At 63.3% G+C, this 222,427-nt stretch carries 230 protein-coding genes, 5 tRNA genes, 1 other RNA gene and 1 pseudogene (1 of these 237 cut by a window edge); 88 read left to right on the forward strand and 149 right to left on the reverse strand.

Annotated elements, in window-relative coordinates; translation table 11 throughout:
* Window positions 1-202: 202 nt before the first annotated feature.
* The gene (locus AC1C2Q_RS00005; protein ID WP_495448528.1) at window positions 203-628 is read right to left on the reverse strand and encodes an HIT family protein; all 426 of its coding nucleotides are present in this window, start codon (window positions 626-628) and stop codon (window positions 203-205) included.
* Window positions 629-1,585: 957 nt separating this feature from the next.
* On the opposite strand from AC1C2Q_RS00005, the gene AC1C2Q_RS00010 reads away from it, so the two are divergent.
* Entirely contained in the window at window positions 1,586-2,188 is a 603-nt protein-coding gene (locus tag AC1C2Q_RS00010) for a helix-turn-helix domain-containing protein (RefSeq protein WP_495448529.1), read from the forward strand.
* A 38-nt stretch (window positions 2,189-2,226) separates the two neighbouring features.
* Window positions 2,227-3,069, forward strand: a complete 843-nt coding sequence (locus tag AC1C2Q_RS00015) for a transposase (RefSeq protein WP_495448530.1) — start codon at window positions 2,227-2,229, stop codon at window positions 3,067-3,069.
* A 61-nt stretch (window positions 3,070-3,130) separates the two neighbouring features.
* Here the strand turns inward: AC1C2Q_RS00015 and AC1C2Q_RS00020 are convergent, their stop codons facing one another.
* Window positions 3,131-3,976, reverse strand: a complete 846-nt coding sequence (locus AC1C2Q_RS00020; protein ID WP_495448531.1) for a helix-turn-helix domain-containing protein — start codon at window positions 3,974-3,976, stop codon at window positions 3,131-3,133.
* A gap of 503 nt (window positions 3,977-4,479) precedes the next feature.
* Window positions 4,480-4,562, reverse strand: a tRNA-Leu gene (locus AC1C2Q_RS00025).
* A 103-nt stretch (window positions 4,563-4,665) separates the two neighbouring features.
* Here AC1C2Q_RS00025 and AC1C2Q_RS00030 point away from each other — a divergent pair.
* Together AC1C2Q_RS00030 and AC1C2Q_RS00035 are read left to right on the forward strand one after the other, a co-directional pair.
* Complete coding sequence (locus AC1C2Q_RS00030) at window positions 4,666-5,283, forward strand: ANTAR domain-containing response regulator (protein ID WP_495429024.1); 618 nt, start codon at window positions 4,666-4,668, stop codon at window positions 5,281-5,283.
* Window positions 5,283-5,819, forward strand: coding sequence for a GNAT family N-acetyltransferase (locus AC1C2Q_RS00035; RefSeq protein WP_495429025.1), 537 nt, complete (start codon window positions 5,283-5,285; stop codon window positions 5,817-5,819). The genes AC1C2Q_RS00030 and AC1C2Q_RS00035 overlap by 1 nt, the downstream gene beginning before the upstream one ends.
* Window positions 5,820-5,848: 29 nt before the next feature.
* Here AC1C2Q_RS00035 and AC1C2Q_RS00040 read toward each other — a convergent pair whose 3' ends face one another.
* Window positions 5,849-6,244 (reverse strand): hotdog fold thioesterase, encoded by a 396-nt coding sequence (locus AC1C2Q_RS00040; RefSeq protein ID WP_495431661.1) that lies wholly within the window; start codon window positions 6,242-6,244, stop codon window positions 5,849-5,851.
* Between the two features lie 72 nt (window positions 6,245-6,316).
* Here AC1C2Q_RS00040 and polA point away from each other — a divergent pair, with 72 nt between their 5' ends.
* From polA to AC1C2Q_RS00080, 8 genes are all read left to right on the forward strand, one after another.
* Window positions 6,317-8,950, forward strand: coding sequence for a DNA polymerase I (gene polA / locus AC1C2Q_RS00045; RefSeq protein WP_495448532.1), 2,634 nt, complete (start codon window positions 6,317-6,319; stop codon window positions 8,948-8,950).
* A gap of 35 nt (window positions 8,951-8,985) precedes the next feature.
* Window positions 8,986-10,662 (forward strand): DUF885 domain-containing protein, encoded by a 1,677-nt coding sequence (locus tag AC1C2Q_RS00050; protein WP_495448533.1) that lies wholly within the window; start codon window positions 8,986-8,988, stop codon window positions 10,660-10,662.
* 5 nt (window positions 10,663-10,667) lie between these two features.
* Entirely contained in the window at window positions 10,668-11,693 is a 1,026-nt protein-coding gene (locus tag AC1C2Q_RS00055; protein WP_495429028.1) for an LLM class flavin-dependent oxidoreductase, read from the forward strand.
* Window positions 11,690-13,039: an MFS transporter gene (locus tag AC1C2Q_RS00060; RefSeq protein WP_495448534.1), complete on the forward strand. Its 1,350-nt coding sequence runs from the start codon at window positions 11,690-11,692 to the stop codon at window positions 13,037-13,039. The genes AC1C2Q_RS00055 and AC1C2Q_RS00060 overlap by 4 nt, the downstream gene beginning before the upstream one ends.
* 43 nt (window positions 13,040-13,082) lie before the next feature.
* Entirely contained in the window at window positions 13,083-13,829 is a 747-nt protein-coding gene (locus AC1C2Q_RS00065) for an SGNH/GDSL hydrolase family protein (RefSeq protein ID WP_495450519.1), read from the forward strand.
* Between the two features lie 44 nt (window positions 13,830-13,873).
* Window positions 13,874-14,455 (forward strand): membrane protein YczE, encoded by a 582-nt coding sequence (gene yczE / locus AC1C2Q_RS00070; protein ID WP_495431663.1) that lies wholly within the window; start codon window positions 13,874-13,876, stop codon window positions 14,453-14,455.
* Window positions 14,456-14,466: 11 nt separating this feature from the next.
* Window positions 14,467-15,198: a formylglycine-generating enzyme family protein gene (locus AC1C2Q_RS00075; RefSeq protein WP_495431664.1), complete on the forward strand. Its 732-nt coding sequence runs from the start codon at window positions 14,467-14,469 to the stop codon at window positions 15,196-15,198.
* Between the two features lie 102 nt (window positions 15,199-15,300).
* Entirely contained in the window at window positions 15,301-15,564 is a 264-nt protein-coding gene (locus AC1C2Q_RS00080; RefSeq protein WP_495448535.1) for a DUF6458 family protein, read from the forward strand.
* A gap of 10 nt (window positions 15,565-15,574) precedes the next feature.
* Here AC1C2Q_RS00080 and AC1C2Q_RS00085 read toward each other — a convergent pair whose 3' ends face one another.
* The 6 genes from AC1C2Q_RS00085 to AC1C2Q_RS00110 are packed head-to-tail and all read right to left on the reverse strand — an operon-like array spanning window position 15,575 to window position 19,599.
* A complete protein-coding gene (locus tag AC1C2Q_RS00085; RefSeq protein WP_495448536.1) occupies window positions 15,575-15,898 on the reverse strand; it encodes a hypothetical protein in 324 nt (107 codons plus the stop codon).
* Complete coding sequence (locus tag AC1C2Q_RS00090; protein ID WP_495448537.1) at window positions 15,820-16,242, reverse strand: alpha/beta fold hydrolase; 423 nt, start codon at window positions 16,240-16,242, stop codon at window positions 15,820-15,822. The genes AC1C2Q_RS00085 and AC1C2Q_RS00090 overlap by 79 nt, the downstream gene beginning before the upstream one ends.
* Window positions 16,239-17,567 (reverse strand): MFS transporter, encoded by a 1,329-nt coding sequence (locus AC1C2Q_RS00095; RefSeq protein ID WP_495448538.1) that lies wholly within the window; start codon window positions 17,565-17,567, stop codon window positions 16,239-16,241. Before AC1C2Q_RS00095 ends, AC1C2Q_RS00090 begins: the two co-directional genes overlap by 4 nt.
* A gap of 55 nt (window positions 17,568-17,622) precedes the next feature.
* The gene (locus AC1C2Q_RS00100; protein WP_495448539.1) at window positions 17,623-18,168 is read right to left on the reverse strand and encodes a GNAT family N-acetyltransferase; all 546 of its coding nucleotides are present in this window, start codon (window positions 18,166-18,168) and stop codon (window positions 17,623-17,625) included.
* Window positions 18,165-18,713: a GNAT family N-acetyltransferase gene (locus AC1C2Q_RS00105; RefSeq protein WP_495448540.1), complete on the reverse strand. Its 549-nt coding sequence runs from the start codon at window positions 18,711-18,713 to the stop codon at window positions 18,165-18,167. Before AC1C2Q_RS00105 ends, AC1C2Q_RS00100 begins: the two co-directional genes overlap by 4 nt.
* Window positions 18,714-18,765: 52 nt before the next feature.
* Window positions 18,766-19,599 (reverse strand): class I SAM-dependent methyltransferase, encoded by an 834-nt coding sequence (locus AC1C2Q_RS00110; RefSeq protein WP_495448541.1) that lies wholly within the window; start codon window positions 19,597-19,599, stop codon window positions 18,766-18,768.
* A 90-nt stretch (window positions 19,600-19,689) separates the two neighbouring features.
* On the opposite strand from AC1C2Q_RS00110, the gene AC1C2Q_RS00115 reads away from it, so the two are divergent.
* From AC1C2Q_RS00115 to AC1C2Q_RS00125, 3 genes are read left to right on the forward strand one after another with little or no spacing between them, the layout of a single operon-like run.
* Window positions 19,690-20,382 carry a winged helix-turn-helix transcriptional regulator gene (locus AC1C2Q_RS00115; protein ID WP_495448542.1) on the forward strand — a complete coding sequence of 231 codons (693 nt, stop codon included), beginning with the start codon at window positions 19,690-19,692 and terminating at the stop codon, window positions 20,380-20,382.
* Between the two features lie 49 nt (window positions 20,383-20,431).
* A complete protein-coding gene (locus AC1C2Q_RS00120; protein ID WP_495448543.1) occupies window positions 20,432-20,848 on the forward strand; it encodes an NUDIX domain-containing protein in 417 nt (138 codons plus the stop codon).
* Window positions 20,849-20,908: 60 nt separating this feature from the next.
* Complete coding sequence (locus AC1C2Q_RS00125) at window positions 20,909-21,406, forward strand: GNAT family N-acetyltransferase (RefSeq protein WP_495448544.1); 498 nt, start codon at window positions 20,909-20,911, stop codon at window positions 21,404-21,406.
* A gap of 67 nt (window positions 21,407-21,473) precedes the next feature.
* On the opposite strand, the gene AC1C2Q_RS00130 is transcribed toward AC1C2Q_RS00125, so the two are convergent.
* The 3 genes from AC1C2Q_RS00130 to AC1C2Q_RS00140 all read right to left on the reverse strand — a co-directional run bounded on the left by AC1C2Q_RS00130 (window position 21,474) and on the right by AC1C2Q_RS00140 (window position 24,254).
* Window positions 21,474-22,736: an amidohydrolase gene (locus AC1C2Q_RS00130; protein ID WP_495448545.1), complete on the reverse strand. Its 1,263-nt coding sequence runs from the start codon at window positions 22,734-22,736 to the stop codon at window positions 21,474-21,476.
* A 129-nt stretch (window positions 22,737-22,865) separates the two neighbouring features.
* Window positions 22,866-23,666 carry a class I SAM-dependent methyltransferase gene (locus AC1C2Q_RS00135; protein ID WP_495448546.1) on the reverse strand — a complete coding sequence of 267 codons (801 nt, stop codon included), beginning with the start codon at window positions 23,664-23,666 and terminating at the stop codon, window positions 22,866-22,868.
* Window positions 23,667-23,705: 39 nt separating this feature from the next.
* Entirely contained in the window at window positions 23,706-24,254 is a 549-nt protein-coding gene (locus AC1C2Q_RS00140; protein ID WP_495448547.1) for an AAA family ATPase, read from the reverse strand.
* Window positions 24,255-24,384: 130 nt separating this feature from the next.
* Here AC1C2Q_RS00140 and AC1C2Q_RS00145 point away from each other — a divergent pair, with 130 nt between their 5' ends.
* Window positions 24,385-24,987 carry a ribonuclease FAU-1 family protein gene (locus AC1C2Q_RS00145; protein WP_495448548.1) on the forward strand — a complete coding sequence of 201 codons (603 nt, stop codon included), beginning with the start codon at window positions 24,385-24,387 and terminating at the stop codon, window positions 24,985-24,987.
* 124 nt (window positions 24,988-25,111) lie between these two features.
* Here AC1C2Q_RS00145 and AC1C2Q_RS00150 read toward each other — a convergent pair whose 3' ends face one another.
* Both AC1C2Q_RS00150 and AC1C2Q_RS00155 read right to left on the reverse strand, forming a co-directional pair.
* On the reverse strand, window positions 25,112-25,561 hold the full coding sequence (locus AC1C2Q_RS00150) for a GNAT family N-acetyltransferase (RefSeq protein ID WP_495448549.1): 450 nt from the start codon (window positions 25,559-25,561) through the stop codon (window positions 25,112-25,114).
* Between the two features lie 259 nt (window positions 25,562-25,820).
* Entirely contained in the window at window positions 25,821-26,378 is a 558-nt protein-coding gene (locus AC1C2Q_RS00155) for a DUF7010 family protein (protein WP_495448550.1), read from the reverse strand.
* A gap of 81 nt (window positions 26,379-26,459) precedes the next feature.
* On the opposite strand from AC1C2Q_RS00155, the gene AC1C2Q_RS00160 reads away from it, so the two are divergent.
* Window positions 26,460-27,386 (forward strand): NAD(P)/FAD-dependent oxidoreductase, encoded by a 927-nt coding sequence (locus AC1C2Q_RS00160; RefSeq protein WP_495448551.1) that lies wholly within the window; start codon window positions 26,460-26,462, stop codon window positions 27,384-27,386.
* Window positions 27,387-27,540: 154 nt separating this feature from the next.
* Here AC1C2Q_RS00160 and AC1C2Q_RS00165 read toward each other — a convergent pair whose 3' ends face one another.
* The 8 genes from AC1C2Q_RS00165 to AC1C2Q_RS00200 form a co-directional block, all read right to left on the reverse strand.
* The gene (locus AC1C2Q_RS00165) at window positions 27,541-27,768 is read right to left on the reverse strand and encodes a hypothetical protein (RefSeq protein ID WP_495448552.1); all 228 of its coding nucleotides are present in this window, start codon (window positions 27,766-27,768) and stop codon (window positions 27,541-27,543) included.
* A gap of 14 nt (window positions 27,769-27,782) precedes the next feature.
* On the reverse strand, window positions 27,783-28,229 hold the full coding sequence (locus AC1C2Q_RS00170) for an HIT domain-containing protein (protein ID WP_495448553.1): 447 nt from the start codon (window positions 28,227-28,229) through the stop codon (window positions 27,783-27,785).
* Between the two features lie 126 nt (window positions 28,230-28,355).
* Window positions 28,356-28,781, reverse strand: coding sequence for a type II toxin-antitoxin system VapC family toxin (locus AC1C2Q_RS00175; RefSeq protein WP_495448554.1), 426 nt, complete (start codon window positions 28,779-28,781; stop codon window positions 28,356-28,358).
* On the reverse strand, window positions 28,778-29,044 hold the full coding sequence (locus tag AC1C2Q_RS00180) for a type II toxin-antitoxin system Phd/YefM family antitoxin (protein ID WP_495429047.1): 267 nt from the start codon (window positions 29,042-29,044) through the stop codon (window positions 28,778-28,780). The genes AC1C2Q_RS00175 and AC1C2Q_RS00180 overlap by 4 nt, the downstream gene beginning before the upstream one ends.
* A 119-nt stretch (window positions 29,045-29,163) precedes the next feature.
* A complete protein-coding gene (locus tag AC1C2Q_RS00185) occupies window positions 29,164-29,646 on the reverse strand; it encodes a transcriptional regulator (protein WP_495448555.1) in 483 nt (160 codons plus the stop codon).
* A gap of 149 nt (window positions 29,647-29,795) precedes the next feature.
* Complete coding sequence (locus AC1C2Q_RS00190) at window positions 29,796-32,153, reverse strand: ATP-binding cassette domain-containing protein (protein WP_495448556.1); 2,358 nt, start codon at window positions 32,151-32,153, stop codon at window positions 29,796-29,798.
* A 22-nt stretch (window positions 32,154-32,175) separates the two neighbouring features.
* Window positions 32,176-32,586 carry a VOC family protein gene (locus AC1C2Q_RS00195; RefSeq protein ID WP_495448557.1) on the reverse strand — a complete coding sequence of 137 codons (411 nt, stop codon included), beginning with the start codon at window positions 32,584-32,586 and terminating at the stop codon, window positions 32,176-32,178.
* Window positions 32,583-32,990 carry a helix-turn-helix transcriptional regulator gene (locus tag AC1C2Q_RS00200; protein WP_495450520.1) on the reverse strand — a complete coding sequence of 136 codons (408 nt, stop codon included), beginning with the start codon at window positions 32,988-32,990 and terminating at the stop codon, window positions 32,583-32,585. Before AC1C2Q_RS00200 ends, AC1C2Q_RS00195 begins: the two co-directional genes overlap by 4 nt.
* Before the next feature lie 140 nt (window positions 32,991-33,130).
* On the opposite strand from AC1C2Q_RS00200, the gene AC1C2Q_RS00205 reads away from it, so the two are divergent.
* On the forward strand, window positions 33,131-33,727 hold the full coding sequence (locus tag AC1C2Q_RS00205) for an HdeD family acid-resistance protein (protein ID WP_495429052.1): 597 nt from the start codon (window positions 33,131-33,133) through the stop codon (window positions 33,725-33,727).
* A 5-nt stretch (window positions 33,728-33,732) separates the two neighbouring features.
* On the opposite strand, the gene AC1C2Q_RS00210 is transcribed toward AC1C2Q_RS00205, so the two are convergent.
* Window positions 33,733-34,497, reverse strand: a complete 765-nt coding sequence (locus AC1C2Q_RS00210; protein ID WP_495448558.1) for an SDR family oxidoreductase — start codon at window positions 34,495-34,497, stop codon at window positions 33,733-33,735.
* A gap of 120 nt (window positions 34,498-34,617) precedes the next feature.
* On the opposite strand from AC1C2Q_RS00210, the gene AC1C2Q_RS00215 reads away from it, so the two are divergent.
* The 4 genes from AC1C2Q_RS00215 to AC1C2Q_RS00230 all read left to right on the forward strand — a co-directional run bounded on the left by AC1C2Q_RS00215 (window position 34,618) and on the right by AC1C2Q_RS00230 (window position 37,284).
* Window positions 34,618-35,091 carry an NfeD family protein gene (locus AC1C2Q_RS00215; RefSeq protein WP_495429054.1) on the forward strand — a complete coding sequence of 158 codons (474 nt, stop codon included), beginning with the start codon at window positions 34,618-34,620 and terminating at the stop codon, window positions 35,089-35,091.
* An 8-nt stretch (window positions 35,092-35,099) separates the two neighbouring features.
* A complete protein-coding gene (locus tag AC1C2Q_RS00220) occupies window positions 35,100-36,032 on the forward strand; it encodes an SPFH domain-containing protein (protein ID WP_495429055.1) in 933 nt (310 codons plus the stop codon).
* The gene (locus AC1C2Q_RS00225; RefSeq protein ID WP_495448559.1) at window positions 36,029-36,799 is read left to right on the forward strand and encodes a glycerophosphodiester phosphodiesterase family protein; all 771 of its coding nucleotides are present in this window, start codon (window positions 36,029-36,031) and stop codon (window positions 36,797-36,799) included. The genes AC1C2Q_RS00220 and AC1C2Q_RS00225 overlap by 4 nt, the downstream gene beginning before the upstream one ends.
* Before the next feature lie 113 nt (window positions 36,800-36,912).
* A complete protein-coding gene (locus AC1C2Q_RS00230) occupies window positions 36,913-37,284 on the forward strand; it encodes an RNA polymerase-binding protein RbpA (RefSeq protein WP_495448560.1) in 372 nt (123 codons plus the stop codon).
* Here AC1C2Q_RS00230 and lnt read toward each other — a convergent pair.
* From lnt to AC1C2Q_RS00275, 9 genes are read right to left on the reverse strand one after another with little or no spacing between them, the layout of a single operon-like run.
* Window positions 37,281-38,819, reverse strand: a complete 1,539-nt coding sequence (lnt, locus tag AC1C2Q_RS00235) for an apolipoprotein N-acyltransferase (RefSeq protein ID WP_495448561.1) — start codon at window positions 38,817-38,819, stop codon at window positions 37,281-37,283. The genes AC1C2Q_RS00230 and lnt overlap by 4 nt on opposite strands.
* An 11-nt stretch (window positions 38,820-38,830) precedes the next feature.
* Complete coding sequence (locus AC1C2Q_RS00240; protein WP_495448562.1) at window positions 38,831-41,305, reverse strand: DEAD/DEAH box helicase; 2,475 nt, start codon at window positions 41,303-41,305, stop codon at window positions 38,831-38,833.
* The gene (gene tatC, locus AC1C2Q_RS00245; RefSeq protein WP_495448563.1) at window positions 41,302-42,120 is read right to left on the reverse strand and encodes a twin-arginine translocase subunit TatC; all 819 of its coding nucleotides are present in this window, start codon (window positions 42,118-42,120) and stop codon (window positions 41,302-41,304) included. The genes AC1C2Q_RS00240 and tatC overlap by 4 nt, the downstream gene beginning before the upstream one ends.
* A gap of 3 nt (window positions 42,121-42,123) precedes the next feature.
* The gene (locus AC1C2Q_RS00250; RefSeq protein ID WP_495429061.1) at window positions 42,124-42,375 is read right to left on the reverse strand and encodes a twin-arginine translocase TatA/TatE family subunit; all 252 of its coding nucleotides are present in this window, start codon (window positions 42,373-42,375) and stop codon (window positions 42,124-42,126) included.
* Window positions 42,376-42,429: 54 nt separating this feature from the next.
* Window positions 42,430-43,401, reverse strand: coding sequence for a helix-turn-helix transcriptional regulator (locus tag AC1C2Q_RS00255; protein ID WP_495448564.1), 972 nt, complete (start codon window positions 43,399-43,401; stop codon window positions 42,430-42,432).
* Window positions 43,401-44,390: a helix-turn-helix transcriptional regulator gene (locus AC1C2Q_RS00260; protein ID WP_495448565.1), complete on the reverse strand. Its 990-nt coding sequence runs from the start codon at window positions 44,388-44,390 to the stop codon at window positions 43,401-43,403. Before AC1C2Q_RS00260 ends, AC1C2Q_RS00255 begins: the two co-directional genes overlap by 1 nt.
* Window positions 44,390-45,367, reverse strand: a complete 978-nt coding sequence (locus AC1C2Q_RS00265) for an FKBP-type peptidyl-prolyl cis-trans isomerase (protein ID WP_495429064.1) — start codon at window positions 45,365-45,367, stop codon at window positions 44,390-44,392. Before AC1C2Q_RS00265 ends, AC1C2Q_RS00260 begins: the two co-directional genes overlap by 1 nt.
* 10 nt (window positions 45,368-45,377) lie before the next feature.
* Window positions 45,378-46,394 (reverse strand): tRNA (adenine-N1)-methyltransferase, encoded by a 1,017-nt coding sequence (locus tag AC1C2Q_RS00270; protein ID WP_495448566.1) that lies wholly within the window; start codon window positions 46,392-46,394, stop codon window positions 45,378-45,380.
* Window positions 46,391-47,080: an HAD family hydrolase gene (locus AC1C2Q_RS00275; RefSeq protein WP_495448567.1), complete on the reverse strand. Its 690-nt coding sequence runs from the start codon at window positions 47,078-47,080 to the stop codon at window positions 46,391-46,393. Before AC1C2Q_RS00275 ends, AC1C2Q_RS00270 begins: the two co-directional genes overlap by 4 nt.
* A gap of 90 nt (window positions 47,081-47,170) precedes the next feature.
* Here AC1C2Q_RS00275 and AC1C2Q_RS00280 point away from each other — a divergent pair, with 90 nt between their 5' ends.
* Window positions 47,171-48,025, forward strand: a complete 855-nt coding sequence (locus AC1C2Q_RS00280; protein ID WP_495429067.1) for a PAC2 family protein — start codon at window positions 47,171-47,173, stop codon at window positions 48,023-48,025.
* On the opposite strand, the gene AC1C2Q_RS00285 is transcribed toward AC1C2Q_RS00280, so the two are convergent.
* Window positions 48,022-48,849 (reverse strand): undecaprenyl-diphosphate phosphatase, encoded by an 828-nt coding sequence (locus AC1C2Q_RS00285; RefSeq protein WP_495429068.1) that lies wholly within the window; start codon window positions 48,847-48,849, stop codon window positions 48,022-48,024. The two genes, AC1C2Q_RS00280 and AC1C2Q_RS00285, sit on opposite strands and share 4 nt — an antisense overlap.
* A gap of 31 nt (window positions 48,850-48,880) precedes the next feature.
* A complete protein-coding gene (locus AC1C2Q_RS00290) occupies window positions 48,881-50,176 on the reverse strand; it encodes a M20/M25/M40 family metallo-hydrolase (protein ID WP_495448568.1) in 1,296 nt (431 codons plus the stop codon).
* Window positions 50,177-50,286: 110 nt separating this feature from the next.
* On the opposite strand from AC1C2Q_RS00290, the gene AC1C2Q_RS00295 reads away from it, so the two are divergent.
* A tRNA-Leu gene (locus AC1C2Q_RS00295) sits at window positions 50,287-50,369 on the forward strand.
* A 169-nt stretch (window positions 50,370-50,538) separates the two neighbouring features.
* Here AC1C2Q_RS00295 and AC1C2Q_RS00300 read toward each other — a convergent pair.
* Together AC1C2Q_RS00300 and AC1C2Q_RS00305 are read right to left on the reverse strand one after the other, a co-directional pair.
* The gene (locus AC1C2Q_RS00300; RefSeq protein WP_495448569.1) at window positions 50,539-51,639 is read right to left on the reverse strand and encodes a VIT1/CCC1 transporter family protein; all 1,101 of its coding nucleotides are present in this window, start codon (window positions 51,637-51,639) and stop codon (window positions 50,539-50,541) included.
* Window positions 51,640-51,789: 150 nt separating this feature from the next.
* Window positions 51,790-53,532, reverse strand: coding sequence for a DEAD/DEAH box helicase (locus tag AC1C2Q_RS00305; RefSeq protein ID WP_495448570.1), 1,743 nt, complete (start codon window positions 53,530-53,532; stop codon window positions 51,790-51,792).
* Between the two features lie 138 nt (window positions 53,533-53,670).
* On the opposite strand from AC1C2Q_RS00305, the gene AC1C2Q_RS00310 reads away from it, so the two are divergent.
* Window positions 53,671-54,498 (forward strand): SGNH/GDSL hydrolase family protein, encoded by an 828-nt coding sequence (locus tag AC1C2Q_RS00310; RefSeq protein WP_495448571.1) that lies wholly within the window; start codon window positions 53,671-53,673, stop codon window positions 54,496-54,498.
* Here AC1C2Q_RS00310 and AC1C2Q_RS00315 read toward each other — a convergent pair whose 3' ends face one another.
* Window positions 54,499-55,299, reverse strand: a complete 801-nt coding sequence (locus tag AC1C2Q_RS00315) for a TrmH family RNA methyltransferase (protein WP_495448572.1) — start codon at window positions 55,297-55,299, stop codon at window positions 54,499-54,501.
* A gap of 84 nt (window positions 55,300-55,383) precedes the next feature.
* Here AC1C2Q_RS00315 and AC1C2Q_RS00320 point away from each other — a divergent pair, with 84 nt between their 5' ends.
* On the forward strand, window positions 55,384-56,223 hold the full coding sequence (locus AC1C2Q_RS00320; protein ID WP_495429074.1) for a Sir2 family NAD-dependent protein deacetylase: 840 nt from the start codon (window positions 55,384-55,386) through the stop codon (window positions 56,221-56,223).
* Complete coding sequence (locus tag AC1C2Q_RS00325; protein ID WP_495429075.1) at window positions 56,220-56,804, forward strand: histidine phosphatase family protein; 585 nt, start codon at window positions 56,220-56,222, stop codon at window positions 56,802-56,804. Before AC1C2Q_RS00320 ends, AC1C2Q_RS00325 begins: the two co-directional genes overlap by 4 nt.
* Before the next feature lie 4 nt (window positions 56,805-56,808).
* Here the strand turns inward: AC1C2Q_RS00325 and AC1C2Q_RS00330 are convergent, their stop codons facing one another.
* The 5 genes from AC1C2Q_RS00330 to AC1C2Q_RS00350 are packed head-to-tail and all read right to left on the reverse strand — an operon-like array spanning window position 56,809 to window position 62,804.
* Window positions 56,809-57,615, reverse strand: a complete 807-nt coding sequence (locus AC1C2Q_RS00330; RefSeq protein WP_495448573.1) for an HpcH/HpaI aldolase/citrate lyase family protein — start codon at window positions 57,613-57,615, stop codon at window positions 56,809-56,811.
* 1 nt (window position 57,616) lies between these two features.
* Window positions 57,617-58,099, reverse strand: a complete 483-nt coding sequence (locus tag AC1C2Q_RS00335) for a MaoC family dehydratase (RefSeq protein ID WP_495448574.1) — start codon at window positions 58,097-58,099, stop codon at window positions 57,617-57,619.
* Window positions 58,099-59,247 (reverse strand): acyl-CoA dehydrogenase family protein, encoded by a 1,149-nt coding sequence (locus AC1C2Q_RS00340; RefSeq protein WP_495448575.1) that lies wholly within the window; start codon window positions 59,245-59,247, stop codon window positions 58,099-58,101. The genes AC1C2Q_RS00335 and AC1C2Q_RS00340 overlap by 1 nt, the downstream gene beginning before the upstream one ends.
* A gap of 12 nt (window positions 59,248-59,259) precedes the next feature.
* Entirely contained in the window at window positions 59,260-61,245 is a 1,986-nt protein-coding gene (locus AC1C2Q_RS00345; RefSeq protein ID WP_495448576.1) for an acetyl/propionyl/methylcrotonyl-CoA carboxylase subunit alpha, read from the reverse strand.
* Window positions 61,246-61,250: 5 nt separating this feature from the next.
* Window positions 61,251-62,804 carry a carboxyl transferase domain-containing protein gene (locus AC1C2Q_RS00350; protein WP_495448577.1) on the reverse strand — a complete coding sequence of 518 codons (1,554 nt, stop codon included), beginning with the start codon at window positions 62,802-62,804 and terminating at the stop codon, window positions 61,251-61,253.
* Window positions 62,805-62,900: 96 nt separating this feature from the next.
* Between AC1C2Q_RS00350 and AC1C2Q_RS00355 the strand changes: the two genes are divergently transcribed.
* The gene (locus AC1C2Q_RS00355; protein ID WP_495429081.1) at window positions 62,901-63,488 is read left to right on the forward strand and encodes a TetR/AcrR family transcriptional regulator; all 588 of its coding nucleotides are present in this window, start codon (window positions 62,901-62,903) and stop codon (window positions 63,486-63,488) included.
* Here AC1C2Q_RS00355 and AC1C2Q_RS00360 read toward each other — a convergent pair whose 3' ends face one another.
* From AC1C2Q_RS00360 to pdhA, 3 genes are read right to left on the reverse strand one after another with little or no spacing between them, the layout of a single operon-like run.
* Complete coding sequence (locus AC1C2Q_RS00360; protein ID WP_495429082.1) at window positions 63,489-64,811, reverse strand: dihydrolipoamide acetyltransferase family protein; 1,323 nt, start codon at window positions 64,809-64,811, stop codon at window positions 63,489-63,491.
* Window positions 64,808-65,818, reverse strand: a complete 1,011-nt coding sequence (locus AC1C2Q_RS00365) for an alpha-ketoacid dehydrogenase subunit beta (protein ID WP_495429083.1) — start codon at window positions 65,816-65,818, stop codon at window positions 64,808-64,810. The genes AC1C2Q_RS00360 and AC1C2Q_RS00365 overlap by 4 nt, the downstream gene beginning before the upstream one ends.
* A gap of 1 nt (window position 65,819) precedes the next feature.
* Window positions 65,820-66,932, reverse strand: a complete 1,113-nt coding sequence (gene pdhA / locus AC1C2Q_RS00370; protein ID WP_495431666.1) for a pyruvate dehydrogenase (acetyl-transferring) E1 component subunit alpha — start codon at window positions 66,930-66,932, stop codon at window positions 65,820-65,822.
* Window positions 66,933-67,100: 168 nt separating this feature from the next.
* Between pdhA and AC1C2Q_RS00375 the strand changes: the two genes are divergently transcribed.
* Entirely contained in the window at window positions 67,101-67,574 is a 474-nt protein-coding gene (locus AC1C2Q_RS00375) for an Lrp/AsnC family transcriptional regulator (RefSeq protein ID WP_495429084.1), read from the forward strand.
* Here AC1C2Q_RS00375 and AC1C2Q_RS00380 read toward each other — a convergent pair.
* Window positions 67,546-68,454, reverse strand: coding sequence for an alpha/beta fold hydrolase (locus AC1C2Q_RS00380; protein ID WP_495448578.1), 909 nt, complete (start codon window positions 68,452-68,454; stop codon window positions 67,546-67,548). The two genes, AC1C2Q_RS00375 and AC1C2Q_RS00380, sit on opposite strands and share 29 nt — an antisense overlap.
* Window positions 68,455-68,514: 60 nt before the next feature.
* On the opposite strand from AC1C2Q_RS00380, the gene AC1C2Q_RS00385 reads away from it, so the two are divergent.
* Complete coding sequence (locus AC1C2Q_RS00385) at window positions 68,515-69,240, forward strand: 3'-5' exonuclease (protein WP_495448579.1); 726 nt, start codon at window positions 68,515-68,517, stop codon at window positions 69,238-69,240.
* A 135-nt stretch (window positions 69,241-69,375) separates the two neighbouring features.
* Window positions 69,376-70,626, forward strand: a complete 1,251-nt coding sequence (locus AC1C2Q_RS00390; protein WP_495448580.1) for a DDE-type integrase/transposase/recombinase — start codon at window positions 69,376-69,378, stop codon at window positions 70,624-70,626.
* A 167-nt stretch (window positions 70,627-70,793) separates the two neighbouring features.
* On the opposite strand, the gene AC1C2Q_RS00395 is transcribed toward AC1C2Q_RS00390, so the two are convergent.
* From AC1C2Q_RS00395 to glgA, 3 genes are all read right to left on the reverse strand, one after another.
* A complete protein-coding gene (locus tag AC1C2Q_RS00395; RefSeq protein ID WP_495429087.1) occupies window positions 70,794-71,048 on the reverse strand; it encodes a type B 50S ribosomal protein L31 in 255 nt (84 codons plus the stop codon).
* Between the two features lie 85 nt (window positions 71,049-71,133).
* A complete protein-coding gene (locus AC1C2Q_RS00400; RefSeq protein WP_495448581.1) occupies window positions 71,134-71,919 on the reverse strand; it encodes an ABC transporter ATP-binding protein in 786 nt (261 codons plus the stop codon).
* Between the two features lie 17 nt (window positions 71,920-71,936).
* Window positions 71,937-73,121, reverse strand: a complete 1,185-nt coding sequence (glgA, locus tag AC1C2Q_RS00405; RefSeq protein WP_495448582.1) for a glycogen synthase — start codon at window positions 73,119-73,121, stop codon at window positions 71,937-71,939.
* A gap of 46 nt (window positions 73,122-73,167) precedes the next feature.
* Between glgA and AC1C2Q_RS00410 the strand changes: the two genes are divergently transcribed.
* The 3 genes from AC1C2Q_RS00410 to AC1C2Q_RS00420 are packed head-to-tail and all read left to right on the forward strand — an operon-like array spanning window position 73,168 to window position 75,811.
* Window positions 73,168-74,412: a glucose-1-phosphate adenylyltransferase gene (locus tag AC1C2Q_RS00410; RefSeq protein WP_495448583.1), complete on the forward strand. Its 1,245-nt coding sequence runs from the start codon at window positions 73,168-73,170 to the stop codon at window positions 74,410-74,412.
* A gap of 22 nt (window positions 74,413-74,434) precedes the next feature.
* Complete coding sequence (gene serB / locus AC1C2Q_RS00415) at window positions 74,435-75,070, forward strand: phosphoserine phosphatase SerB (protein ID WP_495448584.1); 636 nt, start codon at window positions 74,435-74,437, stop codon at window positions 75,068-75,070.
* Window positions 75,071-75,121: 51 nt separating this feature from the next.
* Window positions 75,122-75,811 carry an alpha/beta fold hydrolase gene (locus AC1C2Q_RS00420; protein WP_495448585.1) on the forward strand — a complete coding sequence of 230 codons (690 nt, stop codon included), beginning with the start codon at window positions 75,122-75,124 and terminating at the stop codon, window positions 75,809-75,811.
* Window positions 75,812-75,830: 19 nt separating this feature from the next.
* Here AC1C2Q_RS00420 and AC1C2Q_RS00425 read toward each other — a convergent pair whose 3' ends face one another.
* Window positions 75,831-76,541 (reverse strand): beta-ketoacyl-ACP reductase, encoded by a 711-nt coding sequence (locus AC1C2Q_RS00425; protein ID WP_495448586.1) that lies wholly within the window; start codon window positions 76,539-76,541, stop codon window positions 75,831-75,833.
* Window positions 76,542-76,662: 121 nt separating this feature from the next.
* Between AC1C2Q_RS00425 and AC1C2Q_RS00430 the strand changes: the two genes are divergently transcribed.
* The 4 genes from AC1C2Q_RS00430 to AC1C2Q_RS00445 all read left to right on the forward strand — a co-directional run bounded on the left by AC1C2Q_RS00430 (window position 76,663) and on the right by AC1C2Q_RS00445 (window position 78,656).
* Window positions 76,663-77,226, forward strand: coding sequence for a DUF4190 domain-containing protein (locus AC1C2Q_RS00430; RefSeq protein WP_495448587.1), 564 nt, complete (start codon window positions 76,663-76,665; stop codon window positions 77,224-77,226).
* A 64-nt stretch (window positions 77,227-77,290) separates the two neighbouring features.
* Window positions 77,291-77,647 carry a DUF3099 domain-containing protein gene (locus tag AC1C2Q_RS00435; protein ID WP_495429095.1) on the forward strand — a complete coding sequence of 119 codons (357 nt, stop codon included), beginning with the start codon at window positions 77,291-77,293 and terminating at the stop codon, window positions 77,645-77,647.
* Entirely contained in the window at window positions 77,644-77,835 is a 192-nt protein-coding gene (locus AC1C2Q_RS00440) for a hypothetical protein (RefSeq protein ID WP_495429096.1), read from the forward strand. The genes AC1C2Q_RS00435 and AC1C2Q_RS00440 overlap by 4 nt, the downstream gene beginning before the upstream one ends.
* Complete coding sequence (locus tag AC1C2Q_RS00445) at window positions 77,832-78,656, forward strand: SURF1 family cytochrome oxidase biogenesis protein (protein ID WP_495448588.1); 825 nt, start codon at window positions 77,832-77,834, stop codon at window positions 78,654-78,656. Before AC1C2Q_RS00440 ends, AC1C2Q_RS00445 begins: the two co-directional genes overlap by 4 nt.
* A 10-nt stretch (window positions 78,657-78,666) precedes the next feature.
* Here AC1C2Q_RS00445 and AC1C2Q_RS00450 read toward each other — a convergent pair whose 3' ends face one another.
* Complete coding sequence (locus AC1C2Q_RS00450) at window positions 78,667-79,053, reverse strand: hypothetical protein (protein WP_495429098.1); 387 nt, start codon at window positions 79,051-79,053, stop codon at window positions 78,667-78,669.
* A 54-nt stretch (window positions 79,054-79,107) separates the two neighbouring features.
* Entirely contained in the window at window positions 79,108-79,794 is a 687-nt protein-coding gene (gene trmD, locus AC1C2Q_RS00455) for a tRNA (guanosine(37)-N1)-methyltransferase TrmD (RefSeq protein WP_495429099.1), read from the reverse strand.
* A 164-nt stretch (window positions 79,795-79,958) separates the two neighbouring features.
* Here trmD and AC1C2Q_RS00460 point away from each other — a divergent pair, with 164 nt between their 5' ends.
* On the forward strand, window positions 79,959-81,335 hold the full coding sequence (locus AC1C2Q_RS00460) for an MFS transporter (protein ID WP_495448589.1): 1,377 nt from the start codon (window positions 79,959-79,961) through the stop codon (window positions 81,333-81,335).
* Between the two features lie 76 nt (window positions 81,336-81,411).
* Here the strand turns inward: AC1C2Q_RS00460 and AC1C2Q_RS00465 are convergent, their stop codons facing one another.
* From AC1C2Q_RS00465 to rpsP, 4 genes are all read right to left on the reverse strand, one after another.
* Window positions 81,412-85,518, reverse strand: a complete 4,107-nt coding sequence (locus tag AC1C2Q_RS00465) for a bifunctional nitrate reductase/sulfite reductase flavoprotein subunit alpha (protein WP_495448590.1) — start codon at window positions 85,516-85,518, stop codon at window positions 81,412-81,414.
* Between the two features lie 109 nt (window positions 85,519-85,627).
* On the reverse strand, window positions 85,628-86,239 hold the full coding sequence (rimM, locus tag AC1C2Q_RS00470) for a ribosome maturation factor RimM (RefSeq protein ID WP_495448591.1): 612 nt from the start codon (window positions 86,237-86,239) through the stop codon (window positions 85,628-85,630).
* A gap of 1 nt (window position 86,240) precedes the next feature.
* Window positions 86,241-86,471, reverse strand: a complete 231-nt coding sequence (locus tag AC1C2Q_RS00475) for an RNA-binding protein (protein WP_495429103.1) — start codon at window positions 86,469-86,471, stop codon at window positions 86,241-86,243.
* 5 nt (window positions 86,472-86,476) lie between these two features.
* Window positions 86,477-86,908 (reverse strand): 30S ribosomal protein S16, encoded by a 432-nt coding sequence (gene rpsP / locus AC1C2Q_RS00480; RefSeq protein WP_495448592.1) that lies wholly within the window; start codon window positions 86,906-86,908, stop codon window positions 86,477-86,479.
* Between the two features lie 208 nt (window positions 86,909-87,116).
* Here rpsP and AC1C2Q_RS00485 point away from each other — a divergent pair, with 208 nt between their 5' ends.
* Complete coding sequence (locus AC1C2Q_RS00485; protein WP_495448593.1) at window positions 87,117-88,262, forward strand: glutamate--cysteine ligase; 1,146 nt, start codon at window positions 87,117-87,119, stop codon at window positions 88,260-88,262.
* A gap of 15 nt (window positions 88,263-88,277) precedes the next feature.
* Here the strand turns inward: AC1C2Q_RS00485 and glpK are convergent, their stop codons facing one another.
* Window positions 88,278-89,777 (reverse strand): glycerol kinase GlpK, encoded by a 1,500-nt coding sequence (gene glpK / locus AC1C2Q_RS00490; protein WP_495448594.1) that lies wholly within the window; start codon window positions 89,775-89,777, stop codon window positions 88,278-88,280.
* 109 nt (window positions 89,778-89,886) lie between these two features.
* Entirely contained in the window at window positions 89,887-90,852 is a 966-nt protein-coding gene (locus tag AC1C2Q_RS00495; RefSeq protein ID WP_495429107.1) for a sugar-binding transcriptional regulator, read from the reverse strand.
* Between the two features lie 87 nt (window positions 90,853-90,939).
* Here AC1C2Q_RS00495 and AC1C2Q_RS00500 point away from each other — a divergent pair, with 87 nt between their 5' ends.
* Window positions 90,940-92,652 (forward strand): glycerol-3-phosphate dehydrogenase/oxidase, encoded by a 1,713-nt coding sequence (locus AC1C2Q_RS00500; protein ID WP_495448595.1) that lies wholly within the window; start codon window positions 90,940-90,942, stop codon window positions 92,650-92,652.
* A gap of 56 nt (window positions 92,653-92,708) precedes the next feature.
* Here the strand turns inward: AC1C2Q_RS00500 and ffh are convergent, their stop codons facing one another.
* On the reverse strand, window positions 92,709-94,262 hold the full coding sequence (gene ffh, locus AC1C2Q_RS00505) for a signal recognition particle protein (RefSeq protein WP_495448596.1): 1,554 nt from the start codon (window positions 94,260-94,262) through the stop codon (window positions 92,709-92,711).
* 138 nt (window positions 94,263-94,400) lie between these two features.
* The gene (locus AC1C2Q_RS00510) at window positions 94,401-94,988 is read right to left on the reverse strand and encodes a TetR/AcrR family transcriptional regulator (RefSeq protein WP_495448597.1); all 588 of its coding nucleotides are present in this window, start codon (window positions 94,986-94,988) and stop codon (window positions 94,401-94,403) included.
* 80 nt (window positions 94,989-95,068) lie between these two features.
* Here AC1C2Q_RS00510 and lipB point away from each other — a divergent pair, with 80 nt between their 5' ends.
* The 8 genes from lipB to AC1C2Q_RS00550 all read left to right on the forward strand — a co-directional run bounded on the left by lipB (window position 95,069) and on the right by AC1C2Q_RS00550 (window position 104,549).
* Entirely contained in the window at window positions 95,069-95,707 is a 639-nt protein-coding gene (gene lipB / locus AC1C2Q_RS00515) for a lipoyl(octanoyl) transferase LipB (RefSeq protein ID WP_495448598.1), read from the forward strand.
* Entirely contained in the window at window positions 95,704-96,696 is a 993-nt protein-coding gene (lipA, locus tag AC1C2Q_RS00520; RefSeq protein WP_495448599.1) for a lipoyl synthase, read from the forward strand. Before lipB ends, lipA begins: the two co-directional genes overlap by 4 nt.
* Window positions 96,697-96,814: 118 nt before the next feature.
* Window positions 96,815-97,381 carry a SipW-dependent-type signal peptide-containing protein gene (locus AC1C2Q_RS00525; RefSeq protein ID WP_495448600.1) on the forward strand — a complete coding sequence of 189 codons (567 nt, stop codon included), beginning with the start codon at window positions 96,815-96,817 and terminating at the stop codon, window positions 97,379-97,381.
* A gap of 17 nt (window positions 97,382-97,398) precedes the next feature.
* A complete protein-coding gene (locus AC1C2Q_RS00530) occupies window positions 97,399-98,022 on the forward strand; it encodes a SipW-dependent-type signal peptide-containing protein (protein ID WP_495448601.1) in 624 nt (207 codons plus the stop codon).
* A gap of 22 nt (window positions 98,023-98,044) precedes the next feature.
* On the forward strand, window positions 98,045-99,292 hold the full coding sequence (locus AC1C2Q_RS00535) for a S24/S26 family peptidase (RefSeq protein WP_495448602.1): 1,248 nt from the start codon (window positions 98,045-98,047) through the stop codon (window positions 99,290-99,292).
* Entirely contained in the window at window positions 99,289-101,349 is a 2,061-nt protein-coding gene (locus AC1C2Q_RS00540) for an RCC1 domain-containing protein (protein WP_495448603.1), read from the forward strand. Before AC1C2Q_RS00535 ends, AC1C2Q_RS00540 begins: the two co-directional genes overlap by 4 nt.
* A 102-nt stretch (window positions 101,350-101,451) precedes the next feature.
* Window positions 101,452-103,851, forward strand: a complete 2,400-nt coding sequence (locus AC1C2Q_RS00545) for a hypothetical protein (protein ID WP_495448604.1) — start codon at window positions 101,452-101,454, stop codon at window positions 103,849-103,851.
* Complete coding sequence (locus AC1C2Q_RS00550) at window positions 103,848-104,549, forward strand: GNAT family N-acetyltransferase (RefSeq protein WP_495448605.1); 702 nt, start codon at window positions 103,848-103,850, stop codon at window positions 104,547-104,549. The genes AC1C2Q_RS00545 and AC1C2Q_RS00550 overlap by 4 nt, the downstream gene beginning before the upstream one ends.
* 6 nt (window positions 104,550-104,555) lie before the next feature.
* On the opposite strand, the gene AC1C2Q_RS00555 is transcribed toward AC1C2Q_RS00550, so the two are convergent.
* Both AC1C2Q_RS00555 and ftsY read right to left on the reverse strand, forming a co-directional pair.
* Window positions 104,556-105,056 (reverse strand): DUF2004 domain-containing protein, encoded by a 501-nt coding sequence (locus AC1C2Q_RS00555; protein WP_495429115.1) that lies wholly within the window; start codon window positions 105,054-105,056, stop codon window positions 104,556-104,558.
* Window positions 105,057-105,077: 21 nt separating this feature from the next.
* Window positions 105,078-105,953 carry a signal recognition particle-docking protein FtsY gene (ftsY, locus tag AC1C2Q_RS00560; RefSeq protein ID WP_495429116.1) on the reverse strand — a complete coding sequence of 292 codons (876 nt, stop codon included), beginning with the start codon at window positions 105,951-105,953 and terminating at the stop codon, window positions 105,078-105,080.
* 34 nt (window positions 105,954-105,987) lie between these two features.
* On the opposite strand from ftsY, the gene AC1C2Q_RS00565 reads away from it, so the two are divergent.
* Window positions 105,988-106,662: a hypothetical protein gene (locus AC1C2Q_RS00565; RefSeq protein WP_495448606.1), complete on the forward strand. Its 675-nt coding sequence runs from the start codon at window positions 105,988-105,990 to the stop codon at window positions 106,660-106,662.
* A 2-nt stretch (window positions 106,663-106,664) separates the two neighbouring features.
* On the opposite strand, the gene smc is transcribed toward AC1C2Q_RS00565, so the two are convergent.
* Window positions 106,665-110,219 carry a chromosome segregation protein SMC gene (smc, locus tag AC1C2Q_RS00570; RefSeq protein ID WP_495448607.1) on the reverse strand — a complete coding sequence of 1,185 codons (3,555 nt, stop codon included), beginning with the start codon at window positions 110,217-110,219 and terminating at the stop codon, window positions 106,665-106,667.
* Between the two features lie 497 nt (window positions 110,220-110,716).
* On the opposite strand from smc, the gene AC1C2Q_RS00575 reads away from it, so the two are divergent.
* The 5 genes from AC1C2Q_RS00575 to AC1C2Q_RS00595 all read left to right on the forward strand — a co-directional run bounded on the left by AC1C2Q_RS00575 (window position 110,717) and on the right by AC1C2Q_RS00595 (window position 115,278).
* On the forward strand, window positions 110,717-111,001 hold the full coding sequence (locus AC1C2Q_RS00575) for a hypothetical protein (protein ID WP_495448608.1): 285 nt from the start codon (window positions 110,717-110,719) through the stop codon (window positions 110,999-111,001).
* 14 nt (window positions 111,002-111,015) lie between these two features.
* Complete coding sequence (locus AC1C2Q_RS00580; RefSeq protein WP_495448609.1) at window positions 111,016-112,107, forward strand: GNAT family N-acetyltransferase; 1,092 nt, start codon at window positions 111,016-111,018, stop codon at window positions 112,105-112,107.
* Window positions 112,104-113,180 (forward strand): GNAT family N-acetyltransferase, encoded by a 1,077-nt coding sequence (locus AC1C2Q_RS00585; RefSeq protein WP_495448610.1) that lies wholly within the window; start codon window positions 112,104-112,106, stop codon window positions 113,178-113,180. Before AC1C2Q_RS00580 ends, AC1C2Q_RS00585 begins: the two co-directional genes overlap by 4 nt.
* Before the next feature lie 86 nt (window positions 113,181-113,266).
* A complete protein-coding gene (locus tag AC1C2Q_RS00590; protein ID WP_495448611.1) occupies window positions 113,267-113,962 on the forward strand; it encodes an ABC transporter ATP-binding protein in 696 nt (231 codons plus the stop codon).
* Entirely contained in the window at window positions 113,959-115,278 is a 1,320-nt protein-coding gene (locus tag AC1C2Q_RS00595) for a permease (protein ID WP_495448612.1), read from the forward strand. Before AC1C2Q_RS00590 ends, AC1C2Q_RS00595 begins: the two co-directional genes overlap by 4 nt.
* Window positions 115,279-115,291: 13 nt before the next feature.
* Here the strand turns inward: AC1C2Q_RS00595 and AC1C2Q_RS00600 are convergent, their stop codons facing one another.
* From AC1C2Q_RS00600 to AC1C2Q_RS00630, 7 genes are all read right to left on the reverse strand, one after another.
* Window positions 115,292-116,425 carry a hypothetical protein gene (locus AC1C2Q_RS00600; protein WP_495448613.1) on the reverse strand — a complete coding sequence of 378 codons (1,134 nt, stop codon included), beginning with the start codon at window positions 116,423-116,425 and terminating at the stop codon, window positions 115,292-115,294.
* 24 nt (window positions 116,426-116,449) lie between these two features.
* Window positions 116,450-117,313 carry a bifunctional DNA-formamidopyrimidine glycosylase/DNA-(apurinic or apyrimidinic site) lyase gene (gene mutM / locus AC1C2Q_RS00605; RefSeq protein ID WP_495448614.1) on the reverse strand — a complete coding sequence of 288 codons (864 nt, stop codon included), beginning with the start codon at window positions 117,311-117,313 and terminating at the stop codon, window positions 116,450-116,452.
* Window positions 117,306-117,998, reverse strand: coding sequence for a ribonuclease III (gene rnc, locus AC1C2Q_RS00610; protein WP_495429126.1), 693 nt, complete (start codon window positions 117,996-117,998; stop codon window positions 117,306-117,308). Before rnc ends, mutM begins: the two co-directional genes overlap by 8 nt.
* Window positions 117,999-118,015: 17 nt before the next feature.
* Window positions 118,016-118,225 carry a 50S ribosomal protein L32 gene (gene rpmF / locus AC1C2Q_RS00615; protein ID WP_033104540.1) on the reverse strand — a complete coding sequence of 70 codons (210 nt, stop codon included), beginning with the start codon at window positions 118,223-118,225 and terminating at the stop codon, window positions 118,016-118,018.
* Window positions 118,226-118,227: 2 nt separating this feature from the next.
* On the reverse strand, window positions 118,228-118,725 hold the full coding sequence (locus AC1C2Q_RS00620; protein WP_495431667.1) for a YceD family protein: 498 nt from the start codon (window positions 118,723-118,725) through the stop codon (window positions 118,228-118,230).
* Between the two features lie 145 nt (window positions 118,726-118,870).
* Window positions 118,871-119,371 (reverse strand): pantetheine-phosphate adenylyltransferase, encoded by a 501-nt coding sequence (coaD, locus tag AC1C2Q_RS00625; protein WP_495429127.1) that lies wholly within the window; start codon window positions 119,369-119,371, stop codon window positions 118,871-118,873.
* 27 nt (window positions 119,372-119,398) lie between these two features.
* Window positions 119,399-121,579, reverse strand: coding sequence for an ATP-dependent DNA helicase RecG (locus AC1C2Q_RS00630; protein WP_495448615.1), 2,181 nt, complete (start codon window positions 121,577-121,579; stop codon window positions 119,399-119,401).
* A gap of 44 nt (window positions 121,580-121,623) precedes the next feature.
* Here AC1C2Q_RS00630 and rsmD point away from each other — a divergent pair, with 44 nt between their 5' ends.
* Window positions 121,624-122,202 (forward strand): 16S rRNA (guanine(966)-N(2))-methyltransferase RsmD, encoded by a 579-nt coding sequence (gene rsmD / locus AC1C2Q_RS00635; protein WP_495429129.1) that lies wholly within the window; start codon window positions 121,624-121,626, stop codon window positions 122,200-122,202.
* Here the strand turns inward: rsmD and thiL are convergent.
* Entirely contained in the window at window positions 122,172-123,167 is a 996-nt protein-coding gene (gene thiL, locus AC1C2Q_RS00640) for a thiamine-phosphate kinase (RefSeq protein ID WP_495448616.1), read from the reverse strand. The genes rsmD and thiL overlap by 31 nt on opposite strands.
* A 23-nt stretch (window positions 123,168-123,190) precedes the next feature.
* On the opposite strand from thiL, the gene AC1C2Q_RS00645 reads away from it, so the two are divergent.
* Window positions 123,191-123,703, forward strand: coding sequence for a DUF3515 family protein (locus AC1C2Q_RS00645; protein WP_495429131.1), 513 nt, complete (start codon window positions 123,191-123,193; stop codon window positions 123,701-123,703).
* A gap of 9 nt (window positions 123,704-123,712) precedes the next feature.
* Here AC1C2Q_RS00645 and AC1C2Q_RS00650 read toward each other — a convergent pair whose 3' ends face one another.
* The 7 genes from AC1C2Q_RS00650 to AC1C2Q_RS00680 form a co-directional block, all read right to left on the reverse strand.
* Entirely contained in the window at window positions 123,713-124,801 is a 1,089-nt protein-coding gene (locus AC1C2Q_RS00650) for a D-alanine--D-alanine ligase family protein (RefSeq protein WP_495448617.1), read from the reverse strand.
* A complete protein-coding gene (locus AC1C2Q_RS00655) occupies window positions 124,707-125,870 on the reverse strand; it encodes an NAD(P)H-dependent glycerol-3-phosphate dehydrogenase (protein ID WP_495448618.1) in 1,164 nt (387 codons plus the stop codon). Before AC1C2Q_RS00655 ends, AC1C2Q_RS00650 begins: the two co-directional genes overlap by 95 nt.
* Window positions 125,830-126,585 (reverse strand): lysophospholipid acyltransferase family protein, encoded by a 756-nt coding sequence (locus AC1C2Q_RS00660; protein WP_495429134.1) that lies wholly within the window; start codon window positions 126,583-126,585, stop codon window positions 125,830-125,832. The genes AC1C2Q_RS00655 and AC1C2Q_RS00660 overlap by 41 nt, the downstream gene beginning before the upstream one ends.
* Before the next feature lie 5 nt (window positions 126,586-126,590).
* Window positions 126,591-127,958: a UDP-N-acetylglucosamine 1-carboxyvinyltransferase gene (murA, locus tag AC1C2Q_RS00665; protein WP_495429135.1), complete on the reverse strand. Its 1,368-nt coding sequence runs from the start codon at window positions 127,956-127,958 to the stop codon at window positions 126,591-126,593.
* A 79-nt stretch (window positions 127,959-128,037) separates the two neighbouring features.
* Window positions 128,038-128,634 carry a 3-isopropylmalate dehydratase small subunit gene (gene leuD, locus AC1C2Q_RS00670; protein WP_495448619.1) on the reverse strand — a complete coding sequence of 199 codons (597 nt, stop codon included), beginning with the start codon at window positions 128,632-128,634 and terminating at the stop codon, window positions 128,038-128,040.
* A 2-nt stretch (window positions 128,635-128,636) separates the two neighbouring features.
* Complete coding sequence (gene leuC / locus AC1C2Q_RS00675; RefSeq protein ID WP_495448620.1) at window positions 128,637-130,097, reverse strand: 3-isopropylmalate dehydratase large subunit; 1,461 nt, start codon at window positions 130,095-130,097, stop codon at window positions 128,637-128,639.
* 154 nt (window positions 130,098-130,251) lie between these two features.
* Entirely contained in the window at window positions 130,252-131,268 is a 1,017-nt protein-coding gene (locus AC1C2Q_RS00680; RefSeq protein WP_495429138.1) for a TerC family protein, read from the reverse strand.
* Window positions 131,269-131,467: 199 nt separating this feature from the next.
* Here AC1C2Q_RS00680 and AC1C2Q_RS00685 point away from each other — a divergent pair, with 199 nt between their 5' ends.
* Genes AC1C2Q_RS00685 through AC1C2Q_RS00705 form a run of 5 tightly spaced genes read left to right on the forward strand, consistent with a single transcriptional unit; the run spans window position 131,468 to window position 136,167 of the window.
* Entirely contained in the window at window positions 131,468-132,637 is a 1,170-nt protein-coding gene (locus AC1C2Q_RS00685; protein WP_495448621.1) for a Kelch repeat-containing protein, read from the forward strand.
* Window positions 132,638-132,690: 53 nt separating this feature from the next.
* Window positions 132,691-133,248 (forward strand): RNA polymerase sigma factor, encoded by a 558-nt coding sequence (locus AC1C2Q_RS00690; protein ID WP_495448622.1) that lies wholly within the window; start codon window positions 132,691-132,693, stop codon window positions 133,246-133,248.
* Entirely contained in the window at window positions 133,245-134,327 is a 1,083-nt protein-coding gene (locus AC1C2Q_RS00695) for a DUF4349 domain-containing protein (protein ID WP_495448623.1), read from the forward strand. Before AC1C2Q_RS00690 ends, AC1C2Q_RS00695 begins: the two co-directional genes overlap by 4 nt.
* A 59-nt stretch (window positions 134,328-134,386) precedes the next feature.
* Window positions 134,387-134,935, forward strand: a complete 549-nt coding sequence (locus AC1C2Q_RS00700; RefSeq protein WP_495448624.1) for an ArsR/SmtB family transcription factor — start codon at window positions 134,387-134,389, stop codon at window positions 134,933-134,935.
* Window positions 134,932-136,167 (forward strand): MFS transporter, encoded by a 1,236-nt coding sequence (locus tag AC1C2Q_RS00705; RefSeq protein WP_495448625.1) that lies wholly within the window; start codon window positions 134,932-134,934, stop codon window positions 136,165-136,167. The genes AC1C2Q_RS00700 and AC1C2Q_RS00705 overlap by 4 nt, the downstream gene beginning before the upstream one ends.
* A gap of 86 nt (window positions 136,168-136,253) precedes the next feature.
* On the opposite strand, the gene arfB is transcribed toward AC1C2Q_RS00705, so the two are convergent.
* From arfB to fdhD, 3 genes are read right to left on the reverse strand one after another with little or no spacing between them, the layout of a single operon-like run.
* The gene (gene arfB / locus AC1C2Q_RS00710) at window positions 136,254-136,676 is read right to left on the reverse strand and encodes an alternative ribosome rescue aminoacyl-tRNA hydrolase ArfB (protein ID WP_495448626.1); all 423 of its coding nucleotides are present in this window, start codon (window positions 136,674-136,676) and stop codon (window positions 136,254-136,256) included.
* Between the two features lie 26 nt (window positions 136,677-136,702).
* Window positions 136,703-139,087, reverse strand: a complete 2,385-nt coding sequence (locus AC1C2Q_RS00715; protein ID WP_495448627.1) for an FdhF/YdeP family oxidoreductase — start codon at window positions 139,085-139,087, stop codon at window positions 136,703-136,705.
* Window positions 139,068-139,967, reverse strand: a complete 900-nt coding sequence (gene fdhD, locus AC1C2Q_RS00720) for a formate dehydrogenase accessory sulfurtransferase FdhD (protein WP_495429147.1) — start codon at window positions 139,965-139,967, stop codon at window positions 139,068-139,070. The genes AC1C2Q_RS00715 and fdhD overlap by 20 nt, the downstream gene beginning before the upstream one ends.
* A gap of 141 nt (window positions 139,968-140,108) precedes the next feature.
* Here fdhD and AC1C2Q_RS00725 point away from each other — a divergent pair.
* Window positions 140,109-140,366, forward strand: a pseudogene (locus AC1C2Q_RS00725) (alcohol dehydrogenase catalytic domain-containing protein); the annotation flags it as partial.
* A 39-nt stretch (window positions 140,367-140,405) separates the two neighbouring features.
* Here AC1C2Q_RS00725 and AC1C2Q_RS00730 read toward each other — a convergent pair.
* Entirely contained in the window at window positions 140,406-140,975 is a 570-nt protein-coding gene (locus tag AC1C2Q_RS00730; RefSeq protein ID WP_495448628.1) for a hypothetical protein, read from the reverse strand.
* A 107-nt stretch (window positions 140,976-141,082) separates the two neighbouring features.
* Between AC1C2Q_RS00730 and AC1C2Q_RS00735 the strand changes: the two genes are divergently transcribed.
* Window positions 141,083-141,553, forward strand: a complete 471-nt coding sequence (locus AC1C2Q_RS00735; RefSeq protein WP_495448629.1) for a hypothetical protein — start codon at window positions 141,083-141,085, stop codon at window positions 141,551-141,553.
* A 135-nt stretch (window positions 141,554-141,688) separates the two neighbouring features.
* On the opposite strand, the gene AC1C2Q_RS00740 is transcribed toward AC1C2Q_RS00735, so the two are convergent.
* The 6 genes from AC1C2Q_RS00740 to AC1C2Q_RS00765 all read right to left on the reverse strand — a co-directional run bounded on the left by AC1C2Q_RS00740 (window position 141,689) and on the right by AC1C2Q_RS00765 (window position 145,052).
* Complete coding sequence (locus AC1C2Q_RS00740) at window positions 141,689-142,117, reverse strand: hypothetical protein (RefSeq protein ID WP_495448630.1); 429 nt, start codon at window positions 142,115-142,117, stop codon at window positions 141,689-141,691.
* 143 nt (window positions 142,118-142,260) lie between these two features.
* Complete coding sequence (locus AC1C2Q_RS00745) at window positions 142,261-142,413, reverse strand: hypothetical protein (RefSeq protein ID WP_495448631.1); 153 nt, start codon at window positions 142,411-142,413, stop codon at window positions 142,261-142,263.
* On the reverse strand, window positions 142,410-142,679 hold the full coding sequence (locus AC1C2Q_RS00750; RefSeq protein ID WP_495448632.1) for a hypothetical protein: 270 nt from the start codon (window positions 142,677-142,679) through the stop codon (window positions 142,410-142,412). Before AC1C2Q_RS00750 ends, AC1C2Q_RS00745 begins: the two co-directional genes overlap by 4 nt.
* A gap of 184 nt (window positions 142,680-142,863) precedes the next feature.
* Window positions 142,864-143,583, reverse strand: a complete 720-nt coding sequence (locus AC1C2Q_RS00755; protein WP_495448633.1) for a hypothetical protein — start codon at window positions 143,581-143,583, stop codon at window positions 142,864-142,866.
* A gap of 73 nt (window positions 143,584-143,656) precedes the next feature.
* Window positions 143,657-144,682, reverse strand: a complete 1,026-nt coding sequence (locus tag AC1C2Q_RS00760; protein ID WP_495448634.1) for a hypothetical protein — start codon at window positions 144,680-144,682, stop codon at window positions 143,657-143,659.
* Window positions 144,683-144,979: 297 nt separating this feature from the next.
* Window positions 144,980-145,052 (reverse strand) — tRNA-Glu (locus tag AC1C2Q_RS00765).
* Window positions 145,053-145,205: 153 nt separating this feature from the next.
* On the opposite strand from AC1C2Q_RS00765, the gene AC1C2Q_RS00770 reads away from it, so the two are divergent.
* Together AC1C2Q_RS00770 and AC1C2Q_RS00775 are read left to right on the forward strand one after the other, a co-directional pair.
* Complete coding sequence (locus AC1C2Q_RS00770) at window positions 145,206-145,844, forward strand: MBL fold metallo-hydrolase (RefSeq protein ID WP_495429151.1); 639 nt, start codon at window positions 145,206-145,208, stop codon at window positions 145,842-145,844.
* Window positions 145,845-145,846: 2 nt separating this feature from the next.
* The gene (locus tag AC1C2Q_RS00775) at window positions 145,847-146,749 is read left to right on the forward strand and encodes an aminoglycoside phosphotransferase family protein (protein WP_495448635.1); all 903 of its coding nucleotides are present in this window, start codon (window positions 145,847-145,849) and stop codon (window positions 146,747-146,749) included.
* Window positions 146,750-146,755: 6 nt separating this feature from the next.
* On the opposite strand, the gene pepN is transcribed toward AC1C2Q_RS00775, so the two are convergent.
* Entirely contained in the window at window positions 146,756-149,233 is a 2,478-nt protein-coding gene (pepN, locus tag AC1C2Q_RS00780) for an aminopeptidase N (protein ID WP_495448636.1), read from the reverse strand.
* A gap of 292 nt (window positions 149,234-149,525) precedes the next feature.
* Between pepN and AC1C2Q_RS00785 the strand changes: the two genes are divergently transcribed.
* Window positions 149,526-149,729, forward strand: a complete 204-nt coding sequence (locus tag AC1C2Q_RS00785; protein WP_036279545.1) for a cold-shock protein — start codon at window positions 149,526-149,528, stop codon at window positions 149,727-149,729.
* 151 nt (window positions 149,730-149,880) lie between these two features.
* Here the strand turns inward: AC1C2Q_RS00785 and AC1C2Q_RS00790 are convergent.
* From AC1C2Q_RS00790 to AC1C2Q_RS00825, 8 genes are all read right to left on the reverse strand, one after another.
* Window positions 149,881-149,955 (reverse strand) — tRNA-Gln (locus AC1C2Q_RS00790).
* A gap of 95 nt (window positions 149,956-150,050) precedes the next feature.
* Entirely contained in the window at window positions 150,051-151,556 is a 1,506-nt protein-coding gene (gene gltX, locus AC1C2Q_RS00795) for a glutamate--tRNA ligase (RefSeq protein WP_495448637.1), read from the reverse strand.
* A gap of 43 nt (window positions 151,557-151,599) precedes the next feature.
* Window positions 151,600-152,370, reverse strand: coding sequence for a class I SAM-dependent methyltransferase (locus AC1C2Q_RS00800; RefSeq protein ID WP_495448638.1), 771 nt, complete (start codon window positions 152,368-152,370; stop codon window positions 151,600-151,602).
* Window positions 152,367-153,623 (reverse strand): MFS transporter, encoded by a 1,257-nt coding sequence (locus AC1C2Q_RS00805; protein ID WP_495448639.1) that lies wholly within the window; start codon window positions 153,621-153,623, stop codon window positions 152,367-152,369. The genes AC1C2Q_RS00800 and AC1C2Q_RS00805 overlap by 4 nt, the downstream gene beginning before the upstream one ends.
* A complete protein-coding gene (locus tag AC1C2Q_RS00810; RefSeq protein ID WP_495448640.1) occupies window positions 153,620-154,396 on the reverse strand; it encodes a fumarylacetoacetate hydrolase family protein in 777 nt (258 codons plus the stop codon). Before AC1C2Q_RS00810 ends, AC1C2Q_RS00805 begins: the two co-directional genes overlap by 4 nt.
* Window positions 154,397-154,440: 44 nt before the next feature.
* Window positions 154,441-155,535, reverse strand: a complete 1,095-nt coding sequence (locus AC1C2Q_RS00815) for a branched-chain amino acid aminotransferase (RefSeq protein WP_495448641.1) — start codon at window positions 155,533-155,535, stop codon at window positions 154,441-154,443.
* A gap of 45 nt (window positions 155,536-155,580) precedes the next feature.
* Window positions 155,581-156,630, reverse strand: a complete 1,050-nt coding sequence (locus AC1C2Q_RS00820; RefSeq protein ID WP_495448642.1) for a 3-isopropylmalate dehydrogenase — start codon at window positions 156,628-156,630, stop codon at window positions 155,581-155,583.
* Window positions 156,631-156,698: 68 nt separating this feature from the next.
* Entirely contained in the window at window positions 156,699-158,234 is a 1,536-nt protein-coding gene (locus AC1C2Q_RS00825; RefSeq protein WP_495450521.1) for an MFS transporter, read from the reverse strand.
* A gap of 64 nt (window positions 158,235-158,298) precedes the next feature.
* Between AC1C2Q_RS00825 and AC1C2Q_RS00830 the strand changes: the two genes are divergently transcribed.
* From AC1C2Q_RS00830 to AC1C2Q_RS00840, 3 genes are all read left to right on the forward strand, one after another.
* Window positions 158,299-158,856, forward strand: coding sequence for a TetR/AcrR family transcriptional regulator (locus AC1C2Q_RS00830; RefSeq protein ID WP_495448643.1), 558 nt, complete (start codon window positions 158,299-158,301; stop codon window positions 158,854-158,856).
* 91 nt (window positions 158,857-158,947) lie between these two features.
* Window positions 158,948-159,280 carry a PadR family transcriptional regulator gene (locus tag AC1C2Q_RS00835; protein ID WP_495448644.1) on the forward strand — a complete coding sequence of 111 codons (333 nt, stop codon included), beginning with the start codon at window positions 158,948-158,950 and terminating at the stop codon, window positions 159,278-159,280.
* On the forward strand, window positions 159,277-160,131 hold the full coding sequence (locus tag AC1C2Q_RS00840; RefSeq protein WP_495448645.1) for a permease prefix domain 1-containing protein: 855 nt from the start codon (window positions 159,277-159,279) through the stop codon (window positions 160,129-160,131). The genes AC1C2Q_RS00835 and AC1C2Q_RS00840 overlap by 4 nt, the downstream gene beginning before the upstream one ends.
* A gap of 2 nt (window positions 160,132-160,133) precedes the next feature.
* On the opposite strand, the gene serA is transcribed toward AC1C2Q_RS00840, so the two are convergent.
* The 3 genes from serA to AC1C2Q_RS00855 form a co-directional block, all read right to left on the reverse strand.
* Complete coding sequence (gene serA / locus AC1C2Q_RS00845; RefSeq protein ID WP_495429171.1) at window positions 160,134-161,738, reverse strand: phosphoglycerate dehydrogenase; 1,605 nt, start codon at window positions 161,736-161,738, stop codon at window positions 160,134-160,136.
* A gap of 132 nt (window positions 161,739-161,870) precedes the next feature.
* Window positions 161,871-162,206, reverse strand: a complete 336-nt coding sequence (locus AC1C2Q_RS00850; protein WP_495429172.1) for a hypothetical protein — start codon at window positions 162,204-162,206, stop codon at window positions 161,871-161,873.
* Window positions 162,203-162,661 carry a hypothetical protein gene (locus tag AC1C2Q_RS00855; protein ID WP_495448646.1) on the reverse strand — a complete coding sequence of 153 codons (459 nt, stop codon included), beginning with the start codon at window positions 162,659-162,661 and terminating at the stop codon, window positions 162,203-162,205. Before AC1C2Q_RS00855 ends, AC1C2Q_RS00850 begins: the two co-directional genes overlap by 4 nt.
* A 75-nt stretch (window positions 162,662-162,736) precedes the next feature.
* Between AC1C2Q_RS00855 and AC1C2Q_RS00860 the strand changes: the two genes are divergently transcribed.
* Entirely contained in the window at window positions 162,737-163,678 is a 942-nt protein-coding gene (locus AC1C2Q_RS00860; protein WP_495448647.1) for a hypothetical protein, read from the forward strand.
* Window positions 163,679-163,815: 137 nt separating this feature from the next.
* On the opposite strand, the gene ilvC is transcribed toward AC1C2Q_RS00860, so the two are convergent.
* From ilvC to AC1C2Q_RS00895, 7 genes are read right to left on the reverse strand one after another with little or no spacing between them, the layout of a single operon-like run.
* On the reverse strand, window positions 163,816-164,844 hold the full coding sequence (ilvC, locus tag AC1C2Q_RS00865) for a ketol-acid reductoisomerase (protein ID WP_495448648.1): 1,029 nt from the start codon (window positions 164,842-164,844) through the stop codon (window positions 163,816-163,818).
* A 43-nt stretch (window positions 164,845-164,887) separates the two neighbouring features.
* Window positions 164,888-165,397: an acetolactate synthase small subunit gene (gene ilvN, locus AC1C2Q_RS00870; RefSeq protein WP_495429176.1), complete on the reverse strand. Its 510-nt coding sequence runs from the start codon at window positions 165,395-165,397 to the stop codon at window positions 164,888-164,890.
* A gap of 3 nt (window positions 165,398-165,400) precedes the next feature.
* Window positions 165,401-167,203: an acetolactate synthase large subunit gene (locus AC1C2Q_RS00875; RefSeq protein WP_495429177.1), complete on the reverse strand. Its 1,803-nt coding sequence runs from the start codon at window positions 167,201-167,203 to the stop codon at window positions 165,401-165,403.
* A gap of 48 nt (window positions 167,204-167,251) precedes the next feature.
* On the reverse strand, window positions 167,252-168,970 hold the full coding sequence (gene ilvD / locus AC1C2Q_RS00880; RefSeq protein ID WP_495448649.1) for a dihydroxy-acid dehydratase: 1,719 nt from the start codon (window positions 168,968-168,970) through the stop codon (window positions 167,252-167,254).
* Window positions 168,971-168,979: 9 nt separating this feature from the next.
* Entirely contained in the window at window positions 168,980-169,777 is a 798-nt protein-coding gene (otsB, locus tag AC1C2Q_RS00885; protein WP_495448650.1) for a trehalose-phosphatase, read from the reverse strand.
* Between the two features lie 37 nt (window positions 169,778-169,814).
* Window positions 169,815-171,227 (reverse strand): alpha,alpha-trehalose-phosphate synthase (UDP-forming), encoded by a 1,413-nt coding sequence (locus AC1C2Q_RS00890; protein WP_495448651.1) that lies wholly within the window; start codon window positions 171,225-171,227, stop codon window positions 169,815-169,817.
* Between the two features lie 35 nt (window positions 171,228-171,262).
* A complete protein-coding gene (locus tag AC1C2Q_RS00895; protein WP_495448652.1) occupies window positions 171,263-172,516 on the reverse strand; it encodes an MFS transporter in 1,254 nt (417 codons plus the stop codon).
* A 141-nt stretch (window positions 172,517-172,657) separates the two neighbouring features.
* Between AC1C2Q_RS00895 and AC1C2Q_RS00900 the strand changes: the two genes are divergently transcribed.
* Complete coding sequence (locus AC1C2Q_RS00900) at window positions 172,658-172,939, forward strand: hypothetical protein (protein WP_495429182.1); 282 nt, start codon at window positions 172,658-172,660, stop codon at window positions 172,937-172,939.
* Between the two features lie 40 nt (window positions 172,940-172,979).
* Here AC1C2Q_RS00900 and AC1C2Q_RS00905 read toward each other — a convergent pair whose 3' ends face one another.
* The 3 genes from AC1C2Q_RS00905 to AC1C2Q_RS00915 are packed head-to-tail and all read right to left on the reverse strand — an operon-like array spanning window position 172,980 to window position 175,598.
* Entirely contained in the window at window positions 172,980-174,158 is a 1,179-nt protein-coding gene (locus AC1C2Q_RS00905; RefSeq protein ID WP_495448653.1) for an acetyl-CoA C-acetyltransferase, read from the reverse strand.
* Window positions 174,155-174,808: a CoA transferase subunit B gene (locus tag AC1C2Q_RS00910; RefSeq protein ID WP_495448654.1), complete on the reverse strand. Its 654-nt coding sequence runs from the start codon at window positions 174,806-174,808 to the stop codon at window positions 174,155-174,157. The genes AC1C2Q_RS00905 and AC1C2Q_RS00910 overlap by 4 nt, the downstream gene beginning before the upstream one ends.
* Window position 174,809: 1 nt before the next feature.
* Window positions 174,810-175,598 carry a CoA transferase subunit A gene (locus AC1C2Q_RS00915; RefSeq protein ID WP_495448655.1) on the reverse strand — a complete coding sequence of 263 codons (789 nt, stop codon included), beginning with the start codon at window positions 175,596-175,598 and terminating at the stop codon, window positions 174,810-174,812.
* Between the two features lie 104 nt (window positions 175,599-175,702).
* On the opposite strand from AC1C2Q_RS00915, the gene AC1C2Q_RS00920 reads away from it, so the two are divergent.
* On the forward strand, window positions 175,703-176,491 hold the full coding sequence (locus AC1C2Q_RS00920) for an IclR family transcriptional regulator (RefSeq protein WP_495448656.1): 789 nt from the start codon (window positions 175,703-175,705) through the stop codon (window positions 176,489-176,491).
* A gap of 11 nt (window positions 176,492-176,502) precedes the next feature.
* On the opposite strand, the gene AC1C2Q_RS00925 is transcribed toward AC1C2Q_RS00920, so the two are convergent.
* From AC1C2Q_RS00925 to AC1C2Q_RS00965, 9 genes are read right to left on the reverse strand one after another with little or no spacing between them, the layout of a single operon-like run.
* Window positions 176,503-177,411 (reverse strand): alpha/beta hydrolase, encoded by a 909-nt coding sequence (locus AC1C2Q_RS00925; RefSeq protein WP_495448657.1) that lies wholly within the window; start codon window positions 177,409-177,411, stop codon window positions 176,503-176,505.
* A complete protein-coding gene (locus AC1C2Q_RS00930; RefSeq protein ID WP_495429188.1) occupies window positions 177,408-178,160 on the reverse strand; it encodes a 3-hydroxybutyrate dehydrogenase in 753 nt (250 codons plus the stop codon). The genes AC1C2Q_RS00925 and AC1C2Q_RS00930 overlap by 4 nt, the downstream gene beginning before the upstream one ends.
* Window positions 178,153-178,860, reverse strand: a complete 708-nt coding sequence (locus AC1C2Q_RS00935; RefSeq protein WP_495448658.1) for a TetR/AcrR family transcriptional regulator — start codon at window positions 178,858-178,860, stop codon at window positions 178,153-178,155. The genes AC1C2Q_RS00930 and AC1C2Q_RS00935 overlap by 8 nt, the downstream gene beginning before the upstream one ends.
* Complete coding sequence (locus AC1C2Q_RS00940; protein ID WP_495448659.1) at window positions 178,844-180,409, reverse strand: class I adenylate-forming enzyme family protein; 1,566 nt, start codon at window positions 180,407-180,409, stop codon at window positions 178,844-178,846. Before AC1C2Q_RS00940 ends, AC1C2Q_RS00935 begins: the two co-directional genes overlap by 17 nt.
* Complete coding sequence (locus tag AC1C2Q_RS00945; RefSeq protein WP_495448660.1) at window positions 180,406-181,518, reverse strand: branched-chain amino acid ABC transporter permease; 1,113 nt, start codon at window positions 181,516-181,518, stop codon at window positions 180,406-180,408. The genes AC1C2Q_RS00940 and AC1C2Q_RS00945 overlap by 4 nt, the downstream gene beginning before the upstream one ends.
* Window positions 181,515-182,390, reverse strand: coding sequence for a branched-chain amino acid ABC transporter permease (locus tag AC1C2Q_RS00950; protein WP_495429192.1), 876 nt, complete (start codon window positions 182,388-182,390; stop codon window positions 181,515-181,517). Before AC1C2Q_RS00950 ends, AC1C2Q_RS00945 begins: the two co-directional genes overlap by 4 nt.
* Entirely contained in the window at window positions 182,387-183,097 is a 711-nt protein-coding gene (locus AC1C2Q_RS00955) for an ABC transporter ATP-binding protein (protein ID WP_495448661.1), read from the reverse strand. The genes AC1C2Q_RS00950 and AC1C2Q_RS00955 overlap by 4 nt, the downstream gene beginning before the upstream one ends.
* The gene (locus AC1C2Q_RS00960; protein WP_495429194.1) at window positions 183,094-183,885 is read right to left on the reverse strand and encodes an ABC transporter ATP-binding protein; all 792 of its coding nucleotides are present in this window, start codon (window positions 183,883-183,885) and stop codon (window positions 183,094-183,096) included. The genes AC1C2Q_RS00955 and AC1C2Q_RS00960 overlap by 4 nt, the downstream gene beginning before the upstream one ends.
* Window positions 183,886-183,904: 19 nt before the next feature.
* Window positions 183,905-185,107: a substrate-binding domain-containing protein gene (locus AC1C2Q_RS00965; protein ID WP_495448662.1), complete on the reverse strand. Its 1,203-nt coding sequence runs from the start codon at window positions 185,105-185,107 to the stop codon at window positions 183,905-183,907.
* Window positions 185,108-185,240: 133 nt separating this feature from the next.
* Between AC1C2Q_RS00965 and AC1C2Q_RS00970 the strand changes: the two genes are divergently transcribed.
* Both AC1C2Q_RS00970 and AC1C2Q_RS00975 read left to right on the forward strand, forming a co-directional pair.
* On the forward strand, window positions 185,241-185,789 hold the full coding sequence (locus tag AC1C2Q_RS00970) for a TetR/AcrR family transcriptional regulator (protein WP_495448663.1): 549 nt from the start codon (window positions 185,241-185,243) through the stop codon (window positions 185,787-185,789).
* Between the two features lie 12 nt (window positions 185,790-185,801).
* A complete protein-coding gene (locus AC1C2Q_RS00975; RefSeq protein WP_495448664.1) occupies window positions 185,802-186,479 on the forward strand; it encodes an NAD(P)H-dependent oxidoreductase in 678 nt (225 codons plus the stop codon).
* On the opposite strand, the gene AC1C2Q_RS00980 is transcribed toward AC1C2Q_RS00975, so the two are convergent.
* Both AC1C2Q_RS00980 and AC1C2Q_RS00985 read right to left on the reverse strand, forming a co-directional pair.
* Window positions 186,452-187,249, reverse strand: coding sequence for a helix-turn-helix domain-containing protein (locus AC1C2Q_RS00980; protein ID WP_495448665.1), 798 nt, complete (start codon window positions 187,247-187,249; stop codon window positions 186,452-186,454). The two genes, AC1C2Q_RS00975 and AC1C2Q_RS00980, sit on opposite strands and share 28 nt — an antisense overlap.
* 3 nt (window positions 187,250-187,252) lie before the next feature.
* Window positions 187,253-187,459 carry a hypothetical protein gene (locus AC1C2Q_RS00985; RefSeq protein ID WP_495429199.1) on the reverse strand — a complete coding sequence of 69 codons (207 nt, stop codon included), beginning with the start codon at window positions 187,457-187,459 and terminating at the stop codon, window positions 187,253-187,255.
* A 244-nt stretch (window positions 187,460-187,703) separates the two neighbouring features.
* On the opposite strand from AC1C2Q_RS00985, the gene AC1C2Q_RS00990 reads away from it, so the two are divergent.
* Together AC1C2Q_RS00990 and AC1C2Q_RS00995 are read left to right on the forward strand one after the other, a co-directional pair.
* Window positions 187,704-190,439, forward strand: coding sequence for an AAA family ATPase (locus tag AC1C2Q_RS00990; protein ID WP_495448666.1), 2,736 nt, complete (start codon window positions 187,704-187,706; stop codon window positions 190,437-190,439).
* Window positions 190,439-191,092 (forward strand): NAD(P)H-binding protein, encoded by a 654-nt coding sequence (locus tag AC1C2Q_RS00995; protein WP_495448667.1) that lies wholly within the window; start codon window positions 190,439-190,441, stop codon window positions 191,090-191,092. Before AC1C2Q_RS00990 ends, AC1C2Q_RS00995 begins: the two co-directional genes overlap by 1 nt.
* On the opposite strand, the gene AC1C2Q_RS01000 is transcribed toward AC1C2Q_RS00995, so the two are convergent.
* From AC1C2Q_RS01000 to AC1C2Q_RS01015, 4 genes are all read right to left on the reverse strand, one after another.
* Window positions 191,093-191,743, reverse strand: coding sequence for a TetR/AcrR family transcriptional regulator (locus AC1C2Q_RS01000; protein ID WP_495448668.1), 651 nt, complete (start codon window positions 191,741-191,743; stop codon window positions 191,093-191,095). It lies immediately after the preceding gene.
* A 31-nt stretch (window positions 191,744-191,774) separates the two neighbouring features.
* Window positions 191,775-192,776: a CPBP family intramembrane glutamic endopeptidase gene (locus tag AC1C2Q_RS01005; protein WP_495448669.1), complete on the reverse strand. Its 1,002-nt coding sequence runs from the start codon at window positions 192,774-192,776 to the stop codon at window positions 191,775-191,777.
* 63 nt (window positions 192,777-192,839) lie between these two features.
* Window positions 192,840-193,544, reverse strand: coding sequence for a hypothetical protein (locus tag AC1C2Q_RS01010; protein ID WP_495448670.1), 705 nt, complete (start codon window positions 193,542-193,544; stop codon window positions 192,840-192,842).
* Between the two features lie 141 nt (window positions 193,545-193,685).
* Window positions 193,686-194,927 carry a glutaminase gene (locus AC1C2Q_RS01015; protein ID WP_495448671.1) on the reverse strand — a complete coding sequence of 414 codons (1,242 nt, stop codon included), beginning with the start codon at window positions 194,925-194,927 and terminating at the stop codon, window positions 193,686-193,688.
* A gap of 167 nt (window positions 194,928-195,094) precedes the next feature.
* Here AC1C2Q_RS01015 and AC1C2Q_RS01020 point away from each other — a divergent pair, with 167 nt between their 5' ends.
* On the forward strand, window positions 195,095-195,238 hold the full coding sequence (locus tag AC1C2Q_RS01020; protein WP_495429206.1) for a hypothetical protein: 144 nt from the start codon (window positions 195,095-195,097) through the stop codon (window positions 195,236-195,238).
* Between the two features lie 110 nt (window positions 195,239-195,348).
* On the opposite strand, the gene AC1C2Q_RS01025 is transcribed toward AC1C2Q_RS01020, so the two are convergent.
* Both AC1C2Q_RS01025 and AC1C2Q_RS01030 read right to left on the reverse strand, forming a co-directional pair.
* Complete coding sequence (locus tag AC1C2Q_RS01025; protein WP_495448672.1) at window positions 195,349-196,323, reverse strand: SDR family oxidoreductase; 975 nt, start codon at window positions 196,321-196,323, stop codon at window positions 195,349-195,351.
* Between the two features lie 86 nt (window positions 196,324-196,409).
* Window positions 196,410-196,482, reverse strand: a tRNA-Lys gene (locus tag AC1C2Q_RS01030).
* A gap of 122 nt (window positions 196,483-196,604) precedes the next feature.
* Here AC1C2Q_RS01030 and AC1C2Q_RS01035 point away from each other — a divergent pair.
* Together AC1C2Q_RS01035 and AC1C2Q_RS01040 are read left to right on the forward strand one after the other, a co-directional pair.
* Window positions 196,605-197,396, forward strand: coding sequence for an inositol monophosphatase family protein (locus AC1C2Q_RS01035; RefSeq protein ID WP_495450522.1), 792 nt, complete (start codon window positions 196,605-196,607; stop codon window positions 197,394-197,396).
* A 29-nt stretch (window positions 197,397-197,425) separates the two neighbouring features.
* The gene (locus AC1C2Q_RS01040; protein WP_495429208.1) at window positions 197,426-197,917 is read left to right on the forward strand and encodes a hypothetical protein; all 492 of its coding nucleotides are present in this window, start codon (window positions 197,426-197,428) and stop codon (window positions 197,915-197,917) included.
* A gap of 84 nt (window positions 197,918-198,001) precedes the next feature.
* Here the strand turns inward: AC1C2Q_RS01040 and ssrA are convergent.
* Window positions 198,002-198,371, reverse strand: a transfer-messenger RNA (tmRNA) gene (gene ssrA / locus AC1C2Q_RS01045).
* A 127-nt stretch (window positions 198,372-198,498) separates the two neighbouring features.
* Here ssrA and AC1C2Q_RS01050 point away from each other — a divergent pair.
* Window positions 198,499-199,167, forward strand: coding sequence for an SIMPL domain-containing protein (locus AC1C2Q_RS01050; protein WP_495448673.1), 669 nt, complete (start codon window positions 198,499-198,501; stop codon window positions 199,165-199,167).
* A gap of 42 nt (window positions 199,168-199,209) precedes the next feature.
* Here the strand turns inward: AC1C2Q_RS01050 and hflX are convergent, their stop codons facing one another.
* Window positions 199,210-200,715 carry a GTPase HflX gene (hflX, locus tag AC1C2Q_RS01055; protein WP_495448674.1) on the reverse strand — a complete coding sequence of 502 codons (1,506 nt, stop codon included), beginning with the start codon at window positions 200,713-200,715 and terminating at the stop codon, window positions 199,210-199,212.
* 59 nt (window positions 200,716-200,774) lie between these two features.
* Between hflX and AC1C2Q_RS01060 the strand changes: the two genes are divergently transcribed.
* Window positions 200,775-201,416 (forward strand): class I SAM-dependent methyltransferase, encoded by a 642-nt coding sequence (locus tag AC1C2Q_RS01060; RefSeq protein ID WP_495448675.1) that lies wholly within the window; start codon window positions 200,775-200,777, stop codon window positions 201,414-201,416.
* Window positions 201,417-201,422: 6 nt separating this feature from the next.
* Here the strand turns inward: AC1C2Q_RS01060 and AC1C2Q_RS01065 are convergent, their stop codons facing one another.
* From AC1C2Q_RS01065 to AC1C2Q_RS01075, 3 genes are all read right to left on the reverse strand, one after another.
* Entirely contained in the window at window positions 201,423-202,805 is a 1,383-nt protein-coding gene (locus tag AC1C2Q_RS01065) for an LLM class flavin-dependent oxidoreductase (RefSeq protein ID WP_495429212.1), read from the reverse strand.
* 88 nt (window positions 202,806-202,893) lie between these two features.
* Window positions 202,894-203,766, reverse strand: coding sequence for a diaminopimelate epimerase (gene dapF, locus AC1C2Q_RS01070; protein WP_495448676.1), 873 nt, complete (start codon window positions 203,764-203,766; stop codon window positions 202,894-202,896).
* 10 nt (window positions 203,767-203,776) lie between these two features.
* Window positions 203,777-204,457 carry an ArsR/SmtB family transcription factor gene (locus AC1C2Q_RS01075; protein WP_495448677.1) on the reverse strand — a complete coding sequence of 227 codons (681 nt, stop codon included), beginning with the start codon at window positions 204,455-204,457 and terminating at the stop codon, window positions 203,777-203,779.
* 63 nt (window positions 204,458-204,520) lie between these two features.
* Here AC1C2Q_RS01075 and AC1C2Q_RS01080 point away from each other — a divergent pair, with 63 nt between their 5' ends.
* Window positions 204,521-204,952 carry a hypothetical protein gene (locus AC1C2Q_RS01080; protein ID WP_495448678.1) on the forward strand — a complete coding sequence of 144 codons (432 nt, stop codon included), beginning with the start codon at window positions 204,521-204,523 and terminating at the stop codon, window positions 204,950-204,952.
* 5 nt (window positions 204,953-204,957) lie between these two features.
* On the opposite strand, the gene AC1C2Q_RS01085 is transcribed toward AC1C2Q_RS01080, so the two are convergent.
* Window positions 204,958-205,380 carry a GNAT family acetyltransferase gene (locus AC1C2Q_RS01085; protein WP_495429216.1) on the reverse strand — a complete coding sequence of 141 codons (423 nt, stop codon included), beginning with the start codon at window positions 205,378-205,380 and terminating at the stop codon, window positions 204,958-204,960.
* An 82-nt stretch (window positions 205,381-205,462) separates the two neighbouring features.
* On the opposite strand from AC1C2Q_RS01085, the gene AC1C2Q_RS01090 reads away from it, so the two are divergent.
* Complete coding sequence (locus AC1C2Q_RS01090; protein WP_495429217.1) at window positions 205,463-205,693, forward strand: PLDc N-terminal domain-containing protein; 231 nt, start codon at window positions 205,463-205,465, stop codon at window positions 205,691-205,693.
* Here the strand turns inward: AC1C2Q_RS01090 and AC1C2Q_RS01095 are convergent.
* The 12 genes from AC1C2Q_RS01095 to dapA form a co-directional block, all read right to left on the reverse strand.
* The gene (locus AC1C2Q_RS01095) at window positions 205,657-206,199 is read right to left on the reverse strand and encodes a dihydrofolate reductase family protein (protein WP_495429218.1); all 543 of its coding nucleotides are present in this window, start codon (window positions 206,197-206,199) and stop codon (window positions 205,657-205,659) included. The two genes, AC1C2Q_RS01090 and AC1C2Q_RS01095, sit on opposite strands and share 37 nt — an antisense overlap.
* A gap of 32 nt (window positions 206,200-206,231) precedes the next feature.
* Complete coding sequence (gene miaA, locus AC1C2Q_RS01100) at window positions 206,232-207,155, reverse strand: tRNA (adenosine(37)-N6)-dimethylallyltransferase MiaA (RefSeq protein WP_495448679.1); 924 nt, start codon at window positions 207,153-207,155, stop codon at window positions 206,232-206,234.
* Window positions 207,148-208,698, reverse strand: coding sequence for a tRNA (N6-isopentenyl adenosine(37)-C2)-methylthiotransferase MiaB (gene miaB / locus AC1C2Q_RS01105; protein ID WP_495448680.1), 1,551 nt, complete (start codon window positions 208,696-208,698; stop codon window positions 207,148-207,150). Before miaB ends, miaA begins: the two co-directional genes overlap by 8 nt.
* Window positions 208,699-208,753: 55 nt before the next feature.
* Window positions 208,754-209,410, reverse strand: coding sequence for a regulatory protein RecX (locus AC1C2Q_RS01110; protein WP_495448681.1), 657 nt, complete (start codon window positions 209,408-209,410; stop codon window positions 208,754-208,756).
* Between the two features lie 65 nt (window positions 209,411-209,475).
* Window positions 209,476-210,531, reverse strand: coding sequence for a recombinase RecA (recA, locus tag AC1C2Q_RS01115; protein ID WP_495429222.1), 1,056 nt, complete (start codon window positions 210,529-210,531; stop codon window positions 209,476-209,478).
* A 261-nt stretch (window positions 210,532-210,792) separates the two neighbouring features.
* On the reverse strand, window positions 210,793-211,017 hold the full coding sequence (locus AC1C2Q_RS01120; protein ID WP_495429223.1) for a DUF3046 domain-containing protein: 225 nt from the start codon (window positions 211,015-211,017) through the stop codon (window positions 210,793-210,795).
* 9 nt (window positions 211,018-211,026) lie between these two features.
* On the reverse strand, window positions 211,027-211,335 hold the full coding sequence (locus AC1C2Q_RS01125) for a helix-turn-helix domain-containing protein (RefSeq protein WP_495429224.1): 309 nt from the start codon (window positions 211,333-211,335) through the stop codon (window positions 211,027-211,029).
* Between the two features lie 156 nt (window positions 211,336-211,491).
* Complete coding sequence (locus AC1C2Q_RS01130) at window positions 211,492-211,974, reverse strand: CinA family protein (protein ID WP_495448682.1); 483 nt, start codon at window positions 211,972-211,974, stop codon at window positions 211,492-211,494.
* A gap of 5 nt (window positions 211,975-211,979) precedes the next feature.
* Complete coding sequence (gene pgsA / locus AC1C2Q_RS01135; protein ID WP_495448683.1) at window positions 211,980-212,558, reverse strand: CDP-diacylglycerol--glycerol-3-phosphate 3-phosphatidyltransferase; 579 nt, start codon at window positions 212,556-212,558, stop codon at window positions 211,980-211,982.
* Complete coding sequence (locus AC1C2Q_RS01140) at window positions 212,558-215,335, reverse strand: FtsK/SpoIIIE family DNA translocase (RefSeq protein ID WP_495448684.1); 2,778 nt, start codon at window positions 215,333-215,335, stop codon at window positions 212,558-212,560. Before AC1C2Q_RS01140 ends, pgsA begins: the two co-directional genes overlap by 1 nt.
* Window positions 215,336-215,398: 63 nt before the next feature.
* Window positions 215,399-217,075, reverse strand: coding sequence for a ribonuclease J (locus AC1C2Q_RS01145; protein WP_495448685.1), 1,677 nt, complete (start codon window positions 217,073-217,075; stop codon window positions 215,399-215,401).
* Window positions 217,076-217,164: 89 nt separating this feature from the next.
* Window positions 217,165-218,142, reverse strand: coding sequence for a 4-hydroxy-tetrahydrodipicolinate synthase (gene dapA / locus AC1C2Q_RS01150; protein WP_495448686.1), 978 nt, complete (start codon window positions 218,140-218,142; stop codon window positions 217,165-217,167).
* A 56-nt stretch (window positions 218,143-218,198) separates the two neighbouring features.
* Between dapA and AC1C2Q_RS01155 the strand changes: the two genes are divergently transcribed.
* Window positions 218,199-218,732 (forward strand): NUDIX domain-containing protein, encoded by a 534-nt coding sequence (locus AC1C2Q_RS01155; RefSeq protein ID WP_495448687.1) that lies wholly within the window; start codon window positions 218,199-218,201, stop codon window positions 218,730-218,732.
* A gap of 39 nt (window positions 218,733-218,771) precedes the next feature.
* Here AC1C2Q_RS01155 and AC1C2Q_RS01160 read toward each other — a convergent pair whose 3' ends face one another.
* The 3 genes from AC1C2Q_RS01160 to AC1C2Q_RS01170 are packed head-to-tail and all read right to left on the reverse strand — an operon-like array spanning window position 218,772 to window position 220,815.
* Window positions 218,772-219,533: an SDR family NAD(P)-dependent oxidoreductase gene (locus tag AC1C2Q_RS01160; protein WP_495448688.1), complete on the reverse strand. Its 762-nt coding sequence runs from the start codon at window positions 219,531-219,533 to the stop codon at window positions 218,772-218,774.
* On the reverse strand, window positions 219,533-220,009 hold the full coding sequence (locus tag AC1C2Q_RS01165; RefSeq protein WP_495429232.1) for a dihydrofolate reductase: 477 nt from the start codon (window positions 220,007-220,009) through the stop codon (window positions 219,533-219,535). Before AC1C2Q_RS01165 ends, AC1C2Q_RS01160 begins: the two co-directional genes overlap by 1 nt.
* Window positions 220,006-220,815: a thymidylate synthase gene (locus AC1C2Q_RS01170; protein WP_495448689.1), complete on the reverse strand. Its 810-nt coding sequence runs from the start codon at window positions 220,813-220,815 to the stop codon at window positions 220,006-220,008. The genes AC1C2Q_RS01165 and AC1C2Q_RS01170 overlap by 4 nt, the downstream gene beginning before the upstream one ends.
* Before the next feature lie 111 nt (window positions 220,816-220,926).
* Between AC1C2Q_RS01170 and AC1C2Q_RS01175 the strand changes: the two genes are divergently transcribed.
* The 3 genes from AC1C2Q_RS01175 to AC1C2Q_RS01185 form a co-directional block, all read left to right on the forward strand.
* On the forward strand, window positions 220,927-221,367 hold the full coding sequence (locus AC1C2Q_RS01175) for a thioredoxin family protein (protein ID WP_495448690.1): 441 nt from the start codon (window positions 220,927-220,929) through the stop codon (window positions 221,365-221,367).
* Entirely contained in the window at window positions 221,364-221,936 is a 573-nt protein-coding gene (locus AC1C2Q_RS01180) for a DUF4395 family protein (RefSeq protein WP_495448691.1), read from the forward strand. Before AC1C2Q_RS01175 ends, AC1C2Q_RS01180 begins: the two co-directional genes overlap by 4 nt.
* 71 nt (window positions 221,937-222,007) lie before the next feature.
* Window positions 222,008-222,427 carry the 5' portion of an OsmC family peroxiredoxin gene (locus AC1C2Q_RS01185; protein ID WP_495429236.1) on the forward strand. It continues 6 nt past the right edge of the window, so only the first 420 of its 426 coding nucleotides appear in the window; it begins with the start codon at window positions 222,008-222,010; its stop codon lies beyond the right edge, outside the window.

Raw genomic sequence — 222,427 nt, forward strand, 5'->3', positions numbered from 1 at the left:
CACGCCCGCAGAAGTCCTTGCCGCGCTACTCTCAAATCCAACAAATCAAATCGGTGTTGCAGACACCGCTTGAACTCGCCGGTCGCGAGACAGGAAGGGTTACGAGACACCTGGAGTGGGCGCTGCGAGGCTTAGGCGCTTTTCGGCAGGCCTTCGCTCATGCGCGCAGCGTTCAGCGGTGCGTCCGTCGGAACCTTGATCGTCAGGCTTCTATGGTTGCGCGCAGCGAGCTAAGCCACTGATCTTCGAGCGCATGCTCGGAAACAGTCGAGGGCCACGTGTCCAAGCCATCGCCGCTCCACCGAGGGACTACATGTAGGTGCAGATGTGGCACAGATTGATCCGAACCATCACCACTAGCGTTAAGAAGATTCACGCCTTGAGCTCCGATGGAGACTGCCATCGCTTGGGCGACCTCTTGAGCTAACAGGACGACGGCCTGGAGTGCTTGGGATGAAGCGTCCTGGATACCGACTACATGCTCGTCGGGAATGACGAGCACATGCGCCTTGGCGAGGCGCCCATCCGCCAAGGGGAGAAAAGCTGAGGCTCCGGGGCGTCGCGCCACCCACGTTACTTCTCTCTGACCGCTCAACAGCTCACAAAAAACGCACGCATCCGGATCCATCCGCCAACTCTTCCATAGTCGTGAAGCGCCACTTGAAAGCAGCTAGCGCCAGTTGAAGAGCAGCAAGACGTCAATCAGTAATCCAGTGTCTCTCAACTCTACGGATACGAGACGTCTCACCACGGATTCACCCGTTGGAGGGTAATTCCGGAGATCACCCGGTGCGATCGAGTCTTAAACGATGTGTCACAACCTCTTGGTCGTATCGGAGTGCAAGCTCTTAGTTGTGAGACGCCAGAGAGCGCGGTTTGAAGCTGCTATTCGTGCGCTCTTGCGATGATTGTCGGTCGGGATGTAGCGAGGGGCATCAGGTTCTCATTTACCCCTGCGAGCGTGTGCGCCACGAAGGTCGCGCGTAGCGTGCGAGAGGCGAGGCATCTCGAATCGTGTGACCGTGGTGTCCCGGGGAGACTGTTCGCATTCGTCGCGCATAGAGCGGCTATGAACAAGATCATGGCGCTGCTGTTTCACGATGGATTCACTGACGAGGAGAGGGAGGATCGCTCACGGGTGTGGAACGTTGATGTGCACGCCCGTTCGCGTGTGCAGTTCGCGTACACGGCGGATTACTCGGGGATCCTTGCGATTCGCCACCTGTCGGCGACTGCTGATGAGGATGATTCGGAGGCGCTCGAGGGGTGCTTTAGCGTTTCCCCCAGGGAGGGCATGGGCGGCGTTTTGACGTCTGTCCTGTCGCTGCCTGCCGGATCGGCGGGTTTACGGCGGGTGCGGTATATGTCAGGGGAGTGCTGGCGGCGGATGTGGTTTTGTCTGAAGGAGAGTGGGAGCGTGCGCTGGTGCGGTGGAGCGACGGGGGAGTGTTCCTGCCGTAGCGCGAATCGCCCCTCACTCGGGGAGGAAGGCCGCAGCCAGCGGCCTCGGTCTCCGGACCGCCCGACGTAGGTGGTTGTGCTAATTGTTCCTGTCGGCGGCGGGTTGATGTTCGTATCATCAGGTATGGGTACTTCGGTTTCTTTTCAGCCCGAGCGCAGTGGCCTTGACGGCTTCGTCCGTGCTCTTCGCGAGCGTGGAGTTCCCGAAGAGCACGTCGCTACTGTGCTCGACGTGCTGGCGGAAATGGAATCGGCGGAGACACCGACGGACGCCGAGCTGGCGTTCCTTCGGACGGCCGGCATCCCCGCCGAAGTGTTCTTGGCTGAGGCCGCGCAGCAGAACGCCCTATATCTGCTGTACTCAGAGACCTTCCTCGCTGAAGAAACAGCGCAAACACTGAGATCGACGAAAGATGTTGCCGACATACTTGGCGTCACTCCGGCAGAGGTGCGTGAACTCGCCGACAAGGGGGACATCATGGCTGCCGGTGAGGTCGATGGGCAAGCAGGTTATCCGCGCTGGCAGTTCACTAAGGCGGGCACGGTCGTGCCGGGCTTGCGTGAGATCCTCCCTGCGTTTCCGCGCGACTATCTCCCGCTCGATATTCAGCTGGTGATGACAACTGCGGACCCTAAGCTAGGGGACCGGTCGCCGAAGGAGCGGCTCGAGGCTGGCATGGATCGACACACTATCGTTCACTTGGTGGCCGATCTCTCGTACATGTAGACCCGCGCGTGTGGACTGATAGCCCGATTGGTGGAGCGATGGCAGATCCTTCCCTGGCTGAGGTCGCCGCCGAGCTTTACACGCTTCCCCCTTCCGAGTTCGTCGCCGAGCGAAACGCGCGCGCGAAACAGTCCTCGGATCGGGAGCTAGCCGAGCAGATTCGGTCGCTGCGGAAGCCGTCGATTACCGCAGCGGTCGTGAACCTGTTCGCTCAGGAGCGTGCTGACCGGCTCGGACAGGTGCTTCAGTTGGCCGCGGACCTCCGCGACGCGCAGGAGGGCCTCGATGCACCGACGCTCTCAAAGCTCGGGAGTGAACGGCGCACGCTGACCCGTCAGCTCGCGCAGGAAGCAGTTGCGCTGTCGACGGCCCAGGGGTGGCGGGTCGCGGACGCCACGGTGCAGAGCGTTGAACAGACGATTACAGCGGCGTTCTTCGACCCGGATGCCGCGGCCGCTGTCGCCTCGGGAAGGCTCCTTCGCGAACTGGAACCATCAAGCGATTCCCTGATCGACTTCGACACGGTCCTCGGCGGCGGGGCACCGGAGCGCAAGGCAGTGCCCGTCAAGGCTCCTGCCGATCAGGTGCGCGTACGTCGGGAGCAGCGCGAAGCGGAAAAGGTCCTTCAAGCGGCCGAGCGAGAACTCAATCGTGCGAAGCGCGAGCAGGCAAAGGCGAACAAAGCGCTAGAAGCCGCAGACGCTGACCTTCGTCGGCTGGCCGCGAACCTCGAGGAGCTTGAAGCCGAGCTCGAACAGGCGAGAAGCGACGAAGACAATGCGCGATCAGCCGCGGAAGAGACGGCTGGCCGCGCTGCAGAAGCAGATGACCTTGTGCGCGACGCCGAATCGACAGTGAATGACGCGCGCTCGGCGCTTTGAGCCAACGACAATCCTGAGTCACGATTCGGACTCAGATGTCTGAGTGCTTCTAGCGAGCGGTTCACGAAGTGGTTCGGGAAAATAGGAATGCGGCCAAACCCGAGCGTGCGACAACCCAAGTGCGCCCCACCTTGGTTCCAGCAAGGCTATCCCGACGACAGAGTACGTTTATGTGGTCTTCTGTGAACCCGAGGACGTCAGCTGCTTCGTTTACTGTGACGAGATCAGGAAGGTGAGCGACCATTTCGGACTCGCGCGCGGTGAACAGTGCCCGTTTATCGACGAGCGAGACAAGGGCAAGTTCGTTCGCCTGGCTCTCGAGATAGGCGCGCACGTCCGCGCCCGTGTACGACCATTGCTTGCCCGTCTTTGTAGCGGGAAGCGCCTTTTGGCGGGTCAGATCGCCGATGAAACGTCGATCTACCCGAAGGTAGGTTGCCAACGAGTCCTGCACGAACGTGTCGGCCATCGAAGCGCAGGACGTAACAAGAAGGTTGTTCATGTTCCTTCCATGCGCGGTGCGCACAGCAATCGGCGCCATCGACCGATTGATGGTCATACGTGGCTGACGAGGCGCCCGCGCGAACTCCGCGGCTGTCACTGGGGGTTCGCCGAATGTATGGAGAAGCGCATTAACGGGATCGATGACGTTGGCCGCGTGCACTTGGCGCAGTATGTCGCGGAATGAGGTGCCCGTCTGCAGGCAGGAGAGAACCGTTTCGCTGCGGGCTGCGCCGAGCGTTGCAAGGACTCGTCCGTACGCTTCCGCTTGCTTCCGCGCGCGAAATGAACGGCTCGGGGATGCTGGCCCGAAGCCGTCTGGATACCCGTATCGAACTTCCCAGGAGCCGAAGGACTTCTTGAGACGGAAGCGAATATTCGATTTCGTCAGGTCATTGATGGGCATGGGCGCCTCGCGATGGGTTCGGTTGTTGCCACTGGGCTCAGGTGCAATCGGAACCTCTATGCGCGGACGCACGAACTCTTGGGAGGTTCGATCAAGAGCCCTCTGATCGTTTGTGTGATCTGCGGCTGTCCATGGCGGTGCGAGCGTAGATTCTGCGGTGCTGACTCTCATATCAACGATGTACGCGGCGCCGGCACAGACTTCTCGAAGGGCTATCCCGAGTCGCACCAAGATAGGCGAAGGGTTGAGTTCCTCAACTCATAGGAGGAGTGCACGGCGATTCGTGCATCACGGCCTTCCCGCCGGCTATGTGCCTGGAGCCGGAGGGGGAGCAGGGTCGACCATGTTTCGCGCTGATGCAGGCCACTAGTCACCGGAGTTTTGTGTTTTCGCGCTGAACGTGTCAGCCAACACGGAAACCAACACGCGTCCCACCACTTGTCGTGAATCGTAATCAGGACCGTTGATTCGTTACGAGTCAACGGCCCTGATTACGATTCAAGTGCCGGCGGTGGGAGTCGAACCCACACGTCCTTTCGAACAAAGCATTTTGAGTGCTCCGCGTCTACCATTCCGCCACGCCGGCAAGCGTGTTGCGTCTACGACTTTAGCGCAGAGTGAGGGGTGGTCATGCGTGTGCGGCGGGTTCCTGGGACTGCGCCGCAGCCACGGCCCACTAGAATAGAACTGTGACCGAGCAAGAACTGTCTGAGCAGCCCACGGCATCCGCCCCGCGACGCGTTGTCGTCGCCGAAGACGAATCGCTGATCCGACTCGACATCGTCGAGATCCTCCGCGACAACGGCTTCGATGTCGTCGGCGAAGCTGGTGACGGTGAAACGGCGGTTGCCCTCGCAACCGAACTGCGCCCCGATCTGGTGATCATGGACGTCAAGATGCCACTGCTCGACGGCATCAGTGCCGCAGAGCGACTGCACAAGGCGAACATCGCTCCGGTCGTGCTGCTCACCGCATTCAGCCAGAAAGAACTTGTCGAGCGCGCGAGCGAGGCAGGTGCGCTGGCGTACGTCGTCAAGCCGTTCACGCCGAACGATCTACTTCCTGCGATCGAAATCGCGTTGGCCCGCCACGAGCAGATCATCACGCTCGAGGCAGAGGTCGCCGACATGGTCGAGCGCTTCGAGACCCGCAAGCTCGTTGACCGGGCCAAGGGCCTGCTCAACGAGAAGATGGGCCTCAGCGAGCCGGAGGCGTTCCGCTGGATCCAGAAGGCGTCCATGGATCGCCGCCTGACAATGCAGGATGTCGCCAAGGCGATCATCGAGCAGCTCGCGCCCAAGAAGTAGTGCTCGACCTCGGCGACGGCATCCGTCTTCGAGCCATCGAAGCAGGTGATGGCGCAGCCTTGGCTGCGGCATACGATGCGAATCGCGAGCACCTCGCACGTTGGGATCCACTGCGGGATGATTCCTTTTACACCGCGGAGCGACAGGAAGAGATCCTTGCTGACGCGCTCCGCGATGTCGCAGACAGACGCGCGGCCCGTTTCGTCTTAAGCGCAACCGATGGCCGTGTGATGGGTGTCACAAACGTCGCCAACGTCGTCCGCGGCGCGTTCGAGAGTGCCGATCTCGGCTACTGGATCGATGCATCGCTCGCCGGCCGCGGCATCATGAGCAGAGTCGTTGAGGGCGTCATCGCGCATGTGCGCGATGAACTAGGACTCCACCGGCTGCAGGCCAGCACCCTCATCGACAACGCGGCGTCGCAGAGGGTTCTTCTGCGCAACGGTTTCGAGCAGATCGGCATGGCACCGAAGTATCTTCGGATCGCGGGGGAGTGGCAGGACCACCTGCTGTTCCAGCGCATCCTCGTGGACTAGTCAGCTCTCCTCGCCAGATCGCGTCTCGATCAGGAGGGAAGATCCTTGATCATGTTCGTGATGCGGATCGTCGAACAGCGACGGCCTTGATCGTCGAACACGACGATCTCGTGCACTGCGACGCTGCGACCCAGGTGAATCGGCGTGCAGACGCCCGTGACGAGTCCTGAGGTCGCGGAACGCGTGTGCGTGGCGTTGATGTCGACGCCGACCGCGAGTCGACCGGCACCTGCGTGCAGATTGGCGGCCATAGATCCCAGTGATTCGCCGAGCACCACATAAGCACCGCCGTGCAGAAGCATCACCGGCTGCGTGTTGCCTTCGACGGGCATGGTTGCAACTGCGCGCTCAATAGTGAATTCCGTGAACCGGATCCCCATTTTCTCTGCCAGAGCGCCCATACCTCGCTGCATCACCCACTGCATCTCAGGGGTCTCGATGGTCTCGCTCACGTGTCCTCCTCAGCGGGTGTCCGTCGTCCTCGTTAGGCTGGCAGTGTGACGGACTCCGCAAAGCCTACCCTCATGGTCGTTGACGGCCACTCGCTCGCTTACCGTGCTTTCTTCGCACTGCCGGTCGAGAACTTCACCACGAAGGACAATCAGCACACGAATGCCATTTATGGCTTTCTGTCGATGCTCGTGAACCTGATCAAGGCCGAGCGTCCGACTCACATGGCGATCGCATTCGACACGTCACGGCACTCGTTCCGCACCGATGAGTATCCCGAGTACAAGGCGACTCGCTCCGAGTCACCTCAGGAGTTCCGTGGGCAGGTTCCGATCCTGCAGGATGTCCTGGCCGCAATGTCGATCCCGGTTCTGACCAAAGAAGGCATCGAGGCAGACGACATTCTCGCCACGCTTTCCGTGCAGGGCGCTGAGCAGGGCTATGAGGTTCTCGTCGTTTCTGGCGACCGTGACACGATCCAGCTCGTCAACGACAAGGTCACCCTTCTCTACCCGTCGGTGCAGGGCGTCTCGCAGCTCAAGCGCTACGACCCCGCGACGGTTCAAGAACGTTACGGCGTTCGCCCCGAGCAATACCCCGATATCGCTGCGCTCGTAGGCGAGACCAGCGACAATCTCCCTGGAGTACCGAAAGTCGGAGAAAAGACAGCCGTCAAGTGGCTCACACAGTTCGGCAGCCTCGATGAGCTGCTGGATCGCGCCGAAGAGATCAAGGGCGTCGTCGGCGGCAACCTCCGCGAGCACATGGATGACGTGCGCCGAAATCGCAAGCTCAACCGCCTGCTCACCGACGTCGAACTCCCGCTCGCACCTGCCGACCTCGCGGTCGCGCCGATCGATGCGCAGGCAGTCCGCGACATCTTCGCGCGACTGGAGTTCCGCACCCTGCTGCCTCGCGTGTTCGACGCAGTCGGTGCCGGTGACGAGGCTGTCCACGACGAGCCGGCCGTTGAGATGCCGTCGCCTGTCGAATCGAACGCGACCGGCCTGGCTCAGTGGCTCGCCGCGCAGAGCGACGAGTTGGGCCTCACCCTTGTCACGAGCGGCGGTGTGATTTCGCGAATCGGCGTCGCGAGCCTGACGGAGCTTCACGAGAGCGACTGGAGCGAAGGCGCTGCCGACGCGCTACGTTCGTGGCTCGAATCCGACAGCTTGAAGGTGCTCAACGACGCGAAGCCGCAGGTGAAGGCGCTGCTGCGTGTTGGCATCCAACTCGGCGGTCTGAGCTACGACACGCTTCTCGCCGGATGGCTGCTGCGTCCGAGCTTCCCCGACAAGACCCTCGCGCATCTCGTTGGCCGCTACCTCGATGAGAAGCTCCCCGAAGCTGACCCTTCGCAGCTGGTACCAGAGACAGACGGCGCAACACCTTCGCAGGAAGCATGGTTCACGCTGCGTGCCGCCGCTGCGCTGCGGGACGATCTGCCAGAACCTGTGGCGACCGTGCTCACCGACATCGAGTTGCCGACGCTCCTTGCCCTCGCGGTCATGGAAGAGTCAGGCGTCGCCGTCTCGCATGAAGTGCTCTCGACGTTCTCGGGCGAACTCGCCAGCCGCACTGAAGGTCTCGCGACCGAAGCGTTCGCGCTCGTCGGCCGCGAGTTCAACCTTGGCTCGCCGAAGCAGTTGCAAGAGGTGCTATTCGAAGACCTGCAGCTGCCCAAGACTCGTAAGACCAAGACCGGCTACTCGACGGATGCCGCCGTGCTTGCTGATCTGCAGGAAACGAACCCGCATCCTTTCCTCAATCTGTTGCTGCAGCACCGCGAAGCGACCAAGCTGCGACAGATCATCGAGTCGCTCGACACCGCGATCCGCGATGACCACCGGGTCCACACGACGTATGTCCAGACGGGCAGCCAGACCGGGCGTCTTTCCAGCACCGACCCGAACCTGCAGAACATTCCCGTTCGTACTGAAGAGTCCCGTCGTATCCGCAGCGCGTTCCAAGTGGGCGAAGGTTACGAGACGCTGCTCACCGCCGACTACTCGCAGATCGAGATGCGCATCATGGCGCACCTTTCCGGTGATGAGGGCTTGATCGAAGCCTTCAACTCCGGCGAAGATCTGCACCGGTTCGTCGGCGCGAAGGTGTTCGGCGTTGAGCCGGCCGAGGTCACCTCCGCGATGCGCACCAAGGTCAAGGCGATGTCTTATGGGCTGGTATATGGTCTGAGCGCCTTCGGACTTTCGAAGCAGCTGCGCATCGAACAGTCCGAGGCCAAGAGGCTGATGCTGGAGTACTTCGCCCGTTTCGGCGCTGTGCGCGACTATCTGCGTGCATCTGTCGTGAAGGCGAAAGAAGACGGCTACACCGAGACGATCTTCGGCCGACGGCGCCCGTTCCCCGACCTCAACAGCCCGAACCGCGTTCTGCGCGAGAACGCCGAACGCGCCGCGCTGAACGCGCCTATCCAGGGCAGCGCCGCTGACATCATGAAGATCGCGCTGAACCACATCCACGGCGATCTGCGGGAAGCAGATCTGCGCTCCCGTGTGCTGCTTCAGATCCACGATGAGCTCGTTGTCGAAGTCGCACCTGGGGAGTGGGATCAGGCCGAGAAGATCGTCCGCACCCGTATGGCGGATGCCGCCGAGCTATCGGTGCCGCTTGACGTGGAAGTCGGCCGCGGACGTGATTGGAACGAGGCGGCACACTAAGCGCTCGGATGCACGTGCGGCGCTACGCTGAGGGGATGACGACTACCCCTCGCACCCCCACCGCGATCGACAAGGTCGCAGAAGAGTGGGTCGACACGCTCTCTGTTCTAGCGCCCACGCTCGGCACGTACATTGGCCGCAATGAGGCGAACGATCGCTATGGCGATCTCAGCCCGGACGGACAGCAGCAGTACGCCGCCGAAGTGCAGAAGACACTCAACGCGCTCCAGGCCACGGCACCCGTCGACGCCGTAGACGACGTCACCAAGGCCGATCTGGGCAGCGAACTGAAGCTCGCGCTGGAGTACCAGGAGGCGCGGTGGCATCTGCGCGACATCAACGTCATCGAATCTGCCGTGCAAGACATCCGGCAGGTATACGACCTCATGCCGACGTCGACGGTTGACGACTGGTCAGTGATCGCTAAGCGCCTCTCCGCCGTCCCCGATGCGCTGCGTGGCTACACCGCGACGTTGAGGGAAGGCATCAGTCAGGGCGTTGTGCCCGCGCGGCGCCAGGTCGCTGAGGTCGCCGACCAGATCGTCCGGTACACCGCGGACGACGGATTCTTTGCCTCTTTCGTCGCTGGAGCGGCACTCGACGAGGGCGAGCTTCCGGCATCCCTCGCACGTGACCTGGCCAACAACTCGAACGCTGCCAGGGTCGCCTATGACGAGCTGCGCAATTTCCTCACCGGAACGCTCGCACCGGCAGCATCCGATGTCGACGCCGTCGGCCGTGACCTCTACGCCCTGAACTCCCGACGGTTCCTCGGTGCTGAGATCGACCTCGATGAGACGTACGAATGGGGTCGCGAGGAACTCGCGCGCATGGTCGCTGAGCAGACCGCGATCGCGAATGAGATCCTTCCCGGCTCGACCGTCGAAGAGGCCGTCGCGCACCTCGAGGCAGACCCTTCACGCAAGTTGCACGGCACCGCAGAACTGCAGCGCTGGATGCAGGAGACCAGCGACCGTGCGGTTGCTGAACTCGGCGCCACGCACTTCGACATTCCCGAGCAGATTCGCACGCTGGAATGCATGATCGCCCCCACGCAAGAGGGCGGCATCTACTACACCGGCCCGACCGACGACTTCTCACGTCCTGGACGTATGTGGTGGTCGGTGCCAGAGGGTGTCACAGAGTTCGACACCTGGCGCGAGCTCACCACGGTCTACCACGAGGGCATTCCCGGTCATCACTTGCAGATCGGTCAGGCGGTGTACAACCGTGCCGAGCTGAACTCCTGGCGCCGTCTGCTCGCTGGCACCTCCGGTCACGCTGAGGGCTGGGCCCTCTATGCCGAGCGTCTCATGCAGCAGCTCGGCTACCTCGATGACCCGGCCGACCGCCTCGGCATGCTCGACGGCCAGCGCATGCGCGCCGCACGAGTGGTTCTCGACATCGGCGTGCACCTCGGAAAGCCACGCCTCGACGGCACCGGCGTCTGGGACGCCGACTATGCGCTCGACTTCATGCGTCAAAACGTCAACATGTCGGATGAGTTCGTCCAGTTCGAGGTCAACCGCTATCTCGGCTGGCCAGGTCAGGCTCCGTCCTACAAGGTCGGTCAACGCATCTGGGAACGAGTCCGCGACGACTACCAGTTGCAGCAGGGCGACGCCTTCGACATCAAACAATTCCACAAGCGCGCGCTCGATCTCGGCGGCGTCGGACTCGACACGCTGCGCACAGCACTCCTGACGAAGTAGGACACATGGATATCGAGTTCGGACTCGACACCTTCGGCGACATCACGAAGGATGTCGCGGGCAATCTGATGCCTGCATCCCAGACAATTCGCCACATCGTCGAACAGGCAGAGCTGGCAGACTCCGTCGGGATCGACTTCTTCGGGGTCGGGGAACATCACCGTGTCGAATTCGCGGTGTCCGCGCCCGAGATGGTGCTGGCAGCGATCGCGTCACGCACCAACCGCATCCGGCTCGGTACCGCCGTCACAGTGCTCTCGTCTGATGATCCAGTGCGGGTGTACGAGCGCTTCGCGACGTTGGATGCTGTTTCCAACGGCCGTGCCGAGGTCGTGTTGGGTCGCGGCTCTTTCACCGAGTCGTTCCCGTTGTTCGGCTACGATCTGCGTGATTATGAAGCGCTTTTCGAGGAGAAGCTGGAGCTGTTCGTCGAGTTGCTCAAGGAAAAGCCAGTCACGTGGTCAGGCACGATGCGGCCAGCACTGGAGAATGCCGAGGTGTTCCCGAAGACCGAGAACGGGCTGCGCACCTGGGTTGGCGTCGGCGGAAGCCCAGAATCAGTGGTGCGGGTCGCACGGCACGGACTCGGACTCATGCTCGCAATCATCGGCGGACCCGCTGTACGGTTCAAGCCTTTCGTAGAGCTCTATCACCGCTCGATCGCCACGTTCGGGACGCCGGAGCATCCGATCGCCGTGCACTCACCCGGCCATATTGCCTCCACCGATGAGGAAGCCTGGGATGCCGCATACTCGGGGTTCGAAGCGATGAACAACACAATCGGGAAAGAGCGTGGCTGGCCTGTGTACAGTCGTGCGCGATTCCAGAATGATGTCGGACCAGCGGGCGCAATCTACTCCGGCTCTCCAGAGCGTGTGGCGCAGAAGATCGCTGAGACCGTACGCACTCTGGGTATCGGCCGGTTCGATCTGAAGTACGCAACCGGAACGCTGGGGCATGAGCAGATGATGCGCAGCATCGAGCTGTATGGCACTGAGGTGATTCCGCGCGTGAGGGAGCTGCTCTCATGACGAACACGGTGCCGAGCAGGTCATCTCTAGCCGCACGCCTCGATGATCTGCCCTTCACACGCCGACACGCGCGCGTGCTCACCGGCTCCGGTCTGGGCTGGGCCCTAGACGCGATGGATGTCGGGCTCATCTCCTTCATCCTGGCGGCGCTGGCTCAACAGTGGGATCTGACCAAGGCAGAGAGCGGATGGATCGCCTCAGTCGGCTTCATCGGAATGGCGCTCGGTGCAAGCCTCGGCGGACTGCTCGCAGACCGTTTTGGTAGGCGGCAAGTGTTCGCGGTGACTCTGTTGATCTACGGGCTCGCCACGGGTGCGAGCGCGCTGGCCGGGGGTGTCGCGATCCTGCTGGTGCTGCGGTTCTTTGTCGGTCTCGGACTGGGGGCAGAGCTTCCGGTCGCGTCGACGTATGTCAGCGAGTTTGCGCCGGCACGCATCCGCGGTCGCCTCATTGTCATCCTCGAAGCCTTCTGGGCCGTCGGCTGGACAGCGGCGGCGCTCATCGGCTACTTCGTGATCCCGGCATCCGACGATGGTTGGCGGTGGGCATTCGCTCTCGGCGCGGTACCAGCGGTGTACGCACTCATCGTACGTTGGGGGCTGCCCGAGTCACCTCGTTGGCTCGCCTCTCGCGGGCGCATTGCGGAAGCCGAACGAATTGTCGCGAGCTTTGAAGCGGATGCGGGGATTGTCAGCGGTGACGCGATCCGGAAAGAGCCAGCCTCTCGAGCGATCGCGGTCACCACGGCGGCACGCCTGCGCGCGCTGTGGTCAACCGAGTTTCGGGTGCGTACCCTGTGCATCTGGCTGGTCTGGTTCTGCGTGAACTTCGCCTACTACGGAGCATTCATCTGGATACCGAGCATTCTGGTCGATGCCGGGTACGATCTGGTGCGTTCGTTCGGCTTCACACTGGTGATCACCCTCGCCCAGCTTCCCGGCTATGCCGTTGCCGCCTGGCTGATCGAAGTTTGGGGAAGACGGCTGACTCTCTCGGTCTTCCTGGTGGGTTCGGCAGTATCCGCGGTGCTGTTCGGCACTGCCAGCGGCGATGCTGCGATCATCGGTTCCGGTATGGCGCTGTCGTTCTTCAACCTCGGCGCGTGGGGCGCGCTATACGCGGTAACACCCGAGATTTACCCCACATCGTTGCGCGCGACCGGCTCTGGATGGGCCGCCGGTGTCGGCCGAATCGCGTCGATCATCGCTCCGCTGTTGGTTCCGGTGCTGCTCGCAGCAGGGGGAGCGCCCCTGCTGTTCGTCATATTCGCGGTCTTCTTTGTTATTGCGGCTGCTGCTGCCTGGGGTCTCGTGGATAGACGTGGTCAGGCACTCGATGACCGATGAGCTTCTGCGCCCAGGGCGGGCATAGGCTGGGGCAGTGACAGGTGTGAGATTCGTGGCGATCGGAGACTCGTTCACTGAGGGCGTCGGCGATGAGTTGCCCGACGGTCGAGTGCGTGGGTGGGCCGACATTGCTGCACAGGGATGGGCGAATGCTGCCGGGCATCCGATCCAGTACGCGAACTTCGCGATTCGCGGAAAGTTGGCATGGCCCATCATTCAGGAACAGCTCGAGCCCGCGCTCGCCCTGAATCCGACGCACCTTTCGTTCAACGGGGGTGGCAACGACATGCTGCGCCCGCGGACCGATATGGAGCACATTGCGGATACGTTTTCGCGTGTGCTGAGACGGTGCGATGAGCAGGGCGTCACACTCATCATGCTGTCGGGTGCGAATCCGGCCGGGCAGCTGCCGATGGGATCGCTCATTCAGCGCCGGGGCGACGAACTGTCGGCTGCGGTGTTGCTGCGAGTCGTGAATCGTCCCGATGTCATTCGCGCGCTCAATTGGCCCGACCGCGAGTTGTCGTCGCGGGAGTACTGGTCAGAGGACCGGCTGCACATGAACACCGCCGGACACCACCGGGTCGCCGCTCGCGTGCTGCACGGTCTGGGCTATGAGCCGCCATCGGAATGGTGGGCTCCTCAACACACCGCGATCGGCGGACCGTCGGGAATGGCTTATTATCGCCAGCACGTCGGGCCATGGGTCAAGCGTCGCCTGACTCGCACTTCATCCGGTGACGGCCTCACGGCCAAGTATCCGATCTGGACAGAGCGAGTGCCTCAGTGAGCCGCCTGAGGGGGCGCCGCATTCCACGGCGTTCCGTGCAGCTGATGGTTGGGCTGTTTCTCTACGGCATGGGTATCGCGTTCATGGTGCGCGGCGAGATCGGGGCTGCTCCGTGGGATGTGCTGTCGCAGGGCATCGCTCGCCACGTGCCGCTGAGTTTCGGTGTCATCACCATCCTGATCAGCATCGTCGTGCTCTTGCTCTGGCTACCTCTACGCCAGAGATTCGGGGTCGGTACGTTGCTGAACGCGCTACTCGTGGGGCCCTCCGCAGACATCGGTCTCTTCCTGATTCCAGTAGGACAGCCGCTGTGGTTGCGCGTCGGGTTCTTCGTGATCGGGCTGCTGGTACTCGCTGTCGCAACCGGACTTTACATCGGCGCGCACTTCGGTCCTGGTCCTCGTGACGGGCTGATGACCGGACTACACGCCCGCACGGGCTGGCCCATCTGGATGGTTCGGACCGGCCTCGAGATCATCGTCGTGGTCATCGGCTGGGCGCTTGGCGGAAACGTGGGCATCGGTACGCTCGCGTTCGCGCTGCTCGTTGGGCCGCTGTGCCAGTACTTCATGCGGATCTTCGCCGTGCGGATCGAGGAGCGTCCGCAGGAGGATGTCTCAGCGTGAACGATTTCGAGATGTCCCGCATCCCTGCTGGTTCCGTCACGCTGCACGATGCACGGCGGAAGACGCAGCGGACGGTGACGCTGGAGTCCTTCGAGATCGGTTCGTTCGCCGTCACAGAAGAGCAGATGGCCGAGGTCTTGGGCATCGCCTCTCGGCATCCTCGCCGTCCGGCGATTGACCTGAGCTGGCTACGTGCAGTGCGGTTCTGCAACGCGGCATCCGAATGGGAGGGTCTGGACCCCGCCTACACATTCGACGGTGAAGTCGTCACCTGGCACGTCGACAGCGACGGCTACCGCCTTCCCACCGAAGCTGAGTGGGAGTACGCCTGCCGCGCTGGTTCGACCACGCCACACTATGGCCTGCTCACCGATATCGCCTGGACTGCGGCAGACGGCGTGCGCACACCGCAGAATGTGGGCGGCAAACTTCCGAACCTGAACGGCATGTTCGACACCCTCGGCAATGTCTGGGAGTGGTGCTGGGATCTGCTGGATCCTGCGCGATATGACGAGTATCGCGTGTTCCGTGGCGGCGGATACGCGGATGACGCGTGGAATGTGCGCGCATCGGTCAGACGCGGGGGAGCGCCACGCATGCACCACGAGGATGTGGGGCTACGGCTCGCCCGTGGTGGGTTCGATGCAGTGGATGCCGCACAGGGCTGGTCGGCTGCAACGGACTTTGAACGAGCAACCGTGGAAGGGGCGCTGCCGTCAGGGTGGACACCTCGCGGACGCTGAATGTCAACCCGTTGTCCAGATTCTTTCGTCCTGTCATGCTCGGATGATCATCGGGCAACGCCCGCTGGAAGGTGTCGATGATCGGCACCGGGAGGGATTGCTATGAGTATTGGTACCGGAATAGTCCTGTTTGTCCTCGGCGCCATCCTCGCCTTCGCAGTGAATGTGGAAGTCGACTGGGTGAATCTTGATCTCGTCGGCTATATTCTCATGGGGGCAGGGGCACTCGTCTTCGTGATCGGTCTGATCTTGCTGGCGCGCCGTCGGAAGACGAATACCGTCACACACACGTCGATCGATCCGAACTCAGGGCAGCAGACGACGCGGGGAACGACATCTTCGACGGACGACACCGCAGGGCTCTGAGCGCGCGGGGTCAGAGCATCGAGCGTCTGAGTTCGTTCAACGCGTCTTCGACGATATCCGCGATCAGCGCGGGGCCAGAGATATACGGCGAGTGATCAGTCGCGATCTCAAGGCTTCGAGTACAGCGACGTGCCATCTCGCGCTGAATCGCGGGATCAACTGCCCGATCCATGCCGCAAACGACATACATGCTGGGAGTACGTCGCCAGGCGAATCTCTGTGGAATGCCGCGACCGTGGCCGGAGGCCTGGCGGACTAGAAGCTCGCCAGCCCACGCGGCGGTATCCGCATCGCTGTGAGAGTAGAGGGCGTCTCGCGCGGCTTCAGGCGACATGAATGTGCCACCTCTGGATGCCGCTGCATCGTGTCATTGATCAGCGCTCCGCCGATCGATGCGCAGCTTTCGCCTTCGTCGGGAACGTACGCGGCAAGGTAGATCAGCGCACTGATGCCGGTGAGTCCGGTGATGACGGATCCGCCGTAGCTGTGCCCGAGAACGAGTGGTGACGTGGCGCATTCATCGACGATGTGTTGCACGTGGGCAGTGTCGGCGGCCAGGGAACCACGGTGCAGATCAGGGGCTCGCACGTCATGCCCGCGCGAGCGAAGCACCTCGGCGAGCATCGCCATGTGTTCACCCTGATGCCAGAGACCGTGCACCAGGACGATGTCACTCATCGCTTTCGCCGCTCGGGGTCAAGGCCGATGCGGATGCGGGTGCGCTTTCGTTCAATGATGATGAATGTGGTGCCGATCAACCACAGCGGCACCTGCATCGAGAAGGCGACCCGGAATGCGTCCATCGAGTAGGTATCCGGCGTACCGGCTCCCTGAAGATCGAGCATGAGGCCGATGAGGAAGATCGCGATGAGGGCTGCGATGAACCCGCCGGCATTCGTTACGCCGGTCGCTGTGCTCAGCCGGTGCGATGGGTTGTGGGTGCGTGCATGGTCGAACGCGATCATCGAAGCCGGGCCTCCCGTCGCGAGGGCGATTGCAAGCATATAGAGAAGCCATGTCGGCGCGGGGCCGGGGAGCGCAAGGATGATTAGCCAGGCGATGAACTGGATGGCGATTGCGGGGAGTACGAGCGCAACCGTGCGCTGATTCGGGTTGCGTTGCGACAACGTTCCGATGATCGGCCCAAGAATCATGCCCGCAACGACATATACAGAGACGAGTGTCGCAGCATGCGCGGTTGACAGCCCCTGGCCGGCGGTAAGGAACGGTATGCCCCAGAGCAGCACGAACGCAGTTCCCGCGAACGGGGTGGTGAAGTGCGACCAGAACGCCAGCCGGGTGCCTGGATGGGCCCAGGCCGCGCGAATGCCGACGCCGGTATCGATCGCAGATGTGACGACACGAATCACACCGGTGTCTGTATTCACTGACACATCCGCGGTGCGCTCAGGCGGATGGTTTCGGATGATCAGGAAGACGAGAACCGCGAAAAGGATCCCGAGCCCTGCGATGCTGCCGAATGTGATCGTCCAGCTTGTCGCGTGCAATAGCGCGGCGAGCGGAATCAGTGCGATTAGCTGACCCGTCTGCCCGATGATTCCCGTGAACTGCACCATCACGGGGCCTCGTTGGGCGGGAAACCAGGTCGCCACGAGACGCAACACCGCGGGGAAGACAGCAGCATCACCTGCGCCGAGAAGAATACGGGCGAGGATTGCGACGCCAATACTGGGGGAGATCGCCATGACGAGCTGTCCTGCAGCCATCAGAACCATACCGATCGTGATGATCGGCCGCGCACCGTACTTGTCCAGGAAAACGCCGATCGGGATCTGCATTCCGCCGTAGACGGCGAGTTGGACGACGGCAAACAACGACAGCGTTGAAGCGTCTGCTTGGAAGCGCTCCGCAGCATCCACACCGACGGCGCCGAGCGAGGTGCGGTTGGTGATTGCGAGTACGTATGCGGCGACGCCGACTGACCAGATCAACCATGCCCGCCATCCCGGTGTAGAGAGGGGAGAGTGGGAAACGGAAGTCACGTCTCTACGCTACTCCTGGCCGGTGCCCCTCTCCGTCGCCCCGGGCGGGAGCCGGTCAGCGCAGGCGTCGCCCGAGGACGCAGAATGTGGGGGAATTGTTTATGTGCGCGTCGGTGACGATCTCCGCCCATCCCTGAGCTGCATAGAACTTCCGCGCGGGAAGAGCTGCCGAGTCGCATCCGAGCACTGCGGTGTCGTAGGGCAGATTTTTCAGCACAGCGTCCATGAGCGTGCGTGCCAGTCCACTGCGTCGCTGGGCGGGAGACACGGCAAGTTCGACGACCGCGAAGCACTCGTCTCGCAGCCACGTGACCCGCTCGTCGGGAGTGAGGAGTTCGACGATGTGGTCGCGCCACCAATCGCCAGCGGCAATTCCCGTACCCATTACAAGGCCAGTGAGCTCGACGCCCTCCCAGGCAAGGATGAGGCGGAAATGCGGCTTAGTCGCGCCGTAACGGTGCACGCGTTCGATGAAGCTGGTTCGGCTCGCTTCGACGTCGTCATTGTATGGAGGCTCTGTGAACGTCCGCGCGTAAAGCTGCGCAGCAGACTCGAGTTGCGCGTTGCTCCCGTCCCATCCAGCGATGCGTTGGCCCGTCATGCGAGGTCCTGGCGAACCAGCGAATGGATCACGAGGTCGGTGCGGCCCGCGTCTGTGAAGCCGGCGTTGCGCGCCGTTCCTTCGCGGGTGAAGCCTGCGCGTTCCGCGACCCGCTGCGAAGCAACGTTGTCGGGGGAGATCCGCACCTCGATGCGCTGAAACTCCAAAGCGCTGAGCAACCACGTCGCAAGGGTCCGAACGGCGGCGGTCATGACCCCTTGACCTCGATGCGCTGGCGCCGTACAATAGCTGAGCTCCAGCGTCTGTGCGCGCCAATCGACCCGTTTTGCGTCAAGGCTTCCGAGCAGGTCGTTATTGCTGCGAATAGCGACCACAAGCCCGCGACCGGATGCGCGCAACTCCTCCGATGTGTGGGTGCACCAGGCCTCCGCGATCTCCTTCGTGTAGGGATCGGGGAGTGGCAGCCACCGCCTGACCTCCGGGTCGCGGAAGCACTCGACCAGTGCATCCGCGTCCGATGAGATGAGGGAAGTCAGACCCACGCCGGGTTTCACCACGAGATCAGGGTTGCGAAAAGAGGGCACCGACACATCCTCGCGCAATGATGCTGTTCCGGAAAGCTGACTGTCGCTCCGCTCAGGCTGCGCGCGCGGTCACGAGCAGGTACTCCCAGTTCATCACTCCGTCGTTGAGATGGCGCTCTGCGAGTGCGACGAGTGCGGTATCAAGCGTTGCCAGCCGCGCCGAGTCTTCTGCGACTGACCGGTAGGCTGCGGCGGACGGACCATAGAAGTCACGGAAGAAGTCACGAAATTCCTCTGCCGTGGCGAATCGATCGACTTCCAGCTGCCGTCGCTCCAGCGCGAGGTCTGTCACTGTGTCTTTCAACAGATCCCGTACGTGTCCTTCGTCGCCCCAGAGAGGAGGCGGCTGAACTCCTGCAGGAGGAGCGGGCATGAACGGTCTCATAGTCGCGAACAGCTGACCAACGAAGCCCTCAGGCGTCCAGTTGATCAGAGCCAACCGTCCAGACGGTCGAAGCACGCGTGTCAGCTCGTTTGCCGCCAGATCATGGTGCGGAGCGAACATGACACCCACGCAGGAGAGCACGACGTCGAAAGAGTCGTCGGCATAGGGGAGCGCTTCGGCATCCGCCTCGTCGAACGTGAGATCGACGCCCTTCGCCGCAGCGTCGCGACGAGCGATCTCGAGTAGTTCAGGTGTCAGGTCGCTGGCCACGACGGATGCCCCCGTGCGCGCGGCCTGGATGGCAGCGTTGCCCGTTCCGGCGGCAACGTCGAGCACCCGGTCTCTGGACTCGATCTGCGCCGCGGCCACGAGCACGCGCCCGAGCTCTGGTATCACTTCTCTGGCCACGGCGGCATAGTCTCCGAGGGCCCAGACCGCCCTGTGCTTCGCTTTCAGGGCACGATCTGCTTCGGCCTGGGGGTTTCTCGTTGTGGTGTCCATGATGTCCTCCTTGTTGTGACTCTCCTCACGCTACGAGCGGCATTGAAACAGCTCTAGTATCGGATCTGTACCAGGTCTATCGTTTGTTTCGTGGGAGCCCCGTACTACCAGTTTTGCCCCGTCGCCAAGGCGATGGAGCTGTTGGACGAGCGCTGGACGATGCTCCTGTTGCGCGAGCTCCTGCTCGGCACGGAGCACTTCAACGATCTGCGTCGCGGGCTCCCGCGGATGTCGCCGACGCTGCTTTCACACCGGCTGGATCAGTTGCAGCGGGCCGGCCTCATCGATAGGGTCCGCCAGGGAGTCGACGTTCGCTATGTGCTGACGCAAGCAGGGTTTGAGCTGCGACCCGTCGTCGAACAGCTCTCCATGTGGGGCATCCGGTGGATCGGTGAACTCGGCGACGCCGATCTCGACCCGAAACTGCTGCTCTGGGACATGCACCGCAACATCGACCATATGACCGTGCCCGCTGCGCGCACCGTCATTGCGTTGCAGTTTCCCGACGCACACCCGGCGCAACGGCGGTGGTGGCTCGTCATCCAAGACGGCGATGCCGATGTCTGCGATGCGGACCCAGGCTATGACGTGAGCGTCGAAGTGCGATGTTCGTTGCGTGAGCTGACGCGATTCTGGCGTGGTGACATCGAATGGACGACGCTTCTGCTGACCGGTGATGCCACGACGATCGGGCCGAGCCATCTCCAACAGGCGTTGCCCTCATGGTTCACCCGACCGGCATACGCGGGTGTACCGCGTGTGTTGGCCGCGGGACCCGGGTGAGTGAGCAGTACTCACCGCGTCGCGTCGCGTCGCGTCCTAGACTGTCCGGATGCCTGACAATCCGACGGTCGCGCCGCGGGTTCGTGCTGTGGCGGTGGTGTTGGCAGGCGAGACAGCTCTGGTGATCCGACGGTTGCGTGCAGGTCAGGAGTATTGGGTGCTTCCCGGCGGCGGCGTAGAACCCGGCGAATCTGCGGAGGATGCCTGCATTCGCGAACTCGCCGAGGAGACCGGGCTGATCGGCACGATCCGCCGGCAACTTACTGTTTCGGCCGACGATGCGTACTACGACGTGGATGCCGCGGGCGCTCTGAATCTGGGCGGACCGGAATTTAACAGGCAGACCGAGGACAACCTGTATGAGCCAAAGTGGATGGCTGTCGATGAACTGCTCGGGGGAAAGCTTGTTCCGGCGGCCGCGCGCGAAGCGCTGAGTTCAGTGCTCGGCCTCCACACTCGGCGATGATCCGTGGTGGTCGCAGCAACTTGATCACCTCATGTCGGTCCCTCATGTCATGCTCGGCAGATGAGTGACATCCAGCTCCGCCGGTGGGCAGATCACGACGCTGATTTGCTCCGCCGAGGCAATACTCCAGCGATGACGTTGCATCTTGGCGGCCCTGAGACAGAAGCGCAATTGGTCTCACGTCACGAGCGCTATCTGCGTGTCTGGGAGACAGGTGAGGGGCGTGCGTTCGTGATTGTCGACGGCACGGAGTTCATGGGCGTCATCTGCTATTGGAAGATGACCTGGCGCGATCAAGATGCCTTTGAAGCAGGCTGGTTCGTTGTTCCGGAGGCACAGGGGAGGGGAGTGGCATCCGCCGCGCTCGGCCTCCTGCTCGACGATGCCCGAGCGCACCCAGAAGGTCGGCGGATGCTGACGGCATTCCCCGATGAGGGGAACGTGCCGTCGAACGCAGTCTGTCGGAAGGCGGGATTCACACTAGCGGGTCAGACAGCCGGGATGTTCCGCGGAGCTGAGCTCATGATGAACGAATGGGTCTTCGACCTAACCGCGTGAATGCAAGATGATGGCCAGCGCCCCTACGTGCTGGCCATCATCCTTCACATTTGGGGGAAGCGAGCTTTCACGCTGCGGGAAGCCAGTTCCTCGCAGCGACCACGAGTGCCGTCACCCCGAGGGTGAGCGTCGGTTCGATCACAGGAGCATAATGCGGCGAGTGATTGGAGGGGATCGTGAGCATTGCGGGATCGTCCATGCCGCCTGTCGTGAACAACGACGGGTCTGTTCCGCCAAGCAGCCAAAACGAAAGCGGTGCACCGGAACTGGATGCCAAGACGCCGACATCTTCGCTACCGGCACCGGCGCCTGGGTCGATGATGTTGTCAGCGCCGAGCCAGTCGCGGAAGGCATCGAGCGTCCTGCCCAGCGCGGTGGCGTCGTTGATCACCACGGGGAAGCGTTCGATTGGCGTGATCGTCGGGGCGGCTGGTGCGCCGGCCGTTTTCGCCTCACCATCCGCGATCCGTGCCACCGAATCGAGGATGTGCTGGCGAACCGTGGGATCGTAGCTGCGGATGTTCAGCTGCAATTCGGCTTGATTGGGGATTACGTTCGCGGCATCACCGGAGTGGAATGAGCCCACTGTGAGCACGGCGAGGTCCGTGCTCGCTAGCTCGCGTGAGACGATGGTCTGCAGTCGCAAGACCGTCGCCGAGGCCATGACGATCGGGTCGATCGAATTCTGCGGCATGGAGCCATGGGCGCCTTTGCCAACCAGCTGTACCCGCAGCGAATCAGAACCCGCATAGGCGGCGCCCGCGTGCGCGGCGATTTTCCCGGCGGGGAGAGGAGCGACATGCTGGCCGAGGATGACGTCCGGAGTGGGGAATCGGTCAAATAGTCCGTCGTCGACCATCGCCTGAGCGCCGGCGCCAAGTTCCTCCGCGGGCTGGAATACGAGCATCAACGTGCCCGACCAGCTGGAGCGGTCGCCAGCGAGCGTGGCTGCCGCACCCACCAGGCATGTCGTGTGCACATCGTGACCGCACATGTGTCCGACGCCAACGGTCTTGCCGTTATCATCCGTTGCAGTTGCAGTACTCGCGTAGGGGAGGCCGGTCTCTTCCGTGATGGGCAGCGCATCCATGTCCGCGCGTAAGAGCGCCGTAGGGCCGTCCCCGTTGCGAAGTATCGCGACCACACCGGTCTTGCCGACCCCCGTGGTTACTTCGAATCCGAGGTCCGTCAAGCGTTCGGCCACGGCCGAGGAAGTGCGCAGTTCTTGGAAGCCCAGCTCCGGGTGCGCATGAAGGTCCTTGTAGAAGGCGATGAGGCTCGGGTCGACCACGATGCCATCAGCATTCGATCTTCCAATGTGGCTGTTCATAAGATCTCCTTAATGGGTCTTGAGCGGCCAGCCAAACATCTTCCTTGGCGATGCGACAGGGCCTTGCGGTCGCACGCTGCGTCCTCTAGATTCGCCCACATGATGGCGGTCAGGTCAGGTCAGGTCAGGTCAGATCGGACGATGGGCGATTGCGATCAGATGCAGGCTCTGATCGCGGATGCCGGGAATTGAGGATGCGGCGCGTGCAATGATCAGGGCCGCGTTGCGAAGTTCGTCGTCAGCTTCCTCGACCACCTCCAGGAACGCTCCCGCTGGCCCCTCAACTCCGACAACTTCGCTAACTTTGAATCCGACAGCATCAATCTCGTCGTGCAGTTCTTCCGCGGTATGGAAGTGCCCGGCCGGGAATCTCAGCCGCGGGCTAGGAACTCCCTCGACCACCAGTGCAGCCCAGTCATCTGGCATCCGTGCAGGAGCCGTCTGAGTCAGCGACAAGCTTCCGAACGCAACATATCGCGATAGTGCCGCGGCGATCAGCACGCCACCCGGCTTGATCACGCGGGAGGCTTCAGTGAGTGCCAGGCGGCGATCCGAGGCCGAGTACAGGTGATATAGCGGTCCGAGCAGAAGTGCTGCGTCGAACGTTCCGCTAGAGAATGGCAAGTCACGCGCATCTCCTAGATGCGCTTTGAGACCAGCGGCTCGCGCGGTCTCCACATGTCGTTGTACCGGATCGATCAGCTCGACGTCGTATCCGTCAACTTGGAGCGCTTTCGCGTGCACGCCCGAACCGCCGCCGATGTCGATCACGCGACCGGCTGGCGCGTGATCGCGAATCAGCTCCTGAGTGCGCTGAAACTCAAGTGGCCCTTGCGCTGAGCGCGTCGTGAGCCTGGCGCTCTCGTCAAAGATCTCGTCGTAGTACGTCTGGATCCGGGCGTCGATGTCGCTCTGAGCGCGTGTGGGCATACGGGGATGGTACCGACACCGTCACTGCGGTTGTCCTCGTCACGAGCCGTGTTTCGAGATCGAACGGTGTTGACCGAGGTCCTGCAGGATGATCGACACGAGATCGTCGGCTGTTACTTCCGGGCCAACTCGATGCTCGTCGTACCAGGGGAGTGGTTGCCACCCGTCGTGCCACTCACGGATCTTCTCCTCGCTGATAACGCTCCCGAGTGGTCGGTCGGCGTGGCGTCGAAGTGTCTCCTCGAGACCGACATCGAGCTGGTAGATACGTGTCAGGCCACGGTGGTCGCGGTGCAGACGCTCAAACGGTTCTGCGTAGTCGCGCAGATTGAAGATTCCGTCCAGGATGACGTCGTACCCGAGATCGAGGGCCTGCCGCGCGGCGCCGACGATCAGGATGCTGGCGTCATGCGAGCGTTGACGACGGTCGGTGTCGTGCAGCAACTCGCGTCGCACGTAGTCCTGATGAATCAGCGCGACCCGCGAACCGAGCGTCGGTCGCAGCGCGGTCGCCGTCGTCGTTTTTCCCGAGGCAGAGTCCCCTCGGATGATCACGAGACGCGTTGATGCGCTGCCGATGCGAGCCATCGCCCCATTGTCGCAGTTGCGACGAAGAGTACCGGGCGCGTGTCGCATCAAAACTATTCGTGATGGCTGCTGTCTGGACCGTCCCATGCGGCCGATCCGATTGCGGACATTCCCAAGTAGGCTCGGGCCCATGTCCACGCCAACAGATTTGCTCCGCTATCTGTACCCGGATGGCCGACCTCAGGCAGCGTTGCCGATGTATGTCGTTGAGCAGGAAGATGACCTCCTCGTTGGATGGCTACCGACTGAATCCGAGATCTCGTACTGGTCGACATCTGAGGGAGCTGACCCTCGCACGGTTCCCCTTAGCGGGAGGTTCAAACAGTTGCTCACCACAGTGCGACGTGCATGGAGCGGCGGTGGCGTGCTTCGCGTGATTCCATTTGACGAATACTGGCAGGTTCTACATTTCTGGAATCCTGACTCCGGGGAATTCTTAGGCTGGTACGTCAACCTCGAATCAAAGAAGACTCGCAGTGAAGCATCCATCGACGCGGTCGACTGGCATCTCGACCTCATCATCTCTCCGTCGATGACGGTCACGTGGAAAGACGAAGATGAGGCGGCGGCAGCGGTAGACACTCCATACCTCCGAGCGGAAGACCTGCAGTTGGCTCGAGAGGTCGGCGAAGCAATTGCTGCCGACCCGCAACGTCTTCTCGATCGAATTGGCGACTGGCGAGGCTTCCGTCCCTCGACCGACTGGACGGCGCTCAAACTTCCCAGCGTGTAGAGGACAAGGAGCAGTTTGGCCGCGTCGCTCGCCCCAGTCCCCAGCGGGTACTCGTGTCCTGCTTGTCGACAGCTCCGCGTTCAGCCCTCGTGCGTGGGTAAACCCACGCTGCCGCTGGAGCCCTTCACAGGGGCAGCTCGAGAAGCAGCTCTGAGTTGGCCCACCCGATTCGGCGGTAGAACTCTGCACCCATCACGCTGGAATGTAGGACGATCTTGCTGAGGCCCCGCATACGTCCTTCGTCGACGAGCGCGTTGATGATCTCTCGCCCGACCCCGGTACTTCGCTGCTCCGGGAGGACATAAACGCTTTGAATATCGCCTGAGCGGCGGTCATGCTGATTCGGCGTCGGAAGTCGATCGACGACAGCCAGCCATCCCATCGCGATGACCACGCCGTCTTCGCGTTGCGCAAGTTTACCCACGACACTGCTCGCATGAGCCTCGACCCATGTTGACAGTCCGGAAGCGTAGGTGCCGGGGTCTTCGATTGCGTCCCCACGCTCCTCAGCCCATCGCAATCGCAGAGTCGCGATCGCCGATGAATCATCAGGGGTCGCATTGCGGATGAGCATTTAACGATTTTACCCAAGGTGTCGGTCAGGCTCGGCCGACGCCCTCACCACCCTGACTTCCTGGGCAATCCAACTCGACCGCCTCGATCGGGTGGAGTTGTACGTGGAGCCATGGAACAAGGGCTCTTGGCGTGCCGCCGAACGGGCTGGATACGAGCGCGAAATGTACATGTACGCGCGATTGACCAACCGCGCGCAGCGCCGCTGATTCCGCAATGGTGGCCGCGTTGAGGCACGGCTTGCGCTACTACCGATGGATTCATCGGAGACGTTGAGCGTCAACCCGATAGGTCATGTAGAGAGGAACGGCGAAGAGCAGGAGTATCGCCGCGCCGACCCAGCCGCTGACCTGTCTCAGCGCCGGGATCGCGAAGATCGCCGCCGCGCCTGTAGCGACGAGAACACCCGCCAATGCGCCATACAGCCACATCCCGTAGAGCGAGATGAAGGTCAGGTAGTGAGCGCCGACGATGATGAGTGAAGCTGGCAGGAACAGTGACGGTTCGAGAACGCCGAGCGGAATCGCGACGAGTAGCCCCAGAGGCACCGTGAACGCACTCTGCATGGCGAGAAAAACCGACGGATGACCTTTGGGTAGAAATGCGGGGCCACCCAAGACTTTTAAAACGAGCGAGCCGAGCGGGAAGATCAGCATTCCGCCAAGGAACAAAACGGTCATCGTTGCCGCTGAAGAACCCCACTGATAAGTGGCTGAAGCTGCAGCCCAGATCAGCGCCGAGACCAGCGAACCCGAAAATCCGCCTCGATAGACACGGCGAACATCCTTCTGTGCTTGCTTCACTTCCATGTCGCTCATCCTGGCAGAGTCGTATTAAACACGTAGGCGAAGTATCACTCGAGCTCGACAAGCCACGAATGGAAAGCTGAGGCGACCGCCATGCCCATGAACAATCAAAAGGACGACATTGATGTTGTGATTATCGGTGGCGGACCGGCGGGTTTGAGCGCGGCCCTGTCATTAGGGCGGGCGCTACGCCGCGTGACTGTGGTGGATGCCGGACAGCCCCGGAACGCGACAGCAGCCCACATGCATGGCGTCCTCGGCCATGATGGGCTTTCTCCGTTGCGGCTTCTCGAGCTCGGACGGAACGAGGTCACGCGCTACGGGGTCCGAATCATCTCTGGGGCTGCCACTGCGGTACGCCTGCGGGACATGTCGATCGAAGTTGATTCTGCAGGTGGGACGATCAGAGCGCGGCGAATTCTGTTCGCGACGGGTCTCGTGGATGAGTTGCCGAACATTCCTGGAATGCAGCAGCAGTGGGGGAGCGGTGTGGTCGTATGCCCGTATTGCGACGGTTGGGAGCACAGGGGCGATGTGATCGGCGTGGTCGCAAACTTGCCGGACGGTGCCGCACAGGCTCAGACTCTGCGGCAGTGGTCGGACCGTGTCGTCTACTTTCCGAACGCGGTTGGCGAGCCTTCGCATGACGACAGGGAGGCGCTCGTGCGTCGGGGCATACAGGTCGTGTCGGGTATCGTCACGGGGTTGCGGATCGAGAACGACCGGGTCGTCGGGGTCGACGTCGCTGGGCGCACGATTCCCGTGGGCGTCGTGTTCACAGCCCCGATTCCCCGGCCGCGGGACGCTCTCCTTCGTTCGCTCGGTGTGGCGACGACGGATGGCCCGTTCGGACAATGGGTCGATATTGACCCAGATGGGCGCACGTCGGTCCCACGAGTCTGGGCGGTCGGCAACGTGGTCGACGTACGTGCCAACGTCTCGGTCTCATTGGGGCTTGGCTCACTCATCGCTGGTGCCATGAATGCAGACCTTGTCGCTGACGACATTGCCTGCCTCTAACTGGCGAGCCGCCATGACAACGAGGCACAGGTGTTTGCCCAGCGAAGATGATGAGCGCGGCCACGCAGATTGCCACAGATTGCTTCTAGGGCATTTCGGGGATATCTGGAGGGAGCAGCCGAGGCTGTGGATGTCGTCGAGGGCAGCGCGTCAATCAGACCGTTCGGCGGGCAAGGGCCTCCTTGGATGCGGCCGACGCAGCCTCTGCCACGTTCACCTGCAGAGTTGGAATCAGTTGTTTACGACCTTCTCGCTCTGATAGGTCATGTGCATACGTTTCAATTGCAAATTGTGACGTCAGCCAGTAGCCAGAATGATCGCGCTCGCGCTCGCCCTCCTGGATCCCGGGCACGCCGAGCAAGGCGGTGATCAGGCCGCCCAAGTCATCGTGCGCTTCTATAAGTTGTGCGGAATCGGGGTAGCTTGCAAACCAATTGAAACTAGTAGTAAATCGAGGCTCGTGAGGGGAGCTGTACTCCACGTCAGGGTCGCCGTGCCCACGTCTGCGTCGACACACAGCCGCACGCGGTGCGGGCTGGTAATGATGTAGAGATCGGCGGTAAAGGTTCCCTGCCTCCACGCGCCACTCGCGCACCGAGTTCGGACAGCGCCGCCTTGGATGCGCTGGGCAGCCAAAGTGGTGGCAGTCAGATCCTCGGGGGAGATCTCCACAAGGTCGGCACTGTGCCGCTTCGGGATTACCAGCAGGTGACCGTCCGAGCCGGGATCGATGTCCATGAAGGCGAAAGTCGTCGCATCCTCCGCAACCTTCGCGCAGGGAATCGTCCCTGCGACAATTTCGCAGAACACGCACTGCGCGGACGAGTCGAGTAAGTCGCTCACACCGGCGATACTAGCGAACCATCAGACGTCCATGAAGTGGCGGACGGTCGTCAACAGGGTGCCAATCTCGGAAGTTACTGATTTCTAATCTGACATAATGTGCATTATCGGCGTATCCGTTGAGACTCATTCAGCGATATTTGCCACCGAAAGACCAGCTTCCAGCCACGCGCCCAATAGTGTGCGATCGCCGCTGGTTGCCAGCGTGTCGACGCCGGCAACGCTAAGCGCGCTGGCGCAATGCACGGCGTCGTAGCCGCGAAGACGGAACTCTCGCGCACATGCCGCAGAGCTGAGCATTAACAGTTCGTCCAACTCCACAACGCTGACATCGGCCCACAGCTCATCGAGCAAAGCTCGGGCGTGGTCTGCCGCGGGTTGATCGATCCGAGATGCGCGAGTAGCCGATGCGATCGCTGCAGCCACCTCGACATACGTTGCACGCGCTGCAACGAATGTGCGGGCGCTGGCCCACAGATGACGGCATCGGGCGCTCGTCGGTTCCTCAAACACGAGCGGGACAAATGCCGACGCATCGAGGTACAAGATCATCGACGCTGCTCGATGACCAGATCACTGATCGTGACGCCGGGCCGCAACTTGATCGGCTCTGGTAGCTTTTTCCGGCCGGATCTGTTGGTCGGCGGTGTCACCCGCCCCTCAGCGATCAACCGCTCCAACGGACTTTCCTGATTGATCGGCACGAGCTTGGCCACCGGCTTACCGTGATCAGTGACGGTGATCTCCTGCCCCTCACGCACAGCCGCAAGGTGCCGGCTCAAGCCATCACGCAACTCTCGAACACCAACATCCATGACACACTCCCCTGCTTATGGCGTCTTTACACTAAAAATTGTAGCCATAAGGCGAAAAAGCATCAAGACCTGGGAAAACTTCAGTTATCGAGCAGCCTCCGCCAATCGCTGCAGTTCCGTCACGTGCGCACGAAAAGCCGTCCGTCCGCTGTCAGTGCGAGCCAAGTACGCTGACGCCCACCCAGCGACCGCTTGGCGACGGTGAGGTACCCGGCATCCTCGAGCGCCTTCGCATGCTTGGAAAGCACCGAATCGGACACGCCAATCCGCTCCTTGGCGAACGAGAACTCACATCTTCGACTTGCGCGAGGATGCCACACAGCTGGAGGCGCGCGGGAGCATGAATGACTGAATCGAGGGCGCTCACGGCGCCGGCACCTCTTTGAAGTCTCGTCGCCAGACAAGCATCCAGACGAAGCCCAGGCAGCGACCAGGACCGCTGCGATCGCTCCCACAATCACGCTGACCCAGACTGCGTCGGCCATGAACGAGACGAAGGCCAGGCCCGCGAGAACGACTGCCATCAGCACTACCACCCAGCGCCTCCGCTTCGGCCCGTAGCCAGGTACCCACCAGCCATGCGACTTGCGCCACCATGCCATGAACAACGGCACAATGTCGCGGCATCAAGTCCCGCAAGCTCTGCGGATGCGTCGAAGCGTTCCTCGTTTTCCATATTGGAGAGCGATCACTAACTTTCCAATATGGAAAGTGGATTGTCGCGACAGACGCTGTTGTCGCCCTTCACACGTCACGCCCCGACATACTCGGCGAGGTACTCCCCCGTGACCGTCGATTTCGTCGCGACCATGTTTGCCGGCACACCCTCGAACACCACACGACCTCCATCGTGGCCTGCACCAGGGCCGATGTCGATGATCCAGTCGGCATGCGCCATGACTGCTTGATGGTGTTCGATCACGATGACTGTCTTGCCAGCGTCCACCAGGCGATCCAATAGCTCGAGGATCTTGTCTACGTCAGCCAAGTGCAGCCCGGTCGTGGGTTCGTCAAGAACGTAGACGTCGCCCTTATCCCCCATCTGGATCGCAAGCTTCACACGCTGCCGCTCCCCACCGGAGAGCGTCGACAATGGCTGGCCGAGCGACAGATATCCGAGCCCCACGTCCTCCAGGCGTCCGAGGATCGTGACCACTGCGGGAATCTTGGCCTCGGCGGAAGCGAAGAACTCGCGCGCTTCGGCAACCGAGAGATCCAGGACCTCAGTGATGTCCTTGCCCGCGAGCTTGTAATCAAGCACGCTCGCCTGGAAGCGCTTGCCGCCGCAGTCCTCGCAGGGGGTCTCGATCGTGTCCATGAAACCGAGCTGCGTCACGATGACCCCGGCGCCCTTGCAACTCGGGCACGCGCCTTCCGAGTTGGCACTGAACAAGGCCGGTTTCACACCGTTCACCTTCGCGAACGCCTTTCGAATCGGCTCCAGCATTCCGGTGTAGGTTGCCGGATTGCTACGACGAGAACCCTTGATCGCGGCCTGATCGATGGTGACGACGCCCTCGCGGCGTGCGACAGAACCGTGGATCAACGAGCTCTTTCCCGAACCCGCAACACCGGTGATGACGGTGAGCACGCCCATCGGGATGTCCACGTCGACGTTCTGCAGATTGTTGGCATTGGCCCCGCGCACTTCGATTGCACCGGCTGAGTCGCGTACGTCCGATTTGAGTGTCGCCCGGTCATCCAAGTGGCGGCCGGTGATCGTGTCACTCTCCTTGAGCCCCGCGACGCTGCCCTCGAAGCAGATCGTGCCGCCCTTGCTGCCTGCTGCCGGTCCCAGATCGACCACGTGGTCTGCGATCACAATTGTCTCCGGCTTGTGCTCGACGACGAGCACGGTATTGCCCTTGTCGCGCAGTTGCAGCAACAGCTCATTCATCCGCTGGATATCGTGCGGATGCAGACCGATCGTCGGCTCGTCGAACACGTAGGTGACATCGGTGAGCGAGGACCCGAGGTGTCGCAACATCTTGATGCGCTGAGCCTCTCCCCCAGACAGCGTCCCCGACGGTCGTTCCAGGCTGAGATAGCCGAGCCCAAGGGTGACAAAGGCATTGAGGTTCGCGCTGAGTGAGTCAAGCAGCGGCGCTGCGCCGGGAAGGTCGAGTCCGCGCACCCATGCAGCGAGATCAGTCACCTGCATACGGCACGCATCAGCGATGCTGACACCGTCGATCTTTGATGACCGCGCGCCCTCGGTCAGTCGCGTCCCGTCGCAGTCGGGGCACGTCGCGAACGTCGCCACACGCTCCACGAACGCGCGGATGTGGGGCTGCAGGGCATCGAGGTCCTTCGACAGCATCGCCTTCGTGATCTTCGGAATCAACCCTTCGTAGGTCATGTTGATGCCGCTGATCTTGACCTTCGTTATCTCGCCGTACAGAAATAGCTGACGCTGCTTCTCGGAGAACTCAGAGATCGGCTTGTCCGCCGGATAGAACCCCGAATGCGAGAAGCCCTTCACCATCCAGCCGTCGGCGGTGTATCCGGGCACCATGATGGCGCCACCATCGAGCGACTTCGATTCATCGACGATCTGCGCCAGGTCGAGATCGGACACCGATCCTCTGCCCTCGCATCTGGGGCACATACCGCCGAGGTAGATCGCGTCCTTGACGATCTTCTTCTCTCCACCGGGGCCTGTCATCACGCCGCTGGCCTTCTGCGTAGGAATATTGAAGGAGAAGGCGGTCGGCCCACCGATGTAAGGGTCACCCAACTTGCTGAAGAGGATCCGCAGCATCGCATTGGCATCGGTCACCGTTCCGACGGTCGATCGAGGATTCGCCCCGAGACGCTCCTGATCAACGATGATGGCAGTCGTCAGCCCTTCCAACACATCGACGTCAGGGCGAGGAACCGACGGCATGAACCCTTGCACGAAAGCGCTGTAGGTTTCGTCAATCATGCGACGTGATTCCGCGGCGATCGTGTCAAAGACGAGAGAGCTCTTGCCCGAACCGGACACACCGGTGAATACCGTCAGACGACGTTTTGGAATCTCGACGCTGACATCCTTGAGATTGTTCTCCCGTGCCCCCTGCACACGGATCCAATCGTGAGTGTCTGCGAGATGAGAAGCGTCAGCCATCGTCTTCTTTCGTTTTGATTGGTCAAGCGGCCTGGTTGATACGGAGAAGATTGCCCGCGGGGTCGCGTACGGCGCAGTCTCGTTCGCCATAAGGCTGATCCATCGGTTCCTGCACGACGTCGGCGCCGCGCGCGACGAGTTGGTCGAACAGCCCGTCGAGATCGTCGCTTGCGAGGGTGAGTGCGCCGTAACTGCCCTTGGCGATGAGCTCGAGGATGGTGCGTCGCTCGTCCTCGTTCAGCCCGGGATCGGTTGCCGGAGGATGCAGCACGATCGAAGTATCAGGCTGTCCGACGGGACCAACAGTCAGCCAACGGAGCCCGTCATAGCCGACGTCTTTACGCACTTCGAAGCCGAGAGTGTCGCGGTAAAAGTCGAGCGCGGCCTCGGCGTCGGTGTGTGGGAGGAATGCGTAGTGAATTTTGATGTTCATGATGCCCAGGTTAGGTTCGCGGCGGTCCGTGGCGCTTCTTGATTCCTGATCGGTCTAGTGACCTGCTTGATCTGAAAATTAGGGATGCCTGCGACATCAACCGCGCGCTCGCGATAGACGCTCGGCGGCACTCCAACGAGTTCAGTGAAACGAGTGCTGAATGTGCCCAGCGAAGATGAACCTACCTCGAAACAGATCTCCGTCACGCTCAGGTCGCCCCGTCGCAACAATGCCATCGCTCTTTCCACACGTCTCGTCATCAGATATGAGTAAGGCGATTCGCCGTATGCGGCCTTGAACTGGCGGCTCAGATGCCCCGCCGACATGTGCACTCCTCGCGCCAGGGCCTCGACATCGAGCGGCTTGGCGTAGTCGCGGTCGATCCGATCGCGCACACGGCGCATCGTCACCAACTCGCGCAGGCGTTCTTCATCGATCACTCGTTTCGCCACGTTTCGATCCTGCCACGCAGCACTGACATTGCGGACCCCTGAGCGCTACGCTGAGCACGTCTGCCGCAGGACCAACAACGAAAGGCACCATCATGTCTGAACCACTCGCTGAAGCGAAGTCGCTGTTTAAGTCGATCCGTATCACTCTCGCGATCTCCGGAATCATCGCCCTGATTGCTGGCATCGTGCTGCTGGTCTGGCCGCTGAAAACCGCGATGCTCGTCACCGGCATCCTCGCGTCATACCTGATCATCGCCGGCTTGGTGTACGTGGGTCTGGGCATCTTCTCTGGCAAGAAGGGTGGGTGGGCACGCATCGGGCACATCGTGCTCGGGTTGCTTTACATCGTCGCCGGTGTCGTGGCATTCGTGAATCTTCCGGCCGCCACCGCGACGCTTGCACTCGTCACCGCGATTTTCCTCGGCGTGAGCTGGATCGTCGACGGTGTCGTGTCGCTCACCCTGCTGAACCAGGATGCCTCGAAGGCATGGACCATCATCTATGCGATCCTCAGCATCGCAGCCGGCGTGATCCTGATCTTCTCGCCGCTGGTCGCCGCTGTCGCCCTCTGGTGGATCCTCGGATTCACGCTTGTGATCCTTGGCATCATCCAGATTGTCCGAGCCATCACCCTCGGCCGCGACGAGAAAAAGATCGCGAGCGTGTTCGAGCCGAGCGCTACTCAGTAACAGCTCTACTCAGTGACGAAATCGCTGGTGTCTCCTACCAGGCGGGTGTTGTCCGCTGGCACCTGATCGACCGCCGCACGAGCGATTTCCGCCGCGAACTCTGACACGTTGTAGAGCTTGCCGGCGGATTCGCGGCGCCCGGCGATCGCGCCTGGGTTCGCGCGCTCGAGCAGGGTCGCGGTGATGGTGCCCTCGATCATGTCGCCGGAGACGACCGTGAACCCGATCCCCTTCTCCGCAAGAGATGGGATCAGTTCACGCAGAGCATCCTCACCCGCACGCTTGGACAGCGCGACAGGCACGTACTCCGGCATCGTCGGTGTGGTGCGGATGAAGTGCGCCTGGTGGCTCGTCACGAACACGACGCGCGAACCATCACCGAGCAACGGTAGCGCGGTGTTGAGAACGCTGAGCTGTGCGTCGCGGTTCAGCGTGAGGGCGTAGTCCTCGGCCATCCCGGCTTCCATGCCTCCTGAGGCATTGAGCACGAGAATGTCGAGGTGGCCGTACTCCGCTGTGACCTGCGCGAACATCTCGTCAACGGATGCCGGATCGGTCAGGTCTGCGCCCACGACGAGTGCACGGCCGCCCAGCTCGCGGAGCTGGGCCGCCAGCTTCTCCGCACGCGGAGCCTTGTTGCGGAAGTTGATGACGACGTCCGCGCCGGCCTCAGCAAGGTAGCGGACGGTGTCCGCACCGATGCCGCGGGAAGAACCGGTCACAAGAGCGACCTTTCCGGCGAGAGAACCTGCAGGCAGAACGTCGGTCACGGTGACTCCTTGTGGTGCGGGGAACGCCACGAAATGCGCGGCACCATCACTTTAGCAATGCCCTCTCGTTGCCCCAGTCGCGCCACAACACCGTGGTAAGTTGACGGCAAAGGAGGACCCATGAACGACGTATCTGTCTTCATCGAACTGGTCACCGAATGGGCATGGATCGGGTGGCTCGTTCTGATCGCTGTTTTCCTGGTGATCGAGATGCTCACGCTCGATTTCACGTTCCTCATGCTTGGCCTCGGAAGTGTAGTGGGACTCCTGACCGGTCTCGTCGGGCTTCCGGTATGGGGCCAGCTGGTCGTAGCCGCAGCGGCCGCTGCGCTCTTCATCCTTTTCATCCGTCCCCCGCTGCTTCGGCGCCTTCATCGAGGTGAGGATCCGACGAAATCCAACGTCGAAGCACTCATCGGACTTCGGGGCATCGCCCTCGCAGACATCACTCAGATCTCGGGGCAGGTGAAGGTGAGCAACGGCGACACCTGGACCGCCCGCACCGAAGCAGCAGTCCCCATCCCCGCGGGTGCCCCGGTCGCGATCTCCGCGATCAACGGTGCGACCGCCATCGTCCGACCCGTCAACGACTAGGAGGAACAGTGAACGACTCCTCGTTCATCCCCACCGCGATCGGATGGATCCTCGCCATCGCGGTCATCATCTTCGTGGTGGTGACCGTTGCGCGATCCATCCGAATCATTCCGCAGGCGTCCGCAGGCGTCGTGGAGCGGCTCGGCCGCTATCACAAGACCCTCGCACCTGGGCTGAACATCCTGGTGCCGTTCATCGATCGTCTTCGCCCGCTCATCGACATGCGCGAGCAGGTCGTGTCTTTCCCTCCGCAGCCGGTGATCACTGAAGACAACCTCGTCGTCTCCATCGACACGGTCGTGTACTTCCAGGTGACCGACGCTCGCGCGGCGACATACGAGATCGCCAACTATCTGGGCGCCGTCGAGCAACTCACGACAACGACGCTTCGTAACGTGGTCGGTGGGTTGAACCTCGAAGAGGCGCTGACCAGCCGCGACAACATCAACGGACAGCTGCGCGTCGTCCTCGATGAGGCAACGGGCAAGTGGGGCATCCGCGTCGGACGCGTCGAGCTGAAGGCGATCGACCCGCCCCTCTCGATCCAGGACTCCATGGAGAAGCAGATGCGCGCCGAGCGTGACCGTCGTGCTGCGATTCTCACCGCTGAGGGAACCAAGCAGTCCGCGATTCTCGAAGCTGAAGGTGCTCGCCAGGCCGAGATCCTCCGCGCTGAAGGTGACAAGCAAGCCGCTGTGCTCCGAGCGCAGGGTGAGGCCGAGGCGATTCAGAATGTCTTCAGCGCCATCCACCAGGGTGCCCCTGACGACAAGCTCCTCGCCTACCAATACCTGCAGATGCTGCCGAAGATCGCTGACAGTGAGTCGAGCAAGCTTTGGATCATTCCGAGTGAGCTCACCGAAGCTCTCAAGGGTATCGGCAGCGCGTTTACGCCTCGTCCCGGCGCTGGCCAGCCTCCCGCAGGCACTCCGGGCGCGTGACGCACCCGTATTTCAACAAGACACGGCATCCCCGAGTCCTCGCCCACCGCGGTTTTACGACCGCGTCGGGCGGGGACTCCGCCGTGTGGGAGAACACCGCAGGGGCGTTCGCTGCCGCGCATGCGGCCGGCGCGGAGTACATCGAGACCGACTGCCGGGTCACGGCCGATGGCGAAGTCGTGCTGTTTCACGACGAGACCTTGAGCCGGTTGCTCAATGATGATCGAGCGATTGCCGACGTTCGCTCAACCGAGCTTGCCGAACTTCTCGCCCCTCATGGCGGCTTACTGACCGTCGCTGAGATGCTCGATATGTTCCCGGAGAGTCGATTCAATATCGACGTGAAGACGGATGCCGCGGTGCCTCTTCTCGGCCCGATCATCACCCCGCATTCACACCGGGTGCTGTTGACCAGTTTCTCGGACGCGCGGCGCGTGCGCGCAGTCGCCGCTGTGTTGGCCGCCGGAGCCTCACTTCCACCCGCGACCTCGGCAGGTCAATCGAGCATCGCCCAGGTACGCTTGCTCAGCGCTCTGCGCCTCTCCCCCGCGCGGGCGCTAAGGGACATTGACGCGCTGCAGATACCCGAGCACTATGGGGGGCTGAAGGTGCTAACACCCGCCTTGCTGCAGGCTGCTCGTCGCCACGATGTGGAAGTCCATGTGTGGACGGTCAACGAGGCGGAAGACATGCGCAGACTCATTACGGCGGGTGTCGACGGCATCGTCACAGATCGCGCCGACATCGCCCTAAAAGCCCTCTCCTGACGCGAAAGCACGCAGGGCTGGGATTCGCCTGTGAATACCGCCGGGATTCCGCGGACGTTGAGCGGGCGCACAGACGAGACCGGTATACCTGACAGCGACGAGAGGACCACAAAATGGCAGATCGCAGCCTGCGCGGCATCCGACTCGGCGCCCAGAGCCTACAGAGCGAAGAGGGCGTCGTTTTCATGGAACGCCGCGAGACCACATACAAGTGCGACGAGTGCGGTCACGTGACCTCACTGATGTTCGCGGCCGACGCTGAGCCGCCGCAGAAATGGGAATGCCGTACGTGCGGTGCTGAAGCCGTGCTTCGTGTCGATGGCAAGACCATCACACCGGATGCCACCGACGTGAAGATCGCACGCACCCACTGGGACATGCTGCTCGAGCGTCGCACACGCGACGAGCTGGAGGAGCTCCTCGAAGAGCGACTTGCGTTCATCCGTGCGCGTCGCGGAGCCGGCGATGTGAAGATCGGCGCCTAGCGCCGACCACGGGCGCGCCACCACCCGAAAAGGAGCGCGCCCAGTCCGCCCCACAGTAGCATTTGCTGCAACCAAGGGCCAAGGACAACCCCCGCCGTGAGGCCGGTGCGAAGCTCGACATCCTCGAGCATCGCACCGGCCTCATCGGCGTTAACAGCCGCCAAGGTCGAGCCGTCAGGCCGGATAATCTGACTGGCGCCGACGGTGGAGATGTTCACCACGCTCCGACCGGTCTCGATCGCTCGCATTCGAGCGAAGGCGAGCTGCTGAAGATTCTCGTCGGTTCCGCGGAAATCAGCGTTGTTGGTCTGGAACACCAGAACCTGCGCACCACCGTGTACGCCCTCGTGGATGACCTCGTCATAGATCACGTCGAAGCAGATGGCCAGTCCGACCAAGACGCCGTCCACATCAACGAGTGGCGCATTCGTGCCGTGCGAATACTCACGGCCGATCAGTCCGATCAGGTCGGGGACGATCGCGTTGTAGAAGTCCCTATCGGGGACGTACTCCCCGAACGGGACAGGGAATCGTTTGTCATGTGTCTGCTCGGCGGTGCCGTCCTGAGTCCACAGCATCGAGGTGTTGAAGTACTCATCTCCCCGTCCGGTGGCCGCATTCGCCAGCAGCGGAGCATCGACTCGCGTGGTGATCATCGTCATCCGGCGGGCAAGAGAAGCATCTTGGAACGGGTCGTAGTCCAGTCCGCCCTCTGGCCACACCAGCAGATCCATGTCCTGACCGATCAGGGGCTCGGTCGCATCCAACTGCGCCTGGATCACCGAATACGGCTCGCGCGTGTCGAAGTACCCGGTCGGCCCGTTTCCCTGCACTGCGCCGATGCGCATCGTGCCAGCGTCTGTGGTGGGAAACGCCGGGGTCAGTAGCAGCACGGTGACCAGCAGTGCCGGGACGATGAGACGTATCGGTCGGCGCCAGAGCCGCAGACATACGCTCTCGATGGTCATTGCGACAGCGAACACCATCAGGAAGCTGAGTCCGCTCACCCCCACCCAGGAGGAGAGCGCGCCCAGGGGACTTTCTGATTGCGTCATGCCGAGCCGCGCCCAGGGGAAGCCTGTGTAAGGCCAGGAGCCGAGGAACAGCTCTCTGCCCACCCAGAGCGCTGCAACGACCGCAGGAAGCGCTACAAGGCGTCCTATGACCCCTGGGAAGGCGCGAGGCAGCCAGCGATACGCCAGCGCGATCGGAATAACTGCCACGGCGGTCAGACCCGCTTCGACCGATGCGAGCGCTGCCCACGGTATGACACCGAGGTACCGACTCGTCCACGAGACGAGAATGAAGAAGAACACCGCGCCGTAGACGAGGCCGACCAACAGCGCTCCCCCGGCCCTCCGACCGATCAGTGCGAGCAGTAGCAGCGCGATCGCGGGGAAGGCCAGCCACCAGATGCTTGCCGCCGGATAAGAAAGATCCATCAGGAACCCCGCAAGCGCGGCCACCAGCACAGCCAGCCACAGTGGCAGCAGTGGTCGGGGCCGTCGCACAGGGTCGGCAGCGGGTGTGGTCATCCGTCTCATTCTCACATCGTGGAATAGGCGACGATGCCGCGCCGTACGCCATCCAGAGCCTGTCGCGCTGTGCGGGCGATCGTGATGTCCTCCGCGACGATGGAGAGCTGGTCGAGAAGGTCAATCGTCTGCTTTGCCCAACGAACGAAGTCACCGGCTGCCATGTCTGCGTCGATCAGAACACGGTCCAGGAGCGCACCGCGCGCCCAGGCGTGCATGGCACCGGCAAGCCCGGCTGCGAGCGGTTCGGAACCCGGTAGGTGATGATCCTGCTCGAGGTCATCGAGTTCTGCCCAGAGCACAGTGGTCTTCTCGTATGCACTTCGGAAAGCACCGCGCGGCAGTCCGCGCTCTCCCGAGTTTGCTTCATCGCGTCGCGGCTCGTAAACGAGACAGCATGCCATTGCGGCAAGCGACGGCGCATCCAACCCCTGCCAGAGGCCCTGGCGCAGAGATTCCGCCACCAGCAGGTCGCGTTCGCCGTAGATGCGACGCATCGTGCGCCCGGCATCCGTCAGCGCGGTGTCATCTCCTGTGCCGGTGACGTAGTCCAGCGTGGCGAGTACTTCGACGACACGGTCGAACACGCGCGCGACGGTGCCGGTGCGTGTCTCGATCTGCTGGCGAGTGCGGTCGGTCTGACGCTTGAGCTTCCAGTATCGCTCTGCCCAGCGTGCATGCGAGTCGCGGTCAGGGCAACCGTGGCAGCCGTGCCGCTGCATGCGAGTGCGCAGCGATTGAATCCGTTTGAGACGCTTCTCTCGTGCGACGCGTGGCGCATGCGAATCCTGTTTGTTCTTCTTCTCCAGGTCGCTGAGCTCGCGGCGTATGCCGGCGTAGTCGAGGAAATCGCCATGCTCGCACTCCATCGCCGTCACATATCCCGACAGCGAGCCCTCGGCTTCGCGCACCTGACGAGCAAGACCGACGACCGCACGGTCTGCCTGGAACTGGGCGAACGACGATTCCAACACCTGACGCGCCCTTGGCCGACCGAACATGTCGATCAGGTTGACCGCCATGTTGTATGTCGGCCGGAAGCTCGAATTCAGCGGATAGGTGCGCCGAGACGCCAGCGCCGCAACCGCCTGGGGATCCATCCCCTCGGTCCACTGCACCACGGCATGACCCTCTACGTCGATGCCTCGACGGCCGGCACGCCCGGTGAGCTGGGTGTACTCCCCCGATGTGATCGCGACGCGGGCCTCGCCGTTGAACTTCTCCATCTTCTCCAGCACGACGGTGCGTGCAGGCATGTTGATGCCGAGCGCGAGCGTCTCGGTGGCGAAGACGACCTTGACCAGTTTGCGACGGTAGAGCTCTTCTACGACCTCTTTGAACGCCGGAAGCAGCCCGGCGTGATGCGATGCCACGCCTCGTTCGAGGTTCTCGAGCCAATCGAAGTACCCGAGGACGCCGAGATCTTCATCCTGCAGCGTGCGAGTGCGCTCTTCGACGAGTTCACGGATCTCGGCGCGCTCTTCCGCGTTCGTCAGCCGGATGCCGGATCGACGAACCTGCTGAACGGCTGCATCGCACCCCACTCGGCTGAAGATAAAGAAGATTGCCGGAAGAAGGTTGGTGCGCTCGAGAAGCTGAATGACATCTGGGCGATCCATCCGCTCGATGCGCTGAACGTTGGCAGCGCGCACTGGGCGACGCTCACCGCGGTTCGGGCGTGGTCCCTGACGGCCCGCATGCCTGTTGCTGTTGTACGACTGCGCGCGCTTGTTGCTGTCGTAACGCGAACCGGTCGACGAGCGAATGCGCATCAGCTCCTGGTTCACGGTCGCTGTGGCGATGCCGGCGCGGTCATCGAACAGCGGCAACAGGTCGTTGCGGACGAGCACGTGCTGTTCAAGCGGTACGGGGCGAATCTCCGAGACGATGACCTCAGTGCTGCCGCGCACGGTGTCGAGCCAGTCGCCAAACTCCTCGGCATTCGACACAGTTGCGCTCAGCGAAACCAAACGCACGGCCGGGGGCAGATGGATGATGACTTCTTCCCATACCGCGCCGCGGAAGCGGTCGGCCAGGTAGTGCACCTCGTCCATGATCACGTACCGCAGGTCGGCGAGACCTGCGGAGTCGGCGTAGATCATGTTCCGCAGCACCTCGGTCGTCATCACGACGATTCTGGCGTTGCCGTTGATGTTCGTGTCCCCAGTGAGCAGACCCACCTGATCAGCGCCGTAGACCTCGACGAGCTCTCGGAACTTCTGATTCGACAGCGCTTTCATCGGCGTGGTGTAGAACGCCTTGTCTTTCGCTGTCTGCATGGCGAGGTGGATTGCGAACTCGCCAACGATGGTTTTGCCCGCCCCAGTGGGCGCCGCGACCAGGACGCTGTTCCCGCGTTCGAGTGCGTGGCATCCCTCGATCTGGAAGGGGTCGAGATCGAACTTCTGCCGCGCCGCAAAAGCCTCGGTCTCTGGGTGGGATGCTTTGTTTCGTGCAGCGGCGTAGCGCTCTGCCGGAGAGGTCATACGACACTGTCCGGAAGAAGTCCCTGGGACTTCAGCCGCTTGTTTTTACGCCGATCGAACAGCATCGAGAGCAGGCTTGCGGCGAAGTACAACACGATGAGGATGCCGGCGAGTAAGAGCATCGAGAAGATGTCAGCGGCCGGCGTCGCGACGGCGGCGAACAGCGCGGACAGCAGGACAGCGACGCGCCACCCCTTGATCATTGCTTTGCCGGTGATGATGCCTGCGACATTCAGCGCCACCATAAAAACTGGCAGCACGAACGCGATGCCGATGACGATGATGAATTTGAAGATGAAGTCGTAATACTGCTTCGCTTCGAAGTAGTTGACACCACCTTCGGGCACGAACGTCGACATCACCTCGATCACGTGCGGCGCAACCATCACGGCGACATATGCGCCGCCGAAGAACAGCGGAATGGCTGCACACACGAAAGCGATCGTGTACTTGATCTCCTTGCGAGTGAGGCCAGGCATGATGAACGCCCAGATCTGCCACAGCCAGATCGGCGCCGAGAACACCATGCCGATCGCGAAGGCAATCCGCATTCGAAGGTCAAATCCTGACGAGACACCGGAGAACACGAACTGTGCAAACGGTGTGTCGGTTCCGCGCTGCTCGTCGAGAATCCGAATCGGGGATGTGATGTACCAGATGATCGGATCGGTCACGAGAATCGCGGCGACCATGCCGATCACCAGACCGATAACGGCGATGATCAGGCGACGGCGTGCTTCTTTGAGGTGTCCCCCGAGCGACATGCGCCGTTCACGACGGACAGTCGGGGGCGCCGGTGCGTCCAGCTCGGTCACGGCTTATGGAATGCGCGGAGGCGTGTCCTGGTTGGCGACTCCGTCACCTGAAGGCGTCACGGATTTCGGTGCCACTGCGGTGTCAGCCGAGGCCGCGGGCGCGTCGTCTTCCTTCAGCGCCTTCATCTCACCCTTGAAGAGCCGAGCGGACTGGCCGAGGCTTTTCGCGAGCGCTGGGAGCTTGGCAGCGCCAAAGAGCAACACGATGATGATCAGGATGATCCACAGGTGCGGTCCTGCAAAGAGATTGCCCATAGCTTGCTCCTCCAAATGGGGTGGCGTCGTGTCAGTCTAACCGAGCGTCATCGCTTAAGGGTGTCCGTAGAGCGCGAGTCCCGCCGCGGCCCACTCTCGTGTGGCCGAACGAGCACTCTCTGGGTCCTGCACCTCAAGTTGGCCACCGAATCGCCCTGCAACGCGCTTGATGCCGCGTGGATCGGCCATACGAATGCGTACGGTGACGAATCCGTCGTGCGAATCTGAATTGTCTGCGTGCACGAAGTCGCCAAGCAGAGGCACCAGTCGCTCCGAAAGCCGCACCGTCACTTCGTCGTCATCGCCGATGCTGCGGAAAGCATCAGGAAGGTAGTCATCCGCGTGTGTGATCGGGATTTGCGTCAGTTCCGGCTCGCTCACTCGATCGAGGTGGAAGGTGCGCATCGCCTCGCGCAGATGACACCAGCCCTGCAGGTACCACTGGCCGTTCGTGATCAGTACCTGCACCGGGTCGACGGTGCGTGTGGTGGCTACGGCATCCGGTGCCTGATAGCGGAAGGAAACTGCCACACCGGTGTTCACGGCGGTAGAGACGACGTCACGCACGTGATCGACTGCGCTCGGCGCGATCACAACATCCGCTGGTGCGTCCGCTGCTGCGCTTGAAAGTTTCGCGAGCAGACCTGCCACAAGTCCAGAATCCGCCACTGCCGGCACTGCGGCCACCACCTGCAGGCCGGCCAGGAGCGCGGCCGCTTCACGTGCAGTGAAGCGGGGTACGCGACGAAGGCCAACTTCGTTCGTGATCTCGATGACGTCTTCTTGATCGAGAAGATCCCAGTTGATGTCGAACATCTCCTGGGGTTGCTGCCAGTACCCGCCCTCACCGGGAAGGCCGATGACCGTGAGCTTTTCGACCATGCCGCGCATCTCCGCAGCGGTGACGTCGAATTCGCGTGCCGCCTCGTCAAGCGAGACCTGTCCGCGCTCCAGCAGGTATGGCACCAGCGTGAGGTAAGCACGCACACGATCCGCGGCCAGGGGTGCCTTCGGTTTTTCCGCCATCACGACTCCGCGCTGTCGTTGTGAGTGGCGATCGTCGCTGTCAGACGAGCGATCACCGCGTCCATGAGAGAGGCCGGCTCCACCACGCGAACCTCTGGCCCGTAGGAGGCCAGCTCATCGGCAAAGACGTGGAGGTCAACGAATGGGACGCTGAATCCCTGTACCTGTGCGGTCGCACGACGTCCGAGGCGAAGCGCGGCCTCGGTGCCAGGGGTGATCTCAAGTAGCGCGGAATTGCGCGCCGCCACCGCTTCAAGCCCTGCCAGTGCGCGGTCGCCCGCACCGTCACGCAGACCTGCGTCGAACGACTTCTTCGTCACTGTGACGTCGCCGACGACCCTGCTGAGCAGAAAAGTCCGCTCGTCATCTGCGTCGAGGTCGATGCCATACACATGCCAGCGCGCTTCATAGTCAAGCAGAGCGAGTGGCTCCACACGCCTGTGTCTGGGCGACTGCTCTCCCGGCTTCAGATATTCGAAGGTGACGACTCTGCACTCCTCGATAGCCGACTGGAGAGGCGCGAAACTCGCTTCCCGCGTCGTGATGCGCGGCGCGAAGCCGATGATCGGCTCATCACCGTCGATGCCGAGCGCCCGGATCTTACGAACACCTGCTTGCGCATCGGCCGAAGATGAGCCTGCGCTCCACACGCTGCCCGCCAACTGCAGCACTGCGAGTTCTGCGGCGCTGAACTCGATGTCTTCCGGTAGGTCGTACTCGGCCTTCGGAATCCGATACCTCGCCTCACGGAGGTCGTTCGGCTCCCCAGGCTCACCAATCGTCTCGATCGGGACCCCGAGTGTGCGCAACTCGTCTTTGTCGCGCTCGAACATCTTCTCCAGCGCATCTGTCCGCGTGCCTGCCTCGGCTCGCTGACGGTACCCGGAGATGTTGTCGAGAATCTGCTGTTTTGTGAGCCCGATCTCCGTGGCCATCAGCGCCACGACAAGGTTTGTCTGACGCTCTTCAGGGGGAATCCGGGCTGCCATCACTGAGTCGCAGGTGCGGCAGGAGGATTAATGCCAAGGATGTCGACGACGAACACGAGCGTCGCATCTGCGGGAACGGCACCCGAGCCTTCTGCGCCGTAGCCCAGCTCCGGCGGAATGACGATGAGCACCTGCGAGCCGACGGTCTGCCCGACGAGGCCCTGAGAGAAGCCGGGAATCAACCCTGCTAGGTCGAAAGTGGCTGCTGAGCGGTCCCAGGACGAGTCGAAGACCGTCTTCTCATCCCAGGTGACGCCGGTGTAGTTGACGAGGATCTGATCGCCCTCTGCGATCTTCGCGCCGTCGCCCTTGAGAAGGGTCTGAACTTCGAGCTCTGTGGGGGCGGTGGTGTCCGGCACGATGATGCCGGGGCGTCCGTCCGGTGCACGGACGACGGTGGGCATGCCTGCTGCGTCGTTGTACTGCGGCGCCCCGTCGGCCTTCGACGGGAATGCTTTGGCCACATCGAAAATCGCGACCACCGCTTCATCTTCTTCCAGACCGAAGCCGGCCAGGTTCTCTGCGCCGAAGTCCTCGGGTGTGATCACTGCGAGCACCCGGCTGCCCCCGGTGGCACATTCGAGAGCCGTGCCGAATGCGGGGACGCGCTGTGCCCAGTAGTCGATGCTCACAAGCTGCGCCTGATCTTCTTCGTACGCGGTGCCGGCGACAAGCTCGCCCGTGTTCCCGGAAAACAGTGAGAACTCGATGACTGCGCTCTGGGTCGGGCTGGTCAGCGCGGGGCCGTCCCCGACGACGACATCATTGAATGCGCTCTTCTGCGCTCCGATCGGAGTGAACATCTCGACTTCGGGCACTGAGCCGACGTCGCCTTTGATCGTTGCGATGTCTTCGAGCCCGCTTGTGGATGCTGCGCGATCGCACGCGGCACCACTGAACGCGGGGCCTGACGCGCACCCGGTCAGGGCGACGAGAGCGAGACTGAGTGAGGCCAGAACGGCAGACGTTTTACGCACGCGCTCCAGTCTATTGTGAACGCTGCTCAGATTCGCGCGACGCTGCAGCTTGGCGTGCGCCGTCTGCCGCCTTGGTCGCCTCTCGCACTCGCTTGCGCAGATTCTTGTCAGTGATCTCGCGGTCGCCGACGGCTCCTGGCGTCCAGGCGTCCACGTCCTCGTCGCCATAACTCGACTTCGATGCGCGACGTTTCACCTCAGGCGCGATCGTCCCAGGCGCGAGCCGACGTGCGGTCAGCAGGAATCCGGTGTGCGCGACCATACGGTGATCTGGTCGTACGGCGAGTCCTTCAACGTGCCAGCCTCGCACCATGGTCTCGGATGCATCCGGATCGGTGAACAGGCCGGTGCCGCGGATGTATTCGGCCACGCGTGAGAGCTGAGTGGCGGTCGCGACGTAGCAGAGCACCACGCCACCCGGCGTGAGCGCGTCGGCGACGACATCCATGACCTCCCACGGCGCGAGCATGTCCAGCACGACGCGATCCACCGCGCCATCGGGCAGTTCCGCCGGCAGTGCATCAAGCAGATCGCTGACGACGACCCGCCAGGTGTCTGGCGTTGCCCCGAAGAATGTGTCGACATTGGCTTTGGCGACCTCAGCGAAGTCGTCACGTCGTTCGAAGGACACCAGCGTTCCGTCAGAGCCGATGGCGCGCAGCAGCGCCAACGAGAGAGCCCCAGAACCGACGCCGGCTTCCACCACGATCGCGCCGGGGAAGATGTCGGCCTGCATGACGATCTGCGCGGCATCCTTCGGGTAGATGATCGCCGCACCTCGGGGCATCGACATCGCGAAATCTCGAAGTAGCGGACGCAGCGCGAGATACTCGTGCTCGGAGCTATTGGTCACCACAGAACCATCTGGCAGACCAATCAGATCACGATGCTTGAGCACGCCATGATGGGTGTGCAGCTCACCGTCTTCGGCCAGCGTGATCGTGTGCAGACGATTCTTCGGGCCAGTCAGCTGGACCCGGTCGCCTTCGCGAAATGGACCGCTCGGTCGTACGGCTGCGACACTCATCGCGCGGCCCCTTCGGTCTGTGTAGCCTTCGTGGTGTTGTAGAGCTCGATGACGTCGGCAGCTGTGCGTCCGGCCAGCGTCGGCCAGAGTGCGTGTGCACCGTGGCCATCAAGTGAAATCATGTGAGGCACGCCGAGAGTAACCGCGCCCGAGGCTGCTCCGGCCCGGAGGCCTGTCACGGAGTCTTCGATGACCACAGCATCCGCGATGTCGATGTTCAGAAGATCGGCCGCCTGCAGATACGGCGCGGGGTGCGGCTTCGGATGTTCGACATCGTCACCGGCGACGATGTACTCGAAGGCATCGAACTCGATGAGATCAACGACGCTGAGCGCCATGCGACGCAACGACATGGTCACCAACGCAGTACGAATTCCTGCGGAGTGGAGTTCCCGCAGCAGCTCTTTTGCCCCAGGACGGAAAGGCACTCCCTTGGTGGCAAGAGAATTGCGCACATCGTCGGTGAGCTTGTCGACGATCGCGTCGGGCGCCATGTCAACGCCCGCGGCGCGGAGGAGAATCGCGCTGTCGAGCAGGCCGTTTCCGACGAGTTGCAAGGCCTGCTCGTGCGACCAAGTGCCACCGAACGATTCGACCATCGTCGTCTCGGCCGCCATCCAATACGGCTCAGTGTCGACCAGTGTTCCATCCATGTCCCAGAGGACCGCGCGGGGCTTTTGACTCACCTCACCATGCTAGCCCGGCGCATGTCCCACACTGGCCGAGCGCCGACTAGCCTGGAGGGATACTCATTTTCAATCTGGATGGAGAAATCGATGAATGCGCTGGGAGACCGCGTCGTCGTCGTCGCCTTCGACGGCTGGAACGATGCCGGTGAGTCAGCGAGTGGCGCTATCGAGGTGCTCCGTGAGAGCGTCGACTACGAGCTCGTGCACTCCGTAGACCCAGAGCTGTACTTCGATTATCAGTACACCCGCCCATCGTCGAAGATGGATGCCACCGGGCGCCGCGAGCTCCGCTGGCCAGAAGCTGCCCTGTGGCGTCCTGCCGAGCGGTCAACGGACGGATCCCCTGAGTTCTGGCTACTCACCGGCGTCGAGCCTGCACGTACCTGGCAGGCGTTCGCGAACGAGTTCATCGATGTGGCGCTGCGCGACGATGTCACCGGCTTCATCACACTGGGCGCGATGCTGTCGGACGTACCGCACACGAGGCCCATCTCGATCTTCTCGGCGAGTTCGAACGAACAGGTGCGCGAGACACTAGGGATCGAGCGTTCGCTGTATGAGGGGCCAGTCGGAATTCTCAGCGTCATCGAGCACTTCGCGGAGCGTGCTGGCATCCCTACCGCCAGCCTCTGGGCGAGCGTGCCGCACTATGTCGCGACCGCTTCTCCGTCGCCGAAGGCCACGCTGGCCCTGCTGGATCGGCTGGAGGAACTGACCGGTGTCGACATGCCCCGCGATCGCCTGCGCACGGACGCGGCGACGTGGGAAGCATCCATCGACGCCGCTGCTGCCGATGATGAGGACATGACCGAGTACATTCATCAGCTCGAGCGCACGAGAGACACCTGGGACTCCCCCGAGGCATCAGGCGACGCGATTGCACAGGCCTTCGAGCGCTACCTGCGTCGCCGCGGCGATGCGCCGGGTGACCACAAGCGCTAGCCCGCGATCACTCCGGTCGACAGCAGGATCAGCAGCGTGGCACCGAGCAGGATGCGGTAGATCACGAACGGCAGGAAGCTGTGCTTCGAGATCCAGCTCATGAAGAACGCGATTACGCCGAGTGCCACAACGAAGGCGATGCCTGTAGCGGCAACCGTCTCACCCATCGTGAAGTACTGGTCCGGCGCATCCCAGCTTTTGAACAACTGGTAGAAACCACTGCCGAACACCGCGGGGATCGCGAGTAGGAACGCGTAGCGTGCCGCGGCCGCGCGTTCGTAGCCGAGGAACAGCCCCATCGTGATCGTTCCGCCTGAGCGGGAGACGCCGGGGACCAGGGCGAGCGCCTGCGCGATGCCGAACAGCACGCCGTGCGGGTAAGTGATCTGATCGAGTTTGCGACGCTTCGCGCCGACATAGTCTGCGACGCCGAGCAGGATGCCGAACGAGATCAGCATGATCGCCACGATCCACATCGAGCGCAGCACCGTCTCGATCTGATCCTGGAAGAGCAGGCCAAGCACCACGATCGGGATGCTGCCGATGATGATCAGCCACCCCATCCGTGCGTCTGGGTCGTTACGCGGAAGCTTGCCGATCAGCGATCGGAACCAATGCCCGATGATGCGGGTGATGTCCTTCCAGAAGAACACCACGACCGCCGCCTCAGTGCCGATCTGGGTGATCGCGGTGAATGCTGCTCCCGGATCCTCGCCAGAGCCAGTGAAGGTCCCGACGATGCGCAGATGTGCGCTGGAGGAGATCGGGAGGAACTCGGTCAGTCCCTGGATGATGCCGAGGAACAGCGCTTCGAGCAGGTGCATAGAGAGACTTTCTGGATGGTGCGGAACTGGATCAGTATGTGCGCAGCAGGTCGGTCAAAACCTGGCGACCGAAGACAAGCGATTCTACGGGCACCCGCTCGTCAACTCCGTGAAACATCCCCGTGAAGTCGAGATCTGCCGGAAGTCGGAGCGGGGCAAAGCCATATCCGGTGATCCCAAGCCTCGAGAGCGCCTTGTTGTCGGTTCCCGCACCGAGAAGGTATGGAATGACCGGAACGCCTGGGTCATGGCGCCCCAACGCCTGCACCATGTTGTCGACCAAATCTCCTTCGAAAGGCGTCTCCATACCGATATCACGCACCACGGTTTCGATCATGATGTCGTCGCCTACGATTTGCTGCAGTTCGGCGAGAACGTCATCTTCCGTACCTGGCAGCACGCGAACGTCGATGAGCGCTTCAGCACGCTCAGGGATCACGTTGTGCTTGTAGCCGGCGGTGAGCGAGGTCGGGTTGGTGGTCGTGCGGAACGTGGAGCGCAGGAACGCCTCGGCGGGGCCGGATGCCGCGGCAAGAGCATCCGGATCATCCAATGAGCGCCCAGTGAGGTCGCTGAGGCCCTGTAGCAGCGCGCGCGTGGTCGCAGTGAGCCGGATAGGCCACCGCGTGCGCCCGATCGCGGCGACGGCCTCGGCGAGTTTCACCACGGCATTGTCGTCATGCAGGCGGCTGCCGTGACCGGCACGCCCCTTTGCGACGAGCCGAATCCAGATGAGGGCCTTCTCCCCCACCTGCAACAGGTACGCCCGGCGATCGTCGACAGTGATCGAGTAGCCGCCGACCTCGCTGATCGCCTCTGTCGCACCGGCGAACCACTCTGGACGATCCTTCACGACGAGCGCCGAGCCTTCGACACCCCCGTTCTCCTCGTCGGCGAAGAACGCCAGCACGAGGTCACGCTCAGGCTGCTCCCCCGCACGCAGGATGTCGGCGACGGAGGTCAAGATCATGGCGTCCATGTTCTTCATGTCGACGGCGCCGCGGCCCCACAGCATCCCATCGCGAACGTCACCCGCGAACGGATCGACGCTCCAGTCCTCTGCCATCGCCGGGACCACGTCGAGGTGGCCGTGCACGACGAGTGCTGGTTTGCTGGAATCACGTCCGGGAACGCGCGCCATAACGTTGGTGCGGCGTGGGATGGGCTCGTAATACTCCGGGGCGAGCCCGAGGCCTTCCAAATAGGCGCCGACGTACTCGGCAGCTTCGCGCTCACCCTCGGCTTTTCCGCCCCCGAAGTTCGAAGTATCGAAGCGGATGAGGTCACGCGCAATGCGCACGACTTCCGGATGCTGCGGCTGAGACATGAGTCAAGGCTATCGAAGCTGCCCGGCACGCCCGGGGTGCGCCTTGGTTCGTAGCCCCTGATCGGATCTGGTAATGTTTCTCTTCGGTCGGCAACGACTTTTCATCACCTGCGCGGGTGGCGGAATGGTAGACGCGCTACGTTGAGGTCGTAGTGCCCGTAAGGGCGTGGGGGTTCAAGTCCCCCTCCGCGCACAGATAGCACAGCAGAGAAGAAGGCTCCCGAGAGGGGGCCTTCTTTTTTACGTCATCACCGGTGCGACTTGTATCCCCGCATCCAGTGCGGGAAGAGAAACACGGCCCGCAGTCGAATCGCGGCCGTGTTTTTCCTCCCACGTCATTGCCGGAGTGTTTGCCGGCGTGATCAGACGGCGCCGACTCCGAAGAGCAGTCCCAGCGCGTAGGTGATCGCCGCAGCACCGAATCCGATCGCCAACTGCCGGAGCGCTCGCCGCAGCGGCGGGCCGCCAGAGAGAATCCCGACCATCGCTCCGGTACCCAGCAACGCGATGCCGACCAGCACGAGCGCCAGCACGATTGCCGGCATCCCTTCGAGACCGAAGATCCACGGCAGCACCGGGATGATCGCCCCGGAGGCGAACAGGAAGAAGCTGGAAAGCGCAGCTGTCCAGTCGCTACCGATGAGTTCATGATCGCCCGTCACGTCATGAGCACGAATCGGGCCGGTGACGGTGCGGCGCACCCCCTCTTGGGCTGCCGTGATGATGCGACGGGAGCGGGCCAGCGCCTCTTCTTGGGCGATGCCTCGTGCTCGGTACACGAGCGCCAACTCGTTCTCGTCGATGTCGAGATCTGCGGCGGAGTGCGCCGCATCCTCGTTGACTTCGGTTGATGCGAGAAGCTCACGTTGGGATCGCACGGAGACGAACTCCCCCGCGCCCATCGACAGGGCGCCGGCAAGAAGACCCGCAATCCCGCTGAAGAGCACGAGGCTCGAGCTCACACCCGTCGCCCCGATTCCGAGCACAAGGGCGAGATTGCTGACAAGCCCGTCGTTCGCTCCGAAGACCGCCGCGCGAAAGGAACCGGACAACCGACGACGGCCGCGCGCGGCGAGACCGCGAACGACCTCGTAGTGGATTTTCTCGTCCGCGCGCATCGCCGGCGTCGCGTATTTCTCGGTGTCATAGGGAGATCTCGCCTCGGCACTCTGAGCGAGCACCAGCACGAAGATCGATCCGAAGCGCCCCGCCATCCATCCCAGCAAGCGTGAGCGCAGCCCTACTCGGGGAAGCCGGGCGGGTTCGCCACCGAGCAGATCCAGCCAGTGCTGCTCGTGACGGCGCTCGGCCTCTGCGAGGCTCTGGAGAATCTCTTTTTCCTCCCCGGTCTTGCGCGCAGCGAGCTCCTGATAGACGTAGCCCTCAGCGCGCTCCTCCACCAAGTACCGCGCCCAACGTCGACGGTCAGCTGCGGTCGGCTGCGCGAATGCAGGCGCGGTCATGAATCCTCCATAGTGGGGTGGGCCGCCCAGTTGGGGCGCCTTCAACGGTATCGAGACGGCGAAGTCGAACACGCCAGAATGCCCTGATTGCCAGCATTTCGGGGTTCCTAATGACGCCGGCTCTGGCCGGTCAAAGCATCCGGCGCTGCGTCAGGAGCGTACGCGTTTGCGCAGCACTTCGATGCGCGATTGCAGCTGGGTCACCGTCGCTTGCGAGACGGCTGGCCCGCCGCAAATACGGCGCAGCTCGGAGTGCACAGCGCCGTGCGGCTCGCCTGCCTGGCGCGCATAGAGTCCCACCAGGCTGTTCAGCAACTGACGCTGCTCTCGAAGCGTGCGGTGCAGCGGCGCAGGCAGCGTCGTGACCGTCTCCGTACTCTCCGTGGCCTCACGCGCCTCACGCAGCTTCGACTGACGTGACTGGCGCTGCATGAGAAGCTCATGGACGTGCTCCGGCTCCAACAGGCCCGGAATCCCGATGAACTCTTCTTCTTCGGCCGTGCCTGGTTCCGCGAGCTGACCGAACTCCTGCCCCTCGAACACCACCCGGTCGAAGTGCGCAAGGGAGGAGATTGCTTGATAGCTGAACTCCTGAGTCAGCGCGTCAGACGCTTCCTCTTCACGGTTCGCGCTCTCCAACAGCGAGTCGTCCAGACCATCTTCGTCTTTACTCTGACGGTCGAGCGCGTGATCGCGCTGCTTCTCGAGCTCGTTCGCGAGGGTCATGAGCACGGGAACGTTGGGCAAGAAGATGCTCGCAGCCTCACCTCGGCGCCGCGCTCGCACGAACCGACCGATGGCCTGAGAGAAGAAGAGCGGCGTTGAAGACGATGTGGCGTATACGCCCACAGCGAGTCGGGGAACGTCGACGCCTTCAGACACCATGCGCACCGCGACCATCCACCGGCTGGTATTCGCGCCGAATTTCTCAATGCGTTCGGATGCCGTGGCATCGTCAGACAGCACAATGGTGGGTTGCTCCCCGGTGATGCTGTGCAAGATCTTCGCGTAGGCGCGAGCGACCGTCTGATCAGTGGCGAGCACGAGCCCGCCAGCATCCGGAATGTGGTTGCGGATCTCGGTGAGGCGCCGATCTGCCGCGGAGAGCACCGCGGGCATCCACGCACCCTCCGGGTCCAGCGCCGTGCGCCAGGCCTGCGAGTTGACGTCCTTCGTGTTGTCCTGCCCAAGATGGGCTTCGAGCTCATCTCCTGCGCTTGTGCGCCAGCGCATCTTGCCGGCGTACATGTGGAACAGCACCGGTCGCACGACGCCGTCAGCGAGGGCACGGCCGTAGCCATAGGCGTAGTCGGTGACGGAGACGCGTGCACCAGACTCATCTGGCGCGTATGTGACGAATGGAATCGGGGCGGTGTCGCTGCGGAACGGCGTTCCTGACATCGACAGTCGACGTTTCGCTGGCCCGTAGGCGTCGCGGATCGCGTCACCCCAGCTGAGTGCGTCACCACCGTGATGCACCTCATCGAGGATGACGAGGGTCTTGGCGTCTTCGGTCAGATGGCGGTGCAGGGATGGCTTCGCGGCCACCTGGGCGTAGGTGACCACAACGCCGTGATATTGCCGGGACGGCGCCCAGTGGCTATTACGGAATCGTGGATCGAGGCGAATGTGCACGCGCGCTGCTGCATCGGCCCACTGTGTCTTCAGGTGCTCGGTGGGTGCGACCACGATTACGCGGTTCACCTCTCCCAACCGGAGCAGTTCCACGGCGAGAGTGAGTGCGAACGTCGTCTTTCCTGCGCCAGGGGTCGCGGCGACGAGGAAGTCCCGCTGATCACGGGCGAAGTAGGCCTCAAGGGCCTCTCGCTGCCAGGCACGGAGCTTGTCAGCCGTTCCCCATGGGGCGCGCTGGGGGAAGGACGGAGAGAGCATCAGTTCAAGGGTAATCGGTACTGACGACATCGGATGCCCGCCCGCCACGAGGCTGTCACTGCGGGTAGGCTCGTTCTCTGCGTGGCCGCGATCCAGGTCGTGCAAGCTGCGAACGCGCATGCTGCGAAGGAGAGCACGATGACTAATCAGGATTCGTTCGGCATCCCACACGTTTCAAACGAGAGTGCGCACCCGTGGCGTCGGTTTGTGGCCATCGGAGACTCATTCACCGAAGGCATCGGAGATCCGAATCCGGCGTCTCCAGGTGGGAATCGCGGCTGGGCGGATCGCGTTGCGGAGGTGCTGTCTCAACAGGTTGACGACTTCGCGTATGCGAACCTCGCAGTGCGCGGCAAGCTCATCGCGCAGATCGTTGCGGACCAGGTCGAGCCGGCAGTTGCGCTTCGCCCCGACCTCATCTCCCTCTGCGCCGGGGGCAACGATGTTCTCCGTCCAGGCTCGGATCCCGACCAGATCGCAGACCAGCTCGACGACGCGGTGTCACGGCTGTCCTCCACCGGCGCCGCCATCCTGATCTTCACCGGCATCGATACCGGGTTCGCGCCGGTGCTGCGCCCCTTCCGCGGCAAGGTCGCGATCTACAACGAGAATCTTCGCGCCATCGCAGACCGCTACGACTGCATCGTCGCCGATCAGTGGGCCTTGAAGTCGGTGCAGGACTCGCGGTTCTTCGCCGATGACCGTCTGCATTTCAATCCCCTCGGCCACCACGAAGTCGCACGCATGGCGCTCCGAGCGCTGAACGTCCCCAATGACCTGCAGCCGATGCAACCAGACGCACTACCTGTGCGCACGTGGCGCGAGGCTCGTGCTGAAGATCTCGGCTGGGCACGTGAGCACCTCGTCCCGTGGGTGCTGAGGCGCATCCACCACCAGTCGTCGGGCGATCTGATCACTGCGAAGCGGCCTGAGGCCTCCCCGGTGGTCTTGCCGGACACTCGGTAATCAGTTCGAGAGTGCCCACAGGGCGACGGCTGCGGCGGATGCGACGTTGAGCGAGTCCACTCCCCCACGCATCGGAATCGTGACGACCGTGTCGGCCGCATCGAGTGCCGTGCGGGAGAGCCCGTCGCCTTCGGTCCCCATCACCAGCGCGATCTTCTCCGGTCGTGGGCCCGCATAGGCTTTGAGTGACACGGCGTCGTCGCTCAAAGCGAGCGCCGCGATGTCGAAGCCCGCGGCATGCAGTTCGGTCACGGCATCTGCCCAATCGCCGATCCTGGTCCACGGCACCTGAAACACGGTGCCAGTGCTCACCTTGACGCTGCGGCGATACAGCGGATCCGCACAGCGAGGCGAGACGAGCACCGCATCGGCGCCGAGTCCGGCGGCAGCGCGAAACGCGGCTCCGACGTTCGTATGCTCGATCAGGTCCTCCAGGATGAGCACGAGGCGCGCATCATTCAGTACCTCGGCGACAGTAGGCAGTTCAGGGCGATGCATAGAAGCGAGGGCGCCGCGGTGCACGGCGTACCCGGTGACTGCTTCGGCGACGTCATCAGGCACGACGAATACCGGAGTGTCAGTTTTGGCGAGGAGATCTTGGATGCCAGCAACCCAGCGTCGCTGGACGAGCACCGAACGCGGCTTGTGGCCCGCTGAGATCGCCCGCTCGATGACCTTTGCAGACTCCGCGATGTACAGACCGCCTCGGGGCTCGTGCACGCGGCGCAAAGCCGTGTCGGTGAGGTTCCGATAGTCGGCGAGGCGAGGATCTGCCGCATCGGTGATGTACTCGAGTTGCATGTCATCCACTCTGCCATCGCGCGCCCCCTTCTACCGGGCGCCCAGGCAGGTGTGCTCGCCGTTAGACTCGCTCAGGGAGGTTCCGTGACCGCGACGACACATGTCGATCTATCTGCCGACATTGCCAAAGCCGCCGAACTATTGCGCGGACATAAGATCACGCTCCTGACCGGTGCCGGGATCTCGACCGACTCCGGCATCCCCGCCTATCGTGGCGAAGGTGCCCGCACTCGGGCCGATCCGATGACCGGGCAACGCTACCTTGCCGACGAAGCGGCCAGGCGTCGGTACTGGGTGGGCGGACATCTCGGATGGCGCGCGTTCGCCTCGGCAGAGCCGAACGCAGGACACATCGCGCTTGCCGAAATGGAGCGGGACGGCCTCGTCTCCGGCGTGATCACACAGAACGTTGACGGCCTGCATCTGCGCGCCGGTAGCGCACGGGTGATCGAGGTGCACGGCACGATGCGGCGCGTCAACTGCCTGCAGTGTGGCCAGGTGTTCGACCGCAGAGACATCGCGGTGCAGATCGAGCAGCTCAATCCGTGGATCATGGTGCCCGAGAATATCGAGCTCAATCCCGACGGAGACGTCGCACCGGAGAGCACCGCGAACTTCATCGTTCCCACGTGCACGGTCTGCGGCGGAATGCTGAAGCCTGATGTCGTCTTCTTCGGCGAGTTCGTGCCCACCGACCGATTCCGCGCCGCTGAGTCGCTGCTGCGCGCGAGCGATGCCCTGATCGTCGCGGGTTCTTCCCTCGTAGTGAACTCCGGTGTGCGGATTGTCGAGCGTGCTCGCCGCCGTGGCATCCCCCTGATCATCATCAATCACGAGCCGACGCGCGCCGATGCCTGGGCGCATGTCACGCTCCCCGGCGGCACCAGCGACGTGCTCCCTGCCCTACAGGAGCTGCTGAAGTGACGTTGCTGACTCTCGTGCGCCATGGCCAGACGGAGTGGAATCTTGCTCGTCGAATCCAAGGCTCGACCGATATCGCTTTGAACGCGACCGGTCAGAACGACGCCCGTAATGCGGCTGCACTCCTCGCGAACGGCACACACCACGCGATCTACGCGAGCCCGCTGGTGCGTGCGCACGAGACGGCGCAAATCATCGCCGCAGAACTCGGTCTGGCAAGTCCTGAGCTCGTGCCGGATCTGCGTGAGCGTTCTTTCGGCGAAGGAGAGGGCATCCTCGTCGCCGACTATCTCGAGCAATACGGCGATTGGCATGCGGCCCCTCCTGGTTCGGAGACGCTCGCAGGCGTATGCGAGAGGGCGCTCGGCGCGCTGGATGCGATCGCACGTGAGGCCCGTCGCCGCTCAGCGCCCGTCGCAGAGTCGGTGATCGTCGTTACGCACGGCGGCGTGATCCGATCGCTCCTGAATCACGTCTCCAGCGGCACGCTTCCGCGCGAGGGTGATGTGTTGCGCAACGGCTCGGTGCACCGCTTCGAAGCATCGCCCGGCGTGCTGCGGTTGCTCGAGCCGATCGCCGCCTGAGCGGCTACCGCGCCCGCGCCACTGATGCGCGCGCGTGCCGAAGCAGTGGTTCATCGATCATCTGCCCCTGGAAGCGGAAGACGCCACGCTCCCCCTCTGCGGCAGCCAGAACGTCACGTGCCCATTCGAGCGTGGCCGCGTCCGGCGCATAGGCCTCGCGGATGACAGCGACCTGACTCGGATGGATGCACGCTGTCGCCGCGAAGCCGGAGGCCGCAGCATCCATCGCCTCATCGGCGAGACCGGTGACATCGTCGATATCGATATGGACCGCGTCGATCGCGGCCTTGCCGTGTGCGCGGGCCTCGAGCAGCACCGTGGATCGGGCGTAACGGGCCACCTCGCGGTAGGAGCCGTCGATACCGCGACTCGACGTACCGCCCAGTGAGGCGACCAGATCCTCCGCGCCCCACATCATTGCGACCACTCGCGGATGCGCCGCGATTTGAGCCGCGCTGCTGATCCCACGGGCTGTCTCGCACAGGGCGACCAGTGAATACGTGGCATCGAACAGGTCGAGAGATGCGGCATCCTCTGTCTTTGCGACCATCACCGTGCGGTACGGCGACTGTTCGATCATGGCGAGGTCGGGCGCGAACTCTGCGGTGTCGGGGGCATTGATGCGCACGATCACCCGGGCCGGATCCAGCCTCGAGGCGAGCACGTTCGTGCGTGCAACCGCCTTCGTTCCTGGTGCGACGGCATCCTCGAGATCGAGGATCACCGCATCCGCCCGCTCGTAGGCCTTCTCGAAGCGCTCCGGTCGATCGCCGGGGCAGAACAGCAGTGCGGGGCCTGAACTGAAGGTCATCTCATTCCTTTGTCGACACACCTGGCAGGCAATGGACAAGCGCGACGCGGGTCGCGGTGGCAACCACGACGGCGTCCTGGTTGCGCCCGGTGTGAGCGATCGTGCAGATGCCCTGACCAGGACGCGAGGACGACAGACGTTTCTCGGTGATGACACTCTCTGAGTACAGCGTGTCGCCTGCGAAGAGCGGATGCGGGAACTCGACATCTCCGAGCCCCAACTGTGCCACCAGCGTGCCCTGTGTGAGCTGCGCGACGGATGCTCCGACCATGGTCGACAGTGTCCACATCGAGTTCATCAATCGCTGGCCGAACTCCTGGGTTTCCGCGAACGCCGCATCCAGATGCAACGCCTGGGTGTTCATCGTCAGCGTCGTGAAAAGCACGTTGTCTGCCTCGGTGGCGGTGCGTCCTGGGCGATGGAGATAGCGCGCCCCGACCTCGAACTCCTCGAAGTAGAGCCCTCTTTGGATGATGTCGGTCATCAGGTCAGTCCCAATCCACGCGCGATCACCAGCAACTGCACCTCGGTCGTGCCTTCGCCGATCTCGAGAATCTTCGAATCACGATAGTGCCGCGCGACCGAAAATTCATTCATGAATCCGTTGCCGCCGAAAATCTGGGTCGCATCGCGGGCATTGTCCATTGCGGCATCCCCTGCCACCAGCTTTGCGATCGCGGCGGGTTCGGAGAATGGCTTTCCGGCATCTCTCAACCGTGCAGCGTGATGCCACGCCAGACGAGCGGTGTGTACGCGCGCCCGCATGCGCGCGAGTGTGAACTGTGCGTTCTGCCGCGTGCTCAGGGCACTCCCGAAGATCGTGCGGCTCTTCGCATATTCGACCGCTGCCTCCAGGCATCCCTCGGCCGCGCCGGTCGACAGCGCGGCGATCGCGATGCGCCCTTCGTCGAGGATGCTGAGGAAGTTCGCGAACCCACGCCCCTCTTCGCCGAGAAGATTTCCTGCTGGCACTCGCGCGTCGTCGAAGGTGAGTGGGTGCGTGTCGGAGGCGTGCCATCCGACCTTGTCGTAGGGCGGTTCGACGGTGAAACCTGGCGTACCGTTCGGCACGATGATCGTGGAGATCTGCTTGCGGCCCTCACTCGATCCGGTGACCGCCGTGACCGTCACGAACTTGGTGATGGGGGTACCCGAGTTGGTGATGAACTGCTTCGATCCGTTGATGACCCATTCATCGTCGTCACGACGTGCGGTCGTGCGGGTGGCTCCGGCGTCACTTCCCGCTTCGGGTTCGGTCAGTCCGAACCCCGCCAGCGCGCGACCGGCGAGAAGGTCGGGTAGGTACTCGGCGCGCTGAGCATCTGTACCGAAGCGGAACACCGGCATGGCACCCAGACTGACGCCTGCTTCCAGTGTGATGGCGATGGACTGATCCACACGTGCGAGAGCCTCGATTGCGATGCCGAGTGCGAAGTAATCTCCGCCCTGCCCGCCGACGTACTCAGGGAAAGGCAGCCCAAACAACCCCAGCTCCCCCATCTGCGCGACGACGTCCATGGAGAGAGTGTGCGTGCGGTCGGCCTCGTAGGCCTGCGGTGCGACGACAGATTCGGCAAAGTCGCGCACCATCGCGCTGAGGGAAACCTCGTCTTCAGTCAGATCCTGGGTCATGATGTTCCTCCGTCAGGGTGTTTCAGCGGCATCTTCGGACGCGGATGTCACGGTATCGATTGTCACGATCGCGACCGGTTGGTCTCGTCGTGCCTGGTCGCCGACGGCGACCAGGAAGTGCACTGTGCCGTCGTGCGGCGCCAGTACCGGATGCTCCATTTTCATTGCCTCGATTGAGACGAGAGGCTGCCCTGCGGCGACGGCTGATCCGTCCTCAACATGCACGGCCACCACACTGCCAGGCATGGGCGCGCGCGCCTCTGGGCTCGTCTCCGACGCAATCGGATGTTGCGATGCCAGCCTGTGTCGCATTCGCTCGCGACGATCGAGCGGGCGCAACCGCGCCGTGTGTCCTGCCTCAGTCACCCAGACCGCGCCTTCGGCGTCTATTGCTGCATTCGCTGGCGTTGTCGTTGAAGTGCCCGGGGCATCCGCGTCGACCGTAGCGTCGAGTACCTCACCGTCGTCAGTGAGGAAGCCGACCTGGCGAGCGGATGCGTCCATCATCTGCGCCCACGCGGACCCCGCCCGGCGAGAAAGGTCTTGCTGCGTGAGACTCGGTTCCTGAGGGCCTGTCTCATGCAGGAGCTCCTTTCTCGCCGCCGCGAGCATCGCCTTGGAGGGCTGCGGGATCGGCAGGGGCAGCATCGTGTCGATCAGGCCGGTGTCGAGGTCACCACTGATCACACGAGGGTGAGTCACCAGTTGCCGAAGGAATGCGATGTTCGTGTCGACACCGAGCACGACCGTGTGCGACAGAGCCTCGTCGAGCCGTCTGAGCGCGGTCTCACGGTCAGCACCGTGAGCGATGACCTTTGCGATCATCGGGTCGTAGTATCCGGTGACCTCGCTGCCCGTCTCGATCGCGGCATCCACTCGCACGCCCCACGGCGCGTCGAAGCGCAGAATGTGCCCCGTCGACGGCAGGAAGCCGCGTTCCGGAGACTCCGCATAGATACGGGCCTCGACGGCGTGACCCGACACCGGCGCCGGCGAGGGCAATGCCTCACCGGCAGCGACCGACAATTGCAGCGCCACCAGATCCAGACCCGTGACGGTCTCGGTGACGGGATGCTCGACCTGAAGCCTGGTGTTCATCTCGATGAAGAAGAACTCCTCAGGCGAGTCGGCGTCGACGAGGAACTCCACTGTTCCCGCCCCGACATAGTCGACGCTGGATGCCGCGCGCACTGCGGCATCAAACAGCCGCTCTCGCACGCCTTCGGGCAATCCTGCTGAGGGTGCCTCTTCGACCACTTTCTGATGTCGGCGCTGCAGTGTGCATTCGCGCTCGCCGAGTGCGATCACTGTGCCATGACTGTCGCCGAATACCTGTACCTCGATGTGCCGAGGCCGGGCGATCAGACGCTCCAGCAACAGGGAATCGTCCCCGAATGCTGCTGCAGCGACGCGTCGCGCCGAGGCAAGTGCGACGCGAAGGCCGGCAGCCTCGGCGACGATCTCCATGCCCTTCCCGCCGCCTCCCGCACTCGGCTTCACGAGCAGCGGATACCCCACCTCGGCCGCGTGCTCTTCAATCTGATCGTCGGTCAGATCGACCGCGTCGAACCCGGGAACAACCGGCACGTCGTGCGCCGCGACCTGCACGCGGGCGGCTGCCTTGTCGCCCATGATCTTGATGGCTCTGATCGATGGCCCGATGAAGGTGATGCCTGCCTCCGCGCACGCTTCAGCCAGCGCAACGCTCTCGGAGAGAAAGCCATACCCCGGGTGGATCGCCTGGGCGCCGGTCTCCTGCGCCGCACGCACGACCGCGTCCACGCTGAGATACGACTCCGCAGCCGCAGCAGGACCGATCAGCACCGCGACGTCTGCTTCACGCGCATGCGGAGCCGTAGCATCCGCCTCGCTGTAGACGGCGACGCTGCGCATTCCGCGCTCACGCAGAGTTCTAATGATGCGACGCGCGATCTCACCCCGGTTCGCGACGAGGACGGTGTCGAACCTTACGGCCGCTGAGCCTTCTCGACTGAACATGGCACTCACATCCTGAATACGCCGAAGCGCGACTCTGGCAGCGGACTGCGGGCGACAACATCCAGTGCGAGACCGAGCAGATCACGAGTTTGGTCCGGGTCGACGATGCCGTCGTCCCAGAGCCGGGCGGTCGCGTAATAGGGTTCGCCCTGGGTCTCGTACTGATCGCGGATAGGTTCTTCGAACGCAGTGCGCTCCTCGGCGCTCCAGCGCTCGCCGCGCGCAGTGAGCTGGTCTTCTTTCACTGTGGCGAGAACAGACGCTGCTTGCGCGCCGCCCATCACCGATATGCGACTGGCCGGCCACGTCCATAGGAAACGTGGCGAATACGCCCGCCCGCACATTGAGTAGTTGCCTGCACCGAAGGAGCCGCCGATGATGACGGTGAGCTTCGGCACACGCGTCGTTGCCACCGCGGTCACCATCTTGGCGCCGTCCTTAGCGATTCCTCCGGCTTCCGCGTCGGAGCCGACCATGAACCCGGTGATGTTTTGCAGGAACAGGAGTGGGATACCGCGTTGATCGCACAGTTCGATGAAGTGAGCGCCTTTGAGCGCCGATTCGCTGAACAGCACTCCGTTGTTGGCGACGATGCCGATCGGATGACCGTGGAGCCTCGCGAATCCGGTCACCAGCGTGGTGCCGTACTCGGTCTTGAACTCACGGAACGAATCGCCATCGATGAGTCTGGTGATCACCTCTCGTACGTCGTATGCGGTGTTCACATCGACCGGGACCACGTCATACAGGCTGGAAGCGTCGTCTGGTGCACGGGAAGTCGCCACCTCCCATGCCGGAGCGGCCGGTGGTGGCAGCGTCGCGACGATGTCCCGCAGAATCTCAAGTGCGTGTTCATCGTCATCAGCGAGGTGATCAACCACGCCGGAGCGGCGGGCGTGCAGCTCTCCACCGCCGAGCTCCTCGGCAGTGACGATCTCGCCGATCGCTGCCTTCACAAGTGGCGGTCCGCCGAGGAAGATCGTGCCCTGACCCCGCACAATCACCGTCTCATCGCTCATGGCTGGCACGTAGGCGCCGCCCGCAGTGCAGGATCCGAGCACCGCCGCGAGCTGAGGGATGCGTTCCGCGCTCATCCGCGCCTGGTTGAAGAAGATGCGGCCGAAGTGGTCGCGGTCGGGGAATACCTCATCCTGCTTCGGAAGGAAGGCGCCGCCGGAATCCACGAGATATAGGCAGGGCAGCCGGTTCTCCAGCGCGATCTCCTGGGCGCGAAGGTGCTTCTTGACCGTCATCGGCAGGTAGCTGCCGCCCTTCACCGTGGCGTCATTGCACAACACCATCACGTGGCGACCGTGCACGAGACCGACTCCGGCGATCACGCCAGCGCCAGGGGCTTCACCGTCGTACATGCCGTCGGCCGCGAGCGGGGATACTTCGAGAAAGGGACTCCCCTCGTCGAGCAACCGGGCGATGCGTTCGCGTGGCAGTAATTTTCCACGTTCCTGGTGGCGCTGCCTCGAACGCTCTGGACCGCCTGCGGCAGCAGTCGCCAAACGAGCGCGCAATTGGACCGCCAGCATTTCCTGGGTGGGGGGCATCGTGATGTCCTCCTTGACTCACGTGGTGGCACTCAACATGCCTTTTCGGTTAGTGTTCACTAACCAGCTCATTTAGGTTAGCGAGCATTAACTGAGATGACAAGCCCCCTCACGGCGCGCGATCGCGCCAAAGCCGAACGCGCAGACGCCCTCCTGCAAGAGGCTGCGCGGCTATTTGCTGCCCGCGGATACTCTGGCGTGAGCCTGGAAGACATCGGCTCTGCCGTGGGTGTCTCTGGCCCAGCGGTGTATCGCCACTTCGCAGGTAAGCGGGCACTGCTCGGTGCCGTGCTGGTCAAGGTCAGTGAAGAGCTGGTTGGCGGCGGAACAGCAGTGGCCGATGCAGCATCGTGCGCCGAGGATCGGATGCTGGCGCTCGTCAGTTTCCACGTCGATTTCGCGCTGTCCAATGCTGATGTGATTCGCGTGCAGGACCGCGACATGGCCCATCTTGCCGAAGATGACCGCGCCGAAGTCCGTCGCCTGCAGCGCGCGTACATCGACCTGTGGATCTCGGCACTTGCACCGCTGCGCGAGGCATCGGCCGACGAACTTCGGCTACGGGTACAGGCGTGCTTCGGGCTCATCAACTCCACCCCGCACAGCACCCGCAGTGCCTCGCGTTCGAAGAAGGCGACAGCAGGAACGCTCATCGCCATGGCTCACGCAGCCCTCATCGCCTGATCAGCGCAACAGCATCGCTCGCCCCGGCTCCTCGAGAATGTCAGCGACATCCTTGACGAAACGGGCGCCCTCCGCGCCGTCAACGATCCTGTGATCGAAAGACAGGCTCAGCGTCATGACCTGACGCAACGCGATCTCCCCACGGAACTCCCATGGCTTCAGGCGGATCGCTCCGGCCGCGAGGATCCCTGATTGACCAGGGGGCAGGATCGGTGTGCCTGCGTCGATGCCGAAGACTCCGATGTTGGTGATCGAGAAGGTGCCGCCGGCAAGCTCTGCCGGAGAGGTCTTTCCTGAGCGCGCTGTTTCAGTCAATGCACTCAGAGCGTCAGCAAGCTCGGGCACAGTCATCTGGTCAGCACCCCGGATGTTGGGCACGATCAGTCCGCGCTCGGTGGCGGCGGCGATCCCCAGATCCACATAATGCGGTTGAACGATCTCGCCTGCTTCCTCATCCCACCGCGAGTTCAGGCCCGGTGTGCGGGTGAGCGCTAGGCACACAGCCTTGGCAACGATCACGAGCGGGCCGATTCGGTGCTCCGAGAGCGAGCGATCCTGGCGCAGCCTCGCTATCAGATCCATCGTTGCGGTGACGTCAACCGTATGGAACGTCGTGACGTGCGGCGCAGTGAAGGCGCTCTGAACCATGGCGGCCGCGGTGTGCTTGCGCACCCCGCGGATCGGAATCCGCGTCTCGCGTTCCCCCACCGTGAGGTGCTGCACCGCGTGCGGCCGCGCAGCGGGGACGTCATCCGATCGTCCACCGACGCGCTCTGCATAGGCCTCGATGTCGTCCCGAGTGATCACCCGATCGCCTACCTCTGCGGCGACAAGCACGATATCGATGCCTAGCCGTTTGGCGTAGGCGCGCACCGGCGGGGTCGAACGAGGGCGCTCGCCTATACGTTCAGGAATCGGTGCGTCTGGTAGCACATCGTGAGGCGCCGCCTCCAAAACCGCGGTGTCGACGACGACAGGAGAGTCGCTTGCCCGGCGCGCACGGCGCATAGGTCGTGATGTGCTCGACGGTGCGGCGCCGTAGCCGACGAGGTTCGGCGGTGTTTTCTCTTCAGCCGGTTCTACACCCTCCACATCGAAGGCGATCAAGGGCGAGCCGACAGCGACAGTTGCCCCTGCCTCAGCATGCAGAGTCGTCACCGTGCCCTCATAAGGCGACGGCAGCTCGACGATGGCCTTGGCTGTCTCTACCTCCGCGAGGGTCTGGTTCAGTGTGACGGTGTCGCCTGGGGCGACCAGCCACTGCACCACTTCGGCTTCGGTGAGCCCCTCACCGAGGTCGGGAAGGTGGAACTCTTCGATCATGATTCCGCTCCGGTCAGACTGTTTGGCCGGTCCAGCACGCGGTCGACCGCGTCGAGGATCCGATCCAGATCCGGCAAGTGGAACTTCTCAAGCTTCGCGGGCGGATAGGGCACATCGTGCCCGGTCACCCGCAGCGGCGCAGACTCCAGATATTCGAAGCACTGCTCGGTGATACTGGCGATCACTTCGGCGGCGACACCCGCCTCACGTGATGCCTCGTGCGCAACGACGACTCGGCCGGTACGGCGCACTGACGCAGCGACGGTGTCGTAGTCCACCGGAGAGATGGAGCGCAGGTCGATGACCTCAAGCGACAGGCCCTCGTCCTCGGCTGCGGCCGCGGCATCCAGAGCAGTGGACAGCATGGCGCCGTAGGTGATGATCGTGGCATCCGATCCGGCACGGACCACGCGAGCGAGGCCCATCGGCGGAGCATCCGCCAGCGAGGATTCCAGATCGACCTCACCCTTGTGGTGGTAGAGGCGCTTGGGCTCGAAGAAGATGACAGGGTCGTCTGAGGCGATCGCCTGTTGCAGGCAGCGGTAAGCATCCTGCGGATTGGACACCGCGATGACACGGAGCCCAGCGGTGTGAACGAAGTAGGCCTCAGGCGATTCCGAGTGATGCTCGGCGGCACCGATTCCGCCAGCCCACGGGATGCGGATGGTGATGGGCATCTTCACTCGGCCCTGGGTGCGATAGTGCAGCTTCGCGACCTGCGAGACGATCTGGTCGAACGCCGGGTAAACGAATCCGTCGAACTGGATCTCGACGACCGGGCGGTATCCCCGATAGGCAAGTCCGACAGCTGTTCCGACGATTCCTGATTCTGCAAGCGGCGTGTCGATGACACGGGAGGCGCCGAATTCATCCAGCAGCCCATCGGTGATGCGGAAGACTCCCCCAAGCTTGCCGATATCCTCGCCGAGCAGCACGACTTTGTCGTCATCACGCATCGCCTGGCGGAGCCCCGCATTGAGCGCCTTACCCAGAGTGATCTCAGTCATCTCAGGCCTCCTTGAAGGAGGCGAGGTACGCAGCATACTCATCGCGCTGGCGTGAGATGCCGGAATGCGGTTCGGCGTACACGCCGTCGAATACAGCCAGCGGCTCGCGCGTGACCATGCTCAGACATGCCGCGCGCATCTCACGTGCCATCACGTCAGCGTCAGCGTGTGCGGCCGCGATCTGCTCGTCATCGATCTCGTCGACTGCCCGCAGATACGCTTCTAGCCGGGAAATCGGGTCGCGTGTGCGCCACGCTTCCAGCTCTGCTGGATCGCGGTAGCGGGTCGGGTCGTCAGAGGTGGTGTGCGGTCCCATCCGATATGTCACCGCTTCGATGAACGCGGGGCCCTTGCCTGCGCGGGCATGAGCCAATGCCCACCGCATGGCGGCCATGCACGCCAACACGTCGTTCCCGTCTACGCGCATACTCGGGATTCCGAAGCCGGGGGCCCGGCCCGCAATCGGATACTGGGACTGCAGAGCGACCGGCTCGGAGATCGCCCAATGGTTGTTCTGGCAAACGAACACGACAGGTGCCTGGTACGAGGCGGCGAACACCATGGCCTCGTTCACATCGCCCTGGCTGGTGGCACCGTCTCCAAAGTACGTGACGGCGACTTCTGGGGCCTTCTCGTGCTTGATCCCCATCGCGTAGCCGACCGCGTGCAGGGTCTGCGCGCCGATAATGATCTGCAGCGGCGCCATACGCATCTGATCCGGGTCGAACGGCGCGCCTTCTTCTCCACGCCAGACGCGCACGAAGTCACCCGGCTGAGCGCCACGTGCGTAGATCACGCCGGTTTCGCGGTAGCTCGGGAAGACGAAGTCGACGGGGTCGAGTGCACGGGCGGTGCCGATCTGGGCAGCTTCCTGACCTTGGCAGGGCGCCCAAAGACCCAGCTGGCCCTGGCGCTGGAGTGCAACACCTTCGGCGTCGATACGACGGAGGATGACCATGTCGCGATGAAGTGAACGCAACTGCGCCGCGTCGACGTCAGCAACGTAGCGCTCGAGATCAGGGTTGCGGAGTCGCGTTCCATCTGGCGCGATGAGGCGCTCAGAAAGTTCTAGATCCTGCGTGGTGTCGGCAATCGGGGTGGTCTGCGGTGACATCATCGTCCTCCTGTCGTGTGTCTCCCTCGTGAGGAGTTGCACGCCTGCTCCGACGTCTTCATCGGATGCTTCGAGGTTACGTCCATTGATCAGCACGCTCAAGCATCTCGACCTGCCTTGAGCATGTTGCGCAGTTTTGCCCCGAGCATCCTGCTAACGTTTGGCACTATGTCTGCTCTCGATCGTGTTGATCTCGAACTGCTCGCCGTGCTCGCTGAAGATCCGCGCACCACAGTCGTCGCGCTTGCTGAGGCGCTCGGACTGTCGCGCAACACCATCCAGGCCAGGATGACAAGGCTGGAGCAGACAGGAGTATTTCTGTCCTACGAACGATCCTTCTCCCCCGAGGTGCTCGGCTTCCCGCTCCAGGCGTTTGTGAGCATTGGCCTGCGGCAGACAGATCTGCCCCGCATCACTGCGGAGCTCGCTCGGATCCCTGAGATCCTCCAGGTGCATGGACTCAGCGGATCCATCGACCTTCTCGCACGCGTCGCCTGCAGGGATGCGCGACACCTGTTCGACACGGACGCCCGAATCTTGTCCATCGAGGGCGTCGAGCGGACGGAGACGTCACTCGCAATGGGCGAAGTGATTCCGTTCCGGGTTGCGGGGCTTATTGGCCTCGCGCGACGGGAACCCTGAGGAAACGGCGGATCGCCCCGGCTGCTTCTGCCGGGGTTTCATAGTGGATCAAATGCCCCACGTCGGCGATTTCCACGAGCTCCGCGCTCGGGAACAGCGTCGCGAGGTGCCGCTCTGCTTCGATCGGGGTGATGTCGTCCTGCTGTGCCGCGACCAGCAGGGTCGGGACGTCGATCTGCGGGGCGGAGGCGCGGACATCGTGCGAGACGCTCGCGACAAAAGCGTCTCGCAGGACGTCCCGGTCCGCGAAGTCGGAGAAGTAGGTGTCGTGCTGGTCGTGGATGAAGCGGCGAAGTACCGGATCCTTGGTCTTCGCCATCGTGTTACTCATGACCCGAACGATCAACTTGCTTCGCAGCAGCGCGGTTCCGAGCTTTGCTGGCAGCTTCGCGCCAAGGTCGTAGTAGAGAACAGCAAGGCGTGTCATCACACCCTTTGGCCCTTCCAGGGCGGGTGCTCCGATCGGGTTGATGAGGATGACCCGGGGCGTCTCCAGCCCGCCAGCGACCGCGGCCGAGGCAACAATCGAGCCGAAGGAATGACCGAGGATGACGGCACCGGGTGCGACTGTGGCGGCGAAGTCCTGTAGCCACCCGGCGTACTCGTCGAGGTCATGCGTGCGGCCGGGAATCGGCGGAGTTTCGCCGAAGCCGGGCAGATCCGGCGCGATCACGCGAACTTCGGGAAGATAAGCCAGCACTGGCTCGAGTCCGTGGTGCTCACCGCGGAAGCCGTGCACAGCGATGACGGTGGTGACATCCTCCACCTCCGGCGCTGGTCCGTACACCCAGTACGCTGTCATTCCGCCCCGCACCTGGGCCTCATGACGCTCGATCGGAAGGCGGCTAAGCCGGTCGGCATAGGGCGAGAAGACGGGCATGAATCCAGTCTACGGGCGAGCCTGCGCCCCGATGTCCGAGGCCCTCCTTACCTTGGGTTCATGGCAATCGATCTCGAACTCCCTGGCTGGCTCGGACGCATCGGCGTTTTCGATCTGGAGACGACAGGCGTCGACGTCACCAGCGATCGCATTGTCAGCGCTCACGTGGGTGTGCTCGACGCCAAGGGACGAGAGATCGCGGCGCGTACGTGGCTTGCCGACCCCGGTATCCCTATTCCGGAGGGCGCGGCCGCCGTGCATGGCATCAGCACGGAACAGGCACAGTGTGAAGGGCGAGTCGCCCACGAGGTTGTCGGAGAGATCACCGAGTCGTTGCGGGCGCTTTTCGCGCAGGGTATGCCAGTGGTGGCATATAACGCCTCCTACGACTTCTCGCTGCTGACCAACGAGTGTGTGCGGCACGGCATTGCGCTGCTTGAGGCTCCTGGTCCCATCATTGACCCGCTCGTCATCGACAAGGCTGTCGATCGCTATCGCAAGGGCAAGCGCACACTTGAGGTCGTTGCCGAGCACTACGGCGTGATTCTGGATGGCGCACATGAGGCATCAGCAGACGCCATCGCCGCCGGCCGCGTCGCACAGGCGATTGGGCGTACCTTCGAGCTTGCGCCTTCGGCTCACGAACTGCACACGCAGCAGATCGGCTGGGCACGCACGCAGGCGGAAAGCCTCACCGAGTACTTCATCCGTATCGGTCGCCTCGACGCAGAAGATGCGCTCGACGGCACGTGGCCGGTGCGGCATCCCGGCCCGGCATCCGTCTGAGAATCGCCGACGCCCCGGCTTACCGTCGACGCCCCGTCGAACTGACGTTGTGCTGTCTCAGGAGTTAGTGGACGGTTGAGTCTCAGGACATAGTGGACTGTTCTGGAGTCTCAGGACTTCGTGGACGATCGGTCGATGAGCCGGATTCCTGATCGTGTTCGTCAGCTGGTTGTTGAGTGGTCTGAGGATGCCTCGCGCGGTGAGGTCGACGAGTTCTGCCGCCGTTACGGCGTGTCCCGATCCTGGTTCTATGCGGTGCGGAGAAGGGCTCGCGTGGATGGTGTGGCCGCGTTACTGAAGGACAGCACGCGGCCGCACTCGACGCCAACGGCAGTGCCTGTCGGGACCATCGCTGTGGTCGTTGCAACACGGCGCCGACTGGTCGAGGAAGGCAAGGATTGTGGTCCGTTGTCGATTCTTGATGTGTTGGATCGGTCAGAGTTCAGCCCGCTGCCATCGCGGTCAACGATCGCGAGGATCCTGGACCGGGAACAGCTCGTCGAGCGCAATAAACGCAAACGCCCCAAACGCTCGCATCAGCGGATCCGCTCGGAGTATCCGAATCAGCGATGGCAGTCCGACGGGTTAGAAGTCACTCTCGCGACGGGCGAGGTCGTCGTCGTGATCGAGATCATCGATGATTGCACCCGATTCAATCTGGCATTGCATCCCGGGCCGGCCGAGTCCTCAGCAGTCGTGGTCGAGGCGTTCCGACTCACGATCCAGGCCTATGGGCGCCCGGTGCTCGCGCATACAGACAACGGATCCGCGTTCAATCAAGAACGCGCCGGGAAGGTCAGCGCCCTACAAGTGTTCCTGGGGGATCTGGGCGTGAAGATGATCACGGGCCGGCCCCACCACCCACAGTCTCAGGGGAAGGTCGAACGCGCTCATCAGACGATCCTGAGATTCATCGAGGCGCGAAACCCCGCCACGATCGAGGAGCTGACGCGAACCGTCGAGGAGTATCGGAATTGGTATAACCATCACCGTTCACACCAAGCCCTACCGCCACGGACAGCGCCCGCAGATCTCTATGAGACGCTCCCGAAAGTCGCACCGCCCGGGGACCCGATCTCGCCGTATTCACCGTCAACACGGCTGCGAAAGCCCACCGCCAGAGCAGCACGCTACAACGAGGCGATTCAACAACGCATCGCTCATCGCGGTGGCCGATTCAGATACCTCGGGATTCGATACTTGCTCGGCAACGCCTGGGACGAGCAGACCGTCACGGTTCTGCGCCACGAAGACCGCCTCGACATATACGACTCACGCGGCGAGTTCGTCGCCACCACGCCCTGGCCCACAGCCCTCCCAGAAATGAGCCTCTACCCGCAGATCGACCACAACCCACCGCCGATCGAACCGTCCACTATGTCCTGAGACTCAACCGTCCACAATGTCCTGAGACTTCACACCGTCGAACTGACGTCGCTACGCCGAGGCGTCGGCGACACCCCGGGGCGTGGATGCTCGAGGTGAGCGATTCGACAACGACAAAGGCCCCGTCTCCGGAATGGAGACGGGGCCTTCGTACTGAAGGAGGCTGCTTACTTGCTGCCGCCGAAGCCCTTGAAGCGCTGGTTGAACTTCTCGACGCGACCGGCCGAGTCCATGATGCGCTGCTTGCCCGTGTAGAACGGGTGCGAAGCGGAGGAGATCTCGACGTCGATGACGGGGTACTCCACGCCATCCAGCTCGACGGTCTTGTTGCTCGACACGGTGGAGCGGGTGAGGAAGGTCTCGCCCGAGCCGAGGTCGCGGAACACGATGTCCTTGTAGGTGGGGTGAATGTCAGTCTTCATTGCTGAGTCCTTGGCTTGCGGATGCGAATAGAGGAAAAGTCAGAGTGTGCGGTTGCACCAAGGGTCGAGTTTAGCAGATCCACGCTCATGAAGTGGCGCGCGCCGCGTATCGACCGTCGTCAGATGTGAGCAGGATCGGCATGCCGAATGCCTCAGTGAGAGCATCAGCCGTCAGCGTCTCCGCGATCGGCCCCGCCGCGACGATGCCGCCGTCGCGGATGAGGAGCACGTGCGTGAATCCGACCGGAATCTCCTCGACATGGTGAGTCACCATGACCATGGCCGGCGTCGTCGGCGAGGAGGCATAGCCGCTGAGAAGGCTAAGCAGCTCTTCGCGCGCACCAAGGTCAAGTGATGCGGTCGGTTCGTCGAGCAGCAGTAGCTCAGGGTCGGTCATCACCGCGCGGGCAATCTGGACGCGCTTCTGCTCGCCATCGCTGAGCGTTCCGAATGTGCGGTCAGCGAGCTGATCGAGCTTCCACTCGCCGAGCACGCGCAGGGCACGTCGTTCGTCGATGTTCTCGTACTGCTCGTTCCAGCGGCCCGTCACCGAGTAGGCAGCGGTGAGAACGACATTGATCACGGTCTCATCACTCGGGATGCGCTTGGCCATCGCCGAGGATGCGAATCCGATCCGCGGGCGAATCTCGAAGACATCGGTGCGACCGAGGGTCTCCCCGAGCACGGTCACCGTTCCCCCGGTGGGGTGCATCAGAGTGTCAGCCAACTGCAGAAGGGTGGTCTTGCCTGCACCGTTCGGGCCGAGCACCACCCATCGCTGGTCATGTGCGACCTGCCAGGTCACATGATCGATGATGTTGCGCCCGTCACGGCGCACGACGGCATCGGTGAATTCAAGAGCGCTCGGCATGTTTCCAGCCTATCGGCTCACTGCGTCAGGTCGGCGTAGAGCGCGCGCGTGGTGTCGGCAATGGCCGCCCAGCTGAACTCTTCGGCTGCACGCCGTCGTCCAGCCGCGCCATATGTGGTCGCGCGCTCGGGATCCATCGCCACCTCGGTCATCACACGGGCGAGATCCGCGACATATCGTTCGGGATCCACGGGCGTTCCGGTACCGTCCTGAACCTGATCGATTGGCACCAGCCGCCCTGTCACACCGTCGGCGACGACCTCGGGAATGCCGCCTGTCGCCGTCCCGACGACGGCCGCGCCGCATGCCATTGCTTCGAGATTCACGATGCCGAGCGGTTCGTATACCGAAGGGCATACGAACGTCGTCGCTGCTGTGAGAATTGCGGACAGCTCATCACGCGGGAGCATCCGCTCGATCCAAATCACACCCTGACGGGTCTGCTGCAAAAGGCGGACGCCCTCCTGCACCTCAGCCATGATCTCGGAAGTGTCCGGGGCTCCGGCACAGAGCACGAGCTGCACCTCTGGGGGCAGTTCAGCCGCGGCCCGTAGCAAATATGGCAGCCCCTTCTGGCGAGTGATGCGCCCGACGAACGCAACCGAGGGCCGCGTCGGGTCCATGCCGATGCTCTGCAGGAAGGCGGCGTTGTGCACTGGACGCCAGCGTTCGACATCGATGCCGTTGTGGATCACCCGCACGCGATCAGGATCCACCTTCGGATAGCTACGCAGAATGTCTGTGCGCATCCCCGCGGATACTGCGATGATCGCCGCTGCATTCTCGTACGCGAGCTTCTCGATGCCGCTTGACACCGCGTACCCACCGCCGAGCTGTTCCGCTTTCCATGGGCGCAGTGGCTCGAGGCTGTGAGCGGTCAACACATGCGGGATGCCGTGCAGTTGCGAGGCGATGTGCCCGGCGAAGTTTGCGTACCAGGTGTGGCTGTGCACGAGGTCAGCGCCGGCGACATCCCCCACCATTGTGAGGTCCGTCCCGAGGGTCTGCACTGCGGCGTTGGCGCCGGCCAATTCAGCTGGGCTTCGATAGGAGTGAGTCTGGGATTCGTCGCGCTGAGCGCCGAAAGCACGCACCTGCACCTCGATGCTTTCCCTCAGCGCAGTGACGAGCTCGGCCACGTGCACTCCCGCACCGCCGTACACCTCTGGTGGGTACTCCTTGGTGATCATGTCAACGCGCATGTCTGAACGCTAGTACAGCGACGCGTTCCGCATCTATGGTTGAGCCATGGCGGTCCCAAAGAAGATTTTCGGCATCATCCTCGCCGGCGGCGAGGGTAAGCGGCTTATGCCCCTGACAGCAGATCGAGCGAAACCGGCCGTGCCCTTCGGCGGCCAGTATCGACTGATCGATTTCGCGATCTCGAATCTGATCAACTCGGGGCTGCGGCAGGTCGTCGTGTTGACGCAATACAAATCGCACAGCCTCGACAGGCACATTTCGCAGACCTGGCGGATGTCCTCGCTGCTCGACTCTTATGTGACGTCCGTGCCCGCGCAGCAGCGGCTTGGCAAGCGGTGGTTCTCCGGGTCGGCCGATGCCATCCTGCAGAGCCTGAACCTTGTCAACGACGAAAAGCCGGACATCGTCGTCGTCATCGGTGCCGACCATGTCTATCGCATGGATTTTCGGCAGATGCTCAAAGCCCACATCGCTTCCGGTGCGAAGGCGACCGTGGCAGGCATCCGCCAGCCGCTTTCGATGGCAGATCAGTTCGGCGTGATCGATGCCGAACCGGATGGCAGTGGGCGCATCCGAGCCTTCCTGGAAAAGCCGGCGGATGCCGAGGGTCTCGCCGATTCGCCGCACGAAGTTCTTGCATCGATGGGCAACTACATCTTTGACACGGACGCACTGATCGAAGCGGTGCAGACCGACGGCGAGCTACCCAACTCGAGCCATGACATGGGCGGTGACATTGTGCCGTACTTCGTCGATCGCGGCGAGGCTGGCTACTACGACATGAAAGAGAATGATGTCCCAGGGTCGTCGCTGCGCGATCGGGCGTATTGGCGCGATGTCGGAACGATCGATTCGTTCTTCGACGCGCACATGGATCTCATCTCGACACTTCCGGTGTTCAACCTGTACAACACGCTGTGGCCGATCCGAACTCAGAGTGTGAATTCGCCGCCCGCGAAGTTCGTGCGAGACGCGGTGGGACGTATCGGAAACGCGATCGACTCGATCGTGTCGTTGGGATCGGTGCTCTCCGGAACTCACTTGGAGCGCAGTGTGGTGGGCCCCGGCACGCTCGCAGCCGGTGGCTCGACGATCACCGACTCGGTGCTGTTCGACCAGGTGATTGTCGGCCAGGGCGCCCGCATTCATCGGGCAGTCCTCGACAAGAACGTGGTTCTTCTCGACGGCGCCACAGTCGGAGTCGATCGTGAACGCGATCTGGAGCGCGGATTCACCGTGACCGAATCGGGAATCACTGTGGTGGGCAAGGGCGTGCAGATCGAGCGCTGATCGGCGCGCTACGCTCGATCGTGTGACTGCTGCGCGCTTCCTCGTCGTCCTCGATGCCGATTCCACCCTCATTCGCGATGAAGTGATCGAACTTCTTGCCGATGAAGCTGGGCGCCGTGAAGAAGTTCAGGCCGCCACCGAGGCTGCAATGCGCGGCGAGGTTGACTTCGCATCCAGCCTGCGTTCTCGGGTGGCCGCGTTGACAGGCGTCTCCACTGACGCCTTCGCACGGGTGCGTGCTCGTGTCGAGCCCACACCCGGTGTGCGCGAGCTGACTGCGGCCGTTCATGAACGTGGCGGTGTGGTTGGAGTCGTTTCAGGCGGATTCCACGAGATTCTCGACCACATCGCACCTGAGCTCGGCGTTGATCGCTGGCGTGCGAATCGGCTGGCTGTGACGGATGGTGCGCTAACAGGGTTCGTGGACGGCGAGATTGTGGATGCTGCTGCCAAAGCACTTTCGTTGCAGGATTGGGCGGCCGAGCTCGGTGTGCCGCTGAACGCGACGATCGCCATCGGCGACGGTGCGAACGATCTGCAGATGATGGCGGTCGCGGGCCTCGGCCTCGCTTTCAACGCGAAACCGGCCGTGCGAGATGCCGCAAGCCTGGTTATCGGCCTGCAGGATCTCAGCGAGGTCATTCCCCTGCTGCCTTGACTCAGCGCTCCAACCCTGGCGGATGTCCGTGGCCGCGCGTAGCGTCGCCGTATGGACATCATCCTCGTACCGGGACTCTGGCTCGACGCATCTTCATGGGATGACGTCGTGCTCAAACTCAAAGCCGCTGGCCACAATCCAATTCCATTGACCATGCCGGGGGTCGGTTCACCTGCCGCGACGTCCGCAGATATCGGCATCGCCGATTGGGTAGCCGCGGTCGTGGCGCAGATCGATGCCACCGATGAACAGGTCCTGCTCGTCGGGCACAGCGGCGGTGGAAACGTCGTATGGGGCGCAGCAGACGCTCGACCGGATCAGGTGGCACGCGTGATCTTTGTCGATACCGTTCCTCCCCCGCCAGGCTCGTCAATCTCTGAGTTTCCCGTTGTTGGCGGGGTCGTTCCCTTCCCCGGTTGGGAGTATTTCCCCGAGGAGGATGTGTTCGACATCGACGATGCAACGCGCACTCGCACCCTGCCGTTGACCCGCACCGTGCCTGCGCGCGTCCCGACCGATCCCATCCTGCTCTCAGGAGACCGAGGTCACGTGTCGGTCACGCTTCTGATGGGAACGCTTGATCAAGAAGACCTCGAGGCGCAGCTAGACCAGTGGGGCGCATATGCAGACGAGTACCGAGCGATCAGGGACATCACCGTCATCAAGATCGGCTCAGGCCACTGGCCACAGTTAACCCAGCCCGACCGGCTAGCCGAGTTGATCATCAGAGCCCTGGCATAGCTGGTGGGTTTGCCGGAGGTTAGTGACCCATCCCCAGGCCGCCGTCGACAGGGATCACAGCGCCGGAAATATAGCCAGCATCGTCCCCGGCGAGCCATGTGACAACGCCGGCCACCTCATCCGGAGTCGCGAAACGCGCGGCCGGGATGCTCGCCTTGTACTGCTTCTGTGTCTCTTCCGGCAGCTCAGCAGTCATGTCGGTCTCGATGAAACCCGGCGCAACGACGTTCGAAGTGATGCCGCGTGCACCAAGCTCACGCGTGAGCGAACGCGCGAACCCGACTAGTGCGCTTTTGGACGCGGAATAGTTGACCTGCCCGGCCGAACCATACAGTCCGACGACGCTGGAGATCAGGATGATGCGTCCGAAGCGTGCACGGAGCATCCCCTTCGAAGCCCGCTTGACGACCCGGAACGTACCACCCAGGTTCGTCGCGACCACGCTGTCGAAGTCATCCTCGCTCATACGCATGAGAAGAGTGTCCTTGGTGATACCTGCGTTCGCGACGACGATCTCAATCGGACCGAGTTTGGCTTCGACCTCTGTGAATGCGGCGTCGATGGCTGCGGCATCCGTCACGTCCGCTCGAACGGTCAATGTGCCCTCTGGCCCTTCGCCGCTGCGGGCCGTGACCGCGACACGATAGCCGTCGCGCACGAAGCGCTCCGCAATCGCACGACCGATACCTCGGTTGCCTCCGGTGACAAGGACGACGCGTTCTGAACTCATGTTTTCACTCCAATGGCGCTCGGTCAGGCCCGAGCAATCATATCGGGGTGCGCTTCAGCCCTCGGGCAAATTGACACCGCCTGGGTCAACTGCGAGCCTGAGTGCAACGAAAGGTAGCGGCATGAGCGGCAACAATGATTTCCCCGGGGTAGAACCCACTGTTCCCCCTGTCCCCCAGGCGAATCCCTACGCTCCGCCACAGCCGTATCCCGGCGCCGCAGTCCAGCCGGCCGCAGTCCAGCCTGCCGCCCCTAGCTACCCGGCCGCCCCCAGCTACCTGGCGGCGCCTGCACAGCCGTCCGCGCCGAACTATTACGCACCGCAGCAGCCCTACGCTGGCGGGCAGCCCTACGCTGGCGGGCAGCCCTACGCCGCTGGTCAGCCATACGCTGCACCGCGTCCGACCAGCGGACTCGCAGTGACCTCGTTGATCACCGGCATTGCCGGGATCGTTCTCAGCTTTGCGTTCATCCCGCTGCTGGCATCCATCGTCGCGGTGATCACCGGGCACATGGCACTCAAACAGACTCGCCAAAACCCGGCAATAGGTGGGCGCGGCCTCGCGATCGCCGGTCTCATCCTCGGCTACGTCGGTGTGGCGATCCTCGCGATCGCCATCATCATCGGCATCTTCTCGATTATCCTGATCGGGACCGCGGGATTCCTGCCGTTCTTCCTGTCGTAGAACCGGCATTCTGCGTCGAGCAGCGGCGTCCGCAGTACGCCACGCGGCGTAGGCTGGAAGTACCGTGAAGCACTCCCGTCATGCACCAGCAGTAACCTCCCTGCCGCAGTCTCCGCAGGACGAGGCGACCGGTCGCGTGCGCCGTTACACCCTCACAATGCTGATCCGTGGAGTGTGTTTTCTCCTCACAGTTCTTATCACTCCATACGGGTGGTACACCTGGGTGTTCGCGTGCGGTGCCGTAGTGCTCCCCTACATCGCCGTCGTCTTCGCCAACGCGGTCAGCCCGACCGTCACTGCAGCGCCAGAATCACCGATGCAGGAGTTGTCGGCTCCAGCCACGGAGCCTGATTCCTCTGCGGAGGCTGAAGATTCGACGATCATCACCATCCAGGAACGTCCGAAGGATGACGAACAGTGACGACCGAGTGCTCGCGCGCCGCATGCCGCAACGCCGCCACGCAACACATCGTCTGGCGAAACCCTCGAATTCACGCCGCTGATCGCGAGAAGATCTGGCTCGCCTGCGATGAGCACGTCGCCTATCTGCATGATTACCTCGCCGCCCGTGATTTTCCGGTGACGGTGCGAGAAGGACTGCCTGAATGAACAATCGCTTCGTCCGGTGGGGTCTCTATCTCGTTGTCTCCGCCGCACTCGCTGCCGGGTGCGTGTTCCTTTCTAACTGGCAGTTCGATCGCAATGCGGGCCGCGCCGAACAGATTGCACTCGTCGAGCAGAACTACGATGCCTCGCCGATGCCCCTCGCGGACGCCATCGGACCTGACGGCGCACTCGACCCTGCGGATGAATGGCACCCCGTTTTGCTGCAGGGTGAGTATCTCGCCGACGAGCAGGTTCTGGTCCGCAATCGCCCACACGGTGGCACGAGCGCATTCGAGGTGCTGGTGCCATTCCGTGACGTCGATGGGCGCGTCTTCATCGTCAATCGTGGGTGGGTTGCTCCGGGCGAGGGAGCCCTCCCCGACGTAGTACCAGACCCACCGACCGGCACAATCGAGGTCATTGTCAGGCTGCGCCCTGGTGAGCCGCTACCCACCTCCGGGCGCAGTGCCCCCGAAGGACAGGTGCCAACAATTCACCTGCCGAGCATCGAGGTGACCACAGACGGCGACGTCATCACGAGCGCATACGGGTTGCTGGTGAGTGAGGCCCCGGCCGCTGAGATTGCACTCGGTGGGTTCGACTCCCCCACCAATGACCCTGGCCCCCATCTCTCGTACGCAATCCAATGGATTCTGTTCGCACTGATGGGGTTGATTTTCGTCGGCTACATGATTCGCACTGAGGTGCAGAAGCACCGCGAAGAAGTCGAAGGACGCCCCGCTCGAGTCAAGAGATCACGACGCCGTGATCACGACGCGGATGCCGAAGACGAGATGCTCGACGACGTCGACGCTCGCGTCTGAGAAGGGTCGTTCAGACAACGGCTCCCGCTCCCAGCGCTATCCCAAGACTCAGAGCTGCGAGCACGATCGTTGTCGGCGTCATGGTGTAGCGCTCGGGCTTCGAACGCGAGATGGCGTTCATCGGGATGCCAAGGCAGAAGTATCCGAAGATCACCCACATGGTGACGACGGAGAAATCGCCAGGAAAAATGTCGATCGCTTGGAGACGGTCGAATGCGACGACGGCAATGAATGCGTAGATGAGCACCGACACCGCACTGCCGATGCGAAATCCAAGTGGCAACACACGATGCTGCCCGCCCCACGCGAAACGTCCGATCGGTGCGCCGAAGACCAGCGCAATCTGGAATACGGCAAGAATGGCGAGAATGATCGCGAGAAAGATGGCGAACGGCACAACCACAGCGTAGTCAGTGCGGGTGTACCGCGTGTGGCCGTGAAGCTACCGGGCTCAATCGTCGAGCAGATCCGGTCGTCGCTGTCGGGTGCGCTCGAGCTGCTGCTCACGACGCCAGGCAGCGATTGCTCCGTGGTTGCCGCTGAGCAACACATCCGGTACGGCGCGCTCACGCCAGGTCGAGGGTTTCGTGTACGAGGGATACTCGAGCAGACCATCCTCGTGCGATTCTTCGACAAGGCTTTCCGGGTTGCCGACAACACCCGGAATCAGCCGACCGACGGCTTCGATCATCGCCATCGCAGCCACCTCTCCGCCGTTGAGCACGTAGTCGCCCAAGCTCACCAGGCGTACTTCACCCAGCGAGGCTGCATACTCGAACACCCGCTCGTCAATGCCTTCGTAGCGGCCGCAGCCGAAGATCAGATGCTCCCGGGTGGCGAGTTCTCGCGCGGTCGACTGGGTGAAGAGCTCACCGGCCGGCGACGGGAAGATGATCGTCGGCCGATCTGAGCCAACCGCGATCTGGTCCAGCGCGACACCCCAGGGCTCGGGCTTCATCACCATTCCGGCGCCACCACCGTATGGAGTGTCATCGACTGTGCGGTGGCGGTCGTGCGTGAAGTCCCTCAGGTTGTGGACGCCGAACTCGATGAGGCCTGCGACCCTCGCCTTCCCCAGGAGGGATATATCGAGGACGTCGAAGAACTCCGGAAATATCGAAACGATGTCGAGGCGCATCCTCTCAGTCTCCCATCTCAACAGCCGCAGCCCACAACCGAGTGCGGACAACGGTGAGCAAGAGGTGATCGGACGGTAACCCCCGGAGTGCTCGAGCGAAACAGCACCGCAATAGCGTCGGATCGACACCTCAGCCCTGACACGATCTTCCGAGAGGAACACGTATGAGCAACACCGATACGCGGGTCGCCACGCAGTACACGAGCCCGCTCACACGCCGGCCGGGGCGGTGGATCGAGGGCTGGGATGCCGAAGACGAGACGTTCTGGGAAGCCGAAGGCCGAACCATCGCCCGCCGAAATCTCGGTTGGTCGATATTCGCCGAGTTCCTCGGGTTTGTGGTCTGGCAGCTGTGGTCAATCGTCGTGGTGATGCTTCCCCATGCCGGCTTCTCCTTCACCAGTTCGGAATCCTTCTGGCTCATCTCCCTGCCGAGCCTCGTCGGCGCGACGCTTCGCATCCCTTACTCGTTCATGGTGCCGCGCTTTGGGGGTCGGAATTGGACTGTCATTTCCGCCGGTCTGTTGCTCATCCCGACCGTGCTGCTCGCTCTTGCGGTCGGGAATCCAGACACTCCGTTCGGCGTGATGCTGTTCATCGCCGCGATCGCGGGCCTCGGTGGTGGGAACTTCGCAAGCTCCATGTCGAACATCACCTTCTTCTACCCACAGCGGGAGAAGGGGTGGGCGCTCGGCCTCAACGCCGCCGGTGGCAACCTCGGTGCCTCTGTTGCCCAGTTCGTCGTACCAATTGTCGTCACGATAGGGGCGGCCGCGACGGTCAACCTCTCCCTGGCTGGCTGGATCTGGGTGCCATTCATCGTGGTCGCCATGATCGGCGCGTATAAGGGCATGGACAACCTGTCCAGCGCCAAGGCCGACGTCCAGGCTTCGCTTGCCGCGATCAAGGAGCCGCACATGTGGATCCTCTCGCTCCTTTATGTCGGAACCTTCGGATCCTTCATCGGCTTCGCCGGGGTGTTCCCAAAACTCATCGCCGATCAGTTTCCCGATTTCAGCAGCTTCCAGATCGGCACGGCCTCTGTATCGCTTGCATTCACGGGTGCACTCGTCGGATCCATCGCTCGCCCGTACGGCGGGCGACTCGCTGACCGCTTTGGCGGCAGTCGAATTACTCTCGGTGCGTTCGCTGTGATGGCACTTGTGGCGTTGCTGGTGATCTGGACTCTGCCGCTCGACAACTTTTGGCTGTTCCTCGGCTGCTTCCTGGTCTTGTTCGTCACGTCCGGCGTCGGTAACGGCGCGACCTACCGCATGATTCCCGTGGTGTTCGCCGTCCGTGCAGGTAAGGGTCCCGCCCTTCCTGCGCAGCGCACTTCCGCTGCCGCGCTCGGTCTCATCTCCGCAGTAGGCGCGTACGGAGGGTTCCTCATCCCCCAGGTACTGAATCTGTCGCAGAGCTCGACGGGAAGCTACTCGACAGCTTTCGCTGGGTTCGTGGCGGCCTACCTGTTGTTCATGATCGTCACATTCACGGTGTACGTACGCCCTCGTGGCGCGCTCGCCGGACACCGCATCTGAGCCGCCGAATAGAACGAAGCCCCGGTCCGCGGACCGGGGCTTCGTTCTATGTGCACTGAGCGGGGTCGGCACCCGCTCAGTAAACGTCGCGCACGTACCGCTTGTCGACGGCCAACTGCTTGGTGAACCGCCCGGCGGCCACCTCATCGAGCCCGCCGTGAGTGCGTGCGATCCGCATCAGCTCGGCATCGACATCCTTGGCCATCCGCTCGGCATCGCCGCAGACAAAGAGGCTCGCACCGTCCTGAAGCCACCGCCACAGCTCCGCGCCATGCTCGCGCATGCGATCCTGCACGTAAATCTTCTGTCTCTGATCGCGCGAGAACGCGGTGTCGAGGCGAGTCAGGAATCCGTCCTCGCGCATGCCGAGCAGCTCGTCGCGGTAGTAGAAGTCGGTCGCGGAGTGCTGTTCGCCGAAGAACAGCCAGTTTCGGCCGGTATGCCCCTCGGCGCGCCGATCGTGCAGGAAGCCCCGGAACGGAGCGACGCCGGTGCCTGGACCGATCATGATCATGCTCGCGGTCGGGTCTGCCGGAGGTCCGAAGTGCGGGGAGCGCTGCAGGTAGATCGGTACCAGGGTGTCCTCAGCACGGTCTGCGAGAAAGCTCGAGCATACGCCGCCGCGGGCACGGTCGCCCTCGGCGCGGAAGCGGACCACCGAAACAGTCAGCTCGACCCGGCCGTGACCCTCCTTAGGACTGGAGGAAATCGAGTACTGCCGCGGCTGTAGCCGCTTGAGGACGTCGAGCCACTCCTCGGGCGTTGCCTGCACTGGGTGCTCGCGAAGCACGTCCACGGCATGCCGGCTCCATGCGTATTGGGCGAAGCGATGGGAGTTCTCGTTACGTCTCAGAGCAGCCAGTTCGCTGCTACGACTGCGCTCGGCAATGAAATCAATCACGTCGCCGCCGATGCGGGTGATGTCGAAACGGGTGCGCAGCACGTGCTCGAACAACTGGTCCTGGCCGTCGACATGCACGACGGCAGAGGGTTCCAGCCCCGTTGCGCGCAGCCACTCCGTAACCATCGCTGGGCTGTTGTCACAGACCACGCCGAGGGCGTCGCCAGCTGTGTAGGTGTGCTCTAGGTTGGCGAGGTCGAAGCCGAACCGTCGCACCTCTTTCTGTGAGCCCTCGATGCTGAGCAGTTCATTCACGGTCAATCGTGCGGACAGCGGGTTCCTGCGTGTGAACGGGGCGGCCTCTGCCTGTACGGCGGGTGGCGGGCTTCCAGCCGGCTCGGTGCGTCCAGGGGCGGACGCCGGCTCCGTCCCGGCGGCGAATGCGTCCAGGGCTCGAGCCAGCCAGACCGCGGGGGCGTCGTCATCGAAAGGTTCGCAGTCGACCCGGTCGAGCAGCGCGACGGCGCCGAGCGACCGGAGCCGCTCGTCCACGCGCCGCCCGTGACCGCAGAAGTCGTCGTAGCTGGAGTCCCCGAAGGCGAGCACGGCGAAGCTCAGGCCGTCCAGCGACGGCGCAGCGTTGGCGCTGAGCTCATCCCAGAACGACGAGCCATTGTCCGGTGGCCCGCCCACGCCGAACGTCGAGGTCACGACGAGCAGTCGCTGCACGCCGCCCAGGTCAGCGGAGGGGAACTCATCCATGTTCACCAGGCGCGCGCGCATGCCCCGTTCGGCGACCGCCGCCACGCACGATCCCGCGAACTCCTCCGCATTCCCGGTCTGCGAGGCCCAGAGGATGGTGACCTCGAGTGTGGTGGCAGCGCCTGGCGTCGACCCGGCGGCGACCGTAGATACCTCCTGGCCGACCCGCGAATAGGTCCCGGCCATGAGGCCGTCAAACCAGAGCCGAACCTCGGCGGAGACCGGGGCGGTCGACGGTAGAACCGGCACGACTCCGCCCGGCGGCGGCACAGACGCGAGCGCCGATAGGAACCCCGAGACATAGAGCTGCTCGGCGGGGCCGGGCGTTGGCGCGGTTGCCGTGAACGCCTCGAGTGCCGACGAATGGGAGACGATGTCGCTCACGGGCTTCGCTTCCGCCGGAGCGGGCCCGACGCGACGGAGCGCCACGGCGGAGAATTTGAACTCGGGCTGCAGCGACGCCTCGTCGACGGCGTCGCTGGTGACCGCGTTGATGGTGACGTGCTCGCCGTGCTCGTCGTTCCAATGGAACGGCGCGAACAAGCCGCCGGGCCGAACGCGGTCGGTTACGACGGCGGACAGCACCACGCGTCCGCGGCGCGAGGCGACCTCGACTTGATCGGTCGCGGCGATCCCGAGGGCCACGGCATCGTCGGGGTGGATCTCCACGAACGGGCCTGGGGTGAGCTTGTTGAGCTTCGCGACCCGCCCGGTCTTGGTCATCGTGTGCCATTGATGCTGCAGGCGGCCGGTGTTGAGCACCAACGGGAAGTCATCGTCCGGCATCTCGGCGGGATCGGCATGCGGCCGAGGGAAGAACTGCGCGCGTCGCGACGGTGTAGCAAAAGCCAGGCGCGGCGCGGAACCGTCGTCGTCGACGTGGAGACGCTGGCTAATCCCGTCGTTGAGGTAGCGGATGGGATGGCGATCGGCGTCATCGTCGGGCGGAGCGGGCCACTGAACTGGCCCGCGTCGCAGGCGCGCGTAGTCGACGCCGCGGACGTCCCACCCTGTTTGTGGGTTCCAGAACGAGCGGATCTCATCGAAGACTTCCTCCGCCGACGAGTATGCGAATCCCTCGGCGAATCCCATCGCGCGAGCGACGTCGCAGATCGTCTGCCAATCTGGTCGGGCATCCCCTGGCGCATCGGCGGCATGCCCGACGAGTGTCATGGTGCGATCGGAATTGACCGTGACACCCTCGGATTCGACCCAGAGCGTCGCTGGGAGCAGGATGTCTGCATAAGCGGCGGTGGCTGTCTCGGCGAACACGTCCTGGACGATGACCAACTCGGCGCGCTCAAGCGCCTCGATAACGGTCGCCCGGTTCGCGACTGTGGCGACCGGGTTCGTGCAGATGATCCAGGCGGCCTTGATGCCGCCGCCTGCCATGTCACGGTACATATCGATCGTTCCCGTACCGCTCTCAGCCCGGATCGCCCCTGGCTCGAGGCCCCACACATCCTCGACGAACGCACGGTCGGCGGTGCTGAAGACCGCCCGCTGCCCCGGCAGGCCGGGTCCCATGTAACCCATCTCGCGGCCGCCCATGGCATTGGGCTGCCCGGTGAGCGAGAACGGCCCGCTGCCGGGGCGGCAGATGGCTCCCGTCGCAAGATGGAGGTTGCAGATCGCGTTCGTGTTCCATGTGCCATGGGTGGATTGGTTCAGGCCCATGGTCCACAGCGTCATCCACTCGCCGGCCTCAGCGATCCAGCGCGCGGCGGTGCGAATGTCGTCCTCGGCGAGGCCGGTGATGCGCGCGACGGCTTCCGGCGGATAGTCAGCGAGGAGCGGCGCCATTGCCTCCCAGCCATCGGTATGCGCCGCGATGAACCCCTCGTCGATCGCGCCCTTCTCTACGAGCAGGTGCAGCAGTCCGTTCAGCAACGCGAGATCCGTTCCTGGTGCGATCTGCAGGAACAGGTCTGCGGCGTCAGCCGTCGCCGTCCGGCGGGGATCCACGACGATCAGCTTCGCACCGCGCTTGAGGCGATCCGACATTCGCAGGAACAGGATCGGGTGGCAGTCTGCGGTGTTCGAACCGATCACGAAGAACAGGTCAGCGTGGTCGAAGTCCTCATACGATCCGGGCGGGCCATCAGCGCCGAGCGATTGCTTGTACCCGGTGCCGGCGGAGGCCATGCACAGTCGTGAGTTCGACTCGATGTGGATGCCGCGGACGTAACCCTTGATGAGCTTGTTCGACAGGTACTGCGCTTCGATCGACATCTGCCCGGAAACATATAGCGCTACGGAGTCGGGGCCGTGCTCCTCGACGATCGCTCGCAGCCGCTCCCCTGCGAGGCGGACGGCGTCGTCACGGTTGACGTGCTCGAGTGGTTCGCCCCGGCTTGGGCGGCGGGACGCAGAGGTCATCCGGCCGGGTGCCGCCATCATCTCGGTGTGTGCGCCGCCCTTGGTGCACAGGCGCCCGCGGTTGGTGGGATGCTCCTTGTCGCCGACCACCTTGCTAACGACGGCAACGCCAGTCGCCGCGGTCTCCGTGGTGACCGTGATGCCGCAGCCCACACCGCAGTACGAACACACCGTGCGCAGCGGAGTACGAACATCACCCATGCCATCGAGCATCCGGCATCGACGTTGCCGGAGCTTTCCCGCGCTGTTTCCGGCGGATCACATGTGACGCACACGCCTCCCGCAACGATGTGAGCGGGGGTAGTCGTCGTCAGGAGGCGTCTTGCCCGTCTTCGACGCCGGAATCCTCCGGCGCATCGTCCGGAAGTTCTTCGAAGAGCCCTGCAGGCGGAGTCACGATCACTCGGCCGGCGGCAAGGTCGACGGAGGGGACGATGGCTTCGACGAAGGGAACCATGATGTTCGCGTCATTGTCGGTGCCTTTTGCAGGCCGGACGATGAGAAGATCTTGCGCCGGCATATGTTCGACACGGACAACCTTGCCGACGATCTTCTCGTCGCGCACGACGTCGAGGCCGACCAGCTGGTGGTCATACCAAGCGTTCTCTTCTACATCGTCAGAATCCTGATCGATCCAGAGGATGGCGCGCACTAGGCCATCGGCAGCCTCGCGATCGTCGATGCCGTCGAAGAACACGACGGGGTTTCCGTTCATCACCCGGTACTCGCGCACGGTGACGGTCTTGCGATGCCACGGAGATGCCTCAGGCACCTGCAACGTGAACTCGGCTCCGGTTGTGAAGCGCCGCGCTGGATTGTCCGTGTACAACTCCAGCTTGAGCGCGCCCTTCAGCCCATGAGCCTTGACGAGGCGTCCGACGCGCAGCTGGTTCTTACCCTGGTTTCGGTCTGCGGATTCCACGTCAGTCGTCCGCGACGTCAACGCGAATGCGCTGCCCATCAGCGAGGGCAGTGATGAGCGTACGTAGTGCTTTTGCGGTGCGGCCGCCGCGCCCGATTACGCGCCCCCGGTCGTCGGGGTGCACGCGCACCTCGAGCAGGTCGCCTCGCGGCGACGTGGAAGCGGTGATCTGAACTTCTTCAGGGTGATCAACGATCCCCTTGACGATGTGTTCGAGCGCGGCGGCAAGCACGGCGATTATTCGGCGTCGGTAGCGGGGGCCGCAGAGGCCTCCGCGTCGGCAGCGGCGGGGGCCTCCTCAGCGGGGGCCTCCTTCTTCTCCGCCTTCGGCTTTACGACAGACTTCTTCGATGCGTCAATCTCGAAAGGCACCTTCGGTGCCTTGACCTGAACGGTCGAGACTGCGTCCTTGTCGCCCTTGAACTTGCCCCAGTCGCCCGTGAGCTTGAGGATGGCGGCCACCTGGTCGGACGGCTGCGCGCCGACGGAAAGCCAGTACTGTGCACGCTCGGAGTCGACCTCGATGAACGAGGGCTGCTCGGTGGGGTGGTACTTGCCGATCTCTTCGATCACTCGACCGTCGCGCTTGGTGCGCGAGTCGGCGACGACGATGCGGTAATAAGGCGCGCGGATCTTGCCCATGCGCTTGAGACGAATCTTTACAGCCACGATTCTCCTGAATTGTGTGGAAGGAAACGAACTGGTCGCCTGGAGAGTGGGGTGCACACCCGGCGGAAGCTCAAATGAGTGAACGAGTTCTGGATAGAGGGTCGAGAACATCGTTCGACCTTCCATTCTGCCAGATTCGGGAGCGAGTCGCGAAACGAGAGGCGATCTGGATATTCGTGTCGCGCTCGCTGCGTGTCAGACTGTGCTGGTGAAGCAAGATTTCGCCGTCTCCGCCCGGTCTACCGTCGGACTGGAATGGGAGATTATGTTGGCCGATCCTGCCACCGGAGATCTCATCGGAAGAGCACCGGAGCTCTTGCACGCGCTGGAAGGCGAGAGCGAGCTGGAACGGCACACCGTCACCGGCGAACTCCTCACGAACACGATCGAAGTGACCAGTGGGATCGGTGAATCCGTGGGGCAAGCGGTCAGCGACATCGCCAACGCGATCGCCGCGGTCCGCGCCGCCACCGACCCAGCCGGAATCGAGCTGCTGTCCGCTGGCAGCCACCCGTTCGCGCAATGGTTCGACCAGCAGGTCACAGATAAGACGCGGTACCACCAGCTCATCGAGCGTACGCAGTGGTGGGGACGCAACATGATGATCTGGGGCATCCACGTACACGTCGGCGTCGAAGACCGCGACAAAGTCTTCCCAATCATCAACGCACTCTCCTGCTACCTCCCACATCTGCAGTCACTCGCAGCATCAAGCCCATTCTGGGCTGGTGAGCGCACGGGTTATGCATCCAATCGTGCCCTGGTGTTCCAACAGCTCCCCACCGCGGGGTTGCCCTGGGCGTTGCACAACTGGGGCGAGTTCGAGCGTTATCTCGATGACATGGTTCGCACCGGTGTGATGGCTGATGCAACCGAGGTGCGCTGGGACATCCGACCAGCGCCGCGGTGGGGAACGATCGAGGTGCGTGCATGCGATGGACTGTCGACGCTGACGGAACTGGCGTCCGTCGGCGCACTCGTACAGGTTCTCGTCGAGCATTTTTCGCGCCTGCTTGACGCAGGTGAACAGCTGCCGACTATGCCAGCCTGGTTTCATCGTGAGAACAAGTGGCGTGCGGCGCGTTATGGTCTGGATGCTCGGCTGATTGTGGATGCCGACGGCACACAGCGTCGGGTTCGGGAGCATCTCACCGAGACGGTCACCGCACTGGCGCCCATTGCACGCGACCTCGGCTGTGCCGAAGAGCTCAGGGGGATCACCACAACCCTTGACGAAGGGGCGAGTTATGAGCGCCAGCTTGCCGTTGCGGATGCCACCGACGGCGACCTCCGCGAAGTGGTACAGCATCTCATCCGCGAGTTCCGCTCCGGCCCTGGGGCTCCGGTGATCTGAACAGGTGCGGCGCTGTCAGTCCTCGTCGACCCAGTCGAAGGTGCGAGTGACAGCTTTGCGCCAGCGCGCCAGCCGACGATCGCGCTCTGGCTTGTCGATTGCGGGTTCCCAGCGCGCATCCTCGCGCCACAGAGCACGAAGCTCGTCGAGGTCGGCCCACACTCCGACCGCAAGCCCCGCCGCATATGCCGCACCAAGAGCCGTCGTTTCGATCACGTCAGGACGGATGACGGGCATGCCCAGCACATCGGCTTGGAATTGCATGAGCGTCGTGTTGCCGACCATACCGCCGTCCACTCGCAACTCTTTCAGCGGTAATCCGGTGTCTGCGATGACGGCATCGAGCACCTCCCGGGTCTGGAAGGCGACAGCTTCCAGCGCCGCACGTGCGATATGGCCCTTGTTCGCGAACCGGGTGAGGCCGAGGATTGCGCCCCGCGCATCCGGGCGCCAGTACGGTGCGAACAGGCCGGAAAAAGCCGGGACGATGTAGACCCCACCGTTGTCATCAACGGTGAGAGCGAGTTCTTCGACTTCGGGTGCCTGCGAGATTATTCCTAGGTTGTCGCGCAGCCATTGGACGAGCGATCCGGTGACGGCGATGGATCCTTCCAGGGCATACCGAGGCGCATCCTCACCGAGGCGGTAGGCGACGGTCGTGATCAGTCCGTTGTCGCTTGCGACGATCTCCTCCCCTGTGTTCACGATGAGGAAGTTGCCGGTGCCGTAAGTGTTCTTGGACTCGCCACTGCCGAAAGCGACCTGCCCGAATGTCGCCGCCTGCTGGTCGCCAAGAATTCCGGCGATCGGCACGCCGTCGAGCGCGGTGCCGACGGCGGTGCCGTACACCTCGGATGAGGAGCGGATGTCGGGGAGCATCCCTCTGGGTACCCCGAATGTCTCAAGTAGGTCGTCATCCCAGTCGAGGGTGCGCAGATCCATCAGCAGAGTGCGGCTGGCGTTGGTGACGTCGGTGACGTGGACGCCACCGTCGATGCCACCGGTGAGGTTCCACAGCACCCAGGTGTCGGCAGTGCCGAAGAGTAACTCGCCTTGCTCTGCCCTCTCACGCGCACCCTCGACGTTGTCGAGAATCCAAGCGATCTTGGAGGCGGAGAAGTAGGTGGCAAGCGGAAGGCCGGTGGTGTCTGCGAATCGGTGCACACCCCCGTCCGCGGCGAGGGCGTCGATAAACGACTGAGTGCGGGTGTCCTGCCAGACGATCGCGTTGCAGATCGGTTCGCCTGTAGTGCGGTCCCACACGATCGCCGTCTCACGTTGGTTGGTGATCCCGATTGCGGCGACGTCGGATGGTGCGACGCGGGCCCGCTCGACAGCGACATCGATCACAGCCTGGACGTTCGTCCAGATCTCGGCAGCATCGTGCTCCACCCAGCCCGCCTGAGGAAAGAGTTGCTCGTGCTCACGCTGACCAGTGCCGACGATCGTTCCTTTCGCGTCAAAGACGATGGCTCGCGTGCTCGTGGTGCCCTGATCGACGGCGACGATGTGCATATTTATTCTCCCCAGCCGGTGACGGCGTTGTCTGGTCTGCTGCACAGCCTAGAAGAAGTTGGGTAGGTGCCTCAGCACGGCTGCACGAACGTGCAGCTGCCGTCCTGGATCACGAGCCAACGAGCTGCTCAGCGAGATGTTCATCCAACACGAGATCGGTGATCAGGCGCGTGGCTATGGCTCCACGCAGGCTCGGCAGCTTCTGCACACCGGAGACAACGCAGATTCGCCGCGAGGCTCTTGCAAGCACGGGGAACGCCGGGCCGGTGGCCCGATTGTTCAACTCAATGTCGTTCCAACTGCCGTCCTGTCGGTAGAAGACTGTGGCGATGTCGCCGACGATTTGCTCATCGCGAAGACTGCGGTAGTCGGCCTTGTCGAGATATCCGCCGATGTACACGCGGCTGGGGATCTCTGCGAACGGGGAGCCAAGTCCGAACAAGATGACGTCGGCGCGTGCCTGCAGATCGAGCACGCGGCGAGTGCTGCGCTCACGCCACATCGCCTCTTTCGTACGGGGGTCGTCGAAGAACGCTGGCACCGGGAATTGCTGGATGCCTGCGCCAAACGACTGGCCAAATCGGTGCAGGATCTCGCTGGCGTAGTCCACTCCTGTGGTGAAGGTGTTTCCCGCACCGTTGAGTTGCACCACAGTGGAGTTGTGCGTCTCCTTCTTCGGCAAGTGCCTGCTGATCGCGTCCAGCGTCGAGCCCCAGGCGATACCCAGCGTCATGTTCGAGTCGAAGTACAGCGGCAGTTGGCGTGCGGCGCTCATGGCCACCCGTTCAAAGCGCTCCACATCAGACAGACCCTGCGGGGTCGGCACGACATGTGCGGCAATACCGAATCGCGCTCGAATGGTTTCCTCCAGGCGCAGCTCCTGGCCCTGTGGCGGGTGTATCTGAATTTCGACCAGACCACTGTCTCGGGCATGGGTCAGCAGCCGCGACACCGACGAGCGAGAGGTCGCCAGTTCGCGCGCAATCGCATCCATGGTCATGTCTTGCAGGTAGTACATCTGCGCGGCGCGCAACGCGGTTGTCGCCCTCGGATCACTCAGTGATCTATCGATCATGATTCCTCCTTGCACGTTCGTGCACCGTGCTTGCGCGGTTGTGCCGATCGGCTCAGGATATACCTGTAGGCCCAGCAAGGAGAGACGATGAGCGCTGTCAGCACCAACCCGACCGAGCGGGAGAACGTCCGCTCTGCGCGTGAAAGCGCCCGCACCAGTGTTGTCATCATCGGCGCTGGCATCAACGGCATCTCCACCTTCCGTGATCTCGCGATGCAGGGTGTGGATGTGCTGCTCGTGGAGCGCAATGACTTCGCCTCCGGCGCCACTGCGGCATCCAGTCATATGATCCACGGCGGCATCCGCTACCTCGAGAACGGCGAGTTCCGTCTCGTTAAAGAATCCGTGCAGGAACGCAACGGACTTCTGAAGATCGCGCCGCACTATGTGAAGCCCCTCGAGACCACGATTCCGATCTACTCGACCTTCTCCGGCATCCTTGCCGCTCCCCTGCGCTTCGTCACCCACAAGTCGGGCAAGCCGCAGGAGCGCGGCGCGTTCCTGATCAAGATCGGCCTCACCCTCTACGACACGTTCTCCCGCGATGGCGGAACCGTGCCGCGACACCGTTTTGTCGGGCGTAAGAAGTCGCTGGCGCAGCTGCCGGCGCTCGACCCGAACATTAAGTACACCGCGACGTACTATGACGCGTCGGTGCACGACCCAGAACGCCTGGCGCTCGATGTGTTGCGCGACGGTGAGGCGGCTCACGCTGGCGCTCACGCGCTCAACTACGTCGAAGCCATTGGCATGGACAACAAGGGTGTGCGCCTTCGCGACCGCGAGACAGGCACCGAGTTCCATGTCACGGCCGACGTCGTCGTGAACGCCTCCGGCCCGTGGACCGATATCACCAACGAATCGCTCGGCACCGAGACCGTGTTCATGGGTGGCACCAAAGGCTCGCACATCGTGCTTGATCACCCCGAACTGCTGGATGCCACCGCAGGGCGCGAGATATTCTTCGAGCACTCCGACGGTCGCATCGTTCTCATCTACCCGCTGAAGGGCCGCGTACTGGTTGGCACCACTGACCTCGAGGCAGATCCGCGCGAGCCTGCACGATGCACCGATGAGGAAGTGGACTACTTTTTCGCATTGATCGCGCATGTCTTCCCGAACATCAAGGTCGACCGCTCACAGATCGTGTATCGCTATTCCGGCATCCGGCCGCTGCCACACCACGATGACACCGCTCCTGGGTTCGTGTCGCGTGACTACCGCATCGAGCGACGCAAGGATGCTGCATCTCCTGCTGTCTTCAGCCTCGTTGGTGGCAAGTGGACGACCTTCCGCGCTCTCGGCGAGACGCTGGCTGATCATGTGTTGGACGAGCTCGGCCGTCAGCGGGTCGCCAGTACCGTCGGAGTTCGCATCGGCGGCGGCAACGGTTACCCCAAGACTCCGCGCCGGAAGATCGAGTGGCTCCGAGAAAACGTCGGCGATAACGAACGCGGTCGCGTGCTCTTCACCCGCTACGGCACTCGCGCGGCGGACGTCGCGACGTTTGTCACCGAGGCCGACGATGAACAGGTTGTCGGTGACACTCTGTCAGCACGAGAGCTGCTCTGGATGGTAGAGAACGAACAGGTCTGCCACGTCGCTGACGTGGTGTTCCGTCGCACCAGCCTCGCTTTCACTGGCAATGCCGATGCCGGGGTTGTGCGTGCGATCGCCGAAGCGCTCGCACCGCTTCTCGAGTGGGATGCCGCGCGCGTCGACGCCGAGATCAACGACACGCTCACCCAACTGCGCGAGGCGCACGGAGTGAACGTCGCCGCAGATATCCCCGCAGGCTGAATGAATTTACGAGAAAGGCTCCCACCGCATGGTGAGAGCCTTTCTGCGTTTCAACGTCAGTTCTTGCCGAAGAGCTTCTGAATCTCGGCCATGTCTGCCTCGGTAGGGGCCTTCTGGCCGCCCAGTCCGAATCCGGAACCGGTGGGCTGGGCAGTGGGAAGACCGGCATCCTCGGCCGCCCGCTTCGCGGGATTGCCCGAGCGCGATACTGCCTTGGACTTGCTGCCCTTCTTGCCGCGCTTGGCCGAGGCCCCTGGACGTCCCATGCCTGGCATCGCACCCATCCCCGGAATGTTCGGGGTGCCGCCGCGTGCGACGGTCTTCATCATCTTCGCTGCCTGCTCAAAGCGCTGGACGAGCTGGTTGACGTCGGTGACGGTCATTCCTGAACCCTTTGCAATGCGCATGCGGCGCGAGCCGTTCAAAACCTTGGGGTTATGGCGCTCGCCCGGGGTCATCGAGCGAATGATCGCCTCAGTACGGTCGATCTCGCGCTCATCGAAGTTCTCGAGCTGATCCTTCATCTGGCCCATACCCGGGAGCATCCCGAGCATCTTCTTCATCGACCCCATCTTCTTCATCTGCTGAAGCTGGCCGAGGAAGTCCTCAAGGGTGAAGGTCTCGGTCGCAAGCTTCTCGGCGACCTTCTGCGCCTCTTCCTCGTCGAAGGCCTCCTGTGCCTGCTCGATGAGGGTGAGGATGTCACCGAGGTCAAGGATGCGGCTCGCCATGCGATCGGGATAGAACGGCTCGAGATCGTCGAGGCCCTCGCCCGTGGAGGCGTAGATGATCGGACGTCCGGTCACGGAGGCCACCGACAGTGCCGCACCACCGCGTGCATCGCCGTCGAGCTTGGACAGTACGACACCGGTGAAGTCGACGCCCTCTTGGAACGCCTTCGCCGTGTTTACGGCATCCTGACCGATCATCGCGTCGATGACGAACAAGACTTCGTCCGGGTTTGTGGCCTTCCGAATATCGGATGCCTGCTTCATCAGCTCCGCATCGACACCGAGACGACCAGCCGTATCGATGATGACCACGTCGTGCTGGTGACGACGAGCGTGCTCGACCCCGTCACGGGAGACCTTGACTGGATCGCCAACGCCGTTGCCAGGCTCGGGAGCGTAAATGGTGGCCCCGGCCTGTTCTGCGACCACCTGCAGCTGGTTCACAGCGTTCGGTCGCTGCAGGTCAGCAGCCACGAGGAGCGGGGTGTGACCGTCCTTCTCGAGCTGCTTGGCCAGTTTTCCCGCGAAGGTCGTCTTGCCGGAACCCTGCAGACCCGCGAGCATGATCACGGTCGGCGGAGACTTTGCGAACTCCAAGCGACGCTGCGCACCGCCGAGGATCTGCACGAGCTCCTCGTTGACGATCTGTACGACCTGCTGAGCCGGATTCAGCGCCTTGCTGACCTCGTCACCCAGCGCACGTTCGCGCACCTTCGCGGTGAACTCCTTGACGACGACGAGCGCGACGTCGGCATCCAGCAGGGCGCGACGGATCTCGCGGACAGTGCCGTCGATGTCGGCAGCGGTGAGCTTGCCCTTCGTGCGAAGGTTGCGGAAGGTATCGGTGAGCCGATCGGAGAGCGTGCCAAAGGTAGCCATGGTGCTCTCGATTCTACGCGAGCGGAGCCTCCACGCTCAGCGCGGCACGAAGGTGCTCTCTGGCGCGCTGGTAACGACCCGAGCGGTGAATGCCGGGATGCCGAGCGGGCCGGCCTCGTCCCCACCAGATTCGCCAGGTCAGAGTCCCCAGGAGAGTGCGCTGATCGCCTGGAACGCGTCACGCAACACCGTCTCCGGCGATCCCCGCCCAGCACCGTGCTCAGCCCAGACGCGCAGTGATGAGAGCACGGCCGCGGCCTGCGCGGCCCCAAGGATGTCGGCCTTGATCACATCGACGCCCGATGATGACGCGGCCCCAGCGATCGCTGCGGCGAGACGCGCATGCCTGATGCCGGTGTCACTGATGAGCTCTTCTTGCAGTCCCATTGCGGCCGAGTTGCGCAGCGCAAGGGCCAACGGATCAGGGGCGAAGTCCCGCACGACGTGCAGCAGGATGTCGCGGACGGAATCACCCGTCGCGTCCGTGCCCAATGCGCTCAGCGCGGCGACCGCCTGCGCGATGCGCTCGTCGAGCCCCGCCCACAAAACATCTGACTTCGACGAGAAGTAGTTGAAGAAGCTTGAGCGACTGACACCTGCGCGCGTGGTGATGTCCGCGACTGACGTGGCTTCGTACCCCTGCTCAAGGAACAACTCGCACGCGGCTTCAGCGAGTGTCTCCCGCGAGGAAGCGCGAGGGCGTCCGGCGCGGGGTTCGATATTCATAGTTTTACCGTACCGCGTGCCACATTCTTCTTTAGATTCACTATTGTTAGACACAATCCAACAATGCACGAAAGGCGATCATGCTCGACATCCTCACACCGGGTCTCGCCCCAGACCTCGTCCCCTACCTCGAGGGCTGGGAACTTCAGCGACGTGTCCACGCCGACGTCGTCGACGGCACTCGCCCCGACACTCTCCTTCTGCTCGAACATGAGGCCGTTTACACAGCTGGCAAGCGCACAGAAGCACATGAGCGCCCGCAGGACGGAACGCCGGTGATCGACGTCGACCGAGGTGGAAAGATCACCTGGCACGGCCCTGGCCAGCTCGTCGGATACCCGATCGTGCGGCTGCCTGAGCCGATGGACGTTGTCGCGCATGTGCGGCGTCTTGAGCACCTCCTGATAGACGTTCTGAAACCACTCGGCGTGAACGGATACCAGGTCGAAGGCCGCAGTGGCGTCTGGGTACGCCGTCCGCTGTCCGAAGACAAAATTGCCGCAATCGGCGTTCGCGTGCAGAACGGCGTCACCATGCACGGCTTTGCGATCAACTGCAACAACTCGCTCGCCGGATTCCAGGGGATCATCCCGTGTGGAATTACTGATGCCGGCGTAACGACGGTGAGCGAGGTGGTGGGGGCCGACGTCTCCCCCGGCGAGATCATCGACGGCGTGAAGTCTGCCTTCGCCACCGAGTACGAGGGAGTCCTCGCGTGAGTACCGCAGCACCAGATGGCCGCAAGCTTTTGCGACTCGAGATCCGCAACGCCGAGACTCCAATCGAACGCAAGCCAGAGTGGATCAAGACCAAGGCAAAGATGGGGCCGGAATACACTGCTCTGCACTCGCTCGTCAAGGAAGAGGGCCTGCACACCGTATGCCAAGAAGCGGGATGTCCGAACATCTTCGAGTGCTGGGAAGATAAAGAAGCGACCTTCCTCATTGGCGGCTCTCAGTGCACTCGTCGCTGTGACTTCTGCCAGATCGACACCGGCAAGCCGGCCGACTACGACACCGACGAGCCGCGACGGGTGGCCGAAAGCGTCACTCGCATGGGGCTTCGCTACGCTACGGTCACCAGCGTCGCCCGCGATGACCTGCCAGACACCGGGGCCTGGCTGAACGCCGAGACCGTCCGGCAGATCCACGCGCACAACCCCAACACAGGGGTCGAACTGCTGGCGAACGACCACAGCGGCGATCCAGCGTTTCTTGGCGAGATTTTCGACGCGCGGCCTGAGGTGTTCGCCCACAACGTCGAGACCGTGCCACGCATCTTCAAGCGGATCCGTCCCGCGTTCCGCTACGAGCGGTCGCTGGACGTACTCACTCAGGCTCGAACGGCCGGGCTCATCACCAAGTCGAACCTCATTCTCGGCATGGGCGAAGAACCGGAGGAGATCGTGCAAGCTCTGCAGGACCTCCACGACGCGGGATGCGACATCATCACGATTACGCAGTACCTACGCCCCTCACCGCGGCATCTGCCGGTGGCCCGCTGGGTGAAGCCTGCGGAGTTCGTCGAGTTCAAAGAGGAGGCCGAACGTATCGGGTTCCTCGGCGTGCTCGCTGGTCCTTTGGTGCGCTCGTCATACCGCGCCGGACGGCTGTGGGCGCAGTCGATGGTGTCGAAGGGGCAGGAGATCCCCGCGCACCTGTCACACATCGCCGACACCGCCGACCTCGGATTCGCGCAGGCAGTGTAGTCGGTCGGGCCAGGAAAAACAAAACGAGAAATGAACAAGCCCTTCCAAACCGGTACTGCACCCCATACACTCACCCGCAGGGGGACGCGGCCATCAGTAAGTCGACCAGGAGGAACTCATGGAAAGCACTGCTCGAATCGGATCGGGGCGCAATGCGCTCACCCGCAGGAAAATCTACGCCGTTCTCGCCGGGGGCCTCGTCCTCGGCGTCGGCACAGCTTTGACGCTCGCTGCCTGGAGCGATTCGGAGTTCGCGACCAGCGACTTCACCGCAGGCGTGTTCGAATTCCAGGGTTCCACTGACGGGACCACCTGGGCAGATCATGCCGTTGAGGGCGATGCCGCAGCACTGACATTCAGCGCTGGCTTCGACGCCCTCTCACCTGACGACGTCGTCTACGCGCCGTATGCCCTCCAGCTCACTGCAGCGACATCAGATTCCGCGACGCTCACTGCCGTCGCCCCGGTCGCGACCGGCGACCTCGCCGCCCAGTTGACCTTCGCCTCGGTGGCGACGACAACCTTCGGCTGCGACGAGGCCGCGTTCACCGGCGGAACTGCTGTGCCCGCCGCGCTGGATCCAGGCGACATCATCTATCTCTGCCTCCAGGTGACCGCGGGAAGCGCCATTGTTCAAGGCGACACCGGCACGGCCGTCTGGCAGTGGGACGCCGTTTCCAGCTGACCGGCTGATCGCCTCTCTTGCGTCGTCACACCGTCGGGCGCGTCCCGGGCACGTTCACCCGTGTTCGGGCGCTGTTCGCGGGTGCCCTGGTCCTGGGACTCGCCACCACCGGCACCCTGGCCTCATGGACCGACCAGGAGCTAGCCGGTGGGGCGCTTGCGGCGGGGACGTTCGCCCTCGTCTCCAGAACCGACACGGGCGCGTTCATCTCGCACGGCCAAGATGGACACGCCGTTCTCGCGTGGGATGATGCCGCGTTGTTCCCCGGTGAGAGCACGGCGGCCTGGGTGCAGATCCAGTCGTCCGGCTCGACCGCGGGCGAGGTTCTGCTCACGACTGCCGAGTTCGCCGAGGAGGTCGTGGACGGATCCAACGATGCTGCCGTCCGCGACGCGCTTGTTGTGCGGATGTCGGCGTCGGTCTCATCAGAGGACATCCCACCGGAGTGCACGACGAACACTCCGGGTGTCGAGGTCACCGGTCTCACGAACATCCCAGTTCTGCCCGGTCAGCCTGTGGAGGCAGCGGCGGGCAGCACTGTGACTTTCTGCGTCGTGATCACGCTCCCCGACGACGCACCCAGCACCGCGCAAGGCGGAGCAGTGCTGCCCAGATGGATCTTCACCGGAACGACCACCTGAAATCCGAGGAACAGAGACGAGCATGGGAATAGCAGCCAACGCGCTCACCCGCACGGGTCGCATCGTGCGGGAAGTGCTGTTGACGTGCGCGGCGCTCGGCGGCGCGCTGTGTATCTTGCTCGCGGTGCTCGCCTTCACTGGCGGCTTCTCGCTGATGCTCTTCAAAACGGGATCCATGTCTCCCACGATCCCTGCGGGCTCGGTCGCACTGGTGCAGGAGCTCCCCGCGCCCGAACTGCGCGTCGGCGATGTCGTGACCGTGGAGCGTGAGGGGGCGCTGCCGATCACACACCGCATCACCAGCATCGACGATGGTGATTCCCCCGATCAACGCATCATCACAATGCGAGGCGACGCCAACCTCGCAGACGACCCTTTGCCCTACACGATCGACGAGGGGCGCATCGTTCGCGGCTCCGTGCCGTATCTCGCCGGGGTCATCATGTGGTTCGGTAACCCCTGGGTGCTCGGATCATTGACGATCGGCGCCGCGCTGCTCGTTGGCTGGGCGTTCTGGCCTCGTCGGCAAGATGCCACAGCGGAGACCGAGTCCACAGAGCCCACAGAGCCCATAGAGCAGAGCGAGCAGGAGTCCGACCTGCCCTCGACTCGAGCCGCGCTGCGGCGTTCCGGCGTCCTCGTCGCGGCGGGGATTCTCATATCGCCGCTCCCTCTGCTCGCTTCTGCTGGGCCCCCTGCCGAGGCCGCGGGCACATCCGCTCTCACGATCCATTCTGATCTCGAAGGTGCCGGCGTCCAGCAGCTGGATGCGACCGACCCCCTGCTCTGGCATGTCGATGTCGACGCGCTCACGGCTCCTGACCCCGGCGACCTCCAGATCTCGATCTCTGCGAGCGGCGACGATATGTTCGGTCTCCGGGCAGAGATTCGGTCGTGTACGCGGCCCTGGCAGGCACAGATCTGTGACGCCGACGAGCGAGTGTTGCAACCCTCGGGTCCTGTGGGCGTCGACGGCACGTGGAGCGTGCTGTGGACTTCCCCCACCCCGGATGCTGTCTTCCTCCGAATCGCGCTCACAGCTACTCCCGCTGTCCAGGCGACGGGAACGGAGGGCGCATCGGTCACCATCCGCGCCACAGCTGCCGGAGACACCGAAGACACCGAGCTCGATGGCACTCCGCAGTTGCCCTCAACCGGCGGCGGCAACACGGCGATGATCGCCGCGCCAGCAGCCGTGCTGATCGGGCTAGGCATTGCACTCATCGCTCACCGTCGGCGTGACCGAACTCACGAACGGAGGCGACCGTGAACGGATCCCGCCGTCAACATGCACGGCGGCGGCGAGTCACTGCCCTCACCCTCGCTGTTGCCGTTCTCGTCATGCCCTTCGTGCTGTCAACGTCAGGCGCCGCGACTTCGCCTGTGACAGTCACTGAGGCATCCTGGACCGATACCCAGCACGCCGGCGGCACGCTCGCTGCGGGCGAGCTCACCACACCGGAAATCACGCAGTGCGTCGCCGACAACGACCCCCTACTCGGTACGTTCTCAGCTCTGACCCTGGAGTGGACATCGGTGCTGGACGATCCCGAACGCATGGCGCTGACGCTGACAAGATCCGGTGGAACACCCGTCGAGGTTCCGTCCGAAGACATCGTCCGCAGCGGACCTCTGAACGGCACCTACACTTACACCGTCGAATACACCTCGGGCATGCTTTCGGCGATGCTCGGCCCGTTGTTCGGCTCGACGGTCGACATCTCGCTCGGCGCGCAGGCGGGGGCGTCGTGGGTATCACCCGGCACGTCCGAGCGCACTCTGACGGTCGGTGCATTCGGTGGGGCGCTCGGATCGGCAAACTGCGACGTCGCCCAAAATCTGACTCTCACTGGACTCATTGCTAGCACTCCCGCCGTCAACCGCGTCGTGGCTGTCGGCACTGCGCTGACTTCATCGCTCCCCCCGGAGTTGCAAGACCGCCGTAGGACACCCGAGTACACCGCCACGCTACGCAGCTCGACCACGAGCGCCGTCGTTCCCGGCGCAGCGGTCACGATTGTCCTCCCTGACGGACTCGCCTTCGAGTCCGGTGCATCCGCCGGACAGAGCAGGGGAACTTTCACCACCAGCGCCACCGGAACCGTGATCTTCCGCGTGGTTGCAAACCGATCAGAGGCTGCGCAGGGAGTGGTGCGCGTCGAATCCCCTCGCGCGCTGTCCATCATCTCGGCGCAACCGGTCGCTTCAGTTCCGCTGGTCGCCTGGGGTTACAACGCGCAGTCCCAAACCGGCTCAGATCAGGCCGGAAATCGCCTGAGCGCGGTGCCCCTCTGGGACCAGCTGGACATCACCGGAGCGACAGCCCTCGGATCCAGTTATGCCACTCCGCTGTACGCGGACCAGAACGGCAACCTCTGGGGGCGTGGCTACAACGTATCTGGCATCATCGGCGACGGCACGGTGACGACCAGGACAAGCGCCGTCGCGGGGATCATCGCCGATGGCACTCAACTCGGCGGGATCGTGCAGATCGGAAGAGGCACCGAGCAGTTCTCATCCGTCGCTGTCGACTCCGCAGGTGAAGTGTGGGCCACCGGTGATGCCGAACTTCAAGGGTTCGGCACCGGATACACGAACACCTACCGCTGGCAGCGAATCAGCGACAACCTCGATATGCCGGTCGGTGCGATCTCGGCGCAAGTGAATCCCTGGGGTTCGGTGCTTCTCGTGCTCTCCGACGGACGCGCAATGGTCACCGGCGCGGACTCCTACGGATACGCGGCTCAGGGATCAGCGGTGACAGCCGCGCAGGGAACCCGGGGCCTGTTGATGCTCACGGCCGCAGGTACGCCGATCACTGGCGTTGTCTCCGGCGGGATCGGGTGGTATCACTCCGCCGTCGTCACCTCCGACGGCGCGCTCTACACCTCGGGGCCGGCCGCGTACGGTGGAAGTGGTTCGATGTATCTCACCTCGATGCCGCTGCCCGAAGGCAAATCAGCGGCCAGCGTCGTGGTCGGAGAGCTCAAGACTCTGGTGATCATGACCGATGGCACCGTGTACGCCCTGGGAACGAATACCAGCGGCGCGCTCGGCATCGGTAGCAGCGCGAGCCCACAAGGCACGCTGACCGCCGTGGCACTTCCCGCGGGAACAGTGGCGACCGATGTCGCCATGGGAAATGACGCATCGCTGTTCCTTCTCGACTCCGGGACGGTCTATTTCGCGGGGGCCAATGACAACGGAGTCGCCGGCTCAGGTGCGGCTGGCGGATACTTCTACACTCCCGCGCAGGTTCCACTCGCGCATACGGCAGTCAAGGTAGCGGCGACCTGGTACGACACCTATTTCGCCGAGCTCGGCTGAAGCTGGGCGGATCAGTCCGCTCAGAACTCACCCTGGTGCTCACCGCATCTGTTCGGGCACAATCGGAACCAGCGCGATTGTTCGCACGGTCTGGGGGCCGACATGGGGCAGCAGAATGAGGGAGCCACCGAGCAGATCTTCGCGCTCTCGAACAAGGACGCCGAAACGGCGCGGGAATGGCTGGCTGAAGCCTTCACGACACAACGCCAACGCGGTTCCGCCCGCGCACTGAGCGCAGAGCAGCAATCGAGCATCAGCGAGGTGCTCAACCTGGACTGGTGGCAGACAGCCGTGGCCGAGGGAGTGGATGACGGCCATGCCGTGCACGGCGCGCTTCTCGGCGATCTGCTGCCGGCCGCTGTTCATGCAGCGTCCGAACTCACCCTGGGCGGCGTCGTCCTAGCGATGTACCTGCGCAACCTCGTCAACGAGGCCTGGGAACTCAACTGGGACCACGGGCTGATCCGTGCCGCGGTGAACACCGCTGTTGATACCGCGTCGACCCTACCTTTCGAAGGAGCGGATGCTGTCGCCTGGGATCTTCTGCGGTTCATGAACCGCGAGTTCGACGTCGAAGCCGCACTACTCACCGGCAACCTCACGGCCGTAATCACGATGACAGCGCAGGCTGTGTCGGAGATCGCGCCCGTCCGCCAAGCGGCCGGCGAGCTCGCAGCGCAGCCGGGCCGCTCGCAGTTGATCGCCGAAACGCGCTCTGAATATCGCTACTACCAGGCCGTCCACGATATTGCGCGCGCGACATCCGATCTGCTCGCCCGCCGAACGGATGATGCCAGCGCGGAGATCGCCCGGATCACTGCGCTCATCGATGAGGGCGGTTTTCGGACCGTAGACGCAAGCGAGCTTCGCGGACACCTGGCGTCGCTGCATACTGTCAGCGATGCGGCGGACAGACCCTGGCTGCACATTGACGAAGGGCGAGTGCGCATCATCTACGGATTCGGTGTGATTCAGCGGGGCTCCGAGAAACTCTCGACCGATCTCGAGGAGTTGCATACGCGCGTCGCCGCCATCAGCGCGGCCGGAGGGCATCTCGGCCCGCTGAAAGTCACGAAGGCGCTGCGACGCCTCACTCTCAGTGATGTCTGGCAGGGGTCCGACAGTCTGGGTCGTCGCTACCGGGGCACGACCTTCCAGCTGGAGGAACTCGCTCTGAGGGTGCCCGGGGCGCCCGGCAAGCCGCTCATGATCGGCGCCCAGATCCAACTGTCCGAGTTGGGCAATCATGCCGTGCTCTTCGATATCGACCTCAAGGATGTCGCTGCGTTTGAGGTCGCGCAGATCGTCAACCTCGCTACCCCGGTCTACGGCGACCTCACCGAGATCCCGAAGGCACTGCATCTGCACCCGCGTTCCGACGAGCGTCTTCGGCTGTCCCGGATCGCGGCCGTCGTCAGCGGCATCCTCGACGATCTGCGCACCCTCCTCAGGCAGGTGCATCATGACCGTGACGTCATCGGAGGACTCGCCCATGCCACCGCGACCGACCCGATCTCCTCCCGGTCCGGATCCTTTGGATTGCTCATCACCGTCGAGCGGGCTTCACGCGATGTCGCTGGCCGCCGTACGTCGCTCACGTCCGCCCGAATGATCAACCAACTCTGGGGCGCACAGCCCTTGCTGCATCCGCTCCCCGCTGGAGCATCCGGAGTCGCCGATTGGACGATGTACGACGTCGACGACGTGCCGGGGTTCGAAATGCTGCACCTGAACGATGAGCTACTCACCGCCAACTCGAACGTGACCCTGCTCGCCAGCTTCCGCTCACCCGACTACGCGATCAGTGAGATCGAGAGTTTCATCACCTTCGCCCACAGCATGCACGGCATGTACCAGGCATGGCACACCAAAGTCCGTGACCACGCCGAGAACATCGCGGACCTTCTGATGGCTGTCGAGCGGCTACTCGAAGCTGCGGATGCCGCGGCCACGCGCAAGGACCACGATGCGCAGGAAGAGCTCACGGACGAACTCGGCGAGCTCGTCCGTGTGATCGAGCGTGCTGAACTTGAACTGCAGTCGTTCGTGCAGTCCAAGCACGCGATCATGCTGTTCGTCGAGTCGCCAGCTATCGTCTCCTCACCGGCGTTGCGTGTGGATCTCGACACGGTGCTCCGCTCGAACCACTACGAGCTTCTCCGCGCGGGATTCGAGCGGGCCGTTCGGGATGTACTGGGCTCGCGACTGCAACCCTTGCTCGAGGTGTGCCACCGACGGATCGAACGCATCCTCGACGACAGGCAGGCAGAGCGCGAACGCCGCACCGAGCGACTCGCGCAGGTGCTCGGTGTAATCCTCGCCGTGATTGGAATATCCGGTCTGGCCTCGGTACTCCAAGAGGGATTCGGTTTGCAAGGTGACGTGACGTGGTGGTTCCTCGCGGCGATCTTGGCGGCTGCGTTCGCGATCGGGATCGCCATGATCCTGATGTCGCGCCGTTCGCGGAGCTCCCGTCTACGGCGGCCAGGAGGAAGCAAATGATCACTTACGTCACGAGCACGGATGCCGACCAACTGCGCGAAGCGCATCGAGCGCTGATGACGCCCTCGTTCCGTCCTGGCGAGCTCATACCCGAGGACGACTTCGTCGCTCAATTCGCAGACAGCGCCGAAGCAGTGCTCGCGCGTGACGCTGACGACCGGATGCTGGGGCTCGCCGTCGTAGAGCACTTCCCCGACGCCGTCTTGCTGCAGTACCTCGTGGCCGCTCCCGAGTCGCGTGGCATGGGCGTGGGCTCGGGCCTGCTCGACGCTGTCATCACCGGCTGGGCGCCCGCAGTCTCAGTGCTGCTGGCCGAGTTCGATCGGCCAGATGTGCGGTCGCCCCATCCGCTCCACGGTGACCCGGAAGCACGACTGCGCTTCTACGCGCGTTTCGGTGCGCGTGCGCTCGAACTGCCGTACTTCCAGCCGCCCGTCTCAAACGAGGCCGAGCGAGAGCACGGGATGTTGCTCGCGATCTTCGATCCTGACGGTGCGATTGCGCAGCGAGGGCGGCTCTCTCCCGACCAGAGCACGGCCGTCCAGAATTATCTCGACGACATCCTCGACGGTGCAGAGGATCCGGATGCGCAGCGCCTGCGTGATGCGGCACGTGTGCACGACGGCATCCGTGCCCGCCCGCTCTCCGAGTATCGGGACGTGCCGCTCTCCCCACTTCGGGCATCGCCCGATGCGTGAAAGCCGTCAGTCCGCGCTCATCACCGACTGCACGGTGCCGTCTGACGCCAAGTTCACCAACAACACGTCGTCGGCTTCATCCGCATCGAGCGCGTACTCGAGCACTGCGAATGGTTCAGAGCCGCCGTGTTCGTCGGCGAGGATCGTCATACTCATCAGACGCATCGAGCGGATGATGTCGACCGCGGCGTCGCCGCTGACATCGACGAGCACGTTCTCAAGCTCGTCGCCGTAGGCCAGCTGCTGCTGCAGAATGTACTCGGTCACTTCACTGGTGCGGTCGTCGACCTCGGCGAGCATGCCGCGCCTGGCCGTATCGTCCACATCTTCCAATCCGGAGATGAGGGATGCGGCGATGTCGAGCGCATCCTGCGAGACGTCGTCTTGATCAGGCGCGGTGAGATCGACGGTCACCGCCTGGTCGCCGAGTTCCACGGTCTCGCTCCAAAATATCGACCCGTCTGGCCCGGAGGACAAGAGCCCGAAGTAATCGTGTTCGATCGCCATAACGCTATGAAACCAGTCCCTTCACTGACCGACAAGGGATGCTACGAAGACATGCGGTGTGAATCCGGTGAGATCATCGATCCCCTCACCCTGGCCGAGGAGCTTAACCGGGATGCCGGTGCGCTCCTGTACCGCGAGTACGAAGCCGCCCTTCGCTGAACCGTCGAGCTTGGTGAGCACGAGACCGGTGACGCCGGCATGCTCGAGGAAGGCCTCGGCCTGCATGACGCCGTTCTGTCCTGTCGTTGCATCCAGAACCAGCAGCACCTCGCTGATCGGTGCCTGCTTCTCGATCACGCGCCGGATCTTGCCCAGTTCGTCCATGAGTCCGCCCTTGGTGTGCAGGCGACCGGCAGTGTCGATGATCGCTATCTCGATGCCCTCTCGCTGCGCGAACTCAACGGTCTGATAAGCAACGGATGCCGGGTCCTGACCCTCATGCTGCGGGCGGACGATAGCCGCTCCCCCACGCTGGGCCCAGGTTGCGAGCTGGTCGACGGCCGCGGCACGAAAGGTATCAGCGGCGCCCACGACGACGCTGCGCTGGAATCCACGCAGGAACTTCGTGAACTTGCCGATGGTGGTGGTCTTGCCGACGCCATTGACTCCGACGACGAGTACGACGGCCGGACGCTCGGTGAGCTTCAGCGTCGTATCGAACTTTGCGAAGTGTTCCTCGAGTGTCTCTCGCAGCATCCGCTGCAGATCCTGCGGGTCGGTGGTCCGGAATCGGGCAACCTTCTCGCGGAGTTCTTCGACGATGCGCTCGGAGATGTCAGGGCCGAAATCGGCCGTGATCAGCGCGGTCTCGAGCTCTTCCCACGTCGTCTCATCGATCGTGGGCTTGACGAACATGCCGCGCAATGCGCGACCGAGGGACCAGGACTTCTCCGCCATGTCTCCAGCCTACGGTGCCAGGTAGCATCGGGGCATGCACCGGCTCCCAGTCTTCCGCCGACTGTTCATCCACGGAGCAGGCAGAAAGGGCCGGGATGCGTGGCCAACAGTCGATGGAACCGACGACGAGTTCCTGAGTTTCGCCGCAGGGTCATCGATCGGTGCACAGGCTGAGCAGCTCATCGATGGATACGGCGATGAGCCGCTGGTGATTTACGCTCACTCGATTGGGGCCGTGCCAACTGTGTTGGCTGCGGCATCAGGAAAACTCGACGTGCGTGGCCTCGTGCTGGTCGAACCTGCGCTGTATGACATCGCCCGAGGCGACGCTGCGATCGAGCGGCATATCTCTGCCGTCACCGAAGCACGCTCTCAGGCGAATGCCGGGAACCTGCACGGATTCTGGGGGATCTTGCGTCCGTTGATGTTCGGGGGCGGGTTCGCCCCCGACCGTTGGGAAGCCGAGCAGTCCGTCGCACAACACTGGGCCACCACGAATGTCCCTTGGGGACACGGCATCCGCGCAGGAATGCTCGCAGGCCTCCCGACGCTGGTGATCACGGGTGGCTGGAACGATGAGTACGAGATGATCGCCCGCACGTTGGCTAGGAACAGCGCGCGGCACGTGGCGTTGGAGGGCGCAACGCACCGCCCCCAGGACCTTCCCGGCTTCGGACCTGTTGCGGAGGAGTTCGAGCGTTCGCTTTAGGTTCAGCTCGCCGCGGCGGCCCGATCGCCGACACGCTGACCAACCACTGCTGACACGCCGTCCTGCCGCATCGAGACTCCATAGAGTGCGTCGGCGATCTCCATCGTGCGCTTCTGGTGCGTGATCACGAGCAACTGTGAGCTCTCGCGCAGCTGTTCGAAGACCGTCAGCAGACGGCCGAGGTTCGCGTCGTCAAGCGCGGCCTCGACCTCGTCCAGGATGTAGAACGGGCTGGGGCGCGCCTTGAAGATCGCTACCAGCAGCGCGACGGCCGCCAGCGACCGCTCACCGCCCGACAGCAACGACAGCCGCTCGATCTTCTTGCCGAGTGGGCGTACAGACACCTCGATACCCGTGGTGAGTATGTTGTCTGGATCGGTCAGCGAAATGCTGCCGGCCCCACCAGGGAACAACAGCGGGAAAACTTCGAGGAACGCCTGCCTGGTGTCTTCGAATGCGGAGGCGAAAATGGTCTGCATCCGCTCATCGAGGTCGCCGATGATTGTGAGCAGATCCTGACGGGTCTGAGTGAGGTCGGCGAGTTGCTCCGTGAGGAAGGCATGCCGCTGCTCGAGGGCAGCAAACTCTTCCAGTGCCAACGGGTTCACACGCCCGAGTTGGTTGAGCTTGCGTTCTGCCTCAGCCAGCCGGCGTTGCTGCATCCGCCGGTCGTACGGGATCGCGGTCGAGTCGATTTCATCCGACTCCGGCTCTGATTCTTCCACTGCCAGCGGGTCGCGTGGCACAGCCTGATCCGGGCCATATTCCGCAACGAGAATATCTTCATCAAGCGCCAACTCGGATGCGACGCGCTCCAGCAGACTCGTCAGATGAAGCTTCTTCTCGTGGATCTGCAACTCGAGTCCGTGCACGCTCTCGGTGAGGCCTGCCAACCTTTCACGAAGCGAAGTCTCCTGAACGCGAAACGCGGTGAGTTCCTCGTTCTGTGCCGAGCGGGCATTCTCAGCCTCAGCCAGTGCGACCCGAGCTTCTGTGACCGACCGGTCGAGCGAGTCAAGAATGCGAGGCAGCTCCCCCGCAACGCCGGCGGCCGCTTCGCGCTGTGCGCGACGGATCACAGCGCGACGCGCGGCTTCGGTCGCAGCATCCCGTTCCTGTTCACGCTGGCGCTCCAGGCTCGCGACTCGCGACTGCCCTGCCCGCACCCGCTCGCGCAGAGTCTCGATTTCCAGACGCGCACGTACTTCTGCCTCGCGCGCAGCTTCGAGCGTTTCAAGCAGGCCGTCACGTGCTGACGCATCAAGTACCGGTCGCGGCGCGGCAGCAGCCCCTTCGAGTTCGGTCTTGGCTGCCGCCGACGCGGTTTCAGCATCTGCCACGGCTGCCTGCGCTTGGCCGAGTCCAACCTCGAGCCGCTCACACTCGGCGGCCGCCGACTCGTGCCGAACAGTGACCCGGTTGGCCTGTTCTGCATACGTCGCCAGCGCGGCGTCGTGCTCGCGCAGGGAACGAAGCGTTTCCTTGGCCCGGCGCCTGGTGTGCTCAACTCGCTCCGAGGCCTGCTCGCGCTCCTCGCGGAGCGCATCCACAATCACTCGCACTTCAGCGAGTCGCTCCTGGGCGGCATCGCGTTCGGCGGCAAGCTCCAAGCGAGAACGTTCGCCACCGGATCCGGTGCGCAGTGTCTGCGCCGTGACAACATCGCCGGCTGTCGTCACGATTGTGACAGCAGTATCGCCGAGCACGTCAAGCGCAATCCGAGCCGTACGCGCTGCGGCAAGATCGTCAGCGATGAGCACGTGCGACAGCACACCAAGCACACCGTCCGGCGCAGTGACGACGGAGGGTGCCGGGGTGACGCCGACGATCTCTGGCAGTTCGCTAAGGTCGCGCAGAGCGTCAGCCATTACAAAATCGACGACTCCCCGCTTCTGCACTGTGGACTCACTGGCGAGAACGAACGCGGAGTCCACATCGTCGACCAGCACGCCCTCGGCGAGAGGGCCCAGAACTGCGGCGATCGCGGCCTCATAACCCGCCTTCACGTGCACGGAATCACCAACGAGGCCGCGTACCCCTGGAGCACCGGACTTCACAACCTCAGCGGCGCCACCCGACAACGAGAGCGCGCTGCTCAGCGCGGAGGCTTTCGCCGTGAGAGACTCCGCCTCACGTTCAGCAGTGTGCAGCCGCTCGCGCAGGCTCTCCCGCTCTGTCTCCGCTGCCGTGGCCTCTCGCTGCGCGGTCTCATAGTCCGCGGCATGCTCGGCTGCGCTGCCTTCCGGCGCTTCGGCCTCGTCGAGCATCTCCAGCGCATCGGTGGCTTCCCGGCGGCGCTCGTTCGCCGCTTCAAGAGCGTTCTCCTGCCGCAGCACTGCGCCCCGCACGGCGGCGAGAGCGGAAGCTGCGGCCTCGGCGGTGCCCCGCAACGCGGTCAACCGCATGTCGTGCTCTGACACCAGAGCACTCTGCTCGGCGATGTCCACGTCCAAGGTGTCGAGTTCCGCACGCGCGTTCATCACTTCGCGGCTGGCAGCAACCGCCGCATCCTGCGCATCGCCGAGCCCTGCGGAGATCTCCGTGATGTCGTCTTTGGCCTCATCGATCGTCGCCTGTGTGACGGTCACCGTTGTCACTGCGGCGTCGTCATCTTCCGAGCCGAGTAGCGCGAGCCGCTGATTCGCGAGCGTGTAGAGCGACCGCATCCGCTCTTGAACCTGCTCGAGACCGAAGGTGACCCGTCGTGCCTCATCGACTGCTGCCGAGTTCTGGTCGGCTTCGAGCTTCGCGATTCCGGCGCGCACGGTGTCGGCCTGGTCGGTGAGCACGAGACGCTCGGTGTGCCGTTCCTGCTCAGTGCGGGTGTGGTCGGCAAGCGCTGTGCGCAATGCAACGACATCGTCGGCGAAGATGCGCGCTTTCGCGTCACGAAGCACTGCCGCAATGGTCTGCGCCTCACGGGCGATCTCGGCCTGACGTCCCAGTGGCTTGAGCTGGCGACGAATCTCACCGGCGAGGTCACTGAGACGCGTGAGGTTGGTCTCCATCGCGTCAAGCTTGCGAAGGGTCTTCTCTTTGCGACGACGGTGCTTGAGGATGCCGGCTGCTTCCTCGATGAATCCTCGGCGGTCTTCCGGCGAAGCCTGGAGCACCGTATCGAGGCGACCTTGGCCGACGATGACATGCATCTCACGTCCGAGCCCGGAGTCGCTCAGCAGTTCCTGCACATCAAGAAGCCGGCAGCTGGACCCGTTGATCGCGTACTCGCTTGAGCCGTTTCGGAACAGCGTTCGGCTGATCGTGACCTCGGCGAACTCGATCGGCAGCGCGCCGTCGCTGTTGTCAATGCTCAGCTGCACTTCGGCGCGTCCGAGCGGGCCGCGGGTCGAGGTCCCGGCGAAGATGACATCTTCCATCTTCCCGCCGCGAAGCGTTTTCGCTCCCTGCTCGCCCATGACCCAGGCGAGAGCATCGACGACGTTCGACTTCCCAGAGCCGTTCGGCCCGACGATGCACGTCACGCCGGGTTCGAAGACGAAACTCGTGGGCTGCGCGAACGACTTGAAGCCCTTGAGCGTCAGGCTTTTCAGATGCATGCGGGCACCGTTCGTCCAGGGAGAATCACGCCGCCACGCTACCGGAATTCCGCGCAGTAGTCGGCATCCCGCGCGGTGCAGGGCCGGATGAGCATGCACGCGACACGCCGAGAAAACACCAGGATGCTTGACGTCGCACCTGTTGGGGCACTAACTTGACAAATCGGATCGCTCACGAAAAGGAGGACGCTCATGATCATTTCAAATAACTTTGCTCACACCGCAGGCACTGCCGCGGCTCGTGTAGATCAGGCGTCCTCGTACTTCGGCATCCGTCACAGCACTCGGTCATAGAACCACCTGAGATTTCTGGCTCCTCGCGGGCCATCTCTTCCGGTTCTTCCTGCTGTCCGCATCGGTCGATGTTCTGACTCCGACCCCCTGCACATCTCTGGGCAACGTCTCCATTCTCTGAGACCTCTCGCCCGCGCATCCGGTGTCCCCGGATTCAGCGCAACGCCCCCTTCACAAAAGATCGAAAAGAAACGAGCACTCTCGTGCATACGAACACGCTGCTTCGCAGCACCGCCCACCCACCATGTACCGAAGACCAGGAGGTTCTCGAGATCACCGTCCCCGCCGACCGGACCGCGCTCCCACTCGCAGACCGCGTTTCACTTCGAGTCGGCGTATGGCTGTTGATGCGGGCCCAGCGTCCGCGCCGGTCGCCTGCGCGGACTATGACCAGCGAAGAGGTGATGCGGATGTTCGAGACCAAACACGTCACCGAACGCGAATCGTTGGCGCTGCTCGCCTACAACCTGCATCACCAGATGCGCTGACCTGGAGCCCCGAGATGAACATCAAACTCACCGATAACGCGACGCTGCATTCGCTTGTGCTTCCTGCGCAAGCGGATGCGGCGCCGTCCGCTCTCGTTCGCGAGTATGCAGCCGTACGAAACACCTCGATCAGCGACCTCACCGGTCGTGACGATGAGGATCTGACGGCGGAATCGCTGTTGCCGCTCCTGCGTGACAGCCCAGAGTTCATCAGACGCCAGTGGTACGTGTCCGTGAACGATCAGATGGTCGGCGTGGGCACGTTGAACATCCTGGCTGATGACGGTGGGCGCACCGGTTTCACCATCCTCAGCCTGGTCCGTGCGCGCTGGGGAGCCGGCATCGGCTCTGCAGCACTCCCCCACATCGAGGCTGCCGCACGCGAGGCAGAGGTCCAACGCCTACTGGTCTGGGTCGAGCATCCCGCTACGACTTCGGAAACCACGCTGGCGTCACCGACCGGTTTCGGAGAGATCCCGAACGACCACGGCGCACGCTTCCTGGTGCGTCACGGGTTCACGCTGGAACAGGTGGAGCGGGTGAGCACGTTCGTCTGGACTCGCCCGCTCGAGCAGAACGTGCGAGATCTGCTCGTCGAAGCGGAGAGCCATGCCTCGGGATATCGCGTCGTGCAGTGGATGCTGCCGACACCCGCCGAACACGTCCCCGGGTATGCCTGGATGAAGGAGCACATGTCCACGGATGTGCCTGATGCCGATCTAGACATGCCTGCGGAGAAGTGGGATTCCGATCGGATCGCGCGCCATGACGAACGCCATCAGCAGCGCGGCAACACCGTACTGGTGACCGCTGCGCAGCACATCGAGACCGGAGAGCTCTGCGCATACAACGAGCTGGCGATCGGACCGGATCCTGCGTCGGTGTCGCATCAGGAAGACACTCTGGTACTCGCATCCCACCGCGGTCATCGGCTCGGGATGCTGGTCAAAGCTGCAGGTCTCTTGTCGTGGCGCGAGCAGCATCCGTCATCCGACCGGGTGATCACCTACAACGCCGAAGAGAACCGGCCGATGCTCTCCATCAATGAAGCACTCGGCTTCGAGGCCATCGCCTATGAAGGCGCATGGAAGAAGGAACTGACATGAAAGCACTCACGATCACCGAGATGGTGATCCCCGCGAGCGTGGATGCTCCGGATGCCGTCGAGTTCCAGACCCTGATCGACATGGGCAACATACAATGCCGGCTCGATGCCGGTATCGACGACCTCGACGAGACGGCAGAAGAGACGCTGCCACGTTGGCTCGACCGAACCGATCGCACGTACACCGGATTCACCGCGCGACGAGGCGGCGAGATCGTGGGAGCCGCCTTTCTCGTCACCGCGAACCAGGAGGGGACGACCTCGGCCGAGGCGAACGTCATCGTGATCCCGCCGCATTGGGGAGCCGGGGTCGAGATGGCCCTCCTTCAACGGCTCGAGCAGGAGGCTGTCGCTCTGGGCAGACAGACGATGCAGGTCTGGGCGCTGCATCCCGCTGCCCACTCCGAGCGAATGCTGACACCAGCGACCGGGTGGGGCACCGTTCCCGCCACCGCTCTCAGCGAGTTGCTGCTGGAGAACGGGTTCACGATGGAGCAGGTGGAGCGCAACAGCATCCTTCCGCTGAGCGGATCGCTCGAGCGCGTCAAGCGGATGCTGACCGAAGCATCGGCATTCGCGGGCGATGACTATCGCGTCGTCAGCTGGACGCTACCCACCCCGGCACATCTTCGGGATGGGTACGCCGATGTGATCTCACGGATGGCGACAGATGCACCCAGCGGTGACCTCGACATGGACGAGGAGATTTGGGATGCAGAACGAGTTATCCGCCACGACCAGAACCTCGCCGACGGCGGGCAGGTGATGTCGGTCGCGGCCGTCGAGCACGTCCCTTCCGGACGGCTGGTCGCTTTCAACGAGCTGGTCATCGGTGCGGATCACTCCGGCGTCACCCACCAGTTCGGCACCCTCGTCGTGAAAGAACATCGAGGTAAGCGCCTCGGCACGATTGTGAAGTGCGCGAACCTACTGCGGTGGCGGGACATCGCTCCCGCATCATCGAAGGTGTCAACGTTCAACGCCGAAGATAACCGGCCGATGCTCGACATCAACGAGACGATCGGTTTCGTGCCGGCGTCGTATGCGGCGGGTTGGCAGAAGAAGCTCGGCTGAACGATCATCCTTCGGGATGACGCCGTGGCGCGAATCTGCACCCAGAGAGGGATGATTCGCGCCACGGATCCAGCGAGGCTGAAAGCATGAACGACACAGTCATCCATGCCCAGACCCTGCACAAGACCTTCGGAACGACCCATGCGCTCGCCGGTGTCGATCTCATCGTGAGGCGCGGCGAGTCTCTCGCCATCATGGGAGCCTCCGGTTCTGGCAAGACGACTCTGCTGCACATTCTCGCGGGAATCGTGACGCCGGATGCCGGCGCGGTGACCTTCACCCCGGCCTCGGGAGTGGCGATCGATGTGACGGGTGGTTCGGAGTCGGTACGCTCGCGCCTGCGTCGTGAGCAGTTCGGTTTCGTTTTCCAACAGGGGCTTCTGATGCCGGAGCTGACAGCCGTCGAGAACGTGGGGCTGGCGCTCATGATCAATGGTGTGAAGAAGGCAGATGCCACGGCTCAAGCGGCGTCGTGGTTGCAGGCTCTCGGACTCGCGGGCAAGGAAGACAGTCGCATCGGGGAGCTCTCCGGTGGCCAGGCGCAACGTGTCGCGATCGCCCGCGCTCAGGTGACCGGCGCAGAGCTGGTCTTCGCGGATGAGCCGACCGGCGCGCTGGATTCGCAGACCTCGGCCGAGGTGATGGACGCTTTGCTGTGGTCGACAACTGGTCAGGGTAAGACTCTGCTGGTTGTCACGCATGATGCCGACGTCGCGGCGCGGTGCTCACGGATCGTGCATGTGCGTGACGGTCGTTTCGTCGAGACGGGGGTCGCCGCATGAACGCCCGCGTTCTCGCACTGCTGCTACGCCCTTCGTCCGGGGAACGCGCTGTCGTGGCCCTGCCCGTCATCGCATTCGGCGTGGTCACCGCGCTCGTGCTCACCGTCATCGGCGGCGCACAGGCATTCTGGTCTTGGACGGATTCCGACGCCGGTCTTTACCAGGCGCTCGCTGCCATAGCCGTCGTGCTGTTGATCGTTCCGCTGTTCACCCTCGGTGGCGCCGCCGCCCGACTGTCTGCGCGCCGCAGGGACGAAAGGTTGTCGACGCTTCGACTCCTCGGCGTCTCCCCCGCTGGTGTCGTCACAGCGACGGTGATCGAATCTACGTTCTTGGCCCTCGCCGGAGCTGTCGTCGGTGTGCTCGGATACCTCGCGTTGACCCCATTGGTGGCGCTGATTCCCTTCCGTGGCGAGGCGCTCGGGATCCAAGCTGTGATGCTGCCGGCCCTTCACATCCTCGCCGTCATCATCGGAGTCGTGCTGCTCGCCGCAATCAGCGCGGCCGTCGGACTGCGGCGGGTCGTCATCTCACCTCTCGGTGTGCGGATGCGCACGGACGTGCCGCAGGTTCATTGGATTCGTGCGGTCCTCGCTGTCGGAGTGATCGCCACGGCCATCGCGGTGATTCAGGTGTTCCCCGGCATGGCGGGGTTGACGATCACGATCCTCGTTGTGGCTGGGCTCTTCGGCGCGGTACTTGCCGTGCTCAATCTTGTCGGCCCGTGGGTGCTGAAGCTGCAAGCACGCGGACGCCTTCGTCGGGCTCAGCGACCGGAGCAGTTGCTGTCGGCCCGGCATGTGTTGGAGTCTCCGAAAGCAGCATGGCGGCAGGTCAGCGGTGTTGCGATGACGAGCTTCGTGGCGGTGTTCGCTGGCACTGGAGTGTCCATGATGGACACCATGAGCGGCGCAGAGGCTGACGCGAATCTGATGCTCGCTGTAGACATCCGCACCGGAGTAATCATCACCCTGGCCGCATCGTTCCTGATGGTGGCCGTCTCCGTTGGCGTGAATCAGGCATCCGGCATCCTCGATCAACGCGACTTGCATCGGAGCCTGCACTATCTCGGGATGCCGGTGCGCACGGTCGACGTCGCCCGTCGGCAGTCCACAATGTCACCCCTGCTGATGACATCGATCGGGTCCGCGGTATGCGCCGCGGTGATGATGTTTCCCCTGATCGGAATCGCGCTCATCGTGTCGCCGCTGTCACTGTTGACGATCGCTGCTGTCGTTGCGGCAGGAATCGGGCTCGTGTGGCTGGGTGTACGGGTGACCTCGCCGTTGCTCGGCAGAGCGTTTCAAACCACCTGACGAAACAGTTTTGCTAGCGACCGTCGACGATGGACATGAAACCGGCGAACGCGAAGAGGCCCGGCACCACATAGAGAAATGTCAGAGTCGCGAACCAGCCGACGGCGCCGAGCACCGACCAGACTCCGGTGCGGCGATCACGCATGTCGAGTCGACGTCCCGTCGGATCGATCCGCGGCACGGGTTCGATCCATGCGGCTCCCGGTGTCTTGATCGATGCGCGGATCGAGGCAATCGCCGCTGAGGTCCGCTGTTCAGTGACCCTTTCGTCGCGGTAACGGCGCGCGTTCGACATGACCGGTACGGCCGCTTGCAACAGGGATTCCACGGTTCGCCAGGATTCGGCAGCAGTGAAGTCTGCGGGTGAAGGTGTGAAGAAGACGAGATGGTCATCGACGAGTTCGATGTTGAACCGATGTGCGCGGTCGATCAGCGTGGCCATCACGTCCGGTGTGACCACGAAGAGTGCGTCCCGCTCGTAGGTTGCCGGGGTATAGAGGTGAAACCATCGGTCGAAGTCGCCTTCAAGTGACAGCCGTTGGTCTCGCTTGAGCGCGACCGGAAGCTCATCGAAAAATCCACCCGTTGCCGTTGTCGCAAAGAGAAGATGCGGGAGCAACACCGGCAGCTGCACTGCGAGATACTGCCATGATTCCGAGCGATGGGTTCGGTTTGTCACATTGCCGAACTCCACGCCGGGCGCGGTAAATCGAGGATAGAAGGAGAGCTGGCCCGAACCCGCGGTGATCATCGACACGAATGCTGTTCTCTGTGTTGGTTCGGCCTCGAATCCATTCGCGAGAGCGGTAAGCGCCTGCCGCCACTCGCCCATACGGGATCGCCGCGAGGGCGGCAACGCGGCCCAGCGATGCAGCCAGAAAGTCCCAAAAAGCCAGGCGACGAAGATCGCGGTGGCGATCACCATGTCTCGGACATCGACAGCGTCGATGCGATTCTGCTGGAGCGTATCAATACGAATGCCGAGTGTCATCAACACGATGCACAAGTACCAGAGCATCAGGCAGTTGTTCACGTGCACGAGCGTCTGTCGCTTCGTCGGCACCCAGCTCGGCCGTCCCGTGCGACGCACTCGTGCCATCGCCTCGGCGATTTCGTGCTCGGGCGCACTCAACCATCGCAAATCCACGGCAGTTCCCTCTATATCTGGCAGTCAGCGTTGTCGCTGGCACCGCGGACAAAAATGCGACGAGCGATTCATGAACGCCGCGCGTGTGATTGAGCTGCCGCAGCGAGCACACGGCACTCCCTCGCGCCCATAGACATTCAGCGAGTGCGCGAAGTACCCCGCCTGTCCATTCACGTTGACGTACTGCGCATCGAAACTCGTGCCGCCCTCGGCGAGAGCCTTCTCCAGCACCAGCCGCCCCTCGGCCAGCAGCCGGCGAACGGCTTGCGCGGAAAGCGCACGGCCAGGGGTCTCCGGGTGGATGCGCGCTGCCCACAGCGACTCGTCGGCGTAGATATTGCCGATTCCGCTGACCACGGTCTGATCGAGAAGAATGCGTTTGATCGCGCTCGATCGACGACGTACTCCGGCGATGAACGCGGCATCATCGAACGCCGCATCCAACGGATCACGCGCGATGTGCTGTACCTGCGTGGGAACGCGGTCAGTGCCATCGGCGATGAGGGTGTCGACGGCGAGCGAGCCGAACGTGCGCTGATCAGAGAACACGATGGCGAGCTCGCCGTGCTGCGGATGCTCGACGGCGAGCCGGATGCGCTCGTGCCGTTCAGCGGGAGCGTTCGGCGCGCGAAGCAGCATCTGCCCGCTCATGCCCAAATGTGCGGTCATGGCTTCGGCTTCGCCCTCCAACGGAAGCCAGAGGAACTTGCCTCGCCGCATAGCGGCAACAACAGAAGCACCTTCAAGGCGTGCGACAAAATCTGCCGCACCTGCTGGATGCCGGGTCAACGCCCGTTCGTCGAAGACCGCGACGCTCGTGATCGTCGCGCCGATGACAGCAGGTGCGAGGCCTGCGCGCACGACCTCGACCTCGGGAAGCTCAGGCACTCTCGCCGAGCGAGCGCCATGCGCTGAGCGCCGCGGCCATCTCAGCGGTCTTCTTGCTGGTGCCGGCACCGGTCATGCTCACATCGCCGACCATCACCGTCGCACTGAAGCGACGGTCGTGATCTGGGCCGCTGGATGACACCGAGTACTGCGGGGGTGTGGAACCAAGACGAGCTGCCAGCTCCTGCAGGCTGGTTTTGGGATCCATGGCCGCACCGTACCGCTCAGGATCGTCGAGTAGCGGTTCGGTGAGGCGGAGCACAAGTTCGGTCGCAGCCTCGGGACCCGCCGACAGATACGTGGCACCGAAAACGGCCTCCATAGTGTCGGCGAGGATCGAGTCTTTGTCACGACCGCCGGTCTGCTCTTCGCCGCGCCCTAGCAACAGGTATGCCCCAAGGCCGATGCCTCGGGCCACCTCCGCGAGGGCGACGGTCGAGACCACACTTGCGCGCCTTTTGGCGAGCTGCCCCTCATCGAGATCGGGGTGGGTCGTGAACAACATGACGGTCACGGCCTGCCCCAGCACTGAGTCGCCGAGAAACTCCAGGCGCTCATTGTGCGGGCTGCCGCCATGCTCGTATGCGTATGACCGGTGAGTCAACGCCAACGCAAGCAGCTCAGGGTCGATATCGACCCTGAGCTTCTTTGCGAGAGATTCAGTCCCGCCGGGGACCTCTGTCACGATCGTGAGACCGTGGTTCAGACGTCGGCGACCTTGCGGCCCTTGTACTCCATGAACAGCTCAGTGCCCTGCGAGTCAGTGACGACCTTCGCCTGGTGCGGGCGGCTGTAAACGGTCTTGCCGTTCTCAACGGTCTTGACGAGCGCGATGGGCGCCGCCTTCCACTGCGCGCGACGCGAGCGGGTGTTGGAACGGGAAACCTTGCGCTTCGGGGGGTTACCAGCCATGGCTAACTCTCTTCTGTATTCTCGGGCGCACGGCTCTCTGCCGCACTCCCCTGGTCTGTGATCTGTTGGAGCGCACTCCATCGCGGATCGATGGGAGCGTCTATCTCCGCTCCGGTGCTTACGGCCAGCTTCACGCCCGTTGCCGGGTCGAGCCCGGGGCAATCCGGCTGACACACCGGCTGAAACGGAAGCGACAATACAGACGCTTCCCTAACTAGAGTTTCAAGATCCACGTGGTCGTCTTGAACCTCAAAGTCAGTTTCTTCCTGTCCAGGATACGCGAAAAGCTCCTGGAACTCGACTTCGACAGGCTCAGCGATGTCAATCAGGCATCTTCCGCACACGCCTTTGTACTCTGCATCCGCTGTTCCGGAGACGAGAATGCCCTCGTGGACTGACTCCAGTCGCACTTCGATGTCGATCTCAGCACCGGCTTCGAAGGAAACGATGCCCTCACCCCACTGCTCTTTCAAAGCAACAGAGAACTGATGCTCACGCATCTCTCCCGGGCGTCGGACGATGTCACGTACGGGCACCACGAATGGGCCGCTGAGTCGGGTCTTCACCACTTCATGTTACCGGCGGATGCTGAATGAAGGGCGTTGATCCCCCGGCGCTTCGACACGCCGGGTGACAACCAGGGCCTCAGAGCCCGCGTGCACCCGTGTCGAGGAAGGCCGCGACCGCGCGCGGGACGAATGGTGTGACGTCGCCACCGAGGCCGGCTACCTGGCGCACAAGCGAACTCGACACCATCGCATGCGAAGGATCAGGCAGCAGGAAGACCGTCTCGATATCGGCGAGGTGTCGGTTCACGATCGCCATCGGAGACTCGTATGCCACGTCGATCTGGGAACGGATGCCCTTGATCAGCACACCAGCGTCAACATCGCGGGCGTAGTCAACCAGCAGACCCATGCTCCACGAGTCGACGATGATGTTGGCCCCGCCCATGCCGTCCTCTGCGATCGACTGCTCCAGCAGCGACAGTCGCTGAGCGATGGGGAGCATCGCCTCCTTGCCGGGGTTGTGCACCACCAGCACGTGCAGTTCATCGTAAAGCTTTGCAGCTCGACGAATCACGTCGAGATGACCAAGGGTGGGTGGGTCAAACGAACCCGGGACAACGGCGATCCGGCTGCTCATGGCTTCAGCCTATTGCACCCCAGGTGCCTAATTCTTCGCGAGCGCGGCCCGATCATCTTCAGTCACGCGACGCTTGATGACGTCTCGCAACCCGGTGTGCGAGTCAAGCTGCGGGTCGGTCAGCAGAATGTCTTCCGCAAGCTCGCGAGCTCTGGCGATGAGCTTCGAGTCTTTCACCACCCGCAAAAGCTTCAATGACGACCGCACACCAGACTGCGTCGACCCGAGCACATCGCCCTCGCCACGCAGCTCGAGATCGACTTCTGCCAGAGCGAAGCCGTCCAGGGTTGCCGCGACCGCCTCGACACGGTCACGCGCAAGGGAACCTTCTTCGGCCTCGGTGACGAGCAGACACAATCCAGGAACTTCGCCACGTCCGACGCGACCGCGCAGCTGGTGCAGCTGAGAGACGCCGAATCGATCGGCGTCGAGCACAATCATCGTCGAGGCATTCGGCACATCCACTCCGACCTCGATGACAGTCGTGGCGATCAGCACGTCGATCTCCCCACGCGCGAAGGCCTGCATCACGGCATCCTTCTGGTCTGCCGGCATCTTTCCGTGCAGCACCGCACGCCGGAGCCCACCGACCGTCGGATGCGTCGCCAGAACGGCATCGAGCTGTACGACCCCCCAACGTGGACCGGTGGCGCCTTCTTCCGACGGCATCAGCGCGGCCTGATCTTCTTCGCCAGAGCTCTTCTTGGTCGTATCGATCGCGGCGCACACAGCGAACACCTGTCTGCCCAACGCGACTTCTTCCGCAGCCCGCGACCACACTCGACGAAACCAGTCCGGATGCTCCGCAAGCGGCGCAACAAAAGACTCGATGCCCGCACGTCCCGCGGGCATCGTTCGGATCACGGAGGTGTCAAGATCACCGAACACCGTCATCGCGACCGTTCGGGGAATGGGTGTGGCCGTGAGCACCAGCGCGTGCGGGCTCGACCCCTTCGCCCGGAGCGCTTCGCGCTGCTCGACGCCGAAGCGGTGTTGCTCATCCACGACGACCAGTCCGAGATCGGCAAACGTCGTCTTCTCCCCCAGAAGCGCGTGGGTGCCGACGACGATCAACGACTGGCCCGAAGCGACTCGCAGGGCAGCCTTGCGTCGCTCAGGTGCCGACATCTGCCCCGTGAGCAGTGTCGGCATCAGAAGCGGCGCCAGTGCCGGGCCCAGCATCCGCGTAATGGAGCGCAAATGCTGAGAAGCGAGCACCTCGGTCGGCGCAATCAGCGCGGCCTGCCCGCCAGATTCTGCAACCTGCAGCATCGCACGCAGCGCGACGAGGGTCTTACCCGAACCCACCTCCCCCTGCACAAGCCGGTTCATCGGCCACGCGCCGGTGAGGTCATCGGCGATTTGATCGCCGACTGTCTGCTGGTCGGGTGTGAGCGTATAGGGCATCGCGGCGTCGAAGCGCTCCAGCAGCCCACCAGGCTTCGCTGGGCGCTCTGTAGCGCTCAATGCACGTACTGCGGCACGCTGCTGCAACAGCGCCGTCTGCAGCACTAGGGCCTCGTGCATCCGCATGGTGCGCACAGCAGGATCGACCTCGTTGAGGGTCTGCGGTCGGTGCAGCTGGACCAGCGCGGTATGAGCGTCAAGAAGCCCCTCGCGCACGCGGATCTCTTTCGCCAACGGATCAGGCACCTCTCCGAGCTCCGGCAGTATCTTCTCGACGAGTTCCCTGAACTGCTGGCTGGCAACGGCTGAGGTCGCAGGATAGATCGGGATCGGCCGGTGTGCCCTGTCATCTGCACGGGCCTGCGCGCTTTCCTCATCGTCGAAGAGTTCGACCTGAGGGTGGGCGAACTGCGTCGTCTCGTTGTACATCCCGACTTTGCCGGAGAAGACCCCTCGACGGCCGGGCCGCATCTCGTTCGCCCGCCACTGAGCCTGCGCGAGGTTCTTCGCGAAGAACGTCAGCGAGACACGCCCGTGCTCGTCGCCGATGATCACGTCGGTCATGGCACCTGGTCGATTTCGCATGGTGCGCGCCGATGACGACAGCACCTCGGCCACGATGGTGACGGTCTCACCGACCGGAAGATCGCGGATGGGTGTCAACTCAGCGGGGTCGGCGTAACGACGAGGATAGTGCCCGAGCAGATCGCCGACGGTCTGCATGCCGAATGCACGCTCGACCTTCTTCGTCGCCACGGGGCCGATGGCGTCAGCCAGGCTCGTGTCGAGAGAGAAGACCATGTCTGAAGTCTAGAGAACACCGCGGACAGTCATAGGCTGAACGGGTGACGAGAATCATCGCCGGAGAGGCACGAGGACACCGCCTGGAGGTACCGGGCAGCGGCACGCGCCCCACCAGCGATCGGGTGCGCGAGTCACTGTTCGCCGCGCTGGAATCTGCGGATGCCATCGCCGGTGCTCGTGTCCTCGATCTGTATGCCGGCTCTGGAGCACTGGGACTCGAGGCCCTCAGCCGGGGCGCGACAAGTGTGGACCTCGTGGAGCGTTCCCGCCCCGCAGCCGCAATCGTGCGCCGCAATTCAGCCATAGTGACCAAAGCGCTCAGCGTCGCGTCCGCCCGCGTGCACGAGAGCGCAGTGCTGGCGTTCTTGAAGCGCGACGCTGGTACCTATGACCTCGTCTTCACCGATCCGCCATACGACCTGGACGACGCAGCAATGACGGCCGATCTGGTCGCACTCGCGCCGCTGCTCTCAGAGGACGCCGTCGTCGTGATCGAGCGTGCACGCCGATCTACTGCGCCAGACGTCGCAGCCGCACACCTTGAGGTGTTCCGCGAGAAGGCCTACGGAGACACCGCCGTGTGGTGGGCTCAGCCCGCCGTAGAGTCCCAATCACGGTAGGGGTCCCACCCCGCAGCATCCACCGGCTCACCGTCACACAGCACGCCTTGGGTGCCCTGCTCACGCACTTCACCGATGATGCGGAAGCCAGGCGGCAGCGTGCCAGGTGGGAATGTCGCCAGCAGCCCATGGTCTTCTCCGCCCGCCAACGCGCGGTCAGGGTGAGCACCGAGCGCGGCTCGGGAGAGATCAAGCGTGACCTCGGATGCCGCGGCAAGCCGACCGGCATCGAGAGCGAGTCCGTCAGAGACGTCCATCATCGCTGTTGCACCAGCCACTGCCGCCATCACACCGAGCCCGATCGGAGGTGCAGGCCGTAGCTGCGCATCGAGGGCGGCGCGCTCGCCTGACTCAAGCGCGGCCGGGTCGATCGGAACGGGCGTGTCGCCATCGCGGAAACGACCGAACAGGACGGCGAGTCCGTGAGCGGCATGCCCGAGTTCACCGGCGATCGCGACGACATCTCCTGGCCGTGCACCCGAGCGCGTGACAGCATCTCGCCCCTCCAGGTCACCCAGAGCCGTGACAGCGACCGTGAGCACGTCAGACACGGTCAGATCACCCCCGACAACTGCGCAGCCTGGAGCAAGCGCCTCGCACGCGGCACGAAGACCGTCGGCCAACTGCTCGACGAACGAAAGTCGAAGATCGCGAGGTACGGCAAGCGCCACCAGAAGTGCCGTAGGACGCGCGCCCATCGCAGCGACATCCGCGAGGTTCACTGCAGCCGACTTCCAGCCAAGGTCGTACCCGCTCGACCAGGCCAACCGGAAGTCCGGCCCGTGCACAAGAGTGTCGGTGGTCGCGACAACAGAGCCGGACGGTGTGGAAATCACCGCTGCATCGTCACCGGGTCCGATGATCGCTCGTGCTGCGGGCGCGGTACGGGCAAGGATGGCACGCAGAATCGTACCTTCGGAGAGATCACCCAAACGTGGGTCATCGTCAGCTGAACGGGAAGGCATGCTGTCAAAGGTAGCCTGGAATCATGTCCCGTCGTCTCGCCACAGTCGCTGCCGTTCTGCTCGGAACGGCTCTACTCAGCGGATGCTCGACCACCGTGCATCTCGAACCGGCGGATGACGCGAACAACCCGCTGTGCGCCGAGGTGTCAGTCGGGCTGAACAACGCCGCAAGCGTGGCCGAAATGGACCGGCGATGGACCGATGCCCAGGCCACCGCCGCCTGGGGCGTACCAGGAGACGACTCCGCCGTCCTCTTGCGCTGCGGAGTCACCGTACCGGCGCCCACGAGCGAACTGCAGTGCGTGACATTGGAAGGCGTCGACTGGCTTGTCGATGCATCCGAAACGCCGTTTCTGCGTCTGACGACTTACGGACGCGACCCTGCGGTGCAACTGGGCATCGACACTACTGTCGTCAGTTCGAATGATGTGATCAGCTCTCGCGCTCTCGTCGGCGCGATCACCGCAGTCCCCGCCGACGGCCGGTGCACCGCACCCGATGAACTCGACGAGGAAGCCCAAATTCTTCTGAAGTGAGCGTTCCGCTCAGCGGCCGAGCCCGATCTCGACCAGCTCGGTGATCAGGTCGCTGTAACTCATGCCCGAGGCGATCCAGCACTTCGGGAACATCGAGATCGGTGTGAAGCCAGGCATCGTGTTCAGCTCGTTGACGATGAGCTCCCCACCAGGGGTGACGAAGAAGTCGACCCGCGCGAGGCCCTTGCCATCGACCGCTTCGAACGCACGCAGAGCGGTGTCACGAAGTCGTGTGATGAGTTCGTCGTCGACGTCGGCTGGGCATACGATCTCGACACCTTCACCACCGAGGTACTTCCCCTCGAAGTCGTAAAAGCTGCGCGACGTGAGCACGACCTCGCCGGGAAGGGAAGCACGTGGGGGCCTGCCATCGCGACCGGCGAGCACGCCGACTTCGATCTCACGTCCTGTGACCATCGACTCGACGAGAACCTTCTCGTCTTCTGCGAATGCGATGCGCATCGCCTCGTCCAGACCATCGCTGTCGACGACGCGCGACACCCCGACACTTGATCCTGCACTGGCTGGCTTGACGAATACGACGGAGCCCAGAGCGGCGATCTCGGTGCGGAGTCCGACCGAGTCGGCCTCCCACCGGCTTCGACGGATCGTGACGCCCGGTGCGACGGCAAGACCTGCAGCAGACAGCGCGAGCTTCGTGAAGTGTTTGTCGAGGCACACAGCAGAATCGAGGATGCCGCAGCCGGCATACGGAACTTCGAGCACGTCGAAGAATCCCTGGATCGCGCCGTCCTCGCCATGCAAACCGTGCAGCAATGGGAGCACGATGTCGATCTCGCCAAATCCGACGACGGAACCATCAGCGTGCGTCACGCGCAGCGCGCGATCTCCGTTTGGTTGCGGCCACTGCACGCGTGTGCCGTTGTCGACGACCTCTGGGAGCTTCGCAGCATCCAGTGCGAACTTTGCCGGATCGTCTTCTTCCAAGACGAACGCACCGTCACGGGTGATCCCGATCGGGATCACCTCGTATCGATCGCGATCAATCGCCTGCAGCACTCCGCCCGCCGTTGCGGAACTGATGGAATGCTCGCTGGAACGCCCGCCGAAGAGCACCACCACCGTCTGCTTGTCCATGATTGGTTCTCTCCTCCTGAGGAGTGTCGTCTTCTGTCGTCAGGTGGGGTGCGATGTCGCGCGGGTTCATCTTCCCGTCGAGCACCATCTTCACCTGCTCGACGATGGGCATGTGTACGCCAGATTCGTGGGCCAGCTTGAGAATCGGAGAGACGGAAGCCAGGCCCTCTGCCGTCTGGTTCATCTGCTTCACGACGTCCTGGTAGCTGTAACCCTGACCGAGGAGGCGTCCCGCCGTGTTGTTCCGGCTGAGTGGCGACTGACACGTGGCGATCAGATCGCCGAGACCGGCGAGTCCTTGCAGCGTCTCCGGCTGGGCGCCGTTTGCAACAGCGAAGTCCGTCATCTCGACCAGACCTCTCGTGATGATTGACGCCTTGGTGTTTTCCCCGTAGCCGACGCCGTCCACGATACCGATCGCGACCGCGATGAGGTTCTTGAGCACCCCGCCGAACTCAGTGCCGACTACATCAGTGTTCACGAAGGTGCGGAAATAGGAGTTTCGGGCGGCACGGGCGACCGTCTCAGCGGTCTCCTGGCTGAGCGACGCGATGACCGCTGCCGTCGGCTGCTCACGTGCGATTTCAAGCGCCAGGTTCGGGCCGGATGCCACCGCGATGCGCATCGGATCGCAAGCGATCTCCTGCTCGATGACCTGACTCATACGCAGACCTGTGGAGCGCTCCACACCCTTCATCAGGCTGATGATCGGTGCGTCGCTGTCGTCGAGCAATGGGCGCAGCGCCTTGAGGTTCTCTCGAAGCGACTGGCTGGGCACCGAGAGGTACACCTGTTCGGCACCCTCAATCGCGGTCGCGAGTTCGTGAGTGGCGGTGATCGAGCGCGGCAGGTTGATGCCAGGCAGGTACTTGGAGTTGCGCTTTCCTTCGGCGATCTCCAGCGCCTGTTCGGGACGACGTGCCCACATTGTCACCTGTGCCCCGCCATCCGCGAGGATCTTTCCGAACGTGGTGCCCCAACTGCCGGCACCGATGACCGTGACGCGAGGCCCAGTCGACGCGAGATTCTTACGAGTCAAGGCGTCCGGTCTCCTTCTGTCCGTGATCATTGGGGTTCCAGCGCGTCGCCGGCGCCTTCTCTTCACGCAGGTCTTCGAGCAGTGCGGTGATCGCGCTCATGGTCCGCTGCGTCGCTTCAGTGAGTGTCGCAGATTCGCCTGCGCGCGCCTTGAGATCGTCCAGATCGATGGGGTCGCCAATGAGGATCTGCACGCGCTTGCGCGGTGGCCATAGGCTCAGACCCTTCTGATACCGACCCATGATCTTGTGCGTTCCCCACTGCGCCATCGGAATCAGGGGGATGTCGCCTGACAGCGCAAGTCGCACCGCACCGGACTTGCCACGCATTGGCCACAACTCCGGGTCCCGCGTCAGTGTGCCCTCCGGATACACGATTACGCCGCGACCGTCCTTGACGAGCGCCCGCGACTGCTCAATGGTCTGCTTCGCAGCAGCCGCTGACGTCGCGCGCGCGACGGGCACCATGCCGGTCTTCTTCAGGAGCCAGCCGAGGACCGGCAGACGAAACAGGCTCTCCTTGGCCATAAACCTCGGAGCACGCCCGAGTCGCCACACGGCGACGGCGACGATCAGCGGGTCAAGCTCCGAATAGTGATTCGGCGCAAGGACAAACGCTCCGTTCTGCGGGAGCTTCTCTTCGCCCTGGATCTCGATCTTCGCAAGGTAGCCGACTACAGGCACCACGAGCGCCGCGAGCGGCCAGAACAGACTCGGGCGAGATTTCTCAGATGAGCGGGAGCCCATCTGACTCACCGGACGACGTCGAAGTCGGCGCCGAGAGCATCAAGCTTGGCGAGGAAGTTCTCGTAACCGCGGCTGAGGATGTCGACACCGGAGACCTGCGACTCGCCCTGCGCGGTGAGCGCTGCGATCACATGGCTGTAGCCACCGCGGAGGTCGGGCACCACGATGTCTGCGCCGTGCAGTGGTGTGGGGCCGGTGATGACCGCGGCCTGCTCGAGTTCGCGGCGCGGCACGCGTCGCGGCCCGTCCTGCAGACCGTGCGGGTGAACGACGATGTCGGCGCCCATCTTCACCAGCGCCTGAGTGAAGCCCATCCGGTTCTCATAGACCGTCTCGTGCACGATGGAACGGCCGTTCGCCTGCGTGAGAGCGACCACCAACGGCTGCTGCCAGTCGGTCATGAAACCGGGGTGCACGTCGGTCTCCACCACGACAGGACGGATCTCACCATCGCGGCGGAACAGGATGCCGTCTTCTTGGATGTCGAACCAGCCGCCGGCCTTACGGAAGACGTTGAGGAAGGTCAGCATCTCTGGCTGCTTCGCACCGCCGACGAAGATTTCCCCGTCGGTGGCAAGAGCCGCGGAAGCCCAGGACGCAGCCTCATTGCGATCGAAGATCGAGCGGTGATCGTACCCGCGAAGCTTCTCGACGCCCTCGATGAGGATGACGCGGTTGGGCTCGTAGGAGATGATCGCGCCCATCTTCTGCAGAAGGGCGATGAGATCCATGATCTCCGGCTCGATGGCCGCATTGCGCAGTTCCGTGACGCCCTCAGCGCGCACCGCGGTCAGCAGTACCTGCTCAGTGGCGCCGACGCTCGGGTACGGGAGGTGAATGTTCGCGCCGTGCAGACGTCCGCCCTGAGTCGACAGACGGATGCCACTGGGGAGCTTCTCCACGACGGCGCCAAACTTGCGGAGCGCATCAAGATGGAAATCGATCGGACGGTCACCGATGCGGCATCCGCCGAGATCGGGAATGAACGCCTGACCCAGCCGGTGCAGGAGCGGACCGCAGAACAGGATCGGGATGCGGGATGCCCCGGCGTGAGCGTCGATCTCTTCCATGTGCGCGGATTCGACGTCACTGGGATCGAGGATCAGGGAACCTTTTTCATCACCCTCGCTCACGCGTACGCCGTGAACTTCGAGCAGCGAGCGCACCACGGCGACGTCGCTGAGATTGGGGACGTCACGCAGGATGCTGGCATCCTCACCGAGGAGCGCAGCAACCATCGCCTTGGTGGCGAGGTTCTTCGCGCCAGTCACATCAACACGGCCCCGCAGCGCGCGGCCGCCTCGAATCGCCAGTACGTCTCCGGTCAAAGCAGAAAGTCCATTCTGAAGTTCAGCACGCACGGTTGTCGTCATTCGATGGGCCTCACTTCGATTTCACGGTCGCGGCATCAGCCACTGGAGCGGTTGCTCCTGGCCCACGGTGTGCTCGATGTCAGCGGACAGGGAGCGTACGTGGCCGCCACGACTCGCGGCGGGCCTCGAACTGCGCGATCTTGTCTTCGTTGCGCAGAGTGAGCCCGATGTCATCGAGCCCTTCGAGTAGCCGCCATCTAGTGTAATCGTCGATACCGATGTCGGCCTGGAAGTCGCCGATTGTGGCTGTGCGCGCCTCGAGGTCAACTGTGATGGAAGTACCAGGATTCGCGTCGATCTCGGCCCAGATGCGCTCGAGGTCTTCCTCAGAGATCGTCGCCGCGAGCAGACCCTGCTTGCCGGCGTTTCCAAGGAAAATGTCAGCGAAACGGGGGCTGAGAACGACGTGGAAGCCGAAGTCTCGCAATGCCCAGACGGCGTGCTCGCGGCTGGATCCGGTGCCGAAGTCGGCACCGGCAACCAGCACAGAGGCGCCCTGAAATGACTCTTGGTTTAGGACAAATTCGGGGTCTTGACGCCATGCGTAGAAGAGCGCATCCTCGAAGCCGGTCTTGGTGACGCGCTTAAGGAACACCGCAGGGATGATCTGATCGGTATCGACGTTCGAGCGCTTCATCGGCGCGGCAATACCTGTGTGGGTGGTGAACTTGTCCATGATCAGGCTCCTACCAGTTCGCGTGCGACGTCGAGATCGCTGGGGCTAGACAGCGTGCCGCGTACCGCCGTGGCAGCAGCGACCAGCGGGGAGACGAGGTGCGTGCGACCGCCCTTGCCTTGACGGCCCTCGAAGTTGCGGTTCGACGTGGATGCGCAGCGCTCCCCCGGTGCAAGCTGGTCAGGATTCATGCCCAGACACATCGAACAGCCGGCGAATCGCCACTCGGCGCCGAAGTCCTTGACGATCTGATCGATGCCCTCGGCCTCCGCTTCCAAGCGCACGCGTGCGGAGCCCGGTACGACCATGACACGCACGCCATCAGCCTTCTTCCGGCCCTTGATGACCGATGCGAACGCACGCAGGTCTTCGATACGACTGTTCGTGCACGAGCCCATAAACACGGCATCCACTGGTACTTCCTTCAGCGGCGTACCGGGTGTGAGATCCATGTATTCCAGCGCACGCTCCGCTGCCGCCCGCTCGTTGGCGTCGGTGATATCGGCGGGGTTGGGCACAGACGCTGAAAGCGAACTGCCCTGACCAGGGTTCGTGCCCCAGGTGACGAACGGTTCGAGCTCGTTCGCGTCGAGGAAGACCTCGGCGTCGAAGTTCGCACCCTCGTCAGTGGGGAGCGTCTGCCAGTAAGCAACAGCATCTTCCCAGTCCTGACCCTCTGGGGCGTGTGCACGCCCCTTCAGGTAGGCAAAAGTCGTCTCATCTGGCGCGACCATGCCAGCGCGGGCGCCGGCCTCGATCGACATGTTGCAGATCGTCATGCGCCCTTCCATGGAGAGCGCGCGGATGGCGCTGCCACGGAATTCGAGCACGTAGCCCTGGCCGCCACCGGTACCGATCTTGGCGATCACTGCGAGGATGATGTCCTTTGCACTGACGCCGGGCTTGAGCTCGCCATCAACGGTGATCGCCATCGTCTTGAAGGGCTTCAGCGGCAGAGTCTGAGTCGCCATGACGTGCTCGACTTCGCTAGTACCGATACCGAAGGCCATGGCACCGAATGCGCCGTGTGTTGAAGTGTGAGAGTCACCACAGACAACCGTGATGCCAGGCATCGTCAGCCCCAGCTGTGGACCTACCACGTGCACGATGCCCTGCTCGGCGTCGCCGAGCGAGTGGATACGCACGCCGAACTCGGCCGCGTTTCGACGCAGCGTCTCGATCTGCGTGCGGCTGGTGAGGTCTGCGATCGGCTTGTCGATTTCGAGCGTCGGAGTGTTGTGATCCTCGGTGGCGATCGTGAGGTCGACGCGACGCAGCGGTCGCCCCTCTGAGCGCAGGCCGTCGAAGGCCTGTGGGCTCGTGACCTCGTGCACCAGGTGCAGGTCGATGTAGATGAGGTCCGGTTCGCCGTTTTCGCCCTTTACGACGAGGTGGTCATCCCAGACCTTCTCAGCGAGTGTGCGCGGGCGAACAGAAGAAACAGTGGTGTCAGCTGAGGTCATGTCGATATCTCCGAAAGTTGGCGGTTCGGCCACGCTGAACGCCGCGACGAGAAAGGCCTAGTTCGAGGTCTCGTCGCGGCCACTAAGGAGAAGAACCACCCGCCGCATGTCGGTCAGTTTACACCGATGCGGCGGGTGGCTCGCACCACGACGCTTAGTGCGTGGGCGGCTCTGGGTGCAGCTGCTCAGGTGCGCGGCGCCGGTCTCGCGCGGACGCGATAAGGCTGGCGACGGTGGCAACGCCCATCGCGGCGACAATCACCGTCAGCGACAGCCAGATCGGGATGTCTGGGGCCCATTCGATGTGCTGTCCGCCGTTGACGAACGGGAGCTCGTTGACATGCATTGCGTGCAGGATCAGCTTGACGCCGATGAAGCCGAGGATGACCGCGATGCCGTAGTGCAGGTAGCGCAGGCGATCGAGCAGATCCCCGAGCAGGAAGTAGAGCTGGCGCAGACCCATCAGAGCGAAGATGTTCGCGGTGAACACGAGGAACGTGTTCTGCGTGATGCTGAAGATCGCGGGGATTGAGTCGATCGCGAACATCAGGTCGGTGACACCGATCGCCACGAACACGATGATCATCGGAGTCCACACGCGCTTGCCGCCGACGACGGTGCGAAGCTTGGCGTCGTCGTACTCGTCACTGATGTCGATGCGGCGACGCAACAAGCGAACGATGAAGTTCTCGCGCTTGGCCTCGCCTTCGTGGTCCCCCTCCGGCATGGCCTGGCGGATCGCGGTCCAGATCAGGAAGGCGCCAAACAGATAGAAGATCGGCGAGAAGTTCTCGATGATCGCGACGCCCGCGACGATGAAGATACCGCGCAGGACAATGGCGATGAGGATGCCGACCATCAGCACCTGCTGCTGCAGACGCCTCGGGACCGAGAACTGCGCCATGATCAACACGAACACGAAGAGGTTGTCGATCGACAGGCTGTACTCGAGCGCCCAGCCGGTGAGGAACTCGCCAGCGAACTGACCACCTGCGATGAAATAGAGCAGAACGGCGAAGATCAGAGCGAGGCCGACGTAGAAGGCGACCCAGAGGCTGGATTCCTTCGTCGAGGGGATATGCGGTCGCAGACGAACCAGCAATAGGTCGCCGATGAGAATGGCGACCAGGACCGCCAATGCGGTGATCTCAAACCAGACAGGGATATTCAAGGGTGCTCAGCACCTTTCGAGAGGGTCGGAAAAAGGGCCGAAAGTCTCTCCCCCGCACAATACGCGGCCCGCGTCCGGAGCAACAGTGTTGGTGCTCGTGATGACGAACGCGGAGAAGTGGGATACTCCCTCTCGCTGGATCGATATTACCTGACGAATTTCATCTGAGACGATCGCCCGGACTCAGACACTCGTCAGCATGAAGCCGCATCGCGCTGTCTTGTGTACCCTCGCCGCGGTGCTGGTGCTGTCGGGATGCACAGATATGCCAACGGCTGCGGTCGAAGCATCCCCCACACCAATCGCCGGGTGGCAGCAGCTACCCGACTTCCCGCTCACTCCGCGCACCGAACCGGTCGTCGCGTGGACCGGGCAAGAGTTCCTGGTCGTCGGCGGCGTTCCTGGTCCGCCGTGTCCTCCGACCGCTGACTGCATACTCCCGGAATTCGCCCACGATGGGGCCGCGTATGACCCGGCCACTGAGACCTGGACCGAACTCCCCGAAGCTCCGGTCGGCGTGGTCTCGTCATCCGCCGCTTTCGTAGACGGAACGCTCTTCATAACGGTCACAGAATCCTTAGAGCGCACCCGGCTGCTCTCGTACGACACGAAGACGTCGGTGTGGGCGACACAGGAACTGCCAGATGAGATGTGGCGAACGCTTGTCGCGGACGGCGACCGCCTTCTCGCCGCCGTTTTCTCAGATGAGAACGGCGCGGATGAGACCGGCGCGGGCGAAGATCTGATCCTGGACGTCGCTACCGGCGAGTGGGCCGCCCTCCCTGCAGATCCGCTCGGGCCTTCATTCGACCGGGTCATCACGCCGACGCCCGACGGACTCATTCTGACCGCGACGCCTCTCGTCGATAGTCCCGGTTCGGAAACGCCGGCATTGGTGACCGTGGCACGCTTCAACGAGCAGAGCCAAGAATGGACCCGCCTGCCCGACACGGAGCAGCGCAGCAGCGGCAGCGTCTGGATGCAAGCCGGCGAAGAACTCGTGACCGCGCAGCTCACCGGCACCGATGGCAGGTGGGGACGGACCTACCCATACGGAGGCATCCTCACGCTGTCGGACGGCACATGGTCACCTCTGGCGGATGCGCCGGAACCCGACTTGGGTGCGTGGCTCCGTCAGAGTACAGTCTCCGACCGCTTCGCGATCAGTGACGGGTACGTCTACGACCACGCGCTCCGAACGTGGACAGCGCTCGGGCGACCAACGGCAGCACCCACAGAGGCGGGGCCGGCCGTGTGGGCCGAGCACGCCCTGCTGGTGGTCGGCGGCGTCGACTGGACGCGACCCGGCGGGCACATCAGCGAGAAGGCCTGGATCTACCGGCCGCCCACCTCATCAGAAGATTTCTGAGACGATGAGGCATCCTCCGACACTTCATGATGAGAGACGCTGAAGGGAACCGGATGCCTGAACGGTCTGAAGACCAGAATTTGGCGGCACGCGCCGCGTCAGGTGATGAGAGCGCCTTCCGCGCTCTGTACCGCGCGCACGTTCGTCCGGTCTACTGGATCGCCCACGGCATCCTGAGTTCCCCCGCGGATGCCGAGGACATTACTCAGGAGACATTCGTGGTCGCCTGGCGCAAGCTTCCGGGGCTCGAACTGGTCGGCGAATCGCTGTTGCCATGGCTTGCGACCATCTGTCGCTTCCAGGCAGCAAATCGGCTTCGTCAGCGCCGGCGTGAGCAGGCGCACACAACGGATGCTGCAGACGACACCCTCGCCGACACGGTGAGCGTCGAAGACCAGGTGATCACCGCCGCGCTTGCCGAAAGGATCGCCGAGGAGATCGGCACCCTGAGCGAGTTGGATCAGGAGATTTTCCGGCTCTGCGCCACCGAGGGGTACGCGTATCAGGCCGCGGCCGATGAGCTCGCGGTGAGTCACGCCGTCGTCCGCAATCGTCTCTCGCGAGTGCGCACGCAATTGCGAAGCGCTGTTGAGGAAGTGAGAGACGCATGAACGATCAGACCGCTGGGGCGACCCTCGAGTTGCCGGAGCTATCCCAAGCGAGCATCGACAGGATCGAGGGTGCGGTGTTCTCGCAGATCGAGCTGGATCGGGCGCCTGCCGTGGGGCCGCTCCCGACACACCAGAAGAAGCGCCGTCGTCGCAGGTGGCTGACCGGGCTCGGCGTTGCCGCGGCGTTCGCCGCAGGGATTCTGGTAACCCCTCCGTTGCTGAGCATCACAGGCGGCACGGCCTCCGGAGGAGGAGACTCGTCCGCGGTCTCTGCGGGTGATGCAGTTGGCGAATCGTCTCGCGTGTCAGACATGGCCGTGCCGGAGAGCGCATCAATGGACTCCGCTGCAACAGACGTCTCATCTGCGAACGCCGACCGCGAGATCATTGCCAATGGCCAGGCAACGGTTCAGGTCGACGATATCGAAGCAGCCGCGGACGCGATCTCTACGATTGCAGAGGAGAAGGGCGGGTATGTCGAGAGCACGGACATCTCGGCAGATCCCCTGAGCTCTGATACGAGCATGCCGGAGCAACCACGCACGGGGTATGGCTGGATCAGTGTTCGCGTACCATCTGCCGACCTCACCGTGGTGATCGACGCCCTCGGCGACACTGGCACGGTAGTTCGGTCATCCATCTCAAAGCAGGACGTCACGTCCACAGCGATCGATCTGCGTGCCCGTGTAGAAGCGACCAGTGCATCGGTCACGCGACTGACTGAGTTGATGTCGCAATCGGGCAGCGTCTCCGAACTGATCGAAGCTGAAGTCGCGCTGACCGATCGGCAGGCCCAGCTCGAGTCGTACACGCAGCAGCTCGCCGCGTTGGAGGACCAGATCGCGATGTCTTCGCTGCAGGTCGAACTCACGAAGCAGACTTCGGCCAGCACGCCTGAACCGGATGGATTCGCCGATGGCCTGCTCGCAGGGTGGAACGGACTGATCGTGTCACTGAACGCCCTGGTAATCGCGTTCGGATTCATGCTCCCCTGGCTCGTGATCGGCGGTGCGGTCTTCCTCGTCATCTGGCTGATTCGCCGCCGTCGACGGAGCGCATCAGCATCCAAAATCTCTTGATTTTCCGGGGTATACAAGAAGTCTTGTGAAGATAGCGATCCGCGCTTAGCGTGGGTGGCATGGAAGAGATCGAGGCGATCACCGCCGTCCACCATCCGGTGCGCAGACGGATCGTCGACTACCTCGGGTTGTACGGTGCGAGCCAGGTGACCACGTTGGCTCGTACCCTCGACCAACAGGTCGGCAGCATCAGCCATCATCTGCGGATGCTCGAGCGCGCTGGCATCGTCGAGCGAGCTGACGACCCGACGGGCGATCGACGTACGAGTTGGTGGCGGCCGGCGCGACGCGGCTTCAGCTGGTCGGTCGACGACTTCGCCGACTCCCCCGCAGATGCGATGCTCGCCCGCGGTGCGGAACGCGTCAATATCAACACGCAGCTCGGCAGGCTGCAAGCGTGGCGGCGTCGCATTGATCCTGCGCAGGAGTGGCGCCGCGCCGCGTTCAGCACCGATTCACTCACCTGGGCCACGTCTGAAGAACTCGCCACGCTGTCGACGAGGCTGGGCGAGACAATAGATCTCTGGCGCGATGAAATCGACACCTCCGACGGCGCCGAGCGCCAGCCGGTGTTCGTGTTCGCCCACGGATTCCCGACGACTCCATGAGCACCATCGAACCCACTCTGCTTCGCGAGCCGCCCCGGTTCTCTCGAGACACGGCGGTGCATGCCTGGATTGTCGTCAAGGCGCTCTCGGATGCCGGCGATGCGATCTGGACGATCGCGCTGGCCTGGACTGCCGTGCAGATAACCTCACCGGCGATCGCAGGGCTCATCGTCGCGGCAGGAACGATCCCCCGCGCCGTCATCCTTTTGTTCGGCGGCGTGCTCGCCGACCGCGCAAACGCCCGACATGTGATGATCGTGTTCAACGTCCTGCGCGTGGGTGTGTTGGTGTTCGTCGCCTTATGGACGTTGGCTTCCCCGCCGTCGGTCTTGGTGCTCATGCTCGCAGCCATCGCTTTCGGCGCATGCGACGCGTTCTATGAGCCATCGGCCGCCACGATCGGTCGGCAGCTCGTGCGCACGAGCGACTTGCCGTCCTACAGCGCCGTCATGCAGACTGCGACCCGCCTGGGCACGATGGGTGGTGCCGCGATTGGTGGATTCCTTGTCGCCTTCACGGGCCTCAGTGGCAGCGCGTCGATTAACGCCCTGACGTTCACGCTCGTCATCGCGTTCATCGCGATCTGGTTGCGTCCCCGCTTCGCGCTGCCCCGCGCACCGCGAGAGTCTGTGCTCCGCGGCATCCAACACGGTTTCACTCACCTGAGGGATGCCCCGACCACACGCACGCTCGTGATCGCACTGTCGGGTCTGAACCTTGCGGTCGGTCCTGCGGTCGGAATCGGTATCGCGCTGCGTGCGTTCGACGAGGGGTGGGGTGCGGGAGCCGTCGGACTCTTCGAAGCTCTTATCGGCCTTGGCGCGGCGCTTGGCGCGATCTCCGTGGCACGTTGGCGTCCGAAACACGAAGCTCTCGGTGGATTCTGGGCCCTCGTGGTGCAGGGCGTGGGAATCGTGCTGGTCGGCGTCGGCCCCGCGTGGCTCACCGGTGCGGGGTGCTTCGTGATCGGCTTGACCGCGGGCTTCGCATCGGTTCTGCTGGGCGCGACGTTCGCCGCGACGATCGACGCCGCGTACCTCGGGCGAATGAGTTCGATCACGCGGCTCGGGGACGATGTGCTGATGCCGATCGCGATGGCTGCGTTCGGTGCCCTGGCGTCCGTCACCGCGACCTGGGTGCCATTCGTGGTGTTCGGCGCTGGCCTCGTGATCATGATGTCATTCCCACTGCGCAACCGTCAGTTCCGCACGATGACGCTGCGCGCCGCGTAGCGTTCCCCTTTCCGGTCGCAGTTTGTGCGCGTATTTCACCCGTTTAGCGACACAAACCGCGACGGGGAACACAACCGGCGACGGCGCTAGTCGGAGCTCGGCCGCTGGCGCTGACGCTTCGTGGCCGAACGCTGTTCCTTTGCGGCCAAGCGTCGCCGATCCGAACCCTTGGTCGGCTTCGTCGCACGACGGCGCGCTGGCGCCGGTGCGAGACCTACCCTGACGAGCTCGGCGAGTTTGGCCAGAGCGATCTCGCGATTGCGCAGCTGAGAGCGCTGCTCCGAAGCAGTCACGGAAATTGTCCCTGATATCAGGCGTCGAGCGAGCCGAGTGAGCAGCAGGATCTGCTGGGCATCGGAGAGCACAGCAGAGTCCGCAACGCTCCAGCGCAGCTCGACGCGACTGTCTGAGGTGTTGACGTGCTGCCCGCCGGGCCCCGAAGACCGGGAGAACCGCCAGTCAAGTTCCGACGCCGGAATCGTGAGAGCGGGTGAAATCTCCAGATCCATCCATCAAGCATGCCGGAGATTTGGATCTATGACCTGGACACCGGCCGATCTGCGGAGCGGGTCACACGCACGTGGATGCTCTTCATCAGCGGCTGATCGCTCTGCGCGCTGTAATCGGCGTTCCCAATCAGAACGTTCATCTCGGGCATATAGCCCGCGGCGCTTCCTTGCGGGGTGTTGTAAGCCACCGCCCGGTATTGCCGAAGTGAGCGCTCTGTGCCGTCCTTCGACGTGGAGACGATATCGACGAAGTCCCCCTGCTCGATTCCTCGATCTCTCATGTCTGATTCGTTCAGGAAGATGAGCTCGCGCAGATTCTTCACCCCGCGGTAGCGGTCGTTGTTGGCGTAGATGGTGGTGTTCCACTGGTCGTGTGAGCGCATGGTCTGCAGCACCAGCATGTCGTCGGCGGCGGGCCGCACATCGTGCAGCGCCGGTGCGGAGAAATCTGCCTTGCCGGAAGCCGTACGAAAGTCGAGCTCGCGGGCCGGTTGCGGGATGCGGAACCCGTTCGGGTGAGTGATGAGCTCATTGAAGCCCTCGAATCCAGGCAGAACCTGCGCCATCACATCGCGGATGAGGCTGTAGTCGCCGACGTACGACTCCCATGGGGTCGCGCTATCTGGCATTGTTGCCCGCGCCATCCTTGCGATGATGTCTGGTTCGGAGAGGAGATGTTCGGAGGCTGGCTTCTTCTTGCCGACCGAGAGGTGGACCATGCTCATGGCGTCCTCGACGGTCTGGCCTTGGAGTCCGGCCACTTGCTCATCGCGCTCCGTACGTCCAAGGCACGGGAGAATGAGCGCCTTTTGGCCGTGCACGAGGTGACTGCGGTTGAGCTTCGTGCTCACCTGAACGGTGAGAGCACACTGACTCAGCGCCTCTGCGGTGTACGTCGTGTCTGGTGCTGCCAGCACGAAGTTACCGCCCAGACTGACGAATACCTTCACCGCGCCTTCGTGCATGCGATGGATGCTGGCGACGGTATCCAGTCCTGGTTTCCGCGGAGACGTGATCCCGCACACCTCGTCCAGACGATCCAGGAGCGCCGCCGGGGAGTGATGATTGATCCCGCACGTACGGTTCCCCTGCACGTTGCTGTGCCCGCGCACTGGCGCGGGCCCCGCTCCTGGACGGCCGATGTTGCCCCGCAGCAGCAGCACATTCATGAACTCGCGGACCATGTCGACGGCGTGCTCCTGCTGACTCACTCCGAGGCACCAGCTGATGATCGTTCTGTCGGCTTTGAGGTAGATCGCGCCCGCCGCTCTGATCTGCTCCTCGGTGAGTCCCGATTGTTGCACCAGCTCGGGCCACCCGGTCGCCTCGACGACGGCACGGTACTCTTCGATCCCCTGGGTATGACGTTCGATGAACGCGGTGTCGAGCGCACTCGGGTCGGTCTCGGCCGCTTCGAAGACAACCTTCGCGATGCCGCGCATCAGCGCCATGTCACCGCCGATGCGCACCTGAAGGTCGAGGGTGCCGGTCTCATGGGTCTTGAACAGCGCCATGTCGACAAAGTCGTGTGGCACGGTCGTGCGAGTGGATGCCGCCTCGATCAGCGGATTGACGTGCACGACCTGCGCGCCATTTTTCACTGCGTCCGACAGCGCCGTCAGCATTCGGGGCGCATTCGAGGCGGCGTTCACCCCGAGGAGGAACAGCGCATCCGTCTGTTCCCAGTCCTCGACGGTGGTGGTCCCCTTGCCAGAGCCGATGGATGCCGTCAGCGCCCGACCGGATGCCTCATGGCACATGTTCGAGCAATCCGGCATGTTATTCGTGCCGTACTCGCGGATCATCAGCTGATAAAGGAAGGACGATTCGTTGCTGAGCCGTCCCGACGTGTAGAACGTGGCCTCATCCGGGCTGGCCAGGGCTCGCAATTCCGCCCCGATGAGCGCGAAGGCGTCATCCCAGCTGATCGGCGCATAACGGTCGGTCTCAGGGTCGTAGACCATCGGCTCGGTGAGGCGACCAGCGTTCTCCAGGTCAAAGTCGGACCACTGAGCAAGCTCCGTGACGGTGTGCTGTGAGAAGAAGCCGCTCCCGACGCGCTTGTGCGTCATCTCCCAGGTGACATGCTTCATGCCGTTCTCACAGATGTCGAGCTTCAGCCCCTTCTGATCGTCGGGCCACGCGCACCCTGGACAGTCGAAACCTTTAATGGGGTGGTTCATCGTGAACATCGCCCGCGCACCGCTCACCGGCGCTTTCGACTTCAGAAGAAGCTCGCCGACCGAGAGCGCCGCACCCCAGGCAGCGGCGGGGTGATCGTAGTCCTGCTGCGACCATGGCCGAGCGGTCATTGGTCCGTATCCGCCCTGCCGGGGTTCCGCGGGCATCAGCCCGAGTGCCACTCCGGATTTCGCGTCAACGTCTTTTGATTCATCGTCCAGACTGGTCATATCCTGTCCCTTCGGCGATCAGCGCGCGATCATCGGATGCCGTTGTACTCACCCTCACGCGGTGAGCGTGGGCATAAACGTTCATGGACCGACCGCGGAGAAATCCCACCAGCGTCAGACCCGACTTCTCGGCGAGCTCCGCCGCAAGCGACGACGGCGCAGAGACAGCGGCGAGAACGGGAAGGCCTGCCATCACCGCCTTCTGTACGAGCTCGAAGCTGGCACGACCGGACACCTGCAGCACAGTTCCCCTCAGTGGCAGTCGGTCGTTCAGCAACGCCCATCCGATGACCTTGTCAACGGCGTTGTGTCGGCCAACGTCTTCGCGGAGCACCAGGAGCGTGCCGGTGCCGGCGTCGAAGAGCGCCGCTGCGTGCAGCCCACCGGTCTTGTCGAACGCGTCCTGCTTCTCACGCAACCGCGCAGGGTAGGTGACGAGGTCTGCGGCGTCGACGACAGCGTCGTCCACCGCGACGTCGTAGCGCGACACTGTCTCCACAGCATCGATGCTGGCTTTGCCGCACACGCCACAAGAACTACTCGTGTAGAAGGCGCGAGCGACGTCCGGGGCGGGCGGGGGCACGCCGGGAGCGAGGGTGACGTCCAAGACGTTGTAGGTGTTCTCGGTCCCTCCGGTACCAGGCCCTCCGCAATGTATAGCGGAGTGGAATTCCCAGCCTTCGCCGATCACACCCTCCGAGACGAGGAATCCGGCGGCGAGTTCGACATCGTTGCCCGGTGTGCGCATGGTCACGGCCAACGCGGTGCCGCCAACGCGGATCTCCAGCGGCTCCTCAACGGCGAGCGTGTCGGCGCGACGGTGCACACCGTCGTCCAGCGCGATCTTCGTCACCGACCGCCTCGTCGTGATCCGGCCCATGCGTTTGAGCGTAGCCCAGTCGTGCGGGTTGGATCCTGCCTGATCGGGTAGGCATAAACGGTTCGAGGGTAGGTAGCGCGAACAGCCGCACCTGGGACAGGCTGAAGAAGCGGAGATCTCCGCCCGAGAGGAAGGACGAAGATGTCTGGAAACAGAGCGGTCGCCTACGAGGGACCCGGCGTCGTGAAGGTGATCGATACGGATTACCCCGACTTCGAACTCCATGACGGCCCAGGCGTGAACCCGGCGAACGTCGGCAGGAAGATCCCGCACGGTGTCATCCTTCGCACCGTCGCGACCAACATCTGCGGTTCCGATCAGCACATGGTGCGTGGGCGGACGGGGCTTGTTCTCGGCCATGAGATCACCGGCGAGGTAACGACCTTAGTTCCGCCAGTCGGGTGACACCGCGACGCGCCGACATCGTGGTCGACCGGGTCAGTACGTGCCGTAGCCGCGATGGAACGCAGCGATGTCGTCATCACTGTGCGGAAGCTGCTTCAAGAAATCGCCGCACGCGATGTTGATCGCCGTCGCCCGCTCCCACGCCTGCCAGAGGTCAAGGTCAACCAGGTAGGGCAGCCCGTTGTGGATGATGATGTTCTGCGCGAGCCAATCGTCGGGGAAGAAGACGTGCCCATGGCGCGGCGTCTCGTACGTGTCCGACGCGAGTGTCGCTTCGTGTATCTCGCGCAGCAACCCTCCAACAGCCTCCGCATCGCTCGCACGGGTCGGACGGTCAGGCTTGAGATAGACGACGATGACCGCGTGTGAGTCGCCGACCTCGATGACATCGTTGATTAACGGCTGCTCGCACCGAACTCCTGCGGCAGCGAGCACACCGAGATCGTGAAGGTAGTTGTAGCGCGTGGGCTCGTATCCGACCTTGACCACGAACGTGCGCTTGTCGCTCCAGATGTCGCTCGTGTCGTGCAGGTTGACCAGAGTAGCTTCCGGTGTGATCTCATGCGCCCGCAGTGCAGCGATAATCTTGGCCTTGATCGTCATCCTTCCATCCTGCCAATCGGCGACCGCCTATCGAGACCATGCAATCGCGGGGGACGAGTCACCCCTCACTCTGTTCACACACGTCACCCCCTCGATAAGGTTTTGGCATGACTTCCCCGAACCGCCACTCCATCGACGATCCGAATTGCTCATTCCTCTACCCGTCGTACCTCAAAGACGCGCAATCAGTCATCGACTACTACGAGGACATTGAGATCGACGATGCGACCGTGTCGAAGTTCATCGACGCCTACGGTGCCGCGCGCGCCGAGTGGGCAGATAGCCATATGACAGTCTTTGACGCCGACCTCAAGTTCAAGTACAACGGAGACGCGGCGCACTGGAAAGAGTTCGGTCAGATGGAGGTCGATCACCCGACGTTCGTCAACCCGGTCTTTGCTCGCGACATCCCCCGCGCTGTGCCGATGGCTCGTATCGCCGACTGGGGCCTCCATGACGAGGACGAGAGGGAAAAGGTTCTCGCTCACCGTATCCCGCTCGCGAACGGACAGGAACAGTCGGTTGAGGCTTTCAATAAGCGCTACCTCGTGGGGCAGTACGAAGCCGATCTGATCTAAGCAGCTTGGGGTTCTACGCCCCAGAAAGTGTCCGTGGCAAGCGATCGCGCTTCTGCCACGGACATTTTGTTTGCCCCGGCGATCTGGTTCCAGCTACGACCCGCGCGGCGCTCACCGACGAGTCGGACGCCCGATTCACCACACGTTCGGCGGATAGTATGAAACAGCCTCCGCGTCGATACCTGCGTCGTCGAGTCGTGTCTGGAGCCCCTGCGCAGCACCCTTGCGATTGAGCGCTTTCTCCGGGACGAACACCCGCACGAACGGTGGGTCATCCGGCGGCACCGAAGTCGCGTGCCGGAGCCAACTCAGGAACGAGGTACGGCGCGTGCATCGCTCATCGACGACGACCACGACCAGTTCATCATCGAACTCGGAGGGGTCGAGTACCCAGAGGTCAGCACGAGAACCATCGTCCGGATTGATCGCGGTCTCGTCAGGAACCCCACCGAACGCGAGTTCCTGGTCATGCCCGAAGAGCACACCACAGGAGAACAGAATGGGCTTGTTTGGGGTGCCGCCCAGCAGAGCGCAGGCCGGTGACCGCTTGTGTTTGACCATCATGAAGCCACGCTACCCGCACGCCGCTTCGCTCTGAGGGTCGTCGTCTCGATACCCTGATCGACGCCGTGACGCCGTGACGCCGCACGACGTTGCCCGTGGGTGGGCCTTCCGTTTGCTCTGGCTTCTGCTTCTGCGTAGGGCAGCTATGCCTTCTTCTTCTTCTTCTTCGAGGTCGCGTACTGCTCGCCCTTGTAGTTCATCCCCGCGACAACGAAGACGATGATGAAGAACACAAGACCGGCGAGCGTCGGGAACCAGTTCGGCAGTGCGCCGGGAATCCAGAAGGTCACCGTCATGTCGCGGACGATGAATCCAGCGTACACCGTATCCAGAGCAGAAGCCCGAGCACCGATCGGCTTGCGATCCCTGCCCAGAGTGAAAACGCCGCCGCCGCGACAAGCAGTAACGCTTGTGCCCAGAAGGCGATCTGCTCGCCGCTCAGAAGCGCCGCTCGTGCCGCCTCAGCAACAGCGTTGGCGCCGAGAGCGATCGCCGCAAAGATTGCTCCCACCGCGAGCCCGACGAAAGCGAGCACAAGAATTAGTCCCCAGAGAAATTTCATGGTCGGAGGTTGGCAGCGCGGGCACTTCTGCCATACCCACGCTTTCGCGCCGCCAAAGCGAAGAGCCGGGTGGAGCCTGACTCTCGAACGCCGACCTGCGGCGCGAGATGGTGCAGGACGGTGAACTGGAGAGCGTGCGGGTTCCCTACCGCGGGCGCATGGTCACGCGGATCGCTGAGTGAGGTCAGCCCGCTTTGCTCGATAGCTCAGCGATGAACTCGGCGAGCGTTGGATAGTCGTCTGCGTAGACCGGGAACGACAGCCCTGACTCTGGCTTCAACTCACCCTTGCGCGCGCCTCGGAGGTAGAGTTCCTGCCCGTACTGCGTTCGTGAGACATCCACATCATCAGCGAACTGTCGAGCACTCGTCGCGTACAACGTCATCGTCGGACGCGGCAGCCTGATCTCCCCCTCGACGAGAGCCGCTCGCTGCACATCTGTTGCGTGCGCGAGGATGAACACCGCAATCCGACCTTCGCCCTCAGCAAGGTCGGCATACGTGCGAGCGTCGGCTCCCGGCTTCGCCCAGTGGATGGCTGCCCGTGCCTTCGATGTGCACTTGACCTGGACATCGAGCCGGAGGTCACCGCGATCCGCATAGCCGTCCCGGAACTTGCTGCCCCCTCCTCGCATGTCCACGGTGAACCCGAGAGCGAATAGAGCGTCCGCCGCCACGATCTCGCCGTAAAGCCCGGTGGGCACCTTGGGCAGTTGTAGCGTCGGGGCGGGTATCTGTGGTCTCGGCATCGAGGTCAGTCCTTTCGTTCCGCTCACGTTATCGCGCACTTCGCCCGAGTGGCTGCCGCTACATCTGCGGTGCGGGCGTGACACGAGCCCGCCGTCGTCGAAGCGGAAGTCGCAGAAGAGCGCGACGTTGCCCTCGGTCTGCACAGTGAAGGGCACTCGTGGGTGCATGGCGACACGGATTGTCGGGTATGGTTCAGCGCGCCTCTGCGGCGTCGGTGGCGCAGCGGGTCTAATCCTTCGTCCCCGCCGGATAGCGCTTTGAGAAGCACGCTTCCAGGCGCTTGATGTGTTTCAGCGAGTTGTATCGGCGTATCGTCGCGACCTGCTCTGCGGGCATGGGATTCGCGGCAGTTGCGTGTGCGCTTGCCAGCATCAGCTTCTGGATGCCCTCGTAGAGATCGTCCTGCACAAGACCCTCGAAGTTGCTTGAGTCCAGCGGCAACATCACACCGTTCGAGGCTTGCCCCCCTCCCAGCGGTTTGATGGTGTTCACGAACGTACTTAAGTGCTTATCCGCAGTGACGAAGACAACAGGCTCAGGCACGCGCCCCCACAGCGGTGTAGCGACTGCGAGGCGGGTGTATGTGAGGTCGAAGCTCGTGTTCCAGGCAGCGTCCAAAGTTTGCGAGAGTCCCGCTTCGTTCTGGAGCTTCATGATGTTGAGCGCAAGCTCTCGCCCGGCGTTCGTCCCCGCGATCAGAAGAATCGCGAGCATCATCTCCCTCGATCCTCGGCAGCGCGTCTCTACCGCAACGCGCTCCACGGAGCGCAGCGCCCTCATCGGAATCGGGTCGCTGAGATGCGCCCAGTACGCCTGCAAAACCAAGGCGTATGACGGTAGGAGGAAGTTCTCGACCACAACACCGAAGAGGCCTTCCGTCTGCTTCTGCCGCTCACCTTCGAGATCGACGCTGACTGGTTCTACATCTTCGCCCGCTGCCCAACGCCGCAGGGAGTCTCTGTTCTCGTTGAGGAGAGACAGCGCATGTGCGGAGCGCCGGTGGAAGTTTGAGTAGTCAGTCTCGCGGAACTCTCGCCTGATGTCCCCCTCGGCTGCACCCAAGCCTGCCATCGCCAGAACTTCAGAGTCCCCAAGGCGATCAAGGAGACCGGCGATCCGTTCGCGGACAGCCTCATCTCGAAACGCTGAGCCACGCCTCGCTATCGAGTCGAGGTGAGCCGTGGCATTCGCGTCCAGCAGGACTGACCCGATCTGACCTGAGCCCTTCGGGAAGTAGGTGTACTGATATGTCAAGCGTTGCTCCGTCCGGGCATCGTCGCGCTCTCTCCGAGTCTATTCGCGCCGCCCGCCGGTTGCTCAGATGGGGAAGCGCCTATCCCCTGGGATGATGCTTCCTAGAAACGAAGGAACCAACGGGATTCATTCACGTTTCACAATCCCCCGGAACCACGTCAACACAACCGCCAGCACAGGGCTCGTGTCCAAAACGGGTCCAAAGGAAGAGATCGACCACTTCACGTTCACTCGGTAGGCAAAAGAGAAAGCCCCCGATCCCTGTATTTCAAGGGAATCGGAGGCTTCTCACTGTTGTGACCCCAGCGGGATTCGAACCCGCGTTACCGCCGTGAGAGGGCAGCGTACTAGGCCGCTATACGATGGGGCCAGTCTTACGGGGCGTTTCCGTCCCGCGACAACTGTACAAGTATGCCATGAGATTTTCTGCTCCGCCAAATCGAGGCACAGGGGGACAGTATCCCGGGCGCGTCATCCTGAGAAGCAGTTTGCCGGACGGCTCTCGAAGGAGTTGACTCTCCCTATGCGCGTAACAAAGCACGAACATGCCGCCCTCCGTATCGATGAGAGCGGCGACACACTGATCATCGATCCAGGATCATTTACCACGCCGCTCGACGACCTCTCGAATGTGGTGGGCGTTGTGATCACTCACGAGCACCCAGACCACTGGACGCCCGAGCATCTCGACCGCATCCTCCGCGCTGCCCCCGGCACCCCGATTTTCGCCCCGGCCGGTGTCGCTGCAGCGGCCGGTGACTACGAGATCATCGTGGTCTCCCCCGGCGACACCGTCACGGTCGGTCGATTCACTCTGCGCTTCTTCGGCGGCGACCACGCTGTGATCCATTCATCACTGCCCTCGGTCCAAAACGTGGGAGTTCTCATCAACGACGAGCTCTACTACCCCGGTGATTCCTACGCCATTCCCGAGGACGTCGACGTCGACGCGCTGGCTGCTCCCCTGGGGGCGCCCTGGCTGAAGATTGGCGAGGCGATGGACTTCGTACTCGCAGTGAAGCCCCGTCGCGCCTTCGGCGTGCATGACATGACCCTCTCGGTGATCGGACGCAACATGCACCGTTCTCGGTTGAAGTGGGCGACCGAACAGAATGGCGGAGAGTTCTTCGAGGTCGATCCTGGCGAGTCGCTCGACCTCTAATCATGGTCGATTCCCCCGCTGCTGAGCGCCTACTAGATGAGGCCGGAGTGCGGCTGCTGCTCGCGCAAGACGCGCCGGACCTCGCTTCCTTTCCCCTGCAGCTCGTCAGCGAGGGCTGGGACAACGCCACCTGGCGGCTCGGCGATGAACTCGCGGTACGCGTCCCGCGTCGCGCATTGGCTGCGCCCTTGATCACGCATGAGCATCAGGCCCTCGCGCTGCTCGGTCCCCGGCTTGCTGCAGTGGGCGTCGATACGCCGGTCCCGGTCGTCCACGGGCGGCCGACGGACGACTTCCCGTGGCCGTGGTCGGTCGTGCCGTGGATCACGGGGATGCACGCGCTGGGGAGGGCGCGAGTGGACAATTCCAGTTGGATTCCGTCTCTGGCCCAAGCTTTGCGCGCACTGCACCAGCCTGCCCCCTTGGACGCGCCGCATAACCCTGTCCGTGGCATCCCGCTTGTCGGACGCGACCAACGAATGCGGGTGCTCCTCGCCCAGCTGCCAGCACACACCGCACAGCCACTGGAGGGTGCCTGGACCGCCGGCCTCGCCGTACCCGAAAGCGCTGAGAGAGTGTGGGTCCACGGCGATCTGCACACCGGCAACATTCTTGTCGACGGAACCCGGCTATCTGCCATCATCGACTTCGGCGACGTCTCGGCAGGCGACCCGGCCTACGATCTCGCTGTCGCGTGGATGGCATTTGATGCGGACGGGCGAATCTCGTTCCGCCGTGCCGTCGGCGACCGGTACGACGATGCAACGTGGACCCGGGCGCGCGCCTGGTCTGCTTCAGTCGCTGCCATTCTGCTCACCCAGAGCGACGACCGCACCGATTTTCTCGCGCTTGGTCGCAGCACCGCCGCCGAGATCACGGCTGAGATAGCCGCCGAGATCACCTGAGCGCCGTTACTGCGCCGCTCGCACTCGCAGGTCGCGAGCGAGGTGGTCACGCTGCTCGATCACGAGACGGCGCAGCGCGGCGGGCGCGTTCTCGTTGGCGACGAGCCATGCGTCGACCAGCTCGAGATCATCGGATGCCGGGAACAGCCCGATCACGAGGCGTCTGGCGAGCTCGATGCTGCGGTCATTCCATGCAGCGGCAATACGTGTGAAGTATTCCGCATCGAGCCCGGCGATGAGGTCTCGCCGGCCGCCGCCGCGCACTCCATCAATGATGGCGCTGAGGTGGTCGTTGCTGAGTGAGCGATCCTCCCATGCTCGGTACCAGGAGGTCACTCGAATGGTCTCGACCGGGCGTGCGGCTAGAGCGCGCACCGCCGCCGTGCGGCCGCTCGCCGTGTCATCGCGTTCCAGTTCGGCTTCGACCGTGTCGTGAGATGCGTGTCCGGTGGTCGTCAGTGCGGTCAGTAGTGACCAGCGCAGGTCAGGGTCAACTGTCAGCCCCTCCGGCGCGTCGCCGTCGAGCATCGTGAGCACCCGATCCGCGTGCGATCCGTCATATGCGGATGCCGCAGCGAAGGCCCGCGCCCAAGACAGCTGCGCGTCACTGCCACCGACTGCAGTCGTGAGCGCGTTCCACGTTGTGGTCAGCCACGCCGCGCGCTGCTCGGCACGGTCAGCGTCGACTGCATAGTGCCCCACGGCATAGGCCGCATTCGCCAGCACGCCGGCGAGCAGACCGATGTTCTCCTCCGCGGGCGCGTGCGCGCCCACGATGGCCAGATAGCGGGCAACAGGTAGCGCGCCGTCACGTGTGGCGTTCCACAACGACGACCAGACCAGAGCACGCGGGAGGGGTTCGAGCGTCGACAACGCCTGCTCGACCGAGGCAAGCGATCGCTGATCAAGTCGCGACTTGGCATAGGTGAGGTCATCGTCATTGATCAGTACGATATCCGCATCAGGCAGTTGCACTGGCGTTCGCTCCGCGGCGACGTCGAGTTCGATCCGCTCACGCAGCGAAAGCTGACCCTCCACAAAGTCATATAGGCCGATCCGAAGCCGATGCGGACGCGGATCCGTCTGCACCAGCGTCCGCTCGCCGGCACCGTCGGTCTCCAGCCACATCGTCGAGACGCCACTCGTCTCCAGCCATGCCTTCGACCACGCCCGCAAATCGCGACCAGAAGCCTCCTCGAGCTGTATCAGCAGGTCGTCGAGCGTCGTGTTTCCATAGGCGTGAGCTGCGAAGTAGCGCCGCGCTCCCTCGAAGAACTGTTCCTCACCGACGAAGGCGACCAACTGTTTGAGCACCGAGGCACCCTTGGCGTAGGTGATGCCATCGAAGTTCAACTTCGCAGCTTCCAAATCAGTGATGTCAGCGACGATCGGATGCGTCGTCGGCAGCTGATCCTGCTGATACGCCCATGCCTTGCGGTTGGCGGCGAAGCGCACCCAGGCATCAGTGAAGCGGGTGGCCGCGACCGATGCGTGTGCGCCCATGTAGTCAGCGAACGATTCCTTGAGCCAGAGGTCGTCCCACCAACGCATTGTGACGAGGTCTCCGAACCACATGTGAGCCATCTCATGCAGGATCGTGTTGGCGCGACCTCCACGCTGTGCGTCGGTCGCTGCACCGCGGGACAGGTACGCCTCAGTGAAAGTCACCAGCCCCGGGTTCTCCATCGCACCAAGGTTGTACTCCGGCACGAAGATCTGGTCGTATTTACCCCAGGGGTAGGGGAAATCGAACGCGTCCGTGAAGAAGTCCAGGCCCTGACGTGTGACCTCGATGATCTCGTCTTCCTCAAGGAACTTCGCCAAGGACGGACGACACAGCACCCCGAGCGCCACACTTTGCTCACCGCGAGTCCAGGTCGCATCCACTCGGTGATAGGGCCCCGCGGCAACCACGGTGATGTAGCTCGACAGTGGCAGCGTCGGTGCGAACTCCACTGTCTGGGCGCTGCCCTCGTCATGTACCGAGACCGAGTTCTGGTTTGACAGCACGTGCCAGCCGCCGGGCGCACGCACGAAGAACGTGAACGCCGCCTTCATGTCTGGCTGCTCGAAGCACGCCATGACGCGCCGCGAGTCAGCCGGCTCGTACTGCGTGTAGAGGTACGTCTCACCGTCGACGGGGTCGACGAAACGGTGCAGACCTTCACCGGATCGGCTGTAGAGACCGATCGCCTCGACCACGACGGTGTTGGATGCTGCGAGTCCTGTGACGGCGATGCGCGCGCCGTCGTAGACGACGGGCTGTTCGGTGCCATTGACCGTGACTCTGTTCACGGATTCGCCGATGAAGTCGATCCATGTGCCTGAGACGGTGGCGTCGAATACCAGCGTTGTGGTGGTGCCGAAGCCTGGCTTCTCCTGATTCGGCGCGTCGAGAAGATCAAGTTCGACACGAATGGTGTGCACGGTGACGGCCGCAGATCGTGCGGCAGTCTCTTCCCTGGTCAGGTTCGCAGAGCTCATTGATCCATCGTTTCATGTGTCAAAGCGATAACTGTCAGCAAGAAGCGACAAGTTTGGGCTAGACTGGAGCGACACATTCACGATGACCTTCGGAATCTCCGGCTGTTCATCGGTCCGATTGCCTCACTGGCATGGTGGCCACTCGATCATCCGTCCTCACCTACCTCACGCTCCCAGCCACGTACGCCGCGAATTTCGCCGTCATGCTGAGAGCCCCCACAAGCTGCCGAGCCGATCATCGTCGAGGCATTACGGGTCGAAGCTCGGCCCACGAATACAAAGGAAACACAGCATGGCTACTGGCACTGTCAAATGGTTCAACTCCGACAAGGGCTACGGCTTCATTGCTCCCGATGACGGATCTGCCGATGTCTTCGCGCACTTCAGCGCGATCCAGGGCAGCGGACACCGCAACCTCGAGGAAGCACAGAAGGTCGAGTTCGACACGGAGCAGGGTCCCAAGGGCCCCCAGGCGACGAACATCAACGCTCTCTAATTAGAGCTTTAAAGGCCCAGTCCCACTTTGTGGGGCTGGGCCTTTTTCTTGCCCGCGAGGAGCATCCAGCTGCGGCCTCTAAGCCGACTAGACCGTCGTACCTATGGCCCATAGAACCAAGAAAACCCCCGCTGACGCGGGGGTTTTTCTTTGGCTGGGGTACCTGGACTCGAACCAAGAACAACGGTACCAGAAACCGCCGTGTTGCCAATTACACCATACCCCAAGGGCGAAATTTGAACCTCGCACCGAGAGTTAAGCTTACCCGAGCTTGGGCATAATGCCAAAGTGACGCGCGTACGCCGTCGCCCGGGCGCGCCGTCAGGACTGCAGCTGTGCGGAAAGTCCTCGCAGGCGCCGCAGCGTCTCGTCCTTGCCGATGAGCTCCATCGACTCGAACAGCGGCGGAGACACGCGCCGGCCCGTGATCGCGACGCGAGGAGGCCCGTAGGCGATGCGCGGCTTGAGCTCAAGGTTTTCGACGAGCGCCGTGGCGAGAGCATCTTGGATCCTCTCCGGGACGAACTCGGTCACCGGCTCGAGAGCAATGACACACGCATCGAGCACCTCAGCAGCGTTCGCCGGCAGCCCCTTCAGCGCGTCAGCGTCATACGAGACTTCATCGACGAACAGGAACCCGAGCATGCCGGGCACTTCACCGAGCAACTGCACGCGCTCCTGCACGAGCGGTGCCGCGCGGAACGCGAGTACGAGCTGCTCGTGACTGGGCTCGTCGAACAATCCCGCAGCGGCGAGATACGGGATCGTCCGCTCCGCGAAGTCCTTCACATCCAGCATCCGAATGTGATCGCCGTTGATCGACTCGGCCTTCTTCTGATCGAAGCGTGCCGGATTCGGGTTGACGTTCTCAATGTCGAACGCGGCGATGAACTCGTCCAGCGAGAAGATGTCCCGATCCGGACCAATCGACCAGCCAAGTAAAGCGAGATAGTTCAGTAGGCCCTCCGGAATGAAGCCGCGATCCCGGTGCAGGAAGAGATCTGCCTGAGGGTCGCGCTTGGAGAGCTTCTTGTTGCCGGTCTCCCCCAGCACCAGCGGCATGTGCGCGAATCGCGGCACGAACGTCGTGACGTCCGCATCGATCAAGGCGGCATACAATGCCAACTGACGAGCCGTCGACGGCATCAGGTCTTCACCGCGCAACACGTGAGTGATGCCCATGAGCGCATCGTCGACCGGATTCACGAACGTGTACAGCGGAATACCGTTCGGCCTGACAACCACGAAATCGGGGAAGGATCCGGCGGGGAATGTCACCTCACCGCGAATCAGGTCGACATAGGTGAGGTCTTCATCCGGCACGCGCAGACGCAGGGCAGGCTGTCGACCCTCTGCGCGGAAAGCCGCCTTCTGATCGTCGGTCAGATCGCGATCGAAGTTGTCATACCCGAGCTGCTTGGCCCGACCATTCGCCTCGTTGCGCGCATCAATCTCGTCTGCATTCGAGTAGCTCTCGTAGAGTGCGCCGCCGGCGAGGAGCTTGTCGATCACGCCGCGGTAGATCTCGTGTCGCTGTGACTGGCGGTACGGCGCGTGCGGACCGCCGATCTCAACGCCCTCATCCCAGTCGATCTTCAACCAGGACAGCGCGTCGACAAGTTGACGGAAGCTCTCCTCGCTGTCACGCGCGGCATCGGTGTCTTCGATTCGGAAGATCAGCTTGCCGCCGTTGTGACGGGCGTATGCCCAGTTGTAGAGCGCAGTGCGCACCATCCCGACGTGTGGAAGACCCGTCGGCGAAGGGCAGAAGCGGACACGGACATCGGCACCACTAGCGGTCGTGGTGAGGGGGTGAGGAGTAGCCATAGCCCCTCAATCCTACGCGTGTGAGCGATGCGCGCTGCTCTGCTCAATCAGGTCGGCCGACGGCGACTGCGGCCGTGTGATCGAGCGCGATCGTTCCGTCAACAACGTGCTCAGCACACAGTTGATCGAACGCGCGACGAAACCGTGCACGGTCGGCGACGACGAGCGACTGATAGAACGTCCCCGCAGAGGCCACACCACCTTCCGCGGACGCCCACAGCTCTCGAATCGTCGTATGCCAGCTCCAGTTGAGCTCTGCGACCTCGACCGTGCGCCAGCCGCCTTCTGACAGCATCCGTCCGAATCCAGACTCCGTTCGTTCGAAGTCCTGCCCCGGCGGCAGTCGTGTACCTGCCACGGGTACAAGCTCTGCTCGCTCGCATACGGACAGCCAGAACCACGAAGGCGAGACGGTCCAGATCGTCGCCGCCAACACTCCGTCCGGTGCTGCCACGCGCGCCATCTCCTGTGCAGCCGCTCGGGGATCGACTACGTGGTTGAGTACGAAGTTCGCCGTTACGGCATCGAACTCGGCGTTGGCAAACGGCAGGGCGGGCAACGCGCCGTCCACGAGGGTAAGCGTCGGATGTTCCCTGCCAGTCACCACGCGCATCGTCTCCTCGGGTTCACACCCAGTGACGTTCCACCCCGCATCGGACAGCTGCGCCGCCAGAGCTCCCGTGCCGGAACCGACATCCAGCAGTCGACGTTCACGCGCAGGGCCGAGCCGGACGACAAGGGCATCATGAGTGCCGGCGCACAGAGCGGCATACGAGGCGGCATACGCCTCGCCAACGCCAGCCCACTCTCTCATCCCCTGGTCCGCCCCAGCGGTGCGAGCGCCACCATAACGATCACGAGAACGGATGCCGCGATGCCCAACCCCGAGTACTGGAAGTTCGAGAGCACCACACCAGCGAGCACGGCTCCGGCCGCAGCGGACAGACTCATCAACGAGTCGCTGCGACCCTGGCGACGCGTGCGCAGCTCTGGGGCGCTCGCCTCGGTCAACAGCGCTGCGCCGGCTACGGTCGAGGCACTCCATCCCAGACCGAGCAGCACCAGCGCGGTCATCACGCCGCCGGCCGAATCGTTCGCGAAAATGGCGAAACCAAGCGCCCCGGCCAGCAACACTTGCCCGAGAAGCACCACCCGCAGGCGTCCTATTCGGTCAGCGAGGATGCCGAAGACCGGCGACAGCCCGTACATCCCTGCCACGTGCAGTGCGATTGTCGCTCCCACAAGCGACGAGACATCCGCGCTCGAGGCGTGGCCGCCATGAGCGCTCTGCGCCATGTGGGAGAGGTGGATCGGCGTCATCGCCATCACTGATGCCATCACGACGTGTGACCCGGCGACCACGAAGATCGCGTAGCGCGCGACGGTGGGTCGGTCCGGCAGAGACAGCGGCGCTGACAGTGATGTCGCGGCATCCCGAGCGATGCGCTGCGCGGTCAGCAGCGGATCGGGTCGCAGCGCAACGATGTACAGCACGAAGGCAGCTGCCTGCGCGACGAGGGAGAAGAGGTACGACCCGGTCTGCGGCGGCATGCCTATCGCCTGACCGACGATCTCGCCCGGTCCGAGCAGCAAAGGACCTGATACGCCACCGATCGTCGTCGCCCAGACGACCACAGACAGTGCGCGCCCACGATGCTGAGGCGCCGCGAGGTCTGTCGCCGCGAACCGCGACTGCAGGTTGCCGGCGTTGCCGGCGCCGATCATCAGGATGCCTACCAGCAGCAGCGGGAAGATTCGTAGCGCGGCCGCCAGAATCACGACGCCGATGCCGAGGAGCGCGAACAGGTTCCCGAGCGTCAGCGCGCGACGTCGACCGACGCGATTGGCGAGTCGAGCCAACGGGATCGCGCACAGTGCCGCGCCGAGCGTCACCGATGCCGTCGCCAGTCCCGACAGCGCGTCGTCGCCGGAGATATCGGCGGCGAGCAGGGCTCCAAGCGAAACGGTCGCGCCGAACGCAATCCCGCCCAGCACCTGCCCGAGCGACAGCACGATGACTGTGCGTCGTTGCACGGCCGCCTGTTCGACGGCCGTGATCCCGATCATGCGACTGGCAGTGCGTCGCGCACGGAGTTGCGAAGGATGCCGAGGCCGCTGACTTCGACTTCGACGGTGTCGCCCGCGATGAACGGGCCGACGCCTGCGGGAGTGCCCGTGAGGATCACATCGCCGGGAAGCAGCGTGAAAACCGCCGAGGCATACTCGATGATCGCTTCAACGGAGTGGATCATGTCGCTCAGCGGAGCGTGCTGGCGCACCTCACCGTTCACGCGAGTCTCGATCGTGGCATCCTTGGCATCGAATTCCGTCTCGATGACCGGACCGAGCGGGCAGAAGGTGTCGAAGCCCTTGCCGCGGGTCCACTGCCCGTCCTTCTTCTGCAGGTCGCGAGCAGTGACGTCGTTTCCGATCGTGTAGCCGAAGACGTACTCCAGAGCATTCTCGGCCTTGACGTTCTTGGCGATCCGCCCGATTACCACGGCCAGCTCGCCTTCGTGCTCGGTGCGCTCTGACAGCGTCGGACGCACAATCGTGTCACCAGGGCCGATCACGGAGGTGTTGGGCTTGAGGAAGAGCAGGGGCTCCTCGGGAGCCACTCCCCCCATTTCTGCGGCGTGATCGTGATAGTTTTTGCCGACGCAGACGACCTTCGAGCGCGGAATCACCGGTGCGAGTAGCGCGGCATCCGCCAGCGGCACACGCTCACCAGTGGTTTCATACCCGGCGAACATCGGGTCACCGGCGAGGACGACGAGCTCCCGCTCATCGACGATGCCGTAGCGGATTGCGTCATTGTGGCTGAATCGAGCGATCTTCACTCACCCAGCCTAGCGATTACCGCGGGGCAGAAGTTTGACTGCGATCAGGCGTCGAGGCGCAGCAGCCAGCCGTGCTTGTCTTCGCGACGGCCGTACTGGATGTCGGTCAGCTCTTCGCGCAGCGACAGCGCCAGCTCACCGGTCGGCTGCACCTCTTCGAAGTCCGCCGTCACGAGCGCACCGATCGGCGTCACGACCGCGGCCGTGCCACAGGCGAACACTTCGACGATGTCGCCGGATGCAACACCATCACGCCATTCCTGCAGCGATACCGCACGCCGCTCAACCGTGTGGCCGCGGTCTTCGGCGAGTTGCAGCAGCGAGTCGCGGGTGATGCCCTCGAGGATGCTGTCGGAGTGCGGTGTGACGACGCGTCCGTCCTTGAAGACGAAAACGACGTTCATGCCGCCGAGCTCTTCGACGTTGCCGTCCTGATCAAGGAACACGACCTGGTCGCAGCCCTTCTCATAGGCCTCGGCCTGGGGCAGCAGGCTGGATGCGTAGTTTCCGCCAGTCTTCGCTGTGCCAGTGCCGCCCTTGCCTGCGCGCGCATACTGCTCAGAGAGCCAGATCCGCACCGGCTTTACGCCGCCCTTGAAGTACGAGCCCGCCGGGCTCGCGATCAGATAGTACGCGACCTTCTGCGCCGGGCGCACGCCGAGGAAAGCTTCCTTCGCGAACATGAACGGACGCAGGTAAAGGCTCTGGTCGTCCCCCGACGGCACCCATGCACCGTCGACGGCGATGAGTTCGCGAATCGACTGGATGAAGTACTCGACGGGCAGCTCCGGCAGCGCCAAACGGCGGGCGCTGTGCTGCAGGCGCGCACCATTCCGCTCTGGTCGGAACGTGTGGATTGATCCGTCAGAGTGACGGTATGCCTTGATGCCCTCGAAGATCTCCTGACCGTAGTGCAGCACTGCTGCAGCGGGGTCAAGAGAGATCGGCCCGTAGGGCTGAACCCGCGGGCGGTGCCAGCCGCCACGAGCAGACCAGCACACGTCGACCATGTGGTCGGTGAAGACCGTGCCGAAGCCGGGGTCCTTAAGGATCTCTTCACGCGCGGCAGCCGACTTCGCTGCAAGGTTCTTGGTCACAGAAAACTCGAGAGGTGCGAGTTCGGTGTCGATGGTTGTCATGTCACATCCTGCGTTTGATGCGGGCGGCGCTCGCATGCGTCCAGACTACGCCTGGAGCCTCGCGACGATGGCGTCACCCGTCTGGCTGGTGGTTCGTGAGCCGGCTCGATCGGCGATGTCTGCTTCGACCGCGTGAGTGACGCGGTCCGATTCCTCCCGGAGCCCGAGGTGATCGAGCAGGAGTGCGACAGACAAGATCGCCGCCGTTGGGTCGGCTTTCTGCTGGCCCGCGATGTCAGGCGCCGAACCATGAACGGGTTCGAACATCGAGGGGAACGTGCCGTCGGGGTTGATGTTGCCCGAAGCGGCGAGGCCGATGCCACCGGTGACGGCGCCAGCCAGATCCGTGAGGATGTCACCGAAGAGGTTGTCGGTGACGATCACGTCGAAGCGGGAAGGGTTTGTGACCAGGAAAATCGTTGCCGCATCGACGTGCAGATAGTCTACGGCCACTTCGGGGTGCTCCAGCGCCACCTCGTTGACGATGCGCTGCCACATACCGCCCGAATGCACGAGCACGTTGGTCTTGTGTACCAGCGTGAGCTTCTGCCTCCGGCGTCCGGCGAGCTCGAACGCGTAGCGGACCACGCGCTCGACTCCGAAAGCGGTATTCACGCTCGTCTCGTTCGCGATCTCGTGTGGCGTTCCGATGCGGATCGCACCACCGTTTCCGACGTAGGGACCTTCGGTGCCCTCACGGACCACGACGAAGTCGATCTCGCCAGGCGATGACAGCGGGCCGGGCGCCCCGGCGTAGAGCTTCGACGGCCGCAGGTTCACGTAGTGGTCAAGCGTGAACCGCAGCTTCAGCAGCAGCCCTCGCTCGATGTTGGCATCCTTCAGCCGAGGGTCGCCAGGGGTGCCACCGACCGCGCCCAGGATGATGGCGTCATTCGCGCTGATCGCGGCAAGATCTTCATCTGTGAGAGTGTCACCCGTGTCGAGGTAGCGCGCAGCCCCCAGCGAGAAATGGGTCTTCTCGAACGTGACGTCACTGTCTGCGGTGACCGCATCCAGAATCTTCTCTGCTTCGGCGACAACCTCGGGACCGATACCGTCACCGGGGATGACGGCCAGCTTCACGACACGCGACATGACACTCCTTGCAACCGGAACCGCCCGCAGCGCGACATCGCCGGGGCACGTATCCTCCAGCGTACTGGTCAGCGCGAAGCCTTCGTGCGCAGTGTGACGGCCGCGATCACGCCGGCCAGTGCGACCAGCACTGCACCAATCAGTGCGGTCACCATCACCCCGGATTCGAAGGCGGATGCCGCAGCATCCCACAGCGCCGATCCGAGCGGCTCCGGCAGCCCCTGAGAAGTCGTGTAAGCCCCGGCGAGAGTCTCACGGGCCGTATTAGCTGCCTCCGCCGAAACTCCGTCAGGAATGACAAGCGCGCCCCGGTACAACGCGGTGATGATTCCGCCGAGGATGGTGGTGCCCAGCACTGCGCCGAGTTCGTAGGCCGTTTCAGAAACGGCACTCGCAGCTCCGGCCTTCGCCGAAGGCGCGCTGGAGAGGATCAGCTCATTGGAAATCGTCTCCGCGGCGCCGATCCCAATGCCCAGCACCACGAAGGCGATAACCAACGGCAGCGCACCGTGACCGGCCGTCGTGAAGGCGACCAGCAGGTAGCCGATGAAGGAGAAGACGAGTGCGATCGGCACGACCAGGTGCGGCTGTACCCGGCGCGAGATCGGCACGACCGTGAGCCCCGCGACGATGATGGCAAGCATGCCGGGAACAAGCGCGAGCCCTGCAGCCATCGGCGACATACCGAGAACAAGCTGCAGATGCTGCGGGACAAAATACAGGAATCCGACCAGGGCGACGACGCTGAGCAGGTTCACCAGGATTGCGCCGGAGAATGTGCCACGACGGAACAGCGCCATATCCAGCATCGGATTTTTTGCACGCAATTGACGGCGCACGAACAGCGCGCCCATCCCGATGCCCAGCAACGCCCACGCCGCCGCACCGAACGTCGGCCCGTCAACGGCAAGAGACTTGATCGCATAGACGACGGGGATCATCGCGCCCATCGAGAGCAGGATGCTGATCGGATCGATCTTGCCCGGATCCGGGTCGCGACTTTCCGGCACAAGCAGCGGCGCCGCGATCAGCAGTGGAATCAGCACTGGCACCGCAATGAGGAATACCGAGCCCCATGAAAAATGCTCAAGCAGGAAGCCGCCGATAATCGGGCCGAGCGCCGAGCCGGCAGAGAATGCCGAAGCCCAGACCGCAATCGCCAGACGGCGCTGGTCACGGTTCTGGAAGATCGAGCGCAGCAGCGACAGTGTCGAGGGCATGAGCATGGCACCAAAGAAGCCGAGCAGCGCTCGCGCGGCGATCAAAAGAGCCGCGGAGGGCGCGAACGCGGCAAGCACCGAGACGGCAGCGAATCCGGTCGCGCCGATGAGGAGCATCCTGCGGCGACCGAAACGGTCCCCCAACGTCCCCATCGTGACCAGAAGCCCTGCGAGCACGAGCGGATAAACGTCGATGATCCATAGCTGCTCGGCGCCAGACGGTGCGAGATCGATAGCGATTTTGGGCAGAGCGAAGCTCAACACGGTGTTGTCTACTGATACGAGGAGCACCGGCAGCATCAGCACGACCAGCGCGAACCATGCGCGTGCGCCTGCGCGAGGCGCATGGATGCCGCCCGTATCAAGCGTCCCGGTATGAACCATCACGTATCTTCCTCAGCGTCAATGAACCTGATTACTATACCGTCCAGCTGGTACAGTAATCAACATGTCCCGACCACCGCTTGCACGTGAACGAGTTCTCGATGCCTTCGAGACGATTCTCATCGAGGGCGGTGAGCGCACCGCGACACTGGATGCCACGGCGAAGGCCGCTGGAGTCTCCAAGGGCGGCCTGCTCTATCACTTCGCCAGCAAGGACGACCTCATCGCTGGGTTACTTGAACGACTCGAACTGCTCGCTGAGGCCGATCTGTTGCGCATGGCATCTGCACCCGACGGTCCTGCCTCTTATTACCTGCGCACGTCGGTTATGGAGGATGCGGCACTTGATCGCGCATTGATCGCGGCCTCGCGGGTCGCGCAGGGCGGATTCACTCCGGCGTCGGATGCCTTACGTCGAGTGCGGGAATCGTGGGCGGATGCACTACGACCACACGTGCGCGATGATACTGCCCTCGATCTCATAATGCTCCTCGGCGACGGCCTGTACTACAACAACGCACTCGATGCGGCAGAGACAGCGGCCAGCGGGCTTGCGGGCCCAGTCCCTACGGGCGAGCAGTTGGAGAAACTCATCGCTCTCGCGTTGCGCGCAGCGGCTTAAAAGCGCCCGTCACCTCCTGCGCAGATACTATGCTTGTCATACTACGTACGGCGTAGTATCGTGAATGTCCTTGAGCGCGAGAGGAGCACGCATGATCAGCGCAGACGCAATCCGTGGATACGTCGACCTGATGCTGCTCGCATTGCTTCGCAAGGGCCCCTCGTACGCGTACGAACTGGCCCAGCAGATCAGTGCTGTAACGGGAGCTGACTACACGATCAAACAGACCACTCTGTATTCCGCGGTCAAACGCCTCGAGGGTCTCGGCTTCGTTACTTCATTTCCGGGCGCTTCCGACTCAGGCAAACCCCGCACCTATTACCAGATCACCGAAACAGGCCTGTCCCATCTCGATCAGAAGATCGTCGAGTGGCGTGATACGAAGGCCGTGGTCGATCGTTTCGTGAAAGGAACCAGCTCATGAACGTGATCATCGAATACCTGGAGACGATGTTCAGTGCCTACCCGCAGACGCCTCGTCTACTCGAAGCCAAAACCGAGCTGCGGGCAATGATGGAAGACGCCCACGCAGAACTTATTCGCTCCGGGGCCACTGCAAATGAGGCCGTGGGCCGGGTCATAACTGATTTCGGCAACCTGGACGAGTTGGCCATCGAGCTCGGTATCTCTTCCGAGATCACCGCGACCAACACTGCATCTGCTCCCGAGCCCACGCGCGTTGGACGGCGCGCCAAATCTGGGCATCCACCAGTCACGATGGATGAAGCTACCGGGTTCGCACGAGCGCACAAGCGAACACGATTTCGCTTGGGTGCAGCCGTCGCACTCTTCGTCATCTCTCCCATCCCACTACTCATCATGATCGCGTTCGATAGTGTGGATGCCCTGCCGTTCGCCGAGGATGCATCGGTCGCGATCGGCGTCATCGTTCTACTACTCATCGTCGCTATCGGGGTAGTGCTGCTCGTAGGGGTTGGGGGTGCATTCTCGCCCTACATACGATTGCAGCGCGGTCACTTCGCCCAAACTCCTGAAGTGACACGTTGGGCCGACGAGCTCTCCCAGGCTCAGGAATTTACTCGTACGCGCGCGCTTAAGATCGCACTGCTGCTCTGGGTGCTCTCGCCCGTTCCGATCTTCGCCGCGGTATTCGCGACCGTCTCCCAGTCAGCTGCGGTCAAGGATTCGTGGATCGTCGGTAGCGTTCCGCTCACGCTGACGCTCGTGGCGATCGGGCTTTTCGTGCTGCTAACCGCGGCCTGGGCGCGCAGCGTCGCCGACACGATGAATCGCGCTGGGTTCCGCGACGACTGAGCTCAGACCTCGGTGATCTCGATCGAGCGGATTACCTTGGCTTCGATCGCCTCTCCGACCTCGGCGAGAAGCTCCTCAGGCACGCGCGAGTCGACGGTCAGCACGGTGAGCGCCGGGCCACCCGCCTCACGACGGGCAACCTGCATCCCGGCAATGTTGATACCGGCCTCGCCGAACTTCTGGCCGTAGACCGCGACGATGCCTGGGCGATCGGTGTACTGCATCACGATGTGGTGCGTCTCGATCGGTACCTCAATGTCGTGTCCGTTGATCCCGACGATCTTCTGAACCATGCGTGTACCGGCGAGGGTTCCTGCAACGGTGAGCACGGTGCCGTCGGCAAGCGCGCCGCGCAGTGTGGTGAGGTTGCGGTACTCGGGGCTTTCCTTATCGACGATCAGGCGGGCTTCGATTCCACGCTGCTCAGCAAACAGCGGGGCGTTCACATAGGAGACGTTCTCGCTGACGATGTTGGAGAGGATGCCCTTGAGCGCCGCCAGACGGTAGACGCTGACGTCATAGTCGGCCAGCTCGCCGCGTACCTCGATATCGAGGCTGGTGAGAGCAGAGGTGGTCAGGCCGCTGAAGATCTGACCGAGCTTCTCGACCAGGGCGATGCCAGGACGCACGAACGGGTCGATGATGCCGCCGGCGACGTTGACCGCGTCGGGCACAAGATCGCCTTCGAGCGCGAGCTTGACGGAACGAGCGACCGAGACGCCGGCCTTCTCTTGGGCCTCGTCGGTCGACGCACCCAGGTGGGGCGTCACGACAATGTTCGGCAACTCCAGAAGCTCGCGAGCGGAACCGCCTTCGACAGGGGGCTCTGAGGTGAAGACGTCGAGACCGGCGCCAGCGATTTCGCCAGCGATCAGAGCTTCGCGCAGCGCAACCTCGTCAATGAGACCGCCACGAGCGACGTTGACGACGTAGGCCGACTTCTTCATGGCCTTGAACTGGTCTGCGCCGATCATGCCGGTGGTCTCGGGAGTCTTCGGCATGTGGATCGTCAGGAAGTCCGTCTCCGCGACGAGCTCATCAAACGTTCGAAGCTCGACGCCAAGTTGCTGCGCGCGTGCGCTGGTGACGTATGGGTCGAAGGCGATGATCTTCATACCGAACCCCTGCATGCGCGCAGCGACGAGTGCGCCGATGCGGCCGAGTCCCACGATTCCGAGAGTCTTTTCGAACAGCTCAGTTCCTGTGTACGAGCTGCGCTTCCACTGACCGCTTGCCAGAGACGCGTGAGCTGCCGGTACATGGCGGGCAAGGCTGAGAATGTGCGTGCAGGTGAGCTCTGCCGCGGAGATGATGTTCGAGGTCGGCGCGTTGACGACCATGACACCGGCCCTGGTGGATGCCTGAATGTCGACGTTGTCGAGGCCGACGCCGGCACGGGCGACAACCTTGAGTTTCGGCGCGTGGCTCAGCGCCTCCTCATCGATCTTCGTCGCGGAGCGGATGAGCACAGCATCCGCGTCAGCCAGCGAAGAGAAGAGCGCCTCGCGATCGGTGCCATCAACCTGGCGGACATCGAAGTCGGGGCCAAGGGCCTCGATCGTGGCGGGCGAGAGAACTTCGGCAATGAGCACGACGGGCTTCGGCACAGCGGATCCTTCGAGGTTAGCGACACAGCGCGGATGGGATCGATGCGCCGCACACCGTGGGGGCGCGATCGATTTCCACCTTACCGGAGGGTGAACACTGCTCTGTGACGTGTGACGTCGATCGTCACCTAGTCAGGTCGTCAGCGAAGAGAAATTCAGCGTGCTCAGGGCAACGACATTCATCCAGAACACCGCAACAAGCGCCAACCCCGCGATCATCGTGACGGATAGCTCGCCCGCGCCTCGACGTCGACCGAGCGCAAATGCTGCCACGAAGATCAAAATCGGGAAGATCACCGAGAAGATGAGGACGAACCATCCGTAGGCGTTCATGCCGTACTGCGCGACGGTAACCAGGTAGGCGACCGCGTTCCACACACCGTAGGCGTAGAACAGTCCGGCAAGACCGACGATGATGCTCTTCCACAGGCCGAGTGTCTGTGTCGCTGGTGCTGTCTGATCGCTCATGCTCCCACCACCCCGGTCATCACAAAGGGCCACGGCACCAGCAGTGCTACACCGGCGAGAAGACCCAGCGCCCGCACCCATCCCGCCGACTTTCGCGTCAACATCCAGACCGCAGCAAACCATAACGCCGGCGCCAGCACGGCCGCCCAGAGCGCCACCTGGTACATGACACCGGGAACAAGGAACAGCGCGCTCCCCTGCAGATTCAGGCCGCCGATGATCCACCCCAGTGTGTAGAGGAGATAGACGCCACCGACGATACCGAGGAGAAGAAGCATCGGCGTGCTCAGCGGACGGGGCTCATCTGCCTCAGTCGCGACAGCAACGTCCTCAGGTCGCCCCACCGATTCGCTGTCTTTACCCACAGCATTCCAGCCGTGCGGGAGCACAGGCTTCTGCGTAGGCGCGTCGTCATCGCCATCCCAGGAGAGTGCGTCGTCAGCATCCGATGTCATGTCTCCAGCGTAGCGATGCCAACACGGAGACCGATATGCTCAGGGCGATCATCACATTTAGAGGGAGAACTCACCGTGACTGAGCGTAAGAACAAGGCGGTCGATTCGACCGCCGCTCCGGTTGCGGAGTCAGAATCGACGGCGGAACGGTCCTGGACCCCCACCGCACAGGGGAAGAAGAAGGCCACGACGTTCCGCTGGATCGCCGTCGCACTGTGGATCCTCGCGATCGCGGCGGAGGCATTCGCCATCTTCTGGCTGCTGCGCCAGCGCGAGTTCGTCGGTGAGGACGGCACGCTCGTCCGCAACGCCGACACCGGGCTCTTGGAGACGCAGAACGCCACCGCGCAGTTCCCGCAGTGGGCATTCATCACGCTCATCGTGGCGCTCGTCGTCATCGCCGCGTTGGCGATCACTGGCTCCGTGCTGTGGAAGAAGGCGAACCGTCTCGACCCCGCGAAGAAGTCGGAAACCGTGCGCTTCTTCGTGCAGAATCAGCTCGGCGCGATCATCGCGATCATCGCGTTCCTACCGCTGATCATTCTCATCTTCCTGAACAAAGAGATGGACAAGGGGCAGAAAGCCACAGCCGGCATCATCGGCATCGTGCTGGCAGCCCTCGCCGCCTACATCGGGGCGGACTTCTCCCCGCCGTCGGTCGAGCAGTACACCGCCGACCAGTCGGCTGTGATCCAGCTTCTCGGCGAGGACGAGGTCTTCTGGGTCGAGGGCGGTGCCGTCTACCACGTCTGCGAAGAGGTTCCGGCGATCCAGACCGGCAGCGAGATTTTCGACGGCACGACGGCTGAGGCGGTCGAGGCCGGCAAAATCCGACTCACCCTCCAGTTCGCCTCTGAGATGCGCGCATGTGGTCTGACTGTGCCGGAGAACGCCGATGAGATCACCGAGGCACTCCGCGCCATCCAGGGCGGCGCGGTCGACACACCGCTGCCGACCCCAGTCTGGGCGAACGAGGCAGACGCACCGATCGTGATCCAGGACGCCCCTGCGGAGTAGTTCTACCTCCCGGACAAAAAGGGCGCCCCGTGAGGGGCGCCCTTTTTTTACGTGAAGCTATGCGTCAGCGCGCAGCACTGCCATCGACCCACGCCGCGCAGCGGCCAGAAGGCAGAGCCCTCCAGACTGCGTCGACGTCAGCGCGCAGCACTGCCGTCGACGTAGTCCTCGTCGTCCTGCTTCCAGGCGAAGAGTGAACGCAGTTCCTTGCCGGTGACCTCGATCGGGTGCTGCTCTTCCTTGGCGCGCAGCGCAAGGAACTCCTCCGCACCGTTGTCCTGGTCCTCGATGAAGCGCTTGGCAAATGCGCCGGACTGGATGTCGGCGAGCACGCCCTGCATGCTCTCCTTGACGCGAGCGTCGATGACACGCGGACCGGAGACGTAGTCACCGAACTCAGCCGTGTCAGAGATCGACCAGCGCTGCTTGGCGATGCCGCCCTCCCACATGAGGTCGACGATGAGCTTGAGCTCGTGCAGCACCTCGAAGTAGGCGATCTGCGGCTGATAGCCAGCCTCGGTGAGGGTCTCGAAGCCGGCCTGCACGAGGTGGCTCACGCCACCGCAGAGCACAGCCTGCTCACCGAACAGGTCGGTCTCGGTCTCTTCGGTGAAGGTCGTTTTGATCACGCCTGCACGGGTGCCACCGATCGCCTTCGCATACGACAACGCGACGTCCCAAGCCTGGCCGGAAGCGTCCTGCTCGACGGCGATGATGTCCGGGATGCCACGGCCGGCGACGAACTCGCGACGCACGGTGTGACCAGGAGCCTTCGGAGCCACCAGAATGACATCGACGCCTTCTGGTGTGTCGATGTAGCCGAAGCGGATGTTGAAGCCGTGCGCGAACGCCAACGTCTTGCCCGAGGTCAGGTTGTCCTTGATGGACTCGCTGTAGATCGTGCGCTGGTGCTGGTCCGGCGCGAGGATCATGATGAGGTCGGCCCAGATGGTTGCGTCGGCGACGGTCTTAACCGGGAACCCGGCCTCTTCGGCCTTCGGGGCCGACTTCGAGCCCTCCTTGAGGGCGATCGCGACCTCGACACCCGAGTCGCGCAGGTTCTGCGCGTGTGCGTGGCCCTGCGAGCCGTAACCGACGATCGCGACCTTCTTGCCCTGGATGAGGGACAGGTCGGCGTCGGCGTCGTAGAAGATCTCAGTACTCACGTTGTATTTCTCTTTCTTCTGGAGGTTTGGTGTTAGTCAGTGCTCAGCCGCGCAGAACGCGTTCGGTGATGCTCTTGCCGCCGCGGCCGATGGCGAGGAGCCCCGACTGGGCGAGCTCCTTGATGCCGAACGGCTCGAGGGCGCGCAACAGAGCCTCAACCTTGCCCTTGTCGCCGGTGACCTCGATCACGAGAGCATCAGAGGCGTAGTCGACGACCGACGCGCGGAACAGGTTGACGACCTCGATCACATTGGAGCGAGACGCATTGTCTGTGCGCACCTTCACGAGAACGTGCTGGCGCTGCACAGAGGAAGCCGGATCGAGCTCCACAATCTTGATGACGTTGATCAGCTTGTTCAGCTGCTTCGTCACCTGCTCGAGCGGCAGGTCCTCGACATCGACGACGACGGTGATCCGGGAGATACCAGGAACCTCCGTCACGCCGACAGCGAGAGATTCGATGTTGAATCCGCGACGGGCGAAGAGCCCGGCGACGCGGGTCAGCAGACCGGGCGTGTTCTCTACGAGGAGACTCAGCACGTGAGTTGACATGGCTCAGATCTCCTCATCGAATGCGGGAGCGTGGTCGCGTGCGTACTGCACGTAGTTGTTGCTGACGCCCTGTGGCACCATCGGCCACACCATCGCGTCGGCGGAGACGACGAAGTCGATCACGACCGGACGGTCGTTGGTCTCCAGCGCGAGCTGAATCGCGGCGTCGACTTCTTCTTCCTTCTCCACTCGGATCGCGAGGCAACCGTAGGCTTCGGCGAGCTTGACGAAGTCAGGAATTCGGATTGTGCCGTGACCGGTGTTCAGGTCGGTGTTGGAGTGCCGACCGTTGTAGAACAACGTCTGCCACTGGCGAACCATCCCGAGGGAGGAGTTGTTGATGATCGCGACCTTGATCGGGATGTTGTTGATGACGCAGGTGGCGAGTTCCTGATTCGTCATCTGGAAGCATCCGTCACCGTCGATCGACCACACCACGCGGTCGGGTTCAGCGACTTTTGCCCCCATGGCTGCTGGCACTGAATACCCCATGGTGCCGGCGCCACCCGAGTTCAGCCAGGCGTTCGGCCGCTCGTACTTGATGAACTGCGCGGCCCACATCTGGTGCTGTCCGACGCCTGCGGCGTAGATGCCCTCAGGACCGGTCAACTCGCCGATGCGCTTGATCACGTACTGCGGTGCGAGCAGGCCGTCGCTCGGCTCGGTGTATCCGAGCGGGAACTCATCGCGCAGGCCATCGAGGTACGACCACCACTCACCGGTGTCGGGCTTCGCGCCGTCCAGCGCACCACGGAACGCAGCATCCAGATCAATCAGCACATCACGCACGTCGCCGACGATCGGCACGTCTGCGGTACGGATCTTGGAGATCTCTGCCGGGTCGATGTCGACGTGCACAACCTTCGCGTTCGGAGCGAACAACGACGCCTTGCCCGTCACTCGATCGTCGAACCGAGCGCCGAGCGAGATGAGCAGGTCGGCTTCCTGCAGCGCGAGCACCGCGGGAACAGTGCCGTGCATGCCGGGCATACCGAGGTGCTGCGGGTGCGAGTCGGGGAACGCGCCGCGAGCCATCAGCGTCGTCACCACCGGCGCACCGGTCGACTCTGCGAGTTCGAGCAGTTCGGCCGATGCCTTCCCCCGGATGACACCACCACCGACGTACAGCACCGGCTTCTTCGCCTCGACGAGCAGTGTCGCCGCGGCCTGAATCTGCTTGCCGTGCGCCTTGGTCACCGGACGGTAGCCGGGCAGATCGATCTTGGGTGGCCAGATGAAAGGTGCGGTGGCCTGCTGCGCATCCTTCGTAATGTCGACGAGCACGGGGCCAGGACGCCCGGTGCCGGCGATCTCGAAAGCTGCGGCGATCGCGCCCGGGATCTCGGCTGCATCCTTCACCAGGATCGAGTGCTTGGTCACCGGCATCGTGATGCCGATGATGTCCGCCTCCTGGAAGGCATCCGTTCCCATCAACGTCGAGAACACCTGCCCGGTGATCGCCACCATCGGAACCGAGTCCATGTAGGCGTCGGCGATCGCGGTGACGAGGTTCGTCGCACCGGGACCTGACGTCGCGATGCAGACTCCGATGCGACCGGATGCCGAGGCATACCCTTCCGCGGCGTGACCGGCACCCTGTTCGTGGCGAACGAGAATATGCCGGAGTTCAGTGGAATCCATCAGCGGGTCATAGACCGGGAGGATCGCTCCCCCAGGTAGACCGAACACGTCGGTGACGCCGAGCAATTCCAGCGAGCGGACAACGGCTTGCGCGCCACTCATCTCTGGAGCGGTGGATTTCTGGGATGGCGGCCGGGGCACGGCCGAAACAGAATCAGCAGTCATGTCTTTCCTTGATGATCTGAAGTGTCGTCGACAGTACGCCGACGTAAATCAACCGGTCGTCGCGCCTTCTGCGGCGGAGCGCACGAGGGCTGCGTACTTGGCAAGAACGCCACGGGTATAGCGCGGGGGCAGCGGTTCCCAGCCAGAACGGCGGGATGCGAGCTCTGCATCATCGACGAGTAAGTCAAGCGAGCGAGCTGCGATATCGACCCGTATCAGATCACCATCGCGCACGAAGGCGATAGGACCTGCGTCCACCGCTTCGGGTGCTATGTGGCCGATGCACAGGCCGGTTGTGCCGCCTGAGAATCGTCCGTCAGTCAAGAGTAGTACATCTTTTCCGAGGCCAGCGCCCTTGATGGCGGCGGTGATCGCTAGCATCTCGCGCATACCGGGCCCGCCCTTGGGACCCTCGTAGCGGATCACGACCACGCTGCCTGCTTCGACCTCGCCGTTCGCGACAGCATCCATCGCCGCGCGCTCGCGTTCGAAGACACGAGCCGGTCCTTCAAAGACAGTTGCGTCGAAGCCGGCCGTCTTCACGACGGCACCCTCTGGTGCCATCGAACCGTGCAGGACGGTCAGTCCGCCGGTGGCGTGGATCGGGTTGTCCAACGTGTGGATGACTTCGCCATCGATCGGTCCGGGGTTGAGATCCGCGAGGTTCTCCGCGAGCGTCTTGCCCGTCACCGTGAGCGCGTCACCGTGCAACAGACCCTCGTCGAGCATGGCCTTCATGATGACCGGGATGCCACCCTGACGGTCGACGTCGTTCATGACGTACTTGCCGAACGGCTTCATATCCGCAATGTGCGGCACCTTGTCGCCGATCCGATTGAAGTCGTGCAGGTTCAGCTCGACTTCGGCCTCACGTGCGATCGCCAGCAGGTGCAGGACGACGTTGGTCGAACCGCCGAGCGCCATCGCGAGGGCGATCGCGTTCTCGAAAGCTTCAGGTGTGAGGATGTCGCGCGTCGTGATGCCCTGGCGAAGCAGGTTCACAACAGCTTCACCCGAGCGATGCGCGTAGTAGTCCCGGCGGCGATCTGCTGCGGGCGCCGCCGCGGAGCCGGGGAGGCTCAGACCGAGCGCCTCGGCGACCGATGCCATCGTGTTGGCGGTGTACATGCCGCCGCAGGCGCCCTCACCGGGCGCGATCGCGCACTCGATGCGCTTCAGATCCTCTTCGCTCATGAGACCGGCACGGTGCGCGCCGACTGCCTCGAAGGAGTCGATGATCGTGACATCCTTCTCGGTGCCATCCGAGAGCTTGACCCAGCCCGGGGCGATGGAACCTGCGTACAGGAAGACGCTGGACAGATCCAGACGCGCGCTTGCCATGAGCATGCCAGGGATGGACTTGTCACAGCCAGCCAGCAGCACACTGCCGTCGAGTCGCTCCGCCATCATGACCGTCTCGACCGAGTCAGCGATGACCTCACGAGAGACCAGCGAGAAGTGCATGCCCTCGTGGCCCATCGAGATGCCGTCAGAGACCGAGATGGTACCGAACTGCAGCGGGTAGCCGCCGCCGGAGTGCACGCCTTCCTTGGCGCCCTGGGCGAGCCGGTCAAGGCTCAGGTTGCACGGCGTGATCTCGTTCCAGCTGGACGCAATGCCGATCTGGGGTTTGTCCCAATCTGCATCCCCCATGCCAACGGCACGGAGCATGCCGCGAGAAGTCGTAGCCTCAATACCGTCAGTAACGACACGGCTGCGGGGTTTGATGTCGATGGGCGCGTTCGAAGCAGGATCTTGCGAGGACATGACGGCAGTCTATTCCCGTCCGACAGCCCGCTCGTTCGCGAGCGCCTCCAGAAGAGCGGCCATCTCTTGTGGAGTGTCCACACGAAGTGTCGCGGCCGACTCCCCCGGTCCGACGCGCACGCCCAGATCTCCCGGCTGAAGCACGCGAATGGCGTCCTCGTCCGTCACATCGTCGCCTGCGAACAAAATGCCTGTTGCGTCGAAGTGCTCACGCAGCACCGTCATGGCCGTATCTTTTCCCTCGACGCGCGAGGAGAACTCGAGCACACGATGGCCCGACCGGCGGCGCCACTGCGGGAAACGCTCGGCCACCAAAGCGTCGATCTCCGCGAATGCAGCGGCCTCGACCTCTGGTGTGGCCTGGCGAGTGTGAATGCCCATTCCGAAGGTCTTCGGCTCAAGGCGCACGTTCTCGTAGCGATCGACGATCGGCTGAGCGGCCTCCCAGAGCGCCTCGCGGGCACCCTCTTCCGTGATCGCGCCGGGCGTGTCGGCATCACCGATTCCGGGAAACCAGTACTGGGCGCCATGCGAGCCAGCGAGAGCGATGTGCGACTCGGGATTGTGCTCTGTGATCTCCTGCAGGTCGTGCATGCTGCGGCCTGACACATACGCGATGAAGGTGTCCGGCAGCGCCGCGAGTCGCTCCACTTGTGTCTTCACCTCCGGCAGCGCTCGCGCTGCCATGGGCTCAGCCACCAGCGGCGATGCGGTGCCGTCGAAATCCAGTGCGACCACCAGTCGCGGTGTGTGCGCGATCGCCGTCAGCGCGTCGTCAGCAGATCCAGGGGTCCAAGTGCGGGTCACAGCGTGTCTCCTCGTCGGTTTGATCCCGACCAGCCTCTCACGCGCGGTGCGAGCGGGCTGTCGAGAGAGCCTGCAGAAACGAGGACGACCATGCGATGACGTCGTGCTCGAGTACGCGACGCCGCAGCGACCGCATGCGCTTGCCTTGCTCGGCAGGGCCCATCTCGACCGCTGCCATGATGGCGTCTTTCATGCCATCGATGTCGTGGGGGTTGATCCTGAGCGCCTGTCGGAGTTCGTCGGCTGCGCCAGTAAATTCGCTGAGCACGAGCACGCCGCGGTTGTCAGTGCGCGTTGCGATGTACTCCTTCGCCACGAGGTTCATTCCGTCGCGGAGCGCGGTGACGAGCATGACATCGGCAGCCAGATAAAGCGCGACCATCTCCTCGCGCGGGAATCCCTGATGCAGGTATCGAATCGCGGTGTGGCCCATCGTGTCTGTGTCGCCGTTGATGCGGCTGACGGCGAGTTCGATCTCGTCTCGAAGCTGCACGTAGGCATCCACTCGTTCACGGCTCGGGCTCGCCACCTGGATGAGCGTGACTTCTTCGACCTTCAGGCGCCCCTCTGCAAGCAGTTCGCCGTAGGCCTTGATGCGATGCCGAATGCCCTTGGTGTAGTCGAGCCGGTCGACCCCCAGCAGAATCCTCTTCGGGTTGCCAAGGCTCTCCCTGATCTCGAGGGCTCTGGCCTGTACCTCTGGCCTTGCCGCAAGTTCGAGATACGGCGTCGTATCAATCGAGATGGGGAACGCCTTGGCGATGACTGTGCGGGAGCCATCTTCGCCTGGCACTGCGACGGTCGTTGACTTCACCTCATACTTCAGACGGCGGCGCACGGCAGCCAGGAAGTAGGAGGCATCCTGCACGCGCTGGAACCCGACGACGTCGGCGCCCAGCAGTCCTCGCAGCATCTGATCACGCCACGGGAGCTGTGCGTACAGCCCGTGCATCGGGAACGGGATGTGATGAAAATACCCGATCGTCACGTCGGGACGCAACGCACGCACCATCTCGGGCACGAGTTGCAGTTGGTAATCATGCACCCAGACCGTCCCGTTCTCCGCAACGGCCTCGGCAGCGGCTTCGGCGAAGCGTCTGTTGACGGTGACGTAGGAGTCCCACCATTCGCGATGAAACTGCGGCGGGGCGATCACATCGTGGTACAGCGGCCAGATCGTGTCGTTCGCAAAACCCTCGTAGTATTCGGCGACCTCTTGAGCAGACAGGACGATAGGGATCAGCCGGATGCCGTTAGCTTCGAAGGGCTTGAGCTCAAGGTCGGCTTGCCCTGCCCACCCCACCCACGCGCCATCCACCTGGTGCATCACCGGCTCGAGCGCTGCGACCAGACCGCCCGGTGAAGTGCGCCAGGTCTCAGTACCGTCCGCTCCCACCACGCGATCGACCGGCAACCTGTTAGCGACGACGACGAAATCTGCGGTGGCCATGGTGACTCCTCACACAGTGGATCAGTTCCCCTAGGCTATCGAGTCCGCATGTGGACCCGACTCAAGTACCAGTTCACGACGCCGGCGAGGAAGGCGATCGCCGCCGCGAGCATCGGCAAAAGCAGTGCGGGCGACGTCCCCATGCTCTCCGCGATCTCACCGGTCACGGCCGCTCCGATCGACTGGCCGACGATGACGCCTGAGCCGAGCATCGTCATGACGGTGGCAGACCGACCCAGCGGACTGCGAGCAGCGCCGAAGCTGTACTGGGTGACCAGTGTCGGCCCAATGCCGATTCCCATGACGCCCAGGGCCACCATCATGGCGCCGGGTGTATCAACCATGCCCAGAAACAGTGAACCGGCCAGCAGGATGCCGGAGAAGACCAGCCACCGCGCGCGCAGCGAGAAGCGCGGCGGCAGCCAGGCCACACCGAGCGCGAGAATCGCGGAACCGACGCCCATCACGCCGTAGAGCACTCCCGCCTGCTCTGGGGCACCCCGATCGGCCATGAACGAGGTCAATGCCGTGAGCATCGTGCCGAAGAAGATGCCAACGCCGAGGATGCCGAGAACGACGACCAGTAATTGTGGACGGAAGAGTTCTGACACCTTCGAGGGCGCGCGTCCATCGGCATCGCGCTCCTGAGAGACATGTCGTCCGCTCGGATGCAGGGCAAACGCGCCGACAAACAACACCGTCAGCGCAGCCGCGCCCACCAGCGGTGCCCAGGGGGCGATCCACGAGGCGACGACACCGACGATGAACGGCCCGAAGACGAAGACCGTCTCATCGGCGGCTGATTCGTAGGCCATGGTGCGCGACACTGTGCGCACGCGCGAAGGTTCCGGCATCCGGTCGTTGATGATCGAGACGAGACGCGAACGCGACATCGGGGCGACCTGCGGTGCGGTGGCACCGATGCCGAACGCAGCCAGCAATATGAACGCATCCGTGGACGCACTGTAGACGACAAGCGTGAAGACGACGAGCATCGTGCCGTTGGCGACGGCGAGAATCAGGAGGACGACTCGCTGTCCGAATCGATCAGCGGCTGCACCGAGCAATGGCCCGAAGCACGCGGTGCCGAGACCCACGGCCGCGGAGGTCAGCCCACCGAGAGACAGTGATCCACGCGCGGAGACGACGACAGTGAGAACCCCGACCACCATCATCGCGAAGGGCAGTCGCGCGATGAACGCGACGAGGAAGTAGGGGAAGCCAGCGACGCGGAGCAGGCTTGTTTGCGTTGCATCGCGAGGCGGAGCGGGTGCGGGTGTGTGGGTCATGACTCTCGCACGTCCAAGGACGCGGGGATCAGGTGCCGCCGCTGTCCGCCGGGGTGCCGACGGCCGGTAGTTACACAGCTTTAGCGCCGAAGCGCCGAATCCATTCTATCCGCGCCGCCTGAGCGAAGGTAGGTTGGAGAAATGCGTTACCTCTTCAGCACAGGCCTCATCGGAGCGATCACCGCCGGTGTGTCACTGCTACGCGGCACGCGTGACGCCCCGATCACCTGGCGTGCAGCGCTCGCCTGGCTGAGTTGGGGCATCACCGTCGCCCTCTCGATCGGCGCGGCGATCGATATGCGCCGCGCCGAGCGTGGCGTCATCGTGCCGGCGGACTCTCCACTCGCGGCAACGCAGACCAAGCGCATGAAGAAGGAAGCCAAGCATCTCGAAAAGCAGCTCAAGGCTGCCCAGAAGCGCTGAGGCGCCCTCTCATCAGCCGGTGAGGATCAGCGGGTAAGGATCAGCGCGTAAGGATTAGCGCCTCTCCCTGACCGCCGCCGCCGCAGAGACCAACCGCCGCCGTGCCGCTGCCCCGGCGAACCAGCTCGTGTGCCAGGTGCACGACCAGCCTGTTTCCGGATGCTCCGATCGGGTGCCCGATGGCGATCCCGCCTCCGTGAATGTTCACGATGTCGCTGGACACGCCGAGCTCGGCCTGAGAACGGGCGACGACAGCACCGAATGCCTCATTGATCTCCACGAGATCGAGATCTGCAGCGGTGATTCCTTGCTTCTCGAGCGCGCGGTGGATCGCCTGAGCTGGCTGTGCCTGCAGTGAGTTATCTGGCCCCGCGGTCTGTCCACTGGCACCGACCGTGACGAGCACTGGCCAACCCTGCGCCTCAGCATTGTCACGTGTCGTCACCACGACTGCGGAGGCGCCGTCCGAGATCTGGGAGGAGTTCCCCGCAGTGATCGACCCGCCATCAAGAAACGCGGCGCGGAGCTTGCCGAGCGTCTCCACGGTGGTCTCGGGCCGCACGCCCTCGTCCTGGGCGACAACGACCGGCTCACCGCGCCGCTGGGGCACCTCGACCGGCACGATCTCCGCGTCGAAGATGCCTGCCGCTGTCCCGGCAGCAGCGCGCTGATGCGACAGCGCCGCCACGGCATCCTGTGCCTCGCGGGTGAGCTCGAAGCGCTCATTGTGACGCTCGGTCGATGCGCCCATGCTCTCTTCGTCGTAGGCGTCGGTGAGACCGTCGAACGCCATGTGGTCGAGCACCTCGACGCTGCCGTACGTCCACCCATCGCGCGAGCCCATCAGCAGGTGCGGTGCGCGCGTCATCGACTCCATTCCGGCAGCCACGACGGTCGTAGCATCCCCGGTGCGAATCATGCGTGCGGCGTCGATGATCGCGGTGAGGCCAGACAGACACACCTTGTTGACAGAGTGCGCTGGCACGTCCCAGCCGAGACCCGCACCGATCGCGGCCTGACGCGCGGCGTTCTGCCCTGAACCCGCTGCGAGCACCTGACCGACGATCACAGCGTCGACCGCGGCGGGATCGATGGATGCCTGTGCCAGCGCGCCCTTGATTGCGAAGGATCCGAGCTGAGGCGCAGTGAACGATGCAAGCTGGCCCTTCAAACGCCCCTGGGGCGTGCGGGCGGCTGCGACGATGACGATGTCGGTCATGACTGGTCCTTCAACTCGGGTGAAATGGTCAACGGCGGCTCTGTTGCATCGATGACTTCCTGAACACTCACGCCCGGCGCGGTCTCGACGAGCACTAGACCTTCATCTGTGACGTCGATAACGGCGAGGTCAGTGATGATCCGATGTGCCACTCCCCTGCCGGTCAACGGCAGCGAGCACTCATTCACGATTTTCGCGGAGCCGTCCCTTGCCACGTGCTCCATCAGGATGATGAGCCGGCCAGCGCCGTGCACGAGGTCCATCGCGCCGCCTGGACCCTTGACCATCTTTCCTGGAATCATCCAGTTCGCAAGGTCTCCCTTTGCGGATACCTGCATCGCGCCGAGGATTGCCGCATCGATCTTCCCGCCGCGGATCATGCCGAAGCTGGTGGCCGAGTCGAAGAAAGCCGTGCCTGGCAGGGTCGTCACGGTCTCTTTGCCGGCGTTGATGAGGTCGGGATCGACAGCATCCTCGGTCGGATACGGACCGACTCCGAGGATGCCGTTCTCAGACTGCAACACGACGGTGATGCCCTCGGGGACATAGTTGGGCACCAGGGTCGGCAGGCCGATGCCGAGGTTTGCATAGGAGCCGTCGGTGAGTTCGAGAGCCGCACGGGCTGCCATCTGCTCGCGGGTGAGTGCCATGTCAGGCTCCTTCGCTCTGGTCTGCGGGCTGTGAGACGGTGCGGCGCTCGATGCGCTTCTCGATGTCGGTGCCGACCTCGACTAAGCGGTGCACGAATACGCCAGGGAGGTGAACGCGATCCGGGTCGATCTCGCCCGGCTCCACGAGCTGCTCCACCTGCGCAATGCACACGCGACCTGCCATCGCCGCCAGCGGATTGAAGTTGCGGGCGGCCTTGTTGAAGACAAGATTTCCGTGCCGGTCTCCCGCAATGGCGTGCACGAGAGCGAAGTCTGTGCTGATCGCCTCCTCCAGCACGAACTCCTTCGGTGCGCCGTTCACGTCGAAGGTGCGGGTGTCTTTTACCGGGGATGCGACTGCAATCGACCCGTCCGCGTTGTAGCGACGCGGCAGCCCGCCCTCGGCGACCTGTGTGCCGACGCCGGTCTGAGTGAAGAACGCCGCAATACCTGATCCTCCTGCACGCAACTTCTCTGCCAGCGTGCCCTGGGGTGTCAGCTCCAGCTCGAGTTCACCAGAGAGGAACTGGCGTTCGAACTCTTTGTTCTCGCCCACATACGACGAGGTCATCTTGCGGATGCGCTGCGCGTTCAGCAGGATGCCGAGGCCCCAGTCATCGACGCCACAATTGTTACTGACGATGCTCAGGTCGGTCGTCCCCTGTGCGAGCAGCGCTTCGATGAGGGCGATCGGGTTTCCGGAGAGGCCGAAACCTCCGACTGCCAGGGATGCACCATTCGGGATGTCGGCGATTGCTTCCGCCGCAGAGGCCCATTGCTTGTCGATCACGCAGCACTCCTTCGTGTGAGGTCTGCTTCCAGCATCCGCCTCTTACACTCTGACGGAAAGCCCGGTCTTGCGATGTGGGCGTTCCTCTCGATAGCGTCCACATTATGAACACTTCATCACGCACGGTTCCCGGCACACAGGCCGTAGCCCGTGCCGCGAGTCTGCTGCGCCTCGTCACCGCAGGAGGCGAAGGTGGTGCGAGCCTCCAGGACCTCGCGCGGCAGGCCGATCTGACCCGCTCCACGACGCATCGGCTACTCAGCGCACTGCGCGCAGAGGGCCTGGTCGATCGCGACGAAGATACGGCCAGATGGATGCCTGGTCCCGAGCTCTTCCTCATGGGATCAGTGGCTGCGGCACGCTATGACGTGACGGCCCTTGCCCGCGACATCGTGCGCTCACTCGCCGTGAAGACCGAGGAGAGTGCCTTCCTTTCGGTGCGGCGCGCTGACGAGACGGTGTGCCTTGTGCGCGAAGAGGGCTCTTTCCCGATCCGCTCTTTCGTGCTCAGCGAGGGCGTGCGCTTCCCGCTCGGCGTCGCGAGTGCAGGACTAGCGATCCTGTCGTTCCTGCCTGACCACGATGTGGATGCATATCTGGAGCGGCATCCTGAACTCAGCGAACGCTGGGGACGCACGCACAGCACCACACCACTGCGAACGAGGCTGGCCGAGACGAAGGAACGCGGATTCGCCATCAACCCAGGGCTCATCGTCGAGGGCAGTTGGGGAATGGGAGCCGCGGTGTTCGATCGCGCAGGACGACCCGAATGGGCACTCAGTCTGACCGGAGTCGAATTCCGCTTCGGCCCGGATCGGATCGCTGACCTTGGCCGCACTTTGCTCGCGCACGCGCATCAGCTCTCGTCGCGGATCGCAAATGCCAGGCGCTGAGCTTGCCCCGATCAGACGCTCTCTGCACCGAGTGCCATCTGCAGAAGAGGCGACAGTGCCTTCGCACCCCGGGCGCTCATCACCACTGTGTAATGGTTCAGACCGTCGAGGTGCTGATGGGCGATCGCAGGATGCGCGGCGAGAAGCTTCGCACGGTGCGCGGCGGCGTACAGCCCTGGCTCCTCATTCTGCAGTCCGCGCGCCGCGGTGATGAACAGCGTCGGATGCTGCAAAGCGGCAAGAGCCTCCGACAGCGCCGAGCCAAGGTTCAGGTCGATCGTGTCTTCGACCGTCGTCTGATAACTCGTCGCCGGGCGGTAGGCGTCACCATCGCGGTGGAGGTCATAGGCGATGTACTGCTCGAGCTCTTCGCTCCAGTCCTCGGTGAATGCGGGGTGGCACCGCCAGAATTCCTCCGTGTACTCGGCGACGCTGGCCCAGCGGCGCGACAGACGCTCTGCTGTGGGTCCGAGGATCAGCGACACCAGCTGCTCGGGTTCCACACTGGAAGGAACATCCAACGGCAGCCCACCGTCGACGAGGATAAGCTGCTGCACGCGCTCCGGATGCCGGTGGGCAAGCACAACCGCGACGAACGCCCCCATGGAGTGACCGATCACCGGCACCGAGTCGATGCCCAGAACATCCAGGACCGCCAGTACGTCGGCCGCATGGGCGACCATGCCCGCGGGCCCGACAACGTCGCTACTGAGACCACGGCCACGCAGATCGGGAGCGATAACCCGCACGCCGGGGAGTTCGGCGACTATGAAGGGCCACGCGAGGTGCGATGAGGTCACCCCATGTATGGCGAGGACCGTCGGCGGTTCGCCAACAGCATCGTGCGGATCCCAGATCCCCACGCTCAAGTCGCCACCAGCGACGGGGACGGTGAGGGTGCGATAGATGTGCGTGTTCATCGAGCGGTCCATCCACCATCCATCGTGTACGACGCGCCAGTGACCATCGACGCATTCGTTGATGCCAGCCAACCGGCAAGCGATGCCACCTCGGCCGGCTCGACCAGACGCTTTATCGCGCTCTCAGTCAGCATGACCTTCTCTACGACCTCGCTCTCCGGAATCCCGTGCACCTTCGCCTGATCGGCGATCTGCTTCTCGACCAGCGGCGTGCGCACATATCCGGGGTTGATGCAGTTGCTCGTGACGCCGTACGGGCCGCCTTCAAGAGCGGTGACCTTGGACAGTCCTTCGAGCCCGTGTTTCGCGGCGACGTACGCCGATTTGAACGCACTCGCACGCAACCCGTGCACGCTGGAGATGTTGATCACTCGTCCCCAACCGCGCCCGTACATGCCAGGCAGCACTGCGCGAACGAGCAGGAACGGCGCCTCCAGCATGATGCGCTGGATGGCGCGGAATGCATCCGGGTCGAACTCAGGGATAGCGCTGACCCGTTGGATCCCCGCATTGTTGACCAGGATGTCTGCGTCTAACTTCAGTGTGTCGAGAGCCGTGGTGTCGGAGAGATCGACCTCCCATGCCTCGCCACCCAGAGCGGAGGCGTGCTTCTCGGCTGCAGCGCGGTTAAGATCTGCGATGATCACGTGCGCGCCGCGTGCGGCGAACTCCTGAGCACACGCGAGTCCGATGCCACTCGCTCCCCCTGTGACGATCGCGCGGCGCCCGGCCAGATCCTGCTCAGCCATTCTCGTTCTCCTTCTCCGATATCTCAGCCGTTGCTCGTGTGGCCCCCGCGGGTCGCAGCGCATTGCCGATGAACCGGGTCATCCCCTCGATCACCGCAGGGTCGATTGCGGCAGGTGTGTGGCCGTCCGCATCGCGCTCCCAGAGCAGGTAGCGCATACCGATCAGCTCACCAGCCCCCATCAGCGCCCATGCGGCTACTTCAGGGTCGAGCTGCGGATCGACATCGCCGGTCTGCTGGGCATCGCGTAGCCCTGCACGATAGCCGTCGACGATGCGCTCATAGTGCAGCTTCAGCGTGGCAGGCGACACGAACTCAGCCTCCCGCACGACGCGGTAAAGCGCGGGGTGGGCGGCGGTGAAACGGAAGAAACCCTCAAACCCGAGCCGCTCCGCCTCGATGCGGTTCGCGGCGTCCGACATAGACTCGGACATCGCGTGGCGAACGCGACGGTTCAAGTCGATGACAAGCGCCTCGAAGATCGTCTGCTTGCTGTCGAAGTACAGGTAAAAAGTGCCGAGCGCGACATTCGCCGCCTCGGTGATCTTCACGATCGACGCCTCGTGGTACCCGAGCTCGGCGAAGACGGACTCCGCCGCCTCGAGCAGCTTCTGCCTGGTCACCTCGCCGCGTTTGGTGAGCGGACGCCCGGTCGCTGGCGACATGTTGACGTCGGCGATGATCTCAACGGACTCGGTCATCAGCATCCTTTTCTTGATCTGCCGCGATAAGGTCGGCGGCCATCCGGCGCAGCGTCGCACGAGCGATCTTCTCGATCGTCGACTTCGGCAGTTCGTCCGTGAAGACGATCCGTGCCGGGAGTTTGAAGGCGGCAAGTCGCTCTCTCGCGAAGGCGAGCAACTCGTCGATGGAGAACGGCGTGCGGGCAACGACGAACGCAACGCCGCGCTCACCCCAAACCCGGTCGGGCGCGCCTACGACAGCGACCGAGTCCACGAGCGGATGCTGCGCGAGCACACCCTCGACTTCAGCCGGGGCGACGTTCTCTCCCCCGGAGACGTAGATCTCTTTGAGCCGGTCGACGATGCGGTAGATGCCCGCGGCATCCCGATGTGCGAGGTCGCCGGTGCGCAGCCACGGCCCCGAGCGCGCGCGGACGGTAGCATCCGCATCATCGAGGTAGCCAGCGAAGGTGCTCGGGCCGCGGACCCAAAGCTCTCCGGTCGCCTCGCCTTCGAGCGCCAGCTCTGTCGTAACATCGACGAGGCACACGTCGACGGACGGGTATGGACGCCCTACCGTACCCCGGTGCGCGGCCAGCTCCGCGGCGGGAAGCGCCAGCACATTGGGTCCGGCCTCAGTAAGCCCGTACCCCTGGGTCATGCCGACGCCGCGGTCGGCCCAGACCTCAGCCAGCGTCTCCGGTATCGTCGCCCCGCCCACCAGTACGTGGCGCAGACTCGACAGATCGGCACCCCGCCAGCCCGGAGCGTCCTGCAACATGCGGTATTGCGTGGGTACGCCCATCATCGTCGTCACCCGGCGTTCAGAAATGAGCTGCAGCACACGCCCCGGCTGGAAGGATCGCTCGAGCACGACCGTCGCGCCCACCCACCAGGCCAGCAGCGGCTGCACGTTCCACGCAGCGACGTGGTACTGCGGCAGCATGGCCAGCACCACATCAGTGGAGATCATCGGCATGACGCGCGACAGCGCCATGTTCGTCCAGAAGCAGTTCTCGTGGGTGAGCACGACGCCCTTGGGTGCTGCCTCGCTGCCGGAGGTGAAGATCACCAGCAGCGGGTCATCGTCGCGCACGCTCCGGTCACGTGTCGGGAATGCGGCGGCGGGAATCTGTGCCTCGACCCCGGTGGCGCCGAGGAAGACGTACGCGGGCGCCTCGTTTTCCAGCATCCGAAGTGCCGTCCCCGCGAGCGCGACGTGCTCGTCTTCCACGAGCACCAGTACTGCGCCGCTGCGGCGAATGAGAGCGGACAGCTCCGTCGGCGTCAGCCGCCACGACAGCGGGATGAACGCGATGCCGAGGAACGCGCACGCGAAGAAGGCGACCACGTGGTCGGTCGAGTTGCCCGACACTGTGGCAATGCGCTGACCCGCCCCGTACCCGGCATCCCGCAGGCGAGTCGCAAGCTGCTCTGCGCGGCCGGTCAACGTCGCAAAGTCCACGCCCACTCCGCGGTCGTCGATCGCGATCTTGTGCGGGTTGGATGCCGCGCGTTCACGCAGCCACCTCCCCAATGTGTGGGGACCGTCAACTTCGAAGCTCATCGCACTCCCACCTCCGCGCCCTGAGCATCGCTGTCGTCGAGAGCACCGAGAGATCCGGCCGCCGCCGCTGTCGTCCCGCGACGACGTCGCAGCCAGGAGTCAACGGTACCGGCGATGCCGCCGGGCAAGAACATGACCACGAGGATGAACAGCACGCCGAGCAGGAAGAGCGGCTCGGAAAGCGGAATGCGCAGGAAGTCGGGCAGCGTCTGGATGCCGTCGGCACGGGCCAGCACTGTCAGTCGCTGGTCGAGAATCGTATAGAGCACTCCACCGACGACGGCTCCCCAACGGAATCCGACGCCGCCGAGCACCACCATCACGAGCACGGTGATTGTGAGGTCGGCCCCGACCGCGCTGGGCTGGGTGCCCGACTGCAGCAGCAGATAGGCGACACCGGCCAGGCTCGCGCACATGGCCGCGATCACGAAGACGATCAGCTTCGCGCGAGCGGGCTTGAGGCCGAGAACCTGCACTCGCAGCTCATTCTCGCGCGATGCGGCGGCGAGGTGGCCGAGGCGGGACTTATCCACCCACAGCACCACGAGGTAGACGATGACGACGACGACCAGCGCGAACCAATACAGGTTGCGAGTATTCATCACACCGACCAGCCAGTCCGGAACGCTGGCGGTGTTGAGCCCAAGACCCTCTTCACCGCCGGTGATCGCCTGGTTGCGACGGACGAGTACCGAGCCGGCCTGGGCGAACGCGAGCGTCACCATCGCGAACGGAATGCCGTTGACGCGCATGGCGACGGCGCCCGTGACAAGCGCGATGACCATGCCGCCGATGAGGGCGACGAACACGCCCTGCCAAAGTGGCAGTTCAAAGGCACGCAGCAGGATGCCGAGGCCGTAGGCCCCTGCACCGAAGTACAGCGCGTGACCAAATGAGAGCATGCCCGCGGTGCCGAGCAGCAGGTTGTACGACAGTGCGAGGGCGGCGAACACCATGCACAGCGACAGCAAAGCGAGCGAGCCCGGCGTGTAGGTGGGGCCAGGAAGAATGCCGGGCAGCGACAGGTTCAGCAGCGGTAGCACCGCCATCACGACGATGAGTACGGCGCCGATGATCACGGGCGCGAAGCGCTTGAGCGACGACATCATGCTTTCCTCCCCATCAGGCCCGCAGGTCGCACGAGCAGCACCACCGCGAGCAGGATGACGACGATGAAGTCGCCGGTTCCGCCGAGGTAGGTGTTGGCGACCTGCTGCAGCACCGCCACCAGCACGGATGCGACGGCAGCGCCGGTCAACGAGCCGAGGCCGCCGACCACTGTCACGATGAAGGCGAAGATCAGCAGCGTCGAACCAAGGTGCGCAGAGACGTAGGTCATCGCATGCATGGCGAGCACTCCCCCGATACCGGCAGCGGCTCCTCCAATCGCGAACACGAGTGTGAACGATCGACGCACGTCGATGCCGAGCGCGGTGACCATGGCCCGGTTCTCGACGCCGGCGCGGATGATCATGCCGTAGCGGGTCTTCTTCAGGAAGAGCACCAGTCCCGCGAGAACCAGGCCCGCCGCGATGATCAGCACCCAATACTTGTTCGGGATGCTGGCGCCGAGCACATCTGTGGTCTGCCCGAGCCAGGGTGGCCCTGCAATCGTGATGGCGTCAGTGCCCCAGATTCCTTCGAACAGCGCGATCGCGGCGAAGGAAAGACCGACTGTGACGAGTACCTGCTCGATGTGTCTCTCGTACAGCGGCCGGATCAGCACCAGTTCCGTGAGTGTCGCGAAGACCGCGCCGACAACTGCGCCGACCAGGATCGAGACCAGAAACCCCAGCCATGTCGTGGCGCCGATCGCCTGCGCCACTGCCCAGCCGACGAAGGCGCTGAGGGTGAGGAAGGCGCCGTGTGCGAAGTTCAGCACATGCATGAGGCCGTAAATGAGGCTCAAGCCGCTTGCGACCAGGAAGTACAGGGCACCAAGGCCCACGCCGATCACGAGGGTGAGGATGAGCGCGCTCATGCGTGGGCCTCCGCGCTGACTCCGAGTAACCTGCGAGTGAGATCGGCGTCGTCGAGGATCTCGCGTGCAGGCCCGGTGTGCACGACGCGACCGCCCGCGATCACCACGGCACCGTCGGCGAGCTGCCGCACGACCTCGAGATTCTGCTCCACGAGCAGAATCGGCGTGGTCTTGGCAGCTTCGGCGAGAGCATCCGACACCTCTTTGACGATCTTCGGAGCGAGGCCTTTGGTCGGCTCGTCTACGAGGATGATCCGGTTGTCGTTGAGGAGGGCGCGTGCAACGGAAACCATCTGCTGCTGCCCGCCGGAGAGCGTTCCCGCGCGCTGGTCGCGGCGTTGAACGAGGTCAGGGAAGAGTTCGGCGACGAACTCGTGACGCGGTTCGCGCTGCCGTTCTGCGAGAGCGAGGTTCTCCGCGACGGTGAGACCGGCGAACACCTCCCGATCCTCTGGCACGTAGCCGACACCTCGCTGCACGATCTTGTGGGTGGGTAGGTTATCGATCCGCTCCCCATCCAGCAGTACTTCACCGCGGCGGGTGATGAGCCCGAGGATGCCGCGCAGCGTGGAGGTCTTGCCAACACCGTTTCGGCCAAGAATGGCAGTGATGCCTACGGCGGGCACGTCAAAGGACACGTCCTCGACGACCTGCTGTCCGGCGATCGATGCGCGCAGGGAGCGCACCTGAAGAATCGGATCAGTCATGCTGCAGTCCCGGTTCCGAGATACGCGCTCTGCACGGTCGGGTTCTCCATGATCTTTTGGGGCGTGTCAAGAGCGATGATCGTGCCGAAGTACATGACGGCGACAAGGTCAACCAGCCCCATCAGCACGTCAATGTGGTGTTCGACCATGAGCACCGTGCAGCCATTTTCCCGCTGCATGACGCGGATGTTCTCGACGAGCCCGGAGACATCACCGGAAGCGACTCCCGCCATCGGCTCGTCGAGCAGCACAAGACGAGAGTTCGTGGCCAGCAGCGATGCGATCTCGAGCTTGCGCTTGTCGCCGTGGCTGATGTCACCTGCGAGGGTGTCGAGCCGATGGCCGAGCCCGACCTCTTCCAGCACCGCGATCGCCTGCCGAGTTGCCGAATCGTCGCGGCGGGGGAACTTGAGCAGTGAATAGCTGCCACCGTGGGTGGCCTGTGCCGCGATGCGGACGTTCTCGAGGATGCTCAGCTTGGGGAACAAGCTCGAGGTCTGAAAGGTGCGCCCCAGTCCTGCCCTGGCACGTCGCGGAACAGATAGACCTGTGATGTCTTCACCGTCGAGGAAGACTCGGCCCGACGTGGGCTTGATCACTCCGGAGATGGCGTTGAACAGCGTGGTCTTGCCGGCACCGTTGGGGCCGATGACTCCGACGAGAGAGCCCGGGGCAATATCGAGGTCGACGTCCTTGAGGATCGTCGCTCCGCCGATCTGAAGGCCGAGCCCTTCGACGCGCAGGGCCGCGCCGATGGACGGGGTCTCGGGCAGGACTGGGGTGCTCATATGCTTGTCAGCCTCTCGGTCACGGAGCGACGTCGGCGGCATCCGCCGTGTCGAGGAGCTCAGCGACGAACGTGTCACCGTCAGCGACAAGACGCACCTGGTACATGTCCTGCAGCAGTGCGTGGTCCTCCGCGCGGACGGTGTTCGTGCCCTTTGGACCCTCGAACTCGAAGCCTTCCAGCGCCGCGATCATGGCACCCACGTCACCCTGGCCCTCTTTGACTGCCTGCACGAGCATGATGGCCGCATTAAAGCCGTCAGGGCTGAACAGGTCGGGCGTGCCGCCCGCGGCCTCGATCGCGTCGACCATCGCGTCGTTGACCTCGTTGTCCGGGGCCCCCGGGAAGTAGTGGTTCAGGAAGTTGATCTGTTCGCTCGCCTCGCCATAGGCACCGAAGGTCGCGGCGTCACCGAGACCGGTGACAACGGGAACGTTATCGAGCACGCCCTGTTGGCTCATTGCCTGCCACATGGCACCCGATGTCGCACCTGCCCAGGCTACGAACACGAGGTCAGGCTGTGCGCTCAGCACCTGCTGCGCGAACGGCGTGAACTCCGTGACGTCCTCTGCCACCAGAACCGGGGTGACCATTGCGCCCTTGCCACCGAGGATCGCCTCGACTGCGGCAACGTTCCCCTGCCCGAACGCGTTGTTCTGAGCGAACACTGCGATGTTCTTGCCGTTGATGTCGTCCAGGAAGCTGCCCGCTGTCGCGACGTCCTGTGCCGACTGCCGACCGGAGCGGAAGGTGTACTCGTTGACTCCGGTGATCGCGTCCGCGGCCGCAGGACCCGAAATGAACAGCACTTTGTTCTGCGCTGCCTGTTCTGCCATCGCCAGCGCCACGCCGGAGGATGCGCTGCCGAGGAGGACGTTGACGCCGTCCCCGATGAGTTCCTTGGCCGCGGTGACCGCGGTGTCTGGGTCACCCGCGTCGTCGCGGTACTCGATGGTGATCTTTGTGCCGTCCACCTCGTCGGTGCCGTCGGTGGCATAGTCGAGGCCCGCCTTGAACGCATCGAGGTACTGCTTGCCGTAGCCGGCGAGAGGTCCCGTCTCGCTGGTGATGACGCCCGCGACGATTTCGGCGGGGCCGGAGGCCTCCTCGCCGCCGGCGCCGCCGCCGTCGCCACCTGTTCCGGTCTGTGGCGCGCACGCCGCCAGAACGATGGCAGCCGTGGCGACCACGGAACCCAGGAGCAACTTCTTCGAAACTCGCATGTGAAATGCCTCTCGCCGTTGGAAGGTCTTGATGCCGAACCTGAAAGATGATTCAGGTTACTTAAACTCTAAATCCGGTGCGGTCTTTCGTCAAGCTCGCCGATAGGTAAAACGATCGTGGTACCTTAGCCATGTGACCACAACACGAGAACGGATCATCGCTGAAGCCGAACCCGTCTTCGACCAGTTCGGATTTGCCGCGACTGGCGTCGACAGACTGACCGAGGCGGCCGGAGTGTCGTCGCGGACCCTGTACAAGCATCTAGGGAGCAAATCAGCCCTCATCACCGCTGTGCTCGACGCCCGCCGCGGACGATTCCTCGACGCCTTCGATGTCACGACAGTCGACGGCCTCTTCACAGCTCTCGCCGGTTGGGTGCGTGTTGAGGGAGCACGAGGCTGCTTGTTCCTTCGCGCGCTAGGCGAAGGGGGCGAGAGCAGTTCGGAGATCGCCGCGACAGTACTGGAATACCGAACACAGCTTCACCAACTGATTGAACGCCTCGTTCGCAGCGACACAGGAACCGACAACGAACTACTCACCGAACAACTCGTCGTGCTGTTTGAAGGTGCAACATCCGCGGCTTCCTACCGGGGCGCTCGCGCAGTCACCGCTGCCCAGACGGCCGCGGCAACACTCCTCGCAGAGTGGTCTACTCGTCCCGACGCTCAGCAACTGTGAACGGAGCATTCCATGCACCTGTTAACCGTCTTCTCCCATCCCTTCCGCGACAAGTACCCCGCCGCAGTCATGGATTCCTTCCATGGCCCGTTCGAGCGAGCGGGCCATACGATCGATGTACTGGACCTGCACCGAGAGCAATTCGACCCGAGATTCACCGCCGAGGACCACGCCCACTTCTGGGGCGGGGCGATCCCACCTGGTATCGAGGAGATGCATCAACGGGTCGAAGCGGCTGACCGGCTCGCCTTCGTTTTCCCCGTCTACTGGTGGTCAATGCCTGCGCTGATGAAGGGATGGATCGAGCGCGTGTTCACGGCAGGCTGGGCGTACCAGTACGGCACAGGAGCCAAGGATCGCGGCAAAGCCGCCCTCCACGGACTCCTTCCTTCGATACCCACCGTCCTCATCGGCATCGGTGGCTCCAAAGAACACACATACGAAAAGTACGGCTACGACGAGGCGATGCGTACGCAGCTGGACGTCGGCGTCTTCGCCTACAGCGGGATCAACGATGTCGAGAGCCACCTCATCTACAACGTAGAAGGTGACCAAAACGCCCCAGTGCGCGAAGCCGGACTCCTTCAGGCGCGCGAGATCGGACTCTCGTTCGCTGACCTAGGCAGAACGGCGCGCCACGCAAAAGAGGATCACCTCGAACGTCAGGCCTGGCGCATAACGACTGGATGATCGACTTCATCGCTCATCCAGTCGTCAACCTTTGGCTGCTCCTGAGCGAACTGCGCCCGCGCGAGCTGTTCGGCACGAGCGAGTACATCGAGCTGCGCCGGGTTGTACAGCGCTGCGAGTGCTTCGACGAAGATCAGCCGTGTCGCACGTTCACCCTTCAGCAGGTGTTCCACCGGGTTCGCCAGCCAGGGGTAATCCGCGAGGTGCTGAACGAGGATCGGCGCGAGACAGGCAGCGAGCCGTTTCCGCGTCACTTCGTCCGCGTTTGCCGGGAGCGCATCGATCTCCTTCCCGACTTCGCCACCGCTCGCTTCAGACTCCACCATCTGCCGCAGATCAACCATCGCATCGTCGTCATACAGCTGATTCGAGATATGCAGCAGTGCCCTGTCCGACTCCGATAGACGTGACGAAACAGACACGAAACCGATGGGCGAATCGGGGGGCGCGTCATGGCGCAGGATCGCCGCGACATCCGCATGCGCCTGTTGCAGGCTCCGGATGCGCCTCGCCAGATCCACACTCTGCTCCTGCAGGAGCGTCCGTGTGCTCTGTCTACCCGCACCGAAATCGGCGATCTTCGCCAACGGCACACCGAGGCCGACCAGCCGGAGGATTCGCAGCAGGCACACCAGGTCCTGAACGCTGTACTGCTTGTATCCGTTGTATTTCCGCTCCGGCTCGACCATCAGACCGACTCGCTCATAGTGTCGGATCGTGTTTACCGTCGTCCCTGCGAGTTCAGCGAGTTCGCGCGTGCTCCATGCCACGAATCATTCACCTGCTCGGTGAATCCGCGTACCGTCGACGCTCAGACTCAGCATGATCGAGCCGAGCACGGCGGCAAGGCCGATGGAACCTTCCATTAGTATTTCCGGCTCGTCGGATTGCGGCCCGCGAGTTCTTCCCTTCTCAGACTTCCGTCGGACAGACAGCTGGTCCGCGGAAGCGGCTTTTGTCAGAAAGGCGACCTGACCCATGTCTTTCTCCTTCATTCGAGCTGTTGATGTCTACAGCCTTGTTCCGATCGAGCGGGCCCGCGTCGGTGGAAATCACTGAGATGTGTGCTGGCGTCTGCCCGCACTACACAGATACTTCGCGCGGGCGAGTGTCGAAATGAACTGCAGCTCGGATCCGGCTCCAGTGCCGCGTGCATCCGGGATACTGGTGTGGTGACCACATAGTTCGGTTGCGGGAACTGACCATGCGCGAACGGGAGCGAACGTGTCGAAGCTGTTGGGCAGGAGCCTGGAGCACCGCAAGGTCGAGCAGCTGTTGATCGATGCGCGAGCAGGACGCTGTGGGGTGCTCGTCGTGCGCGGCGAAGCGGGGATCGGTAAGACGGCACTGTTGGAAAATCTCCGCGATATGGCAGTTGCCTCCCGATTCCGTGTGGAGACTTCGACCGGTATCGAGTCGGAGACGCAGTTCGCGTTCGCCGGACTTCATCAGGTCTGCGCTCCGTTCCTCGAGTATCTTGACGCTCTGCCCGACCCGCAGCAGATTGCCCTCGGTGTGGCACTGGGGACTCGAAGTGGTCCCCCACCGGACAGGTTCCTCGTCGGACTCGCCGCTCTCAATCTGCTTGCCGAGGCCGCCGAGCAGGGGCCGCTGCTCTGTCTCATCGACGACGCGCAGTGGCTGGACCAAGCGTCTGCCGAAGTCTTGGCATTCTTGGCGCGACGTATTGATGCCGAGCGGCTGGTTGTTGTGTTCGGTGTGCGTGATGTCACCGGCACTCCGAGCGTCTTCGCTGGTTTGCCGGAGCTGCAGCTGACAGGACTCGACGACGCGTCTGCGCGAAAGTTGTTGGACACAGCTCTCCACGCACCGCTCGACGACGAGGTACGCGAACGGATCATCGCAGAGGCGAGGGGTAACCCTCTTGCTCTCTTGGAGCTACCGATGAGCGGTCAGGCTGCTCGGCTCGCGGGCGGATTCGAATTGCCCGACCTATCTGATGTCCCCAGCCGCGTCGAGCGTGGATTCCAACGCCGTTCGAGCGACTTGCCCGAGGCAACGCAATTACTGCTGCTCGCCGCCGCAGCGGACCCGACCGGAGACGCAGGTCTGCTCTGCCGCGCGTCCGCCGAACTAGGTATGGCTTCCGATTCGGCTGCACCCGCGGAAGCCGCCGGCCTGATTGAGATTGATTCTCGGGTGCGATTTCGCCACCCACTTGTGCGCTCAGCCGTCTATCGGGCTGCGGACCCGGCGAGTCGTCGCCGTGTGCACTGCGCATTGGCCACCGCCACTGACGCCGACCTCGACCCCGACCGACGCGCATGGCATCGCGCCCAGGCCGTGCTGGGTGTCGACGAGGAGGTCGCCGCAGAGCTGGAGCGCTCAGCAGGGCGGGCGCGTGCTCGCGGCGGCTACGCCGCTGCCGGCGTATTCCTGCGACGGTCTACGGAACTCACCCCTGACAGCGCCGCTCAAGGGATGCGCGCGCTAGAAGCAGCGCAATCGCTGCACAGGGCCGGCGCATCTAAGTCGGCGTTGGATCTGCTCGCGATCGCTGAGGGTGGATCTCTCGACGCGCCGGCGCGCGCTCGAGTCGAACTGCTACGCGCCCAGATCGCATTCCACCTCACTCAGGGTGCAGAAGTGCCGGAGCAGCTGGTAAACGCCGCTGCGACGCTTGCCTCGTTCGACCCTGCTCTGTCTCGTGAAACGTATTTGCACGCATTGGATGCAGCGACGATCAATGGCCTGCCTGAGTTGGCGATCATTGCCGAGAGAGCTCTCGCCGCGCCGACTGTCGAGCCTCCGCGGCCGGTAGACCTGCTACTTGACGGCCTCGCGGTGACGATTGTGCGCGGGGTCGAGGCGGGCACTCCCCGTCTGAGGGTGGCGTTAGATGCGTTGAGCCAGTCAATCAGCAAGGGCACCGCTGTGGAGGATGGCAGCCAGCCGTGGCTTTGGTTGGCAAGCCGACTTGCGGTCGGAATCCTCGATGAGGAAAGAGCTCATCAGCTCGCCGAGTACGATGTCGTCTTGTCGCGCAGTACAGGCGCATTGGCAGGACTGCCTGCCGCATTGGTTTTCCATGCCCACATTTTGACGTTCAGCGGCAAGATCGCCCGTGCGGAAGAGCTGGGCGCCGAGGCCGCGATCATCACGGAATCGACTGGCGCGTTTCAGATGCGTCATACCCGAGCGATCCTGGCAGCTTGGCGCGGTGACCGAGCCGTCCTCGCAGAGTCGAATGCCCTCACACTCAGCGACGAGCGCATTCCTGAGGGGAGCGGAGAAGCAGCATTGGCACACTATGCGAGCGCCGTGCTTCATAACGGACTCGGCGAATATGCGCTCGCGCAGCGTGCTGCAGCGAAGACGTGCGACTCTGCCGAGCTTTCGCTCAGCATCATCGGCTTGCCCGAGATGATCGAAGCATCCGTTCGCGCGGGCGACCACGAGAGCGCGGCCAGCGCCCTTGAGCGTCTCAGTTCGCGGGCCCGCGCCTCTGGCACTGCATGGGCCCTCGGGCTGGAGGCGCGTTCCCGCGCCTTGACCATCACGGGTGCTGCCGCAGAAGAGTACTATCTCGAAGCAATCACGCTTCTCAGCGGGTCGAGAATCGCTCGCGAGGCCGCTCGAGCTCATCTGATTTACGGCGAATGGCTACGGCGGGAAGGACGCCGTCAAGAAGCACGCGATCATCTTCGCACCGCCCACGAACTCCTGACAGAAATGGGCGTCGAGGCTTTCGCCTCGCGAGCCGCCCGTGAGCTGCGCGCTACTGGCGAGCATCCGCGAAAGCGCACTGCTCGCCTGACCGACGAGCTCACGGCTCAGGAACTGCACATCGCACGGTTGGTGGCCACCGGCGCAACGTCTCGAGAGGTCGGCACGCAGCTGTTCTTGAGTCCACGCACGATCGAATCCCATCTACGCAACATCTTCCGAAAACTCGATATCTCGTCCCGCAGACAGCTCAAAGAGCTGCAGCTCGCCTGATGCGAGTGTTCGTAGTGGGCATCACCGGCGCGGTCGGAGGGCTGCTCGCGCAACGGCTCACCGCTCACGGCGATGGCGTATCTGGCCTCGTTCGGACAGCGAAACAGCGAGATGCTCTCGATGCGCTCGGGATCCGGACCGCTATAGGCGATCTGGCGGCGCTGACTGTCAACGAACTCGCCGAGATGTTCACCGGCAACGACGTGATCGTGTACAGCGCAGGCTCCAACGGAGGCCATCGAGACGTCACCACCGCGATCGACGGCGACGGAGTGGAGCGAGCAGCGGAAGCGGCCCGCGCCGCGGGCGTTCGACGCTTCGTGCTCGTCTCGGTGCTTCCGGAGTCCTGGCGGGAACGCAACCTCGATGAGGAGGTCGAGTACTATTTCGCCGTCAAGAAGCGCGCGGAGGTGTCGTTGACACGTACCGATCTCGACTGGGTGATTCTCAGACCGTCGCTGCTGACGGACGCACCCGGTCAGGGACGGGCGTCGCTGGGACCGGCAGAACTGCACGATGAGATCAGCCGTGAGGACGTTGCTGCGACACTGGCCGAGATCGTCCACGAGCATCGGATCCGCCGCCAGATCCTCGAGCTCAACACCGGCGCCACCGCGATCCCGGAGGCCGTGTTCGACAACATCAGAGTGTGATCACTCCTGGGATCCCGGTGTCTCTGATGTTGGCGTTTCAGAGGGCGGTTGCTCGTTCAGAACGTAGTCGGCAGCCATCCGCAGCACCTCGAGCTCGGTCGGGAGCAGCGAGGTCTCGGCAGGGAGCGCCTGTGTGATCGAGAGCCCGCTGACGACCGTGTACAGGAATCTTGCTCGGCGTGCGTTGTCACCGGGGGTGAGCGCCCCCTCTCCCTGGAGAACCGCAAGGCAAAACTCGATGCGACGGTGCAGTTCCCTCACGCTCGCCGAGTACTCGTCGCGCGCCGCCTCTGTCGGCGTCGACCTCACGTAGCGGTCGAAGGCCTGGACCCACGCGTCGCGCGGGTCCAGGCCTTCGACTCTGAGTGCGAGCAGTCGCTGGAGGGAGGCAACGAGCCGGTCCCTCGCCGGTATGGATGAGTCGTGCACGCTGTCATCGGGAAGCACGGTGTCGTAGACCAAGACGAGCACCTCGTCCATCAGCTCGCGCTGGGTGGGAAAGTGATGCTGAACCGATCCCGCACTTACCCCGGCCCGTGCAGCGACAGCCCGAACGCTCGGCGTCGTCGCGGACTCCCCTCCCAGCATCGTCGCCGCGGCCCAGAGGATCTTGTCACGGGTGCTCAGACCTTCCGGTGGACGAGCTTCCATCTGGTGCCTCCCGTTACGCTGTATTAGGTTTCTAGTTTATCCGTGCGCCGGTCTCTTCTGGCGTCGCAGTTTGCCCTAGCGAAGTATCCGTCCCCGAACGAGCCGGGTGTCCCTCGCCGTCCCGGCTGGGCAGGGCGGGTGTTCGGGCCGGTCCGCTGCGCCAGGTGATCATAAACACCACCACAGTCGTGAGGATAATGACGATGGCGGGCGCGAGGATGATCGCAATCTCTCCTACGCCCGCGGAGCGATCCACCGCGGCTTGGAAATCTTGACGCAGTGCAGCTTCCATCATCAAGACCAGCGTGTTGATCCCCGCGTGCAGCACCACGGCGATCTCGATGCCGCCGGTGCGCCAGGTGATCAACGCGGTCCCGACGGCAAAGATGACGTAGTGGACGTTCAACCACGGGTCGGTCGACAAGTGGATGAACGCGAAGGCTACAGCCGAAACCAGGATACCGACGACGAGGCCCGCCCGTGCTCCGCGCGCCCACCCGCCGGCGACCCGGAAGATCAGCCCGCGGAAACCGTACTCCTCGCCCGCAGCCTGGAGTGGGGTGAGTAACAGCGTGGCAAGGATGAACAGGAGAACGTCCGTATTCCTCCAGGCGATGCCCTCCGGCACCGACCCCGGCGCCAGGTATTGCACGCCAATGAAGACGATCCACGCGGGAAGAATGATCACCAGCGCCCGCCCGAAAATGTCGAATCGGAATCGCGAGACCACCGAGTGCAGCGACGCCCCCTTCACTCCGTAGAGCCAACGCTGAATCAGCATGCTCCAGGGAATGAGCAACGCGAGCGAGAGCATCCCCGTAGCGTAAACAAGGGGGTTATTCGCCGCAGGGCCGTCCGCGCCTATCGCGGCGTTCACTGCTGCCGCAATGGCCGCGAGGACGACGCCGAAGAGCAGCATCCCGCCGATGAGGAGCATGATCGCGAGGATGCCGCGACCGATTCGTCGTTTCTCCCCGGCGAGTACACGGTGGTATTCAACGTTGGGCGCAATGTTGTTCGTGCGCTTGTTCATGATGATTGTTCCTTTCGAATTGAACGAATATTGAGCGGAAAAGTGGTGGGCTGACGTACGTACTCAGGTGCCGAAAGCGTCGAGCAGCCAGTGGAACTTCAGGCGGAGCGCACGTTCAGTGGCCGCGAGGCCGGCCGCGAAAGCCAGTGCGATGTTTTGCCAGAGCGGGAGGTCCAGCGGCGAGTGAAAACGCCCGAAGCGCTCGGCGACCGGCGGAATCTCAGAGAGAACCTCCAGCAGCTGTACTCCGTTCACTCCCGCGCCAACCACAAGCACGACGATCGAGATCGCGCCCAACAGGTGGCTGAGCGCGGGATGATCTCGATGGAAACGGAGCCTGCGGCCGATCGCTGTCTTCGGGTGCGGAATCATACGCTGGGCGGTGCCGCCGTCCGGCAGATAGTGGGCACGTCGTAGTCCGGCTGACCCCAGGGACACCTCGATCACGCCCCCTTCGACGGGCATAACAGCGGGCAGGGGCGACGCGGCATGGTGCCGACCATCGAGATACAGGTGCACCATGCCTTCGTGCAGGTCCATGTCGTCGTCTCGGGCCTGCTTACCGGACGTGCGGACGTCAACGACGTAGTCGATACGGCTGCCATCTGCGTAGGTGAGCGGCAGTTGGAGCAGCTTCCGCCCGGAGAGCAGATGCCACCAGCGAAACGGCTCGAGCGGCCGCCCGTCGCCGGCACGTGTGTCTTCCGCGCCCTTTCGACGCTGGTGATCGCTCAGCATGCGCACATTCCCTTCGATCGATACAGCCACCAATACAGTGTATTGCTGGACTTGATCGATGGTACCACGGATTTCAATACACTGTATTGGTATCGTCGAGGTTGCACTGGGACGCACCTTCCCCGCCGCGGGACTCTCAGACTCGTCGAGCAGTCCTATCCCGGCGCGGCTTCACCAGAACTTCTCGTCGCCGAGCTTCGGGGCCGGAATTATCTCCTCCGGACCGACGAAAATGACCTCGTGACCGTCCAGCGTGAGTCGGCGTGCGACCTCTAGGAGCATCCGCCTTGCCACGTCATCAATCGAATGCACCAGCGAGACGTCGAGCACCACCCGGGGTTCCGAAGGCGCGCTTTCGAGGACCTCGCGAACAATCCGCTCTGCTCCGGCGAAACGGATCCCGCCCTGAAGTCGGAAGATGCGCGTCATCCCTTCCATTCCGGCGCGGACACGGTTAGAACGCACCACCGCACGCGCAGCAGGCGGCACCTCCATGACGTGCAGCCCCATATCGGACGAGAACCGTTCGAACAACGACACCCCGCGAACGCTGTTCCCATGTACATCCAGCCGAGGAGAGAAGGTGGCGATGCCGAGCTGGCCTGGCAGGGCGCCGATCAGCCCGCCGGCCACGCCGCTCTTCGCAGGTATGCCAACCTGGGTCGCCCAGTCCCCTGCCGCGTCGTACATTCCGCACGTGGCCATGACGCTGAGCACCTGGCGCACCACTGTCTGGTCCACCACTTGCTCGTTCGAGAGCGGATTCACCCCGCGGTTGGCCAGCGTCGCGGCCATCATCGCCAGATCCCGCGCGGTCACGAGCACCGAGCACTGCCGAATGTACCCGTCGACCACGGCCCGCGGATCCTCGGTGAGGATGCCATGGCTGCGCAGCATATGTGCGATGGCGAGGTTGCGGTGCGCACTCCCCATCTCTGAGGCACATATCGTCTCATCTACCCGCAGTTGACGGCCAGCGAACGCCGAAAGCCCCTGAACAACGCGCTCAACGCGCTCAAGCGGATTCAGGCTCTCCGTTCCCGCGAGTGAGTGAGTGGTGATCGCACCTGCGTTGATCATCGGATTGCGGGGACGCCCGGTGTCGCTTTCGAGGGAGATCTCGTTGAATGCCTCTCCTGATGGCTCAACTCCGACCTTGGCGAGCACCGAATCGAATCCTCGATCAGAAAGGGCCAATGCATACGTGAACGGCTTGGAGATCGATTGGATCGTGAACTCGATATCAATGTCGCCCGCACCGTAGACCTCACCGTCGACGGTGGCGAAGACCGCACCGAGGCGTTCGGGATCGGCCGAGGCGAGTTCGGGAATGTACCCCGCCATCTCCCCCGAGGCATCCGCTTCCACATCTCCCAGCACATCGGTCAGGTAGTCGGGAACTATGGAACGCATTCGTTCTCCATGTCTTCTTGCATCGGTCGAAGGGCGGCACCAAGAAGTCATCACAACCCTCGTCACCGCGCTCGCAAGTAGACAGTGTGTTGTCGGCACATGGTCAAGACCTCACCGACGACACCGCGCAATTGTGGACGCTCGGGGACCAGGCACGACGAGTTTGCATGCCTAACCCTGCGGCGGGGTCTCGATGCCAGTTGCCGATGCCGGACGAGATCGCGATGATCGCCGGAGCGCTCTTGCTGCTGGCATCTGCGGGCGGGCTTCTCGGTGCCGCTATCGCCGCGCAGAGGAAGCCTGCAGCTTAGGACGACTGGGACAGCCGTCGGGACCAGGTAACGACAGCATTGAGGACGACCGCGGCACGGTAGATGATCGCGTGCTTGTCGTAGCCGCCGATCTATTTGTCAGACACGCCCTAGCCGACGAGCCCGTTGAAGAGCGCGTTCATGCCCGGGTCAATGCGCTGCAGTTCCGAGTGCGCGTCATGCCACTCAATGATTTCATTCGCCGCGTGGTGGAGCGCGATGGTTGGGTTGAAGTCGGGCACCAACCGCCGGATCTTCGTGTTGTCGAAGACGACTGAGTGCGCCATGTCGCCGGTGAGCTGACCCGCGCGTTCCGGCGCGGCCCGCTCGATCGAGCTGCTGGTCGCATAGCGGAGCTTCGGTTCTGCCCCGGCCGCGCGCCCGAGGATCGAATAGATCTCGTTCCATGTGTAGACGAAGTCACTCGTGATCTGAAACGTGTCTCCGTACGCGAGCGAATTGCCAAGAAGCCCCACGAATCCAACCGCGAAGTCGCGCGCATGAGTGAGGGTCCACAGAGATGTGCCATCACCGTGAACGATGATCTCCTCACCTCGACGGATTCGATCGATCGCCGTCCAGCCTCCGAATGCGGGGATCGTCCACTTGTCATAGGTGTGCGATGGACGCAGCACGGTCACGGGAAACGCGCGGTCGCGGTACGCCGCGGTGAGGAGGTCCTCGCACGCAATCTTGTCGCGAGAATACTGCCAGTACGGATTGCGCAACGGCGTCGATTCGGTAATCGGCAGGCGCGCGACCGGCTTCTGATAGGCGGATGCGGAGCTAATGAAGACGTATTGTCCCGTGCGCCCCTCGAAGCGTTCGATATCGCGCTGTACCTGGTCAGGAGTGAAGGCAACCATGTCCACGACGACGTCGAACTCGCGACCCGCGAGCGCAGCATCGACTGCAGTAGCATCCGAGATGTCTGCCGTCAGCACCTCGACCCCGTCTGCGGGCGCGCGGCGTGACTGTCCGCGATTCAGCAGCGTCACGTCCATGCCACGCGTCGAGGCGAGCTCACTCGCTGCCGAGGAAATAATCCCTGTCCCGCCTATGAACAACACTTTCATCGCAACCATGCACGTACTCTACCGAGGCAGCAGATGAGAGCAGGAAGCAGAAAAGCCTCGAAGACACTGGCGAGAGTGTTTTCGAGGCTTATCCGTGCACCCCTCGGGACTTGAACCCGAAACCCATTGATTAAGAGTCAATTGCTCTGCCGATTGAGCTAGAGGTGCGTGGCTGGGATTTCCCCGGCCGAGGAATTACATTACCAGCGATTCAAGCTCATGTGAAATCGAGCGAGGAACCGGCGTGGCGCGGCGCCCAGTATCCTGAGAACGTGAGCGCCTCCCCCATTATGACTGATTTCTCGGACGATCTCGAACTCGCACTCAGGCTCGCTGATGCCGCCGATGCGCAGTCCCTCCCGCGTTTCGATGCCGCCGATCTAAAGATCTCGACCAAGGTCGATCGCACACACGTCACCGATGCCGATCTCGCCACAGAGCGTGCCATCCGGGCTTTGCTGGCAGACGCGCGCCCTGGCGATGGCATCTTCGGCGAGGAGTTCGGCGTCGAGGGCAGCACCCATCGCCAGTGGATCATCGACCCGATCGACGGCACCGCGAACTTCATGCGCGGAGTTCCGCTGTGGGGCACGATGATCGCGCTCGCGATCGACGGGGTGCCCCAGGTCGGCGTGGTCAGCATGCCGGCTCTCGGACGCCGCTGGTGGGCCGCAACGGGCGCTGGCGCATGGACCACGATGGATGCTGCACCGCGGCGCCTCACAACGTCAGCGGTGGCTTCACTCGATGAGGCAGCCGTCAGCTTCCAGAGCATCACCCAATGGGCGGATGCCGGGCACCTTCCTGCACTCCTGCGTGTCGCCGACCGGGTGTGGCGTGACCGCGCGTATGGCGACGTGTATGCGTATATGCTGCTCGCCGAGGGACGCCTGGAGATGGTCGCAGAGTTCGACGTCAAGGAGTACGACATCGCCGCTGCGGTGCCCATCGTGCGTGAAGCCGGTGGAACTTTCACCTCCTTCGACGGCGACGACACGATCTCCGCTCGCTCATCGCTGGCCACCAACAGCATCCTTCACAAAGCATTCCTCGAACTCACCCATCCCCCGACGAACGACTGACTCAACGAACCGCTGACCGACAGGCCGAGATGATTCCCCGCATCCCTACCGCCGCCCTCGCTCTACTGACGATCACACTGACCTTGACCGCATGCTCCACCTCGGCTCCCCCTCAGGAGGCCGAGGCCGGACCGAGTTGCGAAACGATTATCGAGCCCAGCACGATCAGCGCCCTGACCGATCAGGACTGGACCTACGAAAAGCGGGAATTCCGCTTCGGCGCCGACGTCATCGAAGGCGGGATCGAATGCGTCTGGGGTGATTTCACTATCGCTTCGGATCACGTACAGGTCTTCGGTTGGGCTCCCCTCGACGCCTCAGCCGCCAGCGCCGCACAGCAGAAGCTGATTTCCGAAGGCTGGGTGCGAGCAGACATCGACGGCCATGTCTACGTCACAGAAAATCCTGAATTCGCAATCGCCACAGACGACGACGGATACGGCATGACCTATGAATTCGGCGACGGCTGGACGACTCTGGCAGACACGAGGCAGAGCCTGGTGCTGATCTCGTTCCCCTGAGCCAGCTTTCGCGCAGGCGTGAAAAAAGGCCTGCCTCCCTGGTTTTCACCAGAGAGGCAGGCCTTCATTCTTGTGACAGCGGCACGGTGGAGCTGGGGGGAATCGAACCCCCGTCCAACGCTGAGTATTCACGGCTTCTCCGGGCGCAGTCTGTGCAGACGTTCTACTCGGCTCCGACCTTTGTCACAGACACCTAAGTCGACAAGCCCAGCCTGGGAAGAGTCCCGTGTGACGTCCAAACGCCATCACACAGCAAGATTCCTAAATGACGCCAGGATCCGTATCGGAATCACATACGGCCTGACGGACTATCGGGCTCGCTTATGCAGCGAGGGCGAAGTCGTTGCGCTTTGTTTCGGCAACTATAGTTTTGCAGGGAGCGTTCACGAGATAACCCTGCATCCTCGGCCCGCTTCACGTGGATTCACAAGCGCTGTCGAAACCGATCAGCCCCGTGATCCTTCTTTCGAAGGGACCGCTGTCACTCTGTGGATTTATCACCTCGGATTACTTAAACACCCGAGCATCACAGGATACAACGGATCCGGGCGGCATGCTATTCCTGGCGTAGAGTCGCTCCCATGAGCGATGTCACCATCACTGTCCGCGGCGAGAACGAGGCACGTATCGCGCCCGAACGCGCCACCATCCGCGTCACCGTACGCACCGAGGGATCAGCCCGAACTGCCGTCGTCGAGCAGGCAATGAGCCTGGCCGAACCACTGCGAACGAGCATTGCCGAACGCAAGGATGCCGGCACTGTGGCCGAGTGGGCCAGCAAGCGTCTAGCTGTGCGTGCCGAACGCCCCTGGAACAGCGAGGGCAAACGCCTCGCACTGGTATTCCACGCCACCATCGACTTCAGCGCGACCTTCACGGAAGCATCCGAATTATCGATCTGGGTCTCCGAAATCTCCGCATGGGACGGCGTCGAAGTCGGCACAGTGAACTGGCATCTCACACCCGAGACTCGCACGCGTGTCGAGCGGGAAGTGGCATCCGCCGCCGTCGGCATCGCGGTCGCCCGTGCTGAGGCCTATGCCAGCGCCCTTGGCCTCGCCAACGTCACTCCATTGGAGATCGCCGATGTGGGACTCATCTCCAACGGTCAGCCTCCCGCGGGCTTTCAGGCCATGAAAGCCCGTGGTCTCGCCTTCTCCGCCTCAGCGGAATCCGGGCCTTCTATGGAGTACGAACCGGACGACATCGTGGTTGCAGCGACCGTCGAGGGCCGCTTCACCGCACGCTAGCGTTTTCGGTCGTTCCGAGGTCGGGACGACCGAAAACGTCGGCTACTGCGTGAACGGCGCCAACTCCGCTGCAAGGCGCTCTGACACATGCGCGTGGATGCTCGTACCGTGCTCGCCATGCTCCGAAGACAGCAGCATCCCGGTCGCGTGCACGGCAGCGACGAGGTCTCCACGGTCGTACGGGACGAGCGCATGCACTTCCACCGCAGGTTTCGGCAGTGTCTCATCAATCGCGGCACGCAGTTCTTCAATGCCCTCGCCAGAGCGTGAAGAGACGAAATGCGCGTGCGGTTCAAGGCCCTGCAACACCAAACGGTCATCGTCAGAGATCAGATCAGCCTTGTTGAACACGACGATCTCAGGAAGATCGCGCGCTCCGACATCCCCCATCACGTCACGCACCGTCAGCAGCTGCCCAGCGGGATCAGGATGCGCGCCATCGACGATGTGCAGAACGATGTCGGCGTCCGCGACTTCTTCCAGCGTTGACCGGAACGCTTCGACCAACTGATGCGGCAGGTTCCGAACGAACCCGACGGTGTCAGTAAACGTGTAGACACGGCCGTCAGAAGTCTCGGAGCGACGCACCGTGGCATCCAGCGTCGCGAACAGCGCGTTCTCGACCAGTACGCCCGCGCTGGTGAGCGCGTTGAGCAGACTTGATTTGCCCGCGTTGGTGTAGCCAGCGATCGCGACAGACGGAATCGTGTTGCGTTTGCGCTCGGCACGCTTCGCTTCGCGAGCCGGCCCGAAATCACGGATCTGCCGGCGCAGCAGCGCCATCTTCGTGCGGATGCGCCGACGATCGAGCTCGATCTTCGTCTCACCGGGACCACGCGAACCCATACCTGCGCCGCCGGCTCCGACCTGGCCACCGGCCTGCCTGCTCATCGAGTCACCCCAACCGCGCAGACGTGGCAGCAGATACTCGAGCTGGGCGAGCTCGACCTGTGCCTTGCCCTCGCGGCTCTTGGCATGCTGGCTGAAGATGTCCAGGATCACCGTCGTGCGGTCGATCACCTTCACCTTGACAACATCCTCGAGAGCACGCCGCTGGCTGGGTGCGAGCTCGGTGTCGGCAATCACGGTGTCAGCACCGGTCGCGGCGACGAGGTCTTTGAGTTCCTGCGCCTTGCCACGGCCGAGATATGTAGCGGGATCCGGGTTCGGACGCCTCTGCAGCACAGCATCCAGAACGACAGCGCCCGCCGTCTCTGCGAGGGCTGCCAGCTCGCGTAGCGAGTTCTCGGCGTCCGTCTGTGCTCCCTGCGGATAGACCCCGACCAGCACGACATTCTCAAGCCGCAGCTGGCGGTACTCGACCTCGGTGACGTCTTCGAGTTCGGTGGACAAACCGACGACGCGACGCAACGCATGTCGGTCTTCCAAATCCCATTGGTCGCCGTCGCGATTGGTGTGAGCGGCGGTCGTGTTGTCGTGCAGCGCCTGCGCAGCGCCGAACACGCGCGCCTCGGTGCGCGTCTCTGCGTTAGCGAGCACGCGGTCGAGCGTCTCGTCGGTGCGAGTTTCGTCTGTTGCTTTCGTCATCCTCTGCCTTCTGTGTGCGGCGCCTTAACCTTAACCCGCCTGTCCGGTACGCTCGCCATATGGGGTCCGATCACTACTTCACTGCGACCCCGGCAAGTCCGGAGAACCTGCGAACCATTCGGGTTTCGCTCGCAGGTCGAGAACTCGAGATGACCACCGCTGGTGGCGTCTTCAGTCCTGACCGCCTGGATGCCGGTACAGCAGTTCTTTTCGCCAATATGCCACCGCTGCCTCCGAGCGGCAATTTTCTCGACCTCGGAAGCGGCTGGGGCCCGATCAGTATCACTATGGCGCTCGCCTCCCCGCACGCCACGGTGTGGGCCGTCGATGTGAACGAGCGTGCGCTCGATCTCGTCCGTCGCAATGCCAGCGCGTTGGGCCTTACAAACATCAACGCTGTACTGCCCGACGATGTTCCCGACGACGTCGCCTTCCGGACGATCCGCTCGAATCCGCCGATCCGGGTCGGCAAGGACATGCTGCACGACATGCTAGAGCGCTGGATTCCCCGCCTCGACGAGCACAGTGACGCCTGGCTCGTCGTGCAGCGCAACCTCGGTGCAGATTCGCTGCAGCGGTGGGTCGGCTCGACCTTCGACCCCGGCTACAGCGTGTTCCGCACAGCGACGAGCAAGGGTTACCGTGTGATCAAGGTTCGCAAGCACGGCAACCCTCCGACGGAGCCGATCACGATCGGTTGAACACCGTCACACCGTGGATGTGTGGCGCAGGCTGAAGCTCGCTCCGCGGTGCTCGTCAGGAAGCCGATCACCACGGCCATGCAGCTTATGGCGAAGCGTGCCCGGGGTGTATTCGTTCTGGTAGACGCCACGGCGCTGCAGCTCGGGAACGATGAACTCGATGATGTCCTCGAACGTGCCGGGAGTAATCGCGTAGGCGAGGTTGAACCCGTCGACGTCGGTCTCCTCCACCCAGTCCTGCAGAAAGTCTGCGACCTCCGTCGGCGAACCGACCACGCGAGGTCCGAGGCCGCCGATGTTTCCGAGCCGCGCGATATCACGGACCTTCCACTCCTTGCCGTCGTCACCTGCCTGTTGGAAGTTCGCGACGGTGGACTGGATGGCGTTGCTCTTGACGTTACCGATTGGATCATCGAGGTCGTACTGGGACAGGTCGATGCCCATCCATCCGGACATGAACACCAACGCACCCTCGTCGCTGGCGTACTGCAGGTAGTCCTCGTGCTTGGCGTGCGCCTTCTCGCTCGTCTCGTCTGTGATGATCGTCAAGAGCGTGTAGATCTTCGCGGAGTAACGGTCGCGGCCCGCGCCCTCAAGAGCATCGCGGATTCTCTTGACGACACCCGTGAGTACACCCTTGGTCGGAGCGGCGACAAAGATCGCCTCTGCGTTGCCGGCGGCGAACGCGATGCCACGAGGGGATGCGCCTGCCTGGTAAATCACCGGGGTGCGCTGCGGCGACGGCTCGGAGATGTGGATGCCTGGAACCGTGAAGTGCGTGCCATGATGGTCGATTTCGTGCACTTTCGACGGATCTGTGAAGACGCCGCTCTCGCGGTCGCGGATGACCGCGTCATCCTCCCAGGACCCCTCCCACAGCTTGTAAGTGACCTCGAGGTACTCGTCCGCGACGTCATAGCGCTGGTCGTGCTCGAGCTGATCGTCGTGTCCCATGTTGCGAGCGGCGGAGGGAAGGTAGCCGGTGACGACGTTCCAGCCCACGCGTCCACCGGTGAGGTGATCGAGCGTCGACATGCGCCGCGCGAATGGATACGGATGCTCGTAGGCGGTGCCCGCGGTCACTCCGAAGCCGAGGTGGTCAGTTACTGCCGCCATGGCACTGACGAGGAGGATCGGATCGTTCACCGGCACCTGCGCACCGTGGCGGATAGCGGCTTCGTTGGAGTCACCGTAAACGTCGTACGTGCCGAGCACATCGGCGATGAACAGCCCGTCGAAGTTGCCGCGCTCAAGGAGCGTGGCAAGCTCGGTCCAATAGCTGAGTTCCTTGTAGCGCGCTGACTGGTCGAGCGGATGCCGCCACATGCCAGAGGACTGGTGGGCAACACAGTTCATGTCAAAGGCGTTGAAGCGGATCTGCTTGGTCATACCGGCAATGGTGCCCGATGGTTTGGTTTGACACCTCATCGGCGGTCATCCGGCGACTCAGAATGGCTGACCGCTTCAGATCATCAGGTCAGAACAGATCGACCTCACCGCTGTAGACCAGCTGCGCCGGCCCTGATAGCGCGACGTGCTCGCCATCCTCTGCAGCGAACATACGCACCCCCAGCGTGCCACCAGGCACCTGGACGCGCCAGTTGTCGGGTGCGTTGTCGCCTGCCCAGTAGCGCACCGCGAGGGCGGCGGCTGCGACTCCGGTTCCGCAGCTGAGCGTCTCGCCAACGCCACGCTCGAACACGCGCATGCCGACGTGACCGATGCCATCCCGCACGAGCGGCTCCCCCGGCACGACAAACTCCACGTTCGCTCCAGCCGGCAGCGCGGGCTCGAGTTCGGGGATGTACTCGAGCTCCAAGCCAGCGAGCTCCTCTTCAGAAGCAAGCGCGACGACCACGTGCGGATTCCCGACGTCAATGCCGAGACCTGGGCGTGCGACGGAGAGACCGCGTGCCTTGGCGAGTGGGTCAACACCGGACAGGCGCCAGCGCCCGAGATCAACCTGGTAGCCGTTGCTGCTGCTCGTGACGTCGCGCACCCCTGCACGCGTGCCGATCGGCAGCGTGGAGCCCGGTTCGATCACTGCGAGCCCGGCGCGCACCAAATAGTGCGCGAATACGCGAACGCCGTTGCCACACATCTCGGCGATGGATCCGTCGGCGTTGCGGTAATCCATAAACCATTCGGCCGCAGGCTCTTCCTCAAGCGACGCGGCTCCCTCGGCGATCGAGGCGGAACGAACAACACGCAGCACACCGTCGGCGCCGATGCCGAAGTGCCGGTCGCAGAGCGCGGCAACCTGATCGGCGGTGAGTACGAGCTCTCCATTAGGGTCGGCGATGATGACGAAATCGTTGCCGGTGCCGTGTCCTTTGGTGAATGCGACCATGCCCAACAGTCTAGAGAGGATCGGTGACCCGCCAGGTCTCCTTCAAAGCCACATGCCCGACACGAGTGATGCCCAGACCGCGACCGGCCGGCCTCCGAACCACCCATGCGCGTTGGAGGAAGGATGTCGCGATCGCAGATCCCAGTGAGCCGGCGAGGTGCGGTCTGCGCTCGGTCCAGTCCGGACACCCGCGCACCAAGCGACGACGGGATCCGGTGAGTTCGTTCACCTCGATGCCCTGTGCCCGCAGGTGTGCTGCCCCCTTTGGCGTCACAGCGGCCATATCCCGATCGACCCACCCGTTCTCCGTCAGGCTCTCTGCAAGCGCGATTCCTAGCCGCCCGGCGAGATGGTCGTAGCAGAGCCGGGCGTGGGCCAACTCGCGCGCACCCGCGGCCTGCCTGTAGCTGATCTCCGGCGCCGGTGGACACAGATGTCCCAGCCGTTCGAGCGCGCTAGCGACCTCTGCGTCGGTGATCGCATAGAACCGCTGGCGACCGCGGGGTCTGCATTCGATGAGACCCGCATCGAGCAGCACCGACAGGTGCTCGCTCGCCGTCGACGCGCTGACACCTGCGGCAGAAGCCAGTTCTCCTGAAGGGCGGGCCGAACCGTCCATCAGAATGTTGAGAAAAGTGGAGCGGGTCGGCGCTGACAGCGCATGCCCGATCACCGAGAGTTCACGCGACATGTCGCCATCGTACGCGCGCACACTTCGGTGCATCCCGAAACGTCTCCGCAGTATCGTGCGGGCATGACACTGCACACATACGACACTGCCCGGAGCGCCGTGCTGCGGGACATCGGCTTGCTGCTGCGCACGGGTCCAGGGTCACTGGCTGATTTCGGCAAGATTCTCGGCGCCGCAGGCGTCAGCCTCGAGGGCGGAGGCGTGTTCACGCATCAAGATGCATCGATCGCGCACTTCCTCGTGGATGATACCGACACTGCCGTCGAGGCGTTGAATGCCCACGGGATCGGCCCCGTCACCATCAGCGACCTCGTCATGGTGAGACTCGACCAGGAGAAACCAGGTCAGCTCGGCGCCTTTACTCGTATGCTTGCCGACGCCAGGATCGACATCCTCGTGCAGTACAGCGATCATGACCACCGACTGGTTCTGGTCCTGTCGCCGGATCAACACCTGCGCGCCAAACAGCTCGCTTCTGCGTGGACTGCACGCTGACTACTTCAGTCGGCGATCAGCCGCTTGCCGGTGTTGGAGACGTCGAAGCGCTCGTAGCCGAGCGCGTCATAGAAGCCGAGGACCTGCTCGTTACCTTCGCGCACCATCAGTTGCACTTTCGGGCATCCCATCGCCTCAAGCAGACGTTCTACCTCGACGACGAGCGCACGTCCGATGCCCTCGCCACGGCGATCTCCCGCGCTCGCGAGGTAGTACAGCCAGCCCCGGTGGCCGTCGTACCCGGCCATGACAGTGCCGACAATCGTTCCGGCCTCCTCGGCGACGAGGAACAGTTCCGGTTGCACCTTCAGCTTGCGCTCGATATCGAGGTACGGGTCATTCCACGGCCGTACGAGTCCGGCATGCTGCCAAAGACCGACGACCGAATCGGTATCCTCCCGGACGAAAGCGCGTATCTGCGAAGTCACCGCAGAACTCTACAGCGAATACGGCCGCCGCTCTGGCGCACAGCGCGTCAGAGGCCGAGGATAGAACCCAGGAGGTCGAGACATGGGTCGCGCGAAGAAAGACATCAGCCAGGTGAGCCCGACAGGCAAGGCGGCGCTCGCAGCGCTCGGAACCGTGCAGGTCGCCTTCGCGGCGCTGGCATTCTGGGATCTGGCACATCGGGCGGACGAGGAACTGCGGGGCCCGAAGCCCGCCTGGATCCCCGTCATCCTGGTGAACTGGATCGGTCCCGCCATCTACTTCGTGTTCGGTGTCAGACGCGATACCCGGTAACGCCCACACAGGAAATCGCGGTTTCGAGCGACCTCCAAGAGCTCGAGATCCAGCGTGCGTGGGAGCAGCGGGGAACCGGCTCCGAGCGTGACGGGAGCGAACTGCACCCAAACTTCATCGAGCAGGCCGGCGTCGGCGAACTGCCCTGCTAGATCACCGCCCCCGATGATCCAGAGATCCTGCTCCCCCGCTGCCTCGGACATCGCCGCATGAACCTCGGCGATGGGCGCCTGAGTGAGCGTGACATCCGCACCATCAGGTATGGGAAGCGTACGATGCGTGAACACCCACGCAGGCTGGGTGTAACCCCATCTACCACCTTCGTGTTCGAGCACCCACTCGTAGGTGGATGCTCCCATCGCCAGCGCACCGATCGTCTTCTCAAACTGTTGATAGGCCATCGCCCCGTCAGGATCGACATCTTGCTTCAATAGCCAGTCGAGCGAATGCTCCGTCGTCGCGATGAACCCGTCGAGGCTGGACGCTGTGAAATAGTGAGTCGCCATACATGCATGCTCGCACCCACCACAGACATCGGTCAGAGCGCGGTCGCGGGATCCGATCCAGGGCTGACCCATTGCAGGTCCGGATAGCGTTTGAACCAGGAAACCTGACGGCGTGCGTAGCGTCGCGTCAGCGTCTGAGTCTCGGCGATCGCGTCTGCCTCTGACTTCTCCCCCGCCAGCTGCGCGAGCGCCTGGGCGTAACCGATGGCTCGCGGCGCGGTCGTACCCCGCTCCAGCCCTGCTTCGCGCAGCAGGGCGACCTCGCCCAGCATGCCCTGCTGCCACATCCGTTCCACTCGGCGATCAAGGCGTTCGACGAGTTCAGGGCGTTCGATATGCAGGCCAAGGATGCGTGTAGCCGCGCGCCAGAGCTGAGGCTTGTCCGGCAGAGCCGCACCGTGTGTCTCTGCGCCCTGTTCAATGACTTCCAACGCACGCATCACGCGACGGCCGTTCTTCGGGTCGATGCGCGCCGCCGTCACGGCATCGGCTAGCTGCAGCCGGACGAAAAGTGCGGGAGCACCATACTCTTCGAGTTCGAGTTCGAGTCGCTCGCGTACCGCAGGATCGCGCGGAGGGAACTGGAAATCAAAGATCACGCTCGATACATACAGCCCGGAACCGCCGACCAGAATCGCGTCACCACCTCGCGCATGGATGTCAGAGATCGCGGCGCGTGCCAGGGGCTGATACCAGGCGACCGCTGCTTCCTCATCCACCTCGCGTACGTCGAACATGTGGTGCGGGATGCCGCGGCGCTCGTCGATCGGAAGCTTGGCGGTGCCTATGTCCATACCGCGGTAAAGCTGCATGGCATCAGCGTTGACTATCTCGGCGGGATTTCCGGCGCTACGAAGAGTCTCGGCGAGGTCGAGAGCCAGATCGCTCTTACCCGTGCCCGTCGCGCCGACGACAGCCCAAAGGCGCGGCCTCGCGCCCAGGGGTGTGTCAGACACCGACGCGCAGAGTGGGAAGGCCCAGCGACACCGCGCGCGGAGCGCCCGGCTCACCAGCAGGTGTCGGAATACCGCAGGATTCCGTTTGTGACCGATCCCAGGCGTCACCACCTCGTGTGCGTCGAATGCGCAACGGCGCACCTGTCGGGTCATCGGCGAGCAGGTGGAAAGGCGCCCCGTGTGTGATCTTCACTGTGACCACGTCTCCTGGCCTCGGAATCTCCGATCCAGCCGTGACTTCGAAATGAACCAGCCGGTTGTCTTCGGCGCGGCCGGTCAGACGGTGCGTTGAGGCGTCTTTCTTGCCTTCGCCGCTGGCGACGAGAACTTCGACCTCACGACCGATCTGACTCTGGTTCTCTTCCAGCGCGATCCGCTCCTGCAGGGCGAGCAAGCGGTTGTAGCGTTCCTGTACCACTGCCTTCGGGATCTGATCCTCCATGGTCGCGGCGGGAGTGCCCTCGCGAATGGAGTACTGGAAGGTGAAGGCGCTTGCGAAGCGCGCCAGCTCGACCACTCTCATCGTGTCTTCGAAGTCTTCTTCGGTCTCGCCCGGGAAACCAACGATGATGTCGGTAGTGATCGCCGCGTACGGAATACGCTCGCGCACCTTGTCGAGGATGCCGAGGAACTTCGAGCTGCGATACGAACGCCGCATCGACTTCAGAATGCGGTCGCTGCCTGACTGCAACGGCATGTGCAGCTGCGGCATCACATTCGGCGTCTCTGCCATCGCGTCGATGACATCGTCGGTGAAGGCGGCCGGATGTGGGCTCGTGAAACGAATACGCTCCAGTCCGTCGATCTCACCGGCCGCGCGCAGCAGCTTGCCGAAAGCCTGACGGTCGCCGAACTCGACACCGTATGAGTTGACGTTCTGGCCAAGAAGCGTGACCTCTATTGCACCGTCATCTACGAGCAGTCGGATCTCGTTCAGGATGTCGCCAGGTCGGCGATCCTTCTCCTTGCCGCGAAGGCTGGGGACGATACAGAACGTGCACGTGTTGTTGCAGCCGACAGAGATCGACACCCACCCGCTGTGTGCGGAATCGCGCTTGGTGGGCAGCGTCGAGGGAAATACTTCGAGAGATTCGAGGATCTCCAGTTCGGCATCACCGTTGTGACGCGCGCGCTCGAGCAGGCCGGGCAGTGAGCCCATGTTGTGCGTGCCGAACACGACGTCAACCCAGGGCGCCTTGTCGAGTACGACGTCCTTGTCCATCTGTGCCAGACACCCACCGACGGCGATCTGCATTCCGTCCTTGCGTCGTTTCACCGACGCGAGGTGACCGAGCGTGCCGTAGAGCTTGCCTGCCGCGTTGTCGCGAACGGCGCAGGTGTTGATGATGACGACGTCGGCCTCCGCCCCGTCGTCAGCGCGGAGATAGCCCGCGCTCTCGAGCGAACCGGAAAGACGCTCAGAGTCGTGCACATTCATCTGGCACCCGAAGGTGCGCACTTCGTACGTTCGCTGATGTCCGTCGGCGTCGACGGCTGCCGACGAGGCCGTGATGATCGTCGGTTCACTGCGCGGAATAGTCATGATGAAACCATTCTACGAGCGGAATCTGGGACTCTCTCCGAACCGTTGAAGAGCGTCACTCCGAATCGACGAACCGTACGCCTCTGGTCGGAGTGCCAGATGACGCTTCGCTCAGCGCTGTACGCGCAGCGGTCGTGGCGACAGAACCGCCGTAGCCGCGACGGGCCAATTGTCCGACAAGCCGGCGCAGGGCTGTCTCAAAGTCGAGTCGAGACATCGAACGCGCCTTCGTGCGCGCAAACTCCAGCGCGCGCTCCGCATCGTCATCAGGCACTTCGTCCAGCGCCGCATCAATCACGTCGCGAGGGATGCCTCGTTGCGAAAGAGAGCGTGAGAGCGCCACGCGCCCCTGCCCCTTGCGCTCGATGCCGGAGATCACCAGCTGTTCGGCCAGCCCCACATCGTCGAGGTAGCCCCGCCGACAGAAGTCATCGATTACGTCATCGATTTGGGCGGCACTCAGTGCATTTCCACGAAGCACCTGTCGGGCCTCTGAGATGGAAAGCGAGCGCGCCCTCAGCTTGCGGACCAGAGCCGCTTCTGCCGTCTTGCGCGTGTCGTCATCGTCATCGTCTTCATCAATGGAGGTAGGGCCATCGACCGGCGCGTGCATCTCGCCACCGGTGGAATGCGCCCGCTCGGGCAGAGGCGACGACGGATCCTGAGCCGAAGCCGGAGCGGGCGCCGAAGCCGAAGCCGGAGCGGGCGCCATCTTCCCGCCGAAAAGAGGGATGACGGGGGCGAGGCGATCCTCGCCCCCGTTCGAGTTGATCACAATCAGGCCGGACGACGCTGTGCGAGCTCGTCAGCAGATGCCGGAGCGACCTCGGCGGACGCGCCGCCAATGCCGAGCTTCTGCTTGATCTTCGTCTCGATGGTCAGCGCGATGTCAGGGTTCTTGAGCAGGAAGTTGCGCGCGTTCTCCTTGCCCTGCCCCAGCTGGTCGCCATCGTAGGTGTACCACGAGCCGGACTTCTTTACGATCGTGTGCTCGACGCCGAAGTCGATCAGGCTGCCTTCACGCGAAATGCCGATGCCATAGAGGATGTCGAACTCCGCCTGCTTGAACGGCGGCGCCATCTTGTTCTTGACGACCTTGACACGCGTACGGTTTCCGACTGCATCGGTGCCGTCCTTCAACGTCTCGATACGGCGAATGTCCAAACGGATCGAGGCGTAGAACTTCAGCGCCTTTCCACCAGCGGTCGTCTCAGGAGAGCCGAAGAAGACGCCGATCTTCTCACGCAGCTGGTTGATAAAGATCATCGTGGTGTTCGTCTGGCTGAGACCACCCGTGAGCTTACGGAGCGCCTGCGACATGAGGCGCGCCTGCAGACCCACGTGCGAGTCACCCATCTCGCCCTCGATCTCAGCGCGAGGCACCAAGGCCGCGACGGAGTCAATGACGATGAGGTCGATGGCACCGGAACGCACCAGCATGTCTGCGATCTCAAGTGCCTGCTCGGCAGTGTCAGGCTGCGACACCAGAAGCGCATCGATGTCGACCCCGAGCTTCTTCGCGTACTCGGGATCAAGCGCATGCTCAGCATCGATGAAGGCCGCGATACCGCCATTGCGCTGCGCATTGGCGATCGCGTGTAGCGTCAACGTCGTCTTACCCGACGACTCAGGGCCATAGATCTCAACGATGCGGCCACGCGGAAGCCCGCCAACACCGAGAGCGACATCGAGGGCGATGGAGCCGGTCGAAATGACGGCGACAGGTGCGCGCTCGTCGCTGCCCAATCGCATGATCGAGCCCTTTCCGAACTGCCTGTCGATCTGAGCGAGAGCTGATTCCAGGGACTTCTCGCGGTCTGCGGGTGATGGCATGACGTGCTCCTCGTGTTCGCATGGTGCCGCCTGTAGGCTGTCGCGGCCGCCCCGACTGGGGCGAGCTCTCCGACAAGGCGTATGGCTTTTCGGCCTGTCTTCACCGTAGGAGGAGCCTCAGACATTGCGTCGGAGATTCCAGGAACGGTGGAAAACAACACCTCGAAACCACTTGTGCAGAACACTACGCGTATTTCGAACACATCTTCGACGACACGCCGAGTGTGTTGATCGACGGATGGGCGTGGAAAGACCGAGCCTTCAGCGCTTGCGCGACTCCAGCCGGCCGACGCCGTAGCGTCGTTCTGCCGGCACGTCGGTATCAATGCACAGCGCCAACCAGATCTCGCGCGGCGGCACACCCGCGTCCAGCGCGTCCAGCGCTGAGCGATTGCCCAGCGCCTCCAGAACGAGATCCTTCATCAAAGTGGATCCGCGCGCACCGAACTCAAGTTCGACCGCGCGAAGAAGTTCACTGCGTCGCATAGAGGTTGATCAGTGCAGCGAGAGCTCAGGCTCGATCGATGCCACGAGGTCATCCGGAACAACATCCGGGAAGACCTGAATGCCTTCGAGCACAGACATGCGGTCGCCGACCTCACGCATGATCAAGGAGATGGGTACGTCGAGCGCATCGGCAACCGAGGCGAGAATCTCGCTGGATGCTTCTTTCTGCCCACGTTCGACCTCGCTGAGGTATCCGAGCGCAACCGAAGCTTTGCTCGCGACCTGCCGGAGCGTACGCCCCTTCTGCAGGCGGAAGTCCCTCAGTACATCGCCGATTTCCTGTCGTACAAGAATCATCGGAACCTCCTCTCCAGTCCCCTCAACGGAGCTCCTTCTAAACGGATCGCCAGTCTAACCTGACTCCCTGATGAAAACGCTATCGTTTCACGCTGTGCTTTGGTTGTGAGCACATCTTTCATTGGCACATTAGACCCAACAGTCGCGTGCACTCGGCTATTCCCGTACCTGGTGAAGCACGGCAACGATCGCCGCATCCACAGCCTGCGCGCGGATCGCCGCGCGATCACCATCGAAAAGATATGCGTGGGCGTGCACGCCATCTGGCGTCGCGACGCCAATGTGCACGGTTCCCACTCGCTGTCCATCAGGCGAGTCAGGGCCGGCTACGCCTGTTGTCGAAATCCCGACATCCGCAGGTCGACCCGCAACTTGGACAGCCGACCGCACACCCACGGCCATTTGTTCTGCGACCTGCGGGTGCACGGGGCCATGCTCGTCAAGCAGAGCGGAATCCACGCCGAGTAACGTCGCTTTGACCGGGGTGGCATACGCGACCACCGCCCCGAGAAATGTCGCCGACGCGCCAGGTACCGAGACGATCTCGGCGGCAAGAGCACCACCAGTGAGAGATTCGGCAACACCGAGCGTCCAGTTGCGCTCCCGAAGAACGGCGACTAACTCGGCGGTATCACTCATAGACGTCACCCATGCGGCGCCCGCGCACCACGCACCTGCGAGATGACGTAGTCGATGCCACTGGCGATCGTCAGGGCGAGCGTGGCGTACATCAGCACCACGCCGATACCTGTCCACCATTCCATGCCGATCAGCTGATGAAGCGGCAGCAGCCACCACCCGAGGGCGACGCCTTGCAGTGCAGTCTTGAGCTTGCCCATCCACGCGGCCGCGACGATGTGGTTGCTCGAGACGATGAAGCGGTGCACAGTGATGCCCCACTCGCGGATGAGGATGACAATGACAACCCACCACGGCCATTCACCGAGGATGGCCAGCCCGACGAAGCCGGCACCGGTCAGCAGCTTGTCTGCGATCGGATCCCAGAGCTTCCCGAAGTCGCTGACGATGTCGTACTTGCGGGCGAGATATCCGTCAACCCAGTCGGTGGAGATCGCGAAGATGAACAATCCGCCCGCGATCCAGCGAATGACCAGGTCGTCGAGACCGTAGCTGCCGCCCATCAGGAGCAGTACGAAGAAGACGACTGCCAGCGGGATGCGGGCGATCGTGATCGCGTTCGGCAATTGTCGCGGAATCATCATCAGTCGCGTCCCGTCAATCCCCAGGCGTCTTCATCGCCGTCATCTTCGTTTACGACCGGTAGTCCTTCGAACTGCGCCTCAATCGGATCGTACGCCGGAGCGGCCGGAGCGACCGGAGCGGCCGGCATCGCCGGCGCAGCCTGCGCCGCAGGCGGGGCATTGGAGGCAGCCGGTCCATCCTCTCCGCGCAACTGCGCCATGACAGCAGACAGCTGTTCGGGCGCCACCAGCACATCACGCGCCTTTGATCCTTCAGACGGGCCGACGATCTCGCGAGACTCCAACAGATCCATCAGACGCCCGGCCTTCGCGAAACCGACGCGCAGCTTGCGCTGCAGCATCGATGTCGAACCGAACTGGGACGAGACGATGAGCTCAGCCGCGGCAAGGAGAACCTCGAGGTCATCGCCGATGTCCTCATCAACTTCCTTCTTCTTGGTCGGTTCGAGCGCTTCCTGCACGTCCGGACGATACTCCGGCCGCGCCTGCGCCGTGACGTGCTTGACGACCGCGTCAATCTCGCTTTCCTCGACCCAGGCGCCCTGGAGGCGGAAAGGCTTGGAGGAGCCCATCGGTGAGAACAGGGCGTCACCCTGGCCGATCAGCTTGTCAGCGCCAGGCGAGTCAAGAATCACTCGGCTGTCGGTGACGCTGGTCACGGCGAACGCGAGTCGCGACGGCACGTTGGCCTTGATGAGCCCGGTGACGACATCGACGCTCGGTCGCTGCGTGGCAAGCACCAGGTGGATACCGGAGGCACGAGCAAGCTGCGTAATGCGAACGATCGAGTCCTCTACGTCACGCGGGGCGACCATCATGAGGTCGGCGAGCTCATCGACGACGACAAGTAGATAGGGGTACGGCTTGAGCACCCGCTCACTGCCCACCGGAAGCACAATCTCACCGGCGCGAACAGCCTTGTTGAAGTCGTCGATGTGGCGGAAGCCGAACGACGCAAGGTCGTCGTACCGCATGTCCATCTCTTTCACGACCCATTGCAGGGCTTCCGCAGCCTTCTTCGGGTTCGTGATGATGGGTGTGATCAGGTGCGGGACACCTGCGTAGCTGGTGAGCTCCACCCGCTTCGGGTCGATGAGCACCATGCGCACGTCCGTGGGACGGGCACGCATCAGAATGCTCGTGATCATTGAGTTGACGAAGCTGGACTTACCAGATCCAGTAGAACCAGCAACGAGAAGGTGGGGCATCTTGGCGAGGTTGGCGACGACGAAGTTGCCCCCGACATCCTTGCCGACGCCGACCGTCATCGGGTGTGCACTCTTAATGGCTGCCTGTGAGCGGATGACATCGCCCAAGGCAACCGTCTCGCGGTCGGTGTTCGGAATCTCGATACCGATGGCGCTCTTGCCAGGGATCGGCGAAAGGATGCGCACGTCATTCGATGCGACGGCGTACGAGATGTTGGCGCTCAGCTGCGTGATCTTTTCGACCTTGACGCCGTGACCGACTTCCACCTCGTACTGCGTCACCGTCGGGCCTCGGGAGAAGCCAGTCACCTTCGCGTCGATCTTGAACTGCGACAGCACGCTGGTGATCTGCTCGACGATCTTGTCGTTCGCCTCGGAGCGGGCCACTGACGGCGGCCCGGCGCTGAGGATACCCGGCGACGGCAGGATGTACGGGGCGATGGGAGCCTGCAGCCCGTGGTCGCCTGGGCCCTCCGTGCCGAAGCCAGAGAGTCCAGGGAGGTCGGGCTGCTCACCGGTGTCACCGAAATCGTCGAGCAGGGCAGTGCTCCCCTGCTCGCCGAGACCGGCCGTGACGCCCCGAACATCAGTCAGAATCTCAGTCGCGGCATCCGATGCGTCCGCGACGATGACTGATTGATCGTAGGCAGTCTTGTCCACCGGCTTGGTCGCTGCCGGAAGGTTTTCAATCGGCATGTTGTCTGTCGGCAGCAGAAATTCGGTGAGGTCCTGCGAGCTCAGACCCTCGTCGGGGTCTTCCTCACGGCCAGTCTTGTTTCGTCGCCACCAGGGCAGCGAGTCATCCGTCTCATTGCTGGAAGCTTCTTCAACGACCTTCTCGGGCTGGGGCTCGGTGCGCTCGGCTCCGAACATCCAGGCGTACAGGTCGCCCAGACGAGCACCGATGCGGTTCGGTGGAGTCTTCGTGATGATCAAAATGCTGAGCGCAGCCAGCAGCGCCAGGACGATGTAGGCAACGATCTCGGTGAGGTAGGACAGCGGTTCACCCAGCATCCAGCCGAACAGACCACCCGCCGCGCTGAGCGCTGGCATGCCATCTTTCGGCTCAGGACGCCCGCCTGCGACATGGCAGATGCCGGCGATGGCGAGCACGAACAGCCCGAATCCAATTCCGATCCGACCGTTGTCGTGCACTGACGACGGATGCCGGAACAACCAGCCCGCAAGCACAAGCAGCAGCACGGGCATCAGGAATGCCGTGCGCCCAATCAGTAGGCCGACCGAGTAGGCACTGATGTTCTGCGCGATCTCGTTGCCGATGAAGAACCATTCATTGACCGCCCCAGCGATCGCGAACAGAACGAGGAGGAACGGGAAGCCGTCGCGGCGATCGTCCTTCTCCAGCGATTCGGGCCCGAACGCGCGAAATAGTCCGCCGACGCCGTGCGCCATGCCGACCCATGCCCGTACGGCCAATGCCGGCTTCTCGGCCTCGTCGACGTACTTCTTCGGGGCCGCCGGTGCCTTGGCGCGCGTCGGAGTTTTCTCGGACGCGCGCGTCAGTGTCTTCTCGGACGCGCGCGAGGTCTTCGGGGTACTCCTGGGCATACGAGAAGACTACGTTCGGGCACCGACACTGCCGCGTAATGACGCGGCTTTCTGCCGAATCGGCTACGCCTCGATGACCAGCGGAACAATCATCGGACGACGCCGCAGCTTCTGGTTCACCCAGCGGCCGATCGTACGACGAACGATCTGTGAGAGCGCGTGCGTGTCGCGGACGCCGTTGCCGGATGCCTCTTTGAGTGCTGCGGCGATCTTGGGCAGCACATCGTCGAACACCGAGTCGTCCTCGGCCACGCCGCGCGCCTGGATCTCCGGACCCCTGATGATGCGGCCGGTAGAGGCGTCCACCACGACGATCACGGAAATGAAGCCCTCTTCGCCGAGGATCCGGCGATCCTTTAGGTCAGCGTCAGTAATCTCGCCCACGGTCGAACCGTCGACGTAGACGAAGCCGATGTCGAGCTGGCCAGCGACCTGAGCGACGCCGTCCTTGAGGTCGATGATCGTGCCATTGGAGGCGATGATCGTGTTCTCGGCGGGAACACCGGTCTCCTGCGCAAGCCTCGCGTTGGCGATGAGGTGCCGATACTCGCCGTGCACCGGGAGAACGTTCTTGGGCTTGAGGATGTTGTAGCAATACAGCAGCTCACCCGCGGTGGCGTGACCGGAGACGTGCACCTTGGCGTTCGCCTTGTGCACGACATTCGCACCCAGCTTGGTGAGCCCGTCGATGACGCGGTAGATGGCGGTCTCGTTGCCCGGGATGAGGCTCGACGCGAGGATGACGGTGTCGCCCTCACCAACCTCGATCGCGTGGTCGAGGTTCGCCATCCGGCTGAGGACAGCCATCGGCTCGCCCTGTGACCCCGTCGACATGTAGACGATCTTGTCGTCCGGCAGATCGCGCGCCTTCTTGTAGTCGATGAGGACGTTCTCGGGCACCTTGAGATATCCGAGGTCTTCGGCGATCGTCATGTTACGCACCATGCTGCGGCCGAGCAGCGCGACCCGGCGTCCGTTGGCATGCGCGGCATCCAGCACCTGCTGAACGCGGTGCACGTGGCTGGAGAAGCTGGCGACGATCACGCGGCGTGGCGCCTTGGCGATGACCTGATCGAGGACTGGTCCGATGGAGCGTTCCGTCGGAGTGAACCCAGGAACATCGGCGTTGGTCGAGTCCACCAGGAAGAGGTCGATGCCCTCCTCCCCCAGACGCGAGAAGGCGCGGAGGTCGGTGAGACGGCCGTCGAGCGGCAGCTGGTCCATCTTGAAGTCGCCGGTGGCCAGCACGAGACCCGCGGGAGTGCGGATGGCGACGGCGAGAGCATCCGGAATCGAGTGGTTGACCGCAACGAACTCAAGATCGAACGGGCCGACCTTTTCGTTCTGCCCCTCCGTCACCGTGAGAGTGAAAGCCTTGATTCGGTGTTCCTTCAGCTTCGCCTCGATGAAGGCGAGGGTGAGTCCGGAGCCGATCAGTGGAATATCGTTTTTCAGCCGAAGCAGGTACGGCACTGCGCCGATGTGGTCTTCGTGTCCATGTGTGAGGACGACGCCGACGATGTCGTCCAAACGATCACGAATCGGGTCGAAGTCGGGCAGGATCAGATCGACTCCTGGCTGGTGCTCCTCAGGGAAGAGCACACCGCAGTCGACGATGAGAAGCTTGCCGTCGTACTCGAACACGGTCATGTTGCGACCGATCTCACCGAGACCGCCAAGCGGGATGACGCGAAGGGTCCCGTCTGCGAGGGGTGCTGGATCAGCTAGCGGGATTGACATATTGTCTCCTCAGTCGGACAGTTCTGGTGTCCGTTCATTCTTTTGACGCGTTCAGCGCACGCGTTGGGCGCACTCGTTTTGGACGCTTCTCAGCGCGTTGTGCCGTGCACCTTGGGCAGGGCACCGCCAGCGGCCGCATTGCGGTCTGGGCGGAAGTTTGAGAAATCGGCGCCGGGCACGTCGGTGACGAGCGAGAGCTCATCTTCGATGAGCGCGGCTTCCCATTCCTCCGGTCCCACCAGCGGCAGGCGCACACGTGGACTGGAGATACGGCCAAGGCCGTGCAGGATGTACTTCGCCGACACAGTGCCAGGTACGTGGGTCATCGTGGCGCGTACCAGCGGCTCAAGACGCTTGTGCGCAGCGGTCGCCGTGGCGAGATCGCCGCGGTTCACCGCATCCACAATCGTGCGGTACGGGGTCGCGGTGATGTTCGCCGTGACGCCGATCAGACCCGTCGCCCCGATCGCCAGCTGCGACAGCGCATTCGCGTCATCGCCGGAGAAGTACATCAGGTCGGTCTGGTTCAACACGCGACTGACCTCGCTGAAGTCGCCCTTGGCGTCTTTCACCGCAAGGATGTTGGGGTGCTTGGCCAAGCGCAGGAGCGTTTCGTAGTTGATCGGCACACCCGTGCGGACGGGGATGTCGTAGAGGATCACGGGCAGGTCGGTAGCGTCCGCAACCAGGCGGAAGTGCGTGAGAATACCGGCCTGAGTGGGCCTGTTGTAATACGGCGTGACGATCATGATGCCGTCGGCGCCGGCCTTCTCACTAGCCTTGTACAGCTCGATCGCATGCGCGGTCTCGTTGGAGCCGCCGCCGGTGATGATCTTGGCGCGGCCCGCAGATACGGACTTGCCTACCTCGACGAGCTTGAGCTTCTCGGCATCCGTCAGGGTCGAGGTCTCGCCTGTCGTTCCCGTCACAACGATTCCGTCTGCACCAGCGGTGATGACGTCATCCATGTGCTTCTCGACGGCGGGCCAATCGACTTCACCGTCGGCCGTCATTGGAGTGACGAGCGCGACGAGAACCTGTCCGAAAGGATTGCTCGAGTGCGTCATAGTCCCAGCGTATAGGTTCGAAGCTCAGACGCATCGCGCCGGATAGGCTCACGGACATGACGTGGCAGACCAATGACTCTCGACTCGTGTACGAGAACCCTTGGATCTCGGTCCGTGAGGATGCGGTGACGGGACCCGCCGGTGACGGCATCTACGGTGTCATGAGCGTGCACCATCCCGCTGTGTTCATCGTCGCAGTCGATGATCTGGGACGGGTCTGCATGGTCACCATCAACCGCTATACCGTCGGACGTTCGATCGAGATCCCGTCGGGCGGCAGCGACGGCGAGGAGCCGGTGATCGCGGCCCAGCGCGAGCTGCGAGAAGAAGGCGGTCTCCATGCCGAGAAATGGACCCACCTCGGCCGGATGTACTCGCTTGACGGTGTCAGCGACGCAGCGGGGCACGTCTTCCTTGCGCTCGACCTGCACCCTGCTGACGGTGAGGCGCGCGAAGAGGAGGGCATAGAGGAGGTCGCGTGGATCCCGTTCGAGGAGGTCCTGCGAATGGTCGCGGACGGGCGGATCACAGATGGTGAGACCATCGCCGCTCTCGCCTATGCGGGCATCCATCTCGGCCGTTTCCGCTGAGACGCGACCCGGCTCCAGTCAGACGCGCTCCGGCTCCGGTCAGACGCGCCCGCGACGGGCGGCGCCCGCCGTGAGTGACGCGGGCAGCACCTTCGTGAGCGCCACGACGAGCTTGTAGCGCAACGATGGGACCGACACCGCGTTGCCGCGCGCAGCGTCGCGGAGGCCTTCACTTACGACGTCCTTCGCGTGCAGCCATCCGAACGAGGGGATCCCCTCGTGCCCGGGAGCCAGGCCCATCCGCTCATGGAAACTCGTGTGCGTGAATCCAGGGCAGAGTGCAGTGACGGTGACACCGTCACGTGCATACTCGGCGTTTGCCCAGCGGCTGAACCCGATGAGCCATTGCTTGCATGCGGAATAGGTCGAACGCGAGATGAATCCAGCGACGGACGCGACGTTGATGATGCGTCCGCCGCGACCGCGCATCGCACCGAGGGCAGCATGTATGAGCCGCAGCGGAGTCTCGACGTGGAGGCGCAGGTGTCGCACCTCGGCTTCGACATCGTTGTCCGCGAAGTGCAGCGGGAGTCCGAAGCCGGCGTTGTTGACCAGCAGATCGATCGGGTTCTGCGACTGAGCGATCCGTGCCGCCACGCGAGCCACGTCATCATCGATCACCAGGTCAGCGACGAGCACCTCAACGGCCACTCCGTGACTCTCTCGCAATTGGTCGGCAAGATCCTCTAGCGTCGCGGCCGAGCGAGCCACCAGTACGAGGTCCGCACCGCGAGCCGCAAGCTGACCAGCGAACTCCGCGCCTAGACCGGCACTGGCGCCCGTGATAAGAGCGGTGGGCATCAGCGTTCGTACGCGAGGAAGCGGTAGCGGATGCCGGTGCGCGAGGTCTGCCACTCACCCTCGGAGGCCAGCCGCCAGCCGATCTTCGCTGGAGCGAAGGCGTCACCTTCAACCTCGAGGTCGATCTCCGTGATCTCGAGCCGATCGGCGCCCGCGATGACCTGCGCATAGATCTCCGCACCACCGATGATCCACACTCGCTCAAGCCCGCGCACAGCCTCGGCGACGTTTGCCGCCCGACGTGCACCGTCGGCAACCCAGTCTTGTTGACGTGTGACCACGATGTTCTCGCGCCCTACCAGCGGTCGGAAGCGCTCCGGGAGCGAGTCCCAGGTCTTGCGCCCCATGACGACCGGTGCGGTCAGCGTGACCTCCTTGAAGTGCGCCATATCCTCCGGCACATGCCACGGCATCCCGCCGTCGGCGCCGATGACACCGCCAGCAGCTTCAGCCCAGATCAGGCCGACCCAGGTCATACCGCCACCGCCGCCCGGATCGGAGGATGATGCTGATAGTCCTCGACGATGAAATCGGAGAAGTCGTAGTCAAACACCGACTCTGGCTTACGTGCGAAGCGGAGCGTCGGGTACGGATAGGCATCGCGCGCCAGCTGCTCGCTCACCTGCTCAAGGTGGTTGTCGTAGACGTGGCAGTCGCCGCCGGTCCATACGAAGTCACCAGGCTCAAGCCCAACCTGCTGCGCGATCATCATGGTCAGCAGCGCGTAGCTCGCGATGTTGAACGGCACGCCGAGGAACATGTCTGCACTGCGCTGATACAGCTGGCAGGAGAGCTTCCCATCGGCGACGTAGAACTGGAACAGCGCGTGGCACGGCGCGAGCGCCATGTCGGGAATATCAGCGGGGTTCCAAGCCGAAACGATCAGACGTCGAGAATCCGGCGTCGCTTTGATCTGCTCGATCACCTGAGACAGCTGGTCGATGTGGCCGCCGTCGGGGGTCGGCCAGGAGCGCCACTGCACGCCATACACCGGACCGAGATCGCCGTCGGCGTCCGCCCACTCATCCCAAATTGAGACGCCGTTGTCCTGCAGCCACTTCACGTTGGACTCGCCACGCAGGAACCACAGCAGCTCATAAGCGATCGACTTGAAGTGCACGCGCTTCGTCGTGATCAGCGGAAAGCCCTTCGACAGGTCGAAGCGGATCTGCCGGCCGAACACACTCGTGGTGCCGGTTCCGGTGCGATCATCTTTGTGCGTGCCGTGCTCCAGCACATCGCGGAGTAGATCTTCATACGGCGTGGGGACAGCTGCGCTCATGCCTGCCACGATACCTGGCCGAGGCACATCGCAGGCGGATGTGGAGCACTCTGTCGCGTCATCATCGGTCATATCGACCTCCGTCACCGCGTGGCGACTTATCCTCAGGAGATGCCCATCTTCACCGCCCTCCTGATCGCTGGCGCTGTCCTCGCGCTCGCGGTGTTGGTGGGTCTCGTCCTGCGCACACAAGATGGCCGCAGGCGCTCCGGCGGACATTTACGGGTCCGGTCCGAAGATCTGACCGATGCGATGCTGGCGCCGCGTGCGAGCCTGGTGCAATTCAGCACGGAGTTCTGCGCCCGCTGCCCTCAGGTGCGTCGCATGCTCACCGCGATCGCCGACGGCAAAGACGGCATCACCCATGTCGAGATCGATCTGACGGATCGCAACGATCTCGCCACCCGCTATCACGTGCTGCAGACTCCGACCACGTTCCTGGTCGATGCATCCGGCGCAGTACTTTCCCGTTGGGGTGGCGTGCCGGACCGTCGAGCGATCGAGGACGCGCTCTCAACCATCCCCGCCGTTTGGACACAGGAGCAGAGATGACCCATCCCACCGGAATCGACCCGAGGGGGCCCCGCTTCGCCGCGACGATCACCTCTGTGCTGCTGCTCATCGCCCTCGTGCTCAGCCTGATCGGACTGTCGACAGCACGGGCCTCCGCTGGATGGTTCGCGATCATGCCGTCCAACGGATCCGCGTTCGCTCCCGGTGACACTTGGGCGATCCAGTCCGCAAGTGTGTTGCAGCGCATCCTCGACCCCGGCTTCCTGCTCCTCGTGGTCATCGCGTTGCTGTTTCTGTGGGGCGTCGTCTCACCGCGTACTGCCCCGTGGGGTGCGATCTTCCGCAGGTTCGTACGGCCGCGCCTCGCCGCCCCCACTGAATTGGAAGACCCCCGCCCACCGCGCTTCGCGCAGGGCGTCGGCCTCTTCGTTGTCCTCGTTGGCCTTGTGCTGCACCTGATCGGCGTGCCGTGGGCGCTTCCGATCGCCGCTGGCGCCGCCTTCATCGCCGCTTTCCTCAACGCGGCGTTCGCGTTCTGCCTCGGTTGCCAGATCTATCTGCTGCTACAGCGTGCCGGAGTCATCGGCAGGGCTGCTGCTGCCGCCTGAAGCACCGGTTCCCCGCATGCCCCGGGATGGATAGGCTGGCTCAACAACCCGCCACGACCCCCGGAGGAATCATGCCCGTCACCAGTGAAGCAACAACCACCTGGACCGGCTCTCTTGCCGAAGGATCAGGCACCGTCCAGTTCTCGTCTTCGAACCTTGGCACCTTCCCGATCAATTGGAAGGCCCGCAGCGAGGGATCTGACACCACGACCACGCCGGAAGAGCTCATCGCGGCTGCTCACGCCTCTTGCTTCAGCATGGCGCTCTCGCACGCGCTGAGCGAGAACGGCACCCCGCCGGATCGCGTGAACACCAGCGCGTCAGTCACCTTCAAGCCAGGCGTCGGCATCAGCGGCAGCCACCTCAATGTGAATGCCACCGTCCCCGGGCTCACGCAGGAGCAGTTCCAGGAGATCGCCGAGGGCGCGAAGATCGGTTGCCCGGTCTCTCAGGCCCTTGCTGGCATCACGATCACACTAGAGGCGACGCTG

It is taken from the genome of Microbacterium sp. Y356 (genome assembly GCF_059445355.1).

Bases quoted from the DNA above. Each gene is read 5' to 3' on its own strand.
- AC1C2Q_RS00005 (WP_495448528.1), bottom strand. From the start codon at position 628: ATGGATCCGGATGCGTGCGTTTTTTGTGAGCTGTTGAGCGGTCAGAGA.
- AC1C2Q_RS00010 (WP_495448529.1), top strand. From the start codon at position 1,586: ATGGGTACTTCGGTTTCTTTTCAGCCCGAGCGCAGTGGCCTTGACGGC.
- AC1C2Q_RS00015 (WP_495448530.1), top strand. From the start codon at position 2,227: ATGGCAGATCCTTCCCTGGCTGAGGTCGCCGCCGAGCTTTACACGCTT.
- AC1C2Q_RS00020 (WP_495448531.1), bottom strand. From the start codon at position 3,976: ATGCCCATCAATGACCTGACGAAATCGAATATTCGCTTCCGTCTCAAG.
- AC1C2Q_RS00040 (WP_495431661.1), bottom strand. From the start codon at position 6,244: ATGCAGTGGGTGATGCAGCGAGGTATGGGCGCTCTGGCAGAGAAAATG.
- AC1C2Q_RS00050 (WP_495448533.1), top strand. From the start codon at position 8,986: ATGACGACTACCCCTCGCACCCCCACCGCGATCGACAAGGTCGCAGAA.
- AC1C2Q_RS00055 (WP_495429028.1), top strand. From the start codon at position 10,668: ATGGATATCGAGTTCGGACTCGACACCTTCGGCGACATCACGAAGGAT.
- AC1C2Q_RS00060 (WP_495448534.1), top strand. From the start codon at position 11,690: ATGACGAACACGGTGCCGAGCAGGTCATCTCTAGCCGCACGCCTCGAT.
- yczE (WP_495431663.1), top strand. From the start codon at position 13,874: ATGGTTGGGCTGTTTCTCTACGGCATGGGTATCGCGTTCATGGTGCGC.
- AC1C2Q_RS00075 (WP_495431664.1), top strand. From the start codon at position 14,467: ATGTCCCGCATCCCTGCTGGTTCCGTCACGCTGCACGATGCACGGCGG.
- AC1C2Q_RS00080 (WP_495448535.1), top strand. From the start codon at position 15,301: ATGAGTATTGGTACCGGAATAGTCCTGTTTGTCCTCGGCGCCATCCTC.
- AC1C2Q_RS00085 (WP_495448536.1), bottom strand. From the start codon at position 15,898: ATGTCGCCTGAAGCCGCGCGAGACGCCCTCTACTCTCACAGCGATGCG.
- AC1C2Q_RS00090 (WP_495448537.1), bottom strand. From the start codon at position 16,242: ATGAGTGACATCGTCCTGGTGCACGGTCTCTGGCATCAGGGTGAACAC.
- AC1C2Q_RS00100 (WP_495448539.1), bottom strand. From the start codon at position 18,168: ATGACGGGCCAACGCATCGCTGGATGGGACGGGAGCAACGCGCAACTC.
- AC1C2Q_RS00110 (WP_495448541.1), bottom strand. From the start codon at position 19,599: ATGGACACCACAACGAGAAACCCCCAGGCCGAAGCAGATCGTGCCCTG.
- AC1C2Q_RS00120 (WP_495448543.1), top strand. From the start codon at position 20,432: ATGCCTGACAATCCGACGGTCGCGCCGCGGGTTCGTGCTGTGGCGGTG.
- AC1C2Q_RS00125 (WP_495448544.1), top strand. From the start codon at position 20,909: ATGAGTGACATCCAGCTCCGCCGGTGGGCAGATCACGACGCTGATTTG.
- AC1C2Q_RS00130 (WP_495448545.1), bottom strand. From the start codon at position 22,736: ATGAACAGCCACATTGGAAGATCGAATGCTGATGGCATCGTGGTCGAC.
- AC1C2Q_RS00135 (WP_495448546.1), bottom strand. From the start codon at position 23,666: ATGCCCACACGCGCTCAGAGCGACATCGACGCCCGGATCCAGACGTAC.
- AC1C2Q_RS00140 (WP_495448547.1), bottom strand. From the start codon at position 24,254: ATGGCTCGCATCGGCAGCGCATCAACGCGTCTCGTGATCATCCGAGGG.
- AC1C2Q_RS00145 (WP_495448548.1), top strand. From the start codon at position 24,385: ATGTCCACGCCAACAGATTTGCTCCGCTATCTGTACCCGGATGGCCGA.
- AC1C2Q_RS00150 (WP_495448549.1), bottom strand. From the start codon at position 25,561: ATGCTCATCCGCAATGCGACCCCTGATGATTCATCGGCGATCGCGACT.
- AC1C2Q_RS00155 (WP_495448550.1), bottom strand. From the start codon at position 26,378: ATGAGCGACATGGAAGTGAAGCAAGCACAGAAGGATGTTCGCCGTGTC.
- AC1C2Q_RS00160 (WP_495448551.1), top strand. From the start codon at position 26,460: ATGCCCATGAACAATCAAAAGGACGACATTGATGTTGTGATTATCGGT.
- AC1C2Q_RS00175 (WP_495448554.1), bottom strand. From the start codon at position 28,781: ATGATCTTGTACCTCGATGCGTCGGCATTTGTCCCGCTCGTGTTTGAG.
- AC1C2Q_RS00180 (WP_495429047.1), bottom strand. From the start codon at position 29,044: ATGGATGTTGGTGTTCGAGAGTTGCGTGATGGCTTGAGCCGGCACCTT.
- AC1C2Q_RS00185 (WP_495448555.1), bottom strand. From the start codon at position 29,646: ATGGCATGGTGGCGCAAGTCGCATGGCTGGTGGGTACCTGGCTACGGG.
- AC1C2Q_RS00190 (WP_495448556.1), bottom strand. From the start codon at position 32,153: ATGGCTGACGCTTCTCATCTCGCAGACACTCACGATTGGATCCGTGTG.
- AC1C2Q_RS00195 (WP_495448557.1), bottom strand. From the start codon at position 32,586: ATGAACATCAAAATTCACTACGCATTCCTCCCACACACCGACGCCGAG.
- AC1C2Q_RS00200 (WP_495450520.1), bottom strand. From the start codon at position 32,990: ATGCGCCGTGTGCGCGATCGGATCGACCGCGACTACGCCAAGCCGCTC.
- AC1C2Q_RS00205 (WP_495429052.1), top strand. From the start codon at position 33,131: ATGTCTGAACCACTCGCTGAAGCGAAGTCGCTGTTTAAGTCGATCCGT.
- AC1C2Q_RS00215 (WP_495429054.1), top strand. From the start codon at position 34,618: ATGAACGACGTATCTGTCTTCATCGAACTGGTCACCGAATGGGCATGG.
- AC1C2Q_RS00230 (WP_495448560.1), top strand. From the start codon at position 36,913: ATGGCAGATCGCAGCCTGCGCGGCATCCGACTCGGCGCCCAGAGCCTA.
- lnt (WP_495448561.1), bottom strand. From the start codon at position 38,819: ATGACCACACCCGCTGCCGACCCTGTGCGACGGCCCCGACCACTGCTG.
- AC1C2Q_RS00240 (WP_495448562.1), bottom strand. From the start codon at position 41,305: ATGACCTCTCCGGCAGAGCGCTACGCCGCTGCACGAAACAAAGCATCC.
- AC1C2Q_RS00250 (WP_495429061.1), bottom strand. From the start codon at position 42,375: ATGGGCAATCTCTTTGCAGGACCGCACCTGTGGATCATCCTGATCATC.
- AC1C2Q_RS00255 (WP_495448564.1), bottom strand. From the start codon at position 43,401: ATGGCGGAAAAACCGAAGGCACCCCTGGCCGCGGATCGTGTGCGTGCT.
- AC1C2Q_RS00260 (WP_495448565.1), bottom strand. From the start codon at position 44,390: ATGGCAGCCCGGATTCCCCCTGAAGAGCGTCAGACAAACCTTGTCGTG.
- AC1C2Q_RS00270 (WP_495448566.1), bottom strand. From the start codon at position 46,394: ATGAGTGTCGCAGCCGTACGACCGAGCGGTCCATTTCGCGAAGGCGAC.
- AC1C2Q_RS00280 (WP_495429067.1), top strand. From the start codon at position 47,171: ATGAATGCGCTGGGAGACCGCGTCGTCGTCGTCGCCTTCGACGGCTGG.
- AC1C2Q_RS00285 (WP_495429068.1), bottom strand. From the start codon at position 48,849: ATGCACCTGCTCGAAGCGCTGTTCCTCGGCATCATCCAGGGACTGACC.
- AC1C2Q_RS00290 (WP_495448568.1), bottom strand. From the start codon at position 50,176: ATGTCTCAGCCGCAGCATCCGGAAGTCGTGCGCATTGCGCGTGACCTC.
- AC1C2Q_RS00300 (WP_495448569.1), bottom strand. From the start codon at position 51,639: ATGACCGCGCCTGCATTCGCGCAGCCGACCGCAGCTGACCGTCGACGT.
- AC1C2Q_RS00305 (WP_495448570.1), bottom strand. From the start codon at position 53,532: ATGCTCTCTCCGTCCTTCCCCCAGCGCGCCCCATGGGGAACGGCTGAC.
- AC1C2Q_RS00310 (WP_495448571.1), top strand. From the start codon at position 53,671: ATGACTAATCAGGATTCGTTCGGCATCCCACACGTTTCAAACGAGAGT.
- AC1C2Q_RS00315 (WP_495448572.1), bottom strand. From the start codon at position 55,299: ATGCAACTCGAGTACATCACCGATGCGGCAGATCCTCGCCTCGCCGAC.
- AC1C2Q_RS00330 (WP_495448573.1), bottom strand. From the start codon at position 57,615: ATGACCTTCAGTTCAGGCCCCGCACTGCTGTTCTGCCCCGGCGATCGA.
- AC1C2Q_RS00335 (WP_495448574.1), bottom strand. From the start codon at position 58,099: ATGACCGACATCATCCAAAGAGGGCTCTACTTCGAGGAGTTCGAGGTC.
- AC1C2Q_RS00340 (WP_495448575.1), bottom strand. From the start codon at position 59,247: ATGACCCAGGATCTGACTGAAGACGAGGTTTCCCTCAGCGCGATGGTG.
- AC1C2Q_RS00345 (WP_495448576.1), bottom strand. From the start codon at position 61,245: ATGTTCAGTCGAGAAGGCTCAGCGGCCGTAAGGTTCGACACCGTCCTC.
- AC1C2Q_RS00350 (WP_495448577.1), bottom strand. From the start codon at position 62,804: ATGCCCCCCACCCAGGAAATGCTGGCGGTCCAATTGCGCGCTCGTTTG.
- AC1C2Q_RS00355 (WP_495429081.1), top strand. From the start codon at position 62,901: ATGACAAGCCCCCTCACGGCGCGCGATCGCGCCAAAGCCGAACGCGCA.
- AC1C2Q_RS00360 (WP_495429082.1), bottom strand. From the start codon at position 64,811: ATGATCGAAGAGTTCCACCTTCCCGACCTCGGTGAGGGGCTCACCGAA.
- AC1C2Q_RS00365 (WP_495429083.1), bottom strand. From the start codon at position 65,818: ATGACTGAGATCACTCTGGGTAAGGCGCTCAATGCGGGGCTCCGCCAG.
- pdhA (WP_495431666.1), bottom strand. From the start codon at position 66,932: ATGTCACCGCAGACCACCCCGATTGCCGACACCACGCAGGATCTAGAA.
- AC1C2Q_RS00375 (WP_495429084.1), top strand. From the start codon at position 67,101: ATGTCTGCTCTCGATCGTGTTGATCTCGAACTGCTCGCCGTGCTCGCT.
- AC1C2Q_RS00380 (WP_495448578.1), bottom strand. From the start codon at position 68,454: ATGCCCGTCTTCTCGCCCTATGCCGACCGGCTTAGCCGCCTTCCGATC.
- AC1C2Q_RS00385 (WP_495448579.1), top strand. From the start codon at position 68,515: ATGGCAATCGATCTCGAACTCCCTGGCTGGCTCGGACGCATCGGCGTT.
- AC1C2Q_RS00390 (WP_495448580.1), top strand. From the start codon at position 69,376: ATGAGCCGGATTCCTGATCGTGTTCGTCAGCTGGTTGTTGAGTGGTCT.
- AC1C2Q_RS00395 (WP_495429087.1), bottom strand. From the start codon at position 71,048: ATGAAGACTGACATTCACCCCACCTACAAGGACATCGTGTTCCGCGAC.
- AC1C2Q_RS00400 (WP_495448581.1), bottom strand. From the start codon at position 71,919: ATGCCGAGCGCTCTTGAATTCACCGATGCCGTCGTGCGCCGTGACGGG.
- glgA (WP_495448582.1), bottom strand. From the start codon at position 73,121: ATGCGCGTTGACATGATCACCAAGGAGTACCCACCAGAGGTGTACGGC.
- AC1C2Q_RS00410 (WP_495448583.1), top strand. From the start codon at position 73,168: ATGGCGGTCCCAAAGAAGATTTTCGGCATCATCCTCGCCGGCGGCGAG.
- AC1C2Q_RS00420 (WP_495448585.1), top strand. From the start codon at position 75,122: ATGGACATCATCCTCGTACCGGGACTCTGGCTCGACGCATCTTCATGG.
- AC1C2Q_RS00425 (WP_495448586.1), bottom strand. From the start codon at position 76,541: ATGAGTTCAGAACGCGTCGTCCTTGTCACCGGAGGCAACCGAGGTATC.
- AC1C2Q_RS00430 (WP_495448587.1), top strand. From the start codon at position 76,663: ATGAGCGGCAACAATGATTTCCCCGGGGTAGAACCCACTGTTCCCCCT.
- AC1C2Q_RS00445 (WP_495448588.1), top strand. From the start codon at position 77,832: ATGAACAATCGCTTCGTCCGGTGGGGTCTCTATCTCGTTGTCTCCGCC.
- trmD (WP_495429099.1), bottom strand. From the start codon at position 79,794: ATGCGCCTCGACATCGTTTCGATATTTCCGGAGTTCTTCGACGTCCTC.
- AC1C2Q_RS00460 (WP_495448589.1), top strand. From the start codon at position 79,959: ATGAGCAACACCGATACGCGGGTCGCCACGCAGTACACGAGCCCGCTC.
- AC1C2Q_RS00465 (WP_495448590.1), bottom strand. From the start codon at position 85,518: ATGGGTGATGTTCGTACTCCGCTGCGCACGGTGTGTTCGTACTGCGGT.
- glpK (WP_495448594.1), bottom strand. From the start codon at position 89,777: ATGCACATCGTCGCCGTCGATCAGGGCACCACGAGCACGCGAGCCATC.
- AC1C2Q_RS00495 (WP_495429107.1), bottom strand. From the start codon at position 90,852: ATGATCGATAGATCACTGAGTGATCCGAGGGCGACAACCGCGTTGCGC.
- AC1C2Q_RS00500 (WP_495448595.1), top strand. From the start codon at position 90,940: ATGAGCGCTGTCAGCACCAACCCGACCGAGCGGGAGAACGTCCGCTCT.
- ffh (WP_495448596.1), bottom strand. From the start codon at position 94,262: ATGGCTACCTTTGGCACGCTCTCCGATCGGCTCACCGATACCTTCCGC.
- AC1C2Q_RS00510 (WP_495448597.1), bottom strand. From the start codon at position 94,988: ATGAATATCGAACCCCGCGCCGGACGCCCTCGCGCTTCCTCGCGGGAG.
- lipB (WP_495448598.1), top strand. From the start codon at position 95,069: ATGCTCGACATCCTCACACCGGGTCTCGCCCCAGACCTCGTCCCCTAC.
- AC1C2Q_RS00525 (WP_495448600.1), top strand. From the start codon at position 96,815: ATGGAAAGCACTGCTCGAATCGGATCGGGGCGCAATGCGCTCACCCGC.
- AC1C2Q_RS00535 (WP_495448602.1), top strand. From the start codon at position 98,045: ATGGGAATAGCAGCCAACGCGCTCACCCGCACGGGTCGCATCGTGCGG.
- AC1C2Q_RS00545 (WP_495448604.1), top strand. From the start codon at position 101,452: ATGGGGCAGCAGAATGAGGGAGCCACCGAGCAGATCTTCGCGCTCTCG.
- AC1C2Q_RS00550 (WP_495448605.1), top strand. From the start codon at position 103,848: ATGATCACTTACGTCACGAGCACGGATGCCGACCAACTGCGCGAAGCG.
- AC1C2Q_RS00555 (WP_495429115.1), bottom strand. From the start codon at position 105,056: ATGGCGATCGAACACGATTACTTCGGGCTCTTGTCCTCCGGGCCAGAC.
- ftsY (WP_495429116.1), bottom strand. From the start codon at position 105,953: ATGGCGGAGAAGTCCTGGTCCCTCGGTCGCGCATTGCGCGGCATGTTC.
- AC1C2Q_RS00565 (WP_495448606.1), top strand. From the start codon at position 105,988: ATGCACCGGCTCCCAGTCTTCCGCCGACTGTTCATCCACGGAGCAGGC.
- smc (WP_495448607.1), bottom strand. From the start codon at position 110,219: ATGCATCTGAAAAGCCTGACGCTCAAGGGCTTCAAGTCGTTCGCGCAG.
- AC1C2Q_RS00580 (WP_495448609.1), top strand. From the start codon at position 111,016: ATGAACATCAAACTCACCGATAACGCGACGCTGCATTCGCTTGTGCTT.
- AC1C2Q_RS00585 (WP_495448610.1), top strand. From the start codon at position 112,104: ATGAAAGCACTCACGATCACCGAGATGGTGATCCCCGCGAGCGTGGAT.
- AC1C2Q_RS00590 (WP_495448611.1), top strand. From the start codon at position 113,267: ATGAACGACACAGTCATCCATGCCCAGACCCTGCACAAGACCTTCGGA.
- AC1C2Q_RS00595 (WP_495448612.1), top strand. From the start codon at position 113,959: ATGAACGCCCGCGTTCTCGCACTGCTGCTACGCCCTTCGTCCGGGGAA.
- rpmF (WP_033104540.1), bottom strand. From the start codon at position 118,225: ATGGCTGGTAACCCCCCGAAGCGCAAGGTTTCCCGTTCCAACACCCGC.
- AC1C2Q_RS00620 (WP_495431667.1), bottom strand. From the start codon at position 118,725: ATGCGTGAGCATCAGTTCTCTGTTGCTTTGAAAGAGCAGTGGGGTGAG.
- coaD (WP_495429127.1), bottom strand. From the start codon at position 119,371: ATGAGCAGCCGGATCGCCGTTGTCCCGGGTTCGTTTGACCCACCCACC.
- AC1C2Q_RS00630 (WP_495448615.1), bottom strand. From the start codon at position 121,579: ATGGTCTTCTCTCTCGACACGAGCCTGGCTGACGCCATCGGCCCCGTG.
- thiL (WP_495448616.1), bottom strand. From the start codon at position 123,167: ATGCCTTCCCGTTCAGCTGACGATGACCCACGTTTGGGTGATCTCTCC.
- AC1C2Q_RS00645 (WP_495429131.1), top strand. From the start codon at position 123,191: ATGTCCCGTCGTCTCGCCACAGTCGCTGCCGTTCTGCTCGGAACGGCT.
- AC1C2Q_RS00650 (WP_495448617.1), bottom strand. From the start codon at position 124,801: ATGGACAAGCAGACGGTGGTGGTGCTCTTCGGCGGGCGTTCCAGCGAG.
- AC1C2Q_RS00655 (WP_495448618.1), bottom strand. From the start codon at position 125,870: ATGATCACGGACAGAAGGAGACCGGACGCCTTGACTCGTAAGAATCTC.
- AC1C2Q_RS00660 (WP_495429134.1), bottom strand. From the start codon at position 126,585: ATGGGCTCCCGCTCATCTGAGAAATCTCGCCCGAGTCTGTTCTGGCCG.
- murA (WP_495429135.1), bottom strand. From the start codon at position 127,958: ATGACGACAACCGTGCGTGCTGAACTTCAGAATGGACTTTCTGCTTTG.
- leuD (WP_495448619.1), bottom strand. From the start codon at position 128,634: ATGGACAAGTTCACCACCCACACAGGTATTGCCGCGCCGATGAAGCGC.
- leuC (WP_495448620.1), bottom strand. From the start codon at position 130,097: ATGACCTCAGCTGACACCACTGTTTCTTCTGTTCGCCCGCGCACACTC.
- AC1C2Q_RS00685 (WP_495448621.1), top strand. From the start codon at position 131,468: ATGAAGCCGCATCGCGCTGTCTTGTGTACCCTCGCCGCGGTGCTGGTG.
- AC1C2Q_RS00690 (WP_495448622.1), top strand. From the start codon at position 132,691: ATGCCTGAACGGTCTGAAGACCAGAATTTGGCGGCACGCGCCGCGTCA.
- AC1C2Q_RS00695 (WP_495448623.1), top strand. From the start codon at position 133,245: ATGAACGATCAGACCGCTGGGGCGACCCTCGAGTTGCCGGAGCTATCC.
- AC1C2Q_RS00700 (WP_495448624.1), top strand. From the start codon at position 134,387: ATGGAAGAGATCGAGGCGATCACCGCCGTCCACCATCCGGTGCGCAGA.
- AC1C2Q_RS00705 (WP_495448625.1), top strand. From the start codon at position 134,932: ATGAGCACCATCGAACCCACTCTGCTTCGCGAGCCGCCCCGGTTCTCT.
- arfB (WP_495448626.1), bottom strand. From the start codon at position 136,676: ATGGATCTGGAGATTTCACCCGCTCTCACGATTCCGGCGTCGGAACTT.
- AC1C2Q_RS00715 (WP_495448627.1), bottom strand. From the start codon at position 139,087: ATGACCAGTCTGGACGATGAATCAAAAGACGTTGACGCGAAATCCGGA.
- fdhD (WP_495429147.1), bottom strand. From the start codon at position 139,967: ATGGGCCGGATCACGACGAGGCGGTCGGTGACGAAGATCGCGCTGGAC.
- AC1C2Q_RS00730 (WP_495448628.1), bottom strand. From the start codon at position 140,975: ATGACGATCAAGGCCAAGATTATCGCTGCACTGCGGGCGCATGAGATC.
- AC1C2Q_RS00735 (WP_495448629.1), top strand. From the start codon at position 141,083: ATGACTTCCCCGAACCGCCACTCCATCGACGATCCGAATTGCTCATTC.
- AC1C2Q_RS00740 (WP_495448630.1), bottom strand. From the start codon at position 142,117: ATGATGGTCAAACACAAGCGGTCACCGGCCTGCGCTCTGCTGGGCGGC.
- AC1C2Q_RS00745 (WP_495448631.1), bottom strand. From the start codon at position 142,413: ATGACGGTGACCTTCTGGATTCCCGGCGCACTGCCGAACTGGTTCCCG.
- AC1C2Q_RS00750 (WP_495448632.1), bottom strand. From the start codon at position 142,679: ATGAAATTTCTCTGGGGACTAATTCTTGTGCTCGCTTTCGTCGGGCTC.
- AC1C2Q_RS00770 (WP_495429151.1), top strand. From the start codon at position 145,206: ATGCGCGTAACAAAGCACGAACATGCCGCCCTCCGTATCGATGAGAGC.
- AC1C2Q_RS00775 (WP_495448635.1), top strand. From the start codon at position 145,847: ATGGTCGATTCCCCCGCTGCTGAGCGCCTACTAGATGAGGCCGGAGTG.
- pepN (WP_495448636.1), bottom strand. From the start codon at position 149,233: ATGAGCTCTGCGAACCTGACCAGGGAAGAGACTGCCGCACGATCTGCG.
- AC1C2Q_RS00785 (WP_036279545.1), top strand. From the start codon at position 149,526: ATGGCTACTGGCACTGTCAAATGGTTCAACTCCGACAAGGGCTACGGC.
- gltX (WP_495448637.1), bottom strand. From the start codon at position 151,556: ATGGCTACTCCTCACCCCCTCACCACGACCGCTAGTGGTGCCGATGTC.
- AC1C2Q_RS00800 (WP_495448638.1), bottom strand. From the start codon at position 152,370: ATGAGAGAGTGGGCTGGCGTTGGCGAGGCGTATGCCGCCTCGTATGCC.
- AC1C2Q_RS00805 (WP_495448639.1), bottom strand. From the start codon at position 153,623: ATGATCGGGATCACGGCCGTCGAACAGGCGGCCGTGCAACGACGCACA.
- AC1C2Q_RS00815 (WP_495448641.1), bottom strand. From the start codon at position 155,535: ATGACAACCATCGACACCGAACTCGCACCTCTCGAGTTTTCTGTGACC.
- AC1C2Q_RS00820 (WP_495448642.1), bottom strand. From the start codon at position 156,630: ATGTCGCGTGTCGTGAAGCTGGCCGTCATCCCCGGTGACGGTATCGGT.
- AC1C2Q_RS00825 (WP_495450521.1), bottom strand. From the start codon at position 158,234: ATGGTTCATACCGGGACGCTTGATACGGGCGGCATCCATGCGCCTCGC.
- AC1C2Q_RS00830 (WP_495448643.1), top strand. From the start codon at position 158,299: ATGTCCCGACCACCGCTTGCACGTGAACGAGTTCTCGATGCCTTCGAG.
- AC1C2Q_RS00835 (WP_495448644.1), top strand. From the start codon at position 158,948: ATGATCAGCGCAGACGCAATCCGTGGATACGTCGACCTGATGCTGCTC.
- AC1C2Q_RS00840 (WP_495448645.1), top strand. From the start codon at position 159,277: ATGAACGTGATCATCGAATACCTGGAGACGATGTTCAGTGCCTACCCG.
- AC1C2Q_RS00850 (WP_495429172.1), bottom strand. From the start codon at position 162,206: ATGAGCGATCAGACAGCACCAGCGACACAGACACTCGGCCTGTGGAAG.
- AC1C2Q_RS00855 (WP_495448646.1), bottom strand. From the start codon at position 162,661: ATGACATCGGATGCTGACGACGCACTCTCCTGGGATGGCGATGACGAC.
- ilvN (WP_495429176.1), bottom strand. From the start codon at position 165,397: ATGTCAACTCACGTGCTGAGTCTCCTCGTAGAGAACACGCCCGGTCTG.
- AC1C2Q_RS00875 (WP_495429177.1), bottom strand. From the start codon at position 167,203: ATGACTGCTGATTCTGTTTCGGCCGTGCCCCGGCCGCCATCCCAGAAA.
- ilvD (WP_495448649.1), bottom strand. From the start codon at position 168,970: ATGTCCTCGCAAGATCCTGCTTCGAACGCGCCCATCGACATCAAACCC.
- AC1C2Q_RS00890 (WP_495448651.1), bottom strand. From the start codon at position 171,227: ATGGCCACCGCAGATTTCGTCGTCGTCGCTAACAGGTTGCCGGTCGAT.
- AC1C2Q_RS00895 (WP_495448652.1), bottom strand. From the start codon at position 172,516: ATGACCCACACACCCGCACCCGCTCCGCCTCGCGATGCAACGCAAACA.
- AC1C2Q_RS00900 (WP_495429182.1), top strand. From the start codon at position 172,658: ATGCGTTACCTCTTCAGCACAGGCCTCATCGGAGCGATCACCGCCGGT.
- AC1C2Q_RS00905 (WP_495448653.1), bottom strand. From the start codon at position 174,158: ATGACCGACATCGTCATCGTCGCAGCCGCCCGCACGCCCCAGGGGCGT.
- AC1C2Q_RS00910 (WP_495448654.1), bottom strand. From the start codon at position 174,808: ATGGCACTCACCCGCGAGCAGATGGCAGCCCGTGCGGCTCTCGAACTC.
- AC1C2Q_RS00920 (WP_495448656.1), top strand. From the start codon at position 175,703: ATGAACACTTCATCACGCACGGTTCCCGGCACACAGGCCGTAGCCCGT.
- AC1C2Q_RS00925 (WP_495448657.1), bottom strand. From the start codon at position 177,411: ATGAACACGCACATCTATCGCACCCTCACCGTCCCCGTCGCTGGTGGC.
- AC1C2Q_RS00930 (WP_495429188.1), bottom strand. From the start codon at position 178,160: ATGGCTGAGCAGGATCTGGCCGGGCGCCGCGCGATCGTCACAGGGGGA.
- AC1C2Q_RS00935 (WP_495448658.1), bottom strand. From the start codon at position 178,860: ATGACCGAGTCCGTTGAGATCATCGCCGACGTCAACATGTCGCCAGCG.
- AC1C2Q_RS00940 (WP_495448659.1), bottom strand. From the start codon at position 180,409: ATGAGCTTCGAAGTTGACGGTCCCCACACATTGGGGAGGTGGCTGCGT.
- AC1C2Q_RS00945 (WP_495448660.1), bottom strand. From the start codon at position 181,518: ATGATGTCGTCGCTCAAGCGCTTCGCGCCCGTGATCATCGGCGCCGTA.
- AC1C2Q_RS00950 (WP_495429192.1), bottom strand. From the start codon at position 182,390: ATGAGCGCGCTCATCCTCACCCTCGTGATCGGCGTGGGCCTTGGTGCC.
- AC1C2Q_RS00955 (WP_495448661.1), bottom strand. From the start codon at position 183,097: ATGACTGATCCGATTCTTCAGGTGCGCTCCCTGCGCGCATCGATCGCC.
- AC1C2Q_RS00960 (WP_495429194.1), bottom strand. From the start codon at position 183,885: ATGAGCACCCCAGTCCTGCCCGAGACCCCGTCCATCGGCGCGGCCCTG.
- AC1C2Q_RS00965 (WP_495448662.1), bottom strand. From the start codon at position 185,107: ATGCGAGTTTCGAAGAAGTTGCTCCTGGGTTCCGTGGTCGCCACGGCT.
- AC1C2Q_RS00975 (WP_495448664.1), top strand. From the start codon at position 185,802: ATGCACCTGTTAACCGTCTTCTCCCATCCCTTCCGCGACAAGTACCCC.
- AC1C2Q_RS00985 (WP_495429199.1), bottom strand. From the start codon at position 187,459: ATGGGTCAGGTCGCCTTTCTGACAAAAGCCGCTTCCGCGGACCAGCTG.
- AC1C2Q_RS00995 (WP_495448667.1), top strand. From the start codon at position 190,439: ATGCGAGTGTTCGTAGTGGGCATCACCGGCGCGGTCGGAGGGCTGCTC.
- AC1C2Q_RS01000 (WP_495448668.1), bottom strand. From the start codon at position 191,743: ATGGAAGCTCGTCCACCGGAAGGTCTGAGCACCCGTGACAAGATCCTC.
- AC1C2Q_RS01005 (WP_495448669.1), bottom strand. From the start codon at position 192,776: ATGAACAAGCGCACGAACAACATTGCGCCCAACGTTGAATACCACCGT.
- AC1C2Q_RS01015 (WP_495448671.1), bottom strand. From the start codon at position 194,927: ATGCGTTCCATAGTTCCCGACTACCTGACCGATGTGCTGGGAGATGTG.
- AC1C2Q_RS01020 (WP_495429206.1), top strand. From the start codon at position 195,095: ATGCCTAACCCTGCGGCGGGGTCTCGATGCCAGTTGCCGATGCCGGAC.
- AC1C2Q_RS01025 (WP_495448672.1), bottom strand. From the start codon at position 196,323: ATGGTTGCGATGAAAGTGTTGTTCATAGGCGGGACAGGGATTATTTCC.
- AC1C2Q_RS01035 (WP_495450522.1), top strand. From the start codon at position 196,605: ATGACTGATTTCTCGGACGATCTCGAACTCGCACTCAGGCTCGCTGAT.
- AC1C2Q_RS01040 (WP_495429208.1), top strand. From the start codon at position 197,426: ATGATTCCCCGCATCCCTACCGCCGCCCTCGCTCTACTGACGATCACA.
- AC1C2Q_RS01050 (WP_495448673.1), top strand. From the start codon at position 198,499: ATGAGCGATGTCACCATCACTGTCCGCGGCGAGAACGAGGCACGTATC.
- hflX (WP_495448674.1), bottom strand. From the start codon at position 200,715: ATGACGAAAGCAACAGACGAAACTCGCACCGACGAGACGCTCGACCGC.
- AC1C2Q_RS01060 (WP_495448675.1), top strand. From the start codon at position 200,775: ATGGGGTCCGATCACTACTTCACTGCGACCCCGGCAAGTCCGGAGAAC.
- AC1C2Q_RS01065 (WP_495429212.1), bottom strand. From the start codon at position 202,805: ATGACCAAGCAGATCCGCTTCAACGCCTTTGACATGAACTGTGTTGCC.
- dapF (WP_495448676.1), bottom strand. From the start codon at position 203,766: ATGGTCGCATTCACCAAAGGACACGGCACCGGCAACGATTTCGTCATC.
- AC1C2Q_RS01075 (WP_495448677.1), bottom strand. From the start codon at position 204,457: ATGTCGCGTGAACTCTCGGTGATCGGGCATGCGCTGTCAGCGCCGACC.
- AC1C2Q_RS01080 (WP_495448678.1), top strand. From the start codon at position 204,521: ATGACACTGCACACATACGACACTGCCCGGAGCGCCGTGCTGCGGGAC.
- AC1C2Q_RS01090 (WP_495429217.1), top strand. From the start codon at position 205,463: ATGGGTCGCGCGAAGAAAGACATCAGCCAGGTGAGCCCGACAGGCAAG.
- AC1C2Q_RS01095 (WP_495429218.1), bottom strand. From the start codon at position 206,199: ATGGCGACTCACTATTTCACAGCGTCCAGCCTCGACGGGTTCATCGCG.
- miaB (WP_495448680.1), bottom strand. From the start codon at position 208,698: ATGACTATTCCGCGCAGTGAACCGACGATCATCACGGCCTCGTCGGCA.
- AC1C2Q_RS01110 (WP_495448681.1), bottom strand. From the start codon at position 209,410: ATGGCGCCCGCTCCGGCTTCGGCTTCGGCGCCCGCTCCGGCTTCGGCT.
- recA (WP_495429222.1), bottom strand. From the start codon at position 210,531: ATGCCATCACCCGCAGACCGCGAGAAGTCCCTGGAATCAGCTCTCGCT.
- AC1C2Q_RS01120 (WP_495429223.1), bottom strand. From the start codon at position 211,017: ATGCGACGCAGTGAACTTCTTCGCGCGGTCGAACTTGAGTTCGGTGCG.
- AC1C2Q_RS01125 (WP_495429224.1), bottom strand. From the start codon at position 211,335: ATGATTCTTGTACGACAGGAAATCGGCGATGTACTGAGGGACTTCCGC.
- AC1C2Q_RS01130 (WP_495448682.1), bottom strand. From the start codon at position 211,974: ATGAGTGATACCGCCGAGTTAGTCGCCGTTCTTCGGGAGCGCAACTGG.
- pgsA (WP_495448683.1), bottom strand. From the start codon at position 212,558: ATGATGATTCCGCGACAATTGCCGAACGCGATCACGATCGCCCGCATC.
- AC1C2Q_RS01140 (WP_495448684.1), bottom strand. From the start codon at position 215,335: ATGCCCAGGAGTACCCCGAAGACCTCGCGCGCGTCCGAGAAGACACTG.
- AC1C2Q_RS01145 (WP_495448685.1), bottom strand. From the start codon at position 217,075: ATGTCAATCCCGCTAGCTGATCCAGCACCCCTCGCAGACGGGACCCTT.
- dapA (WP_495448686.1), bottom strand. From the start codon at position 218,142: ATGACGCACTCGAGCAATCCTTTCGGACAGGTTCTCGTCGCGCTCGTC.
- AC1C2Q_RS01155 (WP_495448687.1), top strand. From the start codon at position 218,199: ATGACGTGGCAGACCAATGACTCTCGACTCGTGTACGAGAACCCTTGG.
- AC1C2Q_RS01160 (WP_495448688.1), bottom strand. From the start codon at position 219,533: ATGCCCACCGCTCTTATCACGGGCGCCAGTGCCGGTCTAGGCGCGGAG.
- AC1C2Q_RS01165 (WP_495429232.1), bottom strand. From the start codon at position 220,009: ATGACCTGGGTCGGCCTGATCTGGGCTGAAGCTGCTGGCGGTGTCATC.
- AC1C2Q_RS01170 (WP_495448689.1), bottom strand. From the start codon at position 220,815: ATGAGCGCAGCTGTCCCCACGCCGTATGAAGATCTACTCCGCGATGTG.
- AC1C2Q_RS01175 (WP_495448690.1), top strand. From the start codon at position 220,927: ATGCCCATCTTCACCGCCCTCCTGATCGCTGGCGCTGTCCTCGCGCTC.
- AC1C2Q_RS01180 (WP_495448691.1), top strand. From the start codon at position 221,364: ATGACCCATCCCACCGGAATCGACCCGAGGGGGCCCCGCTTCGCCGCG.